Raw genomic sequence first — 230,686 nt, forward strand, 5'->3', positions numbered from 1 at the left:
CCCACGACCACCGCCACCGACACGACGGTGGTGAGCAACAGGAACAGGTACGACAGACCGCGAACTCGATTGATGGCCAACATCGCGCCACGTCCAGCCAGCATGGAAATCGCCACCAAGATGCCGATCGTGGTCGTGACGCCCCCAACAGAGGCCCCGCTGCCTGCGAGGTCGGGGCGCAGCATCAGAGCATCTCCGATCGCGCGGCCAACCTGCTCGACGTACTCACCCAACACGCTTCCATCAAATCATTGCGCGGCGCGGGGGGAAGCCCGCGACCGGCTGATCCGGTGCGGTTCACCGCCGAAGTGTGTCCGGTGTCGACAGTGACGCCGCCAGGGCATGCCGAATGCAGCGTTTGATCCATGATCATCGACGTGACGTCCACGGACCGCCGTGAACGTCTGCATTGCGCACGGCCTGCTTTTCAACTGTGGCCGCCCGCCCAGCCGAACCCACTTCTCCCCGGCATCCGGCACCTGCTGGAGATCAAGTACGCAATACCATGCGGCAGTTAGGCTGCCTCCATGGGAATCTTCGGCAAGCTCTTCAGGGATGACTCCCCGAAACCGCCACCGATGCGGGCACACCACATCAACGCAGTCCGCCGCATGGGTGCGCCTCTTCTGGATGTGCAGGATGTGTTCACCATCACCGGTCGGGGCATCGTGGTCACCGGCCGCCTCCGGCAACCGCTGAATATCGGCGAGACCCTGGAGGTCGCCACAACCCAGGACTCTCCCCTGCAGTTCCCCGACGGTGCCCGTGTCGCAAGGATCGAGCAGACCAGCAAGACGCTGCAGTCAGCCCAGACCGGCGACAAGGTCGGAGTGCTGCTCGCTGTGAACCATCTGTCCTGAGCACCCCATGGCCCTCACCACACATGCCCCACCAAACAAAGAACGGGGCACCCACCACGATGTGGTGAGTGCCCCGTTCAGGTGAACCTTCGAATCAGGCGTTCTTCTCGTCAGTCTCATCGGCCTTGGCATCCGAATCCTCAGCAGCCTTGACATCCGAATCCTCATCGGCCTTGGCGTCCGAGTCCTCAGCAGCCTTGACATCCGAGTCCTCGGCAGCCTTGTCACCAGCGGTGACGTCCTCAGCAGCCTCTTCGGCGCTGGTGTCCTCGGTGTGGTCGGGGTCTGCGACCTCAGCCTCGGCGACAGCCTTCTGGATCTCTTCGGATGTGGGAGCCTTTGCGTCGGCATCGGCCTTGGGGGCCTTGGCCTTCTTCTCGACAGGCTCCTCGATGACCTCGATCATCGCCATGGGGGCATTGTCACCCTTACGGGGGGCGAGCTTGATGATGCGGGTGTAACCGCCGTCGCGTCCCTCCATCTGCGGAGCGATGTCGTGGAACAGCGTGTACAGCACGTCCTTGTCACGCACGTGCTTGGCAGCCATACGCACAGCGTGCAGGTCACCTCGCTTGGCCTTGGTGATCAGCTTCTCCGCCAGCGGACGCAGACGCTTCGCCTTGGCCTCGGTGGTCTTGACGCTGCCGTGCTCGAAGAGCTGCGACGCCAGGTTGTCGAGGATGATCCGCTCATGGGCGGGCGAGCCGCCGAGACGCGGTCCCTTGGTGGGCTTGGGCATTGTTCGTTCTCCTGTGTTGACCCCGACACGGTGCAGACGTGCGGGGGCGCGGGTTGATCAGTACTGCTCGGTCTCGACGAAATCGATGTCACCCTCGTCATCATCGGAACCCATGACGGACATGGGGTCGAAACCGGGGGCGGAGTCCTTCAGCGACAGGCCCATCTCATGCAGCTTGACCTTGACCTCGTCGATCGACTTGGAACCGAAGTTCCGGATATCCAGCAGGTCCTGCTCCGACCGCGAGACGAGCTCGCTGACGGTGTGGATGCCCTCACGCTTGAGGCAGTTGTAGGAACGCACGGTGAGGTTGAGATCCTCCACCGGCAGGGCGAGGTCGGCGGCGAGCTGTTCATCGACCGGCGACGGGCCGATCTCGATACCCTCGGCCTCGGTGTTGAGCTCACGGGCCAGACCGAAGAGCTCCACCAAGGTGCCACCGGCCGAAGCCACAGCGTCACGCGGAGCCATGCAGGGCTTGGTCTCGACATCGAGGATGAGCTTGTCGAAGTCGGTGCGCTGCTCGACGCGGGTGGCTTCCACCTTGTACGACACCTTGAGCACCGGCGAGTAGATCGAATCCACCGGGATACGGCCGATCTCGTTCTCCCCCGACTTGTTCTGCGCCGCCGAGACGTAGCCACGGCCACGCTCCACCACGAGCTCCATGTCGATCTTGCCTTCGTCGGCCAGCGTGGCGATATGCATCTCCGGGTTGTGCACCTCGACTCCGGCCGGCGGGGCGATGTCGGCAGCGGTCACCTCACCGGCGCCTGTCTTGCGCAGGTACATGATGACCGGCTCGTCCTCCTCCGAGGAGAGCACGAGGCCCTTCAGGTTGAGGATGATCTCGGTGACGTCCTCCACGACGCCGGGCAGCGTCGAGAACTCGTGCAGGTTGCCGTCGATCTTGATGCTCGTGACCGAGGCTCCGGGGATCGAGGACAGCAGCGTGCGACGCATCGAGTTGCCGAGCGTGTAGCCAAAGCCGGGCTCGAGGGGTTCGAGGATGAACCGTGAACGGTGATCGTCGATGACTTCTTCGGAGAGATTGGGACGCTGGGCGATCAGCATGAATGGTTCCTTTCGTGTCCCCCGCTATTTGAGGACATTCGATGGTTCCGCAAGAGACCTGCGGGATGCCGGGCAGACCCGGCGCGACCCGGGAGTCCCCCACCCATGATGGCGGAATCCTCCCGGGTCTTGGAAATCACTTCGAGTAGAGCTCGACGATCAGCTGTTCCTGAACGTCGATGGTGATCTGCTCACGGGTCGGCAGCTGGTGCACGAAGATCTTCATCTGCTCCGGGCGGGCCTCGAGCCAACCCGGAACCTCGCGCTCGGCGTGGGTCTCACGCGCCACGACCAGCGGATGCAGGTTCATGGACTTCTCCTTGACCTGCACGATGTCGTGGGGCTCCACGCGGTACGAGGGGATGTTGACCTTCTTGCCGTTGACCAGGAAGTGGCTGTGCACCACGAGCTGGCGGGCCTGGCGACGGGTCGACGCGAAACCTGCGCGGTACACCACGTTGTCAAGGCGAGATTCGAGAATCTGGAGCAGCATGTCACCGGTCTTTCCGCTGACGCGGTGCGCTTCCTCGTAGTAGCGGCGGAACTGCTTCTCGAGCACGCCGTAGGCGTAACGCGCCTTCTGCTTCTCACGGAGCTGCAGGGCGTACTCGGAGTCCTTGGAGCGACCGCGACCGTGCATACCCGGGGGGTAGGGGCGACGCTCGAAGGCCTTGTCCCCGCCGACGAGGTCAGAGCCGAGTCGACGAGATTTCTTGGTGATTGGTCCGGTGTAACGAGCCATGTTCTATCTCTCCTTCAGCTCAGACGCGACGACGCTTGGGCGGGCGGCAACCGTTGTGCGGCACGGGGGTGACGTCCGAAATGGCGCCGACCTCCAGCCCGATCCCACCGAGCGAACGGATGGCGGTCTCGCGACCCGAACCCGGGCCCTTGACGAACACGTCGATCTTCTTCATGCCATGCTCCATGGCGCGACGCCCGGCGGCCTCGGCAGCCACCTGGGCGGCGTACGGCGTCGACTTGCGCGAGCCCTTGAAGCCCACGGTGCCGGCCGAGGCCCACGAGATGACGTGGCCGGTCGGGTCGGTGATCGAGATGATCGTGTTGTTGAACGTTGACTTGATGTGTGCCTGGCCGGCGATCACATTCTTCTTTTCCTTGCGGCGCACCTTCTTGGCGCCACCGCGTCCTGCAGTAGCCATGGGTCAGAAACTCCTGAAAATCGTTTCGGGTGGCGGGATCAGCGCTTGCGCGCGATCACTTCGCCTTCTTCTTGCCGGCGACGGCCTTGCGCTTGCCCTTGCGGGAGCGGGCGTTCGTCCGCGTCCGCTGACCGTGAACGGGCAGTCCGGCGCGGTGACGACGGCCCTGGTAGGAGCCGATCTCGATCTTGCGGCGGATGTCCGCGGAGATCTCGCGACGGAGATCACCCTCGGTCTGGTAGTTGGCTTCGATGTGGTCGCGGAGAGCGACCAGGTGGTCATCGTTCAGCTCGTGGACACGGAGGTCACCGGAGATTCCGGTGGCTTCCAGGGTCTCCTTGGCACGGGTAGCGCCGATGCCAAAGATGTAGGTCAGTGCAACCTCGAGGCGCTTCTCGCGCGGGAGGTCCACTCCGATGAGTCGTGCCATTGGCAGTGCTCCTTCGGTGTCGAGGCCCACCCGTCCCCTTCCACAGGAACGTCTTGGGTGGTGCTTCGCGGAGGTGTGGGCGTCAGGCGTCCGACTCGTTCGCACGGCATCGCACGGGGCGATATCGATAGGGAGCTCGCGTCGGCCCGGGCCTCCGACCCGGGGTGGGCTCATCGCTGGACCTCACTGGCTGTGAGCACCGGCGATGGATTGGCCTGACGTGTGGAGATTCAGTTGTGGTCGGGCCGGGTGATCCCGGCGGTGGAAACAGGTGCGTGGCAGCCCGTGCTGGTGATCAGCCCTGTCGCTGCTTGTGGCGCGGGTTGGAGCAGATCACCATCACGCGACCATGGCGACGGATCACCTTGCAGTTGTCGCATATCTTCTTGACGCTCGGCTGAACCTTCATCGAGCTTCTTTCTGGTCAATGGCACGCCGGCATGAACCGGCGTCCCGGTGATGGATGGATCGTCCGGTCACTTGTGCCGGTAGATGATTCGGCCGCGATTGAGGTCGTAGGCAGAGATTTCGACGACCACACGGTCGCTGGGAAGGATGCGGATGTAGTGCTGACGCATCTTGCCACTGATCTGGGCGAGCACGGTGTGACCGTTGGCCAGCTCAACGCGGAACTGCGCGTTGGGCAGGGCCTCGACCACGGTGCCCTCCATCTCGAGGAAGCCCTCTTTCTTCGACATGTACTCTCAATCTTGTTGCAGGCATGATTCGAACCACCGGCATAGGTGACCGACGCTCGATGGTACGTCACCACGCCATGCCGGTCCAAATCCTCGACGACGTTGAGACTCCCCACTACAGGTTCGGCGCATCAGCGTGGGCTCGCCGGTTCGGGGGCAGGGGCGTCGAACACAGCGACACGGGTGGTGCGACGCAGCACCCGCAGCAGTGGCGGACCAAGAACCGCCAACGCGACCACATTGCTGATCGCGCGTCCCAGGTTCCACCCCATTGAAGTGGCGACGTTGTAGACCACGAACCGGTGCAGGTTCTCCAGGATCGGCGCTCCCGGCACATAGGACGCCGCGGTGCCGGGCCCGAGCGTGAACGGCCAGAAAGCCAGATCCATCAACCACCCGTAGGTGAAGGCGGCCACGAGACCGAACGCGCAAAGCCACACGATCTCGGCGACGCCACGCAGATGCGGCAGCAGCCCGGCGCCCAGCCCGATGAAGCCTGCGGCGATCATCTGATACGGCAGCCAAGGGCCCACCCCACCGGTGATGAGCGCCGACGCCAGCATCGTGATGGCGCCGAGCAGGAACCCGAACGCCGGGCCGAACACACGTCCCCCCAAGATGATGAGGACGAACACCAGCTCGACGCCGGCGGTCCCGGCCCCGAGCGGCCGAGCGAGGGCGCCCAGCGCCGAGAGCACGCCGAGCATGGCGAGGGCCCGCGGGGAGAGCCCGTCCGCAGAGAACTCCGCAATCGTGATGGCCAGCACCATCGGCAGCATCACGCCGAACAACAGGGGGCCCAGCGTGGTGCGGTCCATACCTTCGGCGGGCACCACGAACAATGGCCAGGTGAACGCCACCAGACCTGCCAGGAGGGTCACCCCCAGCATGGCCACACGACGTCCGCGCCCCGACAGAACCGGCAGAACGCTCATGTGTGCGGCGCTTCCGCGCGGTCTGTCACCGGGACGCCGCGATCGGCTCCAGCCACCACGCCGAGATCGGCTCGACCCACTGGGACGCCGAGATCGGCTCGCCCCACTGGGACGCCGAGATCGGCGATACCCACCACATCGGCAGGACGGAACACCTTGGCGAGCTGCGGCGCCTGCGCCGGGGATGACGAACAGATGACGCGGGTGGGGCCGTCGGCGATCACATCCCCCTCGGCCAGCACCACCGTGCGTCGCGTCGCAACCGCGGCGAACTCGACGTCGTGGGTCGCGATGACCACGCACACGCCCTGCGCGGTGAGCTCCGTCACGATCTGGCGCAGTTCGTCCTTGGCGGCGTAATCGAGACCACGTGTGGGTTCGTCGAGACAGATGACGGCCGGGCTCGCCGCAAGTTGGATGGCCAGGACCAGCGTCAACCGTTGTCCCTCGGAGAGGTCGCGGGGGTTCCGGTCCCCCGGCAGGTCGCCACCGAGTCGACGCACGAGTGCGGCCGTCGTGCCCGGGGTCGCGTCCGATTCACGATCCGCCTGCTGACATTCGGCGTCGACGGTGGGCAGGTACAGCAGGTCGGCGGGGCTCTGCGGCACCAGACTGACCAGTTCCCGCGCCCTGGCGTCGGATGCTCTCCGTGGATCCTCGCCGCCGACCTCGACGCTCCCGGTGCTGGGAACCGCGCCCTGAAGCGCCCACAGCAACGAGGACTTACCCGACCCGTTGCGGCCCATGAGCGCCACCGATGATCCCGCGGCAAGATCGAGATCCACAGAGCGGACAGCCTGCACATCGCCGTAACGCACGCCGACCCGTCGCAGCCTCGCCATCGGATCATCGACCATGTCCGTGACGGCCTCGGTCAGCTCGGGTGCCTGCGGCAGATCCAGATGCGGCCCCTCCACCGCTATCCGACGCCTGGCCTCCCGCACACTCAACGGCACCTCGGCCCACCCGAGATGGCGGGACAGCTCCACAAGTGGTGGCGTCACATCGGCGACGCCGAGGACCTGAGCCGGTGACCCGGCGACGACACTGCCATCGCCCGGTAGCCACAGGACGCTGTCCGCAGCCTGCATGACGCGTTCGAGCCGGTGTTCGGCGAGCACCACCGTCAGACCGACATCATGGACGAGCGAGGTGATGGCGGCCAGAACGTCCTGGGCCGCGGTGGGGTCCAGAGCCGAGGTGGGCTCGTCGAGCACCAGGACTCGAGGCCCTGCGGCAAGAACAGCGGCGATCGCCACACGCTGCTGCTGACCACCGGAGAGCTCGGTGACGCGACGCCGACGCAGGGTGGCGATCCCCATCAGGTCGAGGGTCTCCTCGACACGTTTGCGCATGACCGACGGTGCGAGCCCGAGTTGCTCCATGCCATAGGCGATCTCGTCCTCGACCACATCAGCCACGAATGTCGCCGCCGGGTTCTGACCCACGTGACCGACCAGGTGGGCCAGATCCCTCGGACGGCACTCACGTGTGTCATGACCCGCGACGGTGAGGTGCCCGCCCATCGTGGCGCCGGTGGTGTGCGGGACGAGGCCGTTGATGGTGCCCAGCAGGGTGCTCTTGCCCACGCCGGTGCGTCCGACCACAAGACACAGGTCACCCTCCCGGATACTGAGATCGACACCGGAAAGGACCGGAGTCCGGGCGCCCGGCTGCGTGATCGTCAGGTTCTGGGCGCGGACGGCCACGGCGTCAACCATGGTGGGCACCTCCATTCGGTACGGGAAGGGCGGCCGCCGCGGGCAGGACGGCCACCAGAGGCAGGATCACCGCAGGTGCGGTGAGCGTCGGCCAACCGGAGGGACGCAGGTCTGTCGGCGCACCCCACGCGCTTCCCCACCAGCAGGTGAGCACCACGAGGGAGACAGCGAGCGCGAGCAGTGCCCACTCCGCTCGTGCCCACGGTTGCGGCCGGTAACGGGTGACTGCGAGCCGGCGCCCGGAACGTAGGAGGCTCACCACACCCACGGCGGTCCCTGTTCCCAGCAGGGCCAGACCGATCCACTGCTCGATGCCCACACCCAGGACGCGTCCCGAGGTCGGTGCGACCCCAAGGAGCCAGAACACCCCGATCACCATGGCCAAGGCCGCACCCACGAGGGCCAGGCCGGTGCCGCGTCCAACGCTGCGTTGCTCACGCGTCCTGCCGAAACCACGCGCCTCCATCGACGTTGCCAGAGCCATGGCTCCCTCGACGGCGTCCTCGAGCACGGGAACCAGCGTGGCCGCCACGGCTCGGAGCCCCCTGCTGTTCCGCCCGCGGAGACGGCGTCCCCGATTGATGCGGAAGGTCGATGCGATGAGTTGCGGCAGAACGGTGAGAGTGATGACGATCGCGACCGACACATCATGCAGAGCCGCAGGAACCGACCTCAGGGCGGTCCGTGGATCGGCCAGACAGTTCGCCGCCCCAAGCGCCAGAACCAATACGGCCAGGCGGGCGGCATCGGTCAGGGTGAACTGCAGCTCCCCCAGCGTCAAGGGGCCGCCGATGCTGATGCCTGCGGCCCATTCGGGCAGCTCGAGCTCGGGCAGATCAAGCAGGACCGGTCCAGAACCGGTACCACCGAGCACGATGCGGAAGACCAGTCGCATCGCGATGATCACCCCGGCCAATGCCAGATAGAACCCCAGACCACGGCGCCACGCCTGCGGGCCACGGTTGGCCAGCACCACCACGAGGATCGCGGCCGCGAGCAGGCTCAGAAGTAGAAGGTTGCCGACGAGGTTCGCCAGCACCGCACATGCCAGAGCCCACGACCACCACGCCCACGGATGCAGATCGGTCCGCGACACGGTGTCGGGATCGTCCGCGTCGGGCATGACATCGGTCGGACGTGACAGGAGACGGGGCATCAGCGTCCGCCCACGGCTCCGTCATCCGAGCGACCACGGGATCGAAGCACGAACACGATCACGGCCACGAGGGCGATGGCGGCGACCACACCCCCACCGATGGCCCATGGGCTGACGCCGCTCTCCTCGTTCGACTCCTCGCCGGCAGGCTTCACCTCGGGCCGAGACTGTGCGGCGTGTTCGGACATCGCCTCCTGTGCAGGCGGCGTGCACTGTTCCTCGCCCTCGGCGTTGTAACACCAGGCCTCGATGGTCCCCGGTTCGATCTGGTGTTCAGCCGCACCGGTCATGGACATCTCCCAGTCCTGCCCCTCGGCACCGTGGTAGTAGTGCCAGTACTGGCCGTTGAACGTGGCAGGGCACGGCTCGGGGTGCCCACCGATGCTGCAGATGAACCCGCCGTCGTCATGCTGGATCTCCACACCGGTGGCGGCCAATGCATCCTCGCCGTTCCCGGTGGGTTCGATGCATTCATTGGCCAGGTACTCACCTTCCTCGGTGACGACGCTGACCCAGACCTTCTCCTCAACCAGGCATTGACCGACGGCTCCCCCGTCACCCTCCGCATGCGCCGAAGCGCCACCTGCGGTGAGGACCACCACGATGAGGGCGAACACCGCGCCCCAGATCGTCGAACGTCGCATGTGCTCCATGCCTCTCCCTTCACGTGGATGGCACGGGCCCATGGCCGGCGCGCAGCTCCACGACGCGTCTTTGCACCATGCACGGCATTCCGACTCGGGCTGTGCCCTCACGGCTGCGGGTCAGTGCCGGATTCGCACCGGCTTCCCCGTACATGGTGTTCACAAGGTTCTGTGACCAAGCCATGGTACGCCGCCACCTGCGGTGGGTCCGTGGCCGCCCGACGCCGCTCTCAGGATCCGATGTCGGAAGCCCTCCCAGAGCTGGGGCGGCCGTTACGCGTGGACACCGTGGCGGCCCTGATGCTGACCACCGGCCCTGATGTTGACCACCGGCCCTGATGTTGACCCTGGGGCCGCTCAGGTCAACCCGCCACGTTCGCGGTACATGCTGAGGCTGTCGTGCAGGGCATCGAGCACGTATTGCGGATATTCCAACCCCTTGCGTCCGGCCCACAGCAGCCGGGCCTCGAGGCGTCCGATCTCCTTGGCATAGGCCTCGAGCTGGGTGTCCAGCCCGAGCCCCACCATGACTCCACCCATGTCGCCCAGATAGCGCTTGCGTCCGTTCACGCCCACCAGGGTGTAGGAGAACGATCGCATCTCCCGCGCCAGGAACAACTGCCACGGGCTCAACACATTGTGCTGGATCAGGCTCGTGGCCGACATCTGATAGAACGCGAAATGCCCCGGTTCCTGCCGTTTGATGGGGGTGACGACGGTGTTCACCAAAGCGTCCTCCCCCAGCTCCTGAAGTCCCTTGTTGAGGGTGTTGTAGGCGAGGACGGCCTGCCGCTCAGTGGATGCACCGGTCAGGTAGTACAGCAGACGCGCGATGTCTTGGATCGCCGGGATGTGCGCAAGCGCACCCAACACCTTCATGGACATCTGGATCTCCATGAGCGGCTCAGCCGCCGGCAGCCCCAGATCGAGTTGGACCCTGTCGAGGATCAGCCCGTGCTGGATCTCCTGAGGTTGCCAGACGTCCTCATAGAAGAAGCGATCGACCTCGCTCACCTCCGGCAGCAGCACCAGGAGCTCGAGGACATTGCGATCCACCTCGAGCTCAACCCGCGCGAGGTACTCCAGAACGTCCCCATAGCGATCACGGACGACATCGGGCCGGTTGATGGTGCGATCGACGCTCCCCAGAGCCACTGGTGGATGCATCTCACCGAGGCGCTCGACATGCTCCTCGATCTTCTGCTGGGTGATCACATCGCGTGGCACACCGCCTACGGTAGCCGAGCAGGAAACTTCTCGATGAGGCGATCCTCACAGAATCAAGGTTTGTGGGTCCGCGAAGAAGTACGGGTGCAGAGAATCTCGGAAACCGCAGATCGGCAGGTCAGAGAAACACCAACAGCATCATGACCACGATGAGAGCGGCCACCACGCCGATGATGCCACCCACGATCGCGAGCTGCGTTCCGGCGGACGGCGACTTGATCTCGCTCACCTCGCCGGGGGCCAGGCGTCCGTCCTGCTGGACGATGGAGGGTTCGCTGTAGGTCTGGGGCTTGCCCAGCGCCTCGACCGCAGGCACCAGATCCCCCAGACGCTGGGCGCCGAAAATGGTGTTCAGATGCCCGTCGAACTCCTCCTGCGACAGGTCGCCACGTGTGAAGGCCGCGTTGAGCTGTTCGCTCAGCTGCTGGCGCTCGCTCTCGGGGACCGGGTCGTTCGGTCGCGAGTGATATTTGGATGAGATCGGAAGGCTCACACCGCCACTGTAGCGCCGCACCCCATGCCGAACCATTCACGCAAGCCAGCGACGCAGCACCGCACGGGTGGTGAATCAGTCGGCGAGCGGGCCGAACGGGACGCCGAGTTCGTTGAGAATCTCCTCGCCCCCGTCGAGTGCGGTGAGAACCCAGACGCCATGCTCGGTGACGGTGATGGTGTGCTCCCAGTGAGCTGCCACCGACCTGTCGAGGGTGACCACGGTCCATTCGTCCTCGAGCGTCACATTGTCGGGGGCACCGAGCGTCAGCATCGGTTCGACGGCAAGAGCCATGCCCTGCACGATGCGCGGAGTACGTCCGCGCACACGGTAGTTGTGCACGTCCGGCGGCTGGTGCATGGCCGAGCCGATGCCGTGGCCCACGAACTCTTCGATGATCCCGTACTCGCCGGAGGCGTCCTCCACCGCGGCGGAGATGTCGGCGACGCGTCCGTCCAAGCGGGCTGCGGCGATACCCGCCCACAACGCACGCTTGGTGGTGGCGCTCAGCTCGGCCACCTCGGGGCTGATCTCCCCCACCGCGAACGATCGGGCCGAGTCACCATGCCAACCATCGAGGATGGCCCCACAGTCGACGGAGATGAGATCCCCCTCGGCCAACGTGCGGTCCGACGGAATGCCGTGCACGATCTCCTCGTTCACCGAGGCGCAGATCACTCCGCTGAAGCCACCGGTGCCGTCGGGCCGAGCCCCGTAGCCCAAGAAGGATGGCAGAGCTCCTGCGGCGGCGATCGTTTCGGCGGCCACATCATTCAGCTCCGCGGTCGTGACGCCGGGGCCGATGGCTTCGCCGACCGCGGTCAACGCGCGTTCCACCACCAGTCCGGCGCGACGCATCGCGCAGATCTGTTCGGGCGTCTTGATCTCGACGCCCCGCGAGGACCTCACTTGGCCAGGGCGTCCGCGATGCGCTGGCTCACCTCGTCCACCGTCCCCATTCCGTCGACCTCGAAGAGCAGTCCACGCTCGCGGTAGATGGCCAGCAGCGGTTCGGTCTGTTCCCTGTAGGTCTCCTGGCGGGTGCGGATGGCGTCCTCGGTGTCATCTTCGCGGCCCTCGATCTCAGCACGCTTGAGCAGACGCTGCACGAGCTCGTCGGTGTCGGCGGTCAGCGAGACCACGGCATCGAGCTGCTGGCCCTTCTCGGCCAGGTGAGCATCCAGCGCTTCGACCTGCCCGGTGGTGCGCGGGTAGCCGTCCAGCAGAAAACCGTTGGTGGCGTCGGGCTCGGCGAGACGCTCGGCAACGATGCCGTTGGTGATGTCGTCGCTGATGTAGCCACCGCTGTTCATGATCTGCTTGATCTCGAGAGCCAGCGGGCTGGCCTTCTCCGGATCGGCCTTCGCGATACCACGGAAGATGTCCCCGGTCGAGATCGCCGGAATCGAGTAACGCTCTGCGATGCCCTTGGCCTGCGTGCCCTTGCCGGCCCCCGGCGGGCCCATGATCAGCATTCTCATGAGAGGAATCCTTCGTATTCGCGTTGCTGGAGCTTGCTCTCCATCCGCCTAACAGTATCGAGGCCCACACCCACGATGATCAGCAGGGAGGTGCCGCCGAAGGGGAAGTCCTGGTTGGCGTCGAAGAGGATGAAGGCGACCGTCGGCAACAGTGCGATGAGCGCCAGATACAACGAGCCCGGCGCGGTGAGGCGCGAGAGCACGTAGCTGAGGTACCGGACGGTCTGACGCCCGGCGCGCACGCCGGGGATGAACCCGCCGTACTTCTTCATGTTGTCGGAGACCTCTTGCGGATTGAACGTGATCGAGACGTAGAAGTACGTGAACGCGATCGTCAACACGAAGAACGTCACCAGGTACACCGGGTGGTCACCCTGCACGAAGTGTTCGTTGATCCACCTGCCGTACTCACTGGTCGGGTTGAACTGTGCGATCAACGCCGGCAGATACAGCATCGAGGACGAGAAGATCACAGGGATGACGCCGGCCTGGTTGACCTTCAGCGGGATGTAGGTGGTCGAGCCACCGAACATGCGTCGGCCCACCATCCGTTTGGCGTACTGCACCGGGATACGACGCTGCCCCAGCTCGATCGCGAGCACCGCGGCCATGACCATGAGGCCCACCACGAGCACGAGCACGAACGGGAGAAGGCCCTTGGCCTGACGCACACCCCACAGAGCGGTCGGGAAGGTCGCGGCCACCTGCGTGAAGATCATGACCGACATGCCGTTGCCCAAGCCGCGTTCGGTGATGAGCTCACCCATCCACATGACCAACGAGGTGCCGGCGGTCATGACCAGCACCATCACCACGATCGGGAACACGTCGGTGGAGTGCACGATCTGGCCACAGCCCGGCATCAGGCCGCCGCTGGCGGCCAGCGTCACGAAAGCGGTGGAGTTGAGCACCGCGAGCACCAGCGTCAGGTAACGGGTGTATTCGGTGATCTGCTGCTGACCGGTGCCACCCTCCTTCTTGAGGGCCTCCAGGCGTGGAACCACCACGGTCATCAGCTGCAGGATGATGCTCGCGGTGATGTAGGGCATGATGCCCAGCGCGAACACCGCCAGACGCAGCAGCGCACCACCGGAGAACAGGTTGATGAGGGAATAAAGACCGGCCTGATCGGTCTCGGCCAGACCGGCGCGGCACTGATCGATCGCGGCGACATCGACGTTGGGGACGGGAACGACCGATCCCAGACGGAACACCGCGAGGATGAGGAGCGTGAACAGGATCCGCTTCCGGACATCGGCCGTACGGAAGGCCCTTCCGAAGGATGAAAGCACCGAGGGCTCTCCTTGTAGTTCGAACGTGCGCACCACGCGCTTGTGACAACCGGTGCAGCGTATCAACCTATCCCGCGATACCAGAACTTCGCAGGAAATCGACGCTCGGTTTGGTGTCTCGAAGTCGTATTGTCAGGGCACACCACCCATGGGGAACAATGGGGGCATGTCGACAGGTCCCGACCCCCGCCAAGAACGTTCTCACCCGGAGAGAGGTGAGTGGCCGGTCTACGACCCCGACCGCCCCGGCGATGCCATCGAGGAGCCTCATCAGTACGGAGGCCCGGGAGGTTACGGATCCTCGGTCCAGGGTCACTCCCCCTACTCGATGCCCCACGATGATTCGCCCTACGGCATGCAGAAACATGATCCTCAGGGCCGAGGAAGGCCGAGCCCCTATGACATGCCTCGCTCCCACAACCACCCGTATCGGAGCTCGAACTCCTGGAACGGGCATGGCGGTTCGGGGCCTCGCTCCTCGCGCGACCTCGTCAGATTTCTCTGGGTGATTCCGGTCGCGATCATCGTGCTGAACTCGCTCCTCTTCGACGGACGTTACGGGTCCATAGCCGGGCCGATGATCTTCGCCGTGGTCATCATCGGGTGGATCCTGCGTCGACGCTGATGTGACAGGCCCGGCGCGCACCGCGCACCCCGCGATGCAGAACGAGGATGACCCCGGGCGGGGTCATCCTCGTTCTGTCGTTCGTCGATGCGATTCCTCGTGGGCCTCTGAGCCCATCGGGTTCCGCAGGGTCAGGCGTCGTCACCCGGTGTGACCACCGAGCCTCCGGCCTTTTCGACCTTGGCCTTGGCGCTGGCGGAGATCTTGTCGACCTTGAGGTCGACCTTCACCGTCAGCTCGCCGGTGCCGAGCACCTTCACCGGGTATCCGGCACGGACGAGGCCCTTCTCCACGAGGGCGTCGGCGTCCACCGAACCGCCCTGGGGGAAGTGCTTCTCGATACGGTCCAGGTTGATCACCTGGTATTCGACGCGGAACGGGTTCTTGAAGCCGCGAAGCTTGGGAACACGCATATGCATCGGCATCGAGCCACCCTCGAAGTACTCGGGCACGTTCTTGCGTGCACCGGTGCCCTTGGTGCCGCGGCCAGCGGTCTTGCCGCCCTTGCCCGCTTCACCACGGCCCACACGGACCTTGGACTTCTTGGCGCCGGGAGCCGGCTTGAGGTCATGGATCTTCAAAACCATGTCAGTTCACCTCCTCAACCTGAACAAGGTGGCGGACGGTGTTGATCATGCCCACGATCTCGGGACGGTCCTCCTGGACCACCGAGTCGCCGACCTTGCGCAGGCCGATGCTGCGCAGCGTCGCACGGTGGTTCGGCTTGGTACCGATGGGAGACCGGAGCTGGGTCACCTTGAGCTGTGCCATCACTCGCCGCCCTTCGTGTCGTCGGCCTTCTTCTCGTCAGCCTTCTTCTCGTCGGCCTTCGTGTCGTCAGCCTTCTTCTCGTCGGCCTTCGTGCTCTCGGATTCAGCCTTCTCGGCCTTCTCCTCGTTCGAGCTGTCCAGACCGGCCTTCATGTCTCCGACCTTGATGTCGGACGGCTTGGCATCGACCTCGGGCTTGTCGGCCTTGGCCTCCGCCTTTTCGTTGACGGCCTCGACGATGGCGTCACCGGACTCGTCGACCTTGCCCTGCTGAGCGCGCAGCAGAGCGGCCGGAGCGACATCCTCGACCGGGCGCGTGCGGCGGCGGGCCACCGCATGCGGGTCCTCGAGCATCTGCAGCGCCTCGACGGTGGCCTGGACCACGTTGATGACGTTGGGCGAACCGAGCGACTTGGCGAGCACGTCGGTGATACCGGCGCATTCGAGCACCGCACGCATGGCGCCACCGGCGATCACGCCGGTACCGGGCGAAGCCGGACGCAGCATGGCCACACCGGCGGCCTTCTCGCCCTGCACGGAGTGCGGGATGGTGCCCTGAATCAGCGGAACGCTGAAGAAGCTCTTCTTGGCCACCTCGACGCCCTTGGCGATCGCTGCGGGAACTTCCTTGGCCTTGCCGTAACCGACGCCGACCATGCCCTTGCCATCGCCCACGACGACCAGGGCGGTGAAGCTGAAGCGCCGACCACCCTTGACGACCTTGGACACGCGGTTGATGGTGACCACGCGCTCGAGATACTGGTTCTTCTCCTCGCGCTGGCCTCCACGACGATCGTCGCGACCGCGCCGCTCGCCGCGGCCGCCGCCGCGGTTCTGAGTAGCGGTTTGAGTCATCGAATTCTCCTTCTCGTCTCTCAGAGGTCCAGCCCGCCGGAGCGGGCCCCGTCGGCGAGGGCCGCGACGCGGCCGTGGTACTTGTTGCCGGCACGGTCGAGGACGACCTTTTCGATGCCAGCGGCCTTGGCCCGCTCGGCGACGATCTCGCCGACCTTCTTGGCCTTCTCCGACTTGTCGCCGGCCAGGGCGCGCAGGTCGGATTCCAGCGTCGACGCGCTCACGAGCGTCTTGCCCAGAGTATCGTCGATCACCTGTGCGGTGATGTGCTTCGCCGACCGGGTGACCACCATACGGGGCCGTTCCGGAGCGCCGAAGATCTTCTTGCGGCCACGGACCTGGCGACGGATGCGCGACGCCTTCTTCGCGGCCATTCCCTTGTTCTGTGACAGTGAAATACCCATGGTCACTTACCAGCCTTTCCGGCCTTGCGGCGCACGTGCTCACCGGCGTAGCGGATTCCCTTGCCCTTGTAGGGCTCGGGCGCACGCAGTGCACGGATGTTGGCGGCCACCTGGCCCACGACCTGCTTGTCGATGCCCTGCACCGTCACCTTGGTGGGGCCATCGACCGCGAACGTGATGCCCTCGGGCGCATCCACGATGATGTTGTGCGAGTAGCCGAGGTTGAACTCGAGCTGCTTGGGCCCCTTGGGGACGACGCGGTAGCCGACGCCCTGGATTTCGAGCTTCTTCTCGAATCCCTCGGTGACGCCGAGCACCATGTTGTTCACCAAGGTGCGGGTGAGGCCGTGCAACGAGCGGTTCTCACGCTCGTCATCGGGGCGCTGCACCTCGATGTTGCCCGACTCCGCCTTGGAGATGGTGATGGGTTCGGGAACGACGTGATCCAGAGTGCCCTTGGGCCCCTTGACCGCGACCTTCTGTCCGTCCAGTGTGATTTCGACGCCCGAGGGGATCGTGATCGGATCCTTGCCAATACGCGACATGTCGTGTGTCTCCTCTCGGTCTCGTCACCAGACGTAGGCGAGGACTTCCCCACCCACGCTCCTGGAGTTGGCATCCCGGTCCGTCAGGAGACCCTGCGAGGTCGAGATGATGGCAATTCCCAGACCACCGAGCACCTTGGGAAGGGCGGTGGACTTCGCGTACACGCGCAGACCCGGCTTGCTGATGCGGCGGACGCCGGCGATCGAGCGTTCACGGTTCTGGCCGTACTTCAACGTGATCTTGAGGGTCTTGCCGACCTCGCCCTCGGCGGCGTCGGCAACCTCGTAGTCGGAGATGTAGCCCTCCTCGCGCAGGATCTCGGCGATCCCTGCCTTGATCTTGGAGTGCGGCATCGTGGTCTCATCATGGAACGCCTGATTGGCGTTACGCAGACGCGTCAGCATGTCTGCGATCGGGTCGGTCATCGTCATGACGTCTGGCCTCTTTCTCGCAGTGGTTTCGCCATCGGGCTGCGATGGGACCTACTGCGTTGGGAAATGAAGATGTGGGGGTCGGTGGGGTTCACCAGCTCGACTTGGTCACACCCGGGAGTTCACCGGCGTGAGCCATCTGGCGCAGGCAGACTCGGCAGAGGCCGAACTTGCGGTAGACCGACTTGGGTCGGCCACACTTCTGGCAGCGGGTGTATGCGCGCACAGCGAACTTCGGCTTGCGCGACTGCTTCACCTTCAGGGCTGTCTTCGCCATCAGAGCCTCACTTCTTCTTCCGTGCGTAGTACGCCGGGCCGCGCTTGGCCTTGACCGGCTTCGGGTTGTCGTTGAACGGGAAGCCGAGGTGACGCAGCAGCGCCCGACCCTCGTCATCATTGGTGGCGGTGGTCACGAACGTGATGTCCATGCCGCGGCTGCGATCGATCTTGTCCTGATCGATCTCGTGGAACATGACCTGCTCGGTGAGACCGAACGTGTAGTTCCCCTGGCCATCGAACTGCCACTGGTTGAGACCGCGGAAGTCGCGGATACGCGGGAGAGCGAGCGTCAGCAGACGGTCGGCGAACTCCCACATACGGTCGCCACGCAGCGTGACGTGGCAGCCGATGGCCTGCCCCTCACGCAACTTGAACTGGGCGATGGACTTGCGCGCCTTGGTCACCGACGGCTTCTGGCCGGTGATGGCGGTGAGGTCCTTGATCGCTCCCTCGATGACCTTGGAGTCACGAGCGGCGTCGCCCACACCCATGTTCACCACGACCTTGACCAGGCCGGGGATCTGCATGACGTTGGCGTACTTGAACTCGTCCTGCAGGGCAGGCTTGATCTCTTCGCGGTAGCGCTTCTTGAGGCGCGGGATCTCACGGGTTTCGACGCTCATCAGATCTCCTCCCCCGTCTTACGGGCGATCCGCACGCTGCGGAACCCGGTGTACTCAGTGCCGTCGGGGCGACGCTTGGTGACCTGCTCACGCTTGAACCCAACGCGCGTGGTCACCTCCTCGCCATCGACGGTGACGACGAGAGCCACGTTCGACACGTGGATCGGCGCCTCTGCGGACACGATGCCGCCCTCGGTCTGGCCGCCCTGAGCAGTGGGCATCGGGCGACGGTGGCGCTTGACGATGTTCACGCCCTCGACGGTGACCTTCTCGGCCGCGGGATCGACGGCGATGATCGAGCCGACCACGCCCTTGTCCTTGCCCGAGATGACCTTGACGCGGTCGCCCTTGCGAACATGAAGGGTCTTGGCAGTCATTCAGATCACCTCCGGGGCGAGCGAGACGATGCGCATGAACTTCTTCTCTCGCAGCTCACGGCCGACGGGGCCGAAGATGCGGGTACCACGCGGGTCGCCGTCCTGCTTGAGGATGACGGCCGCGTTCTCATCGAAGCGGATGTAGGAACCATCGGCGCGGCGACGCTCCTTGGTGGTGCGCACGATCACGGCCTTGACGATCTCGCCCTTCTTGAGGCCGCCACCGGGGATGGCGTCCTTGACCGTTGCGACGATGGTATCGCCGATGCCGGCGTAGCGGCGTCCCGAGCCACCGAGAACACGGACGCAAAGGATTTCCTTGGCCCCCGTGTTGTCGGCGACCTTGAGCCGCGACTCCTGCTGGATCATTAATTTCTCCTGTATGTCGCACCGGTTCCCCTCCGCAGGGCAAGCTCATGAGGAGCCAACCTGCAGGTGGGCCTGGTGGAACGGACATGTATCGGTCGAACAGAAAAGGTCCCCCGGTGCGTGAGAAACCCGGGGCTCAGATCTGAGCAACCGTGCCATCGTAGTACACCGCACGCGATAGGCCCAATCAGGAGAAGGCACCCAGCAGGGCGCCGGCAGTCACAACCGCCAGCAACTGTTCAACGGTTGATCGCCACGCAATCGGGCAGCGGTGAAGGTGCTGATGTGGGGTGCTGCCTCAATGTAGCCGCCGATGTGCGTGGGCGTCAGGAGAGTGTGGAACAGCACCGTGCCGCCACGATCGCAGTAATCCTCGGCCAGACCGCGTCCGACGTGGAAGGGGATCACGTCGTCGGTCAGCCCCTGCTGCACGAAGACCGGGAAGTCGGGCGCCTGCGTCCCGAGCCGCTGGGCCTCGATGGCCTCCCGGTAGCCATCGCGCTGCATCAGCTCTGCGAGGGTTTCACCGGTCTTGGTCCATGAGCTGCTGTGGGTACCGGCGAAAGCGGCGATGGCTTCGATGGTGCACATGTCGGCGACCTGCTCCATGGCCCTGCGCCCGGACTCGTTGAGATCGTCCTCGACGCCGAGGTCGAAGGCGGCGTTCTGCCCGGCCAGGGCGAACAGCATGAAGCCGACATAATTACCGCCGTCAAGACTCTCAAGCTCCATGAGGTCGGCCGGCGGAGCGCCCATGGAGGCACCGACGATGTCGAGCTCGGGCGCGTACTCCCCAGCCAGCTCCGACGCTGCGGCCGTGGCTCCACCCCCCTGCGAGTAGCCCACGAGCGCCACCGGGTTCTCGGCCTCGATGCCCTCTGCTCCGAGGTTCTGGGCTGCACGCACCGCGTCCAGCGTGGCGTTGCCGGTCGCGACGCGATCCATGTAGGTGTGCAGCCCCGGCGTGCCGAGCCCCTCGTAATCGGGAACGGCGAGCGCATAGCCCTGCTCGAGCAGTGTCGTTATCACCGGCCCCTCGTACTGCTGCCCCAACGCGAGGGTCTTGGACGGGGCGCAGTCATCGCCGAGGCCCTGCGTACCGGGCGCGTATCCGATCAGCGGCCGGGGCCCATCCCCGCGCCAGGGCTTGTTCGAGACCAGAACAGTCCCGGTGCTGGCGATCCTCTCCCCCGCCGAGTTCGTCGTCGTGTACATGACGCGCGTCGCGGCGGCGTCCACCTCGATCAGCTTGACCGGATCGAGGTAGAACTCCATCGGCTCCGATCGCACGATCTGCCCGGGACCATCGGGCAGGGACCCCGGCGGCTGGTAGAACTCGCCGCCGGTCTCGTCGGCGGCCGCCTGCAACGCCGTCGCACGCGTCGCATCACCTGGTTGGACGGCTTGATTCTCGACACTGGCCGCCTGTTGCGCCTCGGTCCCCGGTTCGGCATGCGCCATCACCGGCATACCCAGGGTGAGCCCCGCGACAAGAGCGGCGGTGACGGTGGCGGCCAGAATCATCTTCGCCGGCCGGAACATACGTCTCATCATCGTGTCCTCATTGCCCTCGAAATTGACCTCGAAGGGGTGGGTCGGTCACTACGGACACATCATTGTGAACCGCGCAACCGTACGACTGGCGTCGTCCAAGCGAATCTAATCCAGCGACACCACTACTGCCAAGGGCAGACACCGCCGGGGCCAGGACGCTGCCGAGCCGTGCTACGGTGGTGCCGTTCCAGGTGGGGAAAGTCCGGTCAAAATCCGGCGCTGACCCGCAACGGTGGGCCGCATCAGCGGTAAGCCCGATCACCTGCCTCGAACGTTGAGTTTCCATCCGTCGAGGTCTGCGGATCGGGGCATGGCGTGGGAATCGCGTCCGGCTCGCGGACCACAAGTGTCTGCGAGGAATCAGATGCTGAAGCAATTCGCCACCGTCGTCGTCAGCCTCGTCCTGTCGGTCTCCCTGACCGCCTGCGCCACGTCGAAGGGCGCCTCACCGCAGGAACCCGGCGTCGAGCAAGCCCTCGACGAACCGGTCACTTTCACCAACTGCGGCGAACAGCTCACCTTCAACAGCGCGCCGCAACGCATCATCACGATGAACGACCACGTCACCGAAGTGCTCCTCGAACTCGGGCTCGGCGACCGCATCGTCGGCATGGGCTACGGCAAGGCCGAGCCCCGCCCAGACCTTGCCGAACAGTGGGCCCAGATCCCCTCTCTTGCGGACGAGTATCCCTCCATGGAGCAGATCCTCGACGCCAACCCCGACCTCGTGGTCGGCGGCATGGCGAGCGCTTTCAACGAGAAGGAAGGACGCTCCCGCGAAGCCTTCGCCGAACACGGCATCCCCACCTTCCTGTTCACCGAATACTGCAGCGAGGAGTCCTTCAGCCTCGATGCCCTCAGCACCGACTACACCCAACTCGGCCAGGCGACCGGAACCGAGGACGCAGCCGCCGGGCTCGTCGAACAGGTCACAAGCGACCTGGATGAGATCTCTGATGCCGTGGCCGAGGACGACCCCATCCCGACCTTCCTCTACGACTCCGGTGATGCGGAGCCCCTGACCGTGGGCGGGGTGGGAGTCGGGAACCTCATCGTCGAGAATGCCGGTGGCACCAACCTCTTTGCCGACAGGGAACGGCCATACACGCAGACGTCGTGGGAGCAGGTGGCAGAACGCGCACCCGAGGCCATCATCGTCCTCGACTACGGCGACAGGACCGCCGAGCAGAAGATCCAGTTCCTCACCGAACACCCACTCATGAAGACCACTCCGGCAGTGGAGAAGGGGCGCTTCGTGGTGGTTCCCTTGGACGACTTCTTCGAGAGCCCCCGTCTGGTCGATTCCACACGCACGATCGCCCGCGCACTGCACCCCAACGCGGAGATCTGATGGCCGCCGAACGACGACCAACGGAACTGCCATGAGCGACGCGGCACTGCGCACCAGGCCTGGGACCCGATTCACAAGATCCCGAGTGCCACTCACCCTGTGGTGTCTGGCCCTTTCGTTGGCCCTGATCGGCGTTCTCGTGTGGGCAGTGGGGTCGGGATCGGTGCACATTCCCTCTGGAGATGTGTGGGCGATCGTCTGGCACCACATCACCGGGTCGGTCACACCGTGGTGGACCGCTGCCCGTGAGTCCATCATCCTCGAATCGCGGCTCCCACGAGCCATCACCGCGGCCGCCGTCGGCGCGAGTCTCGCTGTGGCGGGTGGTTCCGCTCAAGCCGTCACCCGAAACGCCCTCGCCGATCCGTACCTGCTCGGGGTCTCGTCCGGCGCCGGGTTCGGCGTCGTGTGCGCATCGGTGCTCGGGTGGACAGCGGGCGTCTCAGGATGGCTCGTGACGCCTGCCGCCGCGTTCATCGGCGGCCTGGCCCCCATGGCCGTGGCCCTACTGGTCTCCACCGCGGTCCGCACCCCCGCCGCGATGATCCTCACCGGCGTCGCCACGGGACAGGTGTTCTCGGCGCTCATCACGTTCACGCTGTTGGTGGTGGCCCGCGACCAACAGCTCTCCGGAGTGCTGCATTGGATGGCCGGTGGTTTCGGGGATGCACGCTGGCGTTCCGCAATCATCCCGTTGACGGCACTGCTGACCATGGGAACCGCCCTGGTGGTCGCCGGACGCCAACTCGATCTGCTCCACGTCGGCGAGGACGGTGCCCGTGCCCTTGGGCTTCCGACCCATGCTTTCCGGATCGCCGTCCTGCTCGCGGTGTCACTCCTGGCGGGTTGTTCGGTGGCCGTGGCCGGAGGCATCGGTTTCGTCGGCCTGCTCGTGCCCCATGTGGCGGCGATGCTGGTGGGCGCGCGGGCCCGACGGCTCCTCCCGGTCGCAGCCCTCGTGGGTGCGATCGCCCTGGTGGCCGCCGACACCTTCGCTCGTTCGGCCTCGCAACGGGTGGAGCTTCCTGTCGGCGTCGTCACGTCACTGGTGGGCGCCCCGATCTTCGTCATCATGCTGTGGCGCACCCAACGGAGGGCGACATGAACGCCGGGCTGAGGATCGAGGAACTCTCCCACGCCTTCGGCACGCACCCGGTGCTGAGCAATGTGCTGCTGGATTCCCGCCCCGGGGAGATCACCGGGCTCGTGGGACCGAACGGTTCAGGAAAGACCACGCTGCTGCGCACCTGCTACCGAGCATTGCGACCGGATTCGGGCCACCTGTGGCTCGGAACCGATGACGCCGACACTCTCAGCCGCCGAGCCGTGGCGCAGCGCCTCGGCGTCTCTGTTCAGGAGCCGGCCCCGACGCTGGGGCTGACGGTCCGGGAATCGGTGGGCCTGGGACGCACACCGCACCGCCCCTGGCTGGGCGCGGAGACCCCCCAGGACGTCGAACTGATCGACGCCGCCCTCGCCGACACCGGGCTGTCCTCCCTCGCGGACCGCGATGTCACACACCTTTCCGGCGGTGAGCGCCAGCGTGTCTCACTGGCCAGGGCCCTGTGCACCCGTGCTCCCATCCTGCTGCTCGACGAACCGTCGAATCACCTCGATCTTCAACACCAGATCGCGGTGATGGATCTCCTGCGATCTCGCGCCGATGACGGAACCACCGTGCTGCTGACCCTGCACGACCTGCGGTTGGCGGCCGAAGCCTGCGATCAACTGGTGGTGCTGCATGCCGGACGAGTGGCCGCCCATGGTGAGCCCACCCAGGTGCTCACCACCGAGCTGTTGGCCGAGGTCTTCGGGATCCGCGGCCGCCTGGTCATCGATGATGACGGCCCCCGCCTCGTGGTCTCGGGGAGGGCGCCATGACGCTCAGCCCCATCGCCCCGCAAGAACGTGAGTGGATCGCCCGCCGCATCGACGACACCGCCCGACGCTGGGGCTCGGGCGATGCCCGTGTGAACGCCACGCTCTGGTGGTACGCGGCTTCGAGCACCACCGCAGGCCCACCGGTGCATGCCTTCGTGGCGCAGCGTCCCATTCCACGCCCGGTACCGACCATCGGCAGGCTCGGTGAGAACGGTTACCTGGGTGGGTTGGAACATGACGGCACTTGGACTCGAACCGAGTTCCCGAAGGCCTTCATCGAGATGGTGTCCCCCATGATCGAAGCCCTGGCCGAGGCCGGTTCGGCATCACCACGTGCCCTGTGGGCGATCCTCACCGATTCGATCGCCAACCAGGCACTCTCCACACCGAACGTCACCGTGGCCACGGCCTCGAGCGCCGCCACCGACATCGTCGACGCCATGCGCGCCCACGCTCCCCTGCCCCGTGCGCGTTTCCAGGATGTGTCCACCGACGGCACCCTCCATGACGCCGACCCACTCGCCCCGCCACCACAGGGAACACGTCGGGCCACGCGGCGAGCATCCTGCTGTCTCATCCACAAGACCACCTCGACACCGGGGGAACCCGCTGGCATGTGCGCCAGCTGTCCCCGGCTCGGAAGAGCCAGGGGCAGACGGATGGCCGACGCGCTGCACCGGCTCTGACACGTCCGGTCGAGCCAACTGCCCTCCTCTCACCCCACACACACGGAGCCCCCTCTCTCACCCCGCCTCAGCGGTACCCCCTGGGGTATGCCACGTTAGGGTGAAGAAGCAGCCCGTCAGAGCAATGATCCCGACCCGGGATCGCCCAAGCAGGAGCACGACGATGATCTTCACGCAGTACTACTTGGACTGCCTCTCGCAGGCGTCCTATCTGATCGGCGACGAGACCACCGGCCGAGCCGTCGTGGTCGATCCTCGCCGCGACGTCGAGGAGTACCTCGCCGACGCCCAGGAGCAAGGCCTCACCATCGAGGGAGTCATCCTCACCCACTTCCACGCTGACTTCGTCTCCGGCCACCTCGAACTCGCCCGAGCAACCGGTGCGTGGATCGGCATGGGCGACGCCGCCGACCCCGAGTTCACCGCCCAGCCATTGCAGGATGGTGAACGCATCGACCTCGGCGAAGTGGTCCTCGAGATCATGAGCACTCCCGGTCACACCCCAGAATCCATCAGTGTCATCGTCCACGAGCATCCAGATGACGCCGTGCCCCACAGCGTCCTGACCGGAGACTGCCTGTTCATCGGCGACGTCGGGCGTCCCGATCTGTTGGCCTCGGTGGGCGTCAGCCAGGAAGAACTCGCCGCGATGCTGCATGACTCGGTCCAGAACAAACTGATGTCCCTACCCGACGAGACCAAGGTCTTCCCAGCCCACGGCGCGGGGTCCGCATGTGGCAAGAACCTCTCGACCGAGAAGTCGTCGACCATCGGCAATCAGCGCATGATGAATTACGCTGCGGTTCCGATGCCGCAGGAGAAGTTCATCGCCCTGGTGACCGAAGGCCAGCCCACAGCGCCGGCCTATTTCAGCCATGACGCCCGGATCAACAAGGAGAACCGCCCCGTCCGTGACCCCGGCGCCACCGTTCCCGCTCTCGATGAGGAGGCGTTGCAGCAGGCAGTGGCCGATGGCGCCATCATCCTCGACACGCGTGACCCCATGGATTTCGCCGCCGGACATCTGGCCGGCTCCATCAATGTCGGCTTCAGCGGGCGTCTTGCCGAGACCGCAGGCATGCTGCTCTCACCGGATCAGCCCTTCATCATCGTCGCCGACCCCGGCGAAGAGCACGCTTCAGCCACCCGGATGATGCGCATCGGCTTCGACAACTGCGTCGGGCACCTGCCCGACGTGGCCGGCCATCTGACCGAGCACCCGCACCGGGCCCGGCGCCTGAGTCGGCTCACCGCCTCGGAGATGTTCACCGCACTCGAGAACGACCAGGTGCAACTGGTTGACGTACGCAACGCAGGCGAGCTCGACAACGGCAGGGTCGAGGGGGCCCACCACATCCCGTTGGCCCAACTGACCAAGCGCTGCGCCGAGCTCGACCCTGCCCGTCCGGTGGTGCTCCACTGCGCCGGTGGTTATCGTTCGGCGGCCGGCGCCAGCTGGTTGATGAGCCGTGGCTTCACCGATGTCTCGGATGTTCTCGGCGGCTACGGCGCCATCGACCTGATCGCGGTCTGAACGGAACGTGACGGCACGATGAGCATGCTCAGGCACAGCACCAGCCCTTTGAAGAGTGCATCCATGCAAGCAGCAGATCGGGGTGAACCCCGTTGACGGGGCTGGTGTGGGTTATTCCGGTGGGCCTCATCGTGGGTCTTGCCGTCGGAAGTCTCGGCGCGGGAGGCTCGATCCTCACCGTCCCGGCGTTGGTGTATCTGCTGGGGCAATCCCCGGTGCAGGCCACCACCGGGTCATTGATCATCGCCGGCATCACAGCCTTGGTCGGCGCGATCCCTCACCATCTGGCAGGCAATGTCCGGCTGGCGGCCGGGGTCGTCTTCGGGCTGGTCGGGGTCACAGGTTCCCTGCTCGGCGCCAAGCTGGCATCCGGTGTCGCCCCCTCACTGCTCCTGACGCTGTTCGCGATCCTCATGCTTGCGGTCGCAGCCGCCATGGTTCGACAGATCCGCGCCGGAGAAGGGCCAGATGCCTCCACCGTTCACGAGCACCGGAGACCTCTGGCATTGATCCTCAGCGCGATCGTGGTCGGACTGCTCACCGGATTCTTCGGGGTCGGGGGCGGATTCGCCGTGGTTCCCGCACTGGTGCTCGCCCTTCATCTCCCGATCACAGCCGCGGTCGGAACCTCCTTGGTCGTGATCGTGATCAATTCGGCCTCGGCCCTCGCCGGACGTCTCGGCAACGGCGTCGAGCTGGATTGGACGGTTCTGTTGGGCTTCGCAGCCTTCTCTGTGGCGGGGTCGCTGCTCGGTCAGCGCCTGACGACCAAGGTCTCGAGTCGCAACCTGACCATTGCCTTCACCATCATGCTGGTGACGATCGCTGGCTACATGTTGGCGATGAATGTCCCTGCGGTCATGGGGTGAGCGCCGCATCGACCGATCGGCGCGCATGATGTCGGTGCCCCGTGCCCGGGGCACCGACGTGTGTGGGCTCAGACGCCGGGGAGCTGCTGCCCCGCCGCGTGACGATTGAGCTTTTCGAGACGATGGAACGCCTCGATGTATCGAATCGTTCCGGATGAGGACCGCATGACCACCGAGTGGGTTCGGGCGCCACCGTGCTCGAGGTAGTGCACACCGTCGACGAGATCGCCGTCGCTGATACCGGTCGCTACGAACAACGTGTTGTCACTCGCGACGAGGGCGTCGGTGTCGAGGACTTTGTCGACGTCGAACCCGGCATCGATGGTGCGCTGACGCTCCTCATCGCTGGTCGGATGGAGCCTGGCCATGATACGTCCGCCCATGGCCTTCATCGCGCAGGCGCTGACGACCCCCTCGGGGCTTCCACCGATGCCGGCGAGGATGTCGACGCTGGAGACCGAGTCCGAGGCCGCCGAGACCGAAGCCGCCACGTCACCATCGGTGTACATGCTGGTCCGTGCGCCGGCATCGCGGATGTCCTTGGCCAGCTGCTCATGGCGTTCACGATTGAGCATGGCCACGACGATGTCACCGACGTCCTTGCCCTTGGCCTTCGCGACCTTCTTGATGGTGTCGGCGATCGGTGCCTCGATGTCGATCACATCGGCTGCCTCGGGTCCCACGGCGAGCTTGTCCATGTAGAAACACATCGTCGGGTTGTACATCGAGCCCGATTCTGCGGCAGCCATGACAGCGATCGAGTTGCGCATGCCGAGCGCCAGCAGGCGGGTGCCGTCCACCGGATCGACGGCGATGTCGACCTTCTGCCCATCGCCGGTGCCGACCTTCTCACCATTGTGCAGCATCGGGGCTTCATCCTTCTCACCCTCGCCGATGACGATGGTGCCGTCCATGCGCACACCGGCGAGCACCGCGCGCATCGCGTCGACCGCGGCACCGTCGCCCTCTTCCTTCTTCCCGCGGCCACGCCACCGGGCGGCCGCCAGGGCGGCGGCCTCGGTGGCCCGCATCAGGTCGAGACCAAGGTTGTTGTCGCTGATCACGTATCCGGTGCTTTTCGTTTCACTCATTCGGCAGGCCTCCTCGCACTTGGACGTTGCCTAGAGCCTAACCATGCTCACCCATGCCGGTGGCAGCCACCGTGATCAATGCGGCAGGAGCCCCCGCGTCAACCATCGAACCTGAGGGTTTGTGGTCGCTGTCGGTCACAAAACCTCAGGTCAAAAACCAGACGAACACCTGGTCCCACCTGCGGTGGCATCGTGCGGGAGATGTGTGACACGGGCTGCACACGTCATGCTGCGGCGGTGTGCGCCAGGCAGGAGCGGCACCGACTCGCGGATCCGAGCCAACCGCGGGTTCGCAGCACATCGGCGATCATCTGGGCCGTCCGGCATGGTTCAGCGATCACATCCTCCCAGCCGATGTGCAGGGGAACGATGCCGAGTGCGGCCCGTTTTGCATCGACGTGGGCGTCGGCCCGGATGGTGTCCTTGTGGTAGTTCCAGCCGTCCAGTTCGAGAGTCACGCGCTGCTCGGGGAACCATGCGTCACTGCGGTGACCTGCAATCACCACCTGACGCTGGGGAATCGGGAGCCCATGGGGTTTCTCCACTTGTGTGACGTACTGATGCTCGAGGGCTGACTCGATCCCGGTGACCGCGTCGGCGATGACACCGTGGAGAAACCACCGGTGCTTGTGACGCGCCCGTGCATCGAGCAGATGTCGGAGACGTTGCGCGCTCACCTGACCTTCCCGAAGACAGTCCAGGAACCAGCCGATGACGGCTCGTGATGGTAGGGATTCGCTCACGTCGAGTAGTACGTCATGACGGTCAATCACTCGGCTGTTCTGGCCAGCGCGCTCGAGCCGGCCGATGCAGTCCTGCCGAAACTCCCATCGAGGTCGTGGATCCACTCGCCGATCCTTCTCGACCCAGATGGTGATCGTCTCAGGTTTGGGCAGAGCACTGACTTGCAGATCAAGAATCTGGGCGGCGGCGAGCCCACCGACCGCAGCCCTCGGCCCTCCGATCATGGCGCCGGCATGCGCGAAGGTCCGCAGAGACGGTGAGTGGATGCTGTAGTGCCCACGGGCCAGCCAGTGCAGGCGTCCATCACGGCTCATGGTCTTGATGACCTTGCGGCTGATCCCGGCGGTCTGAAGCTGCGAAGAGGTCAGAATCCCATGTTGTCTGGCGGCGAGGGAGATGAGGTCATGAGGAAGTCGTTGGCGAGCGTGCACACCACACACCATGGAAGGGTGTACGCCCGAGCGAACCGCTCCCGGCAAGGTTGTGGAGAAGTCAGCCTTGGGGCTGTCGCCTGTGGATGAAAGCTCCGAGCGGTACACCTGAGGGTTTGTGACCGACAGCGACCACAAACCCTCAGGTTCAAAGTCAGATGCGGATCAGGGCACATCCAAGACTCACTCCGCCGGTGCCCCACACGCCACGCAGCAAACCGCACGCAACGAGGGCCGCACCCCAATTGGGGTGCGGCCCTCTGCGCTCATACGAATCAGCGAATCACTTGGCGCGTTCGCGGATCTCCAGCAGACGCCAGCGCTTGGTGGCCGACAGCGGGCGGGTCTCCATGATCCGCACGCGGTCGCCGACGTTGGCGTCGTTGTTCTCGTCATGCGCCTTCAGACGAACCGTCTTGCGCATGATCTTTCCGTAGAGGCGGTGCTTCACGCGGTCCTCGACGGCGACGGTGATGGTCTTGTCCATCTTGTCGCTGACGACGAGGCCGGTGCGCACCTTGCGGGCGCCTTCGCGCACCTGTTCGGTGTTCTCGGACACGTTCTGGCTCATGGTCTGCCTCACTTGCTCTCGGGCTCTTCGATGATGCCGAGGTTGCGCTCCTGCAGCACCGTGTAGACGCGGGCGATGTCCTTCCGAGCACCACGCAGACGCGCGGTGTTCTGGAGCTGGCCCGTTGCCGCCTGGAAGCGGAGCGAGAACAGCTCTTCCTTCAGCTCGGTGACCTTGCCGTTCAGCTCGTCACGGCTCATCGCACGCAGGTCAGCGGCAGTGGCGGTGTCAGCCATCAGAGATCTCCCCCTTCGCGCTTGATGATGCGAGCCTTCATGGGCAGCTTGTGGATGGCCAGACGCAGTGCCTCACGGGCAACCTCGTCGGGCACACCGGCGAGCTCGAACATGACGCGGCCGCGCTTGACGTTGGCGACCCACCACTCGGGCGATCCCTTACCCGAACCCATGCGGGCTTCGGCAGGGTGCTTGGTCATGGGGCGGTCCGGGTAGATGTTGATCCAGACCTTACCGCCACGCTTGATGTGACGGGTCATGGCGATACGAGCGGACTCGATCTGACGGTTGGTGACGTAGTGGCTGTCCAGCGCCTGGATACCGTAGTCACCGAACGCCAGCTCGGTACCGCCCTTGGCGTCACCCCGACGCTTCGGGGCGTGCTGCTTGCGGTGCTTGACGCGCTTGGGAATCAGCATGCTCAGGCTCCTGCGTTCTCAGTGGTCGAAGCAGCCTCGGCTGCCTTGGGGGCACCGCTCGCTGCGCGCTCGGTACGACGGCGACCGCCACGCTCCGGACGACCGCCACGGCCGCGTCCACCCCGGCCGCCACGTCCGCCACCCTGGGCGTTCTGACGCGCGGCCTTCTGGGCGGCACGCTCGGCACGGCTGCCGGAAACGTCACCCTTGTAGATCCAGACCTTCACACCGATGCGGCCGAAGGTCGTACGGGCCTCGAAGAAGCCGTAGTCGATGTCGGCACGCAGGGTGTGCAGGGGCACGCGGCCCTCCGAGTAACCCTCCGAGCGCGACATCTCGGCTCCACCGAGACGGCCCGAGCACTTGATGCGGATGCCCTTGGCTCCAGAACGCATGACTGACTGCTGAGCCTTGCGCATCGCGCGGCGGAACGCCACGCGGGCGGCCAGCTGCTCAGCGATGCCCTGTGCAACGAGCTGTGCATCGATCTCGGTGTTCTTCACCTCGAGGATGTTGAGCTGCACCTGCTTGCCGGTGAGCTTCTCCAGCTTGCCGCGGACGCGCTCCGCCTCAGCGCCATTGCGACCGATCACGATGCCCGGGCGCGCGGCGTACAGGAAGATCGTGACGCGCTCACTGCGACGCTCGATCTCCACCGACGAAATACCGGCGCGCTCGAGGTTCTCGGTGATCCACTCACGGATCTTGACGTCCTCGCCCACGGTCTCCGCGTAGTCCTTGTCGGCATACCAGCGGGTGACGTGGTCGGTGCTGACGCCGAGCCGGAAGCCGGTCGGGTTGATCTTCTGACCCATCCTCAGGCCTCCTTCTCGTTCTCGTCGTTCTTCTTGTTCTTGTTCTGGGCGTCTGTCTTCGACTCCACGACCACGGTGATGTGGCTGCCGCGCTTCATGATGCGCGACGCCGACCCCTTGGCCCGGGGACGAATGCGACGCATGGTGACACCCTCATCGACGAATGCCTGCGAGATGTACAGGTCGTTGATACGAAGGTCATCGGTGTTCTCGGCGTTGGCAGCAGCGGACGCAACCACCTTGGCGACAGGCTCAGCCGCACCCTGTGGCGCGAACTTGAGGATGTCGAGAGCCTCGGTCACGTCGAGTCCACGGACCAGGTCCACAACGCGACGCACCTTGAGCGGCGAGATGCGGACGTGCCGGGCGATGGCGTACGAGCCCCGACGGTCTCCGAGCAGGGCGGCGCGACGGCTGGGCCGTGCCTTCTGTTCTGTACTCATATCCGTTCCTTCTGCCCGCTCAGCGGCGCGATGCCTTGCGGTCGTCCTTGACATGGCCCTTGAAGGTCCGCGTCGGGGCGAACTCTCCGAGCTTGTGGCCAACCATGGCGTCGGTCACGAAGACCGGCACGTGCTTGCGACCATCGTGCACGGCGATGGTGAGGCCGATCATGTCGGGAATCACCATCGAACGGCGCGACCAGGTCTTGATGACAGCGTTCTTGCTGCCCTTGGCCGCCTGCTCCTCGACCTTCTTGAGCAGGTGGTCGTCGATGAAGGGGCCCTTCTTCAGGCTGCGTGGCATGTTTCCTCAGACTCCTTCTCAGCGCTTCTTCTTGCCGGACTTGCGACGGCGGACGATCTGGCGGTTGCTCGCCTTGTTCGGGTTGCGCGTACGACCCTCGGGCTTGCCCCACGGCGACACCGGGTGACGGCCACCGGAAGTCTTGCCCTCGCCACCACCGTGCGGGTGATCGATCGGGTTCATCACGACGCCGCGAACGGTTGGACGCTTGCCCTTCCAGCGTGCGCGTCCTGCCTTGCCCCAGCTGATGTTGACCTGCTCGGAGTTGCCGACCTCGCCGATGGTCGCGCGGCAGCGAACGTCCACCATGCGCGTCTCGCCCGAAGGCATGCGCAGTGTGGCGTTCTTGCCCTCGCGAGCGACCAGCTGGATCGACGCTCCGGCAGAGCGGCCGAGCTTGGCGCTGCCACCGGGGCGGAGCTCCACGGCGTGAATCGTGGTGCCCACCGGGATGTTGCGCAACGGCAGATTGTTACCGGGCTTGATGTCGGCCTCGGGGCCGGCTTCCACCATGGTTCCCTGCGCCAGCTTGTCGGGGGCGATGATGTACCGCTTCTCCCCGTCCAGGTAGTGCAGCAGAGCGATGCGCGCGGTGCGGTTGGGGTCGTACTCGATGTGCGCGACCTTGGCCGGAACCCCGTCCTTGTCATAGCGCTTGAAGTCGATGACCCGGTAGGCCTGCTTGTGGCCGCCACCGATGTGGCGGGTGGTGATACGGCCGCTGTTGTTACGACCGCCGGTCTTCGACTGCGAACGCAGCAGTGACTTCTCCGGGGTGGAGCGAGTCAGCTCGACGAAGTCGGCAACCGACGAGCCGCGACGGCCCGCCGTCGTCGGCTTGTGCTTACGAATGCCCATGTCTAGTTCCTCTCAGCGTCCGCCGGTCAGTCGACCTGGCCGAAGATGTCGATGGACTGGCCCTCGGCGACGGTCACGATGGCGCGCTTGGTGTCGGGGCGCTTGCCCAGACCAAAGCGCGTGCGCCGGGACTTGCCCACACGGTTGTTCGTGTTGACGGCGGTGACCTTCACATCGAAGACCTGCTCGACGGCGATCTTGATCTGGGTCTTGTTGGCGTTGGGAGCCACCAGGAACGTGTACTTGTTCTCGTCCAACAGGCCGTAGCTCTTCTCGCTGACGACCGGGGCGAGCAGCACGTCGCGGTGGTCGCTGATCTTCAGTGCCTCGTTCACTTGGCTTCATCCCCTGACACGGACTGATCGGCGGCTGCTTCATCGGAAGTGGCGACGGCCTTGACGGCCTTGCCCTTCTGCGGGCCCGCGAGGAAAGCGTCGAGGGCGGCGCTGGTGAAGACGATCTCGTCGGCAACGAGGACGTCGTAGGCGTTGAGCTGGTCGGCGACGATCGCGTGCACCTCGGGAGCGTTGCGCAGGCTCAGCCAGGCCACGTCCTCATCCCGGCCCAGCGCGACAACGATCTTCTTCGCACTCGTCAGCGCCTTGATCGTGGTCAGAGCCTGCTTGGTGGAGGGCTTGTCACCCTCGACGAGGTTCTCGACCACGTGCACGCGACCTTCGGCGGCACGATCGGAGAGAGCGCCACGGAGTGCCGCGACGACCATCTTCTTCGGGGTGCGCTGCGCATAGCCACGGGGAACCGGGCCGTGGACGATGCCACCGCCAGTCCACTGGGGAGCGCGGATCGAACCCTGACGGGCGCGGCCGGTGCCCTTCTGGCGCCAAGGCTTCTTGCCGCCGCCGGAGACCTCGCCACGACCCTTCACCTTGTGGGTTCCCTGACGCGCTGCGGCCAGCTGGGCGACGACCACCTGATGGATCAGGGGGACGTTGACCTCCTGGCCGAAGATCGCTTCGGGCAGCGTGGCGGTGCCGGCCTTCTTGCCGGCCGTGTTCTTCACGTCAACAGTCAGGTCGCTCATGCCTTCTCACCCTTCTTGGCTGCGTTGCGCAGGACGACGAGGCCGCCCTTGGGGCCCGGAATGGCGCCCTTGACCAGGATCAGGCCGCGCTCGGCGTCCACCGAGTGCACGTCGAGGTTCTGCACGGTGACGCGCTCGACGCCCATGCGTCCAGCCATCCGCAGGCCCTTGAACACACGGCCGGGGGTGGCGCAGCCACCGATCGAGCCGGGGGCGCGGTGCTTGCGGTGCACACCGTGCGAGGCGCGGAGGCCGCCGAAGCCGTGACGCTTCATGACACCGGCGGTGCCCTTGCCCTTGCTGATACCGGTCACGTCGATCTGCTCGCCGGCCTCGAAGGCGTCGGCGGTGATCTCCTGACCGGCTTCGTACTCGGCGGCGTCGGAGGTGCGGATCTCGACGAGGTGCCTACGCGGCGTCACGCCGGCCTTGTCGAAGTGCCCGGCGGTCGGCTTGGTGACCTTCTTGGCCTTGACCGCACCGAAACCGAGCTGGACGGCGGAGTAGCCGTCGGTCTCGGCGGTGCGGACCTGCGTCACGACGCAGGGTCCGGCCTGGATCACGGTGACGGGGACGACGCGGTTCTCGTCATCCCACAGCTGGGTCATGCCGAGCTTGGTGCCCAGCAGCCCCTTGGTCTTACGTTCAGTGGATGTGCTCACTGTCGATCACGTCCCCTCAGAGCTTGATCTCGATGTCCACACCGGCCGGCAGGTCGAGACGCATGAGCGAGTCGACCGTCTTCGGGGTGGGATCGACGATGTCGATGAGCCGCTTGTGCGTACGCATCTCGAAATGCTCGCGGCTGTCCTTGTACTTGTGGGGCGAACGGATCACACAGAACACGTTCTTCTCCGTGGGCAGCGGCACCGGACCGGCGACCTTGGCACCCGTGCGAGTCACCGTGTCGACGATCTTGCGCGCAGAGGTGTCGATCACCTCGTGGTCATAGGCCTTGAGCCTGATGCGGATCTTTTGTCCCGCCACAGTTCGTCCTCTTCTCGTCTGCCGTTCGGACGGCGTCCAACTCGTTCTTCTGGATCGGACGGCGTCCGACTGGTCTGCATGTCCACCGGTTTCCCGGCCGTGCATCCGCCCGGATCTCCCGGACGGCTGGGGCGAACCCCGTGAATCGGACGTGTCCGATCCTTCTGGTTGGGGCGGATCAGTGGTTCCTCACCGGCCCAAACCCAAGCCTGTGTGCTTCGACCCCCGCGCTCGGGCGTGTCGCAGTATGCATCCGTGAAGAACCGCTGTTCATCTTGTGGAGTGCAGCCTGCGCCCGAAGGGCGGGAGAGGAGACTCACGGTCTGGCCGCGCATGGATTTCAGCCACGCACAACCCCGGCGCCTCTCTCGGAGCAACCCGTATATCTTGTCAGATCGTCGGCAGCATTCCAAATCCGCCTGCGCGAAGCCTCACCGACGATGCCCGGCCGGTGTCACACGCCCGGGGTTCGGCAGCACGAACAGGAATCTGACGTGGGGCTCGACTGCCAGCAGGACGACGATGAAGACGAGGGTGGCGACGCTCAGAACAGCGAAAGTCACCGCCGCCGACGCTCCCCAACCTGCCACGGTCGGCATCAGCGCGAACATGAACGGATAGTGCGCGACGTAGACCACGATCGACCGCCGCCCGAAATGAGCGGCCCATCTCATGGGCGTCCATGATTCGATTCGTGGCGTGAGCCAGATCAGCAGGGCCACGCCGATGAGACTGCCCAGGACGGCCAGGGGCGTCAGCGATACGGGCTGCTCCCCCACCGCCACCCACAGGGCCCAGCCGAGGGCCCCCGCTCCGAGCAGGCCGCCCACCTGCGCGGGTCTCTCCTGCCAAGTTTCGAGTCTAGGCCTGAAGGCTGCTCCTGCATAGAAGAAACCACTCCACCAGAGCTGACGCTCCCACACCGGCTCGAGCGGCGCGAAGGCGAAGCAGGCCATCCACGACACCACGGCGAGGACCCACCAGGGGATCCGCAACAGATGGATCACCGGCGCCGTGAGATAGCAGAAGAACAGGACGACGAGGAACCACAGACTGTTGCCGTAGTCACCCAACCAGAACTGCGGATACACCAGGAGATACGAGATCCCGGGCACCAGTGCGAACATGCACATCCAGACCAGATAGGGCCACGCGATGTGCCGGATCTTGCCCCAGTAGAAGGTACCCAACGGCTTGCTCAACGACTGCGGCAGCAACAACCCGGAGAGCACCAGCAACGAGGGGATCCGGTATGGCTCGATCACGCCGTTGAGGTCGCGGATCCACTCCATGTCCACGCGGCCGGCATAGGCGACCGGCAGCGCTGCGGCGTGCCCGAGCAGGACGAGCACGACGGCGACGCCACGCATGGAGTCCATCCATTGGAGACGAGGGCGTTGGAGACGAGTTCGACCCTCGGACGTTTTCCGGGCGAGGTTCATTCAGCACGGTCCGTTCAACGCAGAAGGATCAGTCGAGGAGCTTCTTCCACCAGGGCCGGGTGTCCCGGGCGGGAACGGCGAAGTCTCCACTCGAGGGCGCTCCATGCGAACTCCACCCCGGGGTGCGCCCGCCTCGCGGCGGCTGAGCATGCCATTGCGAAGCCGCAGATGCGCGCTGCGTCGGATCATGGGCCGATGACCCGGAGCTCTCGTCCGTCGATCAGATCCGGCGTCGGGCGTCCGGCGCTCTCGGCCTGACGCAGGGAAGCGATGGCTTCATCCACCTCTTCGGCGCGGTAGCCCATACGCGTCATCCGGAACCGCTGGTTCCACGAAGGAGTCATGCATCAACTCTAGGCCCGGGTGGGCCGCGGCGTGGCCGCTCCTGCGATGATGAGGAACATGACGGTCCCCAGCTCCACGTATCGCCTCCAGCTCTCTGCTGAGTTCACGCTCGACGATGCCGCCGCCCTGATGGATTACCTCCAGGAGCTGGGTGTCGGGGCGGTCTACCTCTCCCCCGTGTTGACCGCGACCAAGGGTTCGACCCACGGCTATGACACCACCGATCCGACGTCGGTCGATCCCGAACGGGGTGGTGAAGAGGCCTGGTCCCGCCTCCTGACTGCCGCCAAGGAGCACGGTCTGGCCGTGGTGGTCGACATCGTGCCGAACCACGTCGGAGTGTCCGCGCCCCAGGAGAACCACGCGTGGTGGGACGTGCTCACCCACGGCCCCGACGCCGCCCGTGCCCACTGGTTCGACATCGACTGGACGCGCGGAAAACTACTGGTGCCCATCCTCGGTTCCGACGCCGACACCGCCGAACTCAGCGTCGACACCTCCGGTGACGAACCCCTGTTGGCCTACTACGACCACCGGTTCCCGCTCGCGCCGGGAACCTGGAGTCCGGGCGCCGACCTCTCCGACGTGCTCGCCCAGCAGCACTACGAGCTGGTCGATTGGCGCCGGGGCGATTCGGAGCTGAACTATCGCCGTTTCTTCACGATCACGACCCTCGCCGGAATCCGCCAGGAGGATCCGGACGTGTTCGCCGCGACGCACGCGCGGATCGCCCGGATGCTGGCCGAAGGGGTCGGCGGCCTGCGTGTCGATCATCCCGACGGTGTCGCCGACCCGGCCGATTACTTCAGCAGACTGCGCGATCTCGCCGGCGAGAAGACCTGGTTGCTCGGGGAGAAGATTCTCGAGCCGGGTGAGAAACTCCCCGACTGGCCGATCGAAGGCACCACCGGCTACGACGCCCTGCGCGAGGTGGAACACGCCTTCATCGACACCGCGAAGGCCGATGCGTTCGACGACCTCTATCGCCGTTACGCGACCGACCAGCGCACCTTCACCGAGCACGTGGGTGACGCCAAACGTCGAGCCGCCACCGAACTGCTGGCCGCCGAACGCGCCCGCATGCTTCGTGTTCTCGGACGTGACGACGCCGCGACCACTGATGCACTGGCCGAACTCGCCGTGGCCATGCCCGTCTATCGCACCTACCCCGGCGACACCACCGAACCGCTCGATCAAGCGGTGGCGAGCGTCACCGACTCCCGCCCCGACCTGACCGAAGCCGTCGCGGCCCTGCGTCCGATGCTGACCACCGATCCGGAGATGAGCAGACGCTTCGGCCAGTACTCTGGTGCGGTGATGGCCAAGGGCGTGGAAGACACCACGTTCTACCGATGGAGTCGTTTCGTCGGATTGAATGAGGTCGGAGGAGACCCGGCCACGTTCGGCGGTTCACTGGACGCGTTCCATGACGCCCAGCAGGAACGCCAGAGCGCCCAACCGCAGGCCATGACGGCTCTGGCCACACACGACACCAAGCGCGGCGAAGACGTGCGCGCCCGCCTGGCAGCGCTGTCGGAGGTACCGGTCACGTACGGGCGGTTCCTCGAGGAGCTCGAGCACCACACCGAGGTGCCCAACGGCAACTTTCTCCAACTCATCGCCCAGACCGTGGTGGGCGCCGGGATCATCGAGCGCCAGCGTCTGCATGACTATGTGATCAAAGCCGCGCGCGAGGCGTCGCAGGAGACCACATGGACGCAGGTGAACGAAACTTTCGAGCAGGCGATCACCGCAGCGGTGGACGCATGCTTCGACCACGAGTCGGTGCGCGTCCAGCTGGACCGGCTGCTGTCCCTGATCGAGCAGCCCGGCTGGAGCAACAGCTTGGGGCGCAAGCTCGTGCAGTTGACGATGCCCGGGGTGCCAGACGTCTACCAGGGCACAGAGATGCTCGACGACTCCCTGGTGGACCCCGACAATCGTCGCCCCGTGGATTACTCCGCTCGACGCGCGATGCTGGATTCCACTCCCCTGCCTTGGCTCGATGGGTCGGGTGCAGCCAAGTTCCATGTGGTGCGCACCGCGCTGCGCCTGCGCCGGGAATGTCCTGAACTGTTCACCGGTTACACACCGATGCATGCGAACGGTGACGCGGCTGACCATTTCCTCGGTTTCGACCGTGGCGGCGCCCTCACCGCAGTCACGCGGCTGCCTTACGGTCTTGGTCAACGTGACGGCTGGGGCGACACATCCTTGATGCTCCAGGGATCTTGGACCGATCAGTTGACCGGCGCGGGGTTCACCGGCGAGGTGCGCGTGAACGACCTGTTCGATCACTACCCGGTGGCGTTGCTGACCAAGCAGTGAGCCTCACTGCCGTCGGCGTGCCTTCACATGATGTCGGCCCGGCCGCCCCGAGCCCGCTTACGGAGCTGTCCAGCAGTTCTTCTCATGTGGCCCCCGCTCCTCCCACACGATGTGAAAACGCTATACAGTTGCGGTAATAGCACACGCCCAACTCGACTTGGGCAACCGACCATGGGGGCATATATGAAGAAGATCCTTGCAACGACTTTCGCCGGCGGGGTGCTGCTCGCCGGTCTCGGAACCACGGCAGACGCCGCCGACGGCATCAGTGTCGATACCTCTCCCTACGATCCGAACGGCTCCATCTCCATCACCTTCCCCGGCTGTGAGGGCGCGGAGCTCTACGCCTCCGACATTTACTTCGGTCACACCGAGCCCGGTCCCGCAACGCTCCTGGTCTCCAACTATCTGCACCCCTCTGAACCGTTCGACTTCGATGCCCTCGAAGTCACCGGAGAGGAAGGCATCTTCATCACCGCGCGTTGCGAATTCGCCGATGGCACGACGACCGAGCTCGAACCGATCAACGTGTACCCGGAGGGTTCTCGCTTCCTCGACGAGGACCCCTCCGATGATCCGAGCTCCACGCCCAGCGCGGAGAGCAGCGAGACGCCCAGCGCGGAGAGCAGCGAGACGCCCAGCGCGGAGAGCAGCGAGACGCCCAGCGCGGACGACGACGCCGACAGCGGTACCGGATCGCCCGACGAAGGGTCCAAGGGCTTGCCGAAGACTGGCGTCTGACCATCCCTGCAATACATTCGCGGGCCGCGCCGAGAAATCGGCGCGGCCCGCGGTTTTCTGCGGTCTGAGCAGCCACATGGGTTCCAGTTCCGCCAACTTTCTGCGCATGATCCTGATTTGGCGTGGCTGGGGTGTGCTCTCAGCATTGATTCTTCTCGTTGGTATCGGCATGGGCGTGACGCTGGCCCAGGCCGTCGGAAATGGTCCGCTCGGTGCCGTGGCGTTCGGGGTCATGGCGGCCGCAGCGTCGGCGGGTGTGTGGTTCCTGGGCGTCTACTTCAACAAGACTCGATTCGAGCAGCAACTGGAGCGCCACCTGGGTGAACGCAACATGCATTACGAGAACCTGATCCACTCAGGACGTCCGTGAGCCGGGCCTGAGTACGACGATTCCCATGCCTCCCACCTCGACGCAAAGCCGCGTCTGCACGGCACAACGTAGAGGTGGAGCTTGGTCAGAGAGGTCCGGGACCGAGAAACGCGAAACCGGGGATGTTGCGGAGCACGCCGAAGACGACCAACACCCCGATGAGCAGATAGAACAGCCAGAGGGGAAACGTGCGTTCTGCGGCCCGCCCGGACCAAGCCGACCGCATCCACACGATCCACGCGGCTGCCATCAAGGGCAGCGCGATGAAGATGAGGGGGTTTCGGCTGACCGCGGTGCCCACATCGCCATGGAACAGTGCTCGAGTGGCCCGAAGCATGCCGCATCCCGGGCATGCGTAGCCGGTAAGAGCCAGGAAGGGGCAGGTTCCCCAGCTCCCGGGTGTGTTGGGGTCATGGACATTGACCGCCACGCACATGGCAAGCGCCCCTGCTCCGGTGAGCAGAGGCACTCTCATGCGCTGCGCGCGTGGACGCACCTCGGTGGTGGCCGCCTGCTCGGTGACCGCCACCTCCTCGAGACGCGTCTCGGAGGCCATGATCAGTTGGCCCCGAGGAACGACTCACCGAGTCCGTTGAAGAACCCGATGATGGTGCCGGCGATCCACCACACCAGGGCGATGATCGAGATGATGCGCACAGCCTTGATCTTGTCAAGGTTCGTCGACGCGGAGGCTGGATCGTTCATGATCGAGTTGGATTTGATGAGGGTGTAAATGGCGATGGGCAAGCAGCACACCACCGAGATGATGCTGAGGATCAGCAGCTTGGTGCTCTCAGGGTGATCCTGCATGGGAGGCTGCCCTGCGTCATGTGGCTCGTATGACATGGATTCTCCTGGGTTCCGCGCGAGCCCCGGACGGGCATTCGCGTCGGCCCATCTTTACAGGATCGGAGGTCACCGTCCACATCACCTGTATGTGCCATCAGCCCCGTACTTACCCACCAGCCCCGCACTTACCCATCTGCCCCGTATGTGTCACCGCATGTGGACCACCGTGCTTGGCAAACACAGTGGGGCGCCACCCGAAGGTGACGCCCCACTGACATTCCACGCGGATCAGCCGATCATGCCTTGCGGCGAGTGACCATCCAGCCAGCACCGCTCAGGAGCGACACCAGCAGCGCCAGACCCACAGCCGGTGCACCGGTGTTGGGCAGTGTTCCACCGTTGCCAGGCTTCGCCGGAGCAGGAGCATCCGTCGGAGCAGGAGCATCGGAGGTCGGCGCGCCCGAAGTCGGGGCATCGGACCGGGCCGGGGTGTCGGTCGGCTCATCGGTGGGAGCCGGCGAATCGCTCGGAGCAGGTCCATCGACGTCCTCGATCGCAACGGTCTGGTTCACATCGTTGATGTCGGTGTGCTCCGCAACCTTGTCACCATCGAGAGTGAGGTACTCGAAGACGACGAGTTCCTTGCCAGCGAAACCGGTCGGAACGGTGAACTCCACGTCCACCTCGCCGTTGACAGCCTCTGGAGTGAAGGTGACCTCACCAGTGATCCCGGTGCCCTCACCAGTGGCCTTATCCATCAACTCACCCGTCAGTGTGTACTCCAGCCCAGGTGTCAGGCCTTCGTAAGCCACGGTGTCAACGATCACGCCACCCTCTGCAGCCAGAACCTTGTCGCCATCAGCCTTGTCGACAGCAGTGGTACCGATGCTCGGCTCAGGACGCGGGGTCGGCTCCGGCGTAGGAGTCGGAGTGGGCTCCGGCGTAGGAGTCGGAGTGGGCTCCGGCGTAGGAGTCGGAGTGGGCTCCGGCGTAGGAGTCGGGGTCGGCTCCGGCGTAGGAGTCGGAGTGGGCTCCGGCGTAGGAGTCGGGGTCGGCTCCGGCGTAGGAGTCGGAGTGGGCTCCGGCGTAGGAGTCGGAGTGGGCTCCGGCGTAGGAGTCGGGGTCGGCTCCGGCGTAGGAGTCGGGGTCGGCTCCGGCGTAGGAGTCGGGGTCGGCTCCGGCGTAGGAGTCGGAGTGGGCTCCGGCGTAGGAGTCGGAGTGGGCTCCGGCGTAGGAGTCGGAGTGGGCTCCGGCGTAGGAGTCGGAGTGGGCTCCGGCGTAGGAGTCGGGGTCGGCTCCGGCGTAGGAGTCGGGGTCGGCTCCGGCGTAGGAGTCGGGGTCGGCTCCGGCGTAGGAGTCGGGGTCGGCTCCGGCGTAGGAGTCGGGGTCGGCTCCGGCGTAGGAGTCGGAGTGGGCTCTTCACCGGTGTTCGGATCCACGAACTTCACGCCCACGAGATTCTGGATATCCGAAGCCGTGCCGTCCCTGTCACGCGGGTCATAGATGTTCAACGTCGCACTCGCGGGGTCCACCGGCACCAATTCGGTAGTCGGATCCTGTCCGGTCAGTGCGGTATAGGCCTGCATGATGCGCTCACGGGCAGCAACATCACTGATATCACCGAGGTAGACATCGTATGTTTCAGCATCGTAGCTGTCAGTCCAATACCAAATCGCCAACTGCGTGGCGAAGCGGAACTCATTGTCGTTCAGCCCGAACTTGCCCTGAATCCCTGCAGCGTCATCATCGGCACCACCGGTGTAGCCATTCTTGATGACAGCCAGAACACCTGCATCAGCACCCGCGCGTGGCTCTTTGGCGTAACCCAGCATCGATTCGCCGTAGTGCTCATCGAACTCCAGCTCACGGCCCGACAGGGGATCATTCGGGTCATAAGGAAGCGAGTCGCGCAGGGTGGGCTGATAGAGCGTCTGGTTGAAGCAGTAGACGACCTCAGTTCCACCACCTTCAACCGGTTCGATCACCAGCGGATTCACCCTGTTCTCGGTCATCTGAGAATACGGGGGCTGCTCATTGACTGCCTCGTCGATGTAGCCCTTGAACACATTTCCGGTCTCGACGGCCTGCGCGGTGGGCAGGGTGAGCCCAAACGCAACGATCATGCCCACGACGAGAGCCAAGATTCGCTTCGATACGCTCCACGGGCCGGACGCTGTGACTGGCTCTTCATTATGCTTTGTGATGGACAAAGCCCCTCCTGATGAATATCTCTCCGGAAGGCGAAGACCACCCACCGACCACGGCATCTTCATTCACTGCACTCTTTTGGAGCAAGTCCATCTCAAGACCTGACCCCGTCAGAGATCACCATGTGAACAACACCAGGGCCTCGGCGAAATCTTCCCCATACAGACACAACAGAAGGCCCCGGCCTCCCTCACGGGAAACCGGGGCCTTCAGTGAATCTGTTCAGATCAGGCGAGGATCTTGGTCACACGACCAGCGCCGACGGTGCGGCCGCCCTCACGGATGGCGAAGCGAAGCTCCTCCTCCATGGCGACGGGCTTCATCAGCTCGACGGTCATGTTGGTGTTGTCACCGGGCATGACCATCTCGGTGCCCTCGGGCAGCTGGACGGTGCCGGTCACGTCGGTGGTGCGGAAGTAGAACTGCGGAGCGTAGTCCGAGAAGAACGGCTTGTGACGACCGCCCTCGTCCTTCTTCAGCACGTAGACCGTGGCCTCGAACTTGGTGTGCGGAGTGGTCGATCCGGGCTGGATGACACACTGACCGCGCTCAACGTCCTCACGCTTGGTGCCACGCAGGAGCAGACCCACGTTCTCACCAGCCTGACCCTCGTCGAGGATCTTGCGGAACATCTCAACGCCGGTGATGGTGGTGGTCTGCTTTTCATCGCGGATGCCCACGATGTCGACGGTGTCGTTGGTCTTGACGATGCCGCGCTCGATACGACCGGTCACCACGGTGCCACGGCCGGTGATGGTGAAGACGTCCTCGACGGGCATGAGGAACGGCTTGTCGGTCTCACGCTCGGGCTGCGGGATGTACTCGTCCACGGCCTCCATGAGCTCGAGGATCGACTTGGCCCACTTCTCCTCACCCTGCAGGGCCGGGAAGGCTGCGACCTGAACGACGGGGCAATCGTCGCCGTCGAACTCGTTCTCGGAGAGGAGCTCGCGCACCTCCATCTCGACGAGCTCGATGAGCTCGTCGTCGTCGACCATGTCGCACTTGTTGAGGGCCACGACCATGGCCGGAACACCCACCTGGCGGGCGAGCAGCACGTGCTCACGCGTCTGCGGCATCGGGCCGTCGGTGGCGGCGACCACCAGGATGGCACCGTCCATCTGAGCCGCACCGGTGATCATGTTCTTCACGTAGTCCGCGTGGCCGGGGCAGTCGACGTGCGCGTAGTGACGCTTCTCGGTCTGGTACTCGATGTGAGCGATCGAGATCGTGATACCACGCTGACGCTCCTCGGGAGCCTTGTCGATGTTGTCGAAAGGCGACGCCTCGTTGAGGTCGGGGTACGTGTCGTGAAGCACCTTCGAGATCGCCGCGGTCAAAGTGGTCTTGCCGTGGTCGATGTGCCCGAGAGTGCCGATGTTGCAGTGCGGCTTGGTCCGCTCGAACTTAGCCTTTGCCACTTGGTGGGCTCCTTCTTGGTGGATGTCACACGCTTGTGTGCGACACATGTGGTTGTCAAGGTCTGAGGTTGTTCAGCCCGGAAGCTGTGCAACGTCTGGTGGCAGGTCTGAAAGGACCAGTCGGCCCAAAAGACTCGCCCTAGTTTATTGGCCGCACGCGGGGAGTCAAACCGAGGTCGGACTGACCCCCCGTGTGCGTTGATGTCATTCGCCGCGAGCCTTCTGGATGATCTCGTCGGCAACAGCCTGCGGGCACTCGCCATAGGAATCGAACTCCATCGAGTACGACGCCTGGCCCGAGGTCTTCGAACGGAGATCGCCGACATAGCCGAACATCTCCGACAGCGGCACGAGTGCCTCGACCACCTGGTTGCCATGCTCCTCGCGAGTGCCCTGCATCTGGCCACGACGCGAGTTGATGTCACCGATCACGGTGCCCAGGTAATCGTCAGGGGTGGTGACCTCCACACGCATCAGCGGCTCGAGCAGGCCCGGATCGGCCTTGCGAGCTGCCTCCTTGAACACGTTCAGACCAGCGATCTTGAACGCGAGCTCCGAGGAGTCGACGTCGTGGTAGGCGCCGTCGAGGAGCGTCACCTTGATGTCCTCCACCGGGTAACCGGCGAGGATGCCCGTGGTCATGGCTTCCTGGATGCCCTGGTCCACCGAGGGGATGTACTCCTTGGGGATGCGGCCACCGGTGACGCCATTGACGAACTCGTAACCAAAGCCCGGCTCCTTCGGCTCCAGGTTGATGATCACCTTGCCGAACTGGCCCGAACCACCGGACTGCTTCTTGTGGGTGTACTCGACCTTCTCGACCGGGCGACGCAACGTCTCGCGGTAGCTCACCTGCGGCTTGCCGATGTTGGCCTCGACCCGGAACTCGTCCTTCATGCGACGGATCAGCACCTCGAGGTGCAGCTCGCCCATGCCGGCGATGATCGTCTGTCCGGTCTCCTCATCGGTGTGGACGCGGAAGGTCGGGTCCTCCTCGGCCAAGCGCTGGATGGCCATGGAGAGCTTCTCCTGGTCACCCTTCGACTTGGGCTCGATGGCCTGCTCGATCACCGGGGCGGGGAACTCCATCGACTCGAGCACGACGGGATCCTCGGCGGCGCAGAGCGTCTCACCGGTGGTGGTGTTCTTCAGGCCCATGACGGCCACGATCTGACCAGCACCGACCGAGTTGATCTCCTCACGCTTGTTGGCGTGCATCTGGTAGATCTTGCCGATGCGCTCCTTCTTGCCGGTCACCGAGTTCAGCACCTGGGTGCCGGCCTCGAGGTTTCCGGAATAGACGCGCACGAACGTCAGCTTGCCGAGGTGCGGGTCGGCGGCGATCTTGAATGCCAGGGCAGCCAGCGGCTCGCCGGCGTCGGCATGCTTCTCGATCTTGTTCTCAGGCTTGCCGGGCTCGAAGCCCTCGATGGCCGGAACGTCGACCGGAGCCGGGAGGTAGGCGATCACGGCGTCCAGCAGCGGCTGCACGCCCTTGTTCTTGAACGAGGTACCGCAGAACACGGCCGTCACCTCGGTGGAGAGCACGGCCTTGCGGACGGCCTGCTTGATCTCCTCGACGGTGAGCTCCTCGCCCTCGAGGTATTTCTCGGCGAGCTCGTCGTCGAAGTCGGCGAGCGCCTCGATGAGCGCGGTGTGCGCCTCCTCGGCCTCGTCCTTCATCTCGGCCGGGATGTCCTCGACCGCGTAGTCCTCCCCCAGCTCGGTCTCGCCGCGCCAGGTGAGCGCACGCATCTGCACCAGGTCGACCACGCCGAGGAAGTCGGACTCGGCGCCGATCGGAAGCTGCATGATCAGCGGCGTCGCCTTGAGGCGATCAACGATCGTCTGCACCGCGTACTTGAACGACGCACCGGTGCGGTCCATCTTGTTGATGTAGCAGATACGCGGAACGCTGTACTTGTCAGCCTGACGCCACACGGTCATCGACTGGGGCTCCACGCCGGCCACACCGTCGAAAACAGCCACAGCGCCATCGAGCACACGCAGCGAACGCTCCACCTCGACGGTGAAGTCGACGTGGCCCGGGGTGTCGATGATGTTGATCTGGTGGTCCTTCCACCAGCACGTGGTCGCAGCCGAGGTGATGGTGATACCCCGCTCCTGCTCCTGCGTCATCCAGTCCATCGTCGCCCCACCCTCGTGGGTCTCACCGATCTTGTGGTTGATGCCGGTGTAGAACAGGATGCGCTCGGTGGTGGTGGTCTTGCCCGCATCGATGTGGGCCATGATGCCAATGTTGCGGACCTTGCCCAGGTCGGTCGTAATGTCGACAGCCACGAAACGTCCTCTTTATCTGTGTGTCTACGTTGTCGGTTCGGCTTGGTGACCCAAGCACGGTTTCGGTAGGGCTCGGATGGAACTACCAAGCACAGTGTGGCGGAAAACCCGGGGCACCCACAAAACGGGGCACCCCGGGCTCTCGAAGAATCACCAGCGGTAGTGGGCGAATGCCTTGTTGGCCTCGGCCATCTTGTGGATGTCCTCGCGGCGCTTCACCGCAGCACCCAGGCCGTTCGAGGCGTCCAGGATCTCGTTCATGAGCCGATCGGCCATCGTCTTCTCACGACGCTGCCGAGCAAAGCTCACCAGCCAGCGGAGGGCGAGCGTCGTGGAACGGGCCGGCTTGACCTCGACGGGCACCTGGTAGGTGGCGCCACCGACGCGGCGCGAACGCACCTCGAGGCTGGGGCGCACGTTGTCGAGCGCACGCTTGAGCGTCTGCACCGGGTCGACGCCGGTCTTGGCGCGTGTTCCCTCGAGCGCTGCGTACACGATGTTCTGGGCGACGGCCTTCTTGCCGTCAAGCAGCACCTTGCTCACGAGCTGTGAGACGAGCGGCGACCCGTAGACGGGGTCGACCACCACAGGGCGCTTCGGGGCTGGTCCCTTGCGAGGCATTACTTCTCCTTCTTCACGCCGTAGCGGCTGCGGGCCTGCTTACGGTTCTTCACAGGCTGGGTGTCCAGCGAACCGCGCACGATGCGGTACCGGACGCCCGGGAGGTCCTTCACACGACCGCCCCGGACCAGCACCATGGAGTGCTCCTGCAGGTTGTGGCCCTCACCTGGGATGTAAGCGGTCACCTCAATGCCACTCGAGAGCTTCACGCGGGCCACCTTGCGAAGAGCCGAGTTCGGCTTCTTCGGCGTGGTGGTGTAGACGCGGGTGCAGACCCCGCGTCGCTGCGGCGAGCCCTTCAGGGCAGGCGTACTGTTCTTGGCGACTTGGTCAGTGCGGCCCTTGCGGACCAACTGCTGGATTGTGGGCACCGGCTGGTATCTCTTTCCGTCTGGGTTGTCACGCCATGCGGCGTTCAGGTCTTCAGGTCTCTCGGGGTGCAGCACCCCACGAGACATGTGCGATCAAGAAATCTCGACGATCGAACGCATGCTGGCGGGATTCCGCGGCGCATGCCGGATGGAACAACACCTGTCTGCAACTCGAGGCGGTCGACACGAGCTTTTCGAAGAAACCTCGATTCCCCGAGGAGCTTCGCGGGATTCACCGTCTCGGGAATCCACTGCTCGAGCGGCCAAGTCGCCACGACACGAGTGGCCATCTGGGCACACACACTGGTTCGGACGAGCCGAACACACCCAGAAATGGTAACCGCCCTGCAGGAAATGGGCAATCTGGCATCAGAAACAAGCTCTCAGCACCCACCGCAAAGGGCTCACGCCGTGCGCTCTGCGCACGTGAAGGGCATGCACTCCATGCACGTGCAGGGCACGCACTCCATGCACGTGCAGGGCACGAAGCCGCCCCCTGCTGGCTGCTGGCCCTTCAGAGCTGCTCGCCCTGCTCGATCCTGCCGAACAGGTCCACCCGCCCGGCATGGCGTCCACCCTCGAACTCGGCGGCAAGGAACGCGTCGACGATCGCCTTGGCCATGTCCACACCGACGAACCGCTCCCCCATCGCCAGCATGTTGGCGTTGTTGTGGCGACGGGCCATCTCCGCGGAGAACGGCTCGGTGCACACGACACAACGGGCACCGGGAACCTTGTTCGCGGCGATCGAGATACCGATCCCCGAACCGCACACGATGACACCGGCGTCGCACTCGCCACTGGTGACCAGGTGAGCCGCGCGCGCCCCCCAGATCGGGTAATCGGTGCGCTCCGCCGAATCGGTACCGGCGTCAATCACCTCGTGCCCCAACTCGGCGAGGTACGCCTTCACCTCATTGCGCAGATTGAACCCAGCGTGGTCCGCACCCATGGCGATCTTCACGGAAACTCCTCTCGACGAACGAGATCATCCTGCCATTGTCACGCCGGCCTGCACAGTCGATGAGCGCACTGCATACCCGGTCGACCGCGACCAGTGCCGCTCAGCGCTCCTCGAGACCATCATTGTCGCCGAGCAGGTTCACCGCCTCAGCGGTACGGGCCCTCGCCTGTTCCAACCGGGACTCGTCACCATCGCCACCGGCGAGAGCCTCTTTCACCAAGACCGTCCGCGCAGGTGACCCGGATGAGTAACGCGTCACCATCGTCGGGAAGTACTCGGCGGAGCTCACCTCGAAGGAGGGTCGTTCGCTATCGGTATCTGCGCCGGGCTCGGCCTCAGTGAATGTGAATCGTACCGTGATTCCCTCGTATCCACGCGGCACGTCAGTCTCGTGCTGGGCCACGAGGTTCCCCAGACCGTAGACCACCCATTTGCCGTTGACCTTGGTGATCGGTTGCACCACGTGCGCATGGTGCCCATAGACAAGATCCACATCGGGAGAAGCGGTGAGCCTCTCGGCGACGCTCATCTGCTGCTCGTTCGGCTCGGTCTGATACTCCTCGCCGCCGTGCATGGCCGCCATCACGATGTCGGCGCCGGCCTCACGAGCTCTCCTGGCCGCATCGAGCAGCGCATCGGGGTCAAGCGGCTGCACCGCCCACGGCTTGTCATCCGGCACCGGGATCCCGTTGGTCCCGTAGGTGCCGGTGACCACCGCGATCTTCACACCACTTTCGGTGGTGAACAGCGTCGGCGTCGACGCCTCTTTCTCACTGCGCGCGGTGCCGACGTGCAGGATGCCGCGTTCATCCATGCCGTCGAGGGTGCGCTCGATCCCCTCGAACCCATCGTCCAAGCTGTGATTGGAGGCCGTGGTGCACATGTCGTAACCGGTTTCCTTGACGCCGTCGAGCGTGTGCGGCGGGGCGATGAACATCGGATAACCCTCATACGGTCCACCGGCCTCGGCCACCGGCACCTCGTTGTGGCAGATGCCGAGATCGGCACCCTCGACCACCGGCCTGACCCCCGCGAGAAGTGGGGCGAAATCGTAGTCGTCGTCGCCCTTCCGCCCCGCTGCTCGGGCGTCCTCCTGGGCTCCGAACCACAGGGTGTTGTGCCAGAGCAGGTCCCCGTTCATGGCCACCGTCGCAGTGCGGGGCTCAGGCGTCGACGTGGGTGTGGGCGTTGGGCTGGCGGTCGGCGCCGGCTCGGAAGACGGCTCCGCGCCTCCTGTGGGTGTTTCATCCGGCGGTGCCCCACAGGCCGACACCAACACCGCGACCGAGGCTGCCATCACCCCAGCAGCACGCGCTCCCCAACGTTTCCCTCGAGTCCCGACACGCCCGCACACACGAGCGCTATCGATAATGTATCCCCCAAACATCATGCTCACTTTGTAGCACGGAGATGCGACAATGTGGGCGACCACGGAGAAAAGCCGGACGGATCGTCATACTCCACGACGGGGCCCGCCTCATCCGGCGTGGCGCTGCACAAAAGTCACTCTGGAGTTGACATAGGCTGGGCACAGCCATTCGAAGGAGTATCAGTGTCGCTGGCCGAAGAATTCGAGCGGGTCGGTGAACGCCCGACACCGCCGACTGGTCGCGTCATCGTGATCACAGGTGCCATGGCAGCAGGAAAATCCACGGTGGCCGAACTACTGGCCACCCGCTTGGAGAAGTCGGTGCACATCCGAGGCGACTCGTTCCGCCGGATGATCGTCAACGGCCGCGCCGAGATGACCCTGGATCCAACTCCCGAAGCGCTCGCGCAACGTCGCCTGCGCTATCGCCTCGCCAGCGATGTCGCCGATGCCTACGCTGCCGAAGGCTTCGACTCGATCGTCCAGGACGTCATCGTCGGCCCCGACCTGCCGCGCTTTGTCGAACAGATCCAGACACCCGAGCGCTACCTGATCGTGCTGTCCCCCAGCGTCAGCGTCCTGGAGTGGCGTGAACAGCAGCGCAAGAAGCAACACGACGTACATTTCTCCGCAGGAGCCATGGACAACACACTGCGCCGGGAGACCGACAAGATCGGCTACTGGCTGGATTCTTCGGCCCAATCCCCCGAGGAAACCGTGGATGACATCCTGAGTCATCTGGATCGCGCCCGCGTCTGACGCCGGGCCACCTCCCACGAAAGGACCTCCATGACGATCTCCCTGCCGCCCATCGGGCTCGGCACCTGGCCCATGCGTGGACGCGAAGGCACCGCCGCCGTGATCTCTGCAATCGAGAAGGGCTACCGGCTCATCGACTCCGCATTCAACTATGAGAACGAGGGCGTGGTCGGCACGGCCGTCCGCACCTGCGGGGTCCCCCGCGAAGAACTCATCATCACCAGCAAGCTCCCCGGCCGTCACCACAAGCAGTCCCATGTGGTGCCGACCATCGAGGAGACGGTGGCCCGCATGGGGCTCGACTACATCGACCTCTACCTGATCCACTGGCCGAACCCCTCCCAGGGGCTCTACGTCGACGCCTGGAAGGGCATGATCGAGGCCAAGGAAGCAGGCATCGTGAAACACATCGGCGTCTCGAACTTCCTGCCCGACCACATCGAGAAGATCGAAGCCGAAACCGGTGTGCGTCCCGAGGTGAACCAGATCGAACTGCACCCGATGTTCCCCCAGCTCGGTCAGCTTCAGTGGCACGAAGAGAAGGGCATCATCGTCGAGGGCTGGAGCCCGCTGCGTCGCGGCAACGAAGCAACTTCAGCCCCCGCCGTCACCGAGGTGGCAGCCGCCCACGGCATCACGCCGGCCCAGGCGATCCTCGCGTGGCATCGCGCCATCGGTTCGCTGCCACTGCCGAAGTCGTCCGACCCCGTACGTCAGTCGGAGAACCTCGCGGCCATGGAGATCGAACTGACCGACGATGAGGTCGCGTCCATCAGCGCCCTCGGCCGTCCCGACGGGCGTCAGGCAGACCAGAACCCGGAGTACTACGAGGAGATGTGATCCTCAACGCCCCAAGCTGACCCCCACCGATGCCATGGTGGAGGCCTCAGGGGGACACACGACGCCCGGCCGATGCATCCAGGTGATGCACAGCCGGGCGTCGTGTGGTTTCGAACCCCGTGATCGCAGAACGTGCTGGCGTCAGGTCAGGCGAGGCCGAGCATCTCGACAGCCTGCGCCCGCATATCGACCTTGCGGACCTTGCCGGTGACGGTCATGGGGAATTCATCGACGACATGCACATAGCGAGGAATCTTGTGTCGCGACAGCTTGCCCTCGGAGAACTCACGCACCTGTTCCTCGGTGAGATCTGACACTCCATCGCGGAGCTTGACCCACGCCATCAGCTCCTCGCCGTATTTCGGATCTGGAACCCCGACGACCTGGGCATCGACGATGTCGGGGTGCGTGTAGAGGAATTCCTCGATCTCACGGGGATAGATGTTCTCCCCGCCCCGGATCACCATGTCCTTGATCCGACCGGTGATCTGCGCGTAGCCGTCCTCATCCATGACCGCGAGGTCACCGGTGTGCATCCAACCATCGGCATCGATGGCCTCAGTGGTCTTTTCCTCGTCGTTCCAGTAGCCGAGCATCACCGAATAGCCACGGGTGCAGAACTCACCCACCTCCCCGCGCGGGACCGGGTCACCGGTCGTCGGATCGACGACCTTCACCTCCACGTGCGGCAGAGCACGCCCGACGGTGCCGACGCGACGTTCCAGCGAGTCATCGGGACGCGTCTGCATGGAGACCGGCGAGGTCTCGGTCATGCCGTAACAGATCGAGACCTCCTCCATGTGCATGCGGTCGATGACCTTGCGCATGATCTCGGCCGGGCAGGGCGATCCTGCCATGATGCCGGTGCGCAAGGTGCTGAGGTCGTACGACTCGAAGTCGGGCAGGGCCAGTTCCGCGATGAACATCGTCGGCACCCCGTACAACGAGGTGCACTTCTCGCTCTCGACCGCCTTCAGTGCCTCGTCAGGCTTGAACGCCGGGCCCGGGATCACGGTGCAGGCACCATGGCTGATCACCGCCAGATTGCCCATGACCATCCCGAAGCAGTGGTAGAACGGCACCGGGGTGCAGACGCGGTCCGCGTCGGTGTAATGGATGGTCTCACCCACGAAGTACCCGTTGTTGAGGATGTTGCGGTGCGAGAGCGTCGCACCCTTCGGAAACCCGGTGGTGCCCGACGTGTACTGGATGTTGATCGGATCGTGCTGCGTCAGCGATGCGGCGATCGCGGGCAGCTCCGGGGAGATCTCGGTGCGCATCAGGGCCGCGAAATCATCGCTCTCCATGAGCACGACCTTCTCCAGATCGTCGCAGCGCGGCATGACCTCCTCGAGCATCTCGGCGTATTTGGAGTCCTTGAACTCGGTGGCCGCGATGACGCAGCGAACCTCGGACTTCACCAACGCGTACTCCAGCTCGTGCACGCGGTACGAGGGATTGATGTTCACCAACACCAGGCCGACCTCGGCGGTGGCGAACTGCGTCAGGAACCATTCCCAGCGATTCGGCGCCCAGATGCCGACGCGGTCACCCTTGCGCAGACCGAGTTCAAGAAGCCCCGACGCCAACCGCCGCACGTCCTGCAGAAGTTCGTCATAGGTCCATCGGCGTCCGGCGGGGACATCCACGAGCGCTTCATTGTCACCGAAGCGTTCGGTGGTCTCGGCGAGCTGCTGCCCGATGGTCAGCTCGATCAGGGGAACGTCGGACCCGCCGACGTCTTGGCTCAGTTCAGGGTCGAGGACGGCGTCAGTCATGATCAACTCCGATCGTTGTCGTTCCCGTTGCCCGTGCCCGACGAAGCACCGAGTGCGCCAAGGAGATCACCGGCGCATCGACCATGCGTCCATCGAGCTGGAAGACACCCGCCTCGTTGCGGGCAGCCGAGACGATCCGCTCGGCCCGGGACACTTCTTCTGGGGTGGGAGCGTACGCATCCCGGATGACCGGGACCTGCCCGGGGTGGATACAGGCGGTCGCCATGAACCCGAGCGCCACGGCGTCATCGGCCTCGGCGCGCAGGCCATCATGGTCGGCGATGTCGAGGTGTACCGCGTCCACCGCGAAACGCCCGAATGCGGCGGCGGCCATGGCGACACGTGCCCGTGCATAACGGGGAGCGTCACGATACTGGCCCATCATCGGACTCCCCGTCGCTGACGTCATCGCTGCAAAGCGACTGGCGTCACCGCCCATGGCAGCCACGAGATCTTCGGCGCCCCACATGAGACCGACACAGTTGGAGGCAGCTGCGATCTCATCGGCGCGGACGACCCCGAGCGGCGTTTCAACGAGCGCGAGGACACCGACCGGAACCTGTTCCACCTGCTCGGCGGACTCGGCCTTGGCCAGCATGACGCACCGGTACTGCGTCTTGGCCAGGGCCTCGAGATCCGCCTCGAACTCTCCGCTGTCGAAGGGGTTCAATCGAACGATCGTCGATGCCGGATCCAACGGATGCGCCACCAACGCCTCACGGGCTGCGGGTTTGTCGGCAGGAGCGACGGCATCCTCCAGGTCGATGATGACCACATCGGAACGTTCGGCGGCCTTGCCATACCGATCAGGACGATCAGCCGGGCAGAACAGCATCGCCGGGCCCGGCGGCAGCCAAGGCTGCGCGGTCGCATCGGCTTTCATGCGTCGCTCCCCCGCTCGGCAGCAGCCAGCGCCGCGGGCGACTTGTGGAACAACGCATTGCGCACAGCGACACAGACCACGTCACCATGCTGGTTGCGGCCCGTGTGCCGCATCGTGACGATGCCTTGACCGGGACGCGACTTGGATTCGCGTTTGGCCACCACTTCAACCTCACCGTAGAGCGTGTCCCCGGCGTAGACGGGTTTGGGAAAGGTGATCTCAGTGAAACCGAGCTGCGCCACGATCGTGCTCTGGGTGAGCTGGTTGACCGAGAGCCCGATGAGCGTCGCCACAGTGTGCATCGAGTTCATCAGGCGCTCCCCACCCAACGCGTTCTCCTGCGACCATGCGGCGTCCAGATGCAGCGCCTGATGATTCATCGTGAGCGTCGAGAAGATGGTGTTGTCGGCCTCGGTCATGGTGCGGCCGGGCGTGTGTCGGTAGACGACGCCCTCCTCGAGTTCGTCGAAGTACAGGCCCCGTTGGGTGACCACGCGCGGCTCCTGCTCCACGGAATCCTCCTGAGGTACGGGCTGCTCGCCGTTCACAGACCCAACCCCCGCGCGATGAGCATGAGCTGCACCTCGGAGGTGCCCTCACCGATCTCGAGGATCTTCGAATCCCGGTAATGACGCGCCACGGCGTACTCGTTCATGAAGCCATAACCACCGTGCACCTGGGTGGCGTCGCGTGCATTGTCCATGGCTGCCTCGGACGCCACGAGCTTGGCGATCGCCGCTTCCTTCTTGAACGGCTTGCCCGCGAGCATCAGCGAAGCCGCGTGATAGTAAGCGCAGCGCGCGGTGTGGGCGCGAGCTTCCATGCGCGCGATCTTGAATGAGATCGCCTGGTTCTTGCCGATCGGCTGCCCGAACGACTCGCGTTCCTTGGCGTATTTCACCGATTCGTCGACGCAGCCCTGCGCGGCGCCGGTGGCCAGTGCGGCGATCGCGATGCGTCCCTCGTCGAGGATCGACAGGAAGTTCGCATACCCGCGGCCCCGCTCACCCAGCAGATTGGCCTCGGGGACGCGCACATTCTCGAACGTCAACGGATGGGTGTCCGATGCATTCCACCCCACCTTGTCGTAGGCCGGCTCCACGGTGAAGCCGGGCGTGCCGTTGGGCACGATGATCGTGGAGATCTCCTTGCGTCCATCCTCCTTGGTGCCGGTGACCGCGGTGACCGTCACGAACCGCGTGATCTCGGTACCGGAGTTGGTGATGAACTGCTTGGAGCCGTTGATGATCCACTCGCCGTCCTCGAGACGAGCGGTGGTACGCGTGGACCCGGCATCCGATCCGGCACCGGGTTCGGTGAGGCCGAAGCCAGCCAGGTTCTTGCCCGCTGCCAGGCTGGGCAGCCATTCGGCTTTCTGCTCATCTGTGCCGAACTTGTGAATCGGCATCGCTCCAAGGCTGACTCCGGCTTCAAGGGTGATCGCCACCGACTGGTCGACGCGCGCCAGCTCCTCCAGCGCCAGGCTCAGCGCGAAGTAGTCGCTGCCCATGCCACCGTGTTCCTCATCGAACGGCAGGCCGAACAGGCCCATCTCTCCCATCTTGGAGACGATCGCGTACGGGAACGCATGTTCCTTGTCGTGTTGCGCCGCCACCGGCGCGACCTCCTTCTGGGCGAAGTCGGCCACCGCCGCCTTCAGGTCGGCGTATTCCTCGGTGAGTTCCATGTCATTCCTTCGTGAGTGGTTCAACGTCATGCGAGCCCGCGAAGGGGCGATAGATCGAAGTCGTTCAGGACGCCTCATCGGTGGCGTCCACCGAGGCCAGCACCTGGTCGGCGCCGACCTGCTCCCCCGCCTTCGCCGAGAGCGTGACGACACCGGCACTTGGAGCGGTGAGAGTGTGTTCCATCTTCATGGCCTCCACCGTGATGACGGGGGCCCCGGAGTCCACATGATCGCCGTCGGCCACATGGACCGCGATCACCGAACCGGGCATCGGACTGCTGATCTCGGCCACCAGCTCATCGGCGTGCAGACGCTTGTCGTACAACGGCAGGATCGGCAGTGCGAATCCCCCGACGGTGCCCTCGGTGCCGGTGACCCACACGGTCCCGCCGGCGACCTCGGCCGCCCATGTGCTGCGGTCCACTTCGTCGAGGAGATCCACCTGAACCTGGATGATGTCGTTCTCGATCCGGACGCGACGCGGCTCGACCCCGAGGTCATACGGTTCATCGCTGATACGCACATCGAAACCGCCTGGCCGTGGATCGAGGCCGACACAGACCGGCTTCTCACCCAGCAGGAACCGTGCCCACATACCGGTGCGCTGCTGGCCCAGGCGCCATCCGTCGTTGCGCCATGGCTCATGCGAAGGTCCCTCACCGGGGGCGGTCAGGACAGAAGCACCTTCGGGGAGCCGCGCCTCGATCGCCTCGATGGCCCCCGCGACGAGCGCGGGGAACGGCGGACGCGGCGACACGTACTCACCGGCGACACGGTCCAGCAACCCGGTGTCCAGGTCTCCGGCACGCACCAGGGGCTGGTTGATCAGGAAGCGACAGAAATCGATGTTGGTCTGCAGCCCCCCGACGACGGTGCCGGCAAGGGCATCATCCAAGGCGTCCAGTGCCTGCCCGCGCGTGGGCGCATGGACGATGACCTTGGCCAGCATCGGGTCATAATCGCTACTCACATACGACCCGGCGATGACACCGGTGTCGCAGCGATCGGCGTCGCTCCTGAAATCGAGCACGGTGCCTCCGGTCGGCAGGAAACCATTGCTCGGATCCTCGGCGTAGACACGGGCCTCGATCGAGTGACCGGTGAGCGTCACCGATTCCTGCTGGATCGCGAGTGGCTCCCCCGCTGCGATCGCAACCTGGTGCGCCACCAGGTCCTCACCGGTGACCTCCTCGGTGACCGGGTGCTCCACCTGCAGGCGCGTGTTCATCTCCATGAAGAAGAACTCGTCGGGACGATGCGCCGAAACGATGAACTCCACGGTGCCCGCACCCACGTAATCCACCGCACGCGCGGCATTGCAGGCGGCTTCACCGATACGGGCACGTGTCTGTTCATCGAGCAGTGGGCTCGGCGCCTCCTCGATCACCTTCTGGTGGCGACGCTGGAGCGAGCACTCGCGCTCCCCGAGGTGCACGACGTTGCCGTGCTTGTCCGCCAGAACCTGCACCTCGATGTGACGCGGAGTGTCCACGAATCGCTCGAGGAAGAGCGTGTCATCGCCGAACGCGTTGCTCGATTCACGCCGAGCCGACGTCAGCGCGGCCTGCATGTCCTCGGGCTTCTCGACGCGCCGCATGCCCTTGCCGCCACCGCCCGCCGAGGGCTTGATGAGCACGGGGTAACCGACCTCGCCCGCCGCCTCGATCAACTCCTCGTCGGTGAGACCGGGTCGCGAGACACCCGGGACGGTGGGCACATCATTGCTGGAGACCGCCGCCTTCGCGGTGATCTTGTCGCCCATCGTCTCGATCGCCGATGCGGGCGGACCGATGAACTCCACGCCCGCCTCCTCACAGGCTCGGGCGAACTTCGCATTCTCGGAGAGGAAGCCGTAACCGGGGTGGATGGCCTGCGCACCGGAGCGCTTGGCGGCGTCGATCACACGATCGATGTTGAGGTACGACTCGGAAGCTCTCGTGGGGCCGATGTACACGGCGGCATCGGCCAGGTGCACGTGCAAGGCGTCACGGTCGGCGTCGGAGTACACCGCCACGGCACGGATACCGAGCTCCTGGAGTGTGCGGATCACGCGGACCGCGATCTCGCCGCGGTTCGCGATCAGGACTGTGTCGAAGTGGCTGCTCATGATCTCCTCACATCCGGAAGACGCCGTAGCCGGGATCGGCGAGCGGGCTCTGCCCCACCACGCCGAGAGCGAGCCCGAGGACTCGCCTGGTGTCAGCCGGGTCGATGATGCCGTCATCCCACAGTCGGGCGGTCGAGTAGTAAGCGGTGGATTGGCGATCGAACTGGTCGAGGATCGGCTGCTTGAACTCCGCCGCCTGCGCCTCGGTCCATTCCTCGCCGCGCTTGGCCTTCTGTGCCCCACGCACCGTGGCGAGGGTGTCCGCGGCCTGCGGGCCTCCCATCACCGAGATGCGCGCATTCGGCCACATCCACAGGAAACGCGGCGAGTAGGCGCGTCCGCACATGGAATAGTTGCCCGCACCGAAAGAGCCACCTATGACGACCGTCAGCTTGGGAACCCGCGTCGTAGCGACGGCGTTCACCATCTTGGCGCCCGCCTTCGCGATACCGCCGGCCTCGTACTGACGGCCGACCATGAAACCGGTGATGTTCTGCAGGAACAACAGGGGGATGCGTCGCTGGTCGCACAGCTGGATGAAGTGCGCGCCCTTGAGCGCGGATTCGCTGAACAGAACGCCGTTGTTGCCGATGATGCCCACGGGGTGCCCGTCGATGTGCGCGAACGTGGTCACCAGGCTCGTGCCGTACTCGGCCTTGAACTCGGTGTGTTCACCGGCGTCGACGATCGTGGTGATGACATCACGCACGTCGTAGGGCGTGCGCGAGTCGGTGGGCACGAGGTCATAGAGGTCGGTCTGCGGCCGCTTGGGAGCCTGCGATTCAAGCACCTTCCACGGCGCCTCGGGCGCGGGCGGCAGCGTCGCCACGATGTCGCGGACCTTCATGAGAGCGTCGTGGTCATCGGAGGCGAGATGGTCGGTGACTCCGGAGACCTTGGAATGCAGGTCGCCGCCACCAAGCTCTTCGGCGGTGACGTCCTCACCCGTGGCCGCCTTCACCAGAGGCGGCCCAGCCAGGAAGATCGTGCCCTGATTGCGCACGATCACCGCCTCATCGGCCATCGCCGGCACATAGGCGCCGCCCGCAGTGCATGACCCCATGACCGCAGCGATCTGAGGGATCCCCTTGGCCGACAGATTCGCTTGGTTGTAGAAGATGCGGCCGAAGTGGTCGCGGTCGGGGAAGACCTCATCCTGCTGCAGGAGCATGGCTCCACCCGAATCGACCAGGTAGATGCACGGCAGGTGATTGGCCTCGGCGATCTCCTGGGCCCGCAGATGCTTCTTCACCGTCATCGGGTAGTACGTGCCGCCCGAGACCGTGGCGTCATTGGCGATCACGAGGCATTCGCGTCCATGGATCCGACCGATCCCTGCAATGACACCCGCACCGGGTGCTTTGCCGTCGTACATGTCCTCAGCGGCCAGCGGAGCGATCTCCAGGAAGGGGCTCCCCGCGTCCAACAGCACATCCACTCGTTGGCGCGGCAGCATCTTGCCGCGATCTGTGTGTCGCTTCCGGGCGACCTCCCCGCCACCATCCGCGACCCGGGCCATGCGCTTTTGCAGATCGGCCACCATGGCCTCGTGCTGCTGGCGCCCGTTCGACGAGTCGACCATCACACCTCCTCGTGGACCCCGCTCATGCGAGTTAGTTAACCGTCACTAACGGTATACAATGTGAGGCATGCCCCGCAACAACAACCCCGTCGAGGGGTCGGGCTCCGACGTCACCCTCGGCGCCACCGATGGTTCATCGACAAGCATCCCGACACCACGGCCAGGCACTGGCGCACGCCAGGAGGCCAAGGCCGAGCGGCGTTCAGGGTTGTTGAAGGCGGCGGCCCGCATCATGGCCGAGCGGGGCTTCCACGCCACCCGACTGGATGACATCGGCTCGGCCGTGGGCATCTCGGGCCCCGCGCTCTATCGACACTTCAGCAGCAAACACGACCTGCTCACCGCCGTCCTCGTGGACGTCTCCGAGCGACTGCAGGCCGGCGGCGAGAAGGTACTCGACGCCGCACCCGACCCTGAGTCGGCACTCGACTCACTCATCGCCTTCCACGTGCACTTCGCCTTCACCGAAACCGAGCTCATCGGCGTCCAGGACCGTGAACTGCTCAACCTCGAGCCCACGGCCCGCGAAAAAGTTGCAACGCTGCAGCGCACCTACCTGCAGCTCTGGTACGAAACGTTGTCGAAGCTGAAGCCCGAGCTGGACGACGACGCCGTCAAGGCACGATGCCGAGCCGCAGTGGGCATGATAAACGCATCGCGTCACGTGGTCGGCCGACGGCTGGAAGACCCCACCCGAGCCGCCTTGCCGGGAATGTGCCGAACCGCCCTGACCTCCTGACCGGGCGAACACCCATCACTCAGTCCGCCATCGGCCCCCCGGTCATCGACGGCGTCGCAGAATGGCACCTCCCACGGCCAATGCCATCAAGCCACTGAGCAGGATCCCCGCCGCAGGACCACCCGTTCTGGGCAGGAACCCGCCCGGCTGGTCTTCCGGTGCTGGAGCAGGCTGATCGGGGCCCGGCTCACTGGGACCGGGCTCACTGGGGCCGGGCTCACTGGGACCGGGCTCACTGGGGCCGGGCTCACTGGGACCGGGCTCACTGGGACCGGGCTCACTCGGACCGGGCTCACTCGGACCGGGCTCACTCGGACCGGGCTCACTCGGACCGGGCTCACTCGGACCGGGCTCACTCGGACCGGGCTCACTCGGACCGGGCTCACTCGGACCGGGCTCACTCGGTACAGGGTCTCCTGGCTTTGTCGGCTCAGGCGACACAGGCGTCTCAGGCTCAGGGACCACCTCGAGAATGGTGTCGCGTGCCGTGCCCTGATCGTTGTCCTCGACCGGATCTGGGGTGGGGCTCGTGACGCGAGCAGTATTCACCAATTCCCCGCTGGCATCCTGCGCCAAGACCCCACCGATCTCGACGGTCACAGAATCACCGGGCAGGATCACATCCGCCAGACACGTCACCGTCCGATCGTCAACGGCACAGCTGGGGCCGCTCGTTGTGATGTCGGAGATCTCGTGCGGAACTTCGTCGACCACGGACACGGGGCTCGCAGCTGAGGGGCCAAGGTTCGTCACCACGACCCGCCACACCACCGGTTCACCCGGCACCGCAGGGGTCACCAACGTCTTGCGAACATCGAGATCCGCCGAGGGCGTCAAGGAGGTCCCCACGGTCGAGACATCATCACCAGAGTTCGGATCCGGCGTCGAACCAGAGACCGTGGCCGTGTTCTCCAGCTCCCCGCGGGCCGTGGGCGCGACGGTCGCGTCGATCTGGACGGTGAAGGAATCACCTGGGGCAAGGGTTGCTCGACCACACCGCAGGGCCTGACCCTCGGCCAGGACGCAGCCGGTCAGTGGATCCTCGACGCTGACGCGAGGATCGACCGCCTCAGTGGCGAGTACGTCGTCGATGACGACATCACGCGCCGTGGAAGGGCCTTCATTGGTGACCGTGATCGTCCATCCCACATCACGCCCCGGCACCAACTCACCATCACCGGTTCGAGTCTTCACCACCGCGAGATTCGCGCTCGGAGTGACACTGTCGATCGCCACGGACTCGTTGTTGTCAAGGGTGGGATCTGCCACCGAGTTCGTCACATGCACAGCGTTGACGATCTCGCCCGAGACCTCGCTGCCGAGGCGTCCAGTGACCGTGATCTCGGTCTTCGCACCCGACGCCAGCTCACCCAGTCGGCAATGCAGGGCCGCATCGTGCTCCGAGCATGACGCACCTCGTGGGGCATGAGCTTCCACGTCCAGGAGTCCCGCGGGCAGCACATCGCGCACAAGCACGTCCCGGGCATCGTCCGGTCCACGGTTCTCGACGGCCACACGCCACGTGACCTCCTCACCGGGCACAGCCTCCCCGACGAGTTCCGTGGACACCGCAACGTCTGCGAGCTGTCCGACAGGCGTGGTCACCGAGTGCTCGTTGTCCTCGGGAGTCGGCTCATCTTCGACTCCCACCACCGTCGCGGCATTCGTCAATTCCTCGACGTTGGACGGAACCGTGCCGCTGATCTCGACCGAGACGCTGCTCTTCGCAGGAACGGTTCCCAGCGGACAAGTCACTTCACCACCGGCAGTGGTGCATTCGATGCCTCCGGGGGCTCGCACCTCGACGTCGGAGACACCACTGGGCAAGCGGTCGGTGAGAACCACGCCCGTGGCATCGGAGGTGCCGCTGTTCGCCACCACCACCTGCCACGTGATGACGTCACCGGCCGTGGGGGCATCCTCGGCCTGGACCTGTTTGGTGACCGCCAGGTCGACATCAGGGGTCAGACGCGTGGTGACCGTGGCCGAATCATTGCCCGGATCACGGTCCGGCGATGTTGTGGTGACAGCGGCCTCATTGGTGAGTTCACCACGCGCTTCGGGAGAAACCACCCCGGTGATCTGGACAGGCATGGTGGCACCACTGTCAAGCGATCGGCGTTCACAGGTGACCGTCAGGCCCTCCACCCGGCAGGCTGTGGCCGGATCAGCCGACACCTCCACATCGGTGATCCCCGGCGGAAGTTCATCGGTCACGGTCACGTTGGACGCAGTCGAGGGGCCGTGGTTCACCGCCTGAACCGTCCAGGTCACAGGCGCCCCGGGCGTCGTTCCTCCGCTGAGAACATCCTTCGTCAGAGACAGATCCACATCGGAGACAACGGTCCCGGTGCTGGTGTCGCTGTTGTTGCCCGAGGTGGGGTCATACGTTCCCGACCGGACCTCAGCACTGTTCAGCAGCTCCCCACTCGCCGTGGGAACGATGTCAGCGGTGACAGTGATGGTGCGCTCCTCGCCGACAGCGAGATCGAAATCGGCACACGTGAGCGTCCGACCAGCGAGTTCGCACTCCGCCCCGGTGGCCCGGGCATTGGTGACCTGCTCGGGAAGCGCGTCCGTCACCCGGACGTCCCGCGCCACCGCAGGCCCGTCATTACGCACGACGAGATCCCACTCGACCTGCTGCCCGGCGACAGGCGTTTCGGTGCGCTGGCGCTTCATCAACGACACATCCGCCGAGGAACCCAGCGGAGTGGTCGTCGTCGCGGTGTCATTGTCGGTCACGGGGTCAGGGGTTCCACTGCTGATGCGTCCGGTGTTAACGATCTCACCGGTTGCATCGGCATCCACCGTACCGACGACCTCGATACTCGCCGACGCTCCGGGAGCCAACGAATCAGCCGAACACAGGACGCTTCGACCATCGACCGAACAATCGAGGCCACCGTCGTCGACGACCCTGACATCGGTCAGCTCCTCAGGCAGGGTATCGCCGATCACGGCTGGCTCGGCAGCCGAGGGGCCATGGTTGGTCATGGTCAGCCGCCAAGTGAGAGGCGCACCTGCCTGTGGGTTCTCCGTGAGGACTCGCTTGTCCAGGGCAAGGTCCGCCGATGGGACCAACTGATCCTTGGTTGTCGCGGTGTCATTGCTCGAGTCCGGGTCACCGGTCGACGTCGAGACCGTGGCGGTGTTCGTGACCTCCCCACGAGCACTCGGGTCAACGACTCCGGTCATCGTCACGATGATCGTCTCGCCCGGAGCCACCGTGGCTCGTCGGCAGGTCACGACGCCGTCAGCAACCTCACACGCAACATCCGGTTCCTCGGCCGTGGCTTCCACACCGGATACACCAGCGGGCATCTCGTCTCTCACCACCACGTCACGTGCCACGGATGGGCCGTCGTTGGTCACCCGCAACCGCCACGTCGCAGGCTCTCCAGGGACCGGCGGCGCCTCGACGAGTTCCTTCTCGATCCGCACATCGGCCGATGGACGCAGCGCAGTGGTGACATCGACATGGTTGTTTCCTGACTCCGGATCTGGAATCTCCGACGCCACGGATGCGTGGTTCGTCAATGAATCCGCCGTGACACCGGCCTCGAGAACCGCAGTGATCCGCATCGTGACCGAATCACCAACGCGAACGTCGTCATAGGAGCACCCCGCCTCGCCACTGTTCGGCGCGGCACCACCGGTCGCATCGGCTAGGAGGTGGCAGCGGGCGCCACCGGAGCCTTCAATGGTGATGTCACGCAGACCCGGTGGGAGCAGGTCGAAAAGCTGCACATCGGGAGCGATCGAGTCACCCTTGTTCGTTCCAGTGACCGTCCAGCTCAGCGTCTCACCCGGGACCGCAGAATCCTGATCGACGTCCTTTGTGACGGCCATGTCGGCCATCTGGGCCACCTGGATGGTCGACTCACCGACATTGTTCCCGGGTTCGGGATCAGCAGGGACTTCGACATGGGCGGAGTTCGTGATGGAACTGCTGCGATAGTCCGCCGACACCGTACCGGTCAGGCTCATCGCCGCACCTCCCACCAGCAACCGAGGCAGACGACAGATGGCCGTCCTGCCCTCGATCCGACAGTCCGCATCGGGGTGATCCATGGTGACCTGGGGGTTCTCCACCCCCTCGGGGATCTCATCGGTGACAACGAGGTTCTGAGCCGCTGAGGGACCGTTGTTTCGGAGCGCGACGTTCCAAGCGATCTCATCCCCCACGAGCACCGCTCCATACACCGGAGTCTTGGTCAACTCCACATCGGCCCTGGTTTCAACCGCGACCTCAGCACTCGCCCGGGCGTCCTCCTCGGCCGTCGGCGATGTGGCCGTGGCGTCATTGACGAGCACGCCCGGCTCCTGCGTGGAGTCAACCCGCGCCCACACGCTTCGCTCGGCCTGCTCACCAACGCCGAGGTCGCCCACACGGCAGGTCACCGTACGAGCAGCGGCGTCGACATCACAGCCGGGCGCGTCGAACAGATCGAAGCCCTCGGGGATCCGATCGGTGACCACCACATCGGTGGCCCGCGACGGGCCCTCGTTGACGACGCTCAGGAAGAACGTCGTCCCATCACCGGCCGCGAGAGTGGAGCCAGCGGCGGTCTTCGAAAGCCGCAAGGACGCATGATGCTCGATCGGGACGACCACCGTGTCCTGGTCATTGCTCGGGTCGGGGTCGGGGGTCGCCGTGGTGACATTGACCGTGTTGCTGACCGACTCACCCTGGATGTCCGGTGACACGTTGATGAAGATGACCTCCTCGCCACCGCCACCGGGCGCGACCGTGGCGTGTCGGCATGTCACGGTCTGCCCATTGATCTCACAGTCCCCCGAGCCCTGCACGGACTCCGGGATCAATCCCGGGGGAAGCTCGTCGGTCACGACGACATCGCGAGCCGTCGAGGGGCCGGCATTGCTGACCGTCAGCTTGTAGACGCCGGGGGAACCGGCGACGAGTGGAGAGGGGTCGACGGATTTGTCCACCGAGACATCGGCCCGGGTCTCCACCGTCGTCGGATGCTCATCCAGATCATTCGATGGGTCCGGATCCTGAACCGCCGAAGAGGCGTCAGCGGTGTTCACCAGCTGGGTTCCTGGCTCGACGGAGGGAGACACCATGCCACTGACGGTGAATGTTCGCTGTTCGCCCACGGCCATCTCGTCGATCAGGCAGCTCAGCCCATCAACCGAGTCGCACCCCTGCAGCACCGCGGTGGCCTCGTCGATCCCCGGGGGCAGCAGGTCGGCCACGGACACCTCTCGCGCAGTCGAGGGCCCATGGTTGGTGACAAGCACCTCCCACGTGATCTCCTCACCTGCGATGACGATGCTCGGACCAGACTTGATGGTTTCCAGATCGGCCGCATGGTCGATGGCCGTGGAGTCGAAGGCCCGATTGTTGGAGCCGAAAGGATCCGGCGTCGTGGATTCGGCCCGAACAGAATTGATCAGACCGAGCGAATCCGTGCCGGGGTCGATGTCTGCGCTGAGCTCGATCGTGCGGCTCTCCCCGGGACGCAGCGTTCCAAGCCCTGTGCATTGAAGCTCTGCCCCGACGGCCGCACACGTTCCGGCGCCATCGGTCACCGTGCCTGTCGCATTCTGCAACTCGGACGGCAGTTCGTCGACGACGGTGACGTCGCGAGCGTCGGAAGGACCGTTATTGCTGACCGTCAGCGTCCAGACACCCTGCTCACCCGCCGTGATCGTGTCAGGCCCTTCCTTCGTGACGCTCAGGTCGGCCGCGATACCGGTGATGAACTCGGCGGACGCCTCGTTGTCACTGGGGTCGGGATCGGTCGCCGATGACGTCACCGTGGCCGTGTTCACCTCGGTGGTGACATCGTTTGTGTTCACCGTGACAGGGAAGGAGATCGCGATCGGTTCGTCGTCGACGGCCACCGTCCCCAGCTGACAGGTGAGCTCCTGCCCAGCCCATGTGCATCCCTCAGGGGCTGCACCGGGCACCAGGCCAGCAGGAAGTGTGTCCACGACAACCACATCCGTGGCGTCGGAGGGACCCAAGTTGTCCACCTGCAGCGTGTACGTCACGGTATCCCCATCGACCGGATCGGTCAGACGATCGTGGACCTTCGTGATCGACAGGTCCGCCTGCGGCACGAGGCGGACACTGGTCTCGCCGGTGTTGTTGTCCGGGTTCGGGTCCGCCGTCTGCGCCGACACGACGGCGGTGTTCACCAACGAGCCGGTGGCCCCGGGAAGGACACGGGCACGGACTGTGGCTGTGATCTTCTGCCCAACAGCGACCGTCGTGGTCCCCGCAGAACATCTCACCGCCTGTCCCTCGATGGAGCAGTCCCCCGCCACGGAGTTGATGGAGATGGGCTCCAACGTGTCTGGAAGAACATCCTCCACTGTGACGCCGACTGCCTGGGACGGGCCGACATTCGTCGCCTCGATGTCGAACGTGATGATCTCACCCGGCACCGCGCTGTCCGGCCCTGACTTGGTGGTCTGGATATCGGCGACCGGGTCACCGACGACGACGTCGACCGAGTCCGAGTCATTCGTCGTGTCAGGATCCGGCGTGTTGGAGATGGTGCTGGCACGGTTTGTGAGGATCTCCCCGCCAGCCAGCCGCGAGTCAAGCCGTCCCACCACCGTCACCTGGACAGATTCGCCGGGATCGAGGGCGTCAACCACACAGCGCACTTCGGCATCCGCCACGGTGCAGGTTCCCGCAGACGTGGTCGGCTCACCTTCGATGGTGACTCCGCTCGGAAGGGTGTCGAAAATCTGAACCTGTTCGGACCGCGACGGGCCATCGTTGGTTGCGGTGAGAGTCCACGTGACGAGTTCACCTGGCGCCGGAGCAGATGGCTCGGCCGTCTTGCGGAGAGCAACATCGGCCGAACGGTTGAGCTCGGTCAGCGACTGCGAGGTGTCATTGTCCGGATTGGGATCGAAGGTTCCCGATGTGACCCGAGCATGGTTCACCAAGTTCCCGTCGGGCAGACCGGCCCCTGTTCTCGCTGTGATGGTGATCGTTTCACTCGCTCGCACCGCGAGCTCGGGGAAGGAGCAGTCGACGGCACCGTCGACGATGTCACACTCGGAACGGTCGATATCGATGTTGCTCAGGCCCTCCGGCAGCGGGTCGATGACCCGCACATCCGTGGCGGGGCTCGGCCCGGCGTTGGACACCCGAAGAGTCCACGTGGCGGACTCACCCGGGGCCAGACGCTCGGGGCCCTCCTTGAGGATCGATACGTCCGCACGCTTCGCGACAGGGGTCTGCACCTCGTTGGTTTCATAGGTGAAGGTCTTGTCGGGAAGCGTGCCACTGGCGAACTTCGCCGCCGCAGAGTTGACCACCTTGCCCCCGGCTGCGGCGTCCTCCACGCGCACCCTGAAGCTGAAGGTCGTGGACGCGCCCGGGTCGAGGCGTCCGCCACGCGTGGCACTCGCTCCATCACCCATCCGGGCGACGACCTCTTCCCCGGAGAGTTCCATCTGGTCATCGGCGACGGCATCGGTCTTGTCGCCCGCCCCCGCTCCGCGTGTCACACGAAGAGAGTCCGGGACGTAGCTCGTCCCCGCGGGAATCGCATCGGTCACAACTGTGTCAACCGCTGGATCCTCACCCACATTGGTCAGATCCACGGTGTATTCGAGTACATCGCCGACACTGGCCTCGCTCTGCGAACCGGTGAGATTGGTGACAGATTTCGTGCCATTGAGGTTCGGGGCGTACAGATCGATCTGGGACGACAGCATCGCGGGGTAATAGACATCGCCCACGGTGGAGAACCTGGCCGTTGCACTCGTGGCCCCATTGGGAATGATGCCCGGAGCATTGACCACCTTCGCGTCGAGGGCCATGTTGTTGGAGTGTGCGGGTACCCGGTCCGTCCGCAGTGAACCTTCGGTGGAGACTCGGCTGTTGAAGAAGTTCGTGCTGGGACTCTGTGCGTCGGCCAAGGACGTCCCGTTGAGCGAGAACGAGTCACCGCCAAGCTGTTGGTCTCCCTCGAAGGTGATCTGTCCGAACTTGGCGTTCACCGGCCCGGTCTGAGGAGTGCGGAAGCCGGCGATCGGGATGTTCACGGTTTCACTCCCGCCGAGCGTCGCAGCACCGCTGGAGACGGTGAGGTCTCGCAGCGGCAGCGACGGATGCGCGTACACGACCACAAGGCCCCAGCCGGCGAACCGATCCACTCCGCCGCTCATCGCGGCATCGGCCGCCCAGTACTCACCGGCTCCTGCACCACGGACGATCGACGTGACGTCGGCCCACGACGAGTAAGGGCTGTAACCACCGGAAAGATTGTCCGTCCTATTGGCCGTGATGCTCTGGTAGCCACCACCGGGCGCGCGAAACTTCACGTTCCGGGTTGCGCTCTCGGGGGCCGTCGAGGGCGTCCCCGCCCGTGTTCCGCCCCAGAAGAGACCGGCGAACAGCACCCGTCCCCCCTTGGGGATCTTCACTGATGCCCCGGAGCTGCTCGAGGTCGACGGGTCATTGTCCGCATCCAAAGGCCTCATCACGAAGTTGTTGTTACCCGCAACGCTGTTGCCCGCCAACGCAGCGGTACAGGCTGGATCCGTTGGGGGGCAGGTCATGAGCGTGTTACCCGTGACCGTGATCTCACCATTGCTCTGAGCGGAGAAGATAGGCGAGAAATTGCGGTTCACCGCTGCCTCGGCGTTGTTGGCGCGAGGCGCCATCACCATCAAGCCCGCCACCAACAACAGGCTTCCCACTACTGCAATGACACGTCGCATCCTGCTCCTCCCACGAACCGGACCCAAGTCAACACAACAGGGAAAATCGGGTCAACTCCGCGCGGCACCTCAATATTTCGCAAGCAGTGTGCTACTCACAGTCACTCCAACCTCTTCTGCAAGGCTTCTCCCATGGACTTCTCACTGCGTCTGCTCTTCCACGAGCCACGCATCCCCCAGAACACGGGCAACGCGATCCGCCTCTCGGCCGTGACCGGCGCCGAACTCCATCTGGCCGGGCCACTGGGTTTCGACATGGAGGACGCGAAGCTGCGCCGCGCGGGCCTCGATTACCACGACATGGCCAATGTCCATGTGCACGAGCACCTCGAAGCAGCCTGGACCCGGTTGCTCCCGGCCCGCGTGTTCGCCTTCACGGCCCATGGCGACATCGCCCACACCGAGGTGGAATACGAGCCCGGCGACGTGCTGCTCTTCGGCCCCGAACCAACAGGGCTGGCCCCCGAAGTCCTCACCGATCCACGTGTCGACGCCCAGGTCCGCATCCCGATGCTGGCCGGACGCCGCTCATTGAATCTGGCGAATGCCGCATCGATCGCAACCTATGAGGCCTGGCGCCAGAATGGGTTCACCGGAGCCTGAAGCGTACAGTTCCTCCATGCGCGAGCTCGTTGTATTCCTGCATGATGTCGGCCAGCTGCCACCCGTGTGGCAACCACAGGTGGAAGCCCTTCCCGCCGATCTGCCGATGTCAGCGCCGTGGCTTGCGGGCCTGCGTCCGGGAAATCGCGGCGAGTTCTCCCCCACCGCCGCAGCACAGGACATCAGCAATCTCCTGACCGAACGAGGAACCGACCGCGGATACCTGATCGCCCACGGCTTCAGCACGATCGTGGCCGCCCTGGCTGCGGCCCAGGATGACCGCGTGGCTGGGCTCATCCTGATCTCTCCCCGGATCCCTCCGACGCGACGCCAGATTCGCGGGATCAAACTGATGATGCGCTTCATCCCCCGCTCGCAGGCCATCGACAAGCGCCGGTTCGGCGAAGTGCTCGATACCTTGAGCAGTATCGACCTGCCCCAGACCCTCCAGAAGATCTCAGCGCCCGCGATGCTGATCGGGGTCGACGGCGACCAGGCCTCCCAAGACGGCGTGGGCACCTATCTCAAGCATCTACGGGTCGCGGCCGGGAAGTCAGTGGCCGCGCAACCAGCACATGACGGCATCCCCGAGGCCGCGACCACCCCGATCGCAGAGATGCTCGAGACGTGGCGCAACAATTCCTCCCGCATCGAGACGGAGGACGACCGCAACCCCGGCCCTGAGGCCTGAGACTCCGACGCTTGGACACGAGAAGGCACTCACACCGGCGGACCGGAGCTCGAGCCCCGTGAATCATCGCCACCCTGCTATCATCGCCACATGGCGATGATAGAAATGCGCAGAGAGTCCACCCTCGACGCCCGCGAAACACTGGCCACACGCGAATCCCTGCAGGCCTCAGCCACGATCCTGCGCAGCCTGTCGGACGCAACCCGCCTGACGATCGTGCAACACCTCCTGTCCGGCGAACATCGGGTGGCCGATCTGGTGGATCACCTGAGCCTTGCCCAATCGACGGTGTCTGCCCACGTCGCATGCCTCCGCGACTGCGGACTGCTCGAGTCCCGGACCCAGGGCAGGGCCACCCACTACCGTCTGGCCCAGCCCGAGCTCGTCACCCAACTCCTGGAGAGCGCCGGGAAGCTGCTGATCGCCACGGGCGGCGCAGCCACCGCATGCCCCTCAGCCAGCGGTGCGCAGTGATGCACGACCACAGCCATTCCCACGCTGACGCCACGACGAATCGAACCCGTCTGGCCATCGCCCTCGCAGTCACCGGAACGATTCTGGTCGCCGAGGTCGTCGGCGCCATCATCACCAACAGCCTGGCCCTGCTGGTGGACGCCGCCCACATGTTCACCGACACCCTCGGCCTGCTGACAGCGCTCGTGGCCGCCACCCTGATGATGCGCCCGCCCAACCCACGCCGAACATGGGGATGGCTGCGGATCGAAGTGATCGCAGCAGCCGCTCAGGCTGGAATCCTGCTCGCCGTCGGTACATACGCGATCATCGAAGGAATCCAGCGGCTCATCACCCCACCGGAGGTCATGTCGACCGGACTACTCGTGGTCGGCACGGTCGGCCTGATCGGCAACGTGATCTCCCTACTGGTACTGCAGGGCGGACGAGACTCCAATCTGAACATGCGTGCCGCCTTCCTCGAAGTGAGCGCCGACGCGCTCGGCTCGGTCGCCGTTCTGGTGGCAGCCGGCGTCATCGCCACCACCGGCTGGCACCGCGCTGACGCCATCGCGAGCCTGACGGTGGCGGCCCTGATCGTCCCGCGCGCCATCGCCCTCCTCCGGGAATCCGGCTCGATATTGCTGGAGTCGACCCCTGAAGGACTTGACCTGGAGCGCGTCCGAGCGCACCTCCTCAGCCTCCCGCACGTGGTGGATGTGCATGACCTGCACGCATCGGCCGTGGGTTCAGGGCTCCCGGTGGTGACCGCCCACGTCGTTCTGCATGACGACTGCTTCCGCGACGGACACAGCCTGGAGATCCTCGAACAGATGCTCACCTGCCTGCGCTCCCACCACGAGATCAGCGTCAGCCATTCGACGTTCCAACTCGAGTCCAGTGAAGTCGCGTCCGCACACGTGCTCCAGTTGCACAGCTGAGAGCGCCGATCGTCCGCGTCAGGAATCCGACAACAGATCGTCGGCCACGCGGCCGATGAGCCCCTTCGCATTGGCCACATCGAGCACCGACCCCGACGTGGTGATGCCGTAGCGACGTGAGGCCAGCAGCACGAAGGCCCCGGTGTAGTCGGCAGCCTCCGGGCAGCGCCGCAGTGCGGAGGATCGGGCCACCGCGCCCGCCATGTCGAAACTCGTCACCGACGTTTTTGCCAGCCCCATCTCGGCAGGCCCACGAAGGTCGGACACCATGCCGGCAGGAGCCACGGCATTGACGCGGACATCCGGAGCCAGTTCGTAGGCCAGCTGCTTCACCAGACCAACACCGGCATGCTTGCTGGAAACGTACAAGCTGCCACCCCCGCCGGGATACAGTGCCGCATTCGACAACGTGACGATCACGCTGCCCCTCGACTCCCGCAAAGGCTCGAGGGCGGCCTTGACGCCCAGCAGTGGCGCCTTGACGTTCACGCGGTAGATGGCATCGAACCCCGCTTCAAGATCTTCTGGCCCCATCTGATCGATCCGACGGCCGAAATCCCAGATGCCCGCATTGGCGATGAATGAGTCGAGCCGACCCCACGTCTGCACCGCGAGATCGACCGCGGCCTGATTGTCGACGAAACACGAGGCGTCACCGGTGACGACCTTCACCCGATCCGGGTCGACCGCCTCGCCGAGCGCAGCGGCCTTCTCCTTGGAGTGTTCGAGCACGACGACCCGCGCCCCCTCCTCCACGAGAGTGTCCACGAGCGCCCGCCCCAGCCCGGAGCCACCTCCGGTGAGAGCCACGATCTGTTCCTCAAGCCATGCCATGTGCACACCTTTCACACTGATGAAACCCCTGGGTCACACTGATGAAACCCTTGGGTCACACTGATGAAATCCCGGGGTCCCTTCGGCGCCTCGCCGTCACAGGTGACGCCGCCCCGACGTTGGTTCGACTTGAGTGCCCACGGTCGGCTCGCCCACCGACCAGCGTCGACCCTACCGCCGGAACAGCGAGCAACCCCACTCGGGGCCGAGGCCAGATCAATCGATCGCGTTCATCAATGCCCGAGCCCGCGCGTCGAAGAAGTCCGGAACGGGCTCGCCCACCTCGCGGCAGGCCTGGGCGACCATGGCCGCGATGACACTCGTGGCCGCCTCGGTGATCATCCCCTCGTCACGCTGAGTGCCGGCGATGCGCGAGAGGACACAGCCTTCGACGGTCGCCAGAGCATAATCAGCCATCTGCCCCGGCAGATCCGGATGCCGTTCCAGCACATTCGCAGGAACCTTCCCGACCCACGCATCGGTCAACATGCACTGGGTCATACGACGCAGCGCGCGGATCTCCTCCGCAGTGGCCGAATTCAACATGTCCCGGTCCAACATGAGCTGGAGATTGAACCGCCACAGGCCGTAGCGGCGAGGGTTGTCCACGATCGAGCTCAACATCACCTGAAGCGGATTGGAGTCCTCGTCATCCTCAAGGGGCTGCTCCATCACCTGGCTCTGCTTGTGGGCCTGCCGAACGAGCTCGGCGAACAACGCGTCCTTGTCCTTGAAATGCCAGTAGAAGGAACCCGCATGGACGCCTGCACGCTTCTGGATCATGGCAAGGGTTGTGCCCTTGTAGCCATGGTCGAGAGCGATCGTCCGAGCAGCCTCGAGAATGCGCTCCCGGGTGGGGACGGTTGCCGACGGCTTCTTCCCATCAGCGGCCCCATCCCGAGCCACACCAGCAGCCCCACCATCGGGCCTCCGTGAATCACTCACCGACGATCTCCTCCACCTCGACTCCATCCACGGTCAGCCACTGGCCGATCCGCCCTGCGCAGCTTGCCAGCCCTGCACGAGCAGACCCACCCACGACGTTCATCTCATCCGCCTTGAGGTGGCCCAACCTTGGATGTATTGTGCCGAACACCACCACTTGAGTGCCCACTCAAGAAATGTTCTCTGACGCCGCTCCTGAGGTCGGAATCGCTTGGCCGATGAAGGCCGACCACCCAGGAGCCCGCTGACAGGTCCAAACAAGGGACAGGTCCAAACAAGGGAGTTTCCATGACCGACATCACCGATCTCGTAGACATCGAGAACGGTCAGCTCAACGGGCAGATCTTCCACGACCAGGCCATTTATGAGATGGAGCTGGAGAAGGTGTGGAGGCGCGCATGGTGCATGCTGGCCCACGATTCGATGATCCCCAAGAAGGGCAATTTCATCCAGAACTTCATCGGCGAGGACCCCGTCCTCGTCGTGCGCCAGAAGGACGGCGGCGTCAAGGCCTTCCTGAACCAGTGCCGTCACCGGGGCATGCGCATCTGCCGTTTCGACAAGGGCACGGCCAAGGCCTTCACCTGCTCGTTCCACGGTTGGTCGTACGACCTCGAGGGCAAGCTCGTCCAGGTGCCCCATCAGGAAGCGGCCTACCCCGAGAGCTTCGACCGCGCCGACCACAGCGCCGTCGCCGTGCCCCGTATCGAGTACTACAAGGGCTTCTGGTTCGGGACCTGGGACGAGGACGCGCCGCCCTTCGAGGAGTACCTCGGCTCGGCCAAGTACTACCTGGACGGCTACATCGACCGCTGGGACGAGGGCATGGAGGCTGTCGCCTTCCATCGCTGGGTGCTTCCGAACAACTGGAAGTACATGGCCGAGCAGCCCACCTCGGACATGCAGCACTCCGAGATCACCCACGTGTCGGCCGCCTCGGTGCTGAACAAGGCCTCCGACGCCGCCGACCGCACGCTCCGCGGCAAGGAGCCCAAGGGACGCCAGTTCTTCTCCGACTACGGGCACGGCGGCGCATGGTTCGGCCTGAAGGGCGCCGAGGTGCCCAACACCGGAAAGGCCATGCAGAAGTGGGAATCCGAACCCGAGGTCGCGGCCATGGTCGAACGTCGCCTCGGCGACAACCGTGAGGTGCGTGGCCACCTCAACATCTGGCCGACCTTCATGGTGCTGGGCAACTACACGATCCGCGTCACCCACCCGCGTGGCCCCCACGAGCAGGAGGTCTGGGCCTGGACCTTCGTGCCGAAGGAAGCTCCCGAGGAGATCCGCGATTCGATCCGCAAGGACGTCCTGCGGACCTTCACCCCGGGCGGCATGTTCGAGGCTGACGATGCCCTCAACTGGGAGGAGATGCAGCAGGTGCTGCGCGGCAAGGTCGCGCGTGACTCCGGCTTCAGCTACCAGATGATCGGCGCCCCCATCGAGTGGGACGCCGAGTGCTACCCCGGCGGGTCGAGCGCACACGTGTTCTCCGACAACGCCGCGCTCAACATGTACTCGAACTACCTCGACATGATGACCTCCGACTCCTGGGATGAGTTGAAGGCCAAGCGTGCCGAGCATCGCATGGGCGCGAACTGAGAGCCGGGAGGAACTGCCATGACTGACAAGGTGAACAAGCTGCTGGCCGACGTCGATCCGGCCGAAGAACGCGCCATCTCCCGTTTCCTACTGGAGGAGGCCCAGATCCTGGACGACTGGGAATGGGCCGCTTGGCTTGATTTCTGGCACGAGGACTGCCTGTACTGGGCGCCGACCCAGCTCGAGCGTCTGCAGCGAGAGATCGCTGATCGCATCTCCACGTTCGGCACCTCGGCCTATTTCGAGGAGAACAAGACCCAGCTCAAGCAACGCGTCGACCGCCTGCTCACGCACATGGCCTGGGGTGAGGCACCACCGTCGCGCGCGCGTCACCTCATCACCAATATCCGCGTGACCAAGGCAGAAGGCGATGGCGTCTACACGGTGAAGTCGAACTTCCTCGACTACCGCTCCAACGGGCAGCGTTCGCAGGACCACATCACCGGCGAGCGCACCGACACGATCCTGCGTGCGCCGGATTCCGAGTGGGGTTACCTGATCAAGGAACGTCGCATCCTGTTCGACATGTCCACCATCCTCACCAAGAACCTGAGCCTGTTCTACTGACCGCTGCCAGACAGCCCGACTCCACACGAGAGGCCAGAATTGTGAACATCACCCAGCTGCTCGCCGTCGGTGTCGTCACCGCCGACCTCGATGCGACGCTTCCGCAGTACGCCAAGTACTTGGGAATCGACGATTGGACCGTCGAGGACGTCACAGCCGACCGCATCACCGAATCGGTGTGCCACGGGCGGCGCAATGGTGGCACCTACCGTACCGCCTTCGGGCGAACCACAGCTGACGCCGAAGGGCCCGGACCGATGGGGCGCAAGCCCGAATCGATTCCCTTCGAGATCGTGCAGCCCACCGGTGGGGAGACCCCGTTCAACGAGTTCTGGCTCTCACGCGGTGAAGGCATCGCTTGGCTCACCGTTCTTGCCGACGGCTCGGATGCCGATGTCGAGGCTCACTTCTCGGGTCTCGGCATCGGCTGTGCCCACACCCATCTGGTGGACGGCACACGTCGGCGTACATTCTGGGACACCCGCGCCGAGCTCGGCGGTTATCTGCTCGAAGTGGTCACCTCCGAGCCTGAACGCACAGGAGTCAGCGTCCACCACAACGGGCAGGCCCTCCGCGGCAACAGTGCCGATGGAACGCCCCGTCGGCCGCTTCCCCTGCAGGGCATCAACCACTTCGGTGTCGTCGTGGACGACACGATGGCCAGCTGCGACGCGTACCACCGCGTGCTGGGCATCGAGCATTTCGCCATCAAGACCTGGCAGACCGAAGAGGGTCGCCTCGACGCGCCCTATTACCGAGATCAGAATCCGGTGCAGCACGGCTATTTCACCGCGCAGGGCTTCGTGGGCAACCTCGGCTTCGAAATCATCCAGTGCAAGTACGGTGATTCGCATTACAACCGCGAGTTCACCGACCAGCGTGGCCCCGGCATCCACCACATGTTCCCGTATCTGACGAAGGATCAGGCCGATTGGGATCTTTCGGTGACCACCATGGCCGAGCTCGGTGCCGGGCTGTGCATGGGGTCCGACCTCCGCGGGGGTGCTGCCGAGTACGGCTACTTCGACACCTTCGACCAGCTGGGCGGCTATCTGCTCGAGGGCGTCATACGTCGCTTCCCGGCTGAGGACCGCTACATGGCACCCGACTGGGAGGTCGACTTCGCCAAGGCGCCGGAAGCGGAGGGCACCCGATGAGCGGAATCACCCCCCTGCGCGTCCTGCACACCTTCGACAATGCCGCCGGATTCGATGAGCTCCCCGAGGAAGTCGCGAGGCTTCGGTCCGTTCCCGGCTGCGCGTCTGCAGAGCTCTACAGCAGCGTCACCCCCGGTGACGATTTCCATGCCCTGACAGCGTTGTGGTCCTCGGAGGACACCTTCGACGCCTGGTGGGACACCGTGCGCAAGGGAGACTTCCCTTCGATCCGTCGGCTCGTCGCCGAACCCGACGAGGGCAACCTTGAGATCGACCGGTCCGGCACCGAGTTCTACCCTCAGACGCCCTTCGCGCTGCGCGATGGCACCTGGGTTCCCGAGGCCTTGGATGAGAAGGCTCGTACCATCTTCTGGCCCGCCCGCGGCCCGGTCCGCGTCATCATCCAAAACGCTGTGGAAGCCACCGACGCCATGTACGCCAAGATCCGCACCGAGGTGCTCGACACCCGCCGCGAGGAAGGCTGCCTGGAATACGCGTGGCTCGAGAACATCGACCTTCCCGGCCACCTGCTGCTCCTCGAAGTATGGACCGACCAGATCCGCTACGACCGCCACTGGACGCTGCGTGAACGTACTGCGGCATTCGTGGGAGATAATCTCCGTAAACCGGCGACCCCCGCACGGGGTCCCGTCTCCCGGGAGTTCTACCGTTATCAGGACTTCCGGCATCACTATGACCGTTGGCTGCCCGTCGATCCTGACGCTCACGCCACGGCCATCATGTGGCCGGCGGGCTGACGCCCCGCTGGATTTCGTGACGTAACCACCAACCGAAGGAAGAGAACATGACCGAGCCCATCAAGGTGGCCACCGTCGGTGACATCGACGACGACGAAGCCATCGTCGTCCCCGGTGACGTCAATGGGACAGGAAACCCGATCGCGGTGTTCTTCACCGAGGACGAGTACTACGCCCTCGACGACACCTGCACCCATGCGGAGGCCTCGCTCGCCGATGGCTGGGTCGAGGGCTGCGAAGTCGAATGCCCTATCCACGCGGCCAAGTTCAATCTCTGCACCGGCCAGGCGATGAACCTGCCCGCCACGATTCCCGTCCGCACCCACAAGGTCGAGGTGCGCGGTGACGAGATCTGGTTGCACCCCGGCGTCCCCGTCGAGGGAGCCGTGCTCGAGGCCGATCAGTGAGCGATGCGGTACCGGCCCGCGTCCCGGAGTCGGTCGCGATCATCGGCGGCGGGCTGGCCGGTTTCACCACCGCGCAGTCCCTTCGCGCCAGTGGCTACACCGGCACGGTGACCATCATTGATCCCGAGGGCACGCCATACGACCGTCCCCCGCTGAGCAAGGATTATCTGGCGGGGAAGGCCGACGCCGAACAGCTGGGCCTCGTTCCTGCGGATTGGTATGCCGAGAACGCCGTGGAGGTGGTCCCGCATCGGGTGGACTCCATAGACCCGGACTCCGGCATCGTGAGGTGCGCCGACGGCAGTCGGACGCAGGCTGAGGCGATCGTCCTCGCTCTCGGCGGACGCCCTCGCATGCTTCCGGTCCCGGGAGGAGACCTCCCCGGGCTGCATGTTCTACGCACCCGAGCCGATGCCGACGCCCTACGCGGTGAACTCGCCGCCGGACGGCGTGTGTGCATCATCGGTGCCGGCTTGATCGGCGCCGAGGTCGCGTCCACCGCAGTGGATGTGGGCTGTGAGGTGACACTGATCGACCCGGTGAAGATCCCACTGACGGCGGCGGTTGGCGTCGAGCTGGCGAACCGCCTGCATGCCATGCACGAAGAGCATGGTGTGCAGGTGGTGGAAGGCATGACCTCCTCCATCACCCACGGCGAGGAGGGATATGTCGTCACCACCGAGGACCCCACCGCGGGAGAGTTCCCCGCCGACGTCGTTCTCGTCGCCGTCGGCATCGTCCCCAACACCGAGCTGGCCTCGACCGCCGGGCTCGACGTGGACAACGGCATTCTCGTGGATCCGGCTCAGAAGACCACCCATCCGCGTGTGTGGGCCGTCGGTGATGCTGCCCGAATCCGCACCGCGGACGGCATCCTGTTGCGTCGACACGAGCATTGGGAGTCTGCCATGCGTTCGGGCGAGACCGCTGCGGCATCGATCCTGGGCAGGGACCTCCCCCGGCATGGTGCCGCCTGGATGTGGACCGATCGATACGGGCATCATGTCGAGGCCATCGGTGACATGACCGCTGGTGAGCCCGTGGTGCGGACTGACAACGGCAGGCCCTCGGCCGAGTTCCGTCTCGACGCCGACGGCACCATGGTCGGCGCTGCCGCCATCGATCCGGGAACGACGATCCGTGCCGCACGACGCATCATCGACCGCGGCATCGTGGTCGATCAGGTCCAACTCGCCGATTCTTCGGTTCCGCTCAAGAAACTCGCACGCTGAGCCTGTTCCACCTCTACGTTCTGCCGTGCAGACACGGCATCACGTAGAGGTGGAGCCGAACCAGCACCAACGACGCCGGGCCGCCTCCCCTGAGGGGAGACGGCCCGGCGTCATTTGGTGTCAGCGACTCGTCATCAGCGGAACTCGCCGAGATCGAAGTCATCCAGCGGGACGGACTCGCCGGTCCCGGTGCCGAAGTCGTAGTCGTACGCGTCATAGGACATGGTGTACGCCTGCGCCTTCGCTTCCGCAGTCGGCTCCACGCGGATGTTCCGGTAACGGTCCAAGCCGGTGCCGGCCGGGATGAGCTTGCCGAGGATCACGTTCTCCTTCAGGCCGACGAGCGAATCGGACTTACCGTGGATCGCAGCGTCGGTGAGGACCTTGGTGGTCTCCTGGAACGATGCAGCCGACAGCCACGACTCGGTGGCAAGCGACGCCTTGGTGATGCCCATGAGCACTGGACGACCCGAAGCGGGCTGCCCGCCCTCGGCCACGACCTTGCGGTTCTCGGCCTCGAAGGCGGTGCGGTCGGCCCAGTCACCCGGAAGCATCGAGGTGTCACCCGACTCGATGACCGTCACACGACGGAGCATCTGACGGATGATGATCTCCAGATGCTTCTCGTGGATCGCAGCTCCCTGGGTGCCGTACACCTTCTGCACCTCGGCCACCAGATGCTCCTGGACCTTGCGGACGCCGAGGACACGCAGGACGTCCTGCGGGTCCAAGGTGCCGGCGGTGATGCGATGACCGACGGGCACGTGCTCACCATCAGACACCTCGAGGCGGGCACGGCGGTTGACCGGGATCTCCATCTCCTCATCCCCGTTGTCGGGGATCAGGAAGACCTTGCGGGTGGTGCCCTCATCATCGATACGAATGCGTCCGGCGACCTCGGCGATCGGAGCCTTGCCGCGCGGCTGGCGGGCCTCGAACAGCTCCACCACACGGGGAAGACCCTGCGTGATGTCGTCACCGGCCACACCACCGGTGTGGAAGGTACGCATCGTGAGCTGGGTTCCCGGCTCACCGATCGACTGTGCGGCGACGATACCCACGGCCTCACCGACATCAACGGTGTGCCCCGAGGCCAACGCGCGGCCATAGCACATGGCACAGGTGCCGGTCATGGCCTCACAGGTCAACACCGAGCGCACCTTGACGGAGGTGATGCCCGATTCGATCAGCATCTCGATGTTGGCGTCGCTGAGATCGCTGCCGGCCGCCACGAGCACATTGCCGTTGTCGTCGGCCACATCGACAGCCAGCGTCCGGGCGTAGACCGCGGTCTCGTTCTCCTCGTTCGGAACGAGGACGCCGTTCTCCTCCACCGCGATGGTCTTCGTGAGGCCACGCTCGGTGCCACAGTCCTCCTCGCGGATGATGACATCCTGCGAGACGTCCACAAGACGGCGCGTCAGGTAACCGGAGTCAGCGGTACGCAGAGCGGTGTCGGCCTGTCCCTTACGGCCACCGTGCGTCGAGATGAAGTACTCGAGCACCGTGAGACCCTCACGGAAGTTCGACTTGATCGGACGCGGGATGATCTCACCCTTCGGGTTGGCCACGAGACCTCGCATGGCGGCGATCTGACGCATCTGCGTCATGTTGCCGCGGGCGCCGGAGCTGATCATCATCACGAACGGGTTCGTCGGCTCCCAGACATCCTCCATCGCCTTGGTGAGGACGCTGGTGGCTTCGGTCCAGATCTCGATGAGCTCCTGACGTCGCTCCTCTTCGGTGATCAGACCACGCTCGAACTGCTTGTCGATCTTCGTGCCACGCGACTCGTAGGAGGCGAGGATCTCCGGCTTGTTCGGCGGAACGAGAACGTCGGAGATCGACACGGTGACACCCGAGCGGGTGCCCCAGCGGTAACCGAGGTCCTTGAGCTCATCGAGCGTCGCAGCGACCTGGGCATTGGAGTAACGCTCGGCCAGGTTGTTGACGATACGACCGATCTGCTTCTTGCCCACACGCTCGGTGACGTACGGGTAATCGACCGGGAGCGTCTCGTTGAACAGGGCCTTGCCCAGGGTCGTCTCCAAGGTCAAGGATCCGTCGGCACGAAGCTCGTGGCCCTTCGGCGGCACCACGCCGGTGAGCCGCAGCCGGATCTTGGCGCCCATCTCGATCTCATGGCGGTCGAACGCCATGATCGCTTCACTGAGCGAGCTGAACGCGCGACCCTCACCCTTGGCACCATCGATCTGCTGGGTCAGGAAGTAGCCACCGATGATCATCTCCTGCGAGGGAATGGTCACCGGACGGCCATCCGCCGGCTTCAGGATGTTGTTGGTCGACAGCATCAGCACGCGGGCCTCGGCCTGGGCCTCCGCCGACAGCGGCAGGTGCACAGCCATCTGGTCACCGTCGAAGTCGGCGTTGAAGGCCGCACACACCAGCGGATGGAGCTGGATGGCCTTGCCCTCGATGAGCTGCGGCTCGAAGGCCTGGATACCGAGGCGGTGCAGCGTCGGTGCACGGTTCAGCAGAACCGGATGTTCGGCGATGACCTCTTCGAGGACGTCCCACACCACAGGCCGCTGGCGGTCGACCATGCGCTTGGCCGACTTGATGTTCTGCGCGTGGTTGAGGTCGTCCAGACGCTTCATGACGAAAGGCTTGAACAGCTCCAGAGCCATGGCCTTGGGCAGACCGCACTGGTGCAGCTTGAGCTGTGGCCCAGCCACGATCACCGAACGACCGGAGTAGTCCACACGCTTGCCGAGCAGGTTCTGACGGAAACGCCCCTGCTTGCCCTTGAGCATGTCGGAGATCGACTTCAACGGGCGGTTGCCCGGACCGGAGACCGGTCGGCCACGACGGCCGTTGTCGAACAACGAGTCCACGGCCTCCTGCAACATGCGCTTCTCGTTGTCGACGATGATCTCGGGCGCACCGAGGTCGAGCAGACGCTTGAGGCGGTTGTTGCGGTTGATCACGCGGCGGTACAGATCGTTGAGGTCGGAGGTCGCAAAACGACCACCATCGAGCTGCACCATCGGACGCAGATCCGGCGGGATGACCGGCACGCAGTCCAGCACCATGCCCACCGGGCTGTTGTCGGCGGCGAGGAAGGCCGAGACGACCTTCAGACGCTTGAGCGCGCGGGTCTTGCGCTGCCCCTTGCCGTTGCGGATGGTGTTGCGCAGATTCTCAGCCTCGGCCTGCAGGTCGAAGGTCTGCAGACGCTTCTGGATGGCCTCCGCGCCGCGGTAGCCCTCGAAGTACTTGCCGAAGCGCCTGACCATCTCGCGGTAGAGGATCTCGTCACCTTCAAGGTCCTGGACCTTGAGCGACTTGAAGCGGTTCCAGGCGGCGTCGAGACGGTCAAGTTCCTTCTTGGCGCCATCCCGAAGGTGCTTGAGCTCCTTCTCGGCGGCGTCCTTGACCTTCTTCTTCTTGTTCTCGTCGGCGCCCGCCTCCTCAAGCTCGGCGAGATCCTCCTCGAGCTTCTTCATCCGCTTGGCGAGGTCGTTGTCGCGCTGAGCGGCACGCTGCTGACGCTCGACATCCACCTTGCCCTCGAGCGAGGACAGATCGCGGTGACGAGCATCCTCGTCCACGGCGGTGATCATGTACGCGGCGAAGTAGATGACCTTTTCGAGGTCCTTCGGCGCGATGTCGAGCAGATAGCCCAGACGCGAGGGAACGCCCTTGAAGTACCAGATGTGTGTGACCGGAGCAGCCAGCTCGATGTGGCCCATCCGTTCACGACGCACGCTGGCACGGGTCACCTCGACGCCACAGCGTTCACAGATGATGCCCTTGAAGCGGACACGCTTGTACTTGCCGCAGTAGCACTCCCAGTCGCGGGTGGGGCCGAAGATCTTCTCGCAGAACAGGCCGTCACGCTCGGGCTTGAGAGTGCGGTAGTTGATGGTCTCGGGCTTCTTCACCTCGCCGTGGGACCAACCGCGGATCTCGTCCGCGGTGGCCAGGCCGATGCGTAGTTCGTCGAAGAAGTTCACGTCGAGCACGTTTGTTACCTAATCCTTCGTTGAATGAAGTATGTGGAGGGTTTGACGCTCTGCGCGATCAAACTTCTTCGACGCCGGCGAAGCCCTCGCCGGGGCGACGCGACAGGTCGATACCGAACTCCTCGGTCGCCCGGAAGTTCTCCTCGTCACTCTCACGGAGCTCGACGAGCGATCCGTCGGAGCTGAGCACCTCGACGTTCAGGCACAAGGACTTCATCTCCTTGACAAGCACCTTGAACGACTCGGGGATGCCCGGCTCGGGGATGTTCTCGCCCTTGACGATCGCCTCATACACCTTGACGCGACCCTGCACGTCATCGGACTTGATCGTCAGCAGCTCCTGAAGCGCCCACGCGGCACCGTAGGCCTCGAGGGCCCACACCTCCATCTCACCGAAGCGCTGGCCACCGAACTGGGCCTTACCGCCGAGCGGCTGCTGGGTGATCATGGAGTACGGGCCGGTGGAGCGCGCGTGGATCTTGTCGTCCACCAAGTGGTGCAGCTTCAGCATGTACATGTAGCCCACACCGATCGGGTCGGGGTAGGGCTCGCCTGAACGCCCGTCGAACAGCTGTGCCTTGCCCTGACCATCGACCATCTGCATGCCGTCACGGTTCGGAAGGCCATGTTCGAGCAGCCCCTGGATCTCCTCGGGGTTGGCGCCGTCGAACACCGGCGTCGCGAGACGCTGGTTGCCCTCGACGTAGCCGAGACCGACCTCACGCATGCGCTCGGCCCACGGTTCGTCGACCTCGGTGATGTCCCAACCGGTCTTGGCGATCCAGCCGAAGTGCAGCTCGAGCACCTGCCCGATGTTCATTCGCGAGGGAACACCGAGCGGGTTGAGCACGATGTCCACCGGAGTGCCGTCCGGCAGGAACGGCATGTCCTCCACCGGCAGGATCTTGGCGATGACGCCCTTGTTGCCGTGGCGTCCGGCGAGCTTGTCGCCGTCGGAGATCTTGCGCTTCTGGGCGACGTAGACGCGAACCATCTGGTTGACACCCGGCGAGAGCTCATCGCCCTCATCCCGGTCGAAGACGCGCACGCCGATGACCGTTCCGGACTCACCGTGCGGCACCTTCATCGAGGTGTCGCGGACCTCACGTGCCTTCTCGCCGAAGATGGCGCGCAGCAGACGCTCCTCCGGGGTCAGCTCGGTCTCACCCTTGGGCGTGACCTTGCCCACGAGCACATCCCCGGTACCGACCTCGGCGCCGATGCGGATGATGCCGCGCTCATCGAGATTGGAGAGGGCCTCCTCGGAGACATTCGGGATGTCCCGCGTGATCTCCTCGGCCCCCAGCTTGGTGTCGCGGGCGTCCACCTCGTGCTCCTCGATATGGATCGAGGTCAGCACGTCGTCCTGGACGATGCGCTGCGAAAGGATGATCGCATCCTCGAAGTTGTAGCCCTCCCAAGGCATGAACGCCACCAGCAGGTTGCGCCCCAGCGCCATCTCGGCACCGTCGGTGCAGGGCCCGTCGGCCAGCGGAGTGCCGGGGACGACGCGATCGCCGACAGAGACCAGCGGACGCTGGTTGGTGCAGGTGCCCTGATTGGCGCGACGGAACTTGGCCAGGCGGTAGGTCTGGTAGGTGCCGTCGTCACAGGTCACATCGATCATGTCGCCGGTCACCTGGCTGACCACACCGGCCTTGGCGGCCACCGTGACGTCGCCGGCGTCGACCGCGCCGCGATACTCCATGCCGGTGCCCACGAAGGGGGCCTCGGCACGGACGAGGGGAACGGCCTGACGCTGCATGTTGGCGCCCATGAGCGCACGTGAGGCGTCGTCGTGCTCGAGGAAGGGGATCATGGCCGTCGCGACCGACACCATCTGGCGCGGCGAGACGTCCATGTACTGGACCTCTTCCTTGGGGATCGTGTCGACGTCTCCCTCACGCTTGCGGACCAGGACGCGGTCCTCAGCGAACGACATGTCGTCGTTCAACTTGGCGTTGGCCTGGGCGATGACGTAGCGATCCTCCTCATCTGCGGTGAGGTAATCGATGTTGTCGGTGACGTAGCCATTCTCGACGCGACGGTACGGCGTCTCGATGAAGCCGAACGCGTTGACGCGACCGAAGGACGCGAGCGAACCGATGAGGCCGATGTTCGGACCCTCAGGGGTCTCGATCGGACACATACGGCCGTAGTGGGAGGGGTGGACGTCTCGGACTTCCATACCGGCACGGTCACGCGACAGACCACCCGGGCCGAGCGCCGAGAGACGACGCTTGTGCGTCAAACCGGCGACGGGGTTGGTCTGATCCATGAACTGCGAAAGCTGGGAGGTGCCGAAGAATTCACGCAGCGCCGCCACGACAGGACGAATGTTGATCAGCGTCTGCGGCGTGATCGCCTCGATGTCCTGCGTCGTCATGCGGTCGCGAACCACACGCTCCATGCGCCCCAGGCCGGTGCGGAGCTGGTTTTGGATCAGCTCGCCCACCGTGCGCAGACGACGGTTGCCGAAGTGGTCGATGTCGTCGAGCTCGACGAGGACGTCATCATTCATCTCGGTGCGCCCCTCATGGAGGCTCACCACGTACTTGATGGCGGCGACGATGTCGTCGATCGTCAGCACCTGCTGGTCGAAGGCCTCGGTGGTACCGAGCTTCTTGTTGATCTTGTAGCGCCCGACCTTGGCGAGGTCGTACCGCTTCGGATTGAAGTAGTAATTCTCGATCAGCGTCTGCGCGGCTTCACGGTTCGGCGGATCTCCCGGGCGAAGCTTGCGGTAGATGTCGAGCAGCGCGTCGTCTTGGCCGGTTGTGGTGTCCTTCTCCAGCGTCTGACGCATGGACTCGAACTCGCCGAACTCCTCGAGGATCTGCTCGTTGGTCCAGCCGAGGGCCTTGAGCAGCACGGTGACGTTCTGCTTGCGCTTGCGGTCCAGACGCACACCGACGGTGTCGCGCTTGTCGACCTCGAACTCCAGCCAGGCCCCACGCGAGGGGATCACCTTGCAGGTGTAGATGTCCTTGTCGGACGTCTTGTCGGGAGTGCGCTCGAAGTAGACGCCGGGTGAGCGAACAAGCTGGGACACCACGACGCGCTCGGTACCGTTGATGACGAAGGTTCCCTGCGCGGTCATCAGCGGGAAGTCGCCCATGAACACCGTCTGCGACTTGATCTCGCCGGTCTCATTGTTCATGAACTCCGCGGTGACGAACAGCGGGGCCGCATACGTGACGTCGCGTTCCTTGCACTCATCGACGGTGAACTTCGGCTCCTCGAAGCGATGGTTGCTGAACGACAGCGACATGCTGTTGTGGAGCTGGTTCTCGATCGGCGAGATCTCCTCGAAGATCTCTTCGAGACCCGATTTGGTGTTCACATCGGTTCGTCCGGCTTCGAGGGCCTGCTCGACCCGGTCACGCCAGACCTGGCTACCGATCAGCCAGTCGAACGAATCGACCTGCAGGTCCAGCAGGTCCGGAACCTCAAGAGGCTCGGAGATCTTCGCGAAGGAAATCCGGCCCGTGGGCGAGATGACGTTCGTATTCTTCAAAGCAGTGCGCGAGGCGGCCAACAGCTTGGTCCTTCCAAGAACTCGCTTGTTCTGGCATGACAAGCGGCCCGCGTCAAGCGCGGGACGGGTCACGACATGGGGCAAGATGCCACGCTACACCGGAAACCCCAGAGGATGCAAGCAGCGAAGAGTATAGCGACGACTTCGCCCGTCGACGCCGTATCGACCCGGCACGGCGCGTCGCAGCATCCGGGCGGCCCGCCGCTCCCGCGGCTCAGCCCTGATCGCCCTCACTGCGGGGAAACCGCACCGAACACCATCCGGGGCCCGCGAAGGGGCTCAACCCAACCTCGCCGTCTCCTCCGAGCGCAGTCCAGAGCCGCTGGGTCATCCCGAGATGCATGCTGCACACGACCTCCGGGTTCTCGCGCGCGGCGTCCAACACCGGACAGGTCAGCAGATGGACCCCTTCGGCGCTGGCCTCTGGCGAGAACCCCTGCTCGACGAACTTTTCCCGGACGCTGGCCCGCAGGTCCCGGGACTCCTCGAGCCCCTCACCATCCTCACCCAGGGGCTCGAAGTAGGTGTGACCGATATGGCGCGCCTCCGCCACCGGGTCTTCAGCACGGTCCCGGACATAGGCCGACAGCATGCGCATGAGGTCCTCATGATTGGTCCCCTTGCCGACCGCGCTGTAGATCCACTGCGGACGCCCTCTGCCACCGCTGCGCCTGGGGCGTCGTTTTATCAATCCGGCAGCCAACAGGTCATCCACATGGGCGCGCACCGTGTTCGCATGCACCTCGAGGTCTGCGGCGAGGTCTGCGATGTTCATCCCGCCCGACTGCTCGAGAGTCGCCACGATCTCCTTGGCCTTGGGCGGCTGGGCCGCCAGGATCAGCCCGCGATCCACAGGGAGCGGCCCGCCATCGGGTTTCGACGTCGGCGCAATGCCGCCGGACGCCTCATCCTGGCCATCGGACGCCTCATCCTGCTCGACAGGCTCCGTCGTCACCGGTGACGACACAGCATCCTGCGCATCAGCTGCAGCATAGGGCTCCGATTCGTATTCCTCCGGCGAGTAGAAGTCCATCTTGTGGGCATCGATTATCACTCGTGCGACCGCGTCACTCGCGGGCTTCCCCTCAGAATTCATCAGTAATCAAGGCCTTCGAGACGACGTGCAGCATCCTCGACATCCGCACCGGCGGCCACGGCACAGCCCAGCAGAAATGCTCCCACCGGAACCATAGGCCGCATGCCGGTCCCAGCGACAGTCTTGGCGAAGCGGTGCACCAACTCCACGTTCACGATGGAGCTGTCCACACCGACCTCGTCACACGCGCTCGCGACCCAGGCGTCCCAGAGTTCAGGGTCTTCCGCCTCTTCCCTCGTCACCTGTCGGGACACGCCTCCACCATCACTTCCATCTGCCACTCGAACACATAACGTAGCATTTTTTGTCACAAAACTCCCCCGGTTGGCCGGATCTGGCCCGAGCCCGCTCATCTGCCCCATGTGCGACGCGGGTCACGGGCCAGAACACGAGCGGCGAAACACGTCGAGGCGAGCCCGGAAGGGCTCGCCTCGACGTCGGACCGTCGGAGCCAGGGATTTGGCCCCGATCAGGCAAGGGCCATGATCACTTCAGGCTGACCGAAGCACCAGCGGCCTCGAGGGCCTCCTTGGCCTTCTCCGCATCTTCCTTCTTGGCACCCTCGAGGACGGGCTTGGGCGCGCCCTCGACCAGCTCCTTGGCCTCCTTGAGGCCGAGCGAGGTGATGCCGCGCACCTCCTTGATGACGGCGATCTTCTTGTCGCCGGCCGATTCGAGGACGACGTCGAACTCATCCTTCTCCTCGGCGGCCTCGCCGCCACCCTCGCCGCCGGCGGCAGGGGCAGCACCGGCAGCAGCCACGGCAACCGGGGCAGCAGCGGTGACGTCGAAGGTCTCTTCGAACAGCTTCACGAACTCGGAGAGTTCGATGAGGGTCATTTCCTTGAAAGCGTCAAGCAGCTCTTCGTTGGTGAGCTTCGCCATGATGGGCGTCCTTTCGTATGTGGTGCAGCCACCGGCTGCGGGATCGTCGATTCGACCCGGTACGGGTCAGTTCTCCTCCGCAGCGGACGCTGCGTCGTCTGCGGGCTTCTGGTCAGCGGCACCACCGGCGCCACCGATCTTGGACGGGTCCGCCTCGGCTGCGGTCTGCAGCGCGCCCAGGGCACGGGCGAGCTTCGAGGCGGGAGCGTTGAAGGCGAAGGCAGCCTTGTTGAGATTGGCCTTCATGCCACCGGCAAGCTTGCCCAGCAGCACCTCACGCGACTCGAGGTCGGCGAGCTTCTTCACGGTGTCGGCGTCGAGGATGCGACCATCCATGACACCGCCCTTGATCTCCAGAAGCGGGTTGTCCTTGGCGAAGTTCTTCAGGCCCTTGGCAACGGTGACAACATCACCGTTGATGAACGCCAACGCGGTGGGGCCGACGAGCTGGTCTTCCAGCCCCTCGATACCGGCTTCGCGAGCAGCGATCAGGGTCAGAGTGTTCTTCGCCACGGCGTAGGTCGCATCCGATCCGAGGCCACGACGCAGTTCCTGCAGCCCCGCCACGGACAGACCGCGATAATTGGTCAACACGACGGCATCGGCGCTGGAGAACTTCTCCTTCAGCTCCGCGACCGCGGCGACCTTCTCGGCATTCGCCATGGGTCTCTCCTTCCCACTTCGTGAACCGACGCCCGATTGGGCGTCAGACCTCCGACCGCGGGAAACAAAAATCCCGCACGCACAGGCGCACGGGACGGGACTCTTCTTCATGGCACACCGGAAAAATTCCGGGATGGCACGGGAGCTGTCACACACACCTACGCGGGCCTGAGCCCGAGGACATTGACGCTCTTCACCTTCGTGAGTGAAGACTGAGCCAAGACCTCGCACACAACTTCGAACCGGTCTCCCGGTCCACCAGCGGTCTTCGGTGACAGACACCTTACGGCACGGCTTGCGCAACACCAAACCGCCGCCGCAACGATGACTTCCCGGCAGGTAACGGATTTGCAACATTGGTAACGAACACATAACGTGACCGCGCCGGTCGTGAGGCCGGCACGCCAAAGCCGGTTTGCGTCACCGGCACTACGAGATCACCACTCCCGTGTGATCTACGAGAAAGGGGTATCCCTGATGCATCAGAACGACATCGCACGCCACGCCGTGGTCGGCCCTCGCCGAGCCATCGACGCCGCGCCGATCCGTTGTACGGGCCAACCGCGCCGCGCCATCAACCCGCCGAACACGGTGACGGCGTTGGGCGTGACCCGCGCCGCGGGCGCCGTGGCCGCCGGCGTCGCCCTCACTGCTTCGCTCGGCTTCGGAGGAGCCACTCCGGCTGCCGCCATGGCCGGGGGCGGGGGCAGCAGCTCCAGTACTCCCGCTGCTTCGTCGGCCTCGGCGTCCCATGGCGACGATTCGTCCGAGGAACGCCCCGTGCTGCGTTTCGACGATGAGAACGATGACGTCGCCGTGCTGCAGCGTGCGCTCGATGACGCCGGACATCCGCTGCCCGACACCGGTTGGTTCGGGCCCATGACCCAGAATGCCGTCAAGGCTTACCAGGCCGAGAACGGTATTCCGACCACCGGCGTCGTGGCCGAACTCACCTGGGGCTCCCTTGCGGAGAACGGCCACCTCGGCGGCTCCGCCGACGGTTCGGATGACTCCGGCTCGGATGACGCCGGCAACACCACCACCGCTTCGGGCGGCGGTTCCTCACAGAACGCCTCCGGCGACGCCCAGGCAGCCATCGCCTTCGCCGAGGAACAGCTCGGCGATTCCTACGGCTACGGCGGAACCGGCCCCGACACATGGGACTGCTCGGGCCTGACCCAGGCTGCTCTCGGCGCTGCCGGCGTCGACATCCCCCGTATGTCGCAGGATCAGGCGACCGGCGGCCAGCAGGTCTCGCAGTCGGACATGCAGCCTGGCGACCTGGTCATCTACTACAGCGGCGCATCGCACGTGGGCATCTACGTCGGCGACGGGCAGATCATTCATGCCTCTCGTCCCGGCGTCCCCGTCGAGTACGCCTCGGTGGATGAAATGCCCATTCACTCGGTCGTCCGCTACCTCTGATCGTCCGAGTCCATGGTGGTGGCCCCGGCGTGACTCGCCGGGGCCACCGCCGTTCCCGGTCCAAGGCGGTGGAACTCCCTCACGGGAACCGGCTCCCTCGCCATCGCACAGGAGTGGTTCACAACCCGAAGACGGCGGCTGCGATGAGGAAATAGATCACCAGACCGGCTGCATCGACGAATGTGGTGATGAACGGATTGGAGAAAACCGCAGGATCAGCGCCGATGGCCTTGGCTGCCAGCGGCATCAACCCGCCAACCGTAGCCGCCAACGTACAGATGCACAGCAGCGTCAGGCCGATCACGAGCCCTATGCGCCACTCGAACACCATCCCGGCGAGCAGACACCCCAGACCACCCAGGATGAACCCCAGCAACACCCCGACTGCCGCCTCGCGGATGGCGATGCGCCCGACATCCTGCGGATGGGCATCACCGAGCGCCAATGCCCGTGTCACCGTGGTCGCAGCCTGGTTTCCCGTATTGCCCCCAGTGCCGATGAGCAAGGGCACGAACAGGGCGAGCACGACCATCTGCTCCAGAGTGTCTTCAAAGGAATCGAGGACCTGCACCGTCAGCGTGGCCCCCAGTGCGAGCGCCAACAGCCACACGATCCGGGAGCGGACCAGACTCGTGACGGGAGTCGACAGGTAGGGCCGACGAAGTGGCTCACTGGCAGATGCCCGGGCCTGGTCCTCCGACTCGGCTTCCTCCAAGATGGTGTGAGCGTCATCGATGGTGAGGATGCCCACGAGACGTTTCTCGCTGTCGACGATCGGCATCGCCAGCAGCCCCTGATCAGCGCAGCGACGCGCCACCAGTTCGGCATCTTCCTCGGCCCGGGCAAAGATGGGCTCATCCATCACATCGGACATGGTCTGGCTCGATTCCGATGCCAACACCCGCCGCAGGGACGTCACGCCGACGAGCCCCCGTTGACCATCGAGCACCGGAAGCGTGTAGACAGTCTCCGCCTCAAGATGGCGCCGCACCTGTGCCAGAGCCTCGTCAGCCGTCATGAACTCGGTCAACAGCACCGGCTCCGGGCTCATCCGCCGACCGACCGACCGCAACGGATATCCCGCAACCCGAGCGGTGAGCGCACGCTCCTCCGGGCTCAAACCGCTCAGTAGACGGCTCGCCACCTTGGCTGGAAGCTCATCGATGAGCGCCACCCGGTCATCGGGGTCCATCTGCTCGAAGTGCTCCGCGATCTCTTCATGGCGCAGAGATTTCACCAGATCGGAGCGCAGCGCCGGGTCCAGCCCCTCGAACACCATCAGGGCTCGGTCCTTTGACAGCAACCGGAACGCGAAGGCCCGATCCTCACCGGAGAACCGTTCGAAACGGTCGATCAGAGTGCGAACATCACACTGGGCCGCCAGCGTGGATGTCTGCCGCGCGTCTCGCATCGAGACCGCGTTGTGCAGGTTCCCGATCTGGTTGTCCATCTTCGCCATCCCTGCTTCGCCCCTCCCTCACCGGCTGCTCATCAGCATGCCCGAGCCCACGAACAGCGATGCGGGGTGCCATCCATTGGATGACACCCCGCACCAAACGCTTCACCGCTCGCGCTCAGCCGATCATTCGGACGGAGCAGTCTTCGAAGGATCGATGAGCACGCCCGGACCCATCGTCGAGGAGATGCTGATCTTCTTGATGTAGCGCCCCTTGGCGCTCGACGGCTTCAGACGCAGCACTTCATCAAGGGCCGCGAAGTAGTTCTCCGACAACTGCTTGGCGGTGAACGATGCCTTGCCGATGACGAACTGCAGGTTCGCGTGCCGGTCGACGCGGAACTCGATCTTGCCGCCCTTGATGTCGGAGACGGCCTTGGCCACATCGGGCGTCACCGTTCCGGTCTTGGGGTTCGGCATGAGGCCGCGGGGGCCGAGCACGCGGCCCAGGCGTCCCACCTTGCCCATGAGATCGGGGGTGGCCACGACGGCGTCGAAGTCCAGGTGGCCTCCCTGGACCTTCTCGATGAGCTCATCGGCACCGACCTCATCGGCGCCTGCCTCACGGGCGGCGTCAGCCTTGTCACCAGTGGCGAAGACCAGGACCCTGGCGGTCTTGCCGGTGCCGTTGGGCAGGTTGACGGTGCCGCGCACCATCTGGTCGGCCTTGCGGGGGTCGACGCCCAGCCGCATGGCCACGTCGATCGTCTCATCAAAATTGGCCGAGACACCGCTCTGGACGAGGGCAACGGCCTCCTCCGGAGTGCGGAGAGCCTCGATATCGCCACGCTTCTCGGCTGCGGCGAGGTACTTCTTGCTGCGCTTCATTCTGGTTTCCTTCGTGTGTGGTGCCAGGTGTGGTTCGCCCGCGCATGGGCTCCCACGGGGATGGACGCGGTGTCCGCGCCCAGTGACGTCACTCGACGGTGACGCCCATCTGACGTGCGGTGCCCTCGACGATCCGCATGGCGGCTTCCTCGTCGTTGGCGTTGAGGTCGGGCATCTTGGTGCGTGCGATCTCGAGGACCTGGTCCTTCGTGATCTTGCCGACCTTCTCCTTGTGCGGAGCGCCCGAACCGGACTTGATTCCGGCGGCCTTCTTGATCAGCTCAGCGGCCGGAGGGGTTTTGGTGATGAAGGTGAACGAACGGTCCTCGTAGATCGTGATGACCACGGGGATGACGTTCCCCTTCTGGGCTTCGGTCGCAGCGTTGTACTGCTTGCAGAAGTCCATGATGTTGACGCCGTGCGGACCGAGGGCGGTACCGACCGGCGGAGCGGGAGTGGCGGACCCGGCCTGCAGGGCCACGTTCACCACTGCCGCCACCTTCTTCTTGGCGGGCATGTTGGGTCCTTTCTGGAAATTGAGCCGACGCGATCGTCGGACTCAGACCTTCTCCACCTGGGAGAAGGTCAGGTCGATGGGGGTGTCTCGACCGAGGATCTCCACCAGAGCCTTCAGACGCTGGCTGTTGGCGTTGATCTCGGTGATGGACGCATGGACGCCGGCGAACGGGCCGTCGGTGACCATGACCGAATCGCCGACGCTGAAGTCCGCGACCTCCACCTTTGGCTTGGTGACGGTCTTGGACTTGGATTTGGCGACCTTGTTGACCTCGGTGACGACGCTTGGGGTGAGCATGCGCTCCACCTCGTCAAGGGTCAGCGGAACAGGGTTGGTGGCGTTGCCGACGAACCCGGTCACCGAGGGGGTGTGACGCACGAGGCTCCACGACTCATCGGTGAGCTCCATGCACACCAGCACATAGCCGGGCAAGACAGTTCGCGTCACCATCTTCTTGTTGCCCGCGCGAATCTCGGCCACCTCTTCGGTGGGGACACGGACGTCGAAGAGGAAGTCCTCCAGGCCGAGGGACTCGGCCCGCTGTTCGAGGTTCTGCTTGACCCGCTTCTCCATGCCGGAGTACGTATGCACGACATACCAGTCGCCCGGCTTGGCGCGCAGCTCCGACCGCAGCTCCTCCATGGCCTCGGCCAGGAGGTCGGCGTCAGGAGCTTCCTCGTCCTCACCCTCCTTGTCCTCGCCGAAGTCGATCCCGGTGGAGCCCTGCTCCTCGGCCGCGTCATCGCTGCCGCCGAAGTCGAGGTTGATCTCCTCCTCGGAGGAATCGGCCTCGTCGGCACCGCCGAGGTCGAGGTCGATGTCCGCTTCCTCGCTCGTCTCCTCTGCGGAGTCCTCGCCGAAGTTCAGTGCGATGTCCTCGCCGGAATCGACGTCCTCGGCGGGGTCGAAGCCAGCCAGCTTGGGTTCCTCGCTGGTGGTGGGCTCGCCGAGGTCGAGCTCGACGTCCTCGGTCTCACCGAGGTCGGGATTCTGGGGATTGTCCGTCACGAAAGATTGCCTCCGAAATTGGCGCTGTTCAGCCGAAGAACCGCAGGATGGCCGAGCCGAACAGCAGGTCGAGCAGGCTCACGAATGCCACGATGAAAATCACGAAGACGAGAACCACCACGAAGTACTGCCAGACCTCGCCGGCACTCGCCCACTTCACCTTCTTGAGCTCGGACACCGATTGTTTGGTGAAGGTCACCGGCCCAACCCGCGGGGGTTCGGCATCGGGTTCGAGGTTCGTCATGTCGAGCTTCGTGAGCCCATCGGACGAATCCTGCGCGCCCTCGTCGCTCGCGGCGCGGCGCTTGGGGCGCTGCGTGGCGCGTTTGCGCGTCCGGGTCGCGGCAGTGGCCCCCGAAGCCGGAGCCTCCTCGGATTCCTCGAGCGCGTTCACCTCGTCGGTGGCACGGCCGAGCTTGGCTTCATTGACATCGGGGGTGGAGGGGTCGTCGACGTAATCGTCGGTGTCGGTGTCCTCGGAATCGACGATCTCCTCCGACTCGGAAAGCTCTGCGGGCACGACATCGTCCGACTCGTCGCGCGAGTCGGCGTGCTTATCGTCAGCCACTGATTCCTCCGGGTCGTCCATCATTGACCGACCCCAGGATCCACACGTCCGTGACGCGGGATCCCGGGGCCGTTCTCGCAGGGCACGCGGGACTCGAACCCACAACCTTCGGTTTTGGAGACCGATGCTCTGCCAGTTGAGCTAGTGCCCTTCGGCGCACGCATCGAGCGAACGACACGTCTACCGACCAGTGGAGTTTACGTGCATTACCCCACCGAGTCCAACCGGGTTCCGCACCCGCCCCTCACAACTGCTCGGCAGCAGCCAACAGGACGCAGGTCGCGACACCCTCCATCGCCGGCCGCAGCTCATCCATCGGAGGGAAGGACGGCGCAATTCGGATCACGGCATCGTCCGGATCATGACGCAGCGGGTGGGCCGCTCCGGCCGGCGTCAGCGCGATACCGGCTTCCTTGGCCAAGGCCACGACACGCGACGCGGTCCCGTTGGGCACGCGCAGCGCCACGAAGTAGCCACCGCGGGGCTTGGTCCACTCCGCGACCCCGTATCCACCGAGACGCTCGGAGAGCACCTCGTCCACGAGAGCGAACTTGGGCGCGAGCTGCTCGCGATGCTTGCGCATATGAGCGCGTACGCCCTCGGCGTCGCCAAAGAAGGCCGCGTGTCGCCAGTGGTTGATCTTGTCGGGCCCGATGGTCCGGAACTGCGTGTGCCCGCGGTACCAGTCGAGATTCGTCTTCGACGAACCGAAGAAGGACACTCCCGCACCGGCAAAGGTGATCTTGGAGGTGGAGGCGAACGCGAAGACACGGTCGGGATTACCGGCGGCCGCGGCCATGTCGAGAATCGGCAGCATCTCCGCCGGCTCATCGGTGAGGTGGTGCAGCCCGTAGGCGTTGTCCCAGAAGATGCGGAAATCCGGGGCCGCGGGCAGGGCGAGGATCTTCTCCACCACTTCTCGGCTCCACACGGTGCCGCTCGGGTTGCCGTACATCGGCACCACCCACATGCCCTTGACCTGTTCATCGGCCAACAGGGCAGCAAGCTCCTCGACGTTCACACCATCGTCGGTGAGCGGGATCGGAATCATCTCGATACCGAGATGCTCGGTGATTGCGAAATGGCGGTCATAGCCGGGCACCGGACACACGAATTTGACCTGTTGATTCGACCAGGGCTGCTGCCCGGCGATGCCATGGAGCGACGCGTACGTCACGCAGTCATGCATGAGCGAGAGCGAAGCGTTGTCACTGGCCACGAGCAGGTCAGGATCGATCATGAACAGCTCGCCGAAGATCTCGCGGATCTCTCGGAGCCCGTCGAGCCCGCCGTAGTTACGGACGTCCGGGCCGGCCGGGAGGTCGACGCTGCCTGGGAGCTCCAGCAGGGCATTGGAGAGGTCGAGCTGCTCACTCGACGGCTTGCCGCGCGTCAGGTTGAGGCTGAGGCCACGCCCACACAGCTCCTGATGTTCTCGCTCCTGCTCCGCCAGCAGGGCAGCCCGCTGATCGGCGTCCATGTCACTCAATCGCATGTGCTCACCATACTCGCCGGACGCGTGCTCACCTGCGCCTGCGGTGGCACCGAGACGCCCTCCGAAGAATTCCAAGATCATTTGCCGCTGCTGGATGCGTGTCCACAAGTTCTGCAGTTCGCGCAGACGTGAGTACTATCGGCCATACCTCGATCTCGTCCAGGAGCCCGTTCGCATGAATGTTGCTAGATCGGCACCCGCAATGCAGGGTCCGCCGGGCTCTTCGGAGACCCTCGCCGGGTTCTCCGACTGGCAGGAGATCGGCCGCGGCGGCGACGCCACGGTCTATCGAGCGATCCAGGATGGCTTGGGCCGCGAAGTGGCGATCAAGGTCCTCACTGTCGACGATGCCGAATCGGTGCGCCGCTTCACGCGCGAAGTGCAGCTCATGGTCGCGCTGGGGCGTCAGCATCCGAACATCGCCAAGGTGTTGCAGATCGGCACCTCGAGCCACGGGCGCCCCTGCATCGTCATGGACTACTACGAACTGGGCTCACTGGATCGACGCCTCAACGACGAAGGCCCACTCCCTGCCCAAGACGTGGCACATGTCGGCCAGGTGGTGGCCGACGCACTGGCGTTCGCACATCAGAAAGGTGTGCTGCATCGCGACATCAAGCCACAGAACATCTTGATGATGCCAACGTCGTACGTGCTCGCCGACTTCGGCATCGCGCGACTGATCGATCAGGCCCACACCGCTTCGTCGGATCGGTTCTCCTACCGCCATGCCTCTCCGCAGGTGCTCAACGGCGACACCCCCAGCGAACTCGACGATGTGTTCTCCTTGGGCGCCACGCTCTACCACCTGCTCGACGGTCAGCCGCCGTTCACGCTCCCCGGCCAACGCGATACCGCATTGAGCTACATCAAACGCGTCCTGGAATTGCCGCCGCGAGCCCTCAGCCGGGACGACGTACCGCCTTCATTGCTGCAGATCGTCGAGGTGGCTCTGCACAAGGACCCCGCGACGCGTTTTCAGTCAGCCGCTGAGATGCGCGACGCCCTGTCCGATGCCCTGCGTGAATCCCGCGGTATCCCGGCCTCCCCGGTGATGGGCGGATGGACCGCAGCCAGTGGCAGCTCTCCAGCTGCCCCTCCCCCAGCACCGGCCCCACATGGGCAGTGGTCACCGGCACAGCTGCCAAGCGCACGGTCTGCCAACGAACCCCCGGCCTTCGTGCCACCTGCACCCGATGAGACCGACGCCCCACACCGCCCGCCGTGGTTGGCCTTCGGCCTCACCGGCATCGTCGTCGGCGTGGTCCTGGTACTGCTGATGTCGTTCCTTGGAAATCTCCGGAATGATTCCCCTTCGGGACCGGCACCGACGCCGTCACGGGCCGCTCCCACCACCACGGCTGCGCCCGACGCCAGCCTCGAACCCTCCGACGTGCAGCTCACATATTTCCCTGAAGGTGACTACACCGTGGTCGAGTGGAAACGCCCCGAAGAGCTACCCGTCGGCTATGTGGTCACCTATGTCCTGGATGACGCCGCCACCGGAACCCCCGTGACCCGCCACGGGCAGGCCACCGACGCGCAGCTCCCCAGCGCACCTCCGGGCCCGCAGGTCTGCGTCGGCGTCGCTGCTCACAGCTCCGATGGACGCTACGGCCGCGCCCTGGCCTGTACTTCTCGCGGCTGAGCCCAAGCACGCTGGCTCCGCCCCGAGTCGGAATGGCCCCGAGTCGGGATGGCCCCGAATCGGGATAGCCCCGAGCCGGAATGCACCAGCCATGCCATCGGAAATCCGGGGCGTCATCTGTGCCGGGACGAGCCCTTTCGGAGGAACGGGACAGGAGACAACGCCCATACCACGCGTCGCCACCAAGTGGCACCACCGCGGAGGGTCTCCTCCACCCGAGCGGCACGCTCGAAGTGCTCGGCGCTCTCAGCCGTGGATGCCGCTCCCGATGCGGCGAAGGACTCGAACTCGGCGGCACGCGCGATCTGGACCGCGTCGTCGGGCGCATCCAAGCGCCGCGCTCGTTCGGTGGCCGTCTGCTGGGTGGACATCGAGCCGCCTGCGAGAGTGACGGCGTCCTCGATGTACTGCCACGCGCCTACCGCGCCTCTTGCTCGCTGCCCCCGCCGCCGTAAGACACGTGCCATCACAAGAGCGCCGAGCAGCAGCAATGTGCCCGCGAGGATGACCGCGAGGACGATCCATGCCGGGTTGACGCCCCCATCCTCCTGGTTTGCGGACCGATCGGGCCGCGGTTCGTTCTCATCAGGAGCCTGCTCGGCGTTTTCGGGGTTCTCCTCGCTCTGTGGCGGGTTCGCAGCGACCGGCGAGATCTGATCGGTATCGGGGGTCGGGTTGAACGGAACCCAACCCTGCCCCTGGAAGTACACCTCCGGCCACGCCAGAGCATCGCTGCCGTGCACCACGTGCGTTCCATCGGCACCTTCCAATGGTGTGCCGGCGGAGAAGCCGACCACGACACGTGTCGGCAGCCCCTGCGACCGCGCGAGGACAGCGAAGGCCGTGGCGAACTGCTCGGATGTTCCGGCACGTCCTCCCTCGGACTCGGGGGCGAGCAGAAAGGTCGTCAGACGCCCGTACGAGTGCCCCGCGGGGAGCTCCGCGGTGAAGGAACGGTTGTTCTTGATCCCCGCTTCCAGTGCTCGAGCCTTGTCATACGGGGATTCGGCTTCAGCGGTGAGTTCCTCACCGTAGTCCGCGAGTTCATCGGGCAGTCGGGGAACGCCCAGATAGTCGGGCAGGTCCGGCACGGGAGCGTCAGGCAGCTGCGCCTGATCCGGTTGTGACACCACCGACGTGACGCTGTAGCTCAGCGCCCCTTCCTTCGGGATGTCGGGACTGATCAGCGTGCCGGTGGCGGGATTCACCTCGGCGTCCGGAAGGGAGACGATGTTCGGGTGGCCAGGGGCGGGGAGCCAGCGTGTCTGCTGGGGCCACACCACGTTGACCCGCGCGATCTCCTGCTGCCCCGCGATCGGAGGGCTCACCGGTCGATTCGACCCCACCGGGTCGTAGGGACGTTGGGGTGGACGAAAGGTAGCCCCGTCGAACTCGGACATGACCGCCAGATGCACCGGGACGTTGTCCCCACTGCGCCGGAAGATCTCGGTCTCGGGTTCCTTGGCCCAGTGCGAGATGTACGGCATCGGGTTGGGCTCCTGGTTGAGCGTTTCGTTGCGCTCGATGAGCTCTTGGGGCTGGAAGGGTTCACCGAGCTGGAGGAAGGCACCGCCCGAGGCCACCAGGGCGAGCACCGCAGCCACCACGACGCCGCGTACAGGTCCTGATCCTTTGGTGGTGGTCTCAGCGGCACCTGCCGGATGCGTGCCGACCCGAGAATCTGCCACGAAGGTGGGTGATTTCGAGCGGTTCCACAGCGACCAGTCGGCCAGCCAGGTGAGCACCATCCCGGCGGCGATCAGCCCATGCTCGTCAGCTTCGCCGCCTGACAGAAGCTGTCCGCCCAGATATAGGACGATGCCAACCGTCAGGCTCCCGAGGACGCCCATGTTGCGGCCGGACCGAAGGTCGGCGACAAGTCCCACGATCACACCCACGAGCCATGCGAGCACAAGGCCCGGCAACAGCAGGCCGAAGGTCACCGGGGCCGGTGCCGGCGTCGTGAGAAGTTCGGGGAACGGCTCGGTGAAGGCGCCAACGAGGCCACGGCCAGCACGGCGACCCACGATCATCATGGTCAGCACAGGCACGGCCAGGGCGACGAGCGCGGCGACGAAACCAACGAGACCGGTTCGTTTGAGACCCAGGATGATCCCGGCGGCCAGCACGGCACTGGCCACCAGCGCACCCCACGCCACCACCATCGGAGACCACGCAGACGCGAACGATGCAGCACCCAGAACCAGGACGACGAAGGTCAGGGCGCCACGTGCGATGAGATAGCTGCGCTGTGAGGCCTCCTGCGAAGCGGCGGGCCCGGTCTCCTGCCGACCGAAACGGTTCGCCTCGGCGGTGCGAAGCGCAGCAGGATCGTGGATCTGGGTCATGTCAACGCACCGTCCTGTCCCACAATGCAGCCAGGTCACGCGAGCGGGGCCCGCGGAGCACGGTCACTCCCCCACCGGCTCCTGCACGGCTGGAGACCGGTGCGTCGCCTGAGCTGTCCACGATGAGCACTGCCCCCGATGCGCCGCGGATCGCGTACCCGGTGAGGTCCGGCAATGGGGCGAGCGCTCCGGAGATCACCGCCACCGAATCCAGGGTCCGTTTCGGCAGACGCATGTGTGCCGGTGCTGTGCTCGGTTGCACCTCCGCAAGTGCCGCATGCACGCGTCGGGCATCGGTCTGGGCGGCTCCGAGACGCTCACTGACCGGGACATCGACCGATCCCGAGGTGGTGAGCAGATGCAACGGATGCCCTTCTTCGATGGCCGTCTGGGCCAGCGCGAATGCAACCTCCACCGCGTCTTCGAAGTCGGTGTCGGTCAGGGAACTGTCGGCGTAGTGATCGTCGCGGTCATCGAGGATCACGGTGAGGTGTGGTGTGGAGGGGTCGGCGTCGTCTCGGATCATCAACATGCCGGTGCGGGCGCTCGTGGCCCAGTGGAGACGCCGAAGATCGTCACCGGCCACGTATTCATGGAGGCCGACCAGATCTGTGCCACCGTGTTCGACCGACTCGTCGGCGCCAACGGCCGACCGACGGCGTCCCTTGGCGAGCTGGGTCAGCGGCACGCGACGCGGCAGCACCCGCACATGCTCGACGCTCCCTGCCTCCTGCGTGGTCATCGCCAGGCCGAAAAGCCCAACCCGGTGCACTGCCATCGGGCCAATGGGCAACAAGCCACGTCGCAATGTCGGCACACGGTACCGGGCTTCCCTGCCCCCCACTTCCACGTTGACACGCTGACGCCCGATGCGGTCGGTGATGCGGGTACGAACGAGCCAGAAGCCACGGGTGCTGACGCGAACCGTCGCATGGCACTCGCCGTGACGTTCCACCACGAGTGGTTCCACCTGCCGTTCCATGCGCAGACGCGGAGCCACGGAGACCGCTGCGGTCTCGACCACCAGGGCTGCGAGCAGGGCCAAACCGATTCCGAGGAGCGAGGGGTAGCGCAACAGCAGGGCCAGTGCCACGATCAGGACGGCTACCACCAGGACCACCAGTCCGCGGTTCGTCCACCGCCACAGCATCAGTCGCAGATCTCCGAGGTCGCGATCGCTCGACGCCGGGTCGTCATCACGACGACGCCAGAACGCACGCAGCCGATTCCTCCTGCTGCCCTTCGGTGCGCGTTGTCCTGTTTCGGGCCCGGGCGGCCCGGACTTCAGACCATCATCTCGGCCGGAAGGTCTGGGCGCCTGCGGTTGCGGGGCCGCAGGGCGTATTGGGCGGGGCGCGACCGGGCGCGGCGTCTCCTGCCCGGAGGGGTTGTTGCCAGGATTCTCGCGCATCGGCGCTTGGGGTTTCGGCGCCTGAGGCCCATTCGCTTCGGGCCGATGTGCCTGCTTGCTCATCAGGCTGGCTGGGGCACGTTCAGCTTCGTGAGGATGTCCTCGGCGATCGAGTCACCTGTCTCGCCGGCGAGGTCGGCTTCACGAGTGAGAACCATGCGGTGGGCCAGGACCGGCCCCACGAGACGCTGGACGTCTCCGGGAACGACGAAGTTGCGTCCCTGCGCAGCCGCGTACACCTGAACGGCACGGACGAGGGCCCGCAGGCCACGGGTGCTCGCACCGAGTCGGAGTCGGGCGTCGTTGCGGGCGGCAGCGCCGATCTCATGGATGTAGCGGAGGATGCGATCATCGACGTGAACGGCCCTCAGCGATTCGGCGATCTGCGCAACCTGCTGGGGGTTGGTGACCGGTTTGATGTCATCGGTGCGGCCTGCTGTCGATCCCGGACGCAGGATGTTCATCTCATGCTCGGCCTCGGGATATCCGATGGCGATACGGACCATGAAGCGGTCGAGTTGGGCCTCCGGCAGGCGATAGGTGCCATCAAGGTCGATGGGGTTCTGAGTGGCCACCACCAGGAACGGCTGTGGCACACGGTGGCTGGTTCCATCGACGGTGACCGTGCGCTCCTCCATGACTTCGAGCAGGGAGGACTGTGTCTTGGCCGCTGCACGGTTGATCTCGTCGGCCAACAGGACGTTGGTGAAGACCGGCCCCTGCCGGAACTGCACCGATCCATCAGCCGGGCTGAACACCGAGGTTCCGGTCACGTCGGCCGGCAACAGGTCAGGGGTGAACTGGACGCGCCGCGATTCACCGCCCATGGCTTGCGCGAGGGCACGCGCCAGCGTCGTCTTGCCGGTTCCTGGCACGTCTTCGAGAAGCACGTGGCCGTTGGCGAACATCGAGATCAGGACCAGATCGATCACTTCACGTTTGCCGACCAACGCCGATTCCACGGTCTCAGCAAGACGTGCATGGAGTTGCTGGAACACCACCACGGGATCGTGACTGTTCATGCCCTCACCTTCGTTTGGTCTTCTGAGGAACCTGCTCGTCCCTCTCGCATTGCGGTTTCTCCTCGGCCTCGGCACAGCTCATCTGGGCCGAACCACTCGCAGACATTATCGCGACCCGCAGACAAGGAAACAGGCTTCATCAGGGCCAAGTGATGTGGTCCGATTCCACCTCACCGCACGTCACCCACACGTCATATCCGGGGAACCCGAAAACGCCGGCCTGCAGGGGACCGAAGTTGCCATTCTCATCACTGGTGACTTCGAACGGCTGGAAATCCGGATAGCTTTCGGCCCCTTCCACAGGCTGGTTATAGGCCTTGCAGGTGAGCGAAGCATTCGGCTCGAAGTCCGTGCCCTTCACCATGACCTGTTTGCAGCCTGGAGTGTTACAGGAGCCGATGGGCTTGTACTCGCCGGCGGAGACGGTGAGCTCCGGGGTCGCCTGCTCAGTGGTGACCTCCGTCGTCGCAGCGCCGGACTTCTGCCCATTCGCATCGACCGCAATGACGGTGACGGTGAATGTCTCACCAGGCGTGAGCCCGGAGAACGATGCCGACGTGCCCGTCGCCGACTTCGACGATCCGCCAACGCTCACGTCGTACTGCTCGGCACCGTCCACGGCGTTCCACGACACGGAAACCTCCGTGGTCGTTGCCGACGCACTCAACCCACTCGGCTGCTCAGGCGGTGGTGGCGTTGTCGGCTCCGGCGGAGCACTCGACGGCGGAGCACTCGACGGCGGAGCACTCGACGGCGGAGCAGACGACGGCGGAGCAGACGACGGCGGAGCACTCGACGGCGGAGCAGACGACGGCGGAGCAGACGACGGCGGAGCAGACGACGGCGGAGCAGACGACGGCGGAGCAGACGACGGCGGAGCAGACGACGGCGGAGCAGACGACGGCGGAGCAGACGACGGCGGAGCAGACGACGGCGGAGCAGACGACGGCGGAGCAGACGACGGCGGAGCAGACGACGGCGGAGCAGACGACGGCGGAGCACTCGACGGCCCCGGCTTACCCGACGGCCCAGGCTTACCCGACGGCCCAGGCTTACCCGACGGCCCAGGCTTACCCGACGGAGGCAGATCCGGCTCGTGCGAAGGACGAGGCTTCTCGTCCGGTTTCGGCTTGTCCTTCTCGTCTGGTTTCGGCTTGTCCTTCTCGTCTGGTTTCGGCTTGTCCTTCTCGTCTGGTTTCGGCTTGTCCTTCTCGTCTGGTTTCGGCTTGTCCTTCTCGTCTGGTTTCGGCTTGTCCTTCTCGTCTGGTTTCGGCTTGTCCTTCTCGTCTGGTTTCGGCTTGTCCTTCTCGTCTGGTTTCGGCTTGTCCTTCTCGTCTGGTTTCGGCTTGTCCTTCTCGTCCGGCTTCGGCTTGTCCTTCTCGTCCGGCTTCGGCTTGTCCTTCTCGTCCGGCTCCGGCTTGTCCTTCTCGTCCGGCTCCGGCCTACTCACCGGAGGCTTCGGGATATCTTCCTGCGGACGCTCAGGAGCCTCCAGCACCGGGGGATCGGGAAGCTCGCCCGGCTCATTCTCCGAAGGAACGTCCGGCATTTCAGGAGCTTCACCCGGAGGATTGGGGATGTCCTCCGGGGGACCTACGCGACCCTGATCACCGGGATTGGGACGCTCCCCCGGCGGGTTCGGCATCGGCGGAATGTCGCCATAGGGGCTGTCGCTGTCAGGCGTATCGGGTCGGGGGTTCCCAATCTCCTGAGAACCATCGTCGGGATGCCCCGGTGCATGCGTCGGATTGGGCAGCTCATGGCCGTTCTCTCGGTTCTTGCCCTTGCGCGGCTGCTTCGGATTCGAACCAGGGTTGGGCAGCTCGGCTGCATTTTCGTCGCCAGAATCATTGACGCGGGCGTCGCGGTCTTCGGCTGCGGCTGCACGACCATCAGCCACATCACCAGGCTTACCCAGCTCACCCGGCTCCCGAGACGGAGAACGATCAAACGAACGCGGCTCACCATCACGCCCCACCACGATGCCCTCATCAGCACCAGGAACGTTCACAATCAACCGATCCTCATCCCACACCAGCTCAGCGTCCCCCTCACCAGGGGTCTCAATCGCCTCACCCACAGGACGACCATCAGCGCCCAACCGCAAAACCTTGCCGTCACCAGCACACACCACAAACGCCACATTCTGATACGTCGCCGGATCCGAAGGCCGCGAACACCCAAACTCACCGGTGGCCACACTCACCAACGAGCCATCCGCCACCAACACCACACGCGACGCATCCGGCTGCGCAATCGGCACGAGCCTGTCCGACTCCGTCATCGGAGCCACCTTCAAGGGCCCAGACAGCTGCTCATCCTTGGAAGCCCGCGCATTGGACACACCGAACTGCTGCACCAAACCCGGAGCCGCCAGCGTCACCCCGCGAGGATGATGCCCTGTCATACGGGTTCCCGCGCCGACCTTCACACGATGCATCTGGCGTTCGATCAGCTTCTCGGCCCGTGGATCCCAGACGACCTCACTCACACCATCAGGACCCGACACCCACAAAGCACCCTCACCATCAATGGCCGCATCCTCGATCTGACGCCCAGCCACCCACGGCTCACCCACATTCACAGCACTCAACGGATCCATCCGAGTCACAGACCCAGACCCGGTATCCACCACATAACTCGCACCACCACCAGCGAGCACCTTCGACCCAGGCCCACCCGGCAACTCACGCGAACCACCCGGCACCATCGTCGACATATCAATCGTCGTCACAACACCGGTGTCATGATTGGTCACAACCAGCACACCATCGCGCTGCTCCACCGACACATTCTCACCGGGCTCCCCCACCCGATAACCCTCATCAACCTCATTCGTCGCCGGGTTGTACTCGAGAATGCTCCCACCCTCAGAATCACCAAGCCACGTGATCCCATCACTGGCACCAATCGCCGTAGTCGCAATACCACTACCGGCCATCACACCCACAAGCCCCAGCACCACGGCAGTACCAACAGACGCGTTCGCCATGAGACGGCGATTCACCTTGGACACCGGACCTCCTAGATCGGGATGCGACCAGTCAAGTGCACCCGCTGCTTCAGGGACCACCCCAGACCTGAGGAAATTTCCGCCACCCCTTTGATCAGGAGGGTTCGGTCAGCAGAAACCAGAGGCATCGCAGGCTTCCCGAACAGGCTCGTCGAACGGGGCAGGTATATCCACCCAATGCTCGTCCGAGTCCGACGAGGGATCTTCTTCCTCTTCCTCTTCTTCTTCCTCTTCTTCCTCGGTCTCGAACTCGAAGGACACGGGGTCGGACTTGACGGTCTGCCCATCATCACTCTTGACAACAGCAACGATCGTCCCCGTGTAACGGGTGTTGTCCTGGAGCATGGTGAACGAGTGCTTCATCGGATCAGAGGCATCGACAGCGACCGTGTCCGAGCCATACATGCCGTCGATCGTGATCTCGAAGTGATCAACGCCCTCACCGCTGTGAGCCCACTCGACCCTCGCCCTGTCGTCATACACGCTCCCGAACGGAACCGTGACGTCCGTCGGCGCTGCAGGAGCCTGAAGAGGAGTCGGCGTGGGCGACGCGGAGGGAGCCTGCGTGGGCGACGCCGAAGGAGCCTGCGTGGGCGACGCCGAAGGAGCCTGCGTAGGCGACGCCGAAGGAGCCTGCGTGGGCGACGCCGAAGGAGCCCCCGTAGGCGAATCAACAGTTGGAGCAGTCGGCGCTGCAGGAGCTTCAGCCTTCGGATCAGCCGACGCACTCGATGAAGGAGCAGCCGTCCCCGCGGGAGCCTCCGCGCTCGGAGTCGCAGACGAACCCACCGACGCGGAAGGAACCGCTGCGGTCGGGCTGGCCGACTCCGCAGAACCCTCCGCACTCGGAGCCGCCGATGCGCTTGACGAAGGAGCCGTCGACGACCGCGGGTCAACCGAGCTCGCGGGATTCGCCTCACTCGGATCCGTCGATGGAGTCTTCGACTCCGGACCCGCAGACGGAGTACGCGGCGTCGAGTCACTCGACGGTGTCGGGTCGCTCGGCGATTCCTCAACCGGCGTCGGCGTCCTGCTCGGCTCCGACGATGGGGGCGGAGTATCACTCGGCTCCGGAGAAGGCGTCGGCACGTTCGGCGCCTCCTCCGCTGGTTCGGGCCGACGATCTCGACCACGCTCGTTCGATTGTTCCGGCTTGTCCGGCCGCCCTGGCTTGTCCGGCCGCCCCGGCTCATCCAAGCGCTCCGGCTTGTCCGGCCGCTCCGGCCGCCCTGGCTTGTCCGGCCGCTCCGGCTTGTCCGGCTTCTCCGGCTTGTCCGGCCGCTCCGGCTTCTCTGTCGGCACGTCAGGAAGTCGGTCAACCTGCGACTCATCCTCAGGCCGTTGATCTTCTTCACGGCCCGGGTCATCGTCATCGAGCGGAGGGTTCAAGTCCTTCGGCGGCCTCAATTCCTGACCTGGCGCTCTCCGATGAGGAGGAGCTGAATCATTTCGCGACTCTCGCCCAACTCCCGGCCGCTGTGCATGAGGGGGCCTCTTCTCATGGGCCCGACCATCACTTGGGTTGTCGAACTCCGCCGATGACCCCTCGTCCGACTCTCGCCCCTCTTGTCCGCCATCACCGGACAACCCCGGCGGCATCGGCAGGGCAGGGCCAGAGCCGCCCCGTTCCGGCTGTCGACCCGGTCGACCACGATCAGGATGCTGTTCAGGACGCTCAGGCGCCACCGTCGGATTCGGCAGATCATGGCCCGCCGACTCGCGATCCTTCGAGCCGTCGCGCCTGCCACCCATGGGATCAGAACCTGGAACCGGATCTGGCAACCGCGCAGCCGACTCACTGTCAGGGTCACCGTGCTCAGCCCGGTCGCGGTCTTCGGCTGCGGCGGCACGACCATCAGCCACATCACCAGGCCTGCCCAGCTCACCCGGCTCCCGAGACGGAGAACGATCAAACGAACGCGGCTCACCATCACGCCCCACCACGATGCCCTCATCAGCACCAGGAACGTTCACAATCAACCGATCCTCATCCCACACCAGCTCAGCATCGCCCTCACCCGAGGCCTCAATCACCTCACCAGCCAGACGACCATCAGCGCCCAACCGCAAAACCTTGCCGTCACCAGCACACACCACAAACGCCACATTCTGATACGTCGCCGGATCCGAAGGCCGCGAACACCCAAACTCGCCCGTGGCCACACTCACCAACGAGCCATCCGCCACCAACACCACACGCGACGCATCCGGCTGCGCAATCGGGACCAACCCACTGGACTCAGTCAGTGGAGCCACATCGAAAGGACCTACCAATGCCTCGTCACGGATCGCTCGATCGGCGCTCACTCCGAGCTGTCGAGCCACCCCCGGCGCGGCAAGCGTCGCACCACGAGGGTGATGCCCTGTCATACGGGTTCCCCCGGCGTTCGCCAATCGATTGAAGCTGCGCTCCACCATTTCCTCACGGCGTGGATCCCAGACGACCTCACTCACACCATCAGGACCCGACACCCACAAAGCACCCTCACCATCAATGGCCGCATCCTCGATCTGACGCCCAGCCACCCACGGCTCACCCACATTCACAGCACTCAACGGATCCATCCGAGTCACAGACCCAGACCCGGTATCCACCACATAACTCGCACCACCACCAGCGAGCACCTTCGACCCAGGCCCACCCGGCAACTCACGCGAACCACCCGGCACCATCGTCGACATATCAATCGTCGTCACAACACCGGTGTCATGATTGGTCACAACCAGCACACCATCGCGCTGCTCCACCGACACATTCTCACCGGGCTCCCCCACCCGATAACCCTCATCAACCTCATTCGTCGCCGGGTTGTACTCGAGAATGCTCCCACCCTCAGAATCACCAAGCCACGTGATCCCATCACTGGCACCAATCGCCGTAGTCGCAATACCACTACCGGCCATCACACCCACAAGCCCCAACGCCACGGCAGTACCAACAGACGCGTTCAGCACCACACGGCGATCACGCCGCGACCGACCCTTCGTGAACACCCAACCCCTCCCGTGAGAATCAGCTCCAAGTCAACCGATGGCTCATCTGACTCACCAGCACGACGGGGAGGAAATTTCCGCCGTTGCGGAAGACTCCTTCGGAAGTCAGTCAGGTTTCCGGGCATTCGCGTAGACCTCGGCGAGCTCTTCGGCGGTCACCAAGCGGACCTCCGCAGCCCGGCGACCGATCGCGAATCGCACATTCTGGACGCGTCGGCTCCCCGAACCGACCGCAAACGGATCATCCCGTGGACCGAAGGCGATACGCGAGATCATGCGAATGGCGTCGTCCACGCGCTGCGGACGGTCAAGGTTCCACGCATATCCGTGCCAACCCATCACGCGTTCGTAGATCTCACGGTTCGACGGCGGGCGGGGGTAGCCATCGTCGCCAACGAGCCAGGGTTCAGCCAGTGCAAGCGCCACGAACCATTCCTTGCTGCCCTTGTTCAGGTTCGGAGCGGGAGCAGTCATATCGGGGTTCGCAGGCTCGGGCTCTGGCGAGTACGGCCGCTCGTCGGTCTCGATGAAGATATCCAAGGCCAGATCATCGAACTGCTTGGCGCTTGCCCCTTGGCGCCCCCGGAGCACCACGACAGAATTCTCACCCTCGTCCAGCAGCGCGGTCATGCCTTTCACCAAGGTGACCCGACGGGCGCCACCGGGCGCCTCGAAAAGACTCGCCAGCTGAGCCTCGGTGCTCCCGTGCCACCGCACCCGCACGACGTCCTGCCCGATGATCAGCTTCCCCAGAATCCGCGACACGTGCGCAGCAGCGTGCGGCAACGCCAACGTGGTGACCTGCAGCGTGCGGTCAGCTTCCTCCTCCGGAAGCGTCGCCTGGGGAGCACGCCCGAACACGAGGGTCTCCCCCGTTCCCAGTACCACCGTCTGCGTCCCCGCAACACGCAGCTCAACTCGCAGCATCACAACTCCTCATCTGGACGACCGGTCACGTGGGCCCGACCCACATCACCACGATCAAGTTATCTGGTGACGCCTGCCACGCTCACCCGGGTCAGCGTCACATCTTCCCGCGAAGGATGAACCGACCCTCACTCGACGTCGACCAGAACCGCGATGCTGGCCGAACCCAGCACGAGCTCATCGGTGTCATCAGCGCGCCCCCATTCAGCCACCAGACGACCCGAGACAGGAAGGGTCAGTTCTTCGGCACCGAAGTTGACTGCGATCACCGCGTCCCCACGACGCGCCACGAACCACTCATCACCCCGAGCCGCACCGGCAAAGTCCGGTGAGGTGAACGCCTCATATGACCGCCGTACCTCGATCAGGCACTTGTACCACCCCAACAGCCCGGCGTGATCGGCGTCATCCAGCTCATGCCAGGCGACCTTCGACCCGTGGAAAGTCGCAGGGTCCTGAGGGTCCGGCACAGCATCGAGATCCCATGCCATCTTGGCGAATTCCTTCTTGCGGCCCTCCGACACCGCCTGCCCCAGCTCCTCCTCCGGATGACTGGTGAAGAACATCCACGGCTGTCGGCTGCCCCACTCCTCACCCTGGAAGATCATCGGAGTCCCCGGCCCGAGAATGGTCAACGCCGCCGCGACCGCCAGCCGATCCCGCGAGACCATCGTGGCGAGTCGACGCCCATCGGCCCGGTTCCCGATCTGATCGTGGTTGTCGCTGCACACCACCAGCTGCCAGCTACGCACTGAGGGAGTCACAGGGCGGCCGTGTCGGCGTCCGCGGAAGGTCGAGAAATCTCCCGCGTGCCAGAAACCGTCCTCGAACACGCCGACCAACGCATCCAGATCAGCAAAATCGGCGTAATAGCCACCCCCGTCACCAGTCAGGTTGGCAACCACGGCGTGATGGAAATCGTCACTCCACTGCCCGTCCATGCCGAGCCCACCGGAAGCACGCGGGGAAATCATGCGCGGATCGTTGAGGTCGGATTCGGCGATCAGGCTCAACGGACGACGCAGATGCGCCGAGAGTGACTCCACCTCAGCCGCCATCTCCTCCAGCAGATGCATCGCCCGATGATCGAGGAGCGCGTGCACCGCGTCCAGCCGAAGCCCATCGACGTGGAAATCGTCCAGCCACATCCGCACATTGTCGAGAATGTAGCGGCGCACCTCATCGGAGCCCTCACCATCGAGATTCACCGCCGCGCCCCACGGATTCGCCACATCGAAGTTCAGATACGGGCCGAACTGCGGCAGGTAGTTCCCGGAGGGCCCCAGGTGGTTGTACACAACATCCTGGATGACGCCGAGACCACGCTGGTGACAGGCATCCACGAATCGCGCATAGGCTTCCGGACCGCCATAGGGCTCATGCACTGCAAACCACGCCACCCCGTCATAGCCCCAGCCGTGAACGCCGTTGAAGGCATTCACCGGCATGACCTCAACAAGGTCCACGCCCAGTTCCACCAAATGGTCCAGTCGCTCGATGGCCGAGTCGAGCGTCCCGGCCTCGGTGAAGGTACCCACGTGCAGCTCGTAGATGACAGACCCGGCGAGTTGGCGTCCGGTCCAGTCGGCATCACCCCAGTTGTGCTGCAGCTCGAAGGTCTGCGAAAGACCATGGACCCCGTCGGGCTGACGCCGCGACCTCGGATCGGGAAACACCTGCTCCCCACCGTCGATGCGGTACCCGTAACGGATCATGCGGCCGGCCGGCACCAGATCCGCCGACCACCAGCCTCCGTCGGCGCGGCTCATCGCATGGTCGACACCGCCGGCCACCAACGTCATCGACGACGCCGAGGGCGCCCACACATCGAAACGGTTCCGTGTCACGCGTCCTCCAAGGAGCATCCGACGAATACAGGTTCAGGAACGAGGGTGACGCCAAAAGCGCTCCGAACGCCGGAGCGGATCTCGCGGGCCAGCGCCATGACGTCCCGAGCCGTGGCACCCCCTCGGTTGGTGAGGGCAAGCGTGTGCTTGGTCGACAAGGTGACCGGGCCGTCCCCATATCCCTTGCCGAATCCTGCGTGATCGATGAGCCAGGCCGCAGATGTCTTGACCAGATCTCCCTGTGGGAATCGGGGCGCACTCTCAGGCAGCTTGGCTGCCTCATCGGCGGTCAGCACCGGGTTGGTGAAGAAAGATCCCGCGCTCCAGGTGTCGTGGTCGTCCTCGTCCAGAACCATGCCCTTGGAGGCCCGCAGCTCCAGCACCGCGTCACGTACCGCATGGGCGGACGCCCGCTCACCGACCTCGACCCCGAGTCGACGCGCCAGCTCGGCGTACCGGATCGGGGCAGAGAGCTCCCCGAGAGGCAGCTGGAAGGTGACCGCGAGCACGATCCAGTCCCCAGCCTCACGCTTGAACACCGAGTTGCGATAGGCGAAACCGCAGTCGGCGGCAGCCAGCGTCCGCACCTCCCGCGAAGGACGGTGATAGGCACGCACCTGCGCGACGTACTCCCCCACCTCGGCGCCATAGGCCCCGACGTTCTGGATCGGCGTGGCTCCGACGAGACCAGGAATGCCCGAGAGCGCCTCGAGCCCCGACCACTGCTCTTCGAGTGCATGGGCCACGAAGTCATCCCAGTTCTCTCCGGCGGCGACGCGCACCATCGCCCCCGAGCACTCGGAGACCTCGGGGACGATCCCCCGCGTGGCCACCCGGATGACCGTGCCGGGGAACTCTCCGTCCCCCACCACGAGATTGGACCCACCGCCGACCACCAGCATCGGCTCGCCCTCGTCATCAGCGGCGCGCACCTCATCGATGAATTCCTGCGACGAGGTGACCGACACAACACGCTTGGCTCCGCCGCCCACGCGCAACGTGGTCATGTCCGCCAGCGTCCGTCCGGCGTCCTCCTCGAGCTGGGCATCCGCCCACGAATCATGCAACGGGCTCATGCCACCACCTCGGCTTTTCCACTTCCGACGACGTCATCGCCGACGCGCGCGGTCAACGAGCAGGTGATGACGCCCATGTCATCGGGGTCGGACGCCTCGAGCTCCAGATGCAGGGCCGCACCCTCGGCATCATCGGGGACCGGTACCGGACGCTTGAAGCGGAAACGACACGAACGGACCTTCTCCGGAGCGGCGAAGTCGGTGACCAGCCGCATCGCCAGCCCCATGGTCAGCATGCCGTGACCGATCACCGATTCCTGCCCCAGTTTCCGAGCGAAATGATCGGAGTAGTGAATCGGATTGAAGTCCCCTGAGGCCCCCGCGTAGCGAACGAGCTTTTCACGCGTGAGCGGAATCGTCAGCGTGGTCATGCATCCTCCTCACGGGAGTGGAACAGATTGGCGGTGGCGGTCGCCACATGCTCACCGTCGACGGTGTCGAGCGTGATCGCGACGGTGATCATGTCAGTGGCACCACGCGAGCGCACCTTCTCGATGGATGCGACCGGAACCACCACATCACCTGCTCGCAGGGGCCGGGCATGCTCGAACGACTGATCCATGTGAATGGTTCGGGCCAGGGCAAGCTCCAGCTCTGGATCATCGAGGACCGCTTCGAAGGATGCGAGAGTGATGGCGAATGTGGGTGGAGCAATGGCGTCGGGGCCGCGATAGGCAGGGTTCGGATCACCCAAGGCATCCGCGAACTCCTGGATCTTCTGCGCTGTGACCGTGATCGGCTCGGCCAGGTAGCGCCGCCCGACATGCTCGGTGGAAATCGGCATGGCCACCAACATAGCTGCCGCACACGGTTCTCCCCCACAGCGAGCCAGCGTCGACACAGCATCTCCCGGCCACTACCGTGGACCAGCAGCCAACCAAGGGAGTCCCCATGCGTTACGTCAGCCTCGGCGGCCCGATCTTCCTCGGCGTCGTGGGCGCCATCCTGGCGTTCGCCGTCAGCGACCAGATGCTCGGACCGGTCGACCTCAGCGTGGTCGGTGTCATCCTGCTCGTCGCAGCGGCCATCTGGCTCATCTTGAGTGTCACGGTGAACCGCCCCCAGCGCCGCGTCCGCACCGTCCGACGCGATGCCCCCGGCGGGCAGGCCGGGTACGGGAACGGCGGGTACAACGACAACCCTCCGACGCGTCAGTTCTGAACGCCCCCAACGCGCACCAAGCACGACCACCAAAGCGTGCCCAAGCACGACCCACCAACGCGTGCCCAAGCACGACCCACCAACGCGCGCCCAAGCACGACGAAGGCCGCTCACCATCCAGGTGAGCGGCCTTCGTGTTGATCATGTGGACGCGATGGACAACCGTTCAGCGGGTCTCGCGATGCGCGGTGTGCGAGTGGCACTTGGGGCAGAACTTCTTCATCTCCAAGCGGTCAGGGTTGTTCCGCTTGTTCTTCTTGGTGATGTAGTTGCGGTCCTTGCACTCGGTGCAGGCCAGAGTGATCTTCGGCCGCACATCAGAAGACTTGGCCATGTCGGTGTCCTTCGATCGTGTGGTTCATGCGTGTGGGAGAAAGGGTTGTAGCGAGAGCGGGACTCGAACCCGCGACCTCACGATTATGAGTCGTGCGCTCTCACCAACTGAGCTACCTCGCCATGAGCCTCCGGGCTCCGAGCCCCCAAGCAGAATCGAACTGCTGACCTTCTCCTTACCATGGAGACGCTCTGCCTACTGAGCTATAGGGGCCTGCCACGTGCGAACGCGACGAACGGAAACATTACACGCTCCAAGCGACGCATCACAAATCCTCGACCCGCGACAGTCGACAGAACTCTCCTTTCAGGGAATTCGCGCTGCCGCAGGTGATTTGGTAATGTTTCACGTCGCGTCCGGATGAGTGCAACGTCACGCAACCGGTACAACCCCGGCAGGTTGCCCGAGCGGCCAAAGGGAGCGGTCTGTAAAACCGTCGACATCGTCTTCGTTGGTTCGAATCCAACACCTGCCACCACTGGCCCGGGTCCATCCCGGGCCTTTTTGGTCTCTGGAAGCACCAAGGCCCCCCTTGGGGCATCGCCCGAGGGGATCTTCGCTCTGCCCGCTGGCCCACCCCACTGGCAGACCCGCTCGCCTCTTGGTTGACTGGCCCGTACGTCATTCACCTGCAGGGAAGGAGCCACGATGGCTTCGGAGAGTTCGTTCGACGTGGTGAGCAAGGTCGACCATCAGGAGGTCGACAACGCGCTCAACCAGGCCGCGAAGGAGATTCGCAATCGTTTCGACTTCAAGGGCACCGATTCGGAGATCCGTTGGTCCGGTGAAGCGATCGAGATGGAGTCCACGTCGGAGGAGAAGATCGCGGCGGTCTGGGACGTGTTCCAGTCCAAGCTCGTGCGCCGCGGCGTCTCCTTGAAGGCGGTCAAGGCCTCCGAGCCCCGAATCTCTGGCAAAACCTGGCACCGCACCGCCACTCTCTCCGAGGGCATCTCCACCGAAGATGCGAAGAAGGTGTCCAAGCTCGTGCGCGACGAGGGACCCAAGGGTGTCAAATGCCAGGTGCAGGGCGACGAGTTGCGCGTCAGCTCCAAGAAGCGCGACGACCTGCAGGCCGTCCAGCGTCTGATCCTCGATCAGGACTACGACTTCGCCGTCCAGTTCACGAATTACCGCTGATGCGCATCGCAACGCTGAACGTCAATGGGATCCGCGCCGCGCATCGTCGCGGCTTCCTAGACTGGGTGGACCGCGCCGAGCCCGATGTGATCGCCCTGCAGGAGGTCCGCTGCCCAACCGACCAGATTCCCTCCGAAGTCCGAGAAGGCTGGGTCTGGTCGTATCACCAGGGGGACATTCCCGGACGCAACGGAGTGGCGATTCTCACACGCAATGAACCGGCCGATGTGCGGCTCGGGTTTGGAAACCGCGAGTTCGACCACGAAGGCCGCTGGGTGGAGGTGGATCTTCCCGGGCTGACCGTCGCCTCGCTGTATCTGCCCAAGGGTGGGACGCTGTTCGAAGACGAGGCCTCGGCCGAGAAGTACCACCGCAAGCGACGCTTCTGCGCCTCTTTGGCGCGGCATCTGACCCGCGCCAGACTCGACGCGACGCGGGCAGGTCGCGAGTTCCTCGTGATGGGCGATTTCAACGTGGCACACACGGAACTGGATCTGAAGAACCATCGATCCAACCGCAAGTCCGAGGGCTTCTTGCCCGAGGAACGCGAATGGTTCGGCTCGATCCTCGGCCCACGCACGTTGCATGACGTCGTGCGCCGCCTGCATCCCGAAGAGCCCGGCCCTTACTCGTGGTGGTCATGGCGAGGCCAGGCGTTCACGAATGACGCAGGCTGGCGCATCGACTACCACCTGGCCACTCCGAACCTGTCGAAGAAAGCGACCTCGGGCGGCACCCACCGAGATGCGTCCTACGACACGCGGATCAGTGATCACGCGCCGGTCGTCGTGGACTACGACATCTGAGGAAAAGTGGACTACGACATCTGAGGCAGGCCATGAGCCATGCTGCCTCGATCACCGGCCAGGGTTCACCCCTGGGGCGCTGAATCGACCAGGTGCTGGACCTCGTCGAGATCCACGCCTGTCCATCCGTCGGGGTTCCACTGTGGAGATTCGCCTTTGTCAACAAGACGGCACCGCACACCTTCGAGGAAGTCGTGCTGACGGACCACGGTGCTGGCCAGGTGCAGATCCTGAGCGAAGACCTGTGCCAGTGTCAGACTCTCCGCCCTGTCCATAGCCGCCCAAGTGACTGCGGCCGCGTACGGACTGCGTTGGACGATCGTGTCGGCGACGGCCTGCGCGTCATCGCTGCCATGTTGCCGCAACGCACGGACCACTGCCGCAGGATCCTCCGCCTCATAGGCGGAGAGCCACTCGGCTCCGTGCACAACCGGTTCGGCGTCCAGAACTCCCGGGAGCCGGTCCGAAGCGAGCATCGGGTCGGTTTCGAGAGCATCGAGCACCGCGCGTGTGTCCTCGACGACCACATCGGCGATCCCGGCGGCCAACGCGTCACCGGCGCCGAAGGACATGCCCGAGAGCGCCATGTGCCGCCCCAGATTCCCGGCCCGGCTGAGCGGATGCATCATTCCCACGTCAGGGAAATATCCGATCCCGGTTTCGGGCATCGCCATCTTGCTGCGCGGCGTCACAACACGCAGATCAGCATGAGCGGAGATGCCCAAGCCTCCGCCCATGACGATGCCGTCCATCAGCGCCACGACGCGCTTCGGATACGTGGCGAGAGTTTCATCCATACCGAACTCGAGGGTGAAGAAGTCCAGAGCATGCGGATCTCCACCGATCACGCCCTGTCGTACCGCCTTGACGTCCCCTCCGGCGCAGAGCCCACGGTCACTCGTGCTGGTGATGACGATGGCGGCGACGGCGTCGTCATCTCGCCACGCATCCAACTGCCGCGTGATGGCACCGCACATCGGCGCGGTGAGCGCGTTGATGGCCCGCGGCCGGTTCAACGAGATGACGCCGAGCTGACCACGGATGTCGAACAGGACCTCGTCTTCCATGCCCTACATCATGGCCCACATCGAGTTCTGGTTCACGACGTCACGCGACATCTGCTGTTCCTTCCGCCATCTCCTCGCTCGCCTCACGCCGGAACTGACGGCGATCCTGACCCCAGAGCACCCAAGCGAACGCCAGGAGACCCGCCCCGGCCAGGGCGAAGGATTCGTTGCGGATCGCGAAATTGATACTCGAGTAGGCCAGCAGCAGGATCGACGCCCATGCCGTGACGCGCGTGACGAAGACCGACGGATGCACGAAGGCGAGGAAGACGAGAACCCAGCTGAAGTACCAGGGATGCAGGGCGGGGCTCCCCAGGGCCAGCGCCAGGAATGCGACCGGCAGGAAATGCATCGGTCGTCGGGGTGTGTACCGGATGTACAGGGCCACGATCACGAGCGCGCCGATGGCGATGCCGATCATCCGCACGACACGTGTGACGCCCTGTGCCCCTTCGACGTACCCGAGGAGATACATCGCCTGACGCAACGCGTCGCCGATCATCGTCGACGGTGCCATGGTGAACACCATCCCGGGCACGTTGAGGGCCTCGATCCATCCCCACCCGAGGCCACACCCGAGGTCGATGAACACGAACATGATGCTGGCGAGAACCGTCCCGAGGAACACCCGCCACACGCCCTGCCAGAAGCGACGCCACGCACTGGCGGCAGGCGTCAACACCGGGAGAGCCAGCAAAGCCACCGGAACGATCGCAAGGATCGCCGGGATCTTCACCGCAGCACCGGCGGCCACGAGCGCACACCCGGCCAGGAACCTGCCACGGGAGGCGACGAAGAGCGCCAGCGCGACGAACCCGATCATGATGGCGTCATTGTGGGCGCCACCGATCAGGTGCGTGATGGTCAGCGGGTTGACGATGCCGAACCAGAGGGCCAGACGAGGATCGACGCGGAGACGCCGCGCCAGGGAGGGCACGGTGACGGCCACCGCCACCACGCCGGTGATCGCCAACAGGCGCATCCCCACCGATGCCGACCAGTACGGCGAGTGACCGAAGAGATTGACCACGAGGTGATTCAGCTGCAGCGCCAGGGGGCCGTAGGGAGCTCGGGTGAAGCGCCAGGTCTCCACCACCTGATCGGCCCAGCGTCCAGGCATCATCGCCACCGGCATCTCGTAGGGGTTGATGCCCTGATGGATCATCTCGCCCTCGGCGGCATACGCGTAGGCGTCGTGGCTGAAGACCGGCGGGGCGAGCAGCATCGGGAACGACCACAACACCAGAACTGCCCGGAAGCCGATCATCGGTGCGCCCCGGCGTGGACGCAGCTGCATCCATGCCTGCATGATCAGGGCGACCCCGGCCAAGGCAGCGAGAGTTCCGAGGACCTTGGCCAACCAGAACTGCTGCACCCCGCCCAGGATCTCCCACCACGGGGAGTTCTCCGGGAGGAAGGCCGGGGTGATCGATCCCACCGCGATGAGCGCCGAACCGACCATTCCTCGACGCACAGCAGGTTGCGCGAATGCGTTCACGAGAGCGGCCGTGATGTCGGCTCGAGTGCGCTGAAGGCGCGTGCCCCACGTCTGCTCGAGCTCCTCGCCCACGCGACGTCCTCCGATCACCGTTCTGGGCCCGACATCCCGAAACCCCGCTCCTTGCAGCCGAGCACCACACCCCCGATGCTCGATCCGCCGCAACAGGCTACCCGGCACAATGAGCCCATGCCCAAGTCTGCCGAACTGCCCACGTCCACCGATCTGTTCAAGATTCGTCGCGCGGCTCTGGCCAAGGAGGTCATCGCTCCCCTGCGGAAGTTGTACGGCGAACGCGACGACGTGGACGAGGTGATCGACCTCATGTTCGAGGTTGCCGCCAAAGCCTGGGGTGAACGCCCACAAGCGCTCCGCGAACTCGACGAGGCCCGGCTCACGCACCCGGACTGGTTCCAGCGTCCCGATCAACTCGGTTATGTCTGTTACGCCGATCGCTTCGACGGCGGGCTTGACGGGGTGCGGTCCCGGTTGGACCACCTGGCCGAGCTGGGGGTCACGACGCTGCATGTGATGCCGGTGCTCGAGCCACGGCAGGGCCCCAATGACGGGGGCTACGCCGTCGCGTCCTACCGGCGGGTCGATCCCCGACTCGGCACGATGGACGACCTGCGTGGGCTGGCGTCGGACCTGCATGAGCGCGGCATGTCGCTGGTGTGTGACCTCGTCTGCAACCACACGGCGGCCGAGCACCCGTGGGCACGCAAAGCCCGCGACGGCAAGAAGAAGTACCGCGATTACTACTGGATGTATCCCGATCGCGAGATGCCGGACGCCTGGGAAGGATCATTGCCCGAGGTGTTCCCCGATTGGGCGCCAGGAAATTTCACTTGGCTTCCCGACGCCGAGCAGTGGGTGTGGACGACGTTCAACGAATACCAGTGGGATCTGAACTACACGAACCCTCGGGTGCTGGCCGAGATGGTGGCGAATGTCTGCTTCCTCGCCAACGTCGGCGTCGACATCATCCGTCTCGACGCCGTGGCCTTCATGTGGAAGCGCTTGGGCACCACCTGCCAGAACCAGCCCGAAGCCCATCTGATCGTCGAGGTGATGCGCGCCGTCCTGCGCATGGTGGCCCCGGCGTCGATCCTGCTGGCCGAGGCCATTGTCGCCCCGGAGGACCTCGTGCCATGGTTCGGACGCGGCGAATCGACCGGCAAGGAATGCCAGCTCGCTTACCACAATGTGTTCATGGTGACGCTGTGGTCAGCCCTCGCCGAACACGATGCCCGACTGATGAGCTCGGTGTTGAACCGCATGCCACAGATCCCGTCGAGCGCGTCATGGCTCACCTACGCCCGCCTGCACGATGACATCGGATGGGCCATCACCGACCAAGACGCCGCAGCCGTGGGACTCGACGGTTTTGCTCACCGCGCGTTCCTCTCCGATTTCTACTCCGGCGGGTTCCCCGGCTCGTTCGCCGTCGGCGAGGTCTTCCAATCAAACCCCCGCACCGGTGATCGACGCATCTCCGGCACATTGGCGTCCTTGGCCGGGCTCGAGCGGGCGCTGGCCCCGTCGGGATCCAGCACACTCGTGGAACATGCCATCCGACGGATCCTGCTGGTGCACTCACTGGTGTTCGCCTTCGGCGGGTTGCCGTTGATCAATTCCGGCGACGAGATCGGCATGCTCAATGACCACGCCTGGGCCGACGAACCCTCACATGCTGACGACAACCGATGGATGCACCGTCCCGTCATGGATTGGGACGCCGCCGCCCGACGCCACACGCCCGGGACCGTGGAGGCACGGATCTTCGAGGGGCTCCAGCATCTGGCGGCGGTGCGGAGCACCGTGCATGAATTCCACGCCGACACCCCCGGCACTGCCCTCGACGTCGGTAACTCCAAGGTCTTCGCATGGCACCGCAGCGGTCCGCGCGGCCGAATACTGGTGCTGGCGAACGTGACCGATGAGGACTTCTCGGTGGACACCATGCATGGCGGAGCCGGCCATGACGGCGAGTGGATCGACCTGCTCACCGGCGAGAAGCAGGGACGCATCGTGCGCCTCGATGCGTACATGACACGTTGGCTGCGTCCTGCGGAATGACGCCGAAGTGGTGGGTCTCGAGAACACGCTTCCCGAGACCCACCACCTCCATCCAGCTCCCCGTCTCACAAAGGCTGCTCCGGAGGGGAAGCCCCGCCAGCCCATGTACGGCGGTTCAGCCAGCCACCTCCTGACGAGTGCGGTTGAAGACTTGGCACAGGACGCCCAGCAACGCGCAACCAGCCACGAACAGGAAGGAGGTGTTGTAGCCGGTGATGCTCTGCCAGCCGCCTCCGAGACCGATGATCCCGCCCATCAGCAGCGGCGCAAGGCCCCCGCCACAGAACATGGCGGTGGTGATCACGCCGTTCGCCGTGGAGTGGGCACCGACCGGAGCAGAGTCCGAAGTTGCCGCGTAGTAGATGGGCCACACCGCATTGGCCACCAGGCCGAAGAACAACTGGATGCCGACGTACGCGGCCATCGAGCCGGCGAAGTAGAAGGCCCCCACGCCGATCGCCATCCACACACCACAGATCATGATGGTCGTCCGGCGTCCGATGTAGTCCGAGATGCTCGGCCACAGGATCTGCCCGAAGATGCCGGTGATGTTGAAGCGGTCGACAGGCTGGCTGCTCCCGAGAACGACAGCCCGACGATGTTCGCGATGTACAGGGGCAGGACGTAGTTGATGCCCATGTAGACGATCTGCGTCAGCAAGGTGGTGCCGGACGTCAGGAGGACGCCGCGGTTCAACAGCACGCGCTTCAAGGTTCCGGACTCGTCGGCACGGCTCTCTTCCTCTTCCGTGTCCAGAGGCACGGTCAGGCCCGCATCCCGCATGGAGGCGTAGGTGCGCTGGATCCGCTCACTGGTGGAGTACCACCGCCAGAAGAGCATGACGGGCAGAGCCACGATCAACCCGATGAAGAAGACATAACTCCAGCGGTCCTCACCGAAGACATTCAACACACCGGCGACGGCGAGTCCGCTGAAGAGGGCTCCCACTGGGTACCCCGTGTGGTGGGCGCCGAGCGCGAACCCATGGCGTTCCTTGGGCCACCATTCAGTGGTGTTGGAGATACCGATCGGTTCTCCCCATCCGGCGCCCAGGTTGACCCCCAGACGCAGGGCCACGAAGGCGATGAAGTTGTGTGCCACCAAACGGATACCGGTGATCGCGGAGAGCAGGTTGTAACCGATGACGAGAGGAACCTGGAAGGCCGCACGCCGCCATCCGACGCCGAAACGGTCGCTCCAGCAGACCCCGGGATCGCCATCACCGCTAGGGAGAACATGATGAGGGCGGTAATGCCACCCCATGCCTCGGGCGAGAGCTTGAAGTGATCGGTGATGACCGGACCGAGCCGGAGGATGACCTCGCGGTCGAAGGCATTGATCACCCAGATCATCCATGTGACGCCGAGGGCCACCCACGAGCCTCGGGGAACAGCACTCAGGGGCGCTTCCCCACGCTTGATACGAACATGGCTGGACATGGTCGTCTCCTCGCTCAGCCCGCGAACCGATGTGCAGCAACGCCCCTGATACCCAGGTCGTCGACGACCAGAAGTGCACCGCGAAGTGGTCCGTCCTCGGGGAAACGGGGCAACGGCGGCCGCGCCATCGTCGTCACGTACAGGCGGTCGAGGTCCGGGCCCCCGAAGGTGGGGCAGGTGACCTTCTTCACCGGCATCTCGATCTGGCGTTCGAGCCTGCCCTCGGGGTCGAAGCGATTCAGCTTGCCTCCGTAGACATGCGCCTGCCAGACGATCCCCTCGGAGTCGACGGTCATGCCGTCGACAGCACCTCCATCAGAGCGGTTGACGGTGGCGAACACGCGACGATTCGACACATTCCCAGTGGCGAGGTCGTAGTCATACGCCCAGATGTCCCCGGTCCAGGTGTCTGCGAAATAGAAGACGGATTCATCCGGGCTCCAGCAGGGCCGTTCGAGCAGATGATGCCTTCATCGAGAACTTTGATGCTCAGGTCCTCCCCTATCGAGTAGAGGCGTCCTGACGGTTCGTCCTCAGCCATGTCCATGGATCCGAAGACGAAGCGTCCCCGGCTGTCCGTCTTCCCGTCATTCAGACGATTCCCTTCGAGGCCGCCCTCGCGAGAAGCCAGAAATTAATCCATCAAATCCACATTCTGCGGTTCTCGGGTTCGCCGACCCGAAAGTTTTCCTGCCTAGACAGAAACCCTGGCCCCTTCACTGTTCGACTGCTCCGCGAAGCGTCGTCGCACCTCGGCCTTGTCGATCTTCATGTTGGCGGTCAGCGGCAGCTGCTCCCCGAACACGAGCCTCGTGGGGTTCTCGTAGTGGGCGAGCAGTCTCTCCAGCTCCGCGTCGATCACGGTCTCCGGGACGGGACGTCCGTCCTCGGTCTCAACGAAGGCAGCGACTTCCTCTCCGTAGATCTCACTCGGGATTCCGACCACAGCCGCATCGACGACGCCGGGAACCTGCCTGAGGGCCTCCTCCACATCGATGGTCCACACCTTCTCGCCGCCACGGTTGATCATGTCCTTCGTCCTGTCGACGATGAACAGGTATCCGTCCTCGTTGATGTAGCCGACATCGTGTGTGTTCAACCAGCCGTCGCTCTCCAGCTCCTCGGTCGGCGGGTCGTAACAGCGCAGGACGTTGGTGCCGCGCACCCACACTTCACCGCGCTCCCCCACCGGAGCATCGGTCCCATCTTCGGTTCGCACCATCACGTCGAGCCCTGGAATGGGGCGCCCCGAAGCGCCGCGGTGGACGCTCGTTGCGGCGTCACAGGGAAAGACCACGCCCGGGGAGGACGTCTCGGTGAGCCCATAAATCGTCCGGAACGACATCGTCGGCAACCACTCATGCAGTGCTTGGATGCGCCCCACGGGCATATGTGCCGCCCCGCAGGCCATGATCCGCAGCGTGGGCAGCGCCGAGAATGCGCCCCGCTCTGCCAGCAACAGCGCGAAGACCGTGGGCGAAGCATGGATCATCGTGAGTCCTTCATCGCGGACCGTCTCGAGCACACGTTTGGCGTTGAAGCGACGGTGCAGGTACAGAGTGCCGCCCACATGCACGAACAGCCCCAGGAGCGCCACCATGCCAGTGATGTGGTAGATCGGCACCGGGATGATGCTGGAGTCGTTCGAATCAAGCTCGAAGATTCGCTGATAGGCGACGATCGCATGCCCCACATTGCGATTGGTGAGACATACGCCCTTGCTCCGGGACGTCGTCCCGGAGGTGTACATCAAGATGCAGTCCGCTCCCTCATCCGGATCCGGTCCACTGACAGGCAGCTCGGCGAGCGGCCAACGACGGAACCCATAGCCCTCCGCCCTGTCCTCCGCGAACCACACCAAGGGCGCCGCCTCGATGAGGGCGAGGGACTCAAAGCGCCGCTCGACGATCAACAACGACGGCTCCGATCGGCGAAGCAGTGCCTCGATCTCGGATTCCCGATGCTTCGATGGCACGGGGACCACAACGGCTGCACACTTGTTGACGGCATACACGGCCACGGCGAATTCGATCGAGGTGTCGAGGAGGAGGGCCACTCTCTGCCCGGGCCGGATCACTCGCGCCAACGAGGCAGCCGCCTGATCCACCAGTGCCCGCAGGGTCGCGAAGGTCACTCGCACCCCGTCGTCTGCGACGAGCGCCACGTCATCGGGCTGACGCCGCGCTGTTTTCGCAAGGGAGTCGTAGAGGCTCACGGGAGCGTCGGTGTAGACGCGAAGCGGAACTCCATCCACCTCCTTGGTCACCAGGCCGCGACATGTCTTGGAATCCCACAATGCTTCACCGGTCAGCACCGATCTCACCCCTTCCTATCTTGATCAACTGACACGCTGTGGCCACGGCGGCCTGGAGGTTCTGCTCACCATTCGCGAGAGCGTCCTCGAGGGAGCCGGGTTCTCGGACGATGGGGATCACCGCGTCCACCCCCGGCGGCAGGTGGTCGGACGGCCCCAGAGCCACCCGGCCTGCGAACACGAAGGTGACCGCGCCGGATGCGGCAGCGCGACTCGCCAACTGGCATGGCACTTTCCCGTTCGCTGACTGCAGATCGAAGCTTCCTTCCCCGGTGAGCACGAGATCCGCCTTCTCCAACAGGGTTTGGGCTCCCACTGCATCCAGGACGAGGTCCGCTCCGGATTGCAGAACCGCAGGGGCACCGATGAGGAGCCCGGCCGCCATGCCCCCGGCAGCGCCCGCTCCCGCGATGTCCCGGACGCGTTTTCCGGTCACCGCCTCCATGACGTCCGCCCAACGGGTGAGGGATGCCTCCAGCGTTTCCACGTCGGCCGGAGAAGCACCCTTCTGGGGCCCGAACACCGCGCTTGCTCCGGCTGGCCCCAACAACGGGTTGTCAACGTCGCATGCTGCGCGAACTCGCGTGCCAGCGAGCCGCGGGTCCAGCCCGGACAGGTCGACGTCAACCAGGCCTGTCAAGGCTGCACCCCCTGGCGGCAGCGCCTTCCCGTCTTCGCCCAGGAAGCGCACCCCGAGGGCTTCGAGCATCCCTGCACCAGCGTCGTTCGTGGCGGAGCCGCCCAGACCGATCACGATTTCCTCGGCCCCGAGGTCCAGCGCCGCGGATATGAGCTGGCCGACACCCCGGGTACTCGTCACCAGCGGGTCACGAGCCTCCCGGGGGATGTGCTCCAACCCACACGCCGCGGCGCTTTCCAACACGGCGAGTTTCGTCTGTGGAATCCATGCGAACTCCCCAGATCGTTCTCGGCCCAGCGCGTCTTCCACCACAACCCGCTGCACGGCGCCTCCCATGGCAGCGCAGACGGCTTCGACGGTTCCTTCGCCACCATCGGCCAAGGGCAGTTCGACGACCTCAGCCTCGGGGAACACCGACTTGATGCCCACGGCCATGGCCCGGGCTGCACGCTGCGCAGTCATCGATTCCTTGAATGAATCCGGTGCACAGAGGATCAACATGCCGCTCCTTCGTCTGGTCAGGAGCGCAACACTGGCCGGGCCGCATCGCCCGTCCGCATCACGCCATGGAATCGTTCTTGGAACCGCGGAGTGCCCACGCCAAGAGCGAGCCGAACACCGCGAGTCCGATGATCAGCCACAGGCCCGAGAGCGAGTTGCCGGTCGACTTCTCCAGCGCCCCCATCATCGTCGGACCAAAGAACCCGCCGAAGAGCCCGAACATGTTCACCATCGCGATGCCCGCAGCCACAGCTGCTCCACTGAGCCGGCGTCCGGGGAAGGTGAACAGCATCGACTGGATCACGAAGAACCAGAACGCCGCGAAGGAGAACCCGACGACCGCGAGCGCAAGGTTGCCCTGCGAGACCGCAGCGATCACCAGGCCGATGGCCACGCTCACCAGACCGCCCGAAACCATGCTCTTCTGGCGCATGACGGTGGTTCCGAACCGCGGTAGAAGGGTCGAACCGATGGCAGCAGCGATCCAGGGGATCGCCGTGATGAGACCGATCGTGAGGCTCGACATGTTCGCGTCGAAACCGTGAACCATCGCCGGCAGGAAGTAGCTCAACGAATAGACGGCCACCTGATGGGTGAAGTAGACACCGATGACCACCCAGATGATCGGGTCCTTGGCCACGGGGATCAGCGCACGAAAACCATGTGCCTTCGCGCCCTGCCCATCGTCCTCGGCAGCGAGTTGCTCCTCCAGGAGCTCCTTCTCGTCGCTGCTGAGCCACGAGGCTCCGGAGGGGCGGTCCGGCAGGCGGAACCATACGACGAAGGCGAGTAGGACGGCGGGAAGTCCTTCGATGATGAACATCCATTGCCAGCCGTGGAGTCCCGCCATTCCGTCCAGCTGCAGCAGCAGACCGCCCAACGGTGCGCCGATGATGTTGGCAAGCGAGACACCGAGCAGGAACAGGCCGATCGCCTTCGCCCTCTCGTGCCGGGGGAACCAGTAGGTGATGTACAGGATGATGCCGGGGTACAGCCCGGCCTCGGCGATACCGAGCAGCACGCGAAGAACGTAGAACGACCATTCGTTCCACGTCAGGGCCATCGCCATCGAGATGAGGCCCCAGGTGATCATGATTCGGGTGATCCAGAACCGCGCGCCGAATCGGTGCATCAAGAGGTTGGACGGGATCTCGAGGAAGGCGTAGGCCGCAAAGAACAGCCCGGCTCCCAGACCGAATGCCGCCGCGTCAAGACCGACGTCAGCGCTCAATGCCTCCTTGGCCATCCCGATGTTCGTTCTGTCGATGAACGAAATGATGTACACGATGATCAGGAGCGGCATCAGCTTTCCGAAGTTCTTCTTGCTGATCCCGTTGAGCCGATCACGCTTGTTAGGGTCTGCCATGGGCCCAACCATGATGGAGTCGGACATGGATTCCTCCTTGAATCGATGCGATGTGGTGGGTCGAGGGTGTGGTCCCAGTGGCCGCTGGGACCACACCCGTGTTGGTTAGGTCAGAGGGCGCGGAAGATGGCCGCGACGGCCTGGCCGCCGCCGATGCACATGGTCACGAGCCCGTGTTCAAGCTGCTTCTTCCGCAGATTCGCCACCGTGCGCAGCGAAAGGATCACGCCCGTCGCACCGATCGGATGGCCCCAGGCGATCGCGCCGCCCAGCGGATTGGTCTTCTCCGGGTCGAGACCGCCATCACGCATCACGGCGACCGCCTGCGATGCGAACGCCTCGTTCAGCTCGATCCAGCCGAAATCCGACAGCGCCATCCCGGTACGGTCGAGAATCTTGTCGATGGCTAGCTTGGGCGCGTATCCCATGATCTCGGGACGCAGTGCGGCCTTGCAGAAATCCACCAACTCGGCCTGCGGCTCGAGCCCCCGGTCGCGCGCCTCGCTCTCTCGCATGAGCACGACTGCGGCGCCGGCATCGTTGATACCGGAGCTGTTGCCCGCGGTAACGGTTCCCCCCTCGACGAACGCCGGACGCATGCGCCCGAGCTTCTCTGCGGTGACGCCATCGCGAGGGTGCTCATCGGTGTCGACGACACGCTCACCACGACGCTCCTTGACTGTGAGTGGTTCGATCTCATCGGCAACCGCCCCGGCAGCCAGCGCTTCCTGGGCCCGACGCTGGGACTCGGCCGCGAACTCATCCTGGGCTTCACGGGAGATGTCGAATTCTCGCGCGACATTCTCTGCGGTGTTGCCCATGGGGTAGCCACCGAACGGATCGGTGACCAACGACAGCGTGCCGTCGATCAGCTTGTGATGCCCCAGTTTGTATCCCGTGCGCGCCTGGAAATCCATGAATGGTTGCCGGGTCATGTTCTCGGCGCCCGCGGCCACCGCGATCTTCGTCTCGGGGTTCAGCCGGAGCTCCATGGCGGCCGACGCGATGGCTTGCAGCCCGGAGCCGCAAAGACGATTCACACTCATGGCCGTGGACGATTCCCGCGCTCCCGCGGACAGGGCGACCCGGCGTCCGACGAACGCGTCACCGCCCACCTGCCCGACGCAGCCGACAATGAACTCGTCGACATCTGCGACCTCGACCCCGGCCCGCGCAGCCGCTGCCTTGACGGCATGGGCGCCGAGCAGGTGGTTGTCGACGTCCTTCAGCTCACCTCCGAAGGAACCGGTTGGTGTACGTGCGCCGCCGACGATGACGATGCGATCCGGTGTACTCATGATGTTTCCTCCATTTATTCGTTTGCGCCGAGGACGAATTGGATCGCCGCGACGGCCTGATCGGCTTCGGGTGTGTCGAGGGTGTGGATGACGCGCCATCCGGCGTCGGTGAATTCGAGGACGTAGTACTCGGAGGCCAAAAACACCTGCTTGCCGCGGGCCAGCGCTCTGGCGGAGCTGAAGGAAACCTGGTCCACGCCGTCGACGAACTTCTGGTGCCTGCCCGCGGCCGAGATCAGGAAACAGATCTTGCGGGCGCCATCGGTGATGTCCATGAACCCGCCGACACCCACTGCGCGGCCACCGAGGAGGGAGACGTTGACATCACCCTTCCGGTCGACCTGACCGGCCCCCATGAAGGTGATGTTGACTCCGCCACCGTTGTAGAAGTCCATCTGCTGAGGGTGTCCGATGATCGCCTGGGGTTTGATGGCAGCGCCGAAATCGACCACGCCCAGAGGAATCCCGCCATACGTCCCCGACTCGACGGTCAGGTGAACCTGATCGAGAAGACCAGCGCGGTGGAGGGCGCGTCCGACGGTGTCGGCGGGGATCCCGGTGCCCACGTTGATCACATCCCCGGGTTCGACGAGCCGCACTCCGTTCATTCCGATCGAGATGCGTTCCTCCGCCATCTCCTGCGCCTCGAATGCCTTGCCCACGTTGTCGGGCGAGACGAAACCGGACAGGAGGTCATCGTTGAACCGAGGGAACGAATGTGTCTGGCGATGGTGCAGCTCCGGATCGCTCGTGACAGCCGCATAATCGACGAGCACGCTCGGAACCGTGACATCGCGGGCGCGGATCGCGCCGGGCTCGACGATCTCCTTCACCTGAGCGATCACAATGCCACCGCAGTTGTGCACGGCCTGAGCGATCGCCAAGGCGTCCAGCCCGGAGACCTCTTCGCGATGGGTCAGGTTGCCCAGTTCGTCGATCACGGCGCCTCGGATGAACGCCACATCGAAGTGCATGGGTTTGTACCGCAGACATTCCTGGCCATCGAGCTCCACGACATCGACGTATTCGTCGACGGGGATATTCGTCTTCGCCGAGGCATTGAAACGACCACCGTCAACGCGTGGGTCCACGAAGGTCCCCAGCCCCACGGTCGAAAGCTGCCCGGGACGGCCCGCTGCGATCGTCCGATACAACGTTGACAGCTGTCCCTGCGGAAGGCAGACACACTCCGCCTCGTCCGCCCCGAGAAGCTCCCCCAGCTTCGGGGTGAGCCCCCAGTGGGATCCCACGACGCGCTTGACGAGCCCCTTGTGAGCGAGCCGTGACGCACCGATCTCTCGGTTGGACTGCCCCGCCGCCTGGACATAGGTGAGGTCACGGGGCGCTCCGGTCGCGAGGAACGAGGACTCGACGCACTCGAGGAGTTCGTCGGCCACCCCCATCAGAGTCATCCCATCGCCGACGACGGTGGCTCCGTTCGGGACGAGTCCAGCGACCTCGTCCATGGAGATGAACTTCGTCACAGCTTGTAGCCCCCTCCGATGTTGATGACTTCGCCGGTGACATACGCGGCGTCGTCGCTGGCGAGGAAGGCGACCACCCGCGCAACGTCAGCCGGCTCACCGGCACGACCGAGCGGGATCTTGTCGAGCTGTGCGTTGAACAGATCCTCCGGCATGCCCCGAGTCATGTCGGTCTCGATGAACCCCGGGCAGACCGCGTTGGCGGTGATCGTCTTCCGCGCCAGCTCCTTGCTGATCGAGCGGGTCAGCCCCACGACGCCGGCTTTCGCCGCCGCGTAGTTCGTCTGGCCGATATTGCCCATCCACGAGGCGGAGGCCACGTTGACGATGCGCCCGTAGCCGTTGCCGCGCATGTGTGTCCCCACTGCCCGGCAGAGGTAGAACACACCGCTGAGGTCGACTGCGATCACGCTGTCCCACTGCTCATCGGTCATCTTCCACAACATCGAGTCCCGGTTGATCCCTGCGTTGTTCACCAGGATGTCGATCCGTCCGCAGCGCTCGATGATCTCGGCCACCACGCGGTCGACGTCTTCTCGCTGGGCGACGTCCAGAGCCAGCCCGAATGAGTCGTTGCCAGCGGCCTCTGCGGTCTCCTGAGCCGCTTCCTGATTCACGTCGAGCACTGCCACTCGGGCTCCTCGGGAAGCCAGTTCCAGCGCGATGCCCCTGCCGATGCCCCGGGCGCCGCCTGTGACGATGGCGACCCGATCCGTCATGAGATACGAGGTCATGGCCTCATTCCTTTCTGCTCTGACATCCGCAGCTCCTGCCGATGTACAACTTGTAATTGCAATAGATGGACTGGGCCTCGGCGTTGGGCTCCGACAACCGGTGCCGGACGAGGCCCATGGCCCGCTGGGCCATCTCCAGGCGTGGCTGAACCACCGTGGTGAGGTCGACAAGGCGTGAGCGCGCGCCCGTCAAACCGTCGAACCCCACCACCGCGATGTCATCGGGCACCTTGAGCCCATGTGCGTGGAGGACGCTGATCAACCCGAGGGCAATGGAATCTGTGCCACAGATCACCGCTTCGGGAAGCTCCGCCTGTCCCAGCAGATACTCCGCCGCGCGGATGCCGTCGGCCTCGTTGAGGCCGGCTGTGATGTTCCAAGACCGCGGCAGCGCGACGCCCGCCGCACGCAACGTTTTTCGGTACCCCTCGGCGCGCACCCGCGAGGCGCTCGACATGGGAGACCCGGCGATGAGCGCGAATCTGCGGTAGCCGTGCTTCAGCAGATGTCGGGCCATATCTCCTCCGGCACGGAAATCGTCGATGCCCACAAAATCGGCGTCCGTTCCCAGATTCCGTCGCGAGAGCTGCACGAATGGGGTGTGTGCATGGCGCAGAAGCCGTGTCAACGAGGCGTCGTCGGCCTGGCTCACGGTGAGGATCATTGCGTCCACGTTGTGCGCGATCATGGCGCTGACCGCCTGGTCGATCGATGACTGTTCGTCGGCGGTCTGGCTGATGAACACCTCGTGCCCATAAGAACGAGCCGCGTCCGTGACGGTCACAGCCAGCTCCGAATAGAACGGGTTGAGGACGTCTGCCAAAACAAGCCCGAACACGGTGCTCTGATCCGATGCTGCGGCAGCCTGAGGAATGATCATGCCTCGTTCCCGAGCCGCATCGAGGATGCGTGCGCGCAGTGCATCGGAGACCCCGGGCTTACCATGGAGCGCATACGAGACCGACGCCGCACTGACACCAAGGGACCTGGCCAGCGCGGCGGCACTGGTTCGTGCCCCATCATCTGCGGCCTTGGTATGCGTCATGGCGCTCATCGTTGTGCTCCCATCCGGAGCGACCGTCGCTGGCGCCCCAGTGCATTTAAGTCTCGAAGCCGGCATTGGCTTAAGCAACCATTAAGCCCCCGTCATGAAAGGCTTCACTCGGTGTGTGGCCACCCTTCGAGACGGCGGTCGACCACGCCTGAGGGACGGGCCAGAACGACCCGGCTGCGGTTGAACAGCATTATTTCGCCACCCGGCCCGGAGCAGCGGAAGGTCCATAGAGCGGCCCCACCGGGCGGCTCCGCTCCAGGGCCGCCCACCTCCGACCCGTGCAGTACGTTCCGGGCGTTCCCGCACGTAAGGTGACCCCATGCAGGCATGGGACTGGTTCGGCGACCGATCACTGATGGTGGTCGACATCTCACTGGCGTGCTGCGCCATCGAGATGGAAGCCGCCACAGCACTTCATGCCGTGCATGACGACTCCGCTCCCCGGGGGCAGGTACCGCTCCAGCCCGGGGACACCGTCGCGATCATCGTCGCCGGCACCGTCACCGATGCCGTCGTGGCGCATGTGGAGCAGATCATCGCCCGCCACGACGCCAAGGTGGTCTCGTTCGGCGTCTGCGCATCCAGTGGCGGCCCCTACTGGGACTCATACGCGGTCACCAAGGGCATCGGGCAGATGCTCGAGGTGGCCCGGTTCGTCCCCGGATGCCCGCCCACCCCCGCGGCCCTGCACAGCACCCTCGAGGAGCTACGGGCCTAGAATCACCCCCATGACGCCAGAGACGAGCGAAGCACCACCTACCAAGTGGCGTCACGCGGTGACGACAGCGAACAAGTGGCGTCACGCGGTGACGACAGCGACCGAAGCGGGCTTCACACACTTCGACTGGCTCGACTGCAGCGATCAGATCGGCCGCACCGAGGAGTTCTGTCTCACCCTGTGTCTGCGTCACGGAGATCCGTATCGCGGCGAAGAGACCCTCATCGAGACATCCATCCCCCGGGACGAGGCGTCCGTGGACTCCCTGTCTGACGTGTTCCCGGGGATCACGTGGTCCGAACGGGAGATCGCCGACCTGTTCGGGATCAGCTTCACCGGCGGTGACCCACGCCCCCTCCTTCTGCCCCCGGATTTCGGCGCTCACCCATTGCGCAAGGAATCGGTCGCCGCGGCCCGCGTCGCCGCCTCATGGCCGGGGGCCAAAGAACCCGGGGACGCCGCCCCGAGTCGGCGGCGCATGGTGCCACCGGGCGTCCCCGACCCCGAGGTGTGGGGCGCGCGCGACGCCGACGCCCCCGAACCCGACCCCGCCGACGTTGCAGGCAGCGCCGAGGGCGGCCGCGTCCGACGCAGGAGGACCCGATGAGCCACGGCCGTATCGACCTGATCGAGTCACGCTGCACCTCCTGCATGATCTGCGCCCGCGAATGCCCGGTGTGGTGCATCCACATCGAATCGCACACCGAGGTGAACGCCGATGCCCCCACCCAGCAGACCGGTCGCGGGCCACGTTCACGTACTCGCAACGTGCTCGACAGCTTCATCATCGACTGGTCGATCTGCATGTACTGCGGGATCTGCGTCGAGGAATGCCCGTTCGATGCCTTGGAGTGGGCCGACGCGGCAGTTCCCTCCGCTGATCTGGCCGGACTCCGACATGACATCGACCAGCTTGCACCCACATAATGGGATTAGTTTTTCCTATGGATCCATAGGCTATGGTGTCCAAGGTTGCCCCCGCTCGGCAATCGCCAGCTGCACACAGCCATGGCCCTGTTTTTAGCAAGCTACGGGTTGCTAAAATCGGGGCACCTCAACAGAAAGTGACCTCCCCGACGTGTCCGTACAGACCCTTGACCGCGTGGTGATCCGCTTCGCCGGCGACTCCGGCGACGGTATGCAGCTCACCGGTGACCGCTTCACCGCAGACGCCGCCGTGTTCGGCAACGACATCTCCACCCTCCCGAACTTCCCGGCCGAGATCCGCGCCCCGCAGGGAACGCTTCCGGGGGTGTCGAGCTTCCAGTTGCATTTCGCCAACTACGACATCATGACCCCCGGAGACAGCCCCGATGTTCTGGTGGCGATGAATCCGGCCGCGCTCAAGGCCAATATCTCCGATGTGCCGCGTGGCGGCCTGGTGATCGCCGACAGCAATGAGTTCACCAAGCGCAACCTCGCCAAGGTGGGCTACGAGACCAACCCGCTCGAGGACGATTCCCTGGACGCGTATCAGGTGTATGCGCTCGATCTCTCGGGAATGGCCATCGCCGCGGTGAAGGAATTCGGCCTGACCCGCAAGGACGCGACACGCTCGAAGAACATGTTCACCCTCGGCCTCCTGTGCTGGATGTATGACCGGGAAACCGCGGGAACCGAGAAGTTCCTCACCGAGAAATTCGCCGACAAACCCGTGATCCGCGACGCCAACCTCGCGGCGTTCCGCGCCGGCTACGCCTTCGGGGAGACCACCGAGGCCTTCGCCAACCAGTTCCATGTGGGCAAGGCACCGGCGGCTCCGGGACGTTACCGCCAGATCACCGGCAACCGCGCGCTCGCATTCGGCCTGCTCACCGGCGCCTACAAGGCCGGCCTTCCCATGTTCTTCGGCGCCTACCCGATCACGCCGGCGTCCGACGTGTTGCACGAGTTGAGCAAGCACAAGCGCTTCGATGTGACCACATTCCAGGCCGAGGACGAGATCGCCGCGATCGGCGCGGCCCTCGGCGCCAGCTTCGCCGGTCACCTCGGCGTCACTTCATCTTCGGGCCCGGGCGTCGCGTTGAAGTCCGAGACGATGGGGCTGGCGATCATGACCGAGCTGCCTCTGGTGATCTGCGACATCCAGCGCGCCGGCCCCTCCACCGGCATGCCGACCAAGACCGAGCAGTCCGACCTCCTGCAGGCTCTGTACGGACGCCACGGCGAAGCCCCGCTCCCCGTGATCGCCGCGCAGACACCGGCCGACTGCTTCGACGCCGCACTCGAGGCGGTCCGGTGGGCCATCACCTACCGGACGCCAGTCATGCTGCTCTCCGACGGCTACATCGCCAACGGTGCCGAGCCGTGGCGTCTGCCCGATGTGAGCGAGATCGCCCCCATCGACCCCGAATTCGCCACCGAGACCAACGGCACCGACGCCAAGGACAACGCGACGTTCCTGCCGTACAAACGCGACCCCGAAACGTTGGCTCGTCCATGGGCCAAGCCCGGCACCGCCGGTTTGGAGCATCGTCTGGGTGGTCTGGCGAAGGCCGACGGCTCCGGCTCGATCTCGTACGACCCCGAGAACCATGACCGCATGGTGCGGCTGCGTCAGGCCAAGGTCGACCGCATCGTGCGCGAGGTGCCCGATGTGGTGGTGGATGATCCCGATGGCGCCGATGTGCTGGTGCTCGGCTGGGGCTCGACCTACGGGCCGATCACCGCCGCGGTGCGCCGCGTCCGCGCCGCAGGTGGCCGGATCGCACAGACGCATGTGCGCCATCTCAACCCGCCGCCGGCGAACCTCGGCGAGGTCCTCCAGAGCTACCGGCGCGTGATCGTGCCCGAGATGAACCTGGGCCAGTTCGCCATGGTGCTGCGCGCCAAGTACCTCGTGGATGTGGAGTCGTACTCGCGGGTGCGCGGCCTGCCCATCTCGTTGTCGGAGTTGGCCGACGACCTGCTCGACATCGTCCAGAACTGAGGAGTGGACATGACACAGACTTCACCGGACCAGAACTCACCGGCCCAGACCTCATCAGCAAAGGGCCTCAACCGTGTTCCCCTGGCGGTCACCCCGACCACGCGCAAGGACTACACCAGCGATCAGGAGGTGCGCTGGTGCCCCGGATGCGGCGACTACGCGATCCTGGCCGCGTTCCAGGGCGTCCTGCCCGAGTTGGGCATTGCGCGCGAGAACGCCGTGGTGATCTCCGGAATCGGCTGCTCGTCGCGCCTTCCTTATTACATGGACACCTACGGCATGCATTCGATCCATGGTCGCGCGCCGGCCATCGCCACCGGTGTGGCCACCGCGCGTCCCGATCTCGCGGTGTTCGTGATCACCGGTGACGGCGATGCCCTCTCGATCGGCGGCAATCACCTGATCCACACGATGCGCCGCAATGTGAACCTCACGATCCTGCTGTTCAACAACCGCATCTACGGGCTCACCAAGGGCCAGTACTCCCCCACCTCGGAGGTGGGGAAGGTCACCAAATCCTCCCCCGCCGGTTCGGTCGATGCCCCGTTCAACCCGGTTTCGCTGGCGCTCGGGGCCGAGGCGACGTTCGTGGCCCGCACGGTGGATTCCAACCGCAAGCACCTCAGCGAGGTCCTCACTGCAGCGGCGGAACACCGAGGCACGTCGCTGGTGGAGATCTACCAGAACTGCCCGATCTTCAACGACGACGCATTCACCGTGTTGAAGGATCGCGATTCGGCGGCCGACGCGATCGTGCCGCTGGTGCAGGGCGAACCGATCGTGTTCGGTGCCGAGAATCAGTGGGGCATCGTGCGGACGGCGACCGGCGGGGTCGAGGTGAAGGAAGTCGCCGAGGTCGGCTTGGAGAACGTGCTGGTGCACGATGCCCACGACCCCGACCCAACGACCGCGTTCGCCCTCTCGCGTCTGACCGATGCCGGCGTCCTGCAGCGGTCCCCGATCGGGATCTTCCGGAGCGTCGAGCGACCCGCGTACGACGATCTGATCCGCGAACAGGTGGAGACGGCCGTCGGCTCGGATCCCGCCGACGATGCGATGGTCAACGACCTGCTCGCCGGCTCCGACACCTGGGTGGCGGCCGAGGCCTGACCGACCGTTCCCGAGCGCGTCGATGAACTTGGGGGTAGTCTCCCGCGCGTGACGAGTCCATGGCAGCGCCCCGACCCCGACCAGAGCCCGCCGCCTCGGGATCTCCCGCATCCAGGTGATCGGCCGCCGGCTCGGGCCATCGAGCCCGAACCGGTGGCCCGGCATCGCTCGATCTGGGCCTGGGTGGTGCCGTTGGCCTTGGTCAGTGCGCTGATCCTCGTGGGCGCAATCGTTCTTCGAGCCCGCAGTCAGGCCTCTGCCCCGCAGCCGACCCCGGTCGTTCGGAACGACACCAAGGAGGCGGCCGCAGTGGCCTTCCTCACTGCAGTGTCGGAGGGCCGCGCGAGCGATGCCCTCGCCATGTCGGCCACCGAACAGAACGGGCCGTTCCTGACCGATGAGGCATTGCGGGCTTCCCTGGATCAGGCTCCGATCAGCGATATCGGCGTCGAGGGCGTCGACGGCGATGTGGTGCGGTTGAAGCACCGCGTCGGCGAGGAGGAGACCGTGACCTCGCTGGCCATGGAGCCCAAGGGGGAACAGTGGCAGGTGGAGCGTGCGGCTGCGGAGGTTCTCGTGGCACCGCGGCCCGAGATGGTCCCGGTGATGGTGGACGGGGTCAAGGCCGAGGCTCCGGGCTACGAATATCGGGTGCTGCTGTTCCCCGGCCAACACCAGATGTCCACCGGTTCACAGTGGCTCGAGTTCCCGAACGGCACGTTCACGGTGACCGACCTCTCGGAGCCCGAACCGGTCGACGCGACCGTGGCTGTTGCCGACGAGACCGAAGCGGGTGTGCGACGTGTGGTCGAGGAACGATTGCGGTCCTGCGCCCAGCGCAACGAACTCGCGCCGGAAGGCTGCCCCTGGAACTACACCGCGCCCGACGATCAGCCCATCGATCCTGAATCCGTCCAGACCTCGCTGGTGGGGGATCCCGTGCAGGACTTCGAAGGGCCGACGCTGAACGAGCACGACGCCCTGGCCACCGGACGCGTATCGTTCACGCTGCAGATCACGGCCACCATCACGGTGGAGGGCAATCCACAGCCCTTCGACCAGCAGATGGAGGTCGAAAGCGGATACACCACGGATCTGCTGACCGAAGCGCCCGATTTCACATGGTCAGAATGACTGTGCAGACGCCCCGGTCGGAACGGCCGAACTGCCAGCATGTCCGGATGACTGTGAAGTGGGCTTAGTCTTGGACGCGGCCGTCTGTGAGAAGGGGTGAGTTCGATGCAGGATGATCCGGACACGACTCGACTCAACCCCACCGGTCCCCGCCCCTCGCAGGGCCAGCCCGCACGGCCACCCCATCGGCCGGACGCCGGTATGCCGTCCGCGAGCCAGCCGTCGGCCTCCCACACCGGTGGCCCGTGGTTCCAAGCCGACGAGACCGGAGTTCCTCCTTCATTGGGGAACGCGAAGCCTCAGCAACCGGTCAGCGCGCGTCCTGCCCACGAGCGTCGACCCACCACGCGTGAGCAGGCGCCCCGACCTTCGGCTCCGGTGGCGTCGGCCCACCAAGCCGAGCCGACGCCAGGCGAACGCCCCGATGCCCGGCATTCTCCCGAACCGCCACGAAGGTCTCGTCGGCGTCGCCGTGGCCCGCAGAAGTCCAACACCGGGATCATCGTGGGTGGCGTCGTCGCCGGCATCATGGTCATGGTGTTGGTGGTGGGTCTGATCGTGATCGCGACCAATTCGGTGCCCGGCACCGCTCCCGTGGCCGCCCGCACGCCTGAGCAGGTGGTGGAGAAGTTCTTCGACGCGTTGCAGGAACACGATGCCGAAGCGGCGATCGCGCTGCAGGCCGGTGAGGTGCCCGCGAGTGAGCTGCTCACCGACGAGGTACTGCGCCGCTCCCAGGAGATCGCCCCCATCTCCGATGTGTCGGTGAAGCAGACCGGCGCGGCCTCGGTGCACGTCACCTATCGGCTCGGCGACGAAGAGGCCCAGGCCGATTTCCCGGTGGTGCAGAACCAGGATGGAGATTGGCAGCTCGCCCACGTCACCACAACGGTCCAGGTGACCCGCCCCACGAATGTGCCGGTTCTGATCAACGATGTGGAGCTCACCGCCGACAGCGTCGAGGCGTTTCCTGGCGCCTACCTCATGACAACCTCGCTGACTCGTATCGAGTACGACGCCGAACCCTTCTTGGTCCAGGGCCCCGATTCCTTCCCGGTGCTCGAGCCCCAGCCCCGGCTCTCCGCCGAGGGGATCACCGCCTTCCGCGAGAACGTCGAAGAGGCCCTGGCCGCCTGTATGGAGCGTCGTGAACTCGAACCGGAGGGGTGTCCGCAGCTGGTGACGGCCGGCTCGGAGCAGCAGGCCGATCCGGCGACGATCCGCTGGACGCTCGTGGGTGACCCGGTCGAGCAGTTGGATCCCGTCCTCTCCGACCAGGACCAGACGGTCGCCGAGGCCGACCTCACCGTGACCGTCGCGCTCTCGGTCAAGGTGAAGAACGGTGAGACAGAGGGCATGGCCGGGGAACAGTACGACTTCGAGACCACGGCACGCGGATCGGTCGTCAACGATCCCATCAAGGTCCGTTTCGAGTAACCATGCGTCGCCGGTGGGGTGAACGAACCGGTCGACTAGATTGGGGCGAATGAGCGCACCTGCCTTGGATCCCAGCAATTTCGACACCACGGTCTCGCCGCGTGAGGACCTGTTCCGACATGTCAACGGCACCTGGTTGGCGACGGCATCGATCGATGACGACAAGTCCGGCGCCGGGGCCTTCATCGATCTGCGCGATCAGGCAGAGGTGGCGGTGCGTGAGATCATCACCGGTCTGGTGGAGCGCGACGATCTCACCGACCCCGATGAACGCCGTATCGCGGCGCTCTACCGCTCCTTCATGGACGTGGACCGGATCGAAGAGATGGACGCCGCCCCGCTGCAGCCGTTCCTGGCGGAGATCGACGCCATCGATTCGGTGACTGCACTGGCCCAGCACCTCGGTGCGCGGGGCGCGATGGGGCTGCGTTCGGCGCTGGGATGGTCGGTGGAGGCCGATCCGGGCGACCCGACGCGTCCAGTGCTGTTCCTCGGCCAGGGCGGTCTGGGGCTCCCCGATGAGGCGTATTACCGCGCCGAGGAGCACGCCGAGACGCTCACGGCCTACCGCGAGCATGTGGCCCACACATTCACCCTCGCCGGTTTCGGCGATGCCGAGGCCCGCGCCGATCGCGTCCTGACGCTGGAGACCGCGATCGCGAGCCACCACTGGGACAATGTGACGACCCGTGATCTGGTCAAGATGTACAACCTCCAGACGCTGGAGGCCTTCACCGCCGCCGTCCCGGGGCTGTTGTTCGACGAGATCCTGGCCGGCGCGGGCATCGCTGCCGAGAAGTTCAGCGAGTTCGTCAACTGCCAGCCCAGTTTTTTCACCGGTCTGGCCGAACTGCTCGTCGAGGAGCGTCTCGAACAGTGGCGTGACTGGGCACGTTTCGCGACGATCTCGGGTCTCTCCCCGTACCTCTCGCAGCGTTTCGTGGACGCCCGGTTCGCGTTCTACGGCACCACCCTCTCCGGCACCCCCACCAACCGCGAGCGGTGGAAGCGTGGTGTCGGGCTCGTGGAGGGAGCGCTCGGTGAGGCCGTGGGACGCCTGTACGTGCGGCGTCACTTCACGCCCGAGTCGAAGGCCCGTATGGACGAACTCGTGGCCAACGTGATCGAGGCCTACCGTCTCTCCATCGCCGAACTCGACTGGATGACCGACGCCACTCGCGCCGAGGCCCTGCGCAAGCTCGAGGGGTTCACCCCCAAGATCGGGCATCCGGTGAAGTGGCGTGACTACTCCGGGTTCGAGCCAGGTGATGATGTCGTGGCGAACGTGCTGGCGTCGAACCGCCTCGATGCCGAGTACGAGCTCGGCAAACTCGGCAAGCCCATCGATCGTGATGAGTGGGAGATGACCCCGCAGACGGTCAATGCCTACTACCACCCGCTGCGCAACGAGATCGTGTTCCCCGCAGCGATCCTGCAGCCCCCATTCTTCAACGCCGACGCCGACGACGCCATCAACTACGGCGGCATCGGTGCGGTGATCGCCCATGAGATCGGGCATGGCTTCGACGACAAGGGCTCCACGTGCGACGGGGACGGGCGTCTGCGCGACTGGTGGACAGCCGAGGACCGCGAGGCGTTCGAGGATCGGACCAAGGCGTTGATCGACCAGTTCGCCGTGCTCTCCCCCGCCGGGGCCGACGGGCAGAAGGTGAACGGGGAGCTCACGATCGGCGAGAACATCGGTGACCTCGGCGGATTGGGCATCGCCTACAAGGCGTGGCGTCTGGCCGTGGGTGATTCCGAGCCCGAGCCGATCGATGGGCTGACCGGTGCCCAACGGCTGTTCTTCGGGTGGGCGCAGGTGTGGCGGGGCAAGCGTCGGCCCGAGACGGTGAAGATGCTGCTGGCGGTGGACCCGCACTCCCCCGAGGAGTTCCGCTGCAATCAGATCGCGCGCAACATCGATGCCTTCGCCGATGCGTTCGGCGTCGAACCCGGGGACGGCATGTGGCTGGCTCCCGAGGAGCGCGTCACGATCTGGTGAGGCTCTCGCCCGGGCTCCATGGGGCCCGGGCCAGCAGGGCCACCGCGATGGCCCCGAGCACGATCCAGCCGGCGACGCCGAGGGGCGAGACGATCACGGGGTTGGGCGCAGGGTCCAGCGCGGCAATCATGAAACCGGTGCCGGCAGCGGCGTTGAACATGCCGTGGCCGATGGCAGCCGGCCAGACCGAATCGGTGCGCAGGCGTGCCCATGAGAGCACCGTGCCCAACACGATGCAGCCGACCGACATCACCAGCGGCCCCCACCAGGCGTCGGTCTGGAAATTATGGCCCAGCAACGTCAACGGGGTGTGCCACAGACCCCAGATGACGCCTCCGACGAGCAGCGCCGGCACGCGTCCCAGCCTCATCAGTTCGGGCATCATGTAGCCGCGCCAGCCGATCTCCTCGGCCGCCCCGAGGATTCCGTTGGGCACGAATGCTGCGAGAGGCATCTGAAAGATCGAGATCAGCGCCAGCGCCCACATCGGCATCGGGATCTCCTGCCCCGTGGCGGCCACCTGCTGCTGCAGGAACGGGAAGCTCCAGTCCAAGCGCATGCCCCCGATGAGGGTGGCGACGAACGGCACCACCAGGCAGGCGCCCCACAGGCCGAGCAGCACAGCGGCATGGGCTCAGGACCCCTGCCACACCGTGGCCAGCTGGGGCACGAGCACGCCGAATCCGGCCAGTGCGGTCGCCCATGACACGAACGCGAAGAGGCCCGTCCAGACGGCTGTGGGGACGCCGGTGAGGCGTCTCAGTTGCCCGGGATCGGACGTTGCCCCGGGACGGAGCCCGAGTTCCATCGTGACGCGGGGACCGGACATCAGCAGGACCCACGTGAGCAGGTGCGCCACCCAGGACTGATGCACCGGTTCGAGGTAGTACGTGGCCGCGCCCATCCCCGCCAGGAGAACGAGCATGACGCCCGCCCCGACCAGGTTGCGGATCTGCAGGAGCATCACCAACAGCAATGCCAGGCATCCCCACAGCAGCCCGACCGCGTACCCCTTCGACAGAACCCACGCCGTCAGCAGCCCGAACAATGCCGGGGCCGGGTACCCCGCCAACAGTGTGGCGACCATGCCCGGCCCGCTCGCACGGCCCCGGCTCACGGTCAGCCCCGAGGTGTCGGAGTGGAGCCTGATGCCCTCGAGCCGGCGGCCCACCAACATGGCGACGGTGGCGTGACCACCCTCGTGGACGATCGTGGAGAGCATCCGCGTCCACGGCCATGCGAGCACAACCAGCCCCAGCGCCACGAGCCCGATGAGCGCCTGCTGCTCGGCCCCGGGCACCGGCTGGGTCGCCGTGACCAGACTCCACCATTGCTGCACGCCTCCACTGTGCCCGACTGCTGGGAGCTGTGGCCCACCTTGACGTGGTGCCGTGTCTGCGCGGCGCAACGTCTAGGTGGACTCGGGTCAGGTGTGGGAGGCGCGTCAGTCACCACGTGGGAGAAGCACCGGCTGTGAGACGCGCGGGCATGGGGGCAAGCAGAAAATGAACAAGGCCCGGGCATCCATCCAGATGCCCGGGCCTCGCAGCGGCGGTGACGGCGGGATTTGAACCCGCGGAGGTTTCCCTCACTCGCTTTCGAGGCGAGCACAATCGGCCACTCTGTCACGTCACCGTCGGAGACGATAACGCAGTTAACCCCGTGTTCGCCAATCGGTTGCCATTCGTTGACCGACACCCGGCTGATCAACTGCGCTCGGCAGGCTCATCTGCCTAGGCTGGCGCCGTGTTGAGACGAGCTTTCATGGGGGCAGCCCTCGCCGCAGCAGTGACACCGGTCGCCGCGTGTGGCGGCTGGAGTCAGCACCTGCTGCGAGCAGGGACATTGCAAGCCGCCTTGCGGCAAATCCGGCATCACCGCCCAGCTCTGCTGGGCGGGGTCATCCTCCTGACGATGCCGTCCACCGTGGCCGTGCACATGGCGGCCGAAGAGGACCGCCGATTCGAAACCATGACGTGGACCGATGGCCGGGTCGCCCCCGGCGCCGAGACCGGTGACCTTCCGCCCGAGACCACTTTGTTCGATCTGCTGCGCGACGTGCCGCTCGTCGCCGACATCCAGCACATGGCCCAGCGGCATCTGGGCGAGGAAGGCGTGTTCGCCCCGAGCCTTGCCACCGCGAAGCTGTGGCTCGAGGGCGAACAGATGTTCGTCGACGCCACCCTCGACGGCGTGTCAGCGAGCGTGCTCCTTCGCGTCGATGGAGACACCCTCAACCCCGTCTGAGTCGCACAGCTGCTCCTCCGCCGCGATCGGGTCCCTCGGGATCTGGAGCGTCGTCAGACGCGGTGCCTCCACGACGTTCGACCAGAAAAGCCGCGGTGTCAGCGGATCGCTGATGCCGCGCTGCAGACGGGCGACGTCACCGCATTCCAGCACCCTGCGGGCCGCCTGCACCTGCGGCGAATCATCCGGGGTGGGCGCGGCATACCGCGCGATCCGAAACTCCGCAGGATGGCCCATGTGGCCGACGCGCTCGACCCGCTTGTCGGTGGGCAGCGGCATGCGCGCAGCGAGCGGGTCGGCCAGTCCAAGATTGTCGATGACAATGACCTCGGTCCCGGCGACCACGGACACGATGCCCATCACGTTGTGGGTGTAGACGAGGTCGTAGCCGTCCGCCACCGGCACGCGCCGCCCATCGGCCTCCTGGAAATACCGCTCCCCACGATCCCGGTCCTTGGCCACGGCGAATCCATGCTCGTAGAAGCTGAACCCGGCCCATTCCCAAGGGCGGAGCGTCGAGCCCGAAGGGACCCAGCCGGTGTAGATGAACCGCTCGTCTTGGACTCCATGCCCGTGGAAGCGCTGCGCCTGCACCGTGCCACCGGCGTAGAACGTCCACACCAGCATCGTCGACGTCCCAACCCCGACCCAGCTCCGCAACTCCTCCGCACGGATCGGGATCACCGCCAACGGCAGGATCATCGCAAAGATCGGCGCAAGGAGGAACCGGCCGAACATGAAGTCTCCACCGACCTTGGTGATGTAGACCACGTGGAGCAGCGCCGCACCGATGGTGGCGCCCAGCAGCCAGAATGCCTGCCACCTGCCGTCGCGCACGAGGCGCGCGACCCGCACCACCAGTGCCAGCAGCAGAATGGCGATCGGCACCACAAGGGCGTAGTGACGCACCAGACCCCAGAGGTAGTTGAGCCCGAACGACCACAGGCTCCCATCGGCGTTCTTGGCCAACGCGGTGTTGGGCACCGCTGTGGCGTAGTAGCCCATGCGGAACACCTGATAGGCCACAGGAAGCACCGCCGCCAAGCCGAGGCTCGCGGCCAGACCACGCCACGACCATCGGGACATCACGATCAACGCGCACAGGAACGCCGCCGAGTACAGGGCCGCGTCGGGGCGGACCAGCCACCCCAGACCGAGCACCACCGGCAACCACAGCGGGCGATGGGCCGGCGCCTCGGACCCGATGTGCCCAGCGAGACCGAAGAAGCACACCGCCATCCACAACCAGGTGAGCCCGTTCTCCAGACCACTGGTCGCGAAGTCGGAGAACTGCGTGATGCCCACCATCACCAACAGCCCGAGGGGCAGCGGAAAGGACGAGGCAGCTTCCAGCCCGGCGCGTCGAGCGAATCGCAGCGACCCGAGTGCAGCGACCACCGCCGCGGACACCGCGCAGATCCATCCCAGCACCACCGCGATGACGCTGGGTTCCACCGGAAGGACGGCCGAGGGCAACGCGATCAGCCACAGCCACAGGGTGCTGGTGGCCACCTCCACCCGTTCGCCGGCGTTGAACACCGCTCCGTTGCCGGCCAGCCACTGCTCCACGACACGGATGTTGATGTATCCGTCATCGGTCATCCAGCGGCGGTTCCACGCCACCCATCCGAACATCAGCACCACGGCAGCCACCAGGCCGTGTCGTGGCGTGAATCCCCCCTTGACTGTATCCCCCATGGGCATACGTTAACCAGCAGCAGAGTCCGGTTCTGGGCGAAGTCTTCGGCGTTTCGCCGGCTCACCGACGGAAGAAACGTTGCAGCAGTTCCCCGGATTCTTCGGCGAGGACGCCGGACACCACCTGTGGGCGATGGTTCAGCCGTGGATCACGAACGACGTCGAACAATGACGCAATGGCCCCCGTCTTGGGTTCGAAGGCGCCGAACACGACACGGTCCACGCGCGCGGCCACCAGCGCCCCGGCACACATCGTGCAGGGTTCGAGCGTCACAACCAGTGTGTGACCATGCAGCCGCCACTCCCCCGCCACCTGGGCGGCTTGGCGCAGGGCGAGGATCTCGGCATGGGCCGTGGGGTCACCGGCCAGCTCGCGCTCATTCCCAGCGCGTGCCACCACGGAGTCCGCAGCGTCGAGCACCACGGCTCCGATCGGAACATCACCGTGCTCGGCGGCCAGACGTGCTTGCTCCAAGGCCAGACGCATGGCGGGGTCCCATCGCGTCATCGACACGTTCCGAGGGCCGGCGTCATGCCCGTCAGTCGTCGAGATCGAAGGTGTCCATGACGCGGCGGAACGCCGGGCCCACCTTCATCGCGTCGGCGATGTCGGCCAGCAGATCGTAGGACGCATCGTCGTAGTTGTCGCAGAACTCCTGCATGTCCAGCTCGCTGACGCCAAGGTCGGCCAGCATGTCCAGATCGCCCATGGGTTCGGAGTCATCGTCCTCGGGGTCGGGCCAGTCATCGACGCCCAGGAAGTCCGCCACGTCACGGGCGATCGGCCAGTCGGAGGCAGCCGAGGCATCGGAGAGCACCACCTGCACGTTCTGCCCGCGCACGAGCACCACGATGAAGATCTCCTCGGCCAACGACACAAATCCGGTGGCTCCGGCATCGGCGGGGAGACGGCGCAGCTGGATGATCAGCTCTTCGAGGTCGTTCGCCAGGTCCTTGTTCAGCGCCTGCGCGACGGGTTGGCCATCCTCGCGATGCACCGCGATGACCAGGTCGATGTCCTCGTCGGTCGCGTCCTCCAGATCGTCGTCATCGTCGTCATCGTCGAGATCGTCGTCATCGTCGTCGAGATCGTCGTAGTCATCATCGAAATCGTCGTCGTCATCATCATCGAAGTCGTCGACGTCTTCATAAAGGGCGTCGTCGGCCCGCCCGGACGACGCGCGGCGCGGCAGCTCGAAGGACTCGTATTCCTCGTCAACGAAGTCACTCATTACGTCTCCTGACCCATCCGACTCACCAACCCTGTCACATGGCCAAGAACCTCACATGACATGGACAGCCTAGAGTATCGGTCATGGGTGAGGCACAGGCGACCAGCGTGTACCCGTTCCACGTCACCGGTGGTGAGCGCAGCCGCCCTATCCGCGTTCCGTCCCAGGATTGAGGAAAGCATGGAAGTCATCACCGTCGAGCATCCGCTGATCGCGCACAAGCTCACGAAGCTGAGGGACGTCACCACTGATTCGCCCACGTTCCGGCGTCTGACCGACGAGTTGGTGACGCTGCTCAGCTACGAGGCCACGCGCGACATCCGAGTCACCCAGACCGAGGTGCAGACACCGGTCACACGCATGAACGGCACCGCGCTGACCACGCCGTATCCGTTGATCGTGCCGATCCTCCGCGCAGGTCTGGGCATGTTGGAGGGTGTGACGCGGCTGATGCCGAACGCCGAGGTCGGCTTCGTGGGCATGGCCCGCAACGAGGAGACCCTGGAACCGGTCACCTACGCCGAGCGGTTGCCCCGCGACCTCTCCGGGCGCCAGTGCATCGTGCTGGATCCCATGCTCGCCACGGGCGGCTCTTTGGGCGGCACACTGAACTTCCTTGCATCGCGCGGCGCGGACAGCATCACGGCGATCTGCCTGCTGGCCGCCCCCGAAGGCATCGAGAAGGTACGTCACCTCACCGAAGAACTCGATGTGACCACCCGCTTGGTGGTGGCAGCCGTCGACGAAAGGCTCAACGAGAACGGTTACATCGTCCCGGGCCTCGGCGACGCCGGTGACCGTTTGTACGGCCTCGCGGAGTGACCGGGCCGATCATCGGCTGACCGGGGCCGAACCTGCGCCACCAGTCAGCGGGAACCGACTGTTCCTGCTCATCGTCCTGTGGCGTCGATCTCTTTCGGGCATCGCCACAGCCGGACGCATGCTCATGCTCACCCATGCATCCATGATGCCGCAGGCGCTGGCGTCGTCGCTGACGCGCCGGACGACACATCGGTGAACGCTGAGGGCACAGCGGCTAGCTTGGGAGTGTGACTTTTCATAGCGAGGATTGGGAACCCGTCGAGGGGTTCGACTTCACCGACATCACCTACCACCGCGCCAAGGATGTGCCTGCGGTGCGTATCGCGTTCGACCGCCCGGAGGTGCGCAACGCGTTCCGGCCACACACGGTCGATGAGCTCTGCACCGCCCTCGAGGACGCCCGCACCAGCGGAGACATCGGATGCGTCCTGCTCACCGGCAACGGTCCCTCCCCCAAGGACGGCGGATGGGCCTTCTGCTCCGGCGGCGACCAGCGCATCCGTGGCCGCGACGGCTACCAGTACGCCTCCGGGGAGACCGCCGACAGCGTCGACAAAGCCCGTGCCGGACGCCTCCACATCCTCGAGGCCCAGCGCATCATCCGCTTCATGCCCAAACCGGTGATCGCCATGGTCAACGGTTGGGCCGCAGGCGGCGGGCATTCCCTGCACGTGGTCTGCGATCTCACCCTCGCGAGCGCTGAACACGCGCGCTTCAAACAGACCGATGCCGACGTCGGCTCATTCGACGGCGGTTTCGGCTCGGCCTACCTCGCCCGTCAGGTGGGTCAGAAGTTCGCCCGCGAGATCTTCTTCCTCGGCGAGACCTACGACGCCGCCGAGGGACAGCGCATGGGCACGGTGAACAAGGTCGTCACCCATGACGAGCTGGAGAAGGTGGGCCTGGAATGGGCCGCGAAGATCTGCGGCAAGTCACCGACCGCCCAGCGCATGTTGAAGTACGCCTTCAACGCCATCGACGACGGGCTGGTGGGCCAGCAGATCTTCGCCGGGGAGACCACACGTCTGGCGTACATGACCGATGAAGCCGTGGAAGGCCGTGACTCATTCCTCGAGAAACGAGCCCCTGACTGGTCGGACTTCCCCTACTACTTCTGAACCGAAGCGCCCCGTCCAGAGGCCCCTTCCTCCAAGCCCACGGCCAGAACCTGCGGACCGCGCCCTGAACCGGGGCTGGCCCCTTCCCCCTAGCCCACGGCCAGAACCTGCGGACCGCGCCCTGAACCGGGGCTGGCCCCTTCCCCTTGGCCCACAGCCAGGGCGCCCCGAAGGCCCTTCCCCAGCAGCCTCTTTTCCGGCAGCCCCTTCCCCAGCAATCTCTTTTCCGGCAGCCCCTTCCCCAGCAGGTTCCTGGAGTCAGCTCAGGTGGCCCCAAGACGAGGGGCACCACACATAGAAAAACGTTGCGGTCAGGTTCTGGCCACAATGCCACCCGAAACGTCTTCATCAGACGCAGATGAGGACCCATTCTGACCGCAATGTTTTTCTACATATATGGGGGGTGCTATATACAGGGGCGCCATATATAGGGGTGTCACATATGGGCGGACTCCATATACGGGGCGCCATATACAGGAGGATGTCGCCGATGCGAGCTGAGCGTCATTGAGCCAATTTTCTATACGCAGAGGGGAGATTTCTGCACCCATGGGGATAGCGGGACTTCTGCACCCATGGGGATAGCGGGGCTTCTGCACCCATGGGGATAGCGGGACTCCGAGATCACGCCGAAGATCGCGGTGCCCCCCCCACTCACATGCGCTGAAACCCCGCGCGTGCACTGGACACAACAAGAGCACTGGACACAACAGGAGCACTTGAGCCGCAACCGGATGACACCCGGTCGGATGTTCGCTACCCGCGCACAGCCGCCCCTACGTGTTCCAGCGTGGCCGACGCTCCGTGACGTACGCCCGCAGCAGACGCGACGTCACCCCGCAACACATGCGACGCACAACCTGCAACACACGCGGCACACGCCCCGTAGCAAATGCGACGTACACCCCGCGGCGCGTGTGACGTACAAGTGTCGTACCGCAAGGAGAAGATGCCTTCATGCCACCGCTCACCAACACTCACCGGTCACTCCGCTCACGCATGTCGGCGAATCGACCTCAGCCAGATCGTCTCTGAACAGTGCGTTCCTGGCCATCGATCCTGCATCTCGATCTGGACGCGTTCTTCGCGTCGGTCGAGCAGCGTGACAAACCTTCACTGCGCGGAAAACCGGTGATCGTCGGGGGCATCGGCTCCCGTGGCGTCGTCTCCACCGCGTCATACGAGGCCCGTGAATATGGCGTGCATTCGGCGATGGCCACAGCGGAAGCACGTCGACGCTGCCCTCATGCCGCATACCTCTCAGGGCGTTTCCATGCCTACCGTGAGGCGAGTGAGTCTGTGATGACAGTACTGCGGTCAGTCTCCCCGCTGGTGGAGCCGTTGAGCCTCGACGAAGCCTTCGTCGATCTCGGAGCCAGCTGGTTGATCCCTTCCCCCAGTGACGATGCCACCGTGCTCCAGCTGGCTCAGGAGATCCGTGCTGCGGTCTTCGCCGAGACCCGGCTCACAGCCTCAGTCGGCGTAGGAACCTCGAAGTTCATCGCCAAGCTGGCCACGAACCTCGCCAAACCCGATGGTTGCCACCTCGTACCGGCCGGAACCGAGATCGACCTGTTGGCACCCATGCCCGTGAGTGCCATCCCCGGTGTCGGCCCGGCCACACGTGAACGACTGGACCGTATCGGGATCCGCACCATCGCCGATCTCCAGAACGCCCGCCCCGGAGAATTGCGCCGGGAACTCGGGCAGGCCGCTGCGGCCGGTCTCGTCGAACTCGCGCACGCGCGTGATGACCGCGCCGTCGTGGCACACCGGGATGCCAAATCCATCTCTGTCGAGGACACCTTCGAACACGATGAGACCGACCGGCGCCAGCTCGAGGCGATCTGTGCCCGTGACGCGGGCGAGGTCGCGCATCGACTCGACCGGGCCGGGCTCTTCGCCCGGACGATCACGGTGAAGGTGCGCCTCGCCGACTTCACGACGCTGTCTCGTTCGCACACCCTCGACGGTGCCACCGACAGCCCCGAGTCCATCGCTTCCATCGCACGGCAGCTACTCGACGGGATCGATGTCTCCGACGGCGTCCGTCTGCTCGGTGTCGGTGTCTCCGGTTTCTCGACCACGGCTCAGGAGGAACTGTTCTCCGTCGGAGAGAAGCCGACGTCGACATCAGCGCCGGTGGTGTCGACGCGGGAGCGACGCCGTTCCACGAACTGGCGGCCGGGTGCTGATGTGACCCACGAGATCCATGGGCCGGGCTGGGTGTGGGGGTCGGGACGCAAGGTGGTCACCGTCAGGTTCGAGACCGCAGACACCGGTCCGGGGCCGGTGCGATCATTCGCCATCGACGACCCGCAACTCCACCTGGTCTGAACCGCCACCGGTGACGGTGATCGTACTCAGTGCGGATTCCGTCCAGACCGGCCGCCCCAGGGCTTGCCAACGATCACCCAGGGCCTGCCAACGACCGCTCAGAGCTTGTCGACGATCTTGTCGGCCTCCTTGGCGGTCAGGTCACCGGAGAACCGCATGGACTCGACCTCGAGACGAAACTGCGCGAGGCCCGCAGTGGTCATCTCGCGCTCGTCCAGGGCCCCCTGGAGCTGCTCTCGGGCCGAGGAGTTCTCGACCTTGGAGATCTCCTCGGCGATCTTCTTCCGCTGCTTGCTCTGGTCTTTGGTCTCGTTCGACGTCGAACCCTGTCCGTCACCTTCACTCTGGCCGGAACCATCGCCGTTCCCCGAGCCATCGCCCTGACCCGATCCGTCTCCCTCACCGGATCCGTCACCCTCACCAGAGCCGTCACCCTCACCTGAACCGTCGCCCTCACCGGAGCCGTCACCTTGACCCGGAAGCTTCGGAAACTCGGTCGGGAACGGGTTCTTCGGCCCTTCGTCGGTCGGTTCCTCAGTGGGTTCTTGGGTGGGTTCGGTGTCGGTCGGCTCCTGCGTCGGTTCACCCTGCGGCTCGTCGGTGGGTTCTTGGGATGCGCTCGGGGACGCCGTGTCACCGGGCTCGAGAGGACTCTTCCCATCTCGCCCCATGAGGAGCCACGCACCCAGGCCCAACAGCAACAGCACGAGCAGCAGGGCGACCACCCAGCCCGCTCCGCCTCGACGACGAGGTCGATCGTCATAGGGTTCCAGTTCGTCGAAGTCGTCCTCCTCGACCTCCACGTACTCCTCTTCCGGCGCAGCTGCAGGCATGACTCTCGTCTGCTGCGCTGTCGTGGCCGGCATCAGCATCGTGGCCGCATCGGGATCGACACGCAGCGCCTTGATCTGTTGCAGGATCGCTGGGCCGTCCGGACGCTGCTGCGGTTCCTTCGCGAGCAGGCGGTCGATGAGGTCATCCAAAGCAGGCGGGACGCCGGTGCGCAACTGCGATGCACGCGGTGGATCGGCATTGATCTGCTGCTGCGCGACCGCAATCGCCTCACCTCGGAACGGTGGCGTGCCAGTCAACGCTGCCATCAACAGACATCCCAGCGCATACCAGTCAGACTTCTCGGTGGCCTGTTTGCCCATCGCCTGTTCAGGCGACATATAGGCCGCCGTGCCCATGGCCGTGGCAGGCGCGGTGAGCGCTGCTCCGTGTTGTTGGCCGAGCTGGGCGATACCGAAGTCGACGATCTTGACCGTGCCATCGTGGAACATGACGTTCCCGGGCTTGATGTCGCGGTGGATCACGCCGACCTTGTGCGCAGCCATGAGGCCCTGGGTGACGCCGAACGCCACTTCCAAGGTCTCGGGAACCGACAGATGGTCCTCGGCCCTGATGCGTTCTGCAAGGCTGGGCCCGGTCAGCTTCTCCATGACGATGTAGGCGTCCTCGGCGTCGAAGCCAGCGTCGTAGATGCTGACCACGTGCGGATCGGACAGCCCTGCTGTGGCCACCGCTTCCCGACGGAATCGTTCAAGGGTCGTGGCATCGGAATCACTCGATTCCACCAGTTTGATCGCCACGTCTCGTTCCAGGCGCGTGTCCCGCGCCGTGAAGACCTGCCCCATGCCACCTTCACCAAGGCGGTCCAGGACGTCGTAGCGATTCGCGATGTTTCGAGCCATGGGGGCAATGATGACACGGCACCCCACGTGTCCTGCTCAACCGCCGGAGCGTTCCTCCATGTCACTTTCTGCTTCCTTGCTTCCAGAAGCGGCTTCCTCCGTGGGCGTCGGTTCTGCCACGAGTTCTCCGTCCACACCGCCGTTCGACTCCTCGGAAGTCGCGGAGTCGTTCTCCACCTCGGGCTCACCTCCGGCTTCGGGCGCATCACCGTCGGCATCCTGTTCCTCGATGGCTCGGTCCGATACGCCGCTCGGGGCGTGCACGCCACGGCGTCGGGACACCGCCCATAGGAGGAGCCCGGCCATCACCATCGGGATACTGAGCCACTGCCCCATACTCAGGTTGAAGCTGAGCAGGCCGAGGAAGTCGTCGGGTTCCCGGAAGAACTCGGCGATGAACCGGAACAGTCCATAGCCAACGAGGAAGAACGCAGATACCTCACCCAGCGCGCGCTCACGACGTGCGTAGGCCCACAGAAGGACGAAGAGCAGCAGCCCCTCGAGCGCGAACTGGTAGAGCTGTGAGGGGTGTCGCGGCGTGGAATCCGCCATGGGGAAGATCATCCCCCAGGGCACGGCGGTGGGGCGGCCCCACAGTTCACCGTTGATGAAGTTGCCGATGCGCCCCGCTGCGAGGCCAAGGGGGACAGCGGGCACCAGGAGGTCGGTGACTTCCAGGAACGGGCGCTTGGCTCGCAACGCGAACATCAGCAGAGCCAGGGTCACGCCGATCGCGCCACCGTGAAAGCTCATCCCCCCTTCCCAGAGGAAGAACATCTCCAGCGGATACGTCAGGTAATGACCGGGCTGATAGAACAGGCAGTAGCCGAGCCGACCGCCGACCATGACTCCCACAATGCTGGCGATGAGGAGATTTTCAACGTCGTCGCCGACCCAGGGTCGTGGTTTCGAGATGCGATCGAAGGGCGGGTGATGCAGCCGCCTACGCAACAGCACGTAAGCGATCACGAACCCGAGCAGGTACATCAGCGCATACCAGTGAATCTGCAGGGGGCCGAGGCGAACAGCCACGGGGTCCCAACCGGGATGGGTCAAAGTCAACGGCACGAGGCCAGTGTGCCAACTGCGACGCGGGACCGCGACACGCTCCGCCGGCGCCAAGCCCTTCCGAACGGCGGTATCAGCCCGCGAACATGCGACACTGGACCGCGTGACCAGGGAGGACCATGACTGACGACGCGTGCGAGGAGCTTGGCATCCCCGACATCTCCGAGGCCCGTCAGATCGGCTCGGGGGCCTTCGGTCGCGTCTACCGAGCGCGGCAGAATTCACTGGATCGCATCGTCGCGGTGAAAGTCCTGGCCAATGTCGAACTCGACGAGGAGACCACGCGCCGGTTCGACCGTGAGGGCAAGGCCATCGGGCGGCTGTCGGGGCACCCGAACATCGTCGATGTCTATTCCCAGGGCGCCACAGAGGACAACAAGCCCTACCTGATGATGGAGTTCTGCCCCGGCGGTTCATACGGTGATCAGATCCGTCGTGAAGGTTCTCTGACGTGGCGCGAGGCCACCGAGGTGGTGATAACCACTGCCGGAGCGCTCGAGACCGCGCATCGAGCAGGCATCCTGCACCGTGACATCAAACCCGACAACATCCTGATCGACGACTACGGCATCCCCCGACTCGCCGATTTCGGGATCGCCCGTATGTCGAAGTCCGCCGATCTCACCGCGACCGGAACCCTCACCGGTTCACCGGCGCACATGCCACCTGAGCTGATTGCGGGGGAATCCGCCACCACCGCCAGTGATGTCTATTCCTTGGCCTCGACACTGTTCACCCTGATCGCCGGACGCCCGGCGTTCGTCCGCGACACCGACGAGTCGATCGTCCCGCTCCTGCAGCGGATCAGCTTCGAACCCGCGCCCCGGCTCGAGGAGTGGGGCGTTCCGCGTCCCGTCGCCGATGTGGTCGCCCGCGCACTCTCCAAGGAACCGGCGGAACGGCCCGGCACGTGCGAGGCATTCGGCAACGAACTCAACCATGCACGGGCTGCTTCCGGCATCGAACAGGTTCCGATGAAGATCCACGGTGATCGCCCCCTGGATCCAGAGGCGACGCGCGATGTCGCCATGGCCCCTTGGAATTCCTCCGGCGATCTCGCCCCGGCCCAGCACTCCGGCCCGGTATCCTCCGGTCCCTCCGCGAGTTCAGTGCACAGCGCTCCTGCACCGTGGTCTACACCCCCCACCTTCGCCGCTCCGACGCCCGTGCCCCAATTGCGGAGCCAGCCGGGGCACATGTCGATGCCGCAGGGCCAATTCGGCCCCATGCAACCAGCACATCCTGCCCTAGGCACATCCTCGGTCACTGGGCAGTCCTCATTCGTCGGCGGCCCGGTATCACATGGTCGCAGCCGGCGCCCCCTGATGATCTCCCTGGCCGCGGCAGCGTTCGTGGTGGTGCTGATCGTGGCGTTGGCCGCAACGCTCGGTGGCAAGGAGAAACCCACCGTCGACCATGGCGCGACCGGGCTTCTCGTGGACGGCGGAAGCGTTTCGGGCGACTGGGTGCCCAAGAACACCACGAAGATGGATATCGTCGAGACCCCGTGCGGCACGGTGAGCTCGCCCTACAGTCGTATCGAGGAACAGGGCTACGTCGAGAACGGGCGGTCCATTCCCCGATGGTCATCGCTCGGCGCCACGGCCACGAGTGAGTCCGCCGCGCAACAGGGCTTCACCGAATGGTCCGAAGCGTTCGCAGACTGCGCAGGAACAGATATGCCCGACGAAGTCACGGAGGCCCCTCTCCCCGACCTCCCCTGTGACTGCTCCGACAGTGCGGCCTTCACCTACCGCGAAGGTGGTGTCGAGACCCACGTCGGACTCGTGCGCAAGGGTGATGCGCTGGCAGGAGTCCAGTTGCAGAGCAGCGTCGGTGCCGCCACCCAGCATTCCGATGCCGTGTTCCAGGATCTGATGTCCGAAGCCGCCAGACGCGCCGAGGCCGTTGGGTGAGTTCATTCCTCGTCCTGTGCCTGCACTCATCGCCGTGGTCACAGCCGGGCATCGGCGACGCCGGGGGCATGAACGTCTACGTCCGGCACACCTGCGATGAGCTGGTGAAGGCCGGCCACGATGTCACGTGTGTGACATTGCCTCGCTCCGGGGAGGTTCCGCTTCCCGGGCCGATGCCGCGGTGGCTCCATGTACTGGATCTTCCACTGGCCGAGGTCGGCAAGGGCTCCCTGCCGGAGCACTTCGACTCCATAACCGAAGCCGTTGCCCCCTTCGCCAAGGATGCCGACGCGGTGTTGGCCCACTACTGGATCTCCGCCGAGGTCGGTCGACGCATCGCTGCGGAGCGTCTGACCACCATGTTCCACACCACCGGGGCCGCCAAGAACGCATCCTCCGGCCCGGGTGAACGCCCCGAACCGGCCCATCGGGTCGAGGCCGAGCGACGCGCAGCGCAGGCGTCCAGGGCCGTCCTCGTCAACACCCCGGGTGAGGGCCAGGAAACTGCCCGCTTGTTGAATGTCCCGCTCGACCGGTTCCAGGTGGCTGCGCCGGGCATCGACCACACCGTGTACCACCCCGGTGACACCGGAAAACCGAGCGATGTCGATACTCGCCGGGGCCGCGACGAGATCGTGGTCGGACTGGCAGGCCGGCTGCAGCCGCTCAAGGGGCCGCAGATCCTGCTGGAGGCCCTGCGAATCGATGCAGAGTCCCTGACTCCGGGCGAACGACCGCTGCGAGCGTGGATCATCGGCGACGGACCACCTGGTTTCATGGCCGAGCTCCGAGCGTCCGCTCCAGAGCGGGTCGACTTCCTTGGCCGGCTCGATTCGAACGGGCTCGCCGATCGCATGCGTGACGCCGACCTGTGGGCCGTTCCGTCATCATCGGAGACGTTCGGACTCGTTGCGGCAGAAGCCCAAGCCTGTGGGACGCCGGTGATCGCCACCGATGTCGGAGGTCTTCCGCACGCGGTCGGTGGTGGATGGCTGGTGCCGGATCGCGATCCGGCCTCCTGGGCCCGGACGCTGCGGTTTGCCGCGTCGTCAACCGATGAGCGAGCACGCCGAGCTCAGGCGGCGGTGGAGCACGTCCGTGAACTCACATGGCCCAACACCGCACGCCGAATCGCCGAGGTGTTGCTCAGCGCTCGATCTCGCCTCTGATGAACGCCTCGAGGTTCGCTCGAGCGGTCTCGTCGTCGAACTGCTGTGGCGGCGACTTCATGAAGTAGGACGACGCGGAGGTCAACGGTCCCCCGACCCCACGGTCCAGACCGATCTTGGCCGCACGGATGGCGTCGATGATCACCCCGGCAGAGTTCGGCGAGTCATGCACTTCGAGCTTGTACTCGAGGCTGATCGGAGCATTGCCGAACCCGTGGCCCTCGAGCCGCACGAACGCGAACTTGCGGTCCTCGAGCCACCCCACGTAGTCCGAGGGGCCGATGTGCACATCGGCACCGGCGAGCTCGCGAGGGATGTTGGAGGTGACCGCCTGGGTCTTCGAGATCTTCTTGGACTCCAGCCGTTCACGCTCGAGCATGTTCTGGAAGTCCATGTTGCCGCCGACGTTGAGCTGGTAGGTGCGGTCGAGCACATACCCGCGGTCTTCGAGGAGCTTGGCGAGCACGCGGTGCGTGATGGTGGCGCCGACCTGCGATTTGATGTCGTCGCCGACGATCGGCAGACCAGCAGCGGTGAATTTGTCGGCCCATTCCTTCGTTCCGGCGATGAACACCGGCAGAGCGTTCACAAAAGCGCATCCCGCATCGAGGGCGGCCTGCGCGTAGAAACGGTCGGCCTCCTCCGAACCCACGGGGAGATAGGAGACCAGGACATCGACCTGTGCATCACGGAGCGCCTGCGCCACGTCGATGGGTTCGGCCTCGGATTCGGTGACGGCTTCGCGGTAGTACTGACCCAGGCCATCGAGCGTCTGCCCCCGCTGGACCGGGACACCGAGGTGTGGAACGTCCGAGAACTTGATCGTGTTGTTGTGGGAGGCCCAGATGGCCTCCGAAAGATCCTTGCCAACCTTCTCGGCATCCACATCGAAGGCAGCGACGAATTCCACGTCGCCGACGTGATAGCCACCCAACACGACATTCATGAGGCCGGGGATCGACTCCTGCGGATCGGCGTCGCCATAGAACTGGACCCCCTGGATCAGGGATGACGCACAGTTGCCCACTCCGGCAATGGCGACTCGAATGGATTGCTCGCTCACGACTCTCCTTCGTCTCAGGCCTCGCCGGCCACCGCGCCTCCAGATGACACCGTTGACCCGGCGTCGCCTGAACGCAGCGAAGCCCGAGCCTCGGCTCGGGCTTCTGTCGCGCGCCCGGAGGGATTCGAACCCCCAACCTTCTGATCCGTAGTCAGATGCTCTATCCGTTAAGCTACGGGCGCATTGGTCAACGACCGAGGACAAAATATACGCACTCGCTCCCCCTTGACGCAAATCGCCTCACCCTCCCCCGTGACAGACCTCACAGGAACAGCTGGCCGCAATGGAGCAGACCAGCGCACCAACAGGGCTACCATCGGACCACTGTCGAACTGGTACCAACGCAGGAGAACAACGACGTGACTTCTACAGTTCAGGCCCCCACGGCCCACGAGGCCGTGCTCGCATGGGTTGAGCAGACCGCTGCCATGACGAAACCGGACGCGATCCGATGGTGCGACGGGTCGGAGGCCGAGTGGAAGGAGCTCTCGAGCAGGCTTGTGAGCTCTGGCGCGCTGGTCCCTCTCAACGAGGAGACCAAGCCCAATTCCTTCTACGCCCGCAGCCTTCCGTCAGATGTGGCCCGTGTCGAGGATCAGACGTTCATCTGCACCAAGACCGAGCGCGGCGCCGGGCACACCAACAACTGGGCCGATCCTGTGGAGATGAAGCAGACGATGTCTGCTCTCTACGACGGCTGCATGAAGGGCCGCACGATGTACGTGATCCCCTTCTGCATGGGCCCGCTCGACGCCGAGGATCCGAAGTTCGGCATCGAAATCACCGACTCGGAGTACGTCGTGCTCTCCATGCGCATCATGACGCGCATGGGCCAGGCCGCCCTCGACGCCTTGGGCACCGATGGCGATTTCGTGAAATGCGTTCATTCGGTGGGGGCTCCGCTGGCCGAGGGCGAGCAGGACGTGCCGTGGCCATGCAATGACACCAAATACATCTCGCACTTCCCCGAGACCCGCGAGATCTGGTCGTTCGGGTCGGGCTACGGAGGCAATGCCCTGCTCGGCAAGAAGTGCTACGCACTGCGCATCGCGTCAGCCATGGCCCACGACGAGGGCTGGCTGGCCGAGCACATGTTGATCCTCCGCCTCACGTCCCCCGAGGGGAAGACCTACACGATCTGCGCGGCCTTCCCGAGCGCCTGCGGCAAGACGAACCTGGCCATGCTCGAACCCACCCTTCCGGGATGGAAGGTCGAGACCTGCGGCGATGACATCGCCTGGATGCGCTTCGGCGAGGACGGACGCCTGTACGCGGTGAATCCCGAATACGGGTTCTTCGGCGTCGCACCTGGAACGGGATGGGACACCAACCCCAACGCGATGCGCACGATCGAGAAGGGCAACTCGATCTTCACCAATGTCGCCCTCACCGACCACGGCGATGTGTGGTGGGAAGGCATGACGAAGGTCAAACCCAAGCACCTCACCGATTGGAAGGGCCGTTCCTGGACGCCCGACGAGGGTCCCGTGGGCGGCGAGCCGGAAGAGAAGGCAGCGCACCCGAACAGTCGTTTCTGCACTCCCATCACGCAGTGTCCGATCCTGTCCGACGAGTTCGACTCCCCCACCGGCGTTCCCGTGGACGTCATCCTCTTCGGTGGTCGCCGCGCCAGCACGATTCCGCTGGTCGCCGAGGCACGTGACTGGAATCACGGCGTGTTCATGGGCGCGACCTGTTCGTCGGAGACCACTGCAGCGGCAACGGGCAAGGTGGGCGTCGTGCGCCGGGACCCCATGGCGATGCTGCCGTTCATCGGGTACAACGCCGGCGACTACCTCAAGCACTGGGTCAAGATGGGCGAGAAGGGCGGCGACAAGATGCCGCGCGTGTTCTACGTCAACTGGTTCCGCCGCGGCGACGACGGCTCGTTCCTGTGGCCGGGGTTCGGAGAGAACAGCCGCGTTCTCAAGTGGATCTGCGAGCGCCTCGAAGGCCGGGTCGAGGCGACCGAGACGCCCGCCGGCGCCATCCCCACCGAGGACGGACTCGACCTCTCGGGCCTGGACGTCAAGGGTGACGACATCGCAGAAGCCACCGCCTTCAAGGCCGATGAATGGCGCGCCGAGATCCCACTGATCCAAGAATGGCTGGACTCGTTCGGCGAGGATCTCCCAACCGAGGTCGCCGCCGAGTTCGACAAACTGAAGGACGCTCTGGCCTGACCTGACCGGGCCCGCAATGGGCCCAAGACGAAAAGAATCCGAAACGAAAAAGACTTGGGCCGCAGCATCGGAGGCGATGCTGCGGCCCAAGCCATACGCGGAGGTGGCGGGATTTGAACCCGCGAGAGGGGTTAAGACCTCAACCCGCTTAGCAGGCGGGCGCCATAGACCTGACTAGGCGACACCTCCCCAGCCACACGAGCACAAGCACCCGAAGCAGCCAGCGGTTAACTGTAACCGAGCCCCGCTGGCACGGCAACCGAATCGTTTCACCCACACGGGCAACACACTCCGACCATGGTCTTACTCCGACCGGGCAGGCATGGCCCGGGGTCCGAATGTTCGCAAAACTCCGCAGAGATGGTCGCAACGGCCGAAGATCGCTGTCCATTGCGGGTTATCCTGCGATGCAGACTCCACACAGAATGTGACGAGCTCCGTTCCGGGGCTGGGGGAAGGGGATTCCATGGCGAAGCGCATGGCCACCGACGAGGATGACGAGAAACTCTCGCTCTTCGACGATGACGGCTTCGACGGCACGGACGACGACAAGCGACGCCGTGGCGCGCGCAGGCCACTGGTCATCATCGGGGCGCTGTTCCTGGTGCTGGTCCTCGGCGGCGTCGCCGTCGCCGGGTGGTACCTCTCCCGCGTCAACACTGCGCTCGACGACATCGAGCGCGGGCCGCAGCTGCCCACCAACTACCCAGGGCAGCCCGAGCGCGCCGATGACTACGAGGCCCAGAACATCGTTCTCATGGGCAGCGACGACCGCTACGACGGCGGCGGCGGACGCTCGGACTCCCTCATCGTGCTGCACCTCTCCGGTGACGGCGAGAGCGCTTACCTGGTCTCGTTCCCCCGCGATCTGTGGGTGCCCATCCCCGATCACGGCACTGCGAAGATCAATGCTGCCTACGCCTACGGTGGCCCGCAGCTCACCGTCAAGACGATGGAGCAGCTGCTTGATACCCGTATCGACCACACTGCGGAGATCGACTTCGCCGGTTTCATCGCCCTCACCGACACGCTCGGCGGCGTCACGGTGAACAACAAGGTGGAATCGTCGTGGAAGGAATACCACTTCCCTCGCGGTGAGCTGACCTTGAAGGACGGCAAGGAAGCCCTCGTCTATGTGCGCCAGCGAAAAGAGCTGCCCAATGGTGATCTCGATCGTGCTGAACGCCAGCGTGCGGTGATCAAGGCGATCATCTCCAAGGCTGCCTCCCCCGAGACGCTCACCAACCCGGGCAAGTTCAGCTCGATGGTCGGCGACATGAGCCGCCACATCACCGTCGACGAGACCCTGACCACCGAACAGATCCGATCGCTGGCCCTGGATTCCAAGATCCGCAGCGGTTCACAGATCAAGTCGTTGCAAGCCCCCATCACCGGGTTCGAGATGTCGTCCGATGGCCAGTCCATCGCCGTGGTTGACGAGCCCGCAATGGCTGAACTGGCAAAGGCCCTGCAGAACGACACGATGGACGAGTACGCAAAGAAGCACCCGAACTGATCCGAGGTCACCTGTGAAGTCATCCCGCACCCTCGGGAGTTGGAACGAGAAGCTGCGGAAGGTCCGCGGCGCCGGCTCCAAGAATGTTCCCGGCGACCCTCGCGAGAGTTTCACGGCCGGATCACTCTGGACGGCCGTGGGCACGTATGTGCCGGGATCGGGCCTGATCAAGGGCGGACGCCGCATGCTCGCCGGCACCGTGGCCTTCGGGCTGTTCCTCATCACGCTGTTGACGCTCAGCGTCTGGGCACTCGTCGACACCCGTTCTCTCCTGCACCTGGCGGTGAATGCGGGGTTCCTCAAGGCGATGGTCGTGGTGCTGCCGCTGCTGACCCTCGGTTGGCTCTGGTTGATCGTGCAGACCCATCTCGACCTGAAGCCACGTGGTGTGCTCACCTCCGCGCAGCGGGGCATCTCCACAGCGCTGGTCGTGGCTCTGAGCTTCAGCATCGCTGCCCCCATGGCCGTGGCCTCCCGTTATGCATTCGATCAATCCCGGTGGCTCGACACGATCTTTCGTGACGGCAACACCATCCGCTCCGGCACGGCCCCGGATGTGAACCCCTCCGACCCGTGGAAGAACAAGCCGCGCGTCAACATCCTGTTGCTCGGCGGCGATGCGGGCCCCGACCGCGAGGGATCCCGCATGGACACGATCGTGCTGGCGAGCATCGACACACAGACAGGAGACACCGTGCTCCTGCAGATCCCGCGGAACGCCGCCAACGCTCCGTTCCCGAAGGACTCCCCCCTCTCCGAGTACTACCCCGAAGGGTTCTCGAGCGGTTGGTCCGATGACCCGCAATACATGTTCAACAACGTGTACGACGGGGTCCCCGACAGTGTGCCCGCCGATGTGCTGGGGCCCACCGATGACCTCGGTGCGGACGCCATGAAACTCGCTGTCGGTGCTGCGACGGGCCAGCAGGTCGACTATTACGCCATGGTGGATCTCGCCGGCTTCAGCAAGTTGATCAACGCCCTCGGCGGTGTGACTGTCAACATCAACACCTGGGTGGCGATGGGCGGCGATTCGGACGCGGGCATCCCCCCGTCCAAGTGGATGAAGCCCGGAGCCAATCAGCATCTCAACGGCACCGAGGCGCTCTGGTTCGCGCGCGGGCGCTACGGCTCCAATGACTTCCAGCGCATGGACCGTCAGCGTTGTGTCATCGAGGCCGCCATCGAGCAGGCCAATCCCGGCAACATGCTCGCGCGTTACGAGGACATCGCCCGCCAGTCCAAGGACATCATCAAGACCGACATGCCCGCCGAGATCCTCCCCGCCCTGGTGGATCTGGGCCTCCGCGTGAAGGACGGGCAGCGAGACAGCATCGTGCTCCGCAACGATGAACACGGGTTCTGGTCCGGTGATCCGGATTGGGCTCTCGTCCGGGCTCGGATGGAGAAAGCAATCGAGGATCAGAAGCCCAAGACCCCGGAACCGAAGCCTTCCGAGAAGCCGAACGATGAGCCACCGGCCGATCCGCCGCCGGGTGAGCAGCCTCCCGAGCAGACGCCGGAAGTACAGCCGACGACCGCGGCCCCGCCTCCGGACACCGGGGAACCGGAACAGCCTCTCCCGCCGGTGGCTCCGCCGGAGGACCTCCGCACGTCCTGCGAGTTCCAGCCCGAGGTCGCCAAGGAAGAACTGGCCAATCCACCCTTCTGACGTGCCGAACCCATGAAACTGACTCATACCGCGTGAACGGCTAGACTGGCTGGCCGCAGCAGTTCATCCTGCTGGGCGAGATCGCATAGTGGACTAGTGCAGCCGCCTTGAAAGCGGCCGAGCGGGCAACCGTTCCGTGGGTTCGAATCCCACTCTCGCCGCGTGAAGAGCAGCACGTATCTGCTGCGCCCGGTCCCACCGGTGCGCGCTTTCCTGACCGCATCGGCTTTGTGCATCACCGGTGCCGTCCTGATCGTGCTGGCCACCGACAACGCATGGCACTGGATCGTCACGGTTCTGGGTGTGTTGTTGGTGACGCTCGGCGTCGCCCTCACCGTGTTGGGCGTCATCGCGTTGTACCGCCTGCGGGTCCGAGCCGTGTTCGATGCCACCGGTTACAACATCCGGTCCCAGCGCGGGCAGGTCGACGGCACATGGATCGATGTCACCCGCGTGACACTCTCCGGACCGCGACTGGTCATCGAGCGTCGCGAAGGGGAGGACCACCAGGTGCTGACGCCGATGGGCGACCGTGATCCGTTGGCCGAGGAGATGCTGCAGGACATGTCGCATCGCCTGCACAACCGTTACGGCCTGTGACACCACCCCGCGTGGCTGTTTCGTCGCGCCGTTAGTCTCGGAGCATGGCAACCATGCGAGTCATTCGAGCTGATGGGGCAGGTGGCCCCGAGGTCCTGGTCGTCCACGAGGTGCCTCGTCCCGAGGCGAAGGCCGGTGAGGTGCTCATCGAGGTGACCGCGGCCGGGATGAACCGCGGTGACGTCATGCAACGACACGGCCATTACCCCCCTCCCGAAGGCGTCACCGACGTGCTGGGGCTGGAGGTGTCGGGCACGATCGCCGAGGTTGGCGACGGCGTCGAGGGCTGGTCGCCGGGAGACGAATGCGTGGCCCTGTTGGCCGGAGGCGGTTACGCTGAATACGTCGCCGTGGATGCACGTCAGGTCATTCGACCACCCCGCGGCATGGATCTGGTCACCGCCGGCGGTTTCATCGAGGTGGCCGCCACGGTCATCTCGAACCTCGATCTCGCGGAGCTCACTTCGGGCGAGACATTCCTCGTGCACGGTGGCGCGGGAGGTATCGGATCCTTCGCCATCCAGTACGCCAAGTCGCTGGGCGCGAAGGTCGTGGCCACCGCCGGGCAGCCGCAAAAACTCGATCTCTGCCGTGAGCTCGGTGCCGATGTGGCCGTCTCGTACCACGATGACTGGGCCGCAGCGGTCAAGGATCTCGGCGGCGTCGACGTCATCCTGGACTCCATCGGCGCGAAGTACCTCGATGCCCATGTGTCCCTGCTGAAACGTGATGGGCGGATGGTCACCATCGGTCTGCAGAAGGGGCGCCGCGCCGAACTCGATCTCGGACTGCTTCTGGGCAAGCGCGGGACGCTGATGGCGACGACGCTGCGCAGCCGTTCGGCCGAGGAGAAGGCGGAGATCCTCGCGCGAGTGGCGGAGGTGACCCAGGAGGGTTTCGCCAACGGTGTGTTCCGCTGCGTCCCGGTGCGTGAATTCGCGCTCGATGATGTGCGGGCCGCCCACGAGTTCTTCGATTCCGGTGACCACACGGGCAAACTCGTGCTCCGCCCCTGAGCGTCCGCTGCATTTGAGCACGGCCTCGGCCTGACGTCACGGTGTTCGCCGCCTATCGGAACGTGTGGGTCTCCCCCGCCGCACGCAACATCCTCGCGCTCGGTATGGCGTTGCGCATGCCGCATCTGGGGGCGACCCTCCTCATGACGGTCCACGTCGTCGATCTGACCGGCAGCTACGGTCTGGGGGGTGTCGTGACGACGGTGTGGACTCTGGCGTCCACCGTTGCAAATGTCCTGCGAGGGCGCCTTCTCGACCGTTTGGGCCTACGACGCACCTGCATGGTTCCACTGATCGGTCTCCCACTTGCATGGCTGTCCGTCCCGTTCCTGGATTTCGGGCCGCTGGTGATCGTGGCTGCTCTGCTGGGTCTCCTGCAGGTCCCGATCTCATCGGTGGTGCGCTCGGCTCTCGCCGCCAATCTGCCGCCGGAACATCACCGCGGTGGTTTCGCACTGGATTCGGTGTCCACCGAGATGTCCTTCGTGCTGGGGCCTGCCATCGCCGTCACGCTGGGAACCGTGTTCGACACCGGGTGGACGCTGACCGGGATGGGGATGGCCTCGGTGACGGCCATCGGCGTCCTGATGTGGCTGAATCCCTCACTGCACACCGGCGACGGCGATGCCGCCACCCATGGCTGGTTCACCCGTCGCGTCATGGGCGTGCTGCTGGTCACCTTCGCGACGCTTCTGCTTCTGGGTGCCTCAGATGTCACGATCGTCGCGGCCACCCGCGCCATGCGGGCCGAGCACTGGCTTGCTGTGGTCATGGTGTTCTGGGGAGGCGGCTCGGTGTGCGGTGGCGTCCTCTACGGCATGCTGCCCCGGCCGATCCATCCCGGGCTGATCCTGGCCGGGCTGGCCACCATGTTCGCGATCTCCTCGGTCTCTGCGACGGTGCCGTGGCTGTGTGCGTTGTTGTTCATCGCGGGCCTGTTGTGTGCACCGACTCTGACCTCCACCGTGGAGACACTCTCGTCGCTCACGCCCGCATCGGTCCGGGGCACGATGTTCGGTCTGCACAGCGCTCTCATCACCGCCGGAGTCGCCGTGGGGGCTCCCGCTGCGGGGATCGTGGTGGACGCTGGCGGATGGCGTTTCGCGGTGGTGGTGCTCTCGGGGACCACGCTGCTGCTGGCCGGCGTGGGGGCGATGCTGCTGCGACGCCCACGCATCGGTTCAGCCTAGACTCGTCAGCATGACTTCCGAGCAGCCTGAGAAGCAGCGCGTCATCACCGGCCAGACCGATGACGGACAGACCTTCGTCGTCAGCGACACCGGACTCGCCAAGGTGGACGCGCCCGATTCCGACCCCTCTGGAGAAAACCTTCCTGGTGCCGAAGACTCAGGCGCCACGCAGAAGGACGATGACGCCCTCTCCCATCCGACCGACCAGATCGAGGAGCCGGCCAAGGTCATGCGGATCGGGACGATGGTGCGCAAACTTCTGGACGAGGTCAAAGCCGCACCCCTGGATGATGCCTCCCGCGTTCGTCTGAGCAGGATCTACGAACAGTCGGTCACCGAGCTCGGTGAGGGGCTCTCTCCCGAACTCGCCGAGGAATTGCAGCGGATCGCCGAACCCTTCGCTGACGGCGCCACGCCCTCGGACGCCGAGCTGCGCATCGCACAGGCACAGCTGGTCGGTTGGCTGGAGGGTCTTTTCCAAGGCATCCAGACAGCACTCTTCGCTCAACAGATGGCGGCACGCTCCCAACTCGAGCAGATGCAACGTGCTTTGACCGCCAATGCCCAAAGTGGCCACGAGAGTTCCGGCCAGGAGTCCGGCGGGCTGTATCTCTGACCGCCCTGTTCTGCCGGAGATGAACCCGGCGTCAGGCATCATGGAATTTCCTCGACTTTTTTCGAGATGTCGGGAACCTTTCCTCTCTTCTCTTCGTCGTAAGCCCCAGACAAGACGGAGACGCCCCCCAGTCACGCTGAGAACAGTCACGCTGGGAACGACCATGGAGAGAAGGAATGACGATCCCCACGCTGCAGGCCGATGCGACTGCCCGAGGCTGCGTTCAGCGCACCGACATCTTCCAGAATGTTCTCCTCGAGGATCCGCCCACTTCACTGAACACGGCTGAACGTCGCGCCACCATGAAGTTGACCAGCCAGGCGGCGAAGATCTGCGGAGCCTGCCCGCTGCAGAACGAGTGCTTGTACACCGCTGTCGTCGATCACGATGTGGCCGGTTTCGTCGCCGGCACCACCGAAAAGCAGCGGTTGAAGATCCGTCGAGCCCTCGGCTGGAAAGTCACGCCCGACAACATGGACAGTCTGGCGGGTGCCTTCACCCAGAACCGTCAGGTCGACCACGACGAGGTCGTTCGGCTGCGCATGGCCAACCCGCACGAGAGCCTCGAGATGTTGGCGCAGCGCATGGGGTGCTCACTCTCCACGATCAAGCGTCACCTGCGGCGTCACCGCCAGGAACGCACCTCCCCCAAGCCACGCCAGGTCAAGGTGAAGCCCTCACTGCGCAAGGTCCTCACCGCCGCCCAGCAGGTGCTCAATCCGCAGACGCAGCGTCAGGCCGCCTGAACCAGCGATCCAGTTCCCTCACCGTGCCGCCATCAGCGAAGCGCCCGGTGACGTGGTCGGCAACGACCCGCACCTCTGCCGGAGCATCGCCGATGGCGACTCCACGTCCAGCCCATTGCAGCATCTCGATGTCGTTGCGGCCATCACCCATCGCGAGCACATCATCACGGTCGATCCCGAGATCGGCGCAGACCCGAGCCAGACCGGTGGCCTTGTGAACCCCCTCTGGTGCGATGTCGAGCCACGCCGAATGACCGATGAAATAGTTGACGCCGTGCAGACCCAGCTGCCGGGCCAGCACCATGAAATCCGGCTCGGTGCTGTTGGGGTCGCGGACGATGACGCGCGTGGCCGGAAGCTCACGTAGCTCCTCACGCGGAACGACGGTCACTCGACCCGACAGATCCCCTTCGGGGAACTCTCCGGTGACGCGATATCCGACGCCGGGTTCCTCGATCCCGATCAACGCGCGAGGCGCCATCTCGGTGATCCGGTCGATCACATCTGCCGGTTCGAACGTCACCTCACAGATGATCTCCATCGGTGGATACTGCACCACCACGGCACCATTCGACGCCACCGCCGGCCCCGGTGGAAGGTCCAGGGCGTCGAACACGATCTTCGTCCCGGCCCAGGCCCGCCCCGTGGCGAGCACGACACGGGCCCCGGCGTCAAGGATGCGGTGCACGGCGGCGTGGATCTCGTGCGGAAGGTAACCGTCGTGGTCGACGAGCGTCCCGTCTATGTCCAACGCCACCAGCTTCGGCTTCCACGACTCCCAGGTCATGTCATCCCCCGACGCTCCACCAACGGCTGCGTCCGCGTGGTTCATACAACCGGTTCCAGCCGTTCGAGGCCGAGGTAGGGCTGCAGCACTGCGGGGACGTGGACCGAGCCATCGGCCTGCTGGTGGTTCTCCAGCACCATGATTATCATGCGCGTCATCGCACACAGGGTTCCGTTGAGCGTCGCGATCGGTCGGACGCCATCGTCGAATCGGCCGCGGATCTGCATCCGTCGGGCCTGGAACTCGGTGCAGTTCGAGGTCGAGGTGATCTCACGGTAACGCTGCTGGGACGGCAGCCAGGCTTCGCAGTCGAATTTCCGGGCCGCAGACATACCCAGATCTCCCGACGCCACGTCGATGACGCGGAACGGCAGTTCGAGCGAAGAGATGAAGTCCTTCTCAAAGCCCAGGAGTCGTTCATGTTCGGCTTCTGCATCGGCGGGGTCGCAGTGAACGAACATCTCGACCTTGTCGAACCAATGCACACGGAAGATACCTCGGGTGTCCTTGCCGTGTGAACCGGCTTCGCGTCGATAACAGGGCGAGAACGCCGCGTAGTGGCGTGGGAGTGTCTCCGCCTCGAGGATCTCACCCCCGTGATAAGCGGCCAACGCAACCTCGGAGGTGCCCACGAGATACAGGTCGTCGGCGGGCAGGTGATACACGTCGTCGGCGTCACCCTGGCCGAGGTAACCGGTCCCCTCCATGGCCTGCGGACGGACCAATGCCGGGGGGATCATCTGCGTGAAGCCCCACTCGGTCGCCTTGGCCATCGCATGGTTCAGGAGAGCGAACTCCAGCCTCGCCCCCACTCCGGTGAGGAAATAGAACCGTGATCCGGAGACCTTCGCTCCACGCTCAAGGTCGATCGCACCGAGCATCTCACCCAGTTCCACATGGTCTCGTGGCTCAAACCCTTCGGCTGCGAAGTCGCGGGGTTCGCCGATCGTCTCGAGGGTGACGAAGTCCTCTTCCCCACCGCGCGGGACCTGATCGAGCACCTGGTTGGGCATGCGCTTCATCAACTCATCGAACCGCTCGCCCGCGGCGTTCGCCGCCTCATTGGCGGCCTTGACCTCGGCCGCAAGCGACTTCGTGCGCGCCAGCAGCTCGGACTTCTCCTCACCCGACGCCTGGGCGACCTGTTTGCCGAGGCCCTTCTGCTCGGAACGTTTCGCCTCGAACTCGGACAGCTTCTCGCGCCGTTGGGCGTCGGCGTCCAGCAGTTCGTCGACGAGTGCGGTGTCGGCGCCACGAGCGCTCAGCCATCCGCGGACGGTATCGGGGTTCGCACGCAACAACTTGGGGTCGATCACCCCGCCAGCCTAGCCCCCGCCGCGATCGGGCGTCGCGCTCCCCATCAGATGGTCACGATGCTCAGGACGGCTTCATGAGTGTGAGGGCACCGGGCATGACGGTGGCATCGACCACACGAGCCTCCCCCTCTGTATCGCCATCGAGCTGGAACTGCTCGGCCCGACCGGCTTCGATCCGGACCCGCCGCGCCCGCACATACTCAAGGTTCTCCTCGTCACCAACACGGGTGAGGACCTTGCGCGTCATGCGCAACAAATCGACCGCCGAGGTGGGCGAGGCCACGAGGAGATCGAGATAACCGTCATCGGCTTGAGCGTCGGGGATGATCTGGATGCCACCCTGCAGCATGCCCACATTGCCGACGAGAACGAGCATCGCTTCTCGCGTCACCGGTTCGTCATCGTCGATGATGATGGTGACCGGCAGCGGTGGATGGTCGACGTTCTGAGCCGCGGCGACGAAGTACGCAGCAGAGCCGACTGCACGTTTGAGGTCGGCATCGGTACGGTCCATGATGACCGCGTCGATACCCACTCCGGCCATGACGCCGGAGACATAGCGGTGTTCCTCGTCGATGACGATCTCCACAAGATCCATCGGTGTCGGTGTTCCCTCCAACGCCACTCGCAGAGCGGACTGTTCATCGAGGGGGATCTGCAGGTTCCGGGCGAGCAGGTTTCCAGTGCCCGCGGGGATGACGGCGAACGGCACCCCGGTGTCGGCGAGTTCCTCGCAGACGACCCGGACCGTGCCATCTCCACCTGCGGCCATCACGAGGTCCACCTCGAGCTCCAGCGCTTTCTGCGCCATCGCATGGCCCGGGTCGTCTGCGGTGGTCTCCAGCCAGATCGGCGCCTGCCAACCGTGCGTCTCCAACTCATGGGCCACATGACGCCGGAAGGTGTCCAGGTCTTCGACCTTCACCGGGTTGTACACGATGGCGCACCGCTTGGGCGGTCCGGCGATGGCCTCGTCCGCATCTCTCGATTCGGGCCCGAGCGCAAAGTAGTCCTTCGGCAGCACGCGGACACGGCAGGACACCAGAGCGATCGCGGATGCCGCGGCTCCCCATATGAATCCACCCACGATATCGGAGAACCAGTGGGCGCCCATCAACCAACGGTCGAGGCCCACCACCACGGTCAGGCCCACCGCGGCGAACCACACGCCATGCCGCATGACGCGGCCCTGACGCGTCACGATGGTGGCTGCGAGGGCCATACACCCACCGACGGTGATCGCCGTCAGATGCCCCGAGGGGTAGGCCCACCCGGATGTGGTGAGCACGTCCATCGCCCCGTCGGGTCGCGGGCGTCGAACGAGCATCTTGATGAGCAGATGGCCGCCCCATCCGATCACGATGGAGACCCACATCGCGAGCCCGAGGTACAGCAGACGTCGCTTTCGCAACCACCACCCGGCCACGGCCACCAGTACGTAGATGACACCGGGCCACGTGACCAGCGCGAAGGCTGCTGCGATCTGCCCAAGCGCCGAGGTGTACTCGGCTGCCGGGATCGCAACGGCTTCATCCAGCGGCTCGAGGGTTCCTCCCAGAACCAACACCGTCCACACCGTGAACGCGACGATCGAGCCTCCGATCGCCACCACCGATGTCGTGGAGGGGGGTTTCATGACCCCAACAACCCGTTCAGCCACGTGCGTGCCGCCCCGAAGTCCTCCTCGGAGAAGCCTGCATCCACCTGCGGGGCCACGCGCTGGGCCGTCGGGTACGAGCCGAGGAACACCACGTCACGACACGTCCGTTTCAAACCCATCAGCGTTTCAGCGACGCGTGCCTGCGCGATGTGGCCCTCGAAGTCCATCGAGAAGCAGTAGGTTCCCAGCGTCGTCCGCGTCGGGCGTGATTCAAGCCGGGTGAGGTTGACGCCCCGAGCAGCGAACTGCTGCAGCGTGTGAAGCAGCGCCCCGGGGCGGTCGGTGTGGATGAATGCCACCACGGTGGTCTTGTCGTAGCCGGTCGGTTCCGACGGCGTCCCCAAAGGAGAGACCACGACGAAGCGGGTGGTGGCGTCGCGGTTGTCCGCGATGCCGTCGGCCAGATGCACAAGGTCATGCATGTCGCCGGCCACCGAGGCGCAGATGGCGGCGTCATAACGGCCGGAGGACGCCACTTCCGCCGCTGCGGCCGCCGTGGAGGCAGCGTCATACACCTTGGCGTTCGGCAGGTTCTCGGTGAGCCACCGGCGGCATTGCGCGGACGCGTGTGGGTGCGTGGCCACGCTGCGCACATCCAAAAGGTCCATCGGAGCCCGCGCAACCAGGCTGAACTGGACCGGGAGGGTCACCTCGGAGGTGATCATGAGCGGCGTCTCTGAGTGCGTGAGTTCGTCCAATGTCGACGAGACACCGCCTTCGACCGAGTTCTCGATCGGCACCAGGGACGCCTCGACCGTTCCGTCACGAACGGCGTCGAGAGCCGTGATGACCGAGGGAAAGGGACGCCCGTGCGTCGCACCGGTCGACTGCAGTGCCTGATGGGCGAAGGTCCCGGCCGGGCCGAGATATCCGATCGGACCTGTCATGAAGCCGCTCCTTCGGTCGCCGTCACCGAGCCGGGTGCATCACCGGCCCGTTTGCGTTCTGGTTTGCTTCCGAACCCCTCGGGCACCGGCGCGGTGCTGTACGAACCACCCTGCAGGCTTGCGCGGTGCCACCAGAGCACGACGGTTGCGATGATGAGGGCCGAACCTGTGGCTCCCACGATCTCTCGGCTGCGTTGGGCGACGTGTCGCATCACATCACCGTAGATCACCACACGTCCGGGCACGTAGACCGCGTTGAGCAGCACGACGCGCCAGATGAGCACCCAGTCGAGCATGGTGGCTCCGACGAAGGCCAGCGGCACGAACGTGAGGAGGTCGTACCACGGCAACGAGTACAACGACGAGATCGTCCATCCCGCAGCGATGGTGACCGCGGTACGGCAGGCGATCGTCAGCGGATCGGTACGCGGATCCACTCCCTCGGCCAACCCCGGAGCGGCCTTCCAGGGCAGCAGACGGCTCAACATCCAGGTGATGAGGATCGTGAGGGCCCAGCCGAAGACGTTCAGGAAGGCCTGCGAGCGGGTCGGGGTCAGCAGCGGATCGAGCATGAGCGCGAAGGGGCGGGCCCACGAGTTGCCCGCCACGTAGCTGGCGTTCTTGATCGCCAGCTCCAGCGCCTGGGGGTAGATCACGATGTAGGCGAGCACGGTCGGGATTCCGGCGCCCACGAGGAAGGCCAGCAGCCTCTTGGGTTCACGGCGGTAGGCCCACACCATCGCCAGGCCGTAGATGCCGGCGGTGGCCTTGCCCGCACAGGCGAGACCCACCATGAATCCCGCACCGAACGCGGTACGCCTCATGATGATGAGGCCGCCCACCACGAAGGCCATGATGACCGCCTCGTTGTGGGCACCCACCACGACGGCCCAGACCATCGGCTGGCACGATGCGATGGCCAGGACGCGCGCCTGCACCTTCTTGTCACTGCGCGCCATCCACAACAGGCCCCCGACGCAGAGGAGCATGCCGATCATCGTCTGCATCTGGAAGTAGAAGATGACGTCGTGCATGTTGGAGCCCGCCAGGCGGTTGGCCAGCCACATCGAGCCCATGAGAATGGGGCCGTAGACGCTTGGGGTGTCCTGCCACGGACGTTCCGACCAACGCACGATCGGGTCCCACTGCTGGCGGAACAACTCAGCCGGGGTGATCGAATAGGGATCCATGCCGATGAGTTGGATCCGACCGTAGGCGGCATACATCAGGGAGTCGGCGGAGGTCATGGGTGGGACCACCGAGGCCGCCACGATCATCCCGGCACAGAACAGCGCCATGCGTCGGATCTCGGGCTGCCAACCATGACGCAACGCACGCAGCCAGATCACTGCGCCGACGCATCCCACCAGCACCGCGGTGACCCCCATCGACACCACGAGCCATTCATTGGGCTGGTTGCTGAGATCCACCGGCAGGTACCAGGGCGGCAGCAGGTTCTGGCGGGGGCCCAGCTGCAGCGTCACCACCGAGGGGCCCAGGAACGCGGTGAGGGACCCGATGACGGTGGCGATGAAGCACAACAGGTACCCGAGCATCGGACGCCGATGCCACGGAACGCCCTGATGCTCCAGAGGCGTCAGCAACCGCCAACGGCCACCGCTGGTCGCGTCAGCTTTCCCCACACTCGCCCCTCTCACGTCACGGCCACATGAACCCCACTGTTTCCACCACTTCGGAAAACAGCCGGAAACAGCCTGAATCGAATACAGGCTAGCGGGTGTTCCCCACCGAGCCGGTGTGACGCGTCCGCCGAATGGACGAGTGATCCGTCATGCCGCGGCCGGTATGGTTTGAGCCGTGAATTGCCATGCCCGCCGCGCTCTGGCCGCCGGAACCGTCGCAGCACTTGCGTGTGGGCCTGCCCTGGCGGTCCCGACTCCGGCGCAGGCGGCCGAAGGCCCGTTCGACGCGTCCACCTGCACCGACTACGAGCCCTTCGAGCCGGCACCCGCCTGGCAGGTCGACCGACTCGACCTCGACTCCCCCGCGCTGACGGCCTCCGGGGAGGGGATCACGATCGCTGTGCTCGATACCGGGATCGACGACTCCGACAATCCGGTGTTGGAGGGTGTGGTGGCCGAAAGCCTCGACTTCGCCGGTCCGGCCGAGGACATCAACTGTCAGCACGGCACCCAGGTGGCTTCCCTCATCGCCGGTCAGACACCCGAGGATGGGTCCACGTCGTTCCGCGGTGTCGCTCCACGGGCCAAGGTGATCGGCATGCGTGTGCTCACCAGCGCCAGTGCCGACCCGAACGAGTCCGGACAGCAGGGAGAGCCCCTGACTCCGACGATCGCCGCGATCGACCGCGCGATCGAGATGGACGTCGACATCATCAACATCAGCCAGCAGGGCACGGACACCGTCGCCTATCAGGACGCCATCACGCGCGCGGTCGACGCCGGGATCGTGGTGGTGGCCGCCGCCGGGAACCAGGGCGGTGAGGGGCCGGCTCCCTACCCGGCCTCCTACCCCGGCGTCATCGCCGTCGGCATGACTGACAGCAATGACGTCGCGCACGAGTCCTCACAGTCCCACCCCGATCTGGAGGTGACGGTGGCTGCCCCGGGCGTCGACGTCCTGGCCGCGAACCCGTCCGGTGGCGGGCAGTCGTGGGAGCAGGCGACGGGCACCTCGTTCGCCACACCGATCGTCAGTGGAACGGTGGCCCTGATGTTGGAGGACGACCCCTCGCTGACGCCTCCTGACGTGCGCAAGCGTCTGCAGGAAAGCGCGGACCCACCTGCCGGGGCGGTCCCTGACCCTCAGCTCGGCTACGGCGTTGTCAACCCCGGTCGAGCCATGAGCGACCTTCCGGCGTTGGCTCCGGCCGCCGAGCAGTCCCCCGAACCGCCACAACTCGCGCCCCACCCCCATGATCGTCCCGAGCCGAACCACCTGGCTCGCAATCTCTCGGTGGGATTCGCCCTCGGCGTCGCCGGAATCGTCACGCTCGGTCTCGGCACGGTGATGGCCCTCCGCGCCCGACGCGACCGCTGAGCAGCGGTCCCTTCGCGACGCCGAGCCCGTCCCTGAGACCCATCTCCCGGGTCAGGCTTCTGGCGTCAGGCTTCTGGATCGGGGGTGTTGACCGTCTGGATCAGCACGTTGCCGTGTCTGGTCACCCACGTGCCGCGGCCGGGCGGCAGAGGTGAGGGCTTGACGCCACCAAGAAGCGCGCCCTCTTCCTTGGAACCGGACATGATCAGACCGGGAGACTGCTGGTCCCGCATGCGGGAGATGATCTGATCGCTGAATCCTGCGCGTCCCGCACCTCCCATGCCACGAGCAAGGATGATGTGCAGACCGATGTCACGGGCCTGGGAGACCAGATCGAACAAAGGTTGCAACGGGTTGCCCATTCCGGTGGCGACGAGCTCGTAGTCGTCGGCCACCACGAACACGTCCATACCCGACCACCAGGATCGGTCCCGCAACGCCTGCTGGCTCACGTCGGCTCCCGGAAGTCGACTGCGAAGAGCCTCGCCAAGGTCGCTGCCGACCTGCTTCGCAGCGGCTTCGGACGCTGCGTAGGACAACAGCATGTCATCAGGCAGCAGCCCCAGGTGCGAACGCCGGTAGTCGAGCAGGAACACACGTGCCTCATCGGGCGTGTAGCGCGCTGCGATGCCTTGAAGGACCGTGCGGATCACCGTGGATTTGCCTGACTCCGGCGCACCGTAGAGCACCATGTGCGGCTCTGCGGCCGTATCGAACCAGACCGGTTCGAGTTGGAGTTCGTCGATGGCGATCGGGATCGACTTGTCGTTCTCGTCCCATGTGATGGGCGGCAGCTCCGACGGTGCGAGGTCGTGCGGCAGCATCCGCACCCCTGCGGCCTTCGGACCCTGCCAGGCCTGTTTGGAGCTCGCCACGAAGTCCTTCACCCCATCGGCCAGGGATTCGACATCATCGGAGCCGTCAGCGCGGGGAATACCCACGAGCATGTGCAACCCCTCGGGGTTGATACCCCGCCCCGGGCGCCCAGCGGGCACATTGGCCTGCCACTTACGGTTGAACTCCGAATCGAAGGCGTCGCCCAACTTGAGCTCGAGCCGCGACTGGAACTGGTCCCTGATGGCCATACGCAGTTCCTGCCACTTGTTGACGCTGACCCATACGTGCAGGCCAAAACCCAGTCCCCGCTGCGCGATCTGTGTGATGCTCGGATCGAGATCCATGAACTCGTCCTTGATCGTCTGCCATCCATCCACCACCAGGAACACATCAGCTGGAAAACGATCCGGCGGGATCGACCCATCAGCCCGTCCGCGTCTGTAGGCGCGCATCGATTCCACGCCAAGTTCCAGGAAAGCCTCCTCCCGCTGTGCGAGCAGGGAGGTGAACTCCGCCACTGTGCGCTTCACACGATCCACATCGAGACGACCACAGACCGAGCCCACATGCGGCAGATCACGCAGGGACATCATGGCGCCACCCCCGAAGTCGAGGACGTAGAACCCCACCTCCGCCGGGGTGTGCGTCAATGCCATCCCGGCGATGGATGCACGGAGCCCCGTCGACTTGCCGGCCTGGGGCCCACCTGCCACTGCAAGGTTGCCACCGGCCCCGGAGTAATCCAGCCACAACGGATCGCGACGCTGCTGGCGAGGCCGGTCCACCAGCGCAACGGGCGCACTCAGGCGGCCCTGAACACGGTTGTCCACCACGTTCAACCCGCGTGGACCTGTGGTGAGTCGCCCGCCTTCTCCAAGGGTCTCCTGAAGCAGTCGGTCCATCGACAAGGGATCATCCAACGGCGGCAGCCACACCTTGTGGGCAGGCCAGCCCTGCCCCACAAGCTGCCCGACGACCATCGAGAGCAGCGTCTCCTCCTCGGCATCATCATCTGCGCGAGAAGGACGTCGAGAGGCGGCGGATTGTTGAGCGGCCCCGCGATCGGCTTCGGCGAGAGCAGCGTCAAGCTCCGGGATGCCGGTACGGTCAGTCGGCGCGACGGGCTCGAGCAGTTCAGGCTCGGGTGGTTCCACCTCCGGCTGATATCCGGCGGTGAACTCCAGCACGGGCGGAACCCAGGTGCTCTCGCCCGAGGGCTCGTCCAAGTCCTCGGTGAAGCGGTGCGGTTGGGCGCGCGTCGATGGCGCCGTCGGCTTCCAGGGCCCCGAGACGTACGCGGCCTTGAACTGTGCCATCGAGGATGTGTCGTATTTCAGGTAGCCGTTGCCGGGGGCGCTGGGCAGCTCGTAGGCGTCGGGGACGCCGATGACGGTACGAGATTCTGCAGCCGAGAACGTGCGCAGGGCAACGCGGTATGACAAGAAGGTGTCCAGTCCTCGCAGCTTGCCTTCTTCCAGACGCTGTGAGGCAAGGAGCAGGTGGACGCCGATCGAACGGCCGATACGGCCGATCTGGATGAACAGGTCGATGAACTCGGGGCGCGCGGTGAGCAGCTCGGAGAACTCGTCGACGACGATGAACAGGCTCGGCATGGGCTCGAGGTCTGCCCCGTCCTGCCGCGCCGCCTCATACTCCTCGCGGTTCTTGATGTCCCGGTTCTTCAGCGCCGCGTTCGCCTGGGCCAGCACCTCCATGCGCCGGTCCAGCTCACCACCGATGGCGTCCTGCATACGGTCCACCAGCGACAACTCGCCTTCGAGGTTGGTGATGACCGCCGAGGTGTGCGGCAGCTCGTCGAGCCCCGCGAAGGTGGCACCACCCTTGAAGTCCACGAGCACGTAGTTGAGCTGATCTGGCGGATGGGTCATGGCGAGCCCAAGCACCAGCGTGCGCAGGAACTCCGACTTGCCCGAACCCGTGGCGCCGATGCACAGGCCGTGCGGCCCCATGCCGTTCATGGCGGCTTCCTTGATGTCCAGCTCCACCGGCTGCCCCGTGGGCGAGTTTCCGATGCTGATTCGAAGGCGGTCATGGAGTGAGCGCGGTCGCCACGCCTGATTGGTGTCCACAGCGGTCGGATCGGGGACGCCGAGCTGGGTCGGCCAGTCCTTGGGCTCCTCGACGGTCACGGTCTCTTCGGCGGGGCCGTCGTCGGTCTCGGTCACCTTGTCGGGCATGCGCCATCCCGCCAGAGCGCGGGCCGCCATCTCGGCGCTCACCATCGGAATCTGATCCGCCGGCCCGATGTCGGAGGCACGCACCCCCGTTTCACGACGCAGATGCACCGTCAGGTGACCGGCCTCGTTGACGTGCAGGACGACGGTGCGGGCGTTGATGCGTCGCGGCGCGTCCCCCTCGCTGATGTGGATGCTCGTGGCCCGGGTGTTCGGGCCCGCGAACTGTGCCACGTTGAGCCCCTCGATGCCATCGCCGACGACCACGACCTGCGCTGGAGGGTCCTCCTTCATCGTGCCGGTGGCACCTTCGGCAAGCCGCCCCAGCTCCGCGGAGTCAGTGGCGATGAGCCGCGCCGTGCCGAGACCATCCAGCCTGTCGGGATGCTGTGTGTGCGGAAGCCATTTGGCCCACTCCCACGCGTCGGCCCGATCCCGGTCGATGCAGAACAGCAGGCGCAGGTCCGAGGGAGCGTGCCATGTGGCGAGTTGGGTCACCATGGCGTAGCCAAGGCGTCGTGCGCGATCGGCGTCGCCGGTGATGATGACGCGTTCGTAGGAGCGCACATCCACTGAGATCGGCATGGTCGGCACGCGCCGGTGCGTCGCCATGAAACGACGCAGGGCACCGACGGTGAGAGGCTCCAGATCGTCGATCGGCTTGGATTCGGGCGGCATGATGCGCTGCACGAATGCCTGCTGCCCGAGGGCCACCCGGATGGAGGCGAAGTCGTCATCGGCGACACGCCGCTCCCACATGCGTCGGGTTCCGGCGATCGCCCACAGTCCGTCGGGATCCGGGTGGATCCACATGGTGGCCTTGCGCTGCTCATCGGCGGTCTCACGGACCCGTTCACGCATCTGGCCCAGGTAGCGGAAGTAGTTGCGCCGCTCCATGTCGAGCTGTTGGGCCTGCTCATCGTTGCCGCGGCCCATCTGGGTCACCATCATGCCGAGCATCGAGATGCCGTACATGCCCCCCATCACCGCCCCGAGAGGGCCACGACCACCGCCGCCGGAGGTCATCATCATCGCCATGGCGCCGGCCCCCGCGAGCATGGGCAGCATCATCAGAACATTCCGGAAGTTTCCTCCCGATTTTGCGGGTGGGATCTCCGGCGGAGACTCCAGAAGTACGTCTCCACGAGGCATTTTCGGCCCGTCGGCACGGCGGGGCCGGGTGAACTCCTTGGTGGCCACGATGAGGACACTACAGCCCCTGAGCACTAGGCTGCTCGCATGCAGCGATCCCCGGGGCACACCGGGGACGAAGGGCGGCCATACCGGTGCTCGACCGGATGACGAGGGGAGCTCACAGACCGTGACCGCGACAACCGATATCGCTCGTGTGACCATCATCTCCACGAGTCGACGCATCGACCTCGCGCTCCCGGGCAACACGACCCTCGCCGAGCTCCTCCCCTCCATCGTGCGCTTCGCCGGGCAGGGCGCCGGCACCGACGCTCTCCAACAGTGGGTCATCCAGCGCATAGGCGAGGACCCGTTCGATCCGTTCGTCCAGGTCGCCGATCTGGGGATCTCCGACGGGGAGACGCTGCACCTGCGCCACCGTGAGGCGACCATGCCCGACGCGGCCTTCGATGACGTGGTCGACGGCATCTCCACCGGTACGTCATCGCAGCCGGCCTGGAGCAATGAGGACGGCCAACGCTTCGGTCTCGTCGCACTCGCGGTGCTGTTGATCGGGTTCCCGGGGGCTGCGGCCGTCCTGGCCCACAGCGTCGCGGTCTCGGCGGGCGTGTTGGCCCTGTCGGCCGTGTGCAGTTTCGTCTCGATCCTGCTGGCGCGAACTCTCGGTCTCCGACCGGTCTCCGGCGTTCTGGCCTGGAGCGGGGTCGCCCTGGCCGGTGTCGCCGGAGCCACGATCTTCGCACCATTGGCTCTTCCGGTCTCGGCGACGCCCATCGCAATGCTGACTGCTGCGACTGCCGTCCTGTTCGCCGCAACGGGCACCGCTCTGGGTACGCAGGTGACCGCCTACGAACTCATGGGCGTGGCCATGGCCGCAGCGGTGGTGACCGTGGTCGCGATCATCTCGACGCTGCAACCCGAGTGGTTTCTCGCATCCAGCACCATCGGCCTGACAGTGGTGCTGGTGCTGACTCCGGCTCTCCCGGGGTGGAGTTTCTCGCTGGCCAAGGTCGCCATGCCCAATCTCCCCACCACCGCCGATGCCCTGATGGCCGACCGCCAGCCGGTGCAGGCCGACATCGTCGAACGCGCCATCGCATCGGACCGTTTCCTCGCAGGTCTGGCGTTGGGTACGGGCGTGGCCGCGGTGACGCTGTCATCGGTGGTCGTGCTCAGCGGATCCGGCTGGCCTCCGACGGCGTTCATCCTCGCCGCCGGCATCGCACTGCTGCTGCGCGCCCGCTCGTTCCTGTCCCGCCCCACGCGTCTTGCTCTGCTGACCGGCGGAAGCATCGTCACCCTCATGGGCCTGAGTCGGCTTCTTCTCACGCTGCCCCCCATGGGCCAGGTGGTGCTCGGGACCATACTCGTGCTCGGCGCCGGAGCCCTCCTCACCAGTTACTCCGCCACGCTCTACGCCAAGATCCTGTCGCCGGTCTGGGGACGCTGGGGCGACATCTTCGAATGGCTCGCCATCATGTCACTGATCCCCCTCGCGCTCGCGGTCATCAACCTGTACGGGTGGGCGTTCGGCCTGGCCGGCTGACACGATCACTGCTCGGACGCTGTCGCCGATCGGCCACCGCGTGCTTCAATGCCCGCATGGTCGAACACAGGTCACTGAAGATCCACCGCGAGGACGCCGTGCTGCGCGTCACCCTCGCCAACCCCGCCCAACGCAACGCACAGACCCCTTCCCTGTGGAAGGCGCTGGGCGAGGTCGCCCGAACCCTCGACCCGGACATCCGCGTGGTGATCATCGACGCCGAGGGCAATGACTTCTCCGCAGGACTTCACCTCGACATGTTCCGAGCCGATGGCATGGAGGGCGAGGTGAACCTCATGCAGAAGGCGAAGGCATCCGAGACCGAGTTCGCCGAGTTGATCGCCGAGTACCAGCGCGGTTTCACCGCGTGGCGCGAGACCGACGCGATCGTGGTGGCGGCCGTCCAGGGGCATGCCATCGGAGCAGGGTTCCAGCTGGCGCTCGGAGCCGACCTGCGAGTGGTCTCCGATGACGTGCACTTCGCCATGCGCGAGGTGTCACTGGGCATGATCCCCGATCTGGGCGGCACCGCCCCGCTCACCCAGACCGTGGGTTATTCGCGGGCGCTCGAGATCTGCCTGACCGGACGCTTCGTCGAGGCTCAGGAAGCGGTGGGATCGGGGCTGGCCTCACTCGCGGTACCTCGTCAGGACCTCGCCGCCACGACCGACCAGGTGGTCGCTGCCCTGCTCGAAGCCCCCGCACCCGCGGTGCGCGAGATGAAGAAACTGGCGCTCGCGGCCACCCTGACCCCGGTCTCCGAACAGGTCACGAACGAGGCCGCGGCGCAGGCGCGTCTGCTGCATCGGATCGCTGCAGGCTCTTCCAAGGGGTGAGTCGGCCTCGCCCGGCACCGGCCACACCCGGCGTCAGCCGAACAGCGCCCGGTACTCCAGCGGTGCGGGGCGCACGGTGGCCCGCACGAGCCGGTGAGCGCTGACAACCGCCACCTGGTTCTCACTGAGGGTCGACGCCGCGCGCGTCTGGCCCCCGGTCAGGAAGAACGCCCGACGCAGGTTCGCAGCGCCCTCCTCGTCGGGGGTGACGAGGGCGAGATCGGCGGCCCGGAACGGGGCCGGTGATTCCTCCGGGGAGGCCACCCCGAGGTGAGCCTGCCATGGCCCCAGCTGTGGTGGCAGATCCCCCAACACCAGCGAAGGCCGGTAAGGAAGGCCCGAATCGGGAATCTGCGGCCCGTGATCGACGCTGACGCCGGTGTGCCGGAGCCGATCCAACAGGGACCGCCACGGCTCGGCGTCACCGGTGACGCTGATGTGCACGCCGAGCGCGGCCGCGCGATACACCACCAACCATGAGACGTATTCGGGTGCCCCCAGGACGATGCGTGTTCCGTGGGGCCGGAACAGCCGGATCGTGACCGGGCCACGTGGGCCCTGGCCAAGTACCAGCCCGGAAGGTCCAAGAACGCTCACACCGACCACCCCCGGCCCAGGGGCACGGTTCCCAGCATGCCGGGAACAGCCATGCCACCGGGGGATTCGAAGGAGACTCCGGCCTCCTCGGCGGAGTCGCACACGGCGTCGAGCACGTCGATGACGCGGTCTGCGTCGGAGTCGACGAGCCGGACCGCCCCGGTGGCGTCCCGCCCGTGGCTGACGGTGTAGGCCACCACTCCCCACAGCGCTGAGGCCTGCATGGACAGGGCCAACAGCGTCGCGTGACCCAGATCGGGGTCATCACCCCAGTCACGAACCGTCATGACCGCATGCTCGAACCCGTCACAGGACCAGATCTCCCAGTCCTCATCCGAGGCCGGCTCCTGTGCCGGACGGATCTCGTCGACCGCGCCGATGCACCGGGCGAGAACATCGGTGATCTCCTCGTCGTCCACAAGTCGCGTGGTGAGGCCGCGAAGTTTCAATTGGGACTGCACCCGGTGCACGCCGAACCGCAGCGCGGCCATCGGCCCCTCCGGGCCCACCTCGTGGTTGGAAGGCCCCCGACGTGTCACGGCCGGCAGGCAGCGTCGTGGGTCCAGTCGCACGGCGATCCATGTCGAACACACCGCAGGAGGTACGGGATTGCCGAGTTCACGGTAGGCCGCCACGACCTGCGCCTGGTCGCCCAAAACCCGTGTCGCCGGCGCTCCGGCGAAATGCGTGATGACCTGGAGCCCGTCGAAGACGATGTCGTCCACCACGGTCAGCTCATCGAGGTCCTGCAGCCGCAGTGTCGCACCGGTGTCGGCGATCAGATCGTCGTCCTCCACGACGGCGAGTGCAGCGACCCATGCGTCACCATCGAAGACCATGCCCAGCGGCTCGCCGCGTCCGGTCTGCGTGGGGGTCACATGGAGGTGCGGCACCCATTCGGCCAATGGCTGCAGCCGACCCGTGGGCGCATCGGCGCGTGGCCGACGCTGGCCGTAGGCCCACCGTCGACGCAGCACATGCACCATGGAGCGTCCCGAGGCGAGTGGCAGTGCGAACAGCAGGGTCACCGCCAGGACCAGGATGCCCAGCCCGAAACCGATCCATGAACGGGCGAAGAAATAGACCGCAGCCATGAGCACGGCGGCTTCCACCACCAGCAGGCCGATCGTGTGTCGGAAGATCCACGGACGCGGCGGCATCAGCTCGGCTGCTTGACTCACGCGTCCTCCTGGAAGACTCCTGTGGCGATCTCGGCTGGCGGACTGGCGCCGTGACGCCATCCATGGTCAACTGCGAGTGGACCGGGCCCAGCCTATCCACACCGATGGACATAATGGGTCCGGACCGTTCCGGGTCTTCGCTCTCCGGCGGCCCCGACGAACGCTGCCCACCCGCCTGTCGACCACACCCCCGAAGGAGCCTGGATGGCCTCGCGCAAGGACCTGTTGAAGGCACACTCCTTCTTCAGCCAACGCATGGTGTCGGCGCTGGTCAACAGGAATCCCGACGATCAACACCCCCCGCTGCGCAGGATCCGTATCGGCACCTTCATCGGCGTGTTGTTGAGCGTGCTGATCCTCGCGGGGTTCGGGGTCGTCGGGCTGATCCGCCCGGGCAACTCCACTGCATGGCAGCAGGACAAGACGATCGTCATCGATTCCGGCTCGGGCCAGGTGATGGTCTACCTGCAGGACAAGCTGTATCCCTCGTACAACATCACCTCGGCCCGATTGGCCGCCGGTGGAGCCGACAAGGTGAAGACGGTGAAGTCCAAGTCCTTGGCCGGTTTCCCGCGCGAGAGCACGATCGGGATCCCCAAGGCTCCCTCGGAGCTTCCGCCGGAGAAGGACATGGGCGCCACTCCCCTGCGGGTCTGTTCGGTTCCCCCGAAGGAAGGGCACGGGTCACGCTTCACGACGCTCGAGCTCGGCCAGGGCGGCGTCCCAGCCGATTCCATCGATTTCGTCGCCCGCGCCGAGGGCAGCAGCCTGAACGAGGAATACCTCGTCAGTGGCGGCGTCGCCTACCCGATGCCCGATCATGCCTTGGCGATCCATCTGGGGTTCGGCGAACAGTCGGTGACGCCGGGCAACGCCTGGCTGCGATCCTTGCCGCAGGGCCCCGAACTCGAGCCGCTGGTGGTGCCCGGTCAGGGTGGGCCGAGCCGCGCGCCGGTGCCCGGCAAGGCAACCACGGTGGGAGATCTGGTGCATGTGGAAGGTGGCCAGACCCCAGTGCACTACATCCTGCGCGAAGGCGGGCTGAGTGAGATCTCGGCTCTGGAGGCCGCTGTTCTCGAGGTGAGCGAGGGTGCTGAATCAGTGGGTGTCACCGCTGCGGAGGCTCGCGCCGCCATCGACCCGGAGCATCCCCGCAGTGGCGCCGATGGCCTGCCTGCCGGGCTCCCCCGGCGTCCGGCGGTGGACGACATGGAGAACGCCTCGATGTGTGCCGTGTGGCCCGACGGCTCGGGTGAGCCGCTCATCGAGGCCAATGGACCGGCACCGACAGCCAGCGAGCAGAACCCGGATCCCAATGTGGCGGATCTGGTGCTCATGCCGAGCCTGCACGGGGCGATCCTGCGCGTGGATTCCTCGGTCGGCACCGCCGACCCCGGCACCCTGGTGACCAACGGCCGTCGCTATGGCATCGCCGACATGGAGGCCCGTGCGGCTCTGGGTTACGGCGAGGTCGAGGCCACAGCGGTTTCCGCACAGGTCCTGCGCCTCATCCCCGAGGGGCTGGAACCGGGTCAGTCTTTGTCGATCGACGCTGCACTGCGCGGAAGCTGAGCGATCCGCTTCAGACAGGCGTCGGCCGTGAAGCGCTCCGTGCGCCGACAAATCCCACGGCACTGGCCTCTCGACAACGGAAGCAACCACTCAGCAAAAGCGCGGACCCCGCAGAAGACAGAAACAGTTGGCACGGAACGACGAAGCGGCGTGACCCCCGGTGGGGTCACGCCGCTTCGGACGCGGTGGCGTCAGTGGTTCACCACTGGCCCTCGATGGAGCGCTCGGTGTGGGTGTAGTTTCCGCCGATGGTGGAAACGGTCGTGCTCAGCGTCTGGATGATGGTCTCCATGTCGTTGATCGACTGGTCCCACTCGGTGAGGACTCCCTGGTAGGCCGTCTTGGCGGGGCCATCCCAGGAGGCGGTGTAGGTCTGGAGGTTCTGCTTCATATCGTCACGCAGGCCAACCATCTTCTCCTTGGCCATGCGGAGGTCATTCGCAGCTTCGTTGAGGTAGCTGCTTCCAACGACAACCTGATCGCTCATGCTCAGTCTCTTTCTCTAGAAGTCGTGTCTTGGAGGTCACTTCGCGGAGTTGATGATCGCGGCCACGGCGTTGGCGGCCTCGACCTGCTCAGCCTCATTGCGGTCGTACTGGATGTTGGTGTCGACGAGCTTGCCGTGGAACTCGTCCAACTTGACGAGCACCTGAGCGAACTCTTCGTCAAACTTCTTGTAGGACTGCAGGTAAGCGCGAGCGGCGTCGCCCTTCCATCCGGTCATGAGGGTCTGAACCTCACTGGTGAGCTGCGTACGAACGGCAGTGATGTCGCGGCAGGTCTGCTCGACGACTTCTCCCGACTTCTTGAGGTCGGATGAGGAGTGAGCCTGGTTGGTCATGATTTCCTCCTGTGTTGAGCGGGCCCCTGGCGGGCTCGGGGCCCCACGGGGTGATCTGGCAGGGACATTACGGAGATTTCGCGCCGAAGCCACCCCACGGGCAGCGGACATTTCCGGATCGGGCAGTGGAATCTTCCGCGACCTGCGATGTGCCATGGGCCACGGCTCCATTGCTTGAATGAGGCACAGGCAAATCGCCCGCACACGTGCGCCACCAGGCGTTCGATGCAAGCGGATCCAGGAGGCACGGTGGTCCACGCGACGCAGATGCAGATGGCCGACGGAGGAGGCTCCTCATCGCAGCCGTCGGTGCAGAGCTCCATCACAGTCGACCCAGGTCAGATCAAGCAGTTCGCGACATTCCTCGCGGAGATGAAGTCCGAGATCCAGTCACTCCATGACCGCATGGAGACGTTGGGGATCAAGCCGGAGGATTTCGGCATCCATGGATCGTCCAAGACCGCAGGCGATGCTCACGCCACAGCACTCACTGCGGCCATCGGCAACCTCGACCGGCTGCGCAACCGCGCCGACGAATTGGTGGACGGCACCAACGAACTCTCCCGGCTCTACGCAGACACCGAGGAACTCAACCGCGCCAATGCCGAGAAGGTGGCCGGTGCCCTGAACGGAGAGGACGCCGCCGATGCCTGAGTCGACGACCACCGCACCCATGTCGATGGTGTGCACACCCGAGGGCAACCTCGACACCTCCTACACCCAGCGTCAGGGTCTGGCTCGGATCGGTTCGGTTGCGCGCACCTCGCTGAGCGACAGCGAGACCGCGTGGCGTGAAACCGCGTCAGCGGCCCAGGACGTGGCACGGCTCATCCGGGAACGACTCGACTCCCTGCTCGGCACCGAGGGATGGAGCGGCCGTGGCGCCGACGCCTTCCGCTCGATGCTGGACGACGACCTGCTGGCCCATCTCGATGCCTACGCCGAGAGTGCCGAGGCGATGGCCGAGAACCTCAAACCCATCACCAGTTCAGCCGATTCGGCGGCCGAGACCGCGTCGAGCAATGACGTGCCGTGGGACGTGGACGTGGCATGGTCGGTTGAGCGTGTCGACCCCGAGCGGTCCCTCTGGGGGCATCTCGATGAGTTCTTCACCGGTGACGACGACGCCTACGAGGAAGCCAAGGAGAACGCTCCCTACAACGTTCTGAACGGCGGACGCTCGGTGGTCAGGGAGGTCGAGAAGAACACCTGGGAGCAGATCCGCGCCCAGAGCCAGGCCGCTGCGATGCCTGCGGAGTACGCCGCCACCGGCACCCCGGTGAGTTCCGAGGTCAACCAGTTCGATCACGCGATGGAGAGCTTGGGACTCAACAGCGCCCAGCGATCCGCCGTCCAGGCCGCTGCGAGTGACACCGATGCGCAACTTGCCGCGTTCAAGCCCGCCGAGATCAAGGAGTTCTCCTTCCGCGGCGGCCGTTACGCCGCAGAGACCCCCACCGGGGTTGCCCCCGACGTGGCCCCGAGCAGCGTCGCCCCCTCGGCCTCCGGCGGAAGCCCAACCGGAACATCCCCCATCCCCGCTTCGGCAGGCAACGGATTTGGTGACGGGCCCGGTGCGGCCCTGCCTGGTGCCGGCGGCCCCAACACCGACCTTCCCGGCACCAACGGCCCCGGTCTGAATGGCCCTGGCCTGAATGGCCCTGGCCTGAATGACCCCGGTCTGAATGACCCTGGCCTGAATGACCCCGGTCTGAATGACACGGGACCACAGGTGAGCGGCCCCGAGATGGACGTCCCCGGCGCCTTCGGCCCGGACGCCACCGTTCCGGGAGGCATGCCCCCCGGGGTGAGCAACCCCGACCCGTCGATCAGCCCCGGCACTTCGATCAGCCCCGACACTTCAATCAGCCCCCACAATGACACGCTGCCGGGAGTCGATCTCGATCACGACGGCCCCCGGGATCCACAGAAGATCGGGGTGCCGCCCACCACGGTGGAGGCCGGCGCGCCGACTGCCCCCACCGGCCCCATGCCGGGAACGATCTCGCCCAACGGACCGCTCGTGGGCACCCCGCATCCGATCACCGGCCCCGGCGCCGGAGCACCCACGCTCACTCCGGGCGTCCCGGGACTCACTCCCCTGTCCTCCGGAGGTGCCATGTCACACGGAGGAACGGGGACGACCCCGCAGCCCCATGCCATGGGCGGGCACCCGGCGTCAGTCCGAGGCGCACAGGGATCCTCGTTCGGCGGATCGGGAGCCGGCACTCGAGTCGGCGGTTTCGGATTCGGCAACACCGCTCACGGCAACTCCGGCCCCGGATCCGGCCCAGGAAATGCTGCGGGCAGGGGACACCTCCCCGGCGGTTCCGGAAGCAGCACCGGACCGGGAACCGCCGCCATCAAGGGCCCCTTGGCCGGCGGATCGGGAACCGGCTTCGGCGGTTCTGGAGCGGGCGCTTCCCCGGTGGTCGGTCGCGGCACCTCGTTCACCACCGGCCCATTGGGTCGCGGCATCGTGAACCCCGGCATGGTCGGCCCGATGGCCGGCCCCGGCGGCGCTCCCGGCGCCGGTGGCGTCGGTGGCGCCGGTGGCATCGGTGGCGCCGGGGGCGCCGGGGCACCCATGGCACCCATGGGCGCACGCGGCGGTGGCCGCAACACCGAAGAGAAGTCGCAGACGCGCGTCAACAACTGGCTCGAAGAGGATCAGGAGACCTGGGAGGCCGCAGCCCGAGACTGATCTCCGCTCGATGGGGGCACCCACGGCTCCCTCCAGACCGAACCGTCCAGCTCACCACGCACGAAACGCGGCGTGGTGAGCTGGACCGCGTCGGAGAGAAGATCGACATAATCCTCACGGGGAAGATCCACCGCCCCCATCGACGCCAGGTGATCGGTCATCCACTGCACGTCCAACACCCGGCCCGACCCTGGCTCCAACAGCGACACCAGGGCCATCAAGGCCACCTTCGAGGCATCACGCCCATAACGGGGGTCGTGGAACATCGATTCCCCGGCGAACAGGCCACCGACGCTGACACCGAACAGGCCCCCCACCAGTCGATCTGCGGCGTCCCATACCTCCACCGAATGTGCTGCTCCGGACTCGTGCAGTTCCTGGTAACAGGCGACGAAATCGGCGTCGATCCAGCCGCCTTCCCGCCGTTCGTCAGCACACCTCGAGACGACGGCGTCGAAATGCATATCGACGCTGACGCGATAGCGTTTCGCCGACTTCCGTAAAGATCGGCGCACCCGCAACCCGTCCAACGGAAGGGTCGCTCGTGGCGTCGGCGAGAACCAACCGATCACATCGGCCACGCTCCCATCGGCGAACCGCACTCCATCCAGCGGCATGGCGAACAGCCCACGTCGATAGCAGTGCAGCATGGCCGCACTGCTGAGCGCATGGCTGACCAGGAGGAGTTCCTCTCCGCATGGCCAGGTTCCCGGGTCGTCTATGTCGATGTCGAACATGTGGCTCACCCTCGACGGCGGGTCACCAACTCCTCACGGGCGAAGCGCCCGATGGTCCAGGTGTCCCACCCGTCGAAGGCCGCACCCACGCCACCGCCCACCACCGGGACCCGCTTGGCGAGGAAGACCAGAGCCAGTTTCTTGCCGGTGAGCCGCGTCAGCAGTTCACTCCCGATGCGATCGGAGATCTGGGCACCCAGATCGGGGTCGATGACCGGGGCGGTGGCCACCACCATCGGCGAATGGGGCAGATCACGACGGGCCAGGGTCTGCTCCAGACCGTCAGCCACCAAGCACATGGCGATGGCGGTGCGAACGCGCTCATCATCCACGTCATAGCCCCTCAGATGGGCGATGGCAGCCACCATGCGCGCCTGCACCACGGCAAGACCAGCAAGGTTCGCCGGTGCGGTCACGGCCATGGTGACGAATCCCCCGATGTTGGTCAGCAGACCCTGCGCGCTGCCCATACCGACATGCTGGTTCACCAGCTGGTCGATCGCCCCCTCGACGTCACCGGTTCGCTCAAGAGCGGCTGCCGCTGCCGATTTGGCTCCAGCCATGCCGTTGACGCCATCGATGGCCAGCGTGACGACGCGCCGGAGAACGCCCCCGAGCATCCGCGGCCCCGATGTCCTCACCACGGAGAACCCGGCCTGCCCTTCGTCAGCCATGAAACCTCCCACGCCCTGAGTCTCTCCTCTGAACTGGTCACCACCAGAGTACGCCGCCGCTCATTGACAGTGCAGAATCGACGACCTACCCTTGTGGGAACGTTTCCATGGAAACGTTCCCACGCATGCTGGGGCAAACACCGGAAGTCGGAATCAGGTCAAGGAGGACCGATGGGGGTCCAACGCGTGACGATCAAGGACGTCGCCCACGAAGCCGGCGTCTCGGTCAGCACGGCCTCCCGCGTCCTCTCCCGGGCAGGCTCCACCTCACCGACGGCTGAGGAGAACGTCCGTGAGGCGGCGACGCGTCTGGGATACCGCATCAACCTGCATGCGCGGTCACTGCGCTCCCTCCACACCCAGACGGTCGGGCTGCTGATCCCCGATGTCCGCAACCCGTTCTTCGCCGAACTCGCCCACACCATCGAACAACGCGCTCTGGCCAGCGGCTACTCGACCCTCCTCGGCAATGCCAACGAGCAGCTCGACCAGCAGGAGCGGTACATCCAGAACACTCGCTCGCTACGCGTCGACGGAATGATCATCGCCCCACAGGGCCAGGGCCAGGGCGGACTCAACGATCTGGTGGCCGACGGCACACCGATGGTCTTCGTCGACCGTGTGGCACCGGGAATCAAACTTCCCTCAGTCACCTCCGACCCCAGCAACGGCATCGCCGAGGCGCTCCGGCATCTGCACGAATGCGGGCACCGACGCATCGGCTGCATCGCCGGCCCCCAGCACACCTCGACCGGCCGGGAACGCCTGCAGCAGGTGCGTGACGCCGCCGAATCGCTCGGCCTGGAACTCCCCGACAGCACCATCCATATCGGCGATTTCCAGGAAAGATCGGGCGCCGAAGGGGCAGCAAAACTCGTGGACGCCGGCGTCGACGCCATCTTCGCCGCAGACAGCCCCATGACGCTCGGCGCATTGCGCGCTCTGCAAGCGCGTGGCGTGCGGGTCGGTCAGGACGTCTCCCTCGTCGGATTCGACGATCTTCCACTGTTCTCACTCACCGATCCGCCCCTGAGCGTCGTGGCCCAGGACGTGCAGAAACTCGGCGAGCACGCGTTCGACCTTCTCCTCGAGGTGATCAACGGAAGAAACCCCACCTCGGTTCGTCTCCCCACGCGTCTGGTGACGCGAGCCTCCACCAGAACCCCACATCAAGCCGACAACCGGAAGTTGGTCAACCATGAGTGACGCGCCCGACCGGGCCCCCACCCCGAAGGAACATGCAGCCCAAGGAGGCAGCGTGCAGACCGGGGCAGCACAGCCTGTCCTGACCCTCGACGGCGTCACCAAGCGCTTCGGCCCGATCACCGTCGTCGACGATGTGACCGTTCATCTCCATCCCGGGCAGGTCACCGCCCTGCTCGGCGAGAACGGAGCCGGCAAATCGACGCTCATCAAGATGATGTGTGGCGTCTACCAGCCCGACGGTGGCCGCATCCTCATCGACGGCGTAGAGACTCAGCTCCCGAACACACGCGTGGCGGCGGCCCATGGGATCGCGACGATCCACCAGGAACTGAATCTGACGCCGAACATGAGCGTCGCCGAGAACATCGTCCTGGGAAACACCCCGAGCCGCTTCGGCCTCGTCAACCGCCGCGAGATGCGTCGCCGAGCCCGCGCGGCCCTCGACCGCATCGGTCTGGACGTCAACCTCGACCGTCCGGTCGGGACCTTGGGCGTGGCGCGCCAGCAGCTCGTGGAGATCGCCAAGGCCCTGGCCACCGACGCACGGATCCTGATCCTCGATGAACCCACCGCCGCGCTGACCGGCAAGGAGATCTCCGCCCTGTTCGACGTGGTCGAGGAGCTACGGGCCAAGGGCGTCGCCATGGCCTTCATCTCGCACCATCTCGATGAGATCGCGACGATCGGCAACACCGTCACCGTCATCCGCGATGGCCAGTACATCGACACCGTCTCCGCACAGACCCCCGAACCGGAACTGATCCGCATGATGGTGGGCCGCGACATCGCCGAGCAGTTCCCCCGCCGGTCCGCCGACCCGGGGGATGTGGTCCTCGACGTTCAGGGGCTCACCTCCCAGGGCGCCTTCGCCGACATCGACCTGCAGGTCCACGCCGGTGAGGTCCTGGGCATCGCAGGTCTCGTCGGGGCCGGACGCACCGAGGTGCTGCGCGCTATCGCCGGCGTCGACGCCTACGACGCCGGATCTGTCGCCGTGGGCGGGCGTCGGGTGCCCGGCAACAGCGTCACCTCCGCCATCGCCAACGGCATCGGACTGGTGCCCGAGGACCGCAAGGCCGAAGGCCTCGTGCTGGGCGCCTCGGTGCAGGAGAACATCGGCTATGCGACGCTGCGGTCCACAAGTCACCTGGGCCTGGCGGACCTGGGCGGGCAGCGACGCAGGGCCCAGGGGGTGGTCGATCGACTCCGCATCCGGCTCGCCAGCCTCGATCAGGAGGTCAAGAACCTCTCGGGCGGCAACCAGCAGAAGGTCGTCTTCGGCCGTTGGGTGGAGGCCGAGTCCCACGTCCTCCTGCTCGATGAACCGACCCGCGGCGTCGACGTGGGCGCCAAGGTCGAGATCTACGAACTCATCAACGCCATCACCGAAGCAGGTCACGCCGTGGTGATGGTCTCCAGCGAGCTGCCCGAGGTCATGGGCATGAGCGACCGCATCGTCGTCATGAGCCGTGGACGCATCGCCGGCGAGGTGGATCCTGCCACGGCGACGCAGGACTCCATCATGGCGCTCGCCGTCAGCAACACCCCATCGGCCACCGATGACATCGCCACATCGGACCCCACTTCCGAGGAGAAGGCATCATGAGCACCTCAACCGCACAACCCACGACGTCCGGCTCCCAGAAGGACGCCCAGTCGTCACGCAAGCAGGATTCCTTCGCCCAGCGTCTCGGACGTTTCGCGTTGGACAACGGTGCGCTCGTCGGCCTGATCGTGCTGTGCATCGGCCTTTTCATCGCCACACCGGACTTCCTCACCATCCCCAACTTCATCAACATCGGCATCCAGGCCGCAGTGGTCGCGATCCTGGCGTTCGGCATGACCTTCGTGATCGTCACCGCCGGCATCGACCTGTCAGTGGGCTCGGTAGCAGCCCTTGGCGCAATGGCATCGGCGTTCATGTTCAGCAACGCCGGGCTCCCGGGGTGGCTGACGCTGATCATCGGCCTGCTCGTCGGCCTGTTGGCGGGATCCATCTCGGGTCTTGCGACCGCCTACGGCAAGCTCCCGGCGTTCATCTCCACCTTGGCCATGATGTCGGTGGCCCGCGGTCTGACCCTGGTGATCTCCGACGGCACCCCGATCAAAACCTCGGACGCGGTCAACACCATGGGCGGCAACATCGGCATGTTGCCGGTCCCCATCATCATGATGGTCCTCGCCGGCCTGGTGTGCTGGTTCATCCTCACCCGCACCGTGCTGGGAAGGTCCATGTACGCCATCGGCGGCAATGCCGAGGCGGCACGCCTCTCGGGCCTCCCGGTACGTCGCATCCTGGTCACCGTGTACGCCCTCTCGGGGTTGTTCGCCGGACTGGCCGGCATGGTGCTGGCCGGACGCCTGTCCTCTGCCCAGCCGCAGGCCGGCGTCGCCTATGAGATGGATGCGATCGCCGCCTGCGTCATCGGCGGAGCCTCGCTCGCCGGTGGCAGCGGCAAGGCGTCGGGCACTCTCATCGGCGCGGTGCTGCTCGCAGTGATCCGCAACGGCCTGAACATCCTGAACGTCTCGTCGTTCTGGCAGCAGGTGGTCATCGGCATCGTGATCGCCGTCGCCGTGGGCTTCGACGTCTTCCGCTCCAAGAAATCCTGACGCTTCACACCTCCCCGACCCAACACATCCATGAAGGGAAAGATCATGATGGGAACATTCAAGAAGGCAACGGCCCTGTTCGCGGCATTGACGCTGAGCGTGGGGTTGTCGGCCTGCAATCGCGGCGGCGAAGAAGCCGGCGACGGCAAGGTCCTGCTGGCTCTGTCCACGCAGACGAACCCGTTCTTCGTCCAGTTGCGTGACGGCGCGCAGGCGAAGGCCGACGAGCTCGGCATCGAACTGGAGATCCAGGACGCCTCCGACGATGCGGCCACCCAGGTGAACCAACTCAACAACGCCGCCACCACCGGCGCCGATGTGGTGATCGTCAACCCTACCGACTCCGACGCGGTGAGCCCCGCGGTCAAGCAGCTCAATGACGCCCAGATCCCCGTGGTCGCGGTGGACCGTGGCGTCAACGACGCCGAGGTGGCCTCATTCGTCTCCTCCGACAACGTGGCCGGCGGCAAGCAGGCCGCCGACGAGGTGGCCAGCGCCATCGACGAGAAGGGCAGCGTCCTGGTGTTGCAGGGCATCCCGGGTTCCTCCGCTTCGCGTGACCGGGGCACGGGCTTCGACGAAGGGCTCGGTTCCTACCCCGACATCAAGGTGGCTGCCAAGCAGACCGCCGGATTCGACCGGGCCAAGGCCCTCGACGTGACCACCAATCTGCTGCAGGCAAACCCCGATGTGAAGGCGATCTTCGCCGAGAACGATGAGATGGCACTGGGAGCGATCGAGGCGCTGGGTGACCGCACCGATGAGATCGCCGTGGTCGGTTTCGACGGCACCGAGGACGGCATCGCAGCGATCGAGGACGGCTCCATGACCGCCACCATCGCTCAGCAGCCCGCCGAGCTCGGCGCACTGGCCGTGGAGCAGGCCAAGGCAATCCTGGACGGCGAGGAGCCCGAGTCCGAGGTTCCCGTCGAGGTTGTGAATGTCACCAAGGAGAACGTGGGTGATTTCCAGTGATGCACCCCGGCATCACCGTGGTGGGATCGGTGAACGCCGACCTCACCATGACCGTGGAGCGTCACCCCCTGCCCGGTGAGACCCTCGCCGGGCAGGGGGGCCTGGTCAAGCCCGGCGGCAAGGGCGCGAATCAGGCCGTGGCCGCCGCGCTGCTCGGCGCTCGCGTCCGCATGGTCGGCGCGGTCGGCGATGACGCCAACGCCGCGCCGGCACTCGTCGGGCTAAAGGAGTCGGGGGTCGATCTGCTGGGCGTCGCCACGGTGCCGGGACCCACGGGCCTGGCGGTGATCGTGGTGGATGCCCGAGGAGAGAACACCATCGTCATCAACGCCGGCGCCAATGCGCACGTCGATGCCCGAACGGTGAAGGCACACGAGGAACTGATCGGTGGCTCGGAGATCGTCCTGCTTCAGGGCGAGATCCCTCGTTCCGGATTCGAGGCCGCTGTTCATGCCTGCCAAGGACGTCTTGTCGTGAATCTCGCCCCGGTGATCGAGGTGGACCCCGACTGTCTCCGGCGAGCAGACCCCCTGATCGTCAACGAACACGAGGGGGCGCTCGCCTTGGCTCTGCTCACCGGCAAGGAGCCTCCTGTGGGCATCTCATGGCAGGACCTCACCCTGGCTCTGCGAGAGCAGGGGGTTCCTTCGGTGGTGATGACCGTCGGGCCCGAAGGCGCGATCATCGCCGACGATTCCGGCCTGCACGAGGTACCGAGTCCCCAGGTGGTGGCGGTGGACACCACCGGCGCCGGGGACGCCTTCGTGGGGGCCCTGTGCTGGCGTCTCACCGAAGGTGATTCGCTCGTGGACGCGGCACGCGTCGCCACTCGCGTCGGGGCCCACGCCTGTCTCGGGCCCGGAGCACAGCCCTCGTACCCGCGTCAGGGTGATGAACTGCCCGAGGTGACGCCATGAAGAAGAGCGGCATCCTGAACGCCCGACTGAGTGGGGCCCTGGCCCGTCTCGGACACACCGACACCGTGGTGATCGCCGACTGTGGACTGCCCATTCCCCACGATGTCGAGGTCATCGACCTCGCACTCGTGTTCGGGGTGCCCCGCTTCATCGAGGTTCTCGATGCGGTGCGTGACGAGATCGTGGTCGAATCCGTCGTGGCGGCTCACGAAGCCGTCTCCACCCCTGCCGGGGACTGGCTCGATCAACGTTTCGACGACGTGGAGCACATCTCCCACGCCGAGCTCAAGGAACGGGTACGTGACGCCTCGGTGGTCGTGCGCTCCGGCGAGACGACCAGCTACGCGAACGTGATCCTGCAATGCGGCGTGCCGTTCTGACCGGCGCGCACCTCTGAACGACGCGCGGCGTCCACGATCCACCGCCGCAGCCTTTCCTCCCTCCCCCCGGTTAGGCTGCGGCGGTGACCACCCCCGACTCCCCCGGTACGCACGACGCGACCGAGCTCCGCAGTGGAGCGTTGTACGCCATCGGCGCCTACGGCCTGTGGGCTCTGTTGCCCCTGCTGTTCGTCTTCATCGAGGCCGGCCCCATCGAGATCCTGGCGATCCGGGTCGTGTTCTCGGTCTTCTTCTGTCTGCTGCTGATGCAGCTCGTCGGCCGTTGGAGCCATCTGCGCGAGGCCGTCGCATCACGGGAGACGGTCGGTTGGCTGTCACTCGCCTCTCTACTGATGGGCACCAATTGGTTGTGCTTCATCTTCGCCACCACCACCGGTCGTGTGCTCGAGGCCTCCTTGGCGTACTTCATCAACCCGTTGATGACCGTGCTGTTGAGCGTTCTGGTTCTCCGGGAACGGCTTCGCATCCTGCAGTGGGTGGCCATTGGGATCGGCGTGGCCGCCGTGGTCGTCATGACCGTCGCCTACGGCACGCTGCCCCTTCTCTCCCTGCTCATGGCCACGTCATTCGCCATCTATGGCCTGGTGAAACGGCGCCTGGGACGTTCGACGGCCCGCCCTTTGGGCGCCATTCCGGGGCTGACACTGGAGACTCTGTTCCTGTTGGCACCCGCGCTGATCGCGGTGGTCCTGCTCTGGGCCCGCGGCGATCTGGTGACCGGATCCACCGGGTGGTTGTTGCCGACGCTGCTGGCCGGGACCGGCGTCCTGACCGCGGTTCCCCTGATCTTCTTCGCCGCTGCTGCTTCACGCATCCCGCTCTCGTGGGTCGGGATGTTCCAGTACATCGCTCCGATCGGGCAGTTCATCATCGGCTGGGGCGTCCTCGGCGAGCCCATGCCGGCGTCCCGGTGGCTGGGTTTCGCGATCGTCTGGGTCGCGGTGCTGGTTTTCATCGGCGACGTGGCTCTGCGACGCCGCGAGCGTCAGCGCCAGCTTGACGTTGAGCCGCGTCTGCCCGGCACAACGCAGAACTGAACTGCTGTCAGCGCCACCCAAACCAGCCACCCCACCCCACCTCTACGTAAAGCCGCGTCTGCCCGGCACAACGCAGAGGCAGACGGGTGACAGCAGCCACCCAAACCAGCCACCACACCCCACCTCTACGTAAAGCCGCATCTACCCGGCACAACGCAGAGGCAGACGGGTGACAGCAGCCACCCAAACCAGCCACCACACCCCACCTCTACGTAAAGCCGCATCTACCCGGCACAACGCAGAGGCAGACGGGTGACAGCAGCCACCCAAACCAGCCACCACACCCCACCTCTACGTAAAGCCGCGTCTGCCCGGCACAACGCAGAGGTAGGCGGATGGCAAGAGCGAGCAGTGGCCGACCGAATGGCAGGGGTGGAAGAACCCCTAAGGTGGCGGTATGGCTCTGACATACGAGAACGTGGTCGATGACTCGATCCTGCTGCACTTCGAGGCACAGAACGCCTTCGCCGACTTCGTCACCGAGCAGACCGGTGGTGGCTCCGAGGAGGTCAAGGTGGATCTGGAGAAGCAGCAGATCACCTTCATCCCCAAGCTGCACAAGCGTGACGAACTCGTCTGTCGAGCCCACCTGATCGGGTCGGTCGCCGCCGATCCGCATTCGGCCATGTGGGGGTGGAACAACCCCCAGTTCGTGGGCCAGCCCATCGTGAAGCTCTCCGAGCGCATCCGCGGCTTCGGGGAGTCCAACGGGATCGCCGAACTGAGCAACGGCGAGATCCCCCTTCCCGACGAGACCGACACCCATCATGCGGCCAATCGCATGGCAGCGGTGGGCTGTCGGATCACCGGGATGCCGGTGGCCCACATCGTGGGGGCCGGGTCCACCGCGGTGGTGTTCGCCCTCGACCCGGTGGGCTTCACCCTCGGCCAGCCCGACGGCGTCTCGTTCCCCCGTGTGGTCATCGGCCCCATCCAGGAGGGCGGCTGGGTCAACGACCACCGCCGCGCCGTCCAGGGTTATGCCCAGGCACGCAACATCCCCCACGGGTGGGCGCCCGGCTTCACCGGAATCCAGCTCCGGTTCCCACAGGGGCCGGTGACGGTCGACTTCGACGAGCAGGGTCGCATCAGCACCGTGAACGCCCAACTGAGCGCCCCCGAGGAACGCTGATCCCGATGACGCAGTTCGACACGGGCACATTCGACCCCGATCTGTTGGACGCCGTCGCGTCGGCGCAACACGTGGTGGCGCTCACCGGAGCGGGCATGAGCGCCGAATCCGGTGTCCCGACCTTCCGTGACGCCCAGACCGGCCTGTGGGAGCAGTACTCGGCAGAAGACCTGGCCACTGAGGATGCTTGGCTCGCCGACCGGAACCTCGTGTGGTCCTGGTACCAGTGGCGCGCACGGTTGGTGCGTGCGTGCGAGCCGAACGCCGGCCACCGCGCACTCGGCGAATGGCAGACACGGCTGCGCGATTCCGGTGGTCGGCTCGAGGTGGTGACGCAGAACGTCGATGACCTCCACGAGCGTGGTGGGGCCGAGGTGCTCTCCCATCTGCATGGTTCGCTCTTCGAATTCCGCTGTGACGAATGCTCCGAGCCAGCCGAGCATGATCCCGGCGTCGCCGCCGATGGTCGGGCAGGGTCGGACGAGGACCTCACCGAAACGCTCGCCTCACCACCACCGGCCTGTGCGTCCTGCCGGATCGGCCGGCTGCGTCCGGGCATCGTGTGGTTCGGCGAGATGCTCCCGGTCGACGCCTTCGACCGGGCACAGGACGCCTTGGCGGAATGTGATCTGGCCGTGGTGATCGGAACCTCGGGCATCGTCCAACCGGCCGCCGCCCTGCCCTATGTGGCGCTGGGGAACGGCGCACCGGTGATCGAGATCAATCCGGCCGAGACACCGTTCACCGATCACGCCACATGGCACCTCGACGGCACCGCCGCCACGACGTTGCCGCAGCTCATCTCCACCGACGGGGCGGCGCCACATAGGCGATGACGCCACCAACGAACGCCGCCGACACGACCCCCATCAACCACAGGGGCCACGATGTCTGCGCGTCCATGAGGAAGTTCAGCAGCCAGAACAACACCACCGACAGCGCGGCGAAGCCCACGGCGCCTCCGATCACTTCTACAGGTCCACCCCGAGACGCTCGGTCATTCATCCGGCGCACCACGCAATGTCATTTGCACGCGTTGTCAAAGTTCGGCAGCTTCTCGATCGCCCAAAAAACGCCTCCGCGTACAACGCCTGACACCGCACCGGCGTCGAAGCTCAGTCGTCCACGGCGTCGCGGCCGCGTCGCACGATGAGCGGGTCGGGGTCGAAGACCACCGAGTTGTCGCGTCCCTCGTAGTCGAACTGGTTGAGGAAGTGCCGGATCGCGTTGATACGTGCCCGCTTCTTGTCGTTCGACTTGATGGTGATCCAGGGCGCGTAGTCGGTGTCGGTGCGCAGGAACATCTGCTCCTTGGCCTCGGTGTACGCCTCCCACTTGTCGAGCGACTCGAGGTCCATGGGAGAGAGCTTCCAGCGTCGCACCGGGTCGATCTGGCGGATCGCGAACCGCGTCCGCTGCTCACGCTGGGTCACCGAGAACCAGAACTTGGTGAGGTGAATACCCGAATCGATGATCATCTTCTCGAACTGCGGTGCCTGCCCCATGAAGATCTCGTACTCCTCGTCGGAGCAGAAACCCATGACGCGCTCGACGCCGGCCCGGTTGTACCAGGAACGGTCGAACAGCACGATCTCCCCGAACGTCGGGAAGTGCTGCACGTAGCGCTGGAAGTACCACTGACCACGCTCGCGGTCATTGGGCTTGGTGAGCGCCACGACACGGGCATAGCGGGGATTGAGGTGTTCGGTGAAGCGCTTGATCGTGCCGCCCTTGCCCGCAGCGTCGCGGCCCTCGAACACGATGATGTGGCGCAGGTCGTAGTCCTGACCCCAGTACTGGAGCTTCAGCAACTCGATCTGGAGCTTGTACTTCTCTTCCTCGTACTCCTGCTGGGACATCCGCTCTTTGTACGGGTAGTCCTGCTCCCAGGTGTTGACCGCTCGCCCCATGGGGTCGACGAGGTCGGGATCCTCCTGCTTGCCGTCGCTGATGCCGTAACCCTCGGCACGCAACCGGTCGATGTATTCGCGCAGGCTCTGGTTGTGAAGCATGAGCTATAGAATAGGCGCGCCACATGAACAGGTGGTGACACACTACCGTGGGCTCCGTGAACGAACCCGCTGATCGCACCCCTGCAACAGACACCGAGGACGGACCCCGGATCAAGGAGCTTCGCGAGCTCGCCATCCACATCGCCACCGGGGCCGCCGAGATGGCCGCTCGAATGCGCCACGAAGGTGTTGCGGTGGCCGCCACCAAATCGAGCAGTACCGACGTGGTGACCGAGGCCGACCGCGCCACCGAACAGCACATCCGCGAACTCATCTCCCGGGCCCGCCCCGACGACGCCATCCTCGGCGAGGAAGGCGACTCAGTCTCGGGCACCACCGGCCTCACATGGGTGGTGGACCCCATCGACGGAACGGTCAACTATCTGTACGGGATCGGCTCCTGGGCAGTCTCGGTAGCCGTGGTGGAAGGTGAGCCCGAACCCACGTCGTGGCGAACCCTCGCCGGTTCGGTGGTCGCTCCCAGACTCTCCGAGGTCTACAGCGCGGGGGCTGGCGAAGGCGCAACGCTCAACGGTCGCCCGCTGCGGCTCGAACCCCACAGCGGACTCTCCGACTCCCTGGTGGCAACCGGCTTCGGCTACGAGTCCGCACGGCGCACGGCACAGGGACGCGTCGTGGCGCAGCTCCTGGGTTCGGTCCGCGATATCCGACGCATGGGCTCGGCCGCGCTGGACCTGTGTGCGGTGGCCGCGGGCCGCGTCGACGCGTACTACGAACTCGGCACCAAGCCATGGGACCACGCCGCAGGCGCTCTGGTGGCGCGCGAGGCAGGCGCATGGGTCGGCGGCCTCAAGGACGACGAACGCGAGAGCGAACGCATGCTCGTGGCCGCGAATCCGGGAATCTCCAAGCAACTCCGCGCGGCCCTGCGGGACGCAGGAGCATGACCGACGCCAGCCCCACCGCATCTGGCGCATCGGCCGCCGAACTCCATGCCGAACTGGTCGCGGTGGTGCTGCGAGCCGATCGGACCGGCGTGCAGGTCCTGGCCCCCGGCTCCCCGGCACGGCTGCCCTCCGGCCCTCTGCGCGACGACCACGAGTCCCTGCAGGAGGGAGTCCGCGACTTCGCCGTCGAACAGACCGGCCATCGGCTGGGCTTTGTGGAGCAGCTCTACACCTTCGCCGACCTCGGCCGCGTCGGCCGCGACGACCACGACGACCACGACGACCGCGACGATCGACTCATCTCCATCAGCTACCTGGGCCTGACCCGCCACGTCGGCAAAGCCGACAACTGGCGTGCGGTGTACGACCTGCTGCCATGGGAGGACCGGCGGCGAAGCGATTCGCGCACGACCGTCGACGCTTTGGTGGACGCTCTACGCCCATGGGAGGCAGCCGGCACCGACGACGCCGATGAGCGTCGAACGCGCATGGCGCACCTGTTCGGCGTCGGCTCTGCGACATGGCGCCCGGAGTTGGCTCTGCAACGGTACGAACTGCTGTGGGAGGCCGGTCTCGTGGGCGAGGCGCGTCGGGGACGCTCTGACGAGCATGCGCCACACACTGGCACCTCTGTGCCCACCGGCGAAGCCATGACGTGGGATCACCGCCGCATCCTCGCCACCGCGCTGTCCCGTCTGCGCGCCAAGCTGCAGTATTCCCCCGTCGTCGCGGAGTTGATGCCAAGGGAGTTCACGCTCGGGCAGTTGCAGGAGGTCGTCGAGTCGATCGTCGGCCAGTCGGTGCACAAGCAGAACTTCCGGCGCGCGGTCCAAAAGGACGAGCTCGTCGAACCGCTCGATCGGATGTCCCACGGAACGGGCGGGCGTCCCGCCCAACTCCACCGCTTCCGTGACGAGGCCCTGGACGAGCGTCAGCAGGTCGGCACCAAGGTGCCGATCCACCGCTCGCGCTGACCGTTCATCGCCTCGCCTGTACACCGGAGACCCCTCGGACTTTGTAATGCTCTATGTGAGCACTATGCTCACTCTCGACAGTTATGCTCAGCATGAGCAATCTTGCTGTGGTGAACAGCACGCTCACATCCGAGAGGTACCGCCATGACCCTGTCCAGCACCAGCAGCACGGCACGGCCCGCACGCAACGATGCGACCGAACACCCGGCCTACGCCAAGGTGCAACACCTCATCCCCACCGTCGAATGGGCCACGTTCGTGGAGGACATCGATGCGATCAACCGCCTCAAGGCCGAGCAGGACGCGGTGATCCTGGCCCACAACTACATGACCCCCGAGGTGTTCCATGCCGTCGCCGACATCGGAGGGGACTCCCTTGCCCTGGCCAGGGAAGCGCAGAACGTGGACGCGGGAACGATCCTGCTGGCTGGCGTCCATTTCATGGCCGAGACCGCCAAACTGCTCAACCCGAGCAAGCGCGTGCTTCTGCCGGACCTGCGCTCGGGCTGTTCTCTGGCGGAGTCCATCACGCCTGCGGACATCGCCGAACTGCGGCGTCAGCACCCCGGGGCACCGGTGGTGACCTACGTGAACACCTCGGCCGCGGTGAAGGCCGCCAGCGACATCTGCTGCACCTCGGGCAATGCCGTGGAGATCATCAAATCCCTCGGCGTCCCCGAGGTGATCATGGTTCCCGACCAGTACCTCGCACGGAACATCGCCGCCCAGACCGATGTGCGCGTCATCACCCACCCGGGAGCGTGCGAGGTGCACGAACGCTTCACCCCCACCGACATCACCCAGATCCGCGATTCACACCCCGGTGTCACCGTGTTGGCACACCCCGAGTGCCCACCCGAGGTCGTGGCGGCGTCCGACCACTCCGGCTCGACCGCCCAGATGCAGTCATACGTGGAGGAACAGCAGCCGCGTCGCGTCGCCCTCATCACGGAGTGCTCCATGAGCGACAACGTGGCGGCCAACAACCCGGACGTCGAGTTCATCCGTCCCTGCAACCTGTGCCCGCACATGAAACGCAATTCGCTGAAGGCGATCCGCCACGCCCTCGAGACCGGGCGACACGAGATCACCGTCGACGCCGAACTCGCCGCCCCCGCGCGTCGGGCGATCGAGCGGATGTTGGAGGTGAAGTGAACGCACCGGTCGTGGTGGTCGGCTCCGGTCTGGCCGGCCTGGTCGCCGCCCGGTCCATCACCGGCCCCTGCCTGCTCGTGACGCCGGGGCGTCTGACGCAGGGGGCGGCGTCGATGTTGGCGCAGGGCGGCATCGCAGCCGCAGTGGGACCCGATGACAGCGTCGAGCTCCACGCCCATGACACATGGATCGCCGGGGACCGCGCCGGGGATCCGGAGATGATCGCTCGCGTCACCGGCGCCGGCCCCGGCACCATGGAGGAGCTGCGTTCCGTGGGCGTCGCCTTCGACACCACTCCCACCGGAGAACTCGATCTCCACCTCGAGGCCGGTCACAGCCGTCGCCGCATCGCCCATGTGCGCGACACCAGTGGTGCGGCGATCACCTCGGCGGTCGCGCGGGCCGTGGCAAAGGGGCCGGTCGAGGTCCTCGAACACACTCAGGTGGTGGATCTGCTCGTGGAGTCGGCCGGGCACGATGACACGGCAGATGGCAACACCACAGGGCGTGTCACAGGCGTACTGATCGAGGACGCCTCCGGCCGACGTGCCATCGACGCCGCCGCCGTGGTCCTGGCCACCGGCGGACATGGCGGTCTGTGGCATCATGCCACCAGCTCCCCGCACGCGGTCGGCGCAGGTGTCGCCATGGCGGCGAGGGCGGGCGTCCGCACCGATGATCTTCATCTGATGCAGTTCCACCCGACGGCCCTGGACGCCGGTGGAACCGGGCCGATGCCCCTGCTGACCGAAGCCCTGCGCGGAGCCGGAGCGGTACTGCTCGCGGACGGGCGACGATTCGTCGACGAACTGCGGCCCCGCGATCAGGTGGCCGCGGCGGTGTGGGAACAGCTGCAGGCCGGACGTCGCGTGCATCTCGACGCCCGTGGCGTCGAAAGGGTCGTCGAACATTTTCCGCAGGTCAACGATCTGTGCCGACAGGTCGGCCTGGAACCCTCGCGCGATCTGCTCCCCACCCGTCCCGCAGCCCACTACGCCATGGGAGGCATCACCGTGGACCGACGTGAACGCACGAGTCTTCCGGGACTGTGGGCCGTAGGTGAGGTCGCTCGAACAGGTCTGCATGGGGCGAATCGCCTCGCGTCGAACTCACTGCTCGAAGCCTTCGTGACCGGCCGTGACGCAGCATCCGACATCGCCTGCTGGATCCGTGATGAACGTGCGCGCAGCGGGCAGGGATGGAGCGAGGTTCCATCGGCCGATCCGGCCACCGTGGTGGCCCGAGGACCGGGTTCGATCATGGATCTCACCGAGGTCCAGGAGACGCTGGAGGCCGGTTGCGGGGTGCTGCGTGACGCATCCGGGATCCGCGCCACGATCGAACGACTCGCCCCCATGGTGGCGTCCGATGATGCCGCTTACGTCGCATGGCTCGTGGCCCATGCCGCACTCGATCACCGGAACAGTCGCGGCGCGCACCGGCGCGTCGACGATCCATCACTCGCAACGAAGGGAGCAACGGCATGATCGCAATGGCTTTGGACGAACTGGTGCAACGGGTCCTGATCGAGGATCTGGGCGATGTCGGTGACCTCACATCGATGACGACCCTCGATGAGGACGAGTCGGGAACTGCACGGATCGTGGCCCGCGAAGATGCGGTGATCTCGGGCACCTCGGTGGTTGAGGCGACATGTCGAGCCGTCGATGTGAGGCTTCAGGTCGCCTGGATGCGGACCGACGGTGATCGCGTCGAACCCGGTGATGTCGTCGGCGAGATCTCCGGATCGGCCCGCTCCATCGTCACCGCCGAACGGACGGCCCTGAACTTCCTCGGACGTCTCTCGGCCGTGGCGTCGAACACTGCCCGCATGGTCGATCTGGTGGACGGCACGGGCGTCCGGATCGTCGACACACGCAAGACCACCCCTGGTCTTCGCGCGCTGGAGAAGGCCGCGGTCCGCCACGGGGGTGGCGTCAACCATCGCATGGGGTTGCACGACGCCATCCTCGTGAAGGACAACCACATCGCTCTGGCCGGTGGGATCGCTGCGGTGCATGCCCGACTCGCCGCCCGGTGTGGCCACATGGTGCGCGTGGAGGTGGAGGTCGATTCCCATGACCAGCTCGGCGAACTACTGGCTCTCGACGCCACGCGTATCGCGGCCGGGGCTGCACCGGTGGTGCACGGGGTGTTGCTCGACAACATGTCCCCCGAACAGGTGGCCGAGGGAGTGGCGATGGTGCGCGCGCACCCTGCGCCGGTGGTGGTGGAGGTCTCCGGTGGCGTCAACCACGACACCGTGCGCGGGCTCGCAGAAGCGGGACCGGACGTGATCTCGATCGGCGCACTCACCCACTCCGCCGGATGCATCGACTTCGGTCTGGATCTCTGACCTCCTGAGCATGCTCCACCTCTACGTTGCGCCGGGCAGACACGGCACAACGTAGAGACAGCACCAGACCAGGCCAGACGAAGACCCTCCACTCCTGCGTTGTGCCGCGCAGACGCGGCTCAACGTAGAGGTGGAGCCGACCCGATCGGGCTTCAGCGCAGGAGCGGAGACGCGTGGAGGCCCGACCGTGCGGTCGGGCCTCCAGCAGCTCACGGAACAGATCCCGGTAGCAGAGCCGCTCCCGGGAGCCGATCGAGGATCAGGCCTCGTCGTTGCCCTCGGTCTCGTCGGCGTCAACCGGCTGGCCGGCACGGGCGTTGCGCATCAGCAGACGCGCGCCCAGGCCGAGCGCACCGGCGCCAGCGGCACCCGCACCGAACAGACCGGCGGTCGCACCCGTGGACGGGAGCTTGCCACCGGGCTTGTCTCCGCCATCGACCGGTGCCGGAGCACCATCGGCCGGTGCTGACGACGGGGCCTCCGCAGGCGCCGAGGATGCCGGGCTCGAAGGCTCCGAGCTGGGCTCCTGCGACGGCGTCGCCGTCGGCTCGGCCGATGGGGTCGCGGTGGGCTCCTGCGACGGCGTCGGGGTGGGCTCAGCAGCGGTGCGCCAGACCGTCACGATCGACGGACGCGGGTAGTCACCGTCGGGCCAGGTGGAGACATGCGTGTCGAAGTCGGCCTCATCATCCTCACCGGGGTGCTGCACCGCGACGTTGACACGCTCCGGGGTCACCCACGGGCCGCAGGTCTCGGCTGCGATCGGCACCGAGAGGAACTGCATGACCCTGCCACGCTCCTCACCCTCGAGCGGAACCGCGTACAGACCGTCATGGGCGTCGAGCTTGTTTCCGTCGGTGGAGATCCACAGGTTTCCGTACTCGTCGAAGGTGAGGTTGTCGGGGCACGAGATCGGCGAAACCTGCGACTTGTCGAAACCGCCGTAGTAGCTGCCCGGATCGTTCGGGTCACCGGCCAGCAGCAGGATCTCCCAGGTGAAGGTCTCGGCGGTTGCGTCGTCCCCGTCCTCGATGAGCTCGATGACGTGGCCGTGCTTGTTGGTGCTCGCGTCATCCTCGGTCACGAAGCCACGCGGGTTGGCCTCGTCGGCGTCGGCGGCGGTGCGCTTGGTGTTGTTGGTCATGGCCATGAACACATGCCCGGTCATCGGGCTGGGCTCGATGTCCTCGGGACGGTCCATCTTGGTGGCGCCCATCTTGTCGGCTGCCTGACGCGTGTGGATGAGCACCTCGGCTGCCGTCATGTCGGGGACGAACGACTCGTCACCGTGCACGAGCTTGATCCACTCACCGGTGCCACCGAACTTGCCGTCGGACGGCACCGCACCGGTGCCGTCGATCTCAGCCTCGGGCGAATCGCCGGTGAAGCGTGCGACGTAGAGCGTGCCGTGGTCGAGGAGGTCGGCATTGGGGTTGCCACCGTCCTTGGCGTTGGCCTGCTCCATCGGGGCGTCGGAGACGAACTTGTAGACGTAATCGAAACGCTCGTCATCGCCCATGTAGACCGCGACACGGCCATCGGGGCCGACGTTCATGTTGCCGGCCTCATGCTTGAAACGGCCCATGGCGGTGCGCTTCTTGGGCGTCGAGGTGGGATCCCAGGGGTTGACCTCCACCATCCAGCCGAAGCGGTTGGCCTCATTGGGCTCCTTCGACAGGTCGAAGCGATCATCGAAGTTCTCCCAGCGACGATCGGTCTCGCCCTCGGGCAGCCCGTAACGTGCGTAGGCCTCCACGGCGGCCGGATCATCGATCGCAGCGGCGTTCGCGAAGTACTGGTTGAAGTTCTCCTCCGAGGTCAGCCACGTGCCCCACAGCGTCAGGCCGCCGGCGCAGTTGTTGAGCGTTCCCTTGACCTTGGTGCCGGTCGGGTCGGCCGAGGTCTTGAGCAGATCATGTCCAGCGGCCGGACCGGTCATCTCGAAGTCGCTGGTGGCGGTGAAGCGACGATTCAGTTCGTGATCCACGATCGGCGTCAGCTCACCGGTGCCAACCGTCTTCTTGACCGCGACCACCGAAAGACCATGGGCGGCCCACTCGACCTCGACCTGCTCCCGCGTCGGATTTCCGGGCTCGTAACCGGGGAACATGATGTTGGGATTGGTGTACTCGTGGTTCACCATCATGATCTCAGTCTCGGCATCGACGTCGAAGAAGCCGAGGAAGTCGCAGTTGTAGCCGAACTGCCCCTCTTGGGCGGCAGCGGTCTGGTTGGCCGGGTCGAAGTCCGGGGCGCTCGAGAAGAGCTTGTCGCCCCAGCGCATCACGACGTCCTGTTCGAACCCCTCGGGAATGACCACCGCGTCCTCGGTGGAAGGCGCGATGGGCGTCCAGTCAAGGCCGGTGGCCGGGCTGAGCGCATGAGCAGGAGCACCACCGCGGATGGCCTGGAAGCTCAGCCCCGTCGCTGCGGTTGCTCCCACGACCGCACCGACCTTGAGCACCGTACGACGGGAGATGATCGACTCGACGACGTCTCCGAAGTAGGTGTTGGACGTGGTGTTCGGGACTTCATGGAAGCAGGCATTGCCACAGCGGTACTGGCAGGTGGCGCTGGATCGGTTGCCGTGGATCGGCGCGAACAGCTTGAGCAGACGACGAGACATGGCTTTGACTCCCGGTGGTTCGTGCATGAGAACGGGCCCAGCACATACCGCACAGGCAAAGCCCCGGAAGCATCCGGTTACCGGAGGGTGAACGATCGGCAACCATCTCCGCTCTGCACATTACGTGGTCAGCGTCGACCGTGGAGACGGTCCAGGGCCCGCCGATCCTTCTTGGTCGGACGCCCCGCGCCGGGGTCTCGACGCGCCACGGGGTGGGAGAGATACGCGGGCCGAGGTGGCGAGTGATCCACGTAGGCGGCCTGCGCGAGCGGGGCACCCACACGTTTGGTCAGCAACTGCACAACCTCGAACTCCCGCGTCCAACCTGGCTGACGAACCTCGACCCGGTCCCCCACCCGTACCTGTTGACCAGGCTTGACCGGACCACCATTGCATCGCACATGCCCGCCCTTGCAGGCCTTCGTTGCGATCGAGCGGGTCTTGTAGATCCGCACCGACCACAACCACACGTCCAAACGCGCCATCAGACCAGTCTACGCGCGGCTCATCGACGAGCCCATGTCACCGAGCCGGCCTCACAGCGTCGCAGCCAGCTCAACGCCCTGCCGGATGGCCCGTTCGGCGTCGAGCTCGGCCGCCACATCCGCGCCACCGATCACGTGCGCCCCGGGCGTGTCTGCGAGCTCACGAAGGGACTCCTGCCCGGTGCACACCACAACCGTGTCCACCGCGATCACCTGTTCGACTCCATCGACGGTGATGTGAACTCCGGCGTCATCGATGCGTTCGTACTGCACTCCGGTGTAATGGTGGACGCCCTTGGCCCGCAGGGAGGCCCTATGCACCCAGCCGGTGGTCACCCCAAGACCCTTGCCGATCTTGGTGGTCTTGCGCTGCATGAGATGCACCTCGCGCAGACTCGGAGCCACATCGGGCTCGACCAGCGAGAGATGCGCCCCCACATCGGCGACCCCCCACTCGGCTCGCCATTCATCCACCGGCTGCGGGGTGGGATTGGGCACATGCCGTTGGGTGAGGAACTCGCTCACATCCACACCGATGCCCCCAGCCCCCAACACTGCGACGCGCTCCCCCGCGATCCGTTCTCCACGCAGAAGCTCGGCATAGGTGATGACGCTTGGATGGTCGATGCCTTCGATGTCGGGAATGCGTGGGGTCACACCGGTGGACACCATCACCTCGTCGAAACCACGAAGGTCCTCAGCCCGCACTGGCCGATTGAGGTGCACAGTCACACCATGGGCCTCGAGCTGCGCGGTGAAGTACGCAATCGTCTCGGCGAACTCCTCCTTGCCCGGAACCTGCATGGCGAGTGCGAACTGCCCACCGACCTCCGCGCGAGCCTCGAAAAGTTCCACGACATGACCCCTCTGTGCGGCCGTGACCGCGGCCGCCAGCCCGGCGGGCCCGGCCCCCACGACGGCCACTCGTTTGGCCTGCCGCACCGGGGAGATGACGAGCTCCTGCTCGCGACCCGCACGTGGGTTCACCAGGCAGGACACGCTCCGGCTGCTGAACGTGCGGTCCAGACACGCCTGGTTGCAAGCGATGCACGTGTTGATGGGCTGCCCCGTCACGGCTCTGTTCACCCATTCGGCATCGGCCAGGAAGGGGCGGGCCATCTGCACCAGATCGGCCTGCTCAGCGGCGAGCACGCCTTCGGCGACGTCAGGGGTGTTGATGCGGTTGGATGCCGCCACCGGAATGCTCACCGCATCCCGAACCCGGGCGGTGGCATCGACGAAAGCCGCACGCGGGACCGAGGTGACGATGGTGGGCACGCGCGCCTCGTGCCAACCGATCCCCGTGGCGATGTAGCTGGCTCCGGCGTCCTCGACAGCCCTGGCCACATCGAGCACCTCGGGCCAGGTCTGACCATCGGGAACGAGATCGAGCACCGAGAGCCGGTAGGAGATGATGAAGTCCGGTCCGGTCGCGGCGCGCGTGCGCCGTACGATCTGGAAGGGCAGCCGGCGCCGGTTGGCAGCCGACCCACCCCACCGGTCGGTCCGACGGTTGGTGCGCGGCGCGAGGAACTGGTTGATCAGATAACCCTCGGACCCCATGATCTCCACGCCGTCATAGCCCGCCTCGGCAGCGAGTTCGGCGGCACGGACAAAGTCATCCACGGTGCGACGGACCATCGGTTCGGGAAGCGCCATCGGCGTGATGGGGCTGATCGGGGCTTTCACCCGAGAGGCCGAGACGGCCCACGGAGTGGCTCCATAACGTCCGGCGTGCAGGAGCTGCAGGATGATCCGTCCGCCGTTGTCGTGCACCGCATCGGTCACGACGCGGTGGCGCCGCGCATCCCTGCGCGTTCGCATCAGACCGGCTTTCGGGTAGAGCGTTCCGGCAATGTTCGGAGAGAAGCCACCGGTCACGATCAGCCCGACACCACCGCGGGCTCTCTCGGCGTAGAAGGCGGCCAGACCATCGAGCTTCGATCCGTCCTCGAGCCCTGTGTGCATGGATCCCATGATCGTGCGGTTTCTGAGCGTGACCCCATTCAGAGTGAGCGGCTCGGAGAGCAGCGGGTACGACATTGTCCCTCCCAAAGTCGGATGCGCCCGTATCTTACCGGCCAGTAGGAATGCCGCCACCCCAGAAGCGCCTGCGCAATGCAGCGTTTGATCCATGATCAACCACCTCAGGGAGTTGATCATGGATGAGAATCTGCAGTTCGTACTGGCCTCCGCAGCACTCCATGACACAATCGCCCGCGTGATCACGGCAGCAGCAGATGGATCGGCCCTCAACAACCCCGGACCCGCAGGTTGGGCGTGGTTCATCGACGACACATGCTGGGCCGCCGGCGGCTGGCCCAGCTCCACGAACAATCGAGGCGAGCTCCAGGCGGTGCTCGACCTTCTGCACCAGACCGCCCACGTGGACGACGAACTGACCGTGCTGTGCGATTCGCAGTACGTCATCAACGTCATCACCAAGTGGATGAGCGGATGGAAACGCAAGGGATGGAAGAAGGCCGACGGCAGGCCGGTCCTGAACGTCGATCTTGTGCAGGCACTGGATGAGGCCATGCTGGGACGGAACGTGACATTCGAGTGGGTCCGCGGACACTCGGGGCACGAGCTCAACGAGGCCGCCGACAAACTCGCCCGAGCCGCGGCGGAAGCCTTCCGCGATGGGACGAAGGTGAAATCCGGCCCCGGTTTTCCCGGCGCTGGAACCGCTCCACTCACCACAGATCAGGAGCTGCTCACCGAACCCGACGACGAGCCCGAGCTCGGTCTCCCCCGCGATGGTTTCGATGGGGATCTGTTCAGCGAGGTCGATGATGCAGACGTTCCCAAGCCCTCGGACGAGGACATCGTCGCAGCCGCTGAGCGCTCGCTGTTGACCGATGCCGTGCGCCAGGATCCGGCCCAGGTCGCCACGCTGCTGCACGCGCAGTGGACCGAGATCGGGGCGTCCGGCAGGCAGTGGACGCGCGCCGAGATGCTCGCCGAGATCGGCCCGCTCCCCCCGGTGGATGGCCGCCCGCTCGCCGATACCTTCGAGGTGATCGACACCCAACGCCTAACCCCTGACGCCATCCTTCTGCTGTGGCGCACCGCGGGCAGCATCCGTTCCTCGGTCTGGCTCCGGCACCAGGACGGCTGGCTCCAGCGCTTCACACAGGGAACACCACAGGTCGACTGACCCACGCTGATGACCACCCCACAGCCATGAACGACGATCAGAACCCGCCGAACACCTCGGGCGCCGACGACGCAGAGAGCCCCGAGGTCGACACGCGTGCCGGCTGGCGAGCTCTCATCGCCCTGGTGTGCGGCTTCTTCATGATCCTGCTCGATGCCACGATCGTGTCGGTGGCCATGCCGGCGATCATGGATGGTCTCGACGCGGACACCGGGGCCGTGGTGTGGGTGACGAGCGCTTACCTGTTGGCGTTCGCAGTTCCCCTGCTCATCACCGGTCGTCTCGGTGATCGCTTCGGCCCCAAACGTATCTATCTGACCGGACTGACGCTGTTCACCATCGCCTCGGTGATCTGCGGGTTCGCTCCCACGATCGGTGTCCTGATCTGCGCCCGCGCCCTTCAGGGGCTGGGCGCATCGATGATCAGCCCACAGTCGATGGCGGTCATCACCCGACTCTTTCCGCCCCGGAAGCGTGGTGCGGCGATGGGCGTGTGGGGAGCCGTGGGCGGCATCGCCACTTTCAGCGGACCTCTCGTGGGCGGGCTCCTCGTCGACACCGTGGGCTGGGAGTGGATCTTTCGCATCAACCTTCCGATCGGGATCGCCGCCTTCATCGCAGCCGTTCGGCTCGTGCCGACGCTGCCGCAGGCGTCGCACCATTTCGACCTGATCGGTGTGGGTCTGAGTGCGGTGGGGATGTTCTGTCTGGTGTTCGGGCTCGAAGAGGGCCACCGTTACGGCTGGGGCCAGATCATGGGCCCGATCAGTGTCCCGCTTCTCCTCGTGGTGGGTGCGGTGGTCATGACGGTGTTCGTGTGGTGGCAGACGCGTACATCCGAGCCGCTCGTGCCGCTGGCGTTGTTCGGTGACCGCGACTTCTCCGCCGCCAACATCGGCATCATGATGATGGGTGGGATCGTGAACACGATCAACATCCCGCTCATGTTCTACCTGCAGACCGGACGCGGCATCTCACCGCTCATGTCGGCTCTGGTGCTGATGCCGTCGGCCGTCGTGGGTGGTGTGCTCGCCCCCTTCGTGGGCCGTTACGTCGACAGGACCCACCCGCGGCATGTCGCCATCGCCGGTTTTGTGGTGCTGTCCACCGGGTTGGCGTGGACCGCTGCCATGATGCGTCCCGGTTTCTCGCCGTGGTGGTTGTTCGCTTCATCCACGCTGTTGGGGATGGCGAACAGCCTCATCTGGAGTCCGCTCTCGGTGTCGGCCACCCGCAACCTCCCTCAGCATCGCGCTGGCGCGGGCTCGGGTGTCTACAACATGACGCGACAGTTCGGCGCGGTGCTGGTCATGGCGATCACCGCAACGCTGATGGCCGCCCGGCTCGATGCCCGCGTCGGCGGAGATCCGACGCAGACCCCCGGACCCGCAACCGCCGAGGAGCTGGCGGGGTATGCCCTGGCCATGGGTGACACGGTCTGGTTCCCGGCGGTGCTGGGGCTCATCGGGGTCGGCGCTGCCGTGACGCTGCAGCGGGCGACAACTTCCGAAAACCGCCTGCGGTAGCCGCCGTGACGGCTTATCGTTCGTGGTGATGGCCGCCCGTGATCCACGCGACTTCCGGAGGACAACCATGTCGTATCAGCAACCGCAGCCAGGCCCCAACGGCTTCGGCCAACCGGGCCACCAACCACACGACCAGCCACCGGTGAACCAGTTCACCCAGCCCGCACCCCAGCAGTTCGGCCAGCCGGCCCCACACGGCGGAAGTGAGCTCGCGCCCATCAGCCAAGGTTTCCCCGAGCCGACGAACCCTTACGCTCCTGCGACGAACGCCCCCATGGGACCGCCGCTGGGACCTCCCGGACGTCCTCAGGACACGACGCTTCTGCTCCTGCTCACCTTCCTGACAGGTGGTATCTGGGGCTTGGTGTGGTACTACCGCGCCGGCGAGGACCTCAAACGCTTCACCGGAACCGGCATGGGCGGCGGAGTCCACCTGCTTCTCGCCCTGTTCCTGGGCATCGTGGAGGATTTCATCCTGCCGAACGAGATCCAGCACGCCTACGACCGCATCGGTCGTCGTTCCCCGGTCAGTGCCATGACCGGGCTGTGGGTGCTCCTCGGCTTCTGGCTCGTCATCCCGATCTTCATCTACATGTACAAGGTCAACGGGGCGCTCAACGATCTGTGGCGGGCCGCCGGCCCACGCTGATGTAGCCCACCTCTACGTTGGGCCGTGCAGTCCCGGCATGACGTAGAGGTGAGCGACGGGCGGGGTTCTGTGCTCTCGGACCTGCCATCGAACATGTGGCCTCGTGGCCGGTCCGGCCCCGGGTCAGTCGATCTGCAGTTCGCCCATCGCGTCCCAGTCGTCCCCATCGATCTGACGGCTGATGATCTTGGGCGTGCTGAGCAGCATCGGACGCATGGCCTCGAGCCCCTTGGCGAAGTGTTCAGAGTTCACGTGGGCTGCGGCGGCGTCATCATCGAAGGCCTCCACCAGGGTGAAGACGTTGTCCTGCTCGCAGCTGCGGTTCCACTCGAACCATTTGTTGCCGGGTTCGGCACGGGTGGCTTCGGTGAACTCGCGGGTGCGTTCGAGCCACTGGTCGACGTGTTCGGGCTTGACCTCGTACTTGACGACGATGAAGATCATGCGTCGACGCTATCAACCGCGGGCGACGCAGCCCCGCCCAAGGTCTCCCGCAGGACCCGCAGCGGCAGGCCGCCGAGGGCGAGTGCGTTCGAGTGGAAGTCCTTCGCGTCCCCGGGGTATGCGGCACGCAGTTCCTCCCAGATGCGCTGCCCCAGGGCATACGAGAGGGCCTGCCCCGCCCAGCCGAGGTAGCGGTCACGTTCGAAGGTCAAGAACCCCTCTCCCATGGCGACGTGGCGACGAAGGAACGCGAATGCCGAGTCGGGGGTCCAGGCGTGGGCGTCGACGCCGATGTCGGCGGGCGGCATCGGCAGACCGAGGTGGTAGCCGATGTCGAGGACCACCCTGGCCGCGCGCAGACGCTGGGCATCCAGCACTCCCATGCGTGTGCCCGGGTCGTCGTGGAAGCCGAGCTCCGCCATCAGTTTCTCGGCGTACAACGCCCAGCCTTCGCCATGACCGGAGGTGAACGAATCCACGCGACGCCACAGGTTGAGGTCGGGCTCCACCAGTGCCTGGCCGAGCTGCAGATGATGGCCGGGCACACCCTCGTGATAGACGGTGGTCAGTTCCTGCCAGCGCGCGAACGTCGTCTCCCCCGCCGGAACCGCCCAGTACATGCGCCCGGGGCGAGTGAAGTCCGCCGACGGCGGCACGTAGTAGATGCCACCGGTCCCGGAGGGGTCGATGCAGCATTCGATGGTGCGGATCTCGGCGGGCACGTCGAAGTGGACACCGTCGAGCGCGGCGATGGCACCATCGGCGGTCTCCTGCATCCACGCCTTCAGTGCGTCGACGCCATGGATCTGGCACGCCGGATCATCGTTGAGCCGCTGCAGTGCCTCATCGACGCCGGTCCCCGCGCCGTAGAGTTCAGCGGCCACGTCTTCTTGTTCGGCGATGATCTCCCGGAGCCGGTCCTGGCCCCAGGCATAGGCCTCGTCCAAGTCCACCTCATCCCCGACCCACTGCCGCGAGAGCAGCGCATACCGGTCCCGCCCCACGGCCTCGGCCTCCGGGCTGCGCGGCGCCAACTCCTCACGGAGCCACGTGGCGAATTCCGCGTGCGCAGCACGGGCGGCGTCCAAGGCCTCGGCGAAACCCGCTGGTGGTTCGTCCCCGGCGATATCGGCGAGCATCGAATCGGATGAGGCCAGGTCGTCGCACTGCCCGGCCAGCAGGAGGATCTGGCGTCGGGCCGCAGGCAGTCCTCGTGCGGCGGCTTGTTCGAGGGATTCGCGATAGCCCGCAAGAGCCTGCGGCACGCACGCGAGCTGTGAGGTGGCCTGCTCCCGGCCCTCGGCGGTGCTGGTGTCGTGCATCGTCAGCAGCGTGCGGATCGTCTGCACCGGGGTGGTGATGTTGTTGACCTCACGCACGTCTTCACCGGCGTCGTGCAGCTCCCGGATCAGTCCCATCCGGTCACGAGCAGCCGCTGCGGTCACCTCGTCGACGGTGTCGAAGCCGGGCTCCAGTTCGTCGACGCGACGCAGGAAGTCACGCGCCTCGGCGGCGATGGCCTCATGGAAGGCCGGCGAGAAATCGGGGAGATCGCCGTGGTTGTCGCCGATGCCCCACTCCATTGCCGCCGTGGGATCGAGCACGGCGATGCGATGGACATATTCCTCGCTGGCGGCATCGAGTGGTGACGGCGTACGTGGTGCAGTGCTCATGCGCGGACCCTAGCGAACGTCACCTTCCGTCTGCTGTGCTCTTGGCACCGATGGGGCGATCCTCTAACGTGCCGTTATTCATCCATAGACGAAGGAGTCCATCGATGCCCACCTCGATCAATGGCCCGCGCATCTCCCGACGCCTGCTGCTGGGCCTCGGAGCCGGTGTGGGTGCGACCACGCTGCTGCCCTCTGGGCCCGTGTCGGCTCATCCTGCCCGCGGAGGGGCGATCCCCGAGCCGCTGAAGGTGCGTGAGGCCCGCGGGTCCACCGCGGCGGTGGCCTCGGTCGATCCTTACGCCAGTGACATCGGCATCGGTGTCCTCGAGTCGGGCGGCAATGCGGTCGACGCCGCCGTGGCCATGGCTGCGGCGTTGGGCGTCACCGAGCCCTTCTCGTGTGGTCTGGGTGGTGGCGGATTCTTCGTCTACAGGGAAGCGTCCAGCGGCCGGGTGTTCACCATCGACGGGCGTGAGACGGCCCCTGCTGCCTTCACCGAGAACGAGTTCACCGATGGTTCCGGCGAGGCGCTTCCCTTCGATGAGGTGGTCAATTCAGGACGCTCGATCGGTGTTCCGGGAACCCTGGCCACGTGGAACGAGGCCGTGGAGCGCTTCGGTACGCGGGATCTGGGGAGTCTGCTCAAGCCCGCTGAGCATCTGGCACAGAAGGGGTTCGTGGTCGATCAGAACTACCACGACCACACCGCGGCCAATGCCGAGCGCTTCAGCAGGTTCCTCGAGACCGCGCGGGTGTTCCTGCCCGGCGGCGAGGTGCCGCGCGTCGGCTCGCGGTTCCGCAATCAGGATCTGGCCGCGACGCTGCGGCGTATCCGCACCCACGGTGTTGATGAGTTCTACACCGGTTCCATCGCCGAGGCGATCGTGGCAGAGGCGAACCGTCCCGGAACGGTGGCCGGCCACGAGGTGGTGGGCAGTCCCATGACTTTGGACGATCTCGCCGGCTACGAGGCCATCTGGCGCGATCCGACGGTCAGCACTTATCGCGGCATGACCGTGTACGGCATGCCCGTGCCCAGTTCGGGGGGCATCGCGGTGGGCGCGATCCTCAAGCTCCTGACCGAATACGAGCGGATCACCGGCGTCCCGATCTCGAAGCTGTCGGAGGCCGAGTATCTGCACCGCTTCGCCGAGGCCTGCGCGACCGCCTTCGCCGACCGGAACCGCTGGGTCGGCGATGTGGATGACGTACCCACCGATGAACTGCTCAGTGATGGCTTCGCCGCCGAGCGCGCCCGCCTGTTCGACGCCGAACGTGCGCAGGAGCGCCCGATCCCGTTCGGGTGGCCCGACGGGGACTACGAGGGCGCCAACCCGGAGGGTCAGGGCCAGCGTGAACCGTACGAGGGTGAGTCGACCACGCATCTCAATGTGATCGACCGGTGGGGCAACACCGTCTCCTACACCCTCACGATCGAACAGACCGGTGGTTCGGGCATCACCGTTCCGGGGCATGGGTTCTTGCTGAACAACGAGCTCACCGACTTCAACTTCGTTCCCGTGACGCCCGGGGTTCCCGATCCGAACCTTCCGGGGCCGGGCAAGCGTCCACGTTCGTCGATGTCTCCGACGATCATCACCGAAGGTGACCAGACGAGGTTGTCGGTCGGCACACCCGGTGGGGCGACGATCATCACGTCGGTGGCCCAGATCATCGTCGGCCACTTCGAGCGCGGACTTCCGCTGGTGGAGGCGATCGCCGCGGCACGGGTCAGTTCGAGGAATGCGCCGACCACCGATGTGGATCTGGGGCTCATGGACACCTCCGTCGGCGCGGAACTCACGGCTTTGGGCCATGACCTCAACGCCAAGGATCCGATGGGCAATGCCTCGGGCATCGGGCTCGAGGATGGCGAGCTGGTGGCAACGGCCGAGACCGTCCGCGGCGGTGGTGGTTCGGCTCGCGCGGTGTGACCCCGCGCGGAGACAGCATGGTGCCGTGCGCTCCGGGAACCGTCCCGGAGCGCACGGCCGCATCAGATGCTGAGAGGGTCCACGTGCCAGCGCCAGAGCACTGGAACGGTGACGGTTCCGTCGGCGGGTTCGCCCGGTTCCAGGCCTGCATCACGCAGGGCGGCGACGAGGTCGGAGGCGATCTCTGCGTCGGTCGCCTCGTCGTAGGCGACGTAGCCGATGCGCAGGGGACGCTGCTCTTCGTGTGAGAGGTTCTCCCACTCGTTCACCCAGATGAGGACGCCGCCGCGTTCGCGCGGCTCGATGTCGGACCAGTCGGTGAAGAGACCCACCGCGATGCGTCGTTCCTCCAATGCGACAAATGCAGTGAGGACGCGGTCGGCGTCGGTGGTCTCGCCGTCCCAGGCCTGTGCGATCTCACGGCACTCGCGCCACACGTGGGTGGCGAGTTCCTCGGCCAGCTCCTCGAGGTCGGCGTCGGGGTCATCGGTGTCCTCGGGGGCGTCGGGATCCAGATCATGGTCGACATCCACATCGACGTTGGGGTCCTCGCGTGCGTCCACTTCGTCGTCGGTGTCGAAGGGGCCGGCGAACTCCTGGTTGTCGTCGTAATCGACGACCTCGTCGGCGTGGGACTCCAGCTCTTCGAGGATCAGTTCGGCGGCGTCCTCGAACTCGTCGGTGTCACCGCCCATGATCCGGTCACGCACATCCTCGAACACCCATGTGAGCTGCTCGTTCCCCCACAGCAGTTGCGCCTTCGGGGAGAGGTTCTCGACATCCGCCATGACGTCCTCCTGATCCGGGAAAGACCGATCCATCTGACCGCTCCATGCTCCCACAGGGGCATCGGCGCACAGCAGCCGACCGGCCCCATCTCAGGCCTGCTGGCCGCCCTGCTCCTGCACCCCAACCTGCTCCTGTATCTCAGTGAGGAATGCCCGCCACCAGGCTTTGAGTTCATCGGAGTGCTCGTTCGACGCCAACCCGTCGTGGTTGACCGCCGCCACGGACTTGCCGTTGGTCTTGTTCTGGATGTTGATCGTGATCTTCGAACCGTCGGCGAGGTCTGCACGCCAGTAGCGCCACTTCTCGGTGGCACTGGTGCGGGGTTCACCCGCCAGTGGGATGCCCGCCAACTCGTCACGTCCTGCGGCGACGGCGTCGACGGCAGCGAGGGTGGCGTCCATGTCCGAAGGCATCGTCTTGGAGACGGTGACGCTGAACGAACCGTCGCACCGCTCCCCCACGCCGCGTCGCCCGATGTGCTGCTCGTAGGCGACGGTGACGCCCTGCGCCCACCACTCCGGGCTCTTCGACGCGCCCCGTGCGTTGATGTGTTCGAGGACCTTGGCCGCCATCGCGGGATGGTCCAGATCCTTGTGCGGCTCGAGGATCTCCAACCACTCGGCCCACGTGATGCCCGAGCCGGTTTCCAGAGCTGTGGTCTGCATGATGCCTCCTTGCTGCGGATGTTTACCACACGGAGCAATCGCAGCACTTTTCAGATACGACCGAAGTTGGCGACTGGTTGTCGAACTGCCGATCCGAGAGCGGACGAGCAACACCTCGGCCGATATGGACGATCGGGAGACGTGGCGCATCACCAAGATGAAGTTCGCGTCACGTACCGACAAGTCCGCGACCGCCTCAACATTCAGTGCTAGCATGAATCCGGAGGTGCTGGCATGCGAGCGATCACGGTGAGAAACCTGGACGATGAAGTCCATCGCGCCCTGATGGAACGGGCGCATGCGAACAAGCGGTCCATGGAGGCGGAGGCCCGCGAGATCCTCACCCGTGAGGTTCGTGCCGACGTCGCGTTCCCCAATGTGCTCGTCGAGTTCTACTACGCCTGCCGGGAAGACCCCGCCGAGCTTCCGGAGATCACACGCGACATGGAACCCCCACGGGTGGAGTTCGAATGAACGTCGCTCTCGACACCAACGTGATCTCCGAACTCACCAAAGCCCACCCCGACCCGAACGTGGTCACATGGATCGGCAGGTACAGATCAGCAGAGCTGTTCCTCCCCGCTCCGTGCCTGGCAGAACTGCACCGCGGGCTCCTCCTGATGCCGCCAGGACGCCGACGCGAAGCCCTGACCACCCACGTGGATCGACTGCTCACCGGGCTCGGCGGCGTCTTGGCGTTCAGCGCGAATGAAGCTCGAGTGTTCGCGCGCCTGACGAGCCAACCCGGTCGCCCGCGGCCAACGACCGACGCCATGATCGCAGCGATCTGCTTCACTCACGAGATGCCACTGGCCACGAGGAACACCTCGGACTTCTCCGACTGCGACATCGAACTGATCGACCCCTGGGCCCCTCGGGAATGAACCACCAGCACCTTGAGCGGGGCTCGCACACCAACCGGAACGCGCGCCGCCCTCAGGCCAGCTCTTGTGCGGACGCAACCACCCACCCGGCAAACCACAGCACCAACGCGGCCCCCACCATCAGCCCGACACCCACCAAGAGCACAGCCAGTGCAGCCACGGCGATGACGAGACCGGCATCGACGGGCCTGGCCTCCATCGAACGACTCGGATCGGCCAGATCGACCACATCGGCCGGGCCAACCACGATGTCGACGCAGAGGAGCACCACCACACCGGGAATCACGCACCCATGATCCCGGAAGGGCCATCGACATCAAAGACAACGACCGGCCACACGTTCACCACACAGTGGAAACAGAAGCACCGACATCGGTGCACAGACCTCCACTGCAATAGAACGCCACCGCGTTCAAGCAGCACCCGGACCCGAACGAGGCGCGTGAACAGGCCCCGAGCATTGAACCTGAGGGTTTGTGACCGACAGCGGCCACGAACCCTCAGGTGTGTTCGCCGGGGCCCTGCTTTTGGTGGCAGCTTCGACGGCAGATGGTGATCTTGATGGCAGGTGGCGAAACAACAAAGTCCCGGGACATCCATCAACGATGTCCCGGGACTTCACACTGTGCGCGAGAGAGGACTTGAACCTCCACGTCCCAAAGGACACTGGCACCTGAAGCCAGCGCGTCTACCGATTCCGCCACTCGCGCGTACTGAAAGCTTCTGCTTTCGGCAACCGGAGTACTCTAGCATGCACCGTGACGCAATGCATAGCCAGATTGCACAGCCAGGTTGCACGCCAGATTGCGCCATCCGCCCACGAGAGGCTGTTCCACTAGGTAGGGTGGGTCGCTCCCGTTACGATGGGCGGCGGCCCGCGCGCCAGCGGGTCAGCCACACGGCGCACCTGCGCCGAACGACCTGACTGCCGACTGAGGGGACACCATGGGATTCCTGGACCGTTTCGAGCGGGGCCTCGAGGGCGCAGTCAACGGTGTCTTCGCCCGCGCGTTCAAAGGTGACGTGCAGCCGGTGGAGATCGCTGCCCGCCTGCAGAAGGAGCTCGACGCCGAGGCCAAGATGGTCAACCGGCACAAGAAACTCGTCCCCAACGAGTTCATCGTGGGACTCTCGCAGCATGACTACGACCGCCTCACGCCCTACGGCAAGACGCTGACCGGCGAGATCATCCCCGAACTCCGTTCCCACGCCAAGGAAGCCGGCTACGTGTTCAACGGGCCGATCATGCTCCACTTCGAGCTGGACGACGCCCTGCCCACCGGTCGGTTCACCGTCGCATCCGAGGCCGTCGCCAAGGTCGACAGCAGCGTCGACAACCACAGCAACTCCGCGATCAACCGGGCCGACCTCGTCCTCGAGGTCAACGGCCTGCGTCACCCCCTCACTCCTCCCGGGGTCGTGATCGGACGCGGTTCGGACGCCGACCTGCGCGTCAACGACCCCGGCATCTCCCGCCGCCACGCCGAGGTGCAGGTCTCCGGCTCGGGGCTCGACATGCGTTACCGCATCGTCGACCTGGGCTCCACCAACGGCATCAAGGTGGACGGCGACAAGGTCCCCCATGCCGATCTGCGCCCGGGCACCACCATCACCATCGGCAACACCCGCATCCTCGTCCTCGACGCCGCGGGTCGCTGATGTCGACCATTGCCGTCACCCTCATCAAGGTACTGTTCCTTGCCATGTTGTGGGTGTTCATCCTCAGCAGCGCCGGGATCATCAAGACCGACCTCTTCGGCAGGTCGGTGCCCAGCAGCGCCCTCACCAAGGACGGCGAACGCCCCAAGCGTCGACGCGGCAGGGGCGGGCCACGGCACTTCATCATCACCAACGGGCCCCAGGCCGGCATCGCCGCCGACCTCTCCCACGGCTACGTGCAGATCGGCCGAAGCGCCGACTGCCAGATCATCCTCGACGACGACTACGTCTCGACCCGTCACGCCGAGCTGATCGCCGACGACCGCAGCGGTTGGTACATCGCCGACAAGGGATCGACCAACGGCACCTACGTCAACGGTGAGCGCATCACCGCCCCCACCACCATCACCACGTCCGACACCGTTCGTATCGGCCGGACACAACTCAAGCTGGAGGCCTGATGGCCGACAACAACACCGAAGAGCCCGACGGGCACCTCGACCCCGACGAGATGGTGGACGCCGCCGAGGCCGACGCCCCGAACACCGACGAGATGGTGGACGCCGCCGAGGCCGACGCCCCGAACGCCGACGAGCAGGACGAGGCAACCACCCCGGTTCCCATCGACACCGATGATCCACAGTTGTACCTGCGTTATGTGACGCACTCGGAGATCGGCCCGGTACGCAAGAACAACCAGGACTCCGGCTATGCCTCACCCAATCTGCTGGTGGTGGCCGACGGCATGGGCGGCGCCGCAGCGGGCGACCTGGCGTCGAGTATCGCGATCGACCACGCGAAGAAGGCCGACCATCGGGTGGCCGGGGAGGACATGCTCGAGGTCCTCGCCGGTGCGGTGGAGCGGGCCAACAGCCAGATCGCCGATCTGGTGGCCGACGACCGCACCTTCGACGGCATGGGCACCACCCTCACCGGCGCGATGTTCGACGGGCACCAGTTGGGGTTCGTGCACATCGGGGACTCACGCGCCTACCTCCTTCGCGATGGGGAGATGCAGCAGCTCACCCATGATCACTCGTGGGTGCAGTCGCTCATCGACGAAGGCAAGCTGACCTACGAGGAAGCCGCCTACCACCCCCATCGTTCGCTGATCCTCAAGGTCATCAACGGTCAACCGAACAACGAACCCGACACCGGCCTGGTGGATGTGCGCGAGGGCGACCGCCTGCTGTTCTGCAGCGACGGCCTGTGCGGCATGATCGAAGACGACGAGATCCACAAGGGTCTGGCCATCGACGACCTCGACGCGTCACTCGACGCCCTGGTGGCCGGCGCGCACGCCGGCGGCGGAATGGACAACATCACCATCGTGATCGCCGATGTCGTCGCCGACGAAGCCTCCGCCACCACCGAGGCCAGCGCGGTCGGCGCCATCACCGAACACGACCTCCCGGCGTTCTTCGAGCAGGCCCGGCGGAACCGTGAGCAGGCTCAGGCCTCCCCGTCCTCCCCCGACTCCCCCGGTTCGCCCTCAGACGAAGACGAACCCGACGACCCGGAGGCCGACAGATACGCCCCGGTCCTGCCCCCCAAGAGTCGGCGTCGACGCTGGACCACACTGCTGACGGGCTTGGGCATTCTCGTCCTCATCGCAGGAATCCTCACCGCCGGCTACGTGTGGTCCCGCACGCAGTACTTCGTCGCACCCGCCGAGGAACGCGTCGCCATCTACCACGGACTCCCGCAGGATGTACTGGGCTACCCACTCTCGGACGTGTACGAGGTGCAACCCACGAAGATCAACGACCTTCCGCCGTTCTTCGCCCAGCGTGTGCGCGACACAATCGTGGTCAACTCACTCGATGAAGCCCACCGGACCACCGACCAGCTGCAGGCAGAAGCCGAACGTTGCATAGAAGCCCGCAACGCCGCCGAAGATCCCCCCAGGGGCGAGGGTCCGAAGAAACCCGGACGCGCTCCCTCGCCGGCTCCGGCAACGACCGGGACCGAAACATCCACCGAGGGCTGCTGATGGCCGAATCGGAGACCACAGGCAGCGGCATGGTGGTCATCTACCACAAACGCCGCAACGTCGAAGCAGCGATGATGCTGTTCGCCCTGGCGATCGGCATCATCGGCTGGACCCTGGTGGAATACAACCTCCACGAGGAGGTCCCGACGAATCTTCCGGTGGTGGCCGGGATCTGGGTGATGCTCGGGCTGATCGCCCACCTGGCGGTGCGGATCCGCATCCCCTACGCCGACCCGGTGATCCTTCCGTGCGCGATGCTCCTCAACGGTCTGGGGCTGACGATGATCCACCGGATCGACCAGATCAGCGACCCCGTCGCCACCGGCGCACACACCCAGCTGATGTGGACCACGATCGGCATGACGCTGTTCGTGCTGACCGTGACATTCCTGCGTGACCACCGGCGTCTGCAGGCCTACACGTACATCATGTTCCTGAGCGGCCTGGTCCTGCTGCTGCTCCCACTCGTCCCGGGGCTCGGCCGCGAGGTCATGGGTGCCCGGATCTGGATCTTCATCGGCCCCTTCTCATTCCAGCCGGCCGAGATCGCCAAGATCGTCCTCGCCGTGGCCTTCGCGTCCTACCTGGTGGAGAAGCGCGAGGTACTCGCCGAGGCCGGAGCCCGCGTCCTCGGCATCGACCTTCCTCGCCCACGCGACCTCGGGCCCATCCTCATCATGTGGGTCGCTTCGCTCCTCGTGCTCGTTTACCAGCGTGACCTGGGCACGTCGCTGCTGTTCTTCGGGCTGTTCGTGATGATGCTCTACACCGCCACCGAACGCCCGAGCTGGCCCATCCTGGGATCGGCCATGTTCTTCGGCGGCGCCTACGTGGGCTACCTGTTGTTCAGCCACGTGCAGATCCGCGTCAACGCGTGGCTGTTCCCCTTCTCGAACTTCGACCAGAACCTGCAGGTCATCAACGCCCAGTACGGCATGGCCTGGGGTGGTCTGATCGGCACCGGTCTTGGGCTCGGACGCCCCGGCCTGACGCCCCTGGCCCGCTCGGACTTCATCGCCGGCGCCATCGGTGAGGAACTCGGCACCGCCGGACTCATGGCCGTCGTCATGCTCTACGGGCTGATCGTCGCCCGCGGACTGCGGGCCTCGCTGGCGTCGAAGGAGCTGTTCGGCAAGCTGCTCGCAGCAGGCCTGAGCTTCGTGTTCGCCCTGCAGGTGTTCATCATCATCGGCGGAGTCACCCGGCTGCTCCCCCTGACCGGCCTGACCACGCCATTCATGTCCCAGGGCGGCTCGTCGATGATCGCGAACTGGGTGATCGCGGGCCTGTTGCTCGTGATGTCCCATCAGGCCCGCAAACCGGTGGCTCCTGTCACCGAGGATCCCGACCCCGACCGTGAGAAGACCCAGCACGTCCCAGCCGGAGGTTCTGCATGAACCGACCGATCCGACGCGTCGCAGTGGTGTGCATGGTGATGTTCACCCTGCTGCTGCTCAACGCCACCTACAACATCGTGGTGCGCCAGTCCGGGCTCAACGCCGACTCCCGCAACCGCCGCGTCCGCGATGCCGAATTCGCCCAGGACCGCGGCCCCATCCTCGCCGGCCAAGAGCAGATCGCACGTTCCGAGCCCTCCGACGGCACGTTCGGCTACCAGCGCCTGTACGACCAGCCGTACCTGTACGCCCCAATCACCGGGTACTACTCGTACGACCACGGCAACACCTCGTTGGAGGCGAACTACAGCTCCAAGCTCGCCGGCACCGACGATTCACAATTCGTGCGCCGCACGTTGGACCTGGCCACCGGTGAACAGCCCAAGGGAGCATCGGTGGAGACCACGATCAATCCCGCCGCCCAGCAGGCCGCCTACAACGGGCTCGAGGGCAAGAAGGGCGCCGTGGTGGCGATGGATCCACAGACCGGCGCCATCCTCGCCATGGTGAGCACCCCGAGCTTCGACCCCAACGCCATCGCCTCACATGACCTGCAGGAGGCCAACGAGTCGTGGTCACAGCTCGCCGAGGACCCGAACAACCCCCTGACGAATCGGGCCACCCGCGAGATCTACCCGCCCGGCTCGGTGTTCAAGCTCGTCACCGCCGCTGCGGCTCTGGAGAACGGCCACCCCGCCGATGCCCCCATCGATTCACCCGAGCAGTTGCGTCTGCCCGGCACCCAGACCGACCTCGGCAACGACACCTACTGCGGGGGCAACCAGATCTCGATGGAGCAGGCGCTGAAGGTCTCCTGCAACACCGCATTCGCCAACCTCGCCCTGGAGGTCGGGGAGGACGAGATGCGCGCCAAAGCGGAGGAGTTCGGGTTCGGAACGCAGCCGCTCGCCGAGCTCAACGCCGTCGCGAGCCGCTACCCCACCGAGATGAATGACGCCCAGCTCGCCATGACCGGCATCGGTCAGTACGAGGTGGCGGCCACTCCCCTGCAGATGACGCTCGTGGCCTCGGCCATCGCCAATCGTGGCCAGCTCTACCGCCCCTATGTGGTGGAGACGGTGCGGGCCAGCAACCTGAGCCCCATCGAGACCCATCGCCCCGACCTCATGGGCCGTCCCCTCTCCGGTGAGAACGCCGACGCCCTGGCGGGCATGATGGAGACCGTCGTCACCGAAGGCACCGGAACGAACGCACAGATTTCCGGCGCGACGGTCGGCGGCAAGACAAGTACGGCCCAGTCAGCCCCCGATCGCCCCCCATATGCCTGGTTCACCTCCTTCGCGAAGGACGACGAAGGAACCCCCAAGATCGCGGTCACGGTGTTCGTCGAGGACGCCGGTGTCAGCCGCAGCGAGGTCTCCGGCGGAGGCCTCGCTGCGCCGATCGCGCGAGACGTGATGGAGAGTGTGCTGTGACCCACATTGCGAACAGACAGAAGGTGGAGGACCTCCATGGATGACCAGACGACTCCGCCGGAGGGACAGCCCGGAGCGCGTCGCGCCCTTCCCCCACTGGACGGGGCCGACGCCACCGGTGGGTCTCGCTTCGCCGAGCCCGATACGTCTCGCTTCGCCGAGCCCGACACCACGCGTCCGGTGGAGAGCACCCAGGTCAACCCTGCCGAGGACGGCTTCCCCCCGCCCTACGAAGCACCCCAGGACTCACCGCAGCCGGCACGTGCCGCGTCATCGGACGCCGATGAGGACTCCACCGACGGCCAGGGGCAACCCCGCATCCTCGGTGGCCGCTACAAGCTGGACGGCGTCATCGGACGCGGCGGTATGGCCCAGGTGTTCCGGGCCCAGGACACGCGCCTGGGGCGTCCGGTCGCGGTCAAGGAGTTGCGCTCGGACCTGGCGTCGGACCCCACCTTCCAGGCGCGTTTCCGCCGGGAGGCCCAATCCGCGGCAGGCCTGAACCACCCCAACATCGTCTCGGTCTACGACACCGGAGAATCCATCGATCCGTCCACAGGGCTCGGCGTGCCGTGGATCGTGATGGAGCTCGTGGAGGGACACACCCTGCGTCAGCTGCTCCGTGAGGGACGCAAGATCCTCCCCGAGCGAGCGCTGGAGCTGATCCAGGGCGTGCTGGATGCGCTCTCCTACTCGCACCGGGCCGGCATCGTGCACCGTGACATCAAACCCGCCAATGTGATGCTGACCCCGACCGGCCAGGTCAAGGTCATGGACTTCGGGATCGCACGTGCGGTAGCCGACACCCAGGCGACGATCACACAGACCGCTGCGGTCATCGGCACCGCGCAGTACCTCTCCCCCGAGCAGGCCCGTGGTGAGACCGTCGACAACCGCTCAGACATCTACTCCGCCGGCTGCCTGCTGTACGAACTGCTGATAAACCGACCCCCCTTCCAGGGTGATTCACCACTCTCGGTGGCCTACCAGCATGTACGTGAGGACCCGGTTGCCCCATCGCAACTGGACGACGTCATCACCCCAGACATCGACGCGATCACGCTGAAGGCGCTGGCGAAGGATCCTGCCGATCGTTATCAGGACGCCCGCGAGATGCGTGATGACATCTCCCGGCTGCTCCAGGGGCAGGAGGTCACCGCCCCGTTGCCAGTGACGACGCCGGTGCCCGTGGCCGCTGCCGCGGCCACACCGCCCGATGCGACCGAGAGTGCCGATTTCGACGACGAGGAGGACGAGGAGGAGCCCGAGAAGAAGCGTCGAGCCCTGCCGATCTTCATGGTGGTGCTCGCCGTGCTCGCCGTCGGCGGTCTCATCGCCACGAGCCTGTGGTTCATGAACCGCCCGGAGGAGCCCGAGGTGGTCATGCTCCCGGTGCCCCGCGTCCTGGGCGAATCCCAGACGAGCGCCGAGAACACCATTCGGAACGCCGGCTTCGAGCCGAAGACCGTGGAAGAGGCCGGCCCGGACGACACCACGGTCGGCAGCGTCATCAAACAGAACCCCGGCGACGGCCAGCAGGCGGAGGAAGGTTCTGTCGTGACGCTGACGGTGAACCGTGGCCCCGACAAGATCACCATCCCCGAGGGTCTGGTGGGTCTGAGCCGATCCGAGGCCGAGGAAAGGCTCCGCGACGCCGGGTTCACGAACGTGCAGGCACGCGAATCCGCCGATGAACCCTCCGACAGCGAACCCGACGAGGTTCTCGCCGTGCACCCGGGCAGCGGCGAGAGCGTCGTGCCGGACGCCGAGGTGACGCTCGAGTATGCGATCGGCAAGTCGCCAGTGCCGGACTGGATGGGCTGGAACCGCGAGTCCATCGAGGAGGACGCCCAGCAGCGAGGTTTCACCAACGTCCAGTTCACCGAACAGGTCGTCACCAACGACGCCGACGTCGGGGTCGCCGTATACAGCGACCCCGAACCCGGCACGATGGTCGAACGAGGAACGACGATCACCATCTCGATCGGCAAGGCAGCGCCGCAGCCCGAACAGACTGCCCCGCCGTCGAGTGCGTCTCCCTCACCGAGCCAGACTCCGTCCCCGAGCCAATCCGCCCCCAGCGATGGAGACCCGAGCAGTAAACCCAGCAGCAAGCCCAATGGCGGCGCAGGCAATTCCAACGCCGGCCCCGGCAACAACAACGGCAACTCACGGGGTGGTCGATGACGCACGTCCTGGTTGTGGACAACTACGACTCGTTCGTGTTCAACCTCGTCCATTACCTGGCCCAGATCGGCGCCGAGACCACGGTGCTCCGCAATGACGACCCGCGTCTGGTGGCCGGTGTACAGGAACAGGGCCTGGTCGAGGAGTTCGACGGCGTCCTGCTGAGTCCAGGCCCCGGCACTCCCGAGAACGCCGGCGTCTGCATCGACCTCATCCGCTCATGGGCGGGCGTGCGTCCACTGTTCGGGGTGTGTCTGGGGTTGCAGGCGATGGCGGTCGCCTTCGGTGGCCGCGTGAGCCGAGCACCAGAACTCATGCATGGCAGGACCTCGCAGATCATCCACGACGGGGTCGGCTGCATGGCCGGCCTGCCGAACCCCTTCACCGCCACGCGGTACCACTCCCTGGCCGTCGCCGACCTCCCGGGATGCATGGAGGCGACCGCCCGGACCGAGAACGACATCCTGATGGCCGCTCGGCACCGGGACCTTCCCGTGGAGGCGGTCCAGTACCACCCCGAATCGGTTCTGACGCAGGGTGGCTACCAATTGCTCGGGAACTGGCTCGCCGTGTGCGGGGACGCCGACGCACCCCGACGCGCGGCCTCGCTGGCTCCCCTGATCTGACGCTCGGCTCTGGCGCTCAGACCTGGCGCTCGGCCCTGGCGCTCAGCGTCGCGCGTGCATGAGTTGCGTCGAACCCTCGTAGGGAGGGGCCTCGGCTTCTGTGAGCGTCTCCTGCCGGTATCCCAGGGAGTAGGCCTCGGCGTGCTCCTTGTAGAGCGCGATCGCCTCCGATTCGTCGAGCCCTGCGTTCAGACGCTCGGGGTCGCCGATCGCCTCGATGACGTACGGGGGCGCATAGGGCACCTCGTGCAGGACGACGGTGTTTCCGACGCACTTGACTGCGGTGGTGGAGACCACGCGCTGCCCCTGGATGGTCATGGCCTCCGCGCCCGCGGCCCACAGCTCATTGACGACGGCTTGGACGTCCTGCTGATGCACCACGAGCAGATCGGCGTCCACTCCCACCGGATTGACCGAATCGGGGGCGTCCTCCAGTGTGACGCGCACCGCAGGGCCCGCCACCCGCTGGAGCTCGAGCGGCGGTTCGGCTTCGGGGACCGGCGCAGCCTGACGGCTGAGCCCATCCACCTCAGTCTCGAGCTCGGAGACCTCCTCGTTGAGCTCTCGGATGTGATGCACCTGCGAGGTCACGAGCTCGGCCATCCCCCCGTTTCGGGAGGGCCGCAGATCGGTGCCGCGCGCGGCCAGCATCGACGCCGCGATCATCACGCCGAACAGCACACAGACAGCAGCCGTCCCCCAGGAGCCTCGGCTGCTCAACGGCCGGTGTGCTCCACCGCCCTCGGCATTCCCAATCCGACGCTTCAACACCATCACCTCCCGTTCAGGAACCATCGATACATGCGTGCCCCATTGTTACCGGCTACGCTAGGCGACCGCTGCAAGCTAGGAGGATCCGTTGGC

211 protein-coding genes, 9 tRNA genes, 3 pseudogenes and 2 riboswitches (2 of these 225 cut by a window edge) are annotated in these 230,686 nt (G+C 65.4%); of the genes and pseudogenes, 89 read left to right on the forward strand and 134 right to left on the reverse strand.

Annotation, left to right across the window (positions count from 1 at the left end):
• Positions 1-233, reverse strand: the beginning of a protein-coding gene (locus FB460_RS05130) for a hypothetical protein (RefSeq protein ID WP_170209951.1). Its footprint begins 397 nt before the window's first position; only the first 233 of its 630 coding nucleotides appear in the window; it begins with the start codon at positions 231-233; its stop codon lies off the left edge, out of view.
• A gap of 294 nt (positions 234-527) precedes the next feature.
• Between FB460_RS05130 and FB460_RS05135 the strand changes: the two genes are divergently transcribed.
• Positions 528-860, forward strand: coding sequence for a hypothetical protein (locus FB460_RS05135; protein WP_142092979.1), 333 nt, complete (start codon positions 528-530; stop codon positions 858-860).
• A 94-nt stretch (positions 861-954) separates the two neighbouring features.
• Here FB460_RS05135 and rplQ read toward each other — a convergent pair whose 3' ends face one another.
• The 16 genes and pseudogenes from rplQ to secY form a co-directional block, all read right to left on the reverse strand.
• Complete coding sequence (rplQ, locus tag FB460_RS05140) at positions 955-1,599, reverse strand: 50S ribosomal protein L17 (protein ID WP_142092980.1); 645 nt, start codon at positions 1,597-1,599, stop codon at positions 955-957.
• A 57-nt stretch (positions 1,600-1,656) separates the two neighbouring features.
• Positions 1,657-2,673, reverse strand: coding sequence for a DNA-directed RNA polymerase subunit alpha (locus FB460_RS05145; protein WP_142092981.1), 1,017 nt, complete (start codon positions 2,671-2,673; stop codon positions 1,657-1,659).
• Between the two features lie 136 nt (positions 2,674-2,809).
• The gene (rpsD, locus tag FB460_RS05150) at positions 2,810-3,415 is read right to left on the reverse strand and encodes a 30S ribosomal protein S4 (RefSeq protein ID WP_142092982.1); all 606 of its coding nucleotides are present in this window, start codon (positions 3,413-3,415) and stop codon (positions 2,810-2,812) included.
• Between the two features lie 19 nt (positions 3,416-3,434).
• Entirely contained in the window at positions 3,435-3,836 is a 402-nt protein-coding gene (rpsK, locus tag FB460_RS05155) for a 30S ribosomal protein S11 (protein WP_142092983.1), read from the reverse strand.
• Between the two features lie 55 nt (positions 3,837-3,891).
• Positions 3,892-4,266 (reverse strand): 30S ribosomal protein S13, encoded by a 375-nt coding sequence (rpsM, locus tag FB460_RS05160; protein WP_142092984.1) that lies wholly within the window; start codon positions 4,264-4,266, stop codon positions 3,892-3,894.
• Positions 4,267-4,561: 295 nt separating this feature from the next.
• A complete protein-coding gene (rpmJ, locus tag FB460_RS05165) occupies positions 4,562-4,675 on the reverse strand; it encodes a 50S ribosomal protein L36 (protein ID WP_142092985.1) in 114 nt (37 codons plus the stop codon).
• 67 nt (positions 4,676-4,742) lie between these two features.
• Positions 4,743-4,964 (reverse strand): translation initiation factor IF-1, encoded by a 222-nt coding sequence (gene infA / locus FB460_RS05170; RefSeq protein WP_142092986.1) that lies wholly within the window; start codon positions 4,962-4,964, stop codon positions 4,743-4,745.
• Between the two features lie 131 nt (positions 4,965-5,095).
• Positions 5,096-5,899, reverse strand: coding sequence for an ECF transporter S component family protein (locus FB460_RS05175; protein ID WP_142092987.1), 804 nt, complete (start codon positions 5,897-5,899; stop codon positions 5,096-5,098).
• Between the two features lie 116 nt (positions 5,900-6,015).
• A pseudogene (locus FB460_RS05180) lies at positions 6,016-7,620 on the reverse strand (ABC transporter ATP-binding protein); the annotation flags it as partial.
• Positions 7,613-8,776, reverse strand: coding sequence for a CbiQ family ECF transporter T component (locus FB460_RS05185; protein WP_142092989.1), 1,164 nt, complete (start codon positions 8,774-8,776; stop codon positions 7,613-7,615). The pseudogene FB460_RS05180 and the gene FB460_RS05185, both read right to left, overlap by 8 nt.
• On the reverse strand, positions 8,776-9,429 hold the full coding sequence (locus tag FB460_RS05190; protein ID WP_142092990.1) for a hypothetical protein: 654 nt from the start codon (positions 9,427-9,429) through the stop codon (positions 8,776-8,778). Before FB460_RS05190 ends, FB460_RS05185 begins: the two co-directional genes overlap by 1 nt.
• A gap of 52 nt (positions 9,430-9,481) precedes the next feature.
• Positions 9,482-9,591: riboswitch (cobalamin riboswitch) on the reverse strand.
• A gap of 186 nt (positions 9,592-9,777) precedes the next feature.
• Positions 9,778-10,647 (reverse strand): GTP-binding protein LepA, encoded by an 870-nt coding sequence (locus FB460_RS05195; RefSeq protein WP_142092991.1) that lies wholly within the window; start codon positions 10,645-10,647, stop codon positions 9,778-9,780.
• Positions 10,648-10,765: 118 nt separating this feature from the next.
• Positions 10,766-11,140, reverse strand: coding sequence for a DUF1707 SHOCT-like domain-containing protein (locus FB460_RS05200; protein WP_170209952.1), 375 nt, complete (start codon positions 11,138-11,140; stop codon positions 10,766-10,768).
• A gap of 75 nt (positions 11,141-11,215) precedes the next feature.
• Positions 11,216-12,049, reverse strand: a complete 834-nt coding sequence (gene map / locus FB460_RS05205) for a type I methionyl aminopeptidase (protein ID WP_142092993.1) — start codon at positions 12,047-12,049, stop codon at positions 11,216-11,218.
• Positions 12,046-12,621 (reverse strand): adenylate kinase, encoded by a 576-nt coding sequence (locus tag FB460_RS05210; RefSeq protein WP_142092994.1) that lies wholly within the window; start codon positions 12,619-12,621, stop codon positions 12,046-12,048. Before FB460_RS05210 ends, map begins: the two co-directional genes overlap by 4 nt.
• Positions 12,618-13,913: a preprotein translocase subunit SecY gene (secY, locus tag FB460_RS05215; RefSeq protein WP_142092995.1), complete on the reverse strand. Its 1,296-nt coding sequence runs from the start codon at positions 13,911-13,913 to the stop codon at positions 12,618-12,620. Before secY ends, FB460_RS05210 begins: the two co-directional genes overlap by 4 nt.
• 166 nt (positions 13,914-14,079) lie before the next feature.
• Here secY and FB460_RS05220 point away from each other — a divergent pair, with 166 nt between their 5' ends.
• Entirely contained in the window at positions 14,080-14,538 is a 459-nt protein-coding gene (locus tag FB460_RS05220; protein ID WP_142092996.1) for a hypothetical protein, read from the forward strand.
• 131 nt (positions 14,539-14,669) lie between these two features.
• On the opposite strand, the gene rplO is transcribed toward FB460_RS05220, so the two are convergent.
• The 11 genes and pseudogenes from rplO to FB460_RS05275 form a co-directional block, all read right to left on the reverse strand.
• Positions 14,670-15,125, reverse strand: coding sequence for a 50S ribosomal protein L15 (rplO, locus tag FB460_RS05225; RefSeq protein ID WP_142092997.1), 456 nt, complete (start codon positions 15,123-15,125; stop codon positions 14,670-14,672).
• 1 nt (position 15,126) lies between these two features.
• Positions 15,127-15,309: a 50S ribosomal protein L30 gene (gene rpmD, locus FB460_RS05230; protein ID WP_142092998.1), complete on the reverse strand. Its 183-nt coding sequence runs from the start codon at positions 15,307-15,309 to the stop codon at positions 15,127-15,129.
• Positions 15,310-15,575: 266 nt separating this feature from the next.
• Positions 15,576-16,163, reverse strand: a pseudogene (gene rpsE, locus FB460_RS05235) (30S ribosomal protein S5); the annotation flags it as partial.
• A gap of 20 nt (positions 16,164-16,183) precedes the next feature.
• Entirely contained in the window at positions 16,184-16,567 is a 384-nt protein-coding gene (gene rplR, locus FB460_RS05240) for a 50S ribosomal protein L18 (RefSeq protein ID WP_142092999.1), read from the reverse strand.
• A gap of 2 nt (positions 16,568-16,569) precedes the next feature.
• Positions 16,570-17,112, reverse strand: coding sequence for a 50S ribosomal protein L6 (gene rplF, locus FB460_RS05245; RefSeq protein ID WP_142093000.1), 543 nt, complete (start codon positions 17,110-17,112; stop codon positions 16,570-16,572).
• A 24-nt stretch (positions 17,113-17,136) separates the two neighbouring features.
• Positions 17,137-17,544, reverse strand: a complete 408-nt coding sequence (gene rpsH, locus FB460_RS05250; RefSeq protein WP_142093001.1) for a 30S ribosomal protein S8 — start codon at positions 17,542-17,544, stop codon at positions 17,137-17,139.
• Positions 17,545-17,635: 91 nt separating this feature from the next.
• On the reverse strand, positions 17,636-17,821 hold the full coding sequence (locus FB460_RS05255) for a type Z 30S ribosomal protein S14 (protein ID WP_142093002.1): 186 nt from the start codon (positions 17,819-17,821) through the stop codon (positions 17,636-17,638).
• A gap of 7 nt (positions 17,822-17,828) precedes the next feature.
• Positions 17,829-18,446, reverse strand: coding sequence for a 50S ribosomal protein L5 (gene rplE / locus FB460_RS05260; RefSeq protein ID WP_142093003.1), 618 nt, complete (start codon positions 18,444-18,446; stop codon positions 17,829-17,831).
• The gene (rplX, locus tag FB460_RS05265) at positions 18,446-18,823 is read right to left on the reverse strand and encodes a 50S ribosomal protein L24 (protein WP_142093004.1); all 378 of its coding nucleotides are present in this window, start codon (positions 18,821-18,823) and stop codon (positions 18,446-18,448) included. The genes rplE and rplX overlap by 1 nt, the downstream gene beginning before the upstream one ends.
• Complete coding sequence (gene rplN / locus FB460_RS05270; protein WP_142093005.1) at positions 18,824-19,192, reverse strand: 50S ribosomal protein L14; 369 nt, start codon at positions 19,190-19,192, stop codon at positions 18,824-18,826.
• Positions 19,193-19,411: 219 nt separating this feature from the next.
• Positions 19,412-20,746 carry a lipase family protein gene (locus FB460_RS05275; protein ID WP_142093006.1) on the reverse strand — a complete coding sequence of 445 codons (1,335 nt, stop codon included), beginning with the start codon at positions 20,744-20,746 and terminating at the stop codon, positions 19,412-19,414.
• A 172-nt stretch (positions 20,747-20,918) separates the two neighbouring features.
• A riboswitch (cobalamin riboswitch) is annotated at positions 20,919-21,030 on the forward strand.
• An 80-nt stretch (positions 21,031-21,110) separates the two neighbouring features.
• Here FB460_RS05275 and FB460_RS05280 point away from each other — a divergent pair.
• The 6 genes from FB460_RS05280 (at position 21,111) to FB460_RS05305 (ending at position 27,067) form a co-directional block, all read left to right on the forward strand.
• Complete coding sequence (locus FB460_RS05280) at positions 21,111-22,097, forward strand: ABC transporter substrate-binding protein (protein WP_142093007.1); 987 nt, start codon at positions 21,111-21,113, stop codon at positions 22,095-22,097.
• A gap of 85 nt (positions 22,098-22,182) precedes the next feature.
• Entirely contained in the window at positions 22,183-23,202 is a 1,020-nt protein-coding gene (locus FB460_RS05285) for a FecCD family ABC transporter permease (protein ID WP_211345836.1), read from the forward strand.
• Positions 23,199-23,978, forward strand: a complete 780-nt coding sequence (locus FB460_RS05290) for an ABC transporter ATP-binding protein (RefSeq protein ID WP_142093009.1) — start codon at positions 23,199-23,201, stop codon at positions 23,976-23,978. Before FB460_RS05285 ends, FB460_RS05290 begins: the two co-directional genes overlap by 4 nt.
• Positions 23,975-24,664: a (2Fe-2S)-binding protein gene (locus FB460_RS05295; protein ID WP_142093010.1), complete on the forward strand. Its 690-nt coding sequence runs from the start codon at positions 23,975-23,977 to the stop codon at positions 24,662-24,664. Before FB460_RS05290 ends, FB460_RS05295 begins: the two co-directional genes overlap by 4 nt.
• Positions 24,665-24,827: 163 nt before the next feature.
• On the forward strand, positions 24,828-26,198 hold the full coding sequence (locus FB460_RS05300; protein WP_142093011.1) for an MBL fold metallo-hydrolase: 1,371 nt from the start codon (positions 24,828-24,830) through the stop codon (positions 26,196-26,198).
• 92 nt (positions 26,199-26,290) lie between these two features.
• Entirely contained in the window at positions 26,291-27,067 is a 777-nt protein-coding gene (locus FB460_RS05305; RefSeq protein ID WP_142093012.1) for a sulfite exporter TauE/SafE family protein, read from the forward strand.
• Positions 27,068-27,135: 68 nt separating this feature from the next.
• Here the strand turns inward: FB460_RS05305 and glpX are convergent, their stop codons facing one another.
• From glpX to FB460_RS05380, 15 genes are all read right to left on the reverse strand, one after another.
• A complete protein-coding gene (glpX, locus tag FB460_RS05310; RefSeq protein ID WP_142093013.1) occupies positions 27,136-28,158 on the reverse strand; it encodes a class II fructose-bisphosphatase in 1,023 nt (340 codons plus the stop codon).
• Positions 28,159-28,382: 224 nt separating this feature from the next.
• On the reverse strand, positions 28,383-29,333 hold the full coding sequence (locus tag FB460_RS05315) for a type IV toxin-antitoxin system AbiEi family antitoxin domain-containing protein (protein WP_170209953.1): 951 nt from the start codon (positions 29,331-29,333) through the stop codon (positions 28,383-28,385).
• 283 nt (positions 29,334-29,616) lie between these two features.
• The gene (rpsQ, locus tag FB460_RS05320) at positions 29,617-29,892 is read right to left on the reverse strand and encodes a 30S ribosomal protein S17 (RefSeq protein ID WP_425466975.1); all 276 of its coding nucleotides are present in this window, start codon (positions 29,890-29,892) and stop codon (positions 29,617-29,619) included.
• 20 nt (positions 29,893-29,912) lie between these two features.
• The gene (gene rpmC / locus FB460_RS05325; RefSeq protein ID WP_142093016.1) at positions 29,913-30,140 is read right to left on the reverse strand and encodes a 50S ribosomal protein L29; all 228 of its coding nucleotides are present in this window, start codon (positions 30,138-30,140) and stop codon (positions 29,913-29,915) included.
• On the reverse strand, positions 30,140-30,559 hold the full coding sequence (rplP, locus tag FB460_RS05330) for a 50S ribosomal protein L16 (protein WP_142093017.1): 420 nt from the start codon (positions 30,557-30,559) through the stop codon (positions 30,140-30,142). The genes rpmC and rplP overlap by 1 nt, the downstream gene beginning before the upstream one ends.
• Before the next feature lie 2 nt (positions 30,560-30,561).
• Positions 30,562-31,374 (reverse strand): 30S ribosomal protein S3, encoded by an 813-nt coding sequence (rpsC, locus tag FB460_RS05335; protein ID WP_142093018.1) that lies wholly within the window; start codon positions 31,372-31,374, stop codon positions 30,562-30,564.
• A 2-nt stretch (positions 31,375-31,376) separates the two neighbouring features.
• On the reverse strand, positions 31,377-31,817 hold the full coding sequence (rplV, locus tag FB460_RS05340; RefSeq protein ID WP_142093019.1) for a 50S ribosomal protein L22: 441 nt from the start codon (positions 31,815-31,817) through the stop codon (positions 31,377-31,379).
• A 19-nt stretch (positions 31,818-31,836) separates the two neighbouring features.
• Complete coding sequence (gene rpsS / locus FB460_RS05345) at positions 31,837-32,121, reverse strand: 30S ribosomal protein S19 (RefSeq protein ID WP_142093020.1); 285 nt, start codon at positions 32,119-32,121, stop codon at positions 31,837-31,839.
• Between the two features lie 18 nt (positions 32,122-32,139).
• Positions 32,140-32,979: a 50S ribosomal protein L2 gene (rplB, locus tag FB460_RS05350; protein ID WP_142093021.1), complete on the reverse strand. Its 840-nt coding sequence runs from the start codon at positions 32,977-32,979 to the stop codon at positions 32,140-32,142.
• Positions 32,980-33,005: 26 nt separating this feature from the next.
• Positions 33,006-33,314 (reverse strand): 50S ribosomal protein L23, encoded by a 309-nt coding sequence (gene rplW, locus FB460_RS05355; protein WP_211345837.1) that lies wholly within the window; start codon positions 33,312-33,314, stop codon positions 33,006-33,008.
• Positions 33,311-34,021 carry a 50S ribosomal protein L4 gene (gene rplD, locus FB460_RS05360; RefSeq protein WP_142093022.1) on the reverse strand — a complete coding sequence of 237 codons (711 nt, stop codon included), beginning with the start codon at positions 34,019-34,021 and terminating at the stop codon, positions 33,311-33,313. The genes rplW and rplD overlap by 4 nt, the downstream gene beginning before the upstream one ends.
• Entirely contained in the window at positions 34,018-34,683 is a 666-nt protein-coding gene (gene rplC, locus FB460_RS05365) for a 50S ribosomal protein L3 (protein WP_142093023.1), read from the reverse strand. The genes rplD and rplC overlap by 4 nt, the downstream gene beginning before the upstream one ends.
• A 16-nt stretch (positions 34,684-34,699) precedes the next feature.
• Positions 34,700-35,008 (reverse strand): 30S ribosomal protein S10, encoded by a 309-nt coding sequence (gene rpsJ, locus FB460_RS05370; RefSeq protein WP_142093024.1) that lies wholly within the window; start codon positions 35,006-35,008, stop codon positions 34,700-34,702.
• Positions 35,009-35,439: 431 nt separating this feature from the next.
• Complete coding sequence (locus FB460_RS05375; RefSeq protein ID WP_170209954.1) at positions 35,440-36,387, reverse strand: acyltransferase family protein; 948 nt, start codon at positions 36,385-36,387, stop codon at positions 35,440-35,442.
• Between the two features lie 248 nt (positions 36,388-36,635).
• Entirely contained in the window at positions 36,636-36,794 is a 159-nt protein-coding gene (locus FB460_RS05380; protein WP_142093026.1) for a DivIVA domain-containing protein, read from the reverse strand.
• Between the two features lie 58 nt (positions 36,795-36,852).
• On the opposite strand from FB460_RS05380, the gene treY reads away from it, so the two are divergent.
• The 3 genes from treY (at position 36,853) to FB460_RS05395 (ending at position 40,234) form a co-directional block, all read left to right on the forward strand.
• Positions 36,853-39,123 (forward strand): malto-oligosyltrehalose synthase, encoded by a 2,271-nt coding sequence (gene treY, locus FB460_RS05385; protein WP_142093027.1) that lies wholly within the window; start codon positions 36,853-36,855, stop codon positions 39,121-39,123.
• A 183-nt stretch (positions 39,124-39,306) separates the two neighbouring features.
• Positions 39,307-39,864, forward strand: coding sequence for a hypothetical protein (locus FB460_RS05390; protein WP_142093028.1), 558 nt, complete (start codon positions 39,307-39,309; stop codon positions 39,862-39,864).
• A 106-nt stretch (positions 39,865-39,970) separates the two neighbouring features.
• A complete protein-coding gene (locus FB460_RS05395; protein ID WP_142093029.1) occupies positions 39,971-40,234 on the forward strand; it encodes a hypothetical protein in 264 nt (87 codons plus the stop codon).
• 85 nt (positions 40,235-40,319) lie between these two features.
• Here the strand turns inward: FB460_RS05395 and FB460_RS05400 are convergent, their stop codons facing one another.
• The 9 genes from FB460_RS05400 to FB460_RS05440 form a co-directional block, all read right to left on the reverse strand.
• Positions 40,320-40,790 carry a DUF2752 domain-containing protein gene (locus tag FB460_RS05400; RefSeq protein ID WP_211345838.1) on the reverse strand — a complete coding sequence of 157 codons (471 nt, stop codon included), beginning with the start codon at positions 40,788-40,790 and terminating at the stop codon, positions 40,320-40,322.
• 2 nt (positions 40,791-40,792) lie between these two features.
• Complete coding sequence (locus FB460_RS05405) at positions 40,793-41,080, reverse strand: hypothetical protein (protein WP_142093030.1); 288 nt, start codon at positions 41,078-41,080, stop codon at positions 40,793-40,795.
• Positions 41,081-41,319: 239 nt separating this feature from the next.
• Positions 41,320-43,146, reverse strand: coding sequence for a VaFE repeat-containing surface-anchored protein (locus tag FB460_RS05410; protein ID WP_142093031.1), 1,827 nt, complete (start codon positions 43,144-43,146; stop codon positions 41,320-41,322).
• A gap of 312 nt (positions 43,147-43,458) precedes the next feature.
• Positions 43,459-44,652 (reverse strand): elongation factor Tu, encoded by a 1,194-nt coding sequence (gene tuf / locus FB460_RS05415; protein ID WP_142093032.1) that lies wholly within the window; start codon positions 44,650-44,652, stop codon positions 43,459-43,461.
• A 204-nt stretch (positions 44,653-44,856) separates the two neighbouring features.
• Complete coding sequence (fusA, locus tag FB460_RS05420; protein WP_142093033.1) at positions 44,857-46,953, reverse strand: elongation factor G; 2,097 nt, start codon at positions 46,951-46,953, stop codon at positions 44,857-44,859.
• A 150-nt stretch (positions 46,954-47,103) separates the two neighbouring features.
• Complete coding sequence (gene rpsG, locus FB460_RS05425) at positions 47,104-47,574, reverse strand: 30S ribosomal protein S7 (protein WP_142093034.1); 471 nt, start codon at positions 47,572-47,574, stop codon at positions 47,104-47,106.
• The gene (gene rpsL, locus FB460_RS05430) at positions 47,574-47,945 is read right to left on the reverse strand and encodes a 30S ribosomal protein S12 (RefSeq protein ID WP_142093035.1); all 372 of its coding nucleotides are present in this window, start codon (positions 47,943-47,945) and stop codon (positions 47,574-47,576) included. Before rpsL ends, rpsG begins: the two co-directional genes overlap by 1 nt.
• 514 nt (positions 47,946-48,459) lie before the next feature.
• Entirely contained in the window at positions 48,460-48,909 is a 450-nt protein-coding gene (gene rpiB, locus FB460_RS05435; RefSeq protein ID WP_142093036.1) for a ribose 5-phosphate isomerase B, read from the reverse strand.
• 100 nt (positions 48,910-49,009) lie between these two features.
• Positions 49,010-50,050: a CapA family protein gene (locus tag FB460_RS05440; protein ID WP_211345839.1), complete on the reverse strand. Its 1,041-nt coding sequence runs from the start codon at positions 50,048-50,050 to the stop codon at positions 49,010-49,012.
• Positions 50,051-50,461: 411 nt separating this feature from the next.
• Between FB460_RS05440 and FB460_RS05445 the strand changes: the two genes are divergently transcribed.
• Both FB460_RS05445 and FB460_RS05450 read left to right on the forward strand, forming a co-directional pair.
• On the forward strand, positions 50,462-51,037 hold the full coding sequence (locus tag FB460_RS05445) for an AAA family ATPase (protein WP_246044249.1): 576 nt from the start codon (positions 50,462-50,464) through the stop codon (positions 51,035-51,037).
• A gap of 30 nt (positions 51,038-51,067) precedes the next feature.
• Positions 51,068-51,877, forward strand: a complete 810-nt coding sequence (locus FB460_RS05450; RefSeq protein WP_142093038.1) for an aldo/keto reductase — start codon at positions 51,068-51,070, stop codon at positions 51,875-51,877.
• A gap of 146 nt (positions 51,878-52,023) precedes the next feature.
• On the opposite strand, the gene FB460_RS05455 is transcribed toward FB460_RS05450, so the two are convergent.
• From FB460_RS05455 to FB460_RS05480, 6 genes are all read right to left on the reverse strand, one after another.
• Positions 52,024-53,655 (reverse strand): AMP-binding protein, encoded by a 1,632-nt coding sequence (locus tag FB460_RS05455; protein ID WP_142093039.1) that lies wholly within the window; start codon positions 53,653-53,655, stop codon positions 52,024-52,026.
• The gene (locus FB460_RS05460; RefSeq protein ID WP_142093040.1) at positions 53,648-54,538 is read right to left on the reverse strand and encodes an HpcH/HpaI aldolase/citrate lyase family protein; all 891 of its coding nucleotides are present in this window, start codon (positions 54,536-54,538) and stop codon (positions 53,648-53,650) included. The genes FB460_RS05455 and FB460_RS05460 overlap by 8 nt, the downstream gene beginning before the upstream one ends.
• Positions 54,535-55,050 carry a MaoC family dehydratase gene (locus FB460_RS05465; protein WP_142093041.1) on the reverse strand — a complete coding sequence of 172 codons (516 nt, stop codon included), beginning with the start codon at positions 55,048-55,050 and terminating at the stop codon, positions 54,535-54,537. The genes FB460_RS05460 and FB460_RS05465 overlap by 4 nt, the downstream gene beginning before the upstream one ends.
• Positions 55,051-55,082: 32 nt before the next feature.
• Positions 55,083-56,225 (reverse strand): acyl-CoA dehydrogenase family protein, encoded by a 1,143-nt coding sequence (locus tag FB460_RS05470; RefSeq protein ID WP_142093042.1) that lies wholly within the window; start codon positions 56,223-56,225, stop codon positions 55,083-55,085.
• Between the two features lie 64 nt (positions 56,226-56,289).
• The gene (locus FB460_RS05475) at positions 56,290-58,332 is read right to left on the reverse strand and encodes an acetyl/propionyl/methylcrotonyl-CoA carboxylase subunit alpha (protein ID WP_142093043.1); all 2,043 of its coding nucleotides are present in this window, start codon (positions 58,330-58,332) and stop codon (positions 56,290-56,292) included.
• Positions 58,333-58,339: 7 nt separating this feature from the next.
• Complete coding sequence (locus tag FB460_RS05480) at positions 58,340-59,914, reverse strand: carboxyl transferase domain-containing protein (RefSeq protein WP_142093044.1); 1,575 nt, start codon at positions 59,912-59,914, stop codon at positions 58,340-58,342.
• A 67-nt stretch (positions 59,915-59,981) separates the two neighbouring features.
• Here FB460_RS05480 and FB460_RS05485 point away from each other — a divergent pair, with 67 nt between their 5' ends.
• Entirely contained in the window at positions 59,982-60,653 is a 672-nt protein-coding gene (locus tag FB460_RS05485; protein ID WP_142093045.1) for a TetR/AcrR family transcriptional regulator, read from the forward strand.
• 42 nt (positions 60,654-60,695) lie between these two features.
• On the opposite strand, the gene FB460_RS05490 is transcribed toward FB460_RS05485, so the two are convergent.
• On the reverse strand, positions 60,696-69,368 hold the full coding sequence (locus FB460_RS05490; RefSeq protein WP_142093046.1) for a DUF7507 domain-containing protein: 8,673 nt from the start codon (positions 69,366-69,368) through the stop codon (positions 60,696-60,698).
• A gap of 132 nt (positions 69,369-69,500) precedes the next feature.
• Between FB460_RS05490 and FB460_RS05495 the strand changes: the two genes are divergently transcribed.
• From FB460_RS05495 to FB460_RS05510, 4 genes are all read left to right on the forward strand, one after another.
• Positions 69,501-69,971: a tRNA (cytidine(34)-2'-O)-methyltransferase gene (locus FB460_RS05495; protein ID WP_142093047.1), complete on the forward strand. Its 471-nt coding sequence runs from the start codon at positions 69,501-69,503 to the stop codon at positions 69,969-69,971.
• A 16-nt stretch (positions 69,972-69,987) separates the two neighbouring features.
• Entirely contained in the window at positions 69,988-70,662 is a 675-nt protein-coding gene (locus FB460_RS05500; RefSeq protein ID WP_142093048.1) for an alpha/beta fold hydrolase, read from the forward strand.
• 90 nt (positions 70,663-70,752) lie between these two features.
• Complete coding sequence (locus FB460_RS05505; protein ID WP_142093049.1) at positions 70,753-71,136, forward strand: ArsR/SmtB family transcription factor; 384 nt, start codon at positions 70,753-70,755, stop codon at positions 71,134-71,136.
• The gene (locus FB460_RS05510) at positions 71,136-72,056 is read left to right on the forward strand and encodes a cation diffusion facilitator family transporter (protein WP_142093050.1); all 921 of its coding nucleotides are present in this window, start codon (positions 71,136-71,138) and stop codon (positions 72,054-72,056) included. The genes FB460_RS05505 and FB460_RS05510 overlap by 1 nt, the downstream gene beginning before the upstream one ends.
• An 18-nt stretch (positions 72,057-72,074) precedes the next feature.
• Here FB460_RS05510 and FB460_RS05515 read toward each other — a convergent pair whose 3' ends face one another.
• Both FB460_RS05515 and FB460_RS05520 read right to left on the reverse strand, forming a co-directional pair.
• A complete protein-coding gene (locus FB460_RS05515; protein WP_142093051.1) occupies positions 72,075-72,890 on the reverse strand; it encodes an SDR family NAD(P)-dependent oxidoreductase in 816 nt (271 codons plus the stop codon).
• A 216-nt stretch (positions 72,891-73,106) separates the two neighbouring features.
• Positions 73,107-73,835, reverse strand: coding sequence for a TetR/AcrR family transcriptional regulator (locus FB460_RS05520; protein WP_211345840.1), 729 nt, complete (start codon positions 73,833-73,835; stop codon positions 73,107-73,109).
• Positions 73,836-74,123: 288 nt separating this feature from the next.
• Between FB460_RS05520 and FB460_RS05525 the strand changes: the two genes are divergently transcribed.
• From FB460_RS05525 to FB460_RS05550, 6 genes are read left to right on the forward strand one after another with little or no spacing between them, the layout of a single operon-like run.
• Positions 74,124-75,437, forward strand: coding sequence for an aromatic ring-hydroxylating oxygenase subunit alpha (locus FB460_RS05525; protein WP_142093053.1), 1,314 nt, complete (start codon positions 74,124-74,126; stop codon positions 75,435-75,437).
• A gap of 18 nt (positions 75,438-75,455) precedes the next feature.
• Positions 75,456-76,004 (forward strand): aromatic-ring-hydroxylating dioxygenase subunit beta, encoded by a 549-nt coding sequence (locus tag FB460_RS05530; RefSeq protein WP_142093054.1) that lies wholly within the window; start codon positions 75,456-75,458, stop codon positions 76,002-76,004.
• Positions 76,005-76,045: 41 nt separating this feature from the next.
• Complete coding sequence (locus FB460_RS05535; RefSeq protein ID WP_142093055.1) at positions 76,046-77,161, forward strand: VOC family protein; 1,116 nt, start codon at positions 76,046-76,048, stop codon at positions 77,159-77,161.
• A complete protein-coding gene (locus tag FB460_RS05540) occupies positions 77,158-77,919 on the forward strand; it encodes an antibiotic biosynthesis monooxygenase (RefSeq protein WP_142093056.1) in 762 nt (253 codons plus the stop codon). The genes FB460_RS05535 and FB460_RS05540 overlap by 4 nt, the downstream gene beginning before the upstream one ends.
• A gap of 47 nt (positions 77,920-77,966) precedes the next feature.
• The gene (locus FB460_RS05545) at positions 77,967-78,326 is read left to right on the forward strand and encodes a bifunctional 3-phenylpropionate/cinnamic acid dioxygenase ferredoxin subunit (protein WP_142093057.1); all 360 of its coding nucleotides are present in this window, start codon (positions 77,967-77,969) and stop codon (positions 78,324-78,326) included.
• Positions 78,323-79,558, forward strand: a complete 1,236-nt coding sequence (locus FB460_RS05550; RefSeq protein ID WP_142093058.1) for an NAD(P)/FAD-dependent oxidoreductase — start codon at positions 78,323-78,325, stop codon at positions 79,556-79,558. Before FB460_RS05545 ends, FB460_RS05550 begins: the two co-directional genes overlap by 4 nt.
• Before the next feature lie 134 nt (positions 79,559-79,692).
• On the opposite strand, the gene FB460_RS05555 is transcribed toward FB460_RS05550, so the two are convergent.
• The 6 genes from FB460_RS05555 to rplJ form a co-directional block, all read right to left on the reverse strand.
• Complete coding sequence (locus tag FB460_RS05555; protein WP_142093059.1) at positions 79,693-83,544, reverse strand: DNA-directed RNA polymerase subunit beta'; 3,852 nt, start codon at positions 83,542-83,544, stop codon at positions 79,693-79,695.
• 58 nt (positions 83,545-83,602) lie between these two features.
• Positions 83,603-87,082: a DNA-directed RNA polymerase subunit beta gene (gene rpoB / locus FB460_RS05560; RefSeq protein WP_142093060.1), complete on the reverse strand. Its 3,480-nt coding sequence runs from the start codon at positions 87,080-87,082 to the stop codon at positions 83,603-83,605.
• A gap of 214 nt (positions 87,083-87,296) precedes the next feature.
• A complete protein-coding gene (locus FB460_RS05565; RefSeq protein ID WP_142093061.1) occupies positions 87,297-88,178 on the reverse strand; it encodes a helix-turn-helix transcriptional regulator in 882 nt (293 codons plus the stop codon).
• Positions 88,178-88,432, reverse strand: a complete 255-nt coding sequence (locus tag FB460_RS05570; RefSeq protein WP_211345841.1) for a DUF6457 domain-containing protein — start codon at positions 88,430-88,432, stop codon at positions 88,178-88,180. Before FB460_RS05570 ends, FB460_RS05565 begins: the two co-directional genes overlap by 1 nt.
• Before the next feature lie 232 nt (positions 88,433-88,664).
• Complete coding sequence (gene rplL / locus FB460_RS05575) at positions 88,665-89,063, reverse strand: 50S ribosomal protein L7/L12 (RefSeq protein WP_142093062.1); 399 nt, start codon at positions 89,061-89,063, stop codon at positions 88,665-88,667.
• Positions 89,064-89,129: 66 nt separating this feature from the next.
• A complete protein-coding gene (gene rplJ, locus FB460_RS05580) occupies positions 89,130-89,726 on the reverse strand; it encodes a 50S ribosomal protein L10 (RefSeq protein ID WP_142093063.1) in 597 nt (198 codons plus the stop codon).
• A gap of 477 nt (positions 89,727-90,203) precedes the next feature.
• On the opposite strand from rplJ, the gene FB460_RS13155 reads away from it, so the two are divergent.
• Positions 90,204-91,151 (forward strand): C40 family peptidase, encoded by a 948-nt coding sequence (locus FB460_RS13155; protein ID WP_142093064.1) that lies wholly within the window; start codon positions 90,204-90,206, stop codon positions 91,149-91,151.
• 118 nt (positions 91,152-91,269) lie between these two features.
• On the opposite strand, the gene mgtE is transcribed toward FB460_RS13155, so the two are convergent.
• The 7 genes from mgtE to FB460_RS05620 all read right to left on the reverse strand — a co-directional run bounded on the left by mgtE (position 91,270) and on the right by FB460_RS05620 (position 97,023).
• Positions 91,270-92,601 (reverse strand): magnesium transporter, encoded by a 1,332-nt coding sequence (gene mgtE, locus FB460_RS05590; RefSeq protein WP_211345842.1) that lies wholly within the window; start codon positions 92,599-92,601, stop codon positions 91,270-91,272.
• A 132-nt stretch (positions 92,602-92,733) separates the two neighbouring features.
• Positions 92,734-93,435, reverse strand: a complete 702-nt coding sequence (gene rplA / locus FB460_RS05595) for a 50S ribosomal protein L1 (protein WP_142093066.1) — start codon at positions 93,433-93,435, stop codon at positions 92,734-92,736.
• Positions 93,436-93,523: 88 nt separating this feature from the next.
• Complete coding sequence (rplK, locus tag FB460_RS05600; protein ID WP_142093067.1) at positions 93,524-93,952, reverse strand: 50S ribosomal protein L11; 429 nt, start codon at positions 93,950-93,952, stop codon at positions 93,524-93,526.
• A gap of 42 nt (positions 93,953-93,994) precedes the next feature.
• Positions 93,995-94,960 carry a transcription termination/antitermination protein NusG gene (nusG, locus tag FB460_RS05605; protein WP_246044250.1) on the reverse strand — a complete coding sequence of 322 codons (966 nt, stop codon included), beginning with the start codon at positions 94,958-94,960 and terminating at the stop codon, positions 93,995-93,997.
• A gap of 28 nt (positions 94,961-94,988) precedes the next feature.
• Complete coding sequence (gene secE / locus FB460_RS13160; protein ID WP_246044251.1) at positions 94,989-95,528, reverse strand: preprotein translocase subunit SecE; 540 nt, start codon at positions 95,526-95,528, stop codon at positions 94,989-94,991.
• A 78-nt stretch (positions 95,529-95,606) separates the two neighbouring features.
• Positions 95,607-95,679 (reverse strand) — tRNA-Trp (locus tag FB460_RS05615).
• A 93-nt stretch (positions 95,680-95,772) separates the two neighbouring features.
• The gene (locus tag FB460_RS05620; RefSeq protein ID WP_211345889.1) at positions 95,773-97,023 is read right to left on the reverse strand and encodes an aspartate aminotransferase type Ic; all 1,251 of its coding nucleotides are present in this window, start codon (positions 97,021-97,023) and stop codon (positions 95,773-95,775) included.
• A 175-nt stretch (positions 97,024-97,198) separates the two neighbouring features.
• On the opposite strand from FB460_RS05620, the gene FB460_RS05625 reads away from it, so the two are divergent.
• The gene (locus FB460_RS05625; RefSeq protein WP_170209955.1) at positions 97,199-98,671 is read left to right on the forward strand and encodes a serine/threonine-protein kinase; all 1,473 of its coding nucleotides are present in this window, start codon (positions 97,199-97,201) and stop codon (positions 98,669-98,671) included.
• A 113-nt stretch (positions 98,672-98,784) separates the two neighbouring features.
• Here the strand turns inward: FB460_RS05625 and FB460_RS05630 are convergent, their stop codons facing one another.
• The 10 genes from FB460_RS05630 to FB460_RS05680 form a co-directional block, all read right to left on the reverse strand.
• The gene (locus FB460_RS05630; protein WP_142093069.1) at positions 98,785-101,019 is read right to left on the reverse strand and encodes a transglutaminase domain-containing protein; all 2,235 of its coding nucleotides are present in this window, start codon (positions 101,017-101,019) and stop codon (positions 98,785-98,787) included.
• A 1-nt stretch (position 101,020) separates the two neighbouring features.
• Entirely contained in the window at positions 101,021-102,430 is a 1,410-nt protein-coding gene (locus FB460_RS05635) for a DUF58 domain-containing protein (RefSeq protein ID WP_142093070.1), read from the reverse strand.
• A 62-nt stretch (positions 102,431-102,492) separates the two neighbouring features.
• Complete coding sequence (locus FB460_RS05640; protein WP_142093071.1) at positions 102,493-103,452, reverse strand: AAA family ATPase; 960 nt, start codon at positions 103,450-103,452, stop codon at positions 102,493-102,495.
• Between the two features lie 139 nt (positions 103,453-103,591).
• Positions 103,592-106,468, reverse strand: coding sequence for a fibronectin type III domain-containing protein (locus FB460_RS13015; RefSeq protein ID WP_170209956.1), 2,877 nt, complete (start codon positions 106,466-106,468; stop codon positions 103,592-103,594).
• Between the two features lie 105 nt (positions 106,469-106,573).
• The gene (locus FB460_RS05650) at positions 106,574-106,948 is read right to left on the reverse strand and encodes a hypothetical protein (RefSeq protein WP_142093072.1); all 375 of its coding nucleotides are present in this window, start codon (positions 106,946-106,948) and stop codon (positions 106,574-106,576) included.
• Positions 106,949-109,564: 2,616 nt separating this feature from the next.
• A complete protein-coding gene (locus FB460_RS05660) occupies positions 109,565-110,386 on the reverse strand; it encodes a hypothetical protein (RefSeq protein WP_142093073.1) in 822 nt (273 codons plus the stop codon).
• A 128-nt stretch (positions 110,387-110,514) separates the two neighbouring features.
• Entirely contained in the window at positions 110,515-112,233 is a 1,719-nt protein-coding gene (treZ, locus tag FB460_RS05665) for a malto-oligosyltrehalose trehalohydrolase (protein ID WP_246044252.1), read from the reverse strand.
• Complete coding sequence (locus FB460_RS05670; protein WP_142093075.1) at positions 112,230-113,309, reverse strand: UDP-N-acetylmuramate dehydrogenase; 1,080 nt, start codon at positions 113,307-113,309, stop codon at positions 112,230-112,232. The genes treZ and FB460_RS05670 overlap by 4 nt, the downstream gene beginning before the upstream one ends.
• Positions 113,306-113,680 (reverse strand): MaoC/PaaZ C-terminal domain-containing protein, encoded by a 375-nt coding sequence (locus tag FB460_RS05675; protein ID WP_142093076.1) that lies wholly within the window; start codon positions 113,678-113,680, stop codon positions 113,306-113,308. Before FB460_RS05675 ends, FB460_RS05670 begins: the two co-directional genes overlap by 4 nt.
• Positions 113,677-114,093 (reverse strand): FAS1-like dehydratase domain-containing protein, encoded by a 417-nt coding sequence (locus FB460_RS05680; protein WP_142093077.1) that lies wholly within the window; start codon positions 114,091-114,093, stop codon positions 113,677-113,679. The genes FB460_RS05675 and FB460_RS05680 overlap by 4 nt, the downstream gene beginning before the upstream one ends.
• Before the next feature lie 107 nt (positions 114,094-114,200).
• On the opposite strand from FB460_RS05680, the gene FB460_RS05685 reads away from it, so the two are divergent.
• On the forward strand, positions 114,201-114,470 hold the full coding sequence (locus tag FB460_RS05685) for a DUF6458 family protein (RefSeq protein WP_142093078.1): 270 nt from the start codon (positions 114,201-114,203) through the stop codon (positions 114,468-114,470).
• Between the two features lie 166 nt (positions 114,471-114,636).
• Here the strand turns inward: FB460_RS05685 and rpmG are convergent, their stop codons facing one another.
• The 3 genes from rpmG to FB460_RS05700 form a co-directional block, all read right to left on the reverse strand.
• Positions 114,637-114,804, reverse strand: coding sequence for a 50S ribosomal protein L33 (gene rpmG / locus FB460_RS05690; protein ID WP_142093079.1), 168 nt, complete (start codon positions 114,802-114,804; stop codon positions 114,637-114,639).
• Between the two features lie 48 nt (positions 114,805-114,852).
• Positions 114,853-114,926: transfer RNA gene (locus FB460_RS05695), tRNA-Met, on the reverse strand.
• An 18-nt stretch (positions 114,927-114,944) separates the two neighbouring features.
• A tRNA-Thr gene (locus FB460_RS05700) sits at positions 114,945-115,017 on the reverse strand.
• A gap of 180 nt (positions 115,018-115,197) precedes the next feature.
• Between FB460_RS05700 and FB460_RS05705 the strand changes: the two genes are divergently transcribed.
• The 3 genes from FB460_RS05705 (at position 115,198) to FB460_RS05715 (ending at position 116,750) form a co-directional block, all read left to right on the forward strand.
• Positions 115,198-115,282, forward strand: a tRNA-Tyr gene (locus FB460_RS05705).
• 170 nt (positions 115,283-115,452) lie between these two features.
• A complete protein-coding gene (locus FB460_RS05710) occupies positions 115,453-115,944 on the forward strand; it encodes a YajQ family cyclic di-GMP-binding protein (protein ID WP_142093080.1) in 492 nt (163 codons plus the stop codon).
• Positions 115,944-116,750, forward strand: a complete 807-nt coding sequence (locus tag FB460_RS05715; RefSeq protein WP_142093081.1) for an exodeoxyribonuclease III — start codon at positions 115,944-115,946, stop codon at positions 116,748-116,750. The genes FB460_RS05710 and FB460_RS05715 overlap by 1 nt, the downstream gene beginning before the upstream one ends.
• A 65-nt stretch (positions 116,751-116,815) precedes the next feature.
• On the opposite strand, the gene FB460_RS05720 is transcribed toward FB460_RS05715, so the two are convergent.
• Positions 116,816-117,817, reverse strand: a complete 1,002-nt coding sequence (locus FB460_RS05720; RefSeq protein WP_142093082.1) for a 3-hydroxyisobutyryl-CoA hydrolase — start codon at positions 117,815-117,817, stop codon at positions 116,816-116,818.
• Between the two features lie 40 nt (positions 117,818-117,857).
• Positions 117,858-119,387 (reverse strand): polyprenol phosphomannose-dependent alpha 1,6 mannosyltransferase MptB, encoded by a 1,530-nt coding sequence (mptB, locus tag FB460_RS13020; RefSeq protein WP_170209957.1) that lies wholly within the window; start codon positions 119,385-119,387, stop codon positions 117,858-117,860.
• A 117-nt stretch (positions 119,388-119,504) separates the two neighbouring features.
• Between mptB and FB460_RS13025 the strand changes: the two genes are divergently transcribed.
• Positions 119,505-121,394: an alpha-amylase family protein gene (locus tag FB460_RS13025; protein ID WP_170209958.1), complete on the forward strand. Its 1,890-nt coding sequence runs from the start codon at positions 119,505-119,507 to the stop codon at positions 121,392-121,394.
• Between the two features lie 115 nt (positions 121,395-121,509).
• Here FB460_RS13025 and FB460_RS13165 read toward each other — a convergent pair whose 3' ends face one another.
• The 10 genes and pseudogenes from FB460_RS13165 to FB460_RS05770 form a co-directional block, all read right to left on the reverse strand.
• Positions 121,510-121,944 (reverse strand): MFS transporter, encoded by a 435-nt coding sequence (locus tag FB460_RS13165; protein WP_211345890.1) that lies wholly within the window; start codon positions 121,942-121,944, stop codon positions 121,510-121,512.
• Positions 121,872-122,657: an MFS transporter gene (locus FB460_RS13170; protein WP_211345844.1), complete on the reverse strand. Its 786-nt coding sequence runs from the start codon at positions 122,655-122,657 to the stop codon at positions 121,872-121,874. Before FB460_RS13170 ends, FB460_RS13165 begins: the two co-directional genes overlap by 73 nt.
• Positions 122,658-122,847: 190 nt before the next feature.
• Positions 122,848-123,464, reverse strand: a pseudogene (locus FB460_RS05735) (SMP-30/gluconolactonase/LRE family protein).
• Between the two features lie 63 nt (positions 123,465-123,527).
• Positions 123,528-125,147, reverse strand: a complete 1,620-nt coding sequence (locus tag FB460_RS05740; RefSeq protein WP_170209959.1) for a class I adenylate-forming enzyme family protein — start codon at positions 125,145-125,147, stop codon at positions 123,528-123,530.
• Positions 125,134-126,288 carry a glycerate kinase gene (locus FB460_RS05745; protein WP_142093085.1) on the reverse strand — a complete coding sequence of 385 codons (1,155 nt, stop codon included), beginning with the start codon at positions 126,286-126,288 and terminating at the stop codon, positions 125,134-125,136. The genes FB460_RS05740 and FB460_RS05745 overlap by 14 nt, the downstream gene beginning before the upstream one ends.
• A 58-nt stretch (positions 126,289-126,346) precedes the next feature.
• Positions 126,347-127,681 (reverse strand): MFS transporter, encoded by a 1,335-nt coding sequence (locus FB460_RS05750; RefSeq protein WP_211345845.1) that lies wholly within the window; start codon positions 127,679-127,681, stop codon positions 126,347-126,349.
• 83 nt (positions 127,682-127,764) lie between these two features.
• Positions 127,765-128,952 carry a thiolase family protein gene (locus FB460_RS05755; RefSeq protein ID WP_142093086.1) on the reverse strand — a complete coding sequence of 396 codons (1,188 nt, stop codon included), beginning with the start codon at positions 128,950-128,952 and terminating at the stop codon, positions 127,765-127,767.
• Positions 128,953-128,966: 14 nt separating this feature from the next.
• A complete protein-coding gene (locus FB460_RS05760) occupies positions 128,967-130,436 on the reverse strand; it encodes a CoA-transferase (protein WP_211345846.1) in 1,470 nt (489 codons plus the stop codon).
• Complete coding sequence (gene fabG, locus FB460_RS05765) at positions 130,433-131,170, reverse strand: 3-oxoacyl-ACP reductase FabG (RefSeq protein ID WP_211345847.1); 738 nt, start codon at positions 131,168-131,170, stop codon at positions 130,433-130,435. The genes FB460_RS05760 and fabG overlap by 4 nt, the downstream gene beginning before the upstream one ends.
• Positions 131,171-131,174: 4 nt before the next feature.
• Positions 131,175-132,215: a LacI family DNA-binding transcriptional regulator gene (locus FB460_RS05770; protein ID WP_170209960.1), complete on the reverse strand. Its 1,041-nt coding sequence runs from the start codon at positions 132,213-132,215 to the stop codon at positions 131,175-131,177.
• A gap of 328 nt (positions 132,216-132,543) precedes the next feature.
• Here FB460_RS05770 and FB460_RS05775 point away from each other — a divergent pair, with 328 nt between their 5' ends.
• The 8 genes from FB460_RS05775 (at position 132,544) to FB460_RS05810 (ending at position 141,557) form a co-directional block, all read left to right on the forward strand.
• A complete protein-coding gene (locus FB460_RS05775; protein WP_142093089.1) occupies positions 132,544-132,942 on the forward strand; it encodes an NADH-quinone oxidoreductase subunit B in 399 nt (132 codons plus the stop codon).
• Positions 132,943-132,952: 10 nt separating this feature from the next.
• Positions 132,953-133,549, forward strand: coding sequence for an NADH-quinone oxidoreductase subunit C (locus tag FB460_RS05780; RefSeq protein ID WP_142093090.1), 597 nt, complete (start codon positions 132,953-132,955; stop codon positions 133,547-133,549).
• Positions 133,546-133,869, forward strand: coding sequence for a 4Fe-4S binding protein (locus FB460_RS05785; protein WP_142093091.1), 324 nt, complete (start codon positions 133,546-133,548; stop codon positions 133,867-133,869). The genes FB460_RS05780 and FB460_RS05785 overlap by 4 nt, the downstream gene beginning before the upstream one ends.
• Positions 133,870-134,020: 151 nt before the next feature.
• Complete coding sequence (locus tag FB460_RS05790) at positions 134,021-135,871, forward strand: 2-oxoacid:acceptor oxidoreductase subunit alpha (protein WP_281281824.1); 1,851 nt, start codon at positions 134,021-134,023, stop codon at positions 135,869-135,871.
• 9 nt (positions 135,872-135,880) lie between these two features.
• Entirely contained in the window at positions 135,881-136,981 is a 1,101-nt protein-coding gene (locus FB460_RS05795; RefSeq protein ID WP_142093092.1) for a 2-oxoacid:ferredoxin oxidoreductase subunit beta, read from the forward strand.
• A 48-nt stretch (positions 136,982-137,029) separates the two neighbouring features.
• A complete protein-coding gene (locus FB460_RS05800; protein ID WP_142093093.1) occupies positions 137,030-138,115 on the forward strand; it encodes a hypothetical protein in 1,086 nt (361 codons plus the stop codon).
• Between the two features lie 105 nt (positions 138,116-138,220).
• Entirely contained in the window at positions 138,221-139,552 is a 1,332-nt protein-coding gene (locus FB460_RS05805) for a hypothetical protein (RefSeq protein WP_170209961.1), read from the forward strand.
• Positions 139,553-139,601: 49 nt separating this feature from the next.
• The gene (locus FB460_RS05810) at positions 139,602-141,557 is read left to right on the forward strand and encodes a M13 family metallopeptidase (RefSeq protein ID WP_142093095.1); all 1,956 of its coding nucleotides are present in this window, start codon (positions 139,602-139,604) and stop codon (positions 141,555-141,557) included.
• On the opposite strand, the gene FB460_RS05815 is transcribed toward FB460_RS05810, so the two are convergent.
• The 3 genes from FB460_RS05815 to FB460_RS05825 form a co-directional block, all read right to left on the reverse strand.
• Positions 141,544-142,179 (reverse strand): CPBP family intramembrane glutamic endopeptidase, encoded by a 636-nt coding sequence (locus FB460_RS05815; RefSeq protein WP_142093096.1) that lies wholly within the window; start codon positions 142,177-142,179, stop codon positions 141,544-141,546. The two genes, FB460_RS05810 and FB460_RS05815, sit on opposite strands and share 14 nt — an antisense overlap.
• Positions 142,180-142,191: 12 nt before the next feature.
• The gene (locus FB460_RS05820) at positions 142,192-142,896 is read right to left on the reverse strand and encodes a M50 family metallopeptidase (protein WP_142093097.1); all 705 of its coding nucleotides are present in this window, start codon (positions 142,894-142,896) and stop codon (positions 142,192-142,194) included.
• A gap of 213 nt (positions 142,897-143,109) precedes the next feature.
• Positions 143,110-143,192 (reverse strand) — tRNA-Ser (locus FB460_RS05825).
• A gap of 111 nt (positions 143,193-143,303) precedes the next feature.
• Here FB460_RS05825 and FB460_RS05830 point away from each other — a divergent pair.
• Positions 143,304-143,804, forward strand: a complete 501-nt coding sequence (locus tag FB460_RS05830; protein ID WP_142093098.1) for a hypothetical protein — start codon at positions 143,304-143,306, stop codon at positions 143,802-143,804.
• Here the strand turns inward: FB460_RS05830 and FB460_RS05835 are convergent.
• From FB460_RS05835 to FB460_RS05845, 3 genes are all read right to left on the reverse strand, one after another.
• Entirely contained in the window at positions 143,754-145,502 is a 1,749-nt protein-coding gene (locus FB460_RS05835; RefSeq protein WP_142093099.1) for an arabinofuranosyltransferase AftB family protein, read from the reverse strand. The genes FB460_RS05830 and FB460_RS05835 overlap by 51 nt on opposite strands.
• A 61-nt stretch (positions 145,503-145,563) precedes the next feature.
• Positions 145,564-145,989 (reverse strand): tRNA adenosine(34) deaminase TadA, encoded by a 426-nt coding sequence (tadA, locus tag FB460_RS05840; protein WP_211345892.1) that lies wholly within the window; start codon positions 145,987-145,989, stop codon positions 145,564-145,566.
• Positions 145,990-146,041: 52 nt separating this feature from the next.
• Positions 146,042-146,734 carry a tRNA adenosine deaminase-associated protein gene (locus FB460_RS05845; protein ID WP_142093101.1) on the reverse strand — a complete coding sequence of 231 codons (693 nt, stop codon included), beginning with the start codon at positions 146,732-146,734 and terminating at the stop codon, positions 146,042-146,044.
• A gap of 180 nt (positions 146,735-146,914) precedes the next feature.
• Here FB460_RS05845 and upp point away from each other — a divergent pair, with 180 nt between their 5' ends.
• The 4 genes from upp to FB460_RS05865 all read left to right on the forward strand — a co-directional run bounded on the left by upp (position 146,915) and on the right by FB460_RS05865 (position 151,011).
• Positions 146,915-147,556 carry a uracil phosphoribosyltransferase gene (gene upp, locus FB460_RS05850; protein ID WP_142093102.1) on the forward strand — a complete coding sequence of 214 codons (642 nt, stop codon included), beginning with the start codon at positions 146,915-146,917 and terminating at the stop codon, positions 147,554-147,556.
• Complete coding sequence (locus FB460_RS13180; RefSeq protein ID WP_142093103.1) at positions 147,528-147,752, forward strand: hypothetical protein; 225 nt, start codon at positions 147,528-147,530, stop codon at positions 147,750-147,752. The genes upp and FB460_RS13180 overlap by 29 nt, the downstream gene beginning before the upstream one ends.
• A 31-nt stretch (positions 147,753-147,783) precedes the next feature.
• A complete protein-coding gene (locus FB460_RS05860; protein WP_142093104.1) occupies positions 147,784-148,674 on the forward strand; it encodes a 1,4-dihydroxy-2-naphthoyl-CoA synthase in 891 nt (296 codons plus the stop codon).
• A gap of 1,038 nt (positions 148,675-149,712) precedes the next feature.
• Positions 149,713-151,011: a DNA polymerase IV gene (locus tag FB460_RS05865; RefSeq protein WP_142093105.1), complete on the forward strand. Its 1,299-nt coding sequence runs from the start codon at positions 149,713-149,715 to the stop codon at positions 151,009-151,011.
• 98 nt (positions 151,012-151,109) lie between these two features.
• Here FB460_RS05865 and FB460_RS13415 read toward each other — a convergent pair whose 3' ends face one another.
• Together FB460_RS13415 and lgt are read right to left on the reverse strand one after the other, a co-directional pair.
• Complete coding sequence (locus FB460_RS13415; RefSeq protein ID WP_211345848.1) at positions 151,110-152,705, reverse strand: serine/threonine-protein kinase; 1,596 nt, start codon at positions 152,703-152,705, stop codon at positions 151,110-151,112.
• A 36-nt stretch (positions 152,706-152,741) separates the two neighbouring features.
• Positions 152,742-153,773, reverse strand: coding sequence for a prolipoprotein diacylglyceryl transferase (gene lgt, locus FB460_RS05880; RefSeq protein WP_142093106.1), 1,032 nt, complete (start codon positions 153,771-153,773; stop codon positions 152,742-152,744).
• 119 nt (positions 153,774-153,892) lie between these two features.
• Here lgt and FB460_RS05885 point away from each other — a divergent pair, with 119 nt between their 5' ends.
• Together FB460_RS05885 and FB460_RS05890 are read left to right on the forward strand one after the other, a co-directional pair.
• Positions 153,893-155,689 (forward strand): serine/threonine-protein kinase, encoded by a 1,797-nt coding sequence (locus tag FB460_RS05885; RefSeq protein ID WP_142093107.1) that lies wholly within the window; start codon positions 153,893-153,895, stop codon positions 155,687-155,689.
• The gene (locus tag FB460_RS05890; protein WP_142093108.1) at positions 155,686-156,858 is read left to right on the forward strand and encodes a glycosyltransferase; all 1,173 of its coding nucleotides are present in this window, start codon (positions 155,686-155,688) and stop codon (positions 156,856-156,858) included. The genes FB460_RS05885 and FB460_RS05890 overlap by 4 nt, the downstream gene beginning before the upstream one ends.
• Here FB460_RS05890 and FB460_RS05895 read toward each other — a convergent pair.
• Positions 156,836-157,921 (reverse strand): inositol-3-phosphate synthase, encoded by a 1,086-nt coding sequence (locus FB460_RS05895; protein WP_142093109.1) that lies wholly within the window; start codon positions 157,919-157,921, stop codon positions 156,836-156,838. The two genes, FB460_RS05890 and FB460_RS05895, sit on opposite strands and share 23 nt — an antisense overlap.
• A 109-nt stretch (positions 157,922-158,030) precedes the next feature.
• A tRNA-Arg gene (locus tag FB460_RS05900) sits at positions 158,031-158,103 on the reverse strand.
• A 177-nt stretch (positions 158,104-158,280) separates the two neighbouring features.
• On the opposite strand from FB460_RS05900, the gene FB460_RS05905 reads away from it, so the two are divergent.
• Positions 158,281-160,104: a phosphoenolpyruvate carboxykinase (GTP) gene (locus FB460_RS05905; RefSeq protein WP_170209962.1), complete on the forward strand. Its 1,824-nt coding sequence runs from the start codon at positions 158,281-158,283 to the stop codon at positions 160,102-160,104.
• A 98-nt stretch (positions 160,105-160,202) separates the two neighbouring features.
• On the opposite strand, the gene FB460_RS05910 is transcribed toward FB460_RS05905, so the two are convergent.
• Positions 160,203-160,293 (reverse strand) — tRNA-Ser (locus tag FB460_RS05910).
• A 277-nt stretch (positions 160,294-160,570) separates the two neighbouring features.
• On the opposite strand from FB460_RS05910, the gene FB460_RS05915 reads away from it, so the two are divergent.
• The 8 genes from FB460_RS05915 to FB460_RS05950 all read left to right on the forward strand — a co-directional run bounded on the left by FB460_RS05915 (position 160,571) and on the right by FB460_RS05950 (position 167,460).
• The gene (locus FB460_RS05915; protein ID WP_170209963.1) at positions 160,571-161,620 is read left to right on the forward strand and encodes an LCP family protein; all 1,050 of its coding nucleotides are present in this window, start codon (positions 160,571-160,573) and stop codon (positions 161,618-161,620) included.
• A gap of 13 nt (positions 161,621-161,633) precedes the next feature.
• Complete coding sequence (locus FB460_RS05920; RefSeq protein WP_170209964.1) at positions 161,634-163,292, forward strand: LCP family protein; 1,659 nt, start codon at positions 161,634-161,636, stop codon at positions 163,290-163,292.
• Between the two features lie 74 nt (positions 163,293-163,366).
• Positions 163,367-163,453 (forward strand) — tRNA-Ser (locus tag FB460_RS05925).
• A gap of 1 nt (position 163,454) precedes the next feature.
• Positions 163,455-163,892 (forward strand): hypothetical protein, encoded by a 438-nt coding sequence (locus tag FB460_RS05930; RefSeq protein WP_142093113.1) that lies wholly within the window; start codon positions 163,455-163,457, stop codon positions 163,890-163,892.
• A 53-nt stretch (positions 163,893-163,945) separates the two neighbouring features.
• Positions 163,946-164,908: an NAD(P)H-quinone oxidoreductase gene (locus tag FB460_RS05935; protein ID WP_142093389.1), complete on the forward strand. Its 963-nt coding sequence runs from the start codon at positions 163,946-163,948 to the stop codon at positions 164,906-164,908.
• A 41-nt stretch (positions 164,909-164,949) separates the two neighbouring features.
• On the forward strand, positions 164,950-166,098 hold the full coding sequence (locus FB460_RS05940) for an MFS transporter (protein WP_142093114.1): 1,149 nt from the start codon (positions 164,950-164,952) through the stop codon (positions 166,096-166,098).
• A gap of 10 nt (positions 166,099-166,108) precedes the next feature.
• On the forward strand, positions 166,109-166,714 hold the full coding sequence (locus tag FB460_RS05945) for a bacterial proteasome activator family protein (protein WP_142093115.1): 606 nt from the start codon (positions 166,109-166,111) through the stop codon (positions 166,712-166,714).
• A 176-nt stretch (positions 166,715-166,890) separates the two neighbouring features.
• A complete protein-coding gene (locus tag FB460_RS05950) occupies positions 166,891-167,460 on the forward strand; it encodes a WhiB family transcriptional regulator (protein WP_142093116.1) in 570 nt (189 codons plus the stop codon).
• Here FB460_RS05950 and FB460_RS05955 read toward each other — a convergent pair.
• From FB460_RS05955 to FB460_RS05975, 5 genes are all read right to left on the reverse strand, one after another.
• Positions 167,429-168,220, reverse strand: coding sequence for an HAD family hydrolase (locus tag FB460_RS05955; RefSeq protein ID WP_142093390.1), 792 nt, complete (start codon positions 168,218-168,220; stop codon positions 167,429-167,431). The two genes, FB460_RS05950 and FB460_RS05955, sit on opposite strands and share 32 nt — an antisense overlap.
• Positions 168,221-168,288: 68 nt before the next feature.
• A complete protein-coding gene (serS, locus tag FB460_RS05960; protein WP_142093117.1) occupies positions 168,289-169,563 on the reverse strand; it encodes a serine--tRNA ligase in 1,275 nt (424 codons plus the stop codon).
• Positions 169,564-169,624: 61 nt separating this feature from the next.
• A complete protein-coding gene (locus FB460_RS05965; RefSeq protein WP_142093118.1) occupies positions 169,625-171,199 on the reverse strand; it encodes a bifunctional phosphatase PAP2/diacylglycerol kinase family protein in 1,575 nt (524 codons plus the stop codon).
• The gene (gene pheA, locus FB460_RS05970; protein ID WP_142093119.1) at positions 171,196-172,110 is read right to left on the reverse strand and encodes a prephenate dehydratase; all 915 of its coding nucleotides are present in this window, start codon (positions 172,108-172,110) and stop codon (positions 171,196-171,198) included. Before pheA ends, FB460_RS05965 begins: the two co-directional genes overlap by 4 nt.
• Positions 172,107-173,753: an MptA/MptB family glycosyltransferase gene (locus FB460_RS05975; RefSeq protein WP_142093120.1), complete on the reverse strand. Its 1,647-nt coding sequence runs from the start codon at positions 173,751-173,753 to the stop codon at positions 172,107-172,109. The genes pheA and FB460_RS05975 overlap by 4 nt, the downstream gene beginning before the upstream one ends.
• 175 nt (positions 173,754-173,928) lie before the next feature.
• Here FB460_RS05975 and FB460_RS05980 point away from each other — a divergent pair, with 175 nt between their 5' ends.
• Positions 173,929-175,131: a S8 family serine peptidase gene (locus FB460_RS05980; RefSeq protein WP_142093121.1), complete on the forward strand. Its 1,203-nt coding sequence runs from the start codon at positions 173,929-173,931 to the stop codon at positions 175,129-175,131.
• A gap of 65 nt (positions 175,132-175,196) precedes the next feature.
• On the opposite strand, the gene eccCa is transcribed toward FB460_RS05980, so the two are convergent.
• On the reverse strand, positions 175,197-179,363 hold the full coding sequence (gene eccCa / locus FB460_RS05985; RefSeq protein WP_246044253.1) for a type VII secretion protein EccCa: 4,167 nt from the start codon (positions 179,361-179,363) through the stop codon (positions 175,197-175,199).
• Between the two features lie 121 nt (positions 179,364-179,484).
• On the opposite strand from eccCa, the gene eccD reads away from it, so the two are divergent.
• Positions 179,485-180,861, forward strand: coding sequence for a type VII secretion integral membrane protein EccD (eccD, locus tag FB460_RS05990; protein WP_170209965.1), 1,377 nt, complete (start codon positions 179,485-179,487; stop codon positions 180,859-180,861).
• Positions 180,862-180,917: 56 nt separating this feature from the next.
• Positions 180,918-181,697: an enoyl-CoA hydratase/isomerase family protein gene (locus tag FB460_RS05995; protein WP_142093124.1), complete on the forward strand. Its 780-nt coding sequence runs from the start codon at positions 180,918-180,920 to the stop codon at positions 181,695-181,697.
• 33 nt (positions 181,698-181,730) lie between these two features.
• On the opposite strand, the gene FB460_RS06000 is transcribed toward FB460_RS05995, so the two are convergent.
• Positions 181,731-182,294 (reverse strand): hypothetical protein, encoded by a 564-nt coding sequence (locus FB460_RS06000; RefSeq protein WP_142093125.1) that lies wholly within the window; start codon positions 182,292-182,294, stop codon positions 181,731-181,733.
• The gene (locus FB460_RS06005; protein WP_170209966.1) at positions 182,291-183,475 is read right to left on the reverse strand and encodes a type VII secretion protein EccE; all 1,185 of its coding nucleotides are present in this window, start codon (positions 183,473-183,475) and stop codon (positions 182,291-182,293) included. Before FB460_RS06005 ends, FB460_RS06000 begins: the two co-directional genes overlap by 4 nt.
• Positions 183,476-183,679: 204 nt before the next feature.
• On the opposite strand from FB460_RS06005, the gene eccB reads away from it, so the two are divergent.
• A complete protein-coding gene (eccB, locus tag FB460_RS06010) occupies positions 183,680-185,047 on the forward strand; it encodes a type VII secretion protein EccB (RefSeq protein ID WP_142093127.1) in 1,368 nt (455 codons plus the stop codon).
• A 199-nt stretch (positions 185,048-185,246) separates the two neighbouring features.
• Here eccB and FB460_RS06015 read toward each other — a convergent pair whose 3' ends face one another.
• A complete protein-coding gene (locus FB460_RS06015; protein ID WP_142093128.1) occupies positions 185,247-185,534 on the reverse strand; it encodes a WXG100 family type VII secretion target in 288 nt (95 codons plus the stop codon).
• 36 nt (positions 185,535-185,570) lie between these two features.
• The gene (locus tag FB460_RS06020) at positions 185,571-185,888 is read right to left on the reverse strand and encodes a WXG100 family type VII secretion target (RefSeq protein ID WP_170209967.1); all 318 of its coding nucleotides are present in this window, start codon (positions 185,886-185,888) and stop codon (positions 185,571-185,573) included.
• A gap of 249 nt (positions 185,889-186,137) precedes the next feature.
• Between FB460_RS06020 and FB460_RS06025 the strand changes: the two genes are divergently transcribed.
• On the forward strand, positions 186,138-186,542 hold the full coding sequence (locus FB460_RS06025; RefSeq protein WP_142093130.1) for a hypothetical protein: 405 nt from the start codon (positions 186,138-186,140) through the stop codon (positions 186,540-186,542).
• Complete coding sequence (locus tag FB460_RS06030) at positions 186,535-188,592, forward strand: hypothetical protein (RefSeq protein ID WP_142093131.1); 2,058 nt, start codon at positions 186,535-186,537, stop codon at positions 188,590-188,592. The genes FB460_RS06025 and FB460_RS06030 overlap by 8 nt, the downstream gene beginning before the upstream one ends.
• Here FB460_RS06030 and aat read toward each other — a convergent pair.
• Positions 188,559-189,329 carry a leucyl/phenylalanyl-tRNA--protein transferase gene (gene aat / locus FB460_RS06035; RefSeq protein WP_142093132.1) on the reverse strand — a complete coding sequence of 257 codons (771 nt, stop codon included), beginning with the start codon at positions 189,327-189,329 and terminating at the stop codon, positions 188,559-188,561. The two genes, FB460_RS06030 and aat, sit on opposite strands and share 34 nt — an antisense overlap.
• A 5-nt stretch (positions 189,330-189,334) precedes the next feature.
• Positions 189,335-190,003 (reverse strand): EcsC family protein, encoded by a 669-nt coding sequence (locus tag FB460_RS06040; protein ID WP_142093133.1) that lies wholly within the window; start codon positions 190,001-190,003, stop codon positions 189,335-189,337.
• Positions 190,004-190,174: 171 nt separating this feature from the next.
• On the opposite strand from FB460_RS06040, the gene FB460_RS06045 reads away from it, so the two are divergent.
• From FB460_RS06045 to FB460_RS06085, 9 genes are all read left to right on the forward strand, one after another.
• Positions 190,175-191,209, forward strand: coding sequence for a LacI family DNA-binding transcriptional regulator (locus FB460_RS06045; RefSeq protein WP_142093134.1), 1,035 nt, complete (start codon positions 190,175-190,177; stop codon positions 191,207-191,209).
• Between the two features lie 52 nt (positions 191,210-191,261).
• Positions 191,262-192,815: a sugar ABC transporter ATP-binding protein gene (locus FB460_RS06050; RefSeq protein ID WP_246044254.1), complete on the forward strand. Its 1,554-nt coding sequence runs from the start codon at positions 191,262-191,264 to the stop codon at positions 192,813-192,815.
• A complete protein-coding gene (locus FB460_RS06055; RefSeq protein ID WP_142093136.1) occupies positions 192,812-193,822 on the forward strand; it encodes an ABC transporter permease in 1,011 nt (336 codons plus the stop codon). Before FB460_RS06050 ends, FB460_RS06055 begins: the two co-directional genes overlap by 4 nt.
• A gap of 45 nt (positions 193,823-193,867) precedes the next feature.
• Positions 193,868-194,797: a substrate-binding domain-containing protein gene (locus FB460_RS06060; RefSeq protein ID WP_211345849.1), complete on the forward strand. Its 930-nt coding sequence runs from the start codon at positions 193,868-193,870 to the stop codon at positions 194,795-194,797.
• On the forward strand, positions 194,797-195,714 hold the full coding sequence (locus FB460_RS06065) for a ribokinase (RefSeq protein WP_142093137.1): 918 nt from the start codon (positions 194,797-194,799) through the stop codon (positions 195,712-195,714). The genes FB460_RS06060 and FB460_RS06065 overlap by 1 nt, the downstream gene beginning before the upstream one ends.
• Positions 195,711-196,094, forward strand: a complete 384-nt coding sequence (gene rbsD / locus FB460_RS06070; RefSeq protein WP_142093138.1) for a D-ribose pyranase — start codon at positions 195,711-195,713, stop codon at positions 196,092-196,094. Before FB460_RS06065 ends, rbsD begins: the two co-directional genes overlap by 4 nt.
• 83 nt (positions 196,095-196,177) lie before the next feature.
• The gene (gene rarD / locus FB460_RS06075; RefSeq protein ID WP_170209968.1) at positions 196,178-197,152 is read left to right on the forward strand and encodes an EamA family transporter RarD; all 975 of its coding nucleotides are present in this window, start codon (positions 196,178-196,180) and stop codon (positions 197,150-197,152) included.
• Between the two features lie 397 nt (positions 197,153-197,549).
• Positions 197,550-198,284: a DUF6882 domain-containing protein gene (locus FB460_RS06080; protein ID WP_142093139.1), complete on the forward strand. Its 735-nt coding sequence runs from the start codon at positions 197,550-197,552 to the stop codon at positions 198,282-198,284.
• A gap of 5 nt (positions 198,285-198,289) precedes the next feature.
• Positions 198,290-199,120, forward strand: coding sequence for an NAD-dependent deacylase (locus FB460_RS06085; protein ID WP_142093140.1), 831 nt, complete (start codon positions 198,290-198,292; stop codon positions 199,118-199,120).
• Here FB460_RS06085 and FB460_RS06090 read toward each other — a convergent pair.
• The gene (locus FB460_RS06090; protein ID WP_170209969.1) at positions 199,083-199,253 is read right to left on the reverse strand and encodes a hypothetical protein; all 171 of its coding nucleotides are present in this window, start codon (positions 199,251-199,253) and stop codon (positions 199,083-199,085) included. The two genes, FB460_RS06085 and FB460_RS06090, sit on opposite strands and share 38 nt — an antisense overlap.
• Positions 199,254-199,399: 146 nt before the next feature.
• Entirely contained in the window at positions 199,400-200,296 is an 897-nt protein-coding gene (ppk2, locus tag FB460_RS06095; protein ID WP_142093142.1) for a polyphosphate kinase 2, read from the reverse strand.
• Between the two features lie 56 nt (positions 200,297-200,352).
• Between ppk2 and FB460_RS06100 the strand changes: the two genes are divergently transcribed.
• The 5 genes from FB460_RS06100 to nadC all read left to right on the forward strand — a co-directional run bounded on the left by FB460_RS06100 (position 200,353) and on the right by nadC (position 205,689).
• Positions 200,353-201,204, forward strand: a complete 852-nt coding sequence (locus FB460_RS06100; protein ID WP_142093143.1) for an inositol monophosphatase family protein — start codon at positions 200,353-200,355, stop codon at positions 201,202-201,204.
• Positions 201,201-202,178 carry an NUDIX hydrolase gene (locus FB460_RS06105; protein WP_142093144.1) on the forward strand — a complete coding sequence of 326 codons (978 nt, stop codon included), beginning with the start codon at positions 201,201-201,203 and terminating at the stop codon, positions 202,176-202,178. The genes FB460_RS06100 and FB460_RS06105 overlap by 4 nt, the downstream gene beginning before the upstream one ends.
• A 144-nt stretch (positions 202,179-202,322) precedes the next feature.
• Complete coding sequence (gene nadA, locus FB460_RS06110) at positions 202,323-203,333, forward strand: quinolinate synthase NadA (RefSeq protein ID WP_142093145.1); 1,011 nt, start codon at positions 202,323-202,325, stop codon at positions 203,331-203,333.
• The gene (locus FB460_RS06115) at positions 203,330-204,820 is read left to right on the forward strand and encodes an L-aspartate oxidase (protein WP_142093146.1); all 1,491 of its coding nucleotides are present in this window, start codon (positions 203,330-203,332) and stop codon (positions 204,818-204,820) included. The genes nadA and FB460_RS06115 overlap by 4 nt, the downstream gene beginning before the upstream one ends.
• Positions 204,817-205,689: a carboxylating nicotinate-nucleotide diphosphorylase gene (nadC, locus tag FB460_RS06120; protein ID WP_142093147.1), complete on the forward strand. Its 873-nt coding sequence runs from the start codon at positions 204,817-204,819 to the stop codon at positions 205,687-205,689. The genes FB460_RS06115 and nadC overlap by 4 nt, the downstream gene beginning before the upstream one ends.
• Before the next feature lie 259 nt (positions 205,690-205,948).
• Here the strand turns inward: nadC and FB460_RS06125 are convergent, their stop codons facing one another.
• From FB460_RS06125 to FB460_RS06135, 3 genes are all read right to left on the reverse strand, one after another.
• On the reverse strand, positions 205,949-208,315 hold the full coding sequence (locus FB460_RS06125; protein WP_246044255.1) for a PhoX family protein: 2,367 nt from the start codon (positions 208,313-208,315) through the stop codon (positions 205,949-205,951).
• 128 nt (positions 208,316-208,443) lie between these two features.
• A complete protein-coding gene (locus FB460_RS06130; protein WP_142093148.1) occupies positions 208,444-208,800 on the reverse strand; it encodes an RNA-binding S4 domain-containing protein in 357 nt (118 codons plus the stop codon).
• 51 nt (positions 208,801-208,851) lie between these two features.
• Positions 208,852-210,843 carry an NADPH-dependent 2,4-dienoyl-CoA reductase gene (locus FB460_RS06135; protein WP_142093149.1) on the reverse strand — a complete coding sequence of 664 codons (1,992 nt, stop codon included), beginning with the start codon at positions 210,841-210,843 and terminating at the stop codon, positions 208,852-208,854.
• Between the two features lie 178 nt (positions 210,844-211,021).
• On the opposite strand from FB460_RS06135, the gene FB460_RS06140 reads away from it, so the two are divergent.
• From FB460_RS06140 to FB460_RS06150, 3 genes are all read left to right on the forward strand, one after another.
• On the forward strand, positions 211,022-211,960 hold the full coding sequence (locus tag FB460_RS06140) for a ribonuclease HI family protein (protein ID WP_211345895.1): 939 nt from the start codon (positions 211,022-211,024) through the stop codon (positions 211,958-211,960).
• A gap of 26 nt (positions 211,961-211,986) precedes the next feature.
• A complete protein-coding gene (locus FB460_RS06145; RefSeq protein WP_142093151.1) occupies positions 211,987-213,486 on the forward strand; it encodes an MFS transporter in 1,500 nt (499 codons plus the stop codon).
• Between the two features lie 67 nt (positions 213,487-213,553).
• Complete coding sequence (locus FB460_RS06150; protein WP_170209970.1) at positions 213,554-214,135, forward strand: DUF4234 domain-containing protein; 582 nt, start codon at positions 213,554-213,556, stop codon at positions 214,133-214,135.
• A gap of 123 nt (positions 214,136-214,258) precedes the next feature.
• Here the strand turns inward: FB460_RS06150 and FB460_RS06155 are convergent, their stop codons facing one another.
• Together FB460_RS06155 and FB460_RS06160 are read right to left on the reverse strand one after the other, a co-directional pair.
• On the reverse strand, positions 214,259-214,579 hold the full coding sequence (locus FB460_RS06155; protein WP_142093153.1) for a putative quinol monooxygenase: 321 nt from the start codon (positions 214,577-214,579) through the stop codon (positions 214,259-214,261).
• Positions 214,576-216,252: a DUF885 domain-containing protein gene (locus tag FB460_RS06160; protein ID WP_142093154.1), complete on the reverse strand. Its 1,677-nt coding sequence runs from the start codon at positions 216,250-216,252 to the stop codon at positions 214,576-214,578. The genes FB460_RS06155 and FB460_RS06160 overlap by 4 nt, the downstream gene beginning before the upstream one ends.
• Before the next feature lie 104 nt (positions 216,253-216,356).
• Between FB460_RS06160 and ggt the strand changes: the two genes are divergently transcribed.
• A complete protein-coding gene (gene ggt / locus FB460_RS06165; RefSeq protein ID WP_142093155.1) occupies positions 216,357-218,186 on the forward strand; it encodes a gamma-glutamyltransferase in 1,830 nt (609 codons plus the stop codon).
• A 62-nt stretch (positions 218,187-218,248) separates the two neighbouring features.
• Here ggt and FB460_RS06170 read toward each other — a convergent pair whose 3' ends face one another.
• Both FB460_RS06170 and FB460_RS06175 read right to left on the reverse strand, forming a co-directional pair.
• Positions 218,249-219,007, reverse strand: coding sequence for a hypothetical protein (locus FB460_RS06170; RefSeq protein ID WP_142093156.1), 759 nt, complete (start codon positions 219,005-219,007; stop codon positions 218,249-218,251).
• A gap of 57 nt (positions 219,008-219,064) precedes the next feature.
• Positions 219,065-219,640 (reverse strand): hypothetical protein, encoded by a 576-nt coding sequence (locus tag FB460_RS06175; RefSeq protein ID WP_142093157.1) that lies wholly within the window; start codon positions 219,638-219,640, stop codon positions 219,065-219,067.
• A 234-nt stretch (positions 219,641-219,874) separates the two neighbouring features.
• On the opposite strand from FB460_RS06175, the gene FB460_RS06180 reads away from it, so the two are divergent.
• Positions 219,875-220,114 (forward strand): FitA-like ribbon-helix-helix domain-containing protein, encoded by a 240-nt coding sequence (locus FB460_RS06180; RefSeq protein ID WP_142093158.1) that lies wholly within the window; start codon positions 219,875-219,877, stop codon positions 220,112-220,114.
• Positions 220,111-220,524 (forward strand): type II toxin-antitoxin system VapC family toxin, encoded by a 414-nt coding sequence (locus FB460_RS06185; protein ID WP_142093159.1) that lies wholly within the window; start codon positions 220,111-220,113, stop codon positions 220,522-220,524. The genes FB460_RS06180 and FB460_RS06185 overlap by 4 nt, the downstream gene beginning before the upstream one ends.
• 52 nt (positions 220,525-220,576) lie before the next feature.
• Here FB460_RS06185 and FB460_RS06190 read toward each other — a convergent pair whose 3' ends face one another.
• Together FB460_RS06190 and FB460_RS06195 are read right to left on the reverse strand one after the other, a co-directional pair.
• Positions 220,577-220,810 (reverse strand): hypothetical protein, encoded by a 234-nt coding sequence (locus FB460_RS06190; protein ID WP_142093160.1) that lies wholly within the window; start codon positions 220,808-220,810, stop codon positions 220,577-220,579.
• 340 nt (positions 220,811-221,150) lie between these two features.
• Positions 221,151-221,234, reverse strand: a tRNA-Leu gene (locus tag FB460_RS06195).
• A gap of 235 nt (positions 221,235-221,469) precedes the next feature.
• Between FB460_RS06195 and FB460_RS06200 the strand changes: the two genes are divergently transcribed.
• The 7 genes from FB460_RS06200 to FB460_RS06230 all read left to right on the forward strand — a co-directional run bounded on the left by FB460_RS06200 (position 221,470) and on the right by FB460_RS06230 (position 229,822).
• Positions 221,470-222,183: an FHA domain-containing protein gene (locus FB460_RS06200; protein WP_142093161.1), complete on the forward strand. Its 714-nt coding sequence runs from the start codon at positions 221,470-221,472 to the stop codon at positions 222,181-222,183.
• Positions 222,183-222,644 (forward strand): FHA domain-containing protein FhaB/FipA, encoded by a 462-nt coding sequence (locus tag FB460_RS06205; RefSeq protein ID WP_142093162.1) that lies wholly within the window; start codon positions 222,183-222,185, stop codon positions 222,642-222,644. Before FB460_RS06200 ends, FB460_RS06205 begins: the two co-directional genes overlap by 1 nt.
• Positions 222,644-224,176: a PP2C family protein-serine/threonine phosphatase gene (locus tag FB460_RS06210; protein WP_142093163.1), complete on the forward strand. Its 1,533-nt coding sequence runs from the start codon at positions 222,644-222,646 to the stop codon at positions 224,174-224,176. Before FB460_RS06205 ends, FB460_RS06210 begins: the two co-directional genes overlap by 1 nt.
• The gene (locus FB460_RS06215; RefSeq protein ID WP_142093164.1) at positions 224,176-225,573 is read left to right on the forward strand and encodes an FtsW/RodA/SpoVE family cell cycle protein; all 1,398 of its coding nucleotides are present in this window, start codon (positions 224,176-224,178) and stop codon (positions 225,571-225,573) included. Before FB460_RS06210 ends, FB460_RS06215 begins: the two co-directional genes overlap by 1 nt.
• Entirely contained in the window at positions 225,570-227,009 is a 1,440-nt protein-coding gene (locus tag FB460_RS06220; RefSeq protein ID WP_142093165.1) for a peptidoglycan D,D-transpeptidase FtsI family protein, read from the forward strand. Before FB460_RS06215 ends, FB460_RS06220 begins: the two co-directional genes overlap by 4 nt.
• 366 nt (positions 227,010-227,375) lie before the next feature.
• On the forward strand, positions 227,376-229,196 hold the full coding sequence (gene pknB / locus FB460_RS06225) for a Stk1 family PASTA domain-containing Ser/Thr kinase (RefSeq protein WP_425466976.1): 1,821 nt from the start codon (positions 227,376-227,378) through the stop codon (positions 229,194-229,196).
• Complete coding sequence (locus tag FB460_RS06230) at positions 229,193-229,822, forward strand: glutamine amidotransferase-related protein (protein WP_142093167.1); 630 nt, start codon at positions 229,193-229,195, stop codon at positions 229,820-229,822. Before pknB ends, FB460_RS06230 begins: the two co-directional genes overlap by 4 nt.
• A 42-nt stretch (positions 229,823-229,864) precedes the next feature.
• Here the strand turns inward: FB460_RS06230 and FB460_RS06235 are convergent, their stop codons facing one another.
• Positions 229,865-230,617 (reverse strand): DUF881 domain-containing protein, encoded by a 753-nt coding sequence (locus tag FB460_RS06235; protein ID WP_142093168.1) that lies wholly within the window; start codon positions 230,615-230,617, stop codon positions 229,865-229,867.
• Between the two features lie 64 nt (positions 230,618-230,681).
• Here FB460_RS06235 and FB460_RS06240 point away from each other — a divergent pair, with 64 nt between their 5' ends.
• On the forward strand, positions 230,682-230,686 hold the 5' end (the start) of the coding sequence (locus tag FB460_RS06240) for a cell division protein CrgA (RefSeq protein WP_246044256.1). 553 nt of this gene lie beyond the right edge of the window; 5 of the gene's 558 nt are visible here — the first part of the coding sequence; its start codon is at positions 230,682-230,684; its stop codon lies off the right edge, out of view.

The sequence above is a fragment of the Propioniferax innocua genome (genome assembly GCF_006716235.1).
Classification (GTDB): domain Bacteria; phylum Actinomycetota; class Actinomycetes; order Propionibacteriales; family Propionibacteriaceae; genus Propioniferax; species Propioniferax innocua.

Bases quoted from the DNA above. Each gene is read 5' to 3' on its own strand.
- FB460_RS05135 (WP_142092979.1), top strand. From the start codon at position 528: ATGGGAATCTTCGGCAAGCTCTTCAGGGATGACTCCCCGAAACCGCCA.
- rplQ (WP_142092980.1), bottom strand. From the start codon at position 1,599: ATGCCCAAGCCCACCAAGGGACCGCGTCTCGGCGGCTCGCCCGCCCAT.
- FB460_RS05145 (WP_142092981.1), bottom strand. From the start codon at position 2,673: ATGCTGATCGCCCAGCGTCCCAATCTCTCCGAAGAAGTCATCGACGAT.
- rpsD (WP_142092982.1), bottom strand. From the start codon at position 3,415: ATGGCTCGTTACACCGGACCAATCACCAAGAAATCTCGTCGACTCGGC.
- rpsK (WP_142092983.1), bottom strand. From the start codon at position 3,836: ATGGCTACTGCAGGACGCGGTGGCGCCAAGAAGGTGCGCCGCAAGGAA.
- rpsM (WP_142092984.1), bottom strand. From the start codon at position 4,266: ATGGCACGACTCATCGGAGTGGACCTCCCGCGCGAGAAGCGCCTCGAG.
- rpmJ (WP_142092985.1), bottom strand. From the start codon at position 4,675: ATGAAGGTTCAGCCGAGCGTCAAGAAGATATGCGACAACTGCAAGGTG.
- infA (WP_142092986.1), bottom strand. From the start codon at position 4,964: ATGTCGAAGAAAGAGGGCTTCCTCGAGATGGAGGGCACCGTGGTCGAG.
- FB460_RS05175 (WP_142092987.1), bottom strand. From the start codon at position 5,899: ATGAGCGTTCTGCCGGTTCTGTCGGGGCGCGGACGTCGTGTGGCCATG.
- FB460_RS05185 (WP_142092989.1), bottom strand. From the start codon at position 8,776: ATGCCCCGTCTCCTGTCACGTCCGACCGATGTCATGCCCGACGCGGAC.
- FB460_RS05190 (WP_142092990.1), bottom strand. From the start codon at position 9,429: ATGGAGCACATGCGACGTTCGACGATCTGGGGCGCGGTGTTCGCCCTC.
- FB460_RS05210 (WP_142092994.1), bottom strand. From the start codon at position 12,621: ATGAGAATGCTGATCATGGGCCCGCCGGGGGCCGGCAAGGGCACGCAG.
- FB460_RS05220 (WP_142092996.1), top strand. From the start codon at position 14,080: ATGTCGACAGGTCCCGACCCCCGCCAAGAACGTTCTCACCCGGAGAGA.
- rplO (WP_142092997.1), bottom strand. From the start codon at position 15,125: ATGGTTTTGAAGATCCATGACCTCAAGCCGGCTCCCGGCGCCAAGAAG.
- rpmD (WP_142092998.1), bottom strand. From the start codon at position 15,309: ATGGCACAGCTCAAGGTGACCCAGCTCCGGTCTCCCATCGGTACCAAG.
- rplR (WP_142092999.1), bottom strand. From the start codon at position 16,567: ATGGGTATTTCACTGTCACAGAACAAGGGAATGGCCGCGAAGAAGGCG.
- rplF (WP_142093000.1), bottom strand. From the start codon at position 17,112: ATGTCGCGTATTGGCAAGGATCCGATCACGATCCCCTCGGGCGTCGAA.
- rpsH (WP_142093001.1), bottom strand. From the start codon at position 17,544: ATGACGATGACCGACCCGATCGCAGACATGCTGACGCGTCTGCGTAAC.
- FB460_RS05255 (WP_142093002.1), bottom strand. From the start codon at position 17,821: ATGGCGAAGACAGCCCTGAAGGTGAAGCAGTCGCGCAAGCCGAAGTTC.
- rplE (WP_142093003.1), bottom strand. From the start codon at position 18,446: ATGAGCGTCGAAACCCGTGAGATCCCGCGCCTCAAGAAGCGCTACCGC.
- rplX (WP_142093004.1), bottom strand. From the start codon at position 18,823: ATGACTGCCAAGACCCTTCATGTTCGCAAGGGCGACCGCGTCAAGGTC.
- rplN (WP_142093005.1), bottom strand. From the start codon at position 19,192: ATGATCCAGCAGGAGTCGCGGCTCAAGGTCGCCGACAACACGGGGGCC.
- FB460_RS05275 (WP_142093006.1), bottom strand. From the start codon at position 20,746: ATGATGAGACGTATGTTCCGGCCGGCGAAGATGATTCTGGCCGCCACC.
- FB460_RS05280 (WP_142093007.1), top strand. From the start codon at position 21,111: ATGCTGAAGCAATTCGCCACCGTCGTCGTCAGCCTCGTCCTGTCGGTC.
- FB460_RS05290 (WP_142093009.1), top strand. From the start codon at position 23,199: ATGAACGCCGGGCTGAGGATCGAGGAACTCTCCCACGCCTTCGGCACG.
- FB460_RS05295 (WP_142093010.1), top strand. From the start codon at position 23,975: ATGACGCTCAGCCCCATCGCCCCGCAAGAACGTGAGTGGATCGCCCGC.
- FB460_RS05300 (WP_142093011.1), top strand. From the start codon at position 24,828: ATGATCTTCACGCAGTACTACTTGGACTGCCTCTCGCAGGCGTCCTAT.
- glpX (WP_142093013.1), bottom strand. From the start codon at position 28,158: ATGAGTGAAACGAAAAGCACCGGATACGTGATCAGCGACAACAACCTT.
- rpmC (WP_142093016.1), bottom strand. From the start codon at position 30,140: ATGGCTGACACCGCCACTGCCGCTGACCTGCGTGCGATGAGCCGTGAC.
- rplP (WP_142093017.1), bottom strand. From the start codon at position 30,559: ATGCTGATTCCCAAGCGCGTCAAGCACCGCAAGCAGCACGCCCCGAAG.
- rpsC (WP_142093018.1), bottom strand. From the start codon at position 31,374: ATGGGTCAGAAGATCAACCCGACCGGCTTCCGGCTCGGCGTCAGCACC.
- rplV (WP_142093019.1), bottom strand. From the start codon at position 31,817: ATGAGTACAGAACAGAAGGCACGGCCCAGCCGTCGCGCCGCCCTGCTC.
- rpsS (WP_142093020.1), bottom strand. From the start codon at position 32,121: ATGCCACGCAGCCTGAAGAAGGGCCCCTTCATCGACGACCACCTGCTC.
- rplB (WP_142093021.1), bottom strand. From the start codon at position 32,979: ATGGGCATTCGTAAGCACAAGCCGACGACGGCGGGCCGTCGCGGCTCG.
- rplD (WP_142093022.1), bottom strand. From the start codon at position 34,021: ATGAGCGACCTGACTGTTGACGTGAAGAACACGGCCGGCAAGAAGGCC.
- FB460_RS05375 (WP_170209954.1), bottom strand. From the start codon at position 36,387: ATGGACTCCATGCGTGGCGTCGCCGTCGTGCTCGTCCTGCTCGGGCAC.
- FB460_RS05380 (WP_142093026.1), bottom strand. From the start codon at position 36,794: ATGACTCCTTCGTGGAACCAGCGGTTCCGGATGACGCGTATGGGCTAC.
- treY (WP_142093027.1), top strand. From the start codon at position 36,853: ATGACGGTCCCCAGCTCCACGTATCGCCTCCAGCTCTCTGCTGAGTTC.
- FB460_RS05390 (WP_142093028.1), top strand. From the start codon at position 39,307: ATGAAGAAGATCCTTGCAACGACTTTCGCCGGCGGGGTGCTGCTCGCC.
- FB460_RS05395 (WP_142093029.1), top strand. From the start codon at position 39,971: ATGATCCTGATTTGGCGTGGCTGGGGTGTGCTCTCAGCATTGATTCTT.
- FB460_RS05400 (WP_211345838.1), bottom strand. From the start codon at position 40,790: ATGGCCTCCGAGACGCGTCTCGAGGAGGTGGCGGTCACCGAGCAGGCG.
- FB460_RS05405 (WP_142093030.1), bottom strand. From the start codon at position 41,080: ATGTCATACGAGCCACATGACGCAGGGCAGCCTCCCATGCAGGATCAC.
- FB460_RS05410 (WP_142093031.1), bottom strand. From the start codon at position 43,146: ATGATCGTTGCGTTTGGGCTCACCCTGCCCACCGCGCAGGCCGTCGAG.
- rpsG (WP_142093034.1), bottom strand. From the start codon at position 47,574: ATGCCTCGCAAGGGACCAGCCCCGAAGCGCCCTGTGGTGGTCGACCCC.
- FB460_RS05440 (WP_211345839.1), bottom strand. From the start codon at position 50,050: ATGAACGGGGACCTGCTCTGGCACAACACCCTGTGGTTCGGAGCCCAG.
- FB460_RS05450 (WP_142093038.1), top strand. From the start codon at position 51,068: ATGACGATCTCCCTGCCGCCCATCGGGCTCGGCACCTGGCCCATGCGT.
- FB460_RS05455 (WP_142093039.1), bottom strand. From the start codon at position 53,655: ATGACTGACGCCGTCCTCGACCCTGAACTGAGCCAAGACGTCGGCGGG.
- FB460_RS05460 (WP_142093040.1), bottom strand. From the start codon at position 54,538: ATGAAAGCCGATGCGACCGCGCAGCCTTGGCTGCCGCCGGGCCCGGCG.
- FB460_RS05470 (WP_142093042.1), bottom strand. From the start codon at position 56,225: ATGGAACTCACCGAGGAATACGCCGACCTGAAGGCGGCGGTGGCCGAC.
- FB460_RS05475 (WP_142093043.1), bottom strand. From the start codon at position 58,332: ATGAGCAGCCACTTCGACACAGTCCTGATCGCGAACCGCGGCGAGATC.
- FB460_RS05480 (WP_142093044.1), bottom strand. From the start codon at position 59,914: ATGGTCGACTCGTCGAACGGGCGCCAGCAGCACGAGGCCATGGTGGCC.
- FB460_RS05485 (WP_142093045.1), top strand. From the start codon at position 59,982: ATGCCCCGCAACAACAACCCCGTCGAGGGGTCGGGCTCCGACGTCACC.
- FB460_RS05490 (WP_142093046.1), bottom strand. From the start codon at position 69,368: ATGCGACGTGTCATTGCAGTAGTGGGAAGCCTGTTGTTGGTGGCGGGC.
- FB460_RS05495 (WP_142093047.1), top strand. From the start codon at position 69,501: ATGGACTTCTCACTGCGTCTGCTCTTCCACGAGCCACGCATCCCCCAG.
- FB460_RS05500 (WP_142093048.1), top strand. From the start codon at position 69,988: ATGCGCGAGCTCGTTGTATTCCTGCATGATGTCGGCCAGCTGCCACCC.
- FB460_RS05505 (WP_142093049.1), top strand. From the start codon at position 70,753: ATGGCGATGATAGAAATGCGCAGAGAGTCCACCCTCGACGCCCGCGAA.
- FB460_RS05510 (WP_142093050.1), top strand. From the start codon at position 71,136: ATGCACGACCACAGCCATTCCCACGCTGACGCCACGACGAATCGAACC.
- FB460_RS05515 (WP_142093051.1), bottom strand. From the start codon at position 72,890: ATGGCATGGCTTGAGGAACAGATCGTGGCTCTCACCGGAGGTGGCTCC.
- FB460_RS05525 (WP_142093053.1), top strand. From the start codon at position 74,124: ATGACCGACATCACCGATCTCGTAGACATCGAGAACGGTCAGCTCAAC.
- FB460_RS05530 (WP_142093054.1), top strand. From the start codon at position 75,456: ATGACTGACAAGGTGAACAAGCTGCTGGCCGACGTCGATCCGGCCGAA.
- FB460_RS05540 (WP_142093056.1), top strand. From the start codon at position 77,158: ATGAGCGGAATCACCCCCCTGCGCGTCCTGCACACCTTCGACAATGCC.
- FB460_RS05545 (WP_142093057.1), top strand. From the start codon at position 77,967: ATGACCGAGCCCATCAAGGTGGCCACCGTCGGTGACATCGACGACGAC.
- FB460_RS05565 (WP_142093061.1), bottom strand. From the start codon at position 88,178: ATGAATTCTGAGGGGAAGCCCGCGAGTGACGCGGTCGCACGAGTGATA.
- rplL (WP_142093062.1), bottom strand. From the start codon at position 89,063: ATGGCGAAGCTCACCAACGAAGAGCTGCTTGACGCTTTCAAGGAAATG.
- rplJ (WP_142093063.1), bottom strand. From the start codon at position 89,726: ATGGCGAATGCCGAGAAGGTCGCCGCGGTCGCGGAGCTGAAGGAGAAG.
- FB460_RS13155 (WP_142093064.1), top strand. From the start codon at position 90,204: ATGCATCAGAACGACATCGCACGCCACGCCGTGGTCGGCCCTCGCCGA.
- mgtE (WP_211345842.1), bottom strand. From the start codon at position 92,601: ATGGACAACCAGATCGGGAACCTGCACAACGCGGTCTCGATGCGAGAC.
- rplA (WP_142093066.1), bottom strand. From the start codon at position 93,435: ATGAAGCGCAGCAAGAAGTACCTCGCCGCAGCCGAGAAGCGTGGCGAT.
- rplK (WP_142093067.1), bottom strand. From the start codon at position 93,952: ATGCCCGCCAAGAAGAAGGTGGCGGCAGTGGTGAACGTGGCCCTGCAG.
- FB460_RS05620 (WP_211345889.1), bottom strand. From the start codon at position 97,023: ATGCGATTGAGTGACATGGACGCCGATCAGCGGGCTGCCCTGCTGGCG.
- FB460_RS05625 (WP_170209955.1), top strand. From the start codon at position 97,199: ATGAATGTTGCTAGATCGGCACCCGCAATGCAGGGTCCGCCGGGCTCT.
- FB460_RS05630 (WP_142093069.1), bottom strand. From the start codon at position 101,019: ATGACCCAGATCCACGATCCTGCTGCGCTTCGCACCGCCGAGGCGAAC.
- FB460_RS05635 (WP_142093070.1), bottom strand. From the start codon at position 102,430: ATGCGCGAGAATCCTGGCAACAACCCCTCCGGGCAGGAGACGCCGCGC.
- FB460_RS05640 (WP_142093071.1), bottom strand. From the start codon at position 103,452: ATGAACAGTCACGATCCCGTGGTGGTGTTCCAGCAACTCCATGCACGT.
- FB460_RS05660 (WP_142093073.1), bottom strand. From the start codon at position 110,386: ATGCTGCGAGTTGAGCTGCGTGTTGCGGGGACGCAGACGGTGGTACTG.
- FB460_RS05670 (WP_142093075.1), bottom strand. From the start codon at position 113,309: ATGAGCCCGTTGCATGATTCGTGGGCGGATGCCCAGCTCGAGGAGGAC.
- FB460_RS05675 (WP_142093076.1), bottom strand. From the start codon at position 113,680: ATGACCACGCTGACGATTCCGCTCACGCGTGAAAAGCTCGTTCGCTAC.
- FB460_RS05680 (WP_142093077.1), bottom strand. From the start codon at position 114,093: ATGCCGATTTCCACCGAGCATGTCGGGCGGCGCTACCTGGCCGAGCCG.
- FB460_RS05685 (WP_142093078.1), top strand. From the start codon at position 114,201: ATGCGTTACGTCAGCCTCGGCGGCCCGATCTTCCTCGGCGTCGTGGGC.
- rpmG (WP_142093079.1), bottom strand. From the start codon at position 114,804: ATGGCCAAGTCTTCTGATGTGCGGCCGAAGATCACTCTGGCCTGCACC.
- FB460_RS05710 (WP_142093080.1), top strand. From the start codon at position 115,453: ATGGCTTCGGAGAGTTCGTTCGACGTGGTGAGCAAGGTCGACCATCAG.
- FB460_RS05715 (WP_142093081.1), top strand. From the start codon at position 115,944: ATGCGCATCGCAACGCTGAACGTCAATGGGATCCGCGCCGCGCATCGT.
- FB460_RS05720 (WP_142093082.1), bottom strand. From the start codon at position 117,817: ATGGAAGACGAGGTCCTGTTCGACATCCGTGGTCAGCTCGGCGTCATC.
- FB460_RS13025 (WP_170209958.1), top strand. From the start codon at position 119,505: ATGCCCAAGTCTGCCGAACTGCCCACGTCCACCGATCTGTTCAAGATT.
- FB460_RS13170 (WP_211345844.1), bottom strand. From the start codon at position 122,657: ATGGGGTGGCATTACCGCCCTCATCATGTTCTCCCTAGCGGTGATGGC.
- FB460_RS05745 (WP_142093085.1), bottom strand. From the start codon at position 126,288: ATGTTGATCCTCTGTGCACCGGATTCATTCAAGGAATCGATGACTGCG.
- FB460_RS05750 (WP_211345845.1), bottom strand. From the start codon at position 127,681: ATGTCCGACTCCATCATGGTTGGGCCCATGGCAGACCCTAACAAGCGT.
- FB460_RS05755 (WP_142093086.1), bottom strand. From the start codon at position 128,952: ATGAGTACACCGGATCGCATCGTCATCGTCGGCGGCGCACGTACACCA.
- fabG (WP_211345847.1), bottom strand. From the start codon at position 131,170: ATGACCTCGTATCTCATGACGGATCGGGTCGCCATCGTCACAGGCGGC.
- FB460_RS05770 (WP_170209960.1), bottom strand. From the start codon at position 132,215: ATGACGCATACCAAGGCCGCAGATGATGGGGCACGAACCAGTGCCGCC.
- FB460_RS05775 (WP_142093089.1), top strand. From the start codon at position 132,544: ATGCAGGCATGGGACTGGTTCGGCGACCGATCACTGATGGTGGTCGAC.
- FB460_RS05780 (WP_142093090.1), top strand. From the start codon at position 132,953: ATGACGCCAGAGACGAGCGAAGCACCACCTACCAAGTGGCGTCACGCG.
- FB460_RS05785 (WP_142093091.1), top strand. From the start codon at position 133,546: ATGAGCCACGGCCGTATCGACCTGATCGAGTCACGCTGCACCTCCTGC.
- FB460_RS05795 (WP_142093092.1), top strand. From the start codon at position 135,881: ATGACACAGACTTCACCGGACCAGAACTCACCGGCCCAGACCTCATCA.
- FB460_RS05805 (WP_170209961.1), top strand. From the start codon at position 138,221: ATGCAGGATGATCCGGACACGACTCGACTCAACCCCACCGGTCCCCGC.
- FB460_RS05810 (WP_142093095.1), top strand. From the start codon at position 139,602: ATGAGCGCACCTGCCTTGGATCCCAGCAATTTCGACACCACGGTCTCG.
- FB460_RS05835 (WP_142093099.1), bottom strand. From the start codon at position 145,502: ATGGGGGATACAGTCAAGGGGGGATTCACGCCACGACACGGCCTGGTG.
- tadA (WP_211345892.1), bottom strand. From the start codon at position 145,989: ATGCGTCTGGCCTTGGAGCAAGCACGTCTGGCCGCCGAGCACGGTGAT.
- FB460_RS05845 (WP_142093101.1), bottom strand. From the start codon at position 146,734: ATGAGTGACTTCGTTGACGAGGAATACGAGTCCTTCGAGCTGCCGCGC.
- upp (WP_142093102.1), top strand. From the start codon at position 146,915: ATGGAAGTCATCACCGTCGAGCATCCGCTGATCGCGCACAAGCTCACG.
- FB460_RS13415 (WP_211345848.1), bottom strand. From the start codon at position 152,705: ATGGCTCGAAACATCGCGAATCGCTACGACGTCCTGGACCGCCTTGGT.
- FB460_RS05885 (WP_142093107.1), top strand. From the start codon at position 153,893: ATGACTGACGACGCGTGCGAGGAGCTTGGCATCCCCGACATCTCCGAG.
- FB460_RS05915 (WP_170209963.1), top strand. From the start codon at position 160,571: ATGGCGAAGCGCATGGCCACCGACGAGGATGACGAGAAACTCTCGCTC.
- FB460_RS05935 (WP_142093389.1), top strand. From the start codon at position 163,946: ATGCGAGTCATTCGAGCTGATGGGGCAGGTGGCCCCGAGGTCCTGGTC.
- FB460_RS05945 (WP_142093115.1), top strand. From the start codon at position 166,109: ATGACTTCCGAGCAGCCTGAGAAGCAGCGCGTCATCACCGGCCAGACC.
- FB460_RS05950 (WP_142093116.1), top strand. From the start codon at position 166,891: ATGACGATCCCCACGCTGCAGGCCGATGCGACTGCCCGAGGCTGCGTT.
- FB460_RS05965 (WP_142093118.1), bottom strand. From the start codon at position 171,199: ATGAAACCCCCCTCCACGACATCGGTGGTGGCGATCGGAGGCTCGATC.
- pheA (WP_142093119.1), bottom strand. From the start codon at position 172,110: ATGACAGGTCCGATCGGATATCTCGGCCCGGCCGGGACCTTCGCCCAT.
- FB460_RS05995 (WP_142093124.1), top strand. From the start codon at position 180,918: ATGGTCGAACACAGGTCACTGAAGATCCACCGCGAGGACGCCGTGCTG.
- eccB (WP_142093127.1), top strand. From the start codon at position 183,680: ATGGCCTCGCGCAAGGACCTGTTGAAGGCACACTCCTTCTTCAGCCAA.
- FB460_RS06015 (WP_142093128.1), bottom strand. From the start codon at position 185,534: ATGAGCGATCAGGTTGTCGTTGGAAGCAGCTACCTCAACGAAGCTGCG.
- FB460_RS06020 (WP_170209967.1), bottom strand. From the start codon at position 185,888: ATGACCAACCAGGCTCACTCCTCATCCGACCTCAAGAAGTCGGGAGAA.
- FB460_RS06030 (WP_142093131.1), top strand. From the start codon at position 186,535: ATGCCTGAGTCGACGACCACCGCACCCATGTCGATGGTGTGCACACCC.
- aat (WP_142093132.1), bottom strand. From the start codon at position 189,329: ATGTTCGACATCGACATAGACGACCCGGGAACCTGGCCATGCGGAGAG.
- FB460_RS06040 (WP_142093133.1), bottom strand. From the start codon at position 190,003: ATGGCTGACGAAGGGCAGGCCGGGTTCTCCGTGGTGAGGACATCGGGG.
- FB460_RS06045 (WP_142093134.1), top strand. From the start codon at position 190,175: ATGGGGGTCCAACGCGTGACGATCAAGGACGTCGCCCACGAAGCCGGC.
- FB460_RS06055 (WP_142093136.1), top strand. From the start codon at position 192,812: ATGAGCACCTCAACCGCACAACCCACGACGTCCGGCTCCCAGAAGGAC.
- FB460_RS06060 (WP_211345849.1), top strand. From the start codon at position 193,868: ATGATGGGAACATTCAAGAAGGCAACGGCCCTGTTCGCGGCATTGACG.
- FB460_RS06065 (WP_142093137.1), top strand. From the start codon at position 194,797: ATGCACCCCGGCATCACCGTGGTGGGATCGGTGAACGCCGACCTCACC.
- rbsD (WP_142093138.1), top strand. From the start codon at position 195,711: ATGAAGAAGAGCGGCATCCTGAACGCCCGACTGAGTGGGGCCCTGGCC.
- FB460_RS06080 (WP_142093139.1), top strand. From the start codon at position 197,550: ATGGCTCTGACATACGAGAACGTGGTCGATGACTCGATCCTGCTGCAC.
- FB460_RS06085 (WP_142093140.1), top strand. From the start codon at position 198,290: ATGACGCAGTTCGACACGGGCACATTCGACCCCGATCTGTTGGACGCC.
- ppk2 (WP_142093142.1), bottom strand. From the start codon at position 200,296: ATGCTTCACAACCAGAGCCTGCGCGAATACATCGACCGGTTGCGTGCC.
- FB460_RS06105 (WP_142093144.1), top strand. From the start codon at position 201,201: ATGACCGACGCCAGCCCCACCGCATCTGGCGCATCGGCCGCCGAACTC.
- nadA (WP_142093145.1), top strand. From the start codon at position 202,323: ATGACCCTGTCCAGCACCAGCAGCACGGCACGGCCCGCACGCAACGAT.
- nadC (WP_142093147.1), top strand. From the start codon at position 204,817: ATGATCGCAATGGCTTTGGACGAACTGGTGCAACGGGTCCTGATCGAG.
- FB460_RS06125 (WP_246044255.1), bottom strand. From the start codon at position 208,315: ATGTCTCGTCGTCTGCTCAAGCTGTTCGCGCCGATCCACGGCAACCGA.
- FB460_RS06130 (WP_142093148.1), bottom strand. From the start codon at position 208,800: ATGGCGCGTTTGGACGTGTGGTTGTGGTCGGTGCGGATCTACAAGACC.
- FB460_RS06135 (WP_142093149.1), bottom strand. From the start codon at position 210,843: ATGTCGTACCCGCTGCTCTCCGAGCCGCTCACTCTGAATGGGGTCACG.
- FB460_RS06145 (WP_142093151.1), top strand. From the start codon at position 211,987: ATGAACGACGATCAGAACCCGCCGAACACCTCGGGCGCCGACGACGCA.
- FB460_RS06150 (WP_170209970.1), top strand. From the start codon at position 213,554: ATGTCGTATCAGCAACCGCAGCCAGGCCCCAACGGCTTCGGCCAACCG.
- FB460_RS06155 (WP_142093153.1), bottom strand. From the start codon at position 214,579: ATGATCTTCATCGTCGTCAAGTACGAGGTCAAGCCCGAACACGTCGAC.
- FB460_RS06160 (WP_142093154.1), bottom strand. From the start codon at position 216,252: ATGAGCACTGCACCACGTACGCCGTCACCACTCGATGCCGCCAGCGAG.
- ggt (WP_142093155.1), top strand. From the start codon at position 216,357: ATGCCCACCTCGATCAATGGCCCGCGCATCTCCCGACGCCTGCTGCTG.
- FB460_RS06170 (WP_142093156.1), bottom strand. From the start codon at position 219,007: ATGGATCGGTCTTTCCCGGATCAGGAGGACGTCATGGCGGATGTCGAG.
- FB460_RS06175 (WP_142093157.1), bottom strand. From the start codon at position 219,640: ATGCAGACCACAGCTCTGGAAACCGGCTCGGGCATCACGTGGGCCGAG.
- FB460_RS06180 (WP_142093158.1), top strand. From the start codon at position 219,875: ATGCGAGCGATCACGGTGAGAAACCTGGACGATGAAGTCCATCGCGCC.
- FB460_RS06185 (WP_142093159.1), top strand. From the start codon at position 220,111: ATGAACGTCGCTCTCGACACCAACGTGATCTCCGAACTCACCAAAGCC.
- FB460_RS06200 (WP_142093161.1), top strand. From the start codon at position 221,470: ATGGGATTCCTGGACCGTTTCGAGCGGGGCCTCGAGGGCGCAGTCAAC.
- FB460_RS06205 (WP_142093162.1), top strand. From the start codon at position 222,183: ATGTCGACCATTGCCGTCACCCTCATCAAGGTACTGTTCCTTGCCATG.
- FB460_RS06210 (WP_142093163.1), top strand. From the start codon at position 222,644: ATGGCCGACAACAACACCGAAGAGCCCGACGGGCACCTCGACCCCGAC.
- FB460_RS06215 (WP_142093164.1), top strand. From the start codon at position 224,176: ATGGCCGAATCGGAGACCACAGGCAGCGGCATGGTGGTCATCTACCAC.
- FB460_RS06220 (WP_142093165.1), top strand. From the start codon at position 225,570: ATGAACCGACCGATCCGACGCGTCGCAGTGGTGTGCATGGTGATGTTC.
- pknB (WP_425466976.1), top strand. From the start codon at position 227,376: ATGGCCCAGGTGTTCCGGGCCCAGGACACGCGCCTGGGGCGTCCGGTC.
- FB460_RS06230 (WP_142093167.1), top strand. From the start codon at position 229,193: ATGACGCACGTCCTGGTTGTGGACAACTACGACTCGTTCGTGTTCAAC.
- FB460_RS06235 (WP_142093168.1), bottom strand. From the start codon at position 230,617: ATGGTTCCTGAACGGGAGGTGATGGTGTTGAAGCGTCGGATTGGGAAT.